Below are 230,686 nucleotides of genomic sequence, written 5' to 3'. Positions count from 1 at the left end.
GATCACACCAGCTCCTGCAGTTACCACTAAAAACCCAACAAAAGTTTTGATTCCGCCACGGACAACATCTGAAATCGGCTTTTTCTGTAACCCCAGGCCCAGAACTGCGATCAAAGCTACCAGAATTGCTGGAGTACTTGCAATATCGATCAATATATTTAAGATACTATTCATATTTTTCTCCCACCTTCTTTAGACTTTAGAGTAATTCATTTTCTACACAAACTGCTCTGACTTTTTCTCTTAATTCATCCATATCGATAATACTTTCTAAAACAACCACATTCCCTAAATGCTGCGCACTATCTGCTAAATCGCCACCTACAAAAAAGACATCTGCCAAATCCGGCGTTGCACTGCCCATATCGTAATGCGCCACCTCAACTCCTGTTACACCTAATTCATTCAACACACTGTTGATATTCATTTCCACCATAAAACTAGATCCTAAGCCAGATCCACAAACTGCTGCCATTTTCATAACGATTCTCCTTCCTTTAATAACTGAATAATTGTTTCTTGATCGTTTGCTGCTAATAGCTTTTCTAAATTCTCTTTGTTCGATAAAATTTTCGTTAAACTCGCCAATGCTTTTAAATGCATTTCATTATCAATAGCTGCCAAACAGATAAAAATAGTGATTTCATGCTTTGAATCATCTAAAAGAAAGACAGGTTCTTCCACCTTTAAAAGAGACATCCCTAATTGTTTGACGCCATCTTCAGGCCTTGCATGTGGTAATGCGATTCCTTTGCCAATATGAATAAAGGCACCGTAATCTTTGACCTTTTGAATCATGGCTTCTATATAATCCTCTGTGATTTTCCCGTGGGTTTTCAATGGTCGGGCCGCATAAGCAATCGCTTCTTCCCAATTTAATTTTTTATCCGTCAACTGGATCATGTCTATCGTTAACAACTCTGATAACATTGGCTTCTCATCTTCTTTCGCTTTCAATTTTTTGATCATTTTCCGATTTAAGATACGGTACATTTTTTCTTTGGTAATACCTTTTTTTAACTCTATATAGGGTAATAAAGTCTCAATAATTTCATCTATAGAAGGGACAACAATTCCTGGGATCAATAAATCTTCTTGCACACAGCGAATCAGATTATTCTTTTCCAATTGAGACATGATCGGATTGACTAAATATATTTTTTTGAGTGTATTCAACGGAACGCTAGAAAAAATCACATCATATTCAGATTCTGAAATACTTTCTAATTGATCCACCGTGGTCGTTAAACTAAAATCAATCGTTGGAAAAAGTTCCTTCAACTCCGATTGCATAATCAAAGACGAACTAATACCGCTGGGACATAAAACCAACGCTTTATAGCGGATCACCCGATTTAATTCTCGTTGATTGCCGATTTCACCACCAAATAAAATCGTGAAGTACCCAACTTCTTCATCTGGGATTGCTTGACCTATCAACATTTCTAAAGGATGCAATGCTATTTTGGTTAAGGCGAATAGTTCACCATATTGTTCTTTGATTTCTTCAGTCAACACATTCGCTAGCGAAAAACGATACTTGATTCTAAAAAAAGCTGGCACTAAGTGATAAAATAGGTCAAGTAATAATTTCCGATAAGCTTTAAACTCGATTGCCGATAAACGTTCCATTTCATGAATGATCTGACTCGCACATTCTAGTAAAAATTCCAACGCTGTATCACGGATTTCTCCTTGTGTGATTGTCATAAAAATCAACGTGAAATACAATTGCTCATTTTTAGGCTCAAGGATTTCAGGAAATTCAGCCAAAAACAACTGACTTCCATTAAAAGCATTTAGCTCTTTTAACGTATCTCTTGCTTGTGTATCCAATCTAAAAGTACATGTTTTTGCACGTCTTAAAACATACGCCATAAAATAAATCGTCTCTTCAATTCGACTTGGCACAATGACTAACTCACTCGCCTTGATTGCTTCAAAAAAATAAGAACGAACGTCTGCTTCAACTGTTTTTGAATACTTTATCAACCCTTTTTTCAATCCCCATTTTCCTGAAACAGACGAAACTACTTTTGCGATCATCTGATGGGCTTGAATCCGAATATCCTCTTCACATCCAGACAAATAAAAACCACTTTTTCGTGAATAATCCAAACTGATTTTTTGCTTAGTTAACTGTTTCCGCAACTTTTTGATATCCGCTAAAATTGTATTCTTACTAACTTGAAGAAATTCTTGATAATGATAAACAGATAGATCCTCTTCTGCTATAAACGTCAAAAGATAAAGCAAGGCTTGTCTTTCATATTCTGAATAAACGATTTCCGTTTCTAACTTACCAAAATGAAGTTCCAACCATTTATCAGCTACTTGCTTTGAGAAATAGATTTTGTCTTTTTCCCAAGAAATTGGTTCGTAGGAAAATTGCTGCAGTTGCTCATTGAGTTTTCCTAGCTGATCGATCACTGTTTCTGTAGATAACCCTGTAATCTCATTGATTTCTTGAATGGTGTAACCCACTTTGTCCGGCCTATTGATAAGATAACTCATTCGATAATCAATCATCTTGTCCCTCCTATACTTACTATATAATGTAAACGCTACAAATCAAAGAAACGTTGAGTCTAATCTATTTTTGATTTTTCAAAATGATTGGACTCAATTAAAAAAATAACAAAATAGCTATGGAAGTCAATTGATTACTGACTCCATAGCTATTTTGTTAGTCGATTACAACGCTCACCTTATTTTCAGACACTTGTTCTACCGACAATCGATCGTTTGATTCTAAAAGTGTTACCTTCAATTCTTTTTGATTCATTGTAACCTTGACTTGTGTCCCATGAATAGTTAGCTTAAATGCTAAGGCTTCAATTTCTTTTGGTAAAAGATTTTCAAGTTGGATCGTTTGACCTGCACTTGATAAGCCAGCAAATCCATAAATAATGCTTAGCCAGCTACCGCCCATATTTGCTGCATGAATCCCATCTTTGGCATTTCCTTGTAAATCCGTTAGATCCATCAGCGCTGTATCCATAAAGTAGCTATATGCTTTGTCTAGTTGCTTCGTCCGACTAGCTAGAATACTAAAGATAGAACGTGACAATGAAGAATCATGGGTCGTAACTTCCTCATAAAATTGATAATCTCTTTGAATTTGCTCCACTGAGTAATCTTGTGGAAACAACATTTCAGCTAGTAAGGCATCCGCCTGTTTACATACTTGATGTTTATAAATGATCATCGGGTGATAATGTAGTAATAGCGGATATTTCTCTTTTGGTGTTTCTTCAAACGGCCATTTTGCTTTTTCAAAAAAGGTATCATCTTGCTTGATCAGTTGTTTTTCATGATCATAAGGTAGTTTCATCCCTTCAGCCGCTTTTTGCCAAGCAGACCATTCCTCTTTTGAAACTACGTTCAATCGCTGTGCTAACGTAACTGCATACCTTAAATTATTTTGCGCCATTTTGTTCGTATAGTAATTATTATTGACCAACGCTGTATATTCATCCGGTCCAGTCACACCATTGATGCAAAAGTCATCACCGACCCAGTTACCGTAATTTAACCAAAAACGGGCGGTTTCAACAATCACTTTAGCACCAGATTCTGCGATAAATTGATGATCACCTGTTACCCGTTCATATAGTTGAAAAGCGTAGGCTATATCGGCATTGATATGAATTTGAGCTGTTCCAGCAGGATAATATGCACTGGCTTCTTCTCCATTGATCGTCCGCCAAGCAAATAAAGCTCCGCTGTCTTGAGCCATTTCCTTCGCACGTTCTTGTGCTTTTGGTAAAATCGAGACCCGATAATTCAATAATTGCTTCGCAATTTTCGGCTGCGTATAGATAAAGAATGGCAACATATACATTTCCGTATCCCAGAAATAATGTCCTTCATACCCTTCCCCAGTCAATCCTTTCGCCGCAAAATTCGTCAGACCATCTCGACCTGAATTTTGATATAAGTGGAATAAATTAAAACGAATCCCTTTTTGAAGAATCGGGTCACCCGTGATTTCGATATCACTTGCTTGCCAGAATTCAGAAAAATGCTGTATCTGTTCTTTGACTAACTGTTCCATTGCTAGGTTGTTCCTAATTTCAGTTAACTTGTCTTTTTCTGTCTCGATGACCTGACCATTATCTGTCGCAAGAGGTTTTGACAGTACGACATAGTTTGTCAAAGTGACTGCTTGATTCTTTTGAGCAACAACTCGTTTTGATACTGTTTGACTTCCGACTTCGTTCGCTCCATCAGAGGTCTTCAGCGTTTGAGAAATCAAAACAGATTGTCCACTGAATTCGGTTTTCACTTCGGTCCACTCGTCGTTTAACTGATTCATTCTAAGTTTACTTTTAGAAGAAGCAACTCGTGGATCGATCGACCCTTCATCGTTGGTTTTATTCTCCTGAAATGCTATATTTTTAGTGATCATCATCTCACCCGAAAAATTCAACGCTTCGATCGTATACTGAAAAACACTAATCTCAGAATGTGAATAGGAAAGAAATGAACAAAGAGCTAGTGAAAATTTCTTTCCTTGCGATGTCTCGATTTCATAACGTTCTTCCAACATGCCTGTTTTCATATTTAATTGAAAATCGGTTTGTTCTACAAGCCAATCTGTTTCATTTGACTTTTCTCCATCAATTTCGATAATGAGACTTCTTATATCAGGCAGTTTTACGATCGTTTGATGATTTTTCGCATAACCATAGGCCCATTCTCCATAAACAATAGGATGCGTATCATAAAATCCATTGATAAATGTTCCAGGATTGCCGTGTTTTTTTTTGCCTTTTAAAACACTGGATGAACGGATCCCTAAATGACCATTGCTCAATGCAAACAAGGTTTCAATATATTCAGGACTTTGATTATTAAGATCGTTTAAAGTCAGTAAATACTCAGAATTCATCTATTTTCTCCTTTGTTTCGCTTTTTTTAAATAGCAGAAGCAGTTGTTTTTGTTTCTATTTTTTTGCTAGAAGGATTCGGCTTTGACTCCTTTTGTAAAAACAATGTCAAAATAAATGGAATGACTAGTGACATGCTCATCATCAATACTCCTGCAATCACATTCGCTACGCCTTTATCCCCAGAAAATCCAAGAATCGCCATTACACTATTTTGCGGTACATAAAGCGTAACATGCATGATCCCTGCAAAACAACCAGAAACCCCCGCACCGATTACCGCTGCAATCAATGGTTTTTTATACTTCATCGTTACGCCATATAAGGCCGGTTCCGTAATTCCCATGATAGCTGAAATTCCAGCAGCAGTGGAAATTGATTTAACACTTTTATCTTTTGATTTCAACGCTACTGCTAATGATGCACCACCTTGCGCTAGATTAGCACAAACTTGAGCAACCAAAATCAATGATTCGGTTCCTGTCGCAGCAAATGAAGCAACAAAAATCGGTGTCAGCGCATGATGCATGCCAGTCATTACGATAAACGGCATACCTGCAGCAAGAAGCGCTACCATAATAAAACCTAATTTTCCTTCTAGTAAACTGATCAACCAAGCAAGTCCCATACCAGCATAATTTCCTAAAGGCCCGATCACGACCAATACTAAAGGTGCTGTGATCAGTAATACCAACGTCGGATTTAAAATAATTTTCAGAGAACTAGGTGTGATTTTGTCCACGCCACGTTCAATATAAGACATGATCCAAATGGTCAATAAAGCCGGAATAACAGAAGCCGCATAGCCCACTCCTTGAATTGGCATACCTAAAAATGAAATCGGATCCCCACTTGCAACCCAGGTAGTGAAATTAGGATGCAATAAAATTCCTACAACAATTACCGCAAGTGACGTATTCACTTTAAACTTACGTGAAGCAAATACCGCTAACAAGATCGGCATAAAGTAAAAGGCGCTGTCCCCAATAAAATCTAATACACGGTACGTACTTGATTCATTGGACAACCAATGGAAAGTCGTACTTAACGATAAAATCACTTTGATCATCCCAGCAGCCGTAAGTGCTGGAATCATTGGTGTCATACAAGCCGTGATCGTATCAACGATTTTGTTGAAGATCCCTGTCTCTTGTTTTTCACTTGGAGTGTCACTGTTTTCAGCATCTCCGTTAACGATTCCTTGATCGATAACTGCTGCAAATACTTTGCCTACATGACTGCCAATGATCACTTGGAATTGTGTAGGTGTTGGATTGATATCCACTACACCATTAAGTTCTTTTAAAGCTTGTTCATTTACTTTATTTTCGTCTTTTAATTGAAAACGTAATCGAGTTGCACAATGAACAGCAGATACAATGTTTTCTTTTCCGCCGATGTTTTCGATGATTTGTTGCGCTAATTCATTATAATTGTCTTTTGATGTCATGTTTCTTTCCCCTCTCAGTTTAAACATGTAGCTGATTTTTTCAACAAACTCTAATAATCATTAAATGCCGCAGCGCCATTGGTTTTCACAACTTCTTGATACCAATCGTAACTAGCCTTTTTCAATCGATTTCCGGTTCCGTTGCCCTCATCATCCAAATCAACGTAGATTACACCATAGCGTTTACTGATACGCCCTTCACTCACACTTGTTAAATCAATAATTCCCCACATCATATAACCAATTAAATCCACGCCATCTTGATTCAATGCCAGCAATAAATTTTGAATATGTCCTTTTAGATAATCGATTCGATACTCATCATCAATTTTTTGATTCTTTAATACATCCTGTGTTCCTAAACCATTTTCAACAATGAATAGTGGTTTCCGATAACGATCATATAATTGATTTAACGTGATTCTAAGTCCTAATGGATCATTTTGCCACACACTAGTACTTTCTGGTAAATACGGATTTTTAACAGTCATAAACCCATTCGTTGCGACTTTTTCTAATCCATCTTGATTCGCTGACGTACAGGCACTGGAATAATAACTAAATGAAACAAAATCAACCGTATTTTCTTTTAAAACGTACTTATCTTGTTCTGTCACGTTTAGCTGAATATGGTTTTCTTCAAAGAAGTTCGTAGTAAACTTAGGATATTCCCCAAAAACTTGAACATCTGAAAAGAGTAAATTCTCCCGCTCACTTTTGAGAGCAGCAAACACATCTTCTGGATCACACGTATACGCATATGTTTTGCCAGCTGCCAGCATTGCACCAAATTGAGCGTCTGGATTGATTTCTTTTCCAGCTTTGATCGTTAGTGCATTGGCTAATAATTGATGGTGCCCCGCTTGATATTGGATTTGTAATGGATTTTCCTTTGAATTAAACGTGATACCGCCGCCAATAAAAGGAATATGCAACACCATATTCATCTCGTTGAATGGAATCCAATACTTGATTCGCCCTTTGAAATACGTCATGATCGTTTTAGCATACTTTACATATAAATCAACAACTTCACGGCTTTGCCAACCATTGTATTTTTCCACTAAATGAAAAGGTAAATCAAAATGACTGATGGTTACGATCGGTTCGATTTGATATTTTTCAAGTTCTCCGAGAATTTGTTCATAAAAGTCCAAGCCTTTTTGATTTGGAGCAGCTTCTTCTCCTGTTGGAAAAATCCGAGACCATGAAATCGAGAAGCGAAAACTATTGATACCAAGCTCACTTAACAATTTGATGTCTTTTTTAAAGGTATGATAAAATCCAATTGCTGTACGGCTTGGGTAGATTTCCTCTTTCTCTGGATTTAAAATCGTATGTTCTTGATCTAAATAGACGGGCTTTAACCGTTGATCATTCAATGGAAGATAATCGAAATTCGACATGTTTCTACCATCGACCAAATAATTTCCTTCTGTTTGAGCAGCCGAAATAGCTCCACCCCATAAAAATCCTGTCTGTGCTTGCATCTTTATCCCTCTATTCTCAAAAATAGTACTATGATCATTATTTACTTTTGTTTATAAGCGCTTGTTTATACACGTGTTTTCAACATACCTTGATTATAAAATATTTAGAAGCGGTTACAATCCCTTGAATTTGCCTTATCATTCTCATATTTTGCTGTACAAAAAAAGACAAAACCAATAACTAGTTTTGCCTCATTATACTTCTATGCTCATTTTTTCCCGATATTTCAATGGCGACATTCCCATTGAATGCTTGAACAAGCGATAAAATGTTTTATCACTTTCAATCCCAATTTGACTAATGATGTCAGAAACGGTATCTGGTGAATTGATCAATAGCCATTTTGCCTTATCAATACGATAATCATTTAAGAACGTTATAAACGTCTTTCCGGTATTCCGTTTAAAAAATTTAGTAAAGTAAAATTGACTGTATCCGATCGAAGCTGCGACCTCTTCTAGCGTAATTTTCTTCGTATAATTTTTTTCGACATATCTAAAAACTTGATCTAGCTTTTCAAGGATATCTTTGCTCTGAATTTTTTCATGGGGTGTATGCATTTCTTGCTTTTGAGGAACATTTCTCAAAAGATACACGAGTAGCTTCAGTAAATCGGCTTTTAGCTGAAATTGAAAGCCAAGATTTTGATTTTGCTCTTCGTTATACATTTCTATTAGTGTATCTCTAACAGCAGCCTCTGTTGCTTTATCCCACTTTGGACTCAATGGTTCGACTACTTCAAAAAAATGATTTAAATTGATTTCATCTGTATTTAGAGTAGCAAAAAACGTAAGATCAAATTGAAAAACGACTCGCTCACTACCAGGTGAAGCTAGCACATAATGAATATTCCCACCGTTGATCACTACCAGTTCTCCCTCTGATAAGGTATACGGTTGGTCGTTGATGCCTAAATTGATACTCCCCTTTGTCACATAAATCAACTCGATTTCTCGATGCCAGTGAGGTGTAGTCAAAATATTTCCATCATTTAAAATAATTCTGAAAGGAAATTCTGGGTCTAATGTCGGCATTTCTAAAAATATAGCCATTGATTTTCCCCTTTTCTTTTGGCTTGGTTTTGCAGATTATTCTAACATAATTTCTCTTTTTAGCGAAATAGAAAAAGAAACACCCAAAACCAGCACATACTATACTCGTTTTAGGCGCTTCCTCATTATTTTTCAGGTACTTCATCTTTTTTATAGGCAATCACTTTTGAATCTTTGTTTTTAGCGATTTCTTTCGCTCGTTCCATGGCTTGTTCTTTCGTAGTAAATGAATCGTCTGCTTTTTCAGCATTTTTCGTCTGAACGTACCAGCGATTTTCCTTGAAGTAAACTAGAACGTCATTATCTAATAAATCGGTATTGATTTTTTTATCGCTATGTTTGTCCGTTTTTTTTGGATCTGCCTCTTTCTTAAAAGCAACTTTTTCAGCTTCAGTCGCTTCAGCTAACCATTTCTTAGCTTGAGAAATTGCAATCGGGATTGCTCTATCATCTGGATATCCTTCACTGACTAACGCATTGACAATCTCAATTGCTTTCTTTTTTAACAAAGGTTCAAAGTTTTTAAACGAACTTGGATAATCCTCTAAATCCCAAGGCATCGTGCTTCATCTCCTTAGTAATGAAATCTGTTAAGCAAAGAAACTACCACCTGTGATCGAATAGACTTGTCCAGTGACATAACTTGCGTCATTAGAAGCTAAAAATACATAAACGGCAGCTAATTCAGCTGGTTGTCCAGCTCGGCCAATCGATTCTTGTTGACCAAATTCAGGAATTTTTTCAGAAGGTTGACCTCCACAAATCTGTAACGCTGTCCAAATTGGACCTGGTGCAACGGTATTTACACGAATGCCTGAATCAGCTAATTGTGCCGATAAGCCTTTGCTAAAAGAGGTAATCGCTCCTTTGGTCGCTGCATAATCTAATAAATTTGCACTTGGTTCGGCACTTTGAATTGAAGTCGTTGTGATGATACTACCACCTTTTGGCAAATAATCCAGCGCTTCTTGCACTGCCCAGTACATTGAAATGATATTTGTTGTATAAGTATCCATGATTTGTTGCGTTGATAAGTCTTTGATGTTCTCCACAGATTGTTGCATTCCTGCATTAAGGACTAAAATGTCCAAGCCATCTAACTCCTTCGCTGCATCATGAACGAGTTTGCGAGTGAATGTTTCTTCTTTTAAATCACCTGGTAATAAAACCGCTTTACGACCTTCTGCTTCAATCAACGATTTAACTTCTTTAGCATCTGCTTCTTCAAAAGGTAAGTAATTGATTGCTACATCAGCACCTTCTCTTGCATATGCAATAGCCGCTGCACATCCAATCCCAGAATCCCCACCCGTGATCAATGCTTTACGACCTGCCAATTTACCCGATCCTTTGTATGATGTTTCTCCACAGTCAGGTACAGGCGTCATTTTTTGTTGTAACGCAGGTGCTTCTTGTGATTGTTTTTCAAATTTTCCATCGTAGAATCTTGTTAACGGATTTTCGATTTTTTCTGTCATCTTGATTCCTCCTATGAATTTGTTGCCAGTTAAAAAGTAAGACCAGCTTACTCTTTTACCATAATACAAATTCTAGCCACTGACAAATCATCTGTTTTTCTACTAAAGAAGTTTTTATAAAAGTCAGTTTCTTTGGCTTATCACTTAGAAATCCTTATAATTAACTGTATAGAAGGATTTATTTATAAAAAAATAGGTCTTAAGATGGATGACAAATTATTTCAGAAACATTACAATATCATTACATCAAGCTAAAAGAGCTCGTTCAGCTTTTATTGGTATCTAGTTTCTCAGACTGGACGAGCCCGATACACTTTTATTTTTATCTAGTTTCACGAACTAGTCTCTAGGAAAAAAGATAAAATTTGCCTGTGACATAAAGCGTCACAATCATATTTTCCTATTTTTCTGTCGAGACTGGACGAGCCCGATATACTTTTAAATTTTAGGAGGAGAAATTTATGAAAAACAACAAAACAAGAGTTGGATTGATTGTCGTAATTGCCATTGTTTTATTAGGTGTATTCGGAGTCAGTCAATACAACGGATTAGCAAAGAAAGAACAATCTGTCGAATCACAATGGAGCCAAGTCGAAAATGTGATGCAGCGTAGAGCCGATCTCGTTCCTAACTTAGTCAACAGCGTTAAAGGTAGCATGCAACAAGAGCAAAAAGTCTTTGGTGATATCGCGAAAGCCCGCGAAGCATACGGTTCAGCTAATAACGATTCAGACAAAATCAAAGCCAGTCAAGAATTAGATCAATCTGTTGGTACGTTGATCAATGTCATCAATGAAAATTATCCAGAATTGAAATCAAATGATAACGTGCAAACGTTAATGACTCAATTAGAAGGAACGGAAAACCGCATTTCGGTTGAACGGAAACGTTACAATGATGTCGTGAAAGAATACAACGAACAAGTGGTTTCTTTCCCTAAAAATATCTTTGCAAATATGATGGGTCTAGGTAAGAAGGATTACTTTAAAGCTGATCCAACAGCCAGCACTGTACCTTCTGTGAATTTTGATAATTCTACTAGCACTTCTAGTGGGAAGTGATGATCGATGAAACTTCTTAGACGAGGTTTATTGCCCAGCGTATTATTTTTCCTTGTCACCTTTTTCGTCAGCTTTCAAGTACCTGCATTTGCTGAATTACCCGCTTCACCAGATCATTTTTACTTGGACCAATCGGGGATCCTTGATGAAACAACTAAAAATTTAGTTGAGCGAAAAGGCGAGCTCTATAAAGAGAAAAAAGAAGCTCCTCAAGTTGTTTTAGCAGTGATCGATTCGACTGACGGTGACAGTATCGACAGTTACGCACCTGACCTTTTTCAGAAATGGAAAATCGGAAATCAAAAAGAAGACAACGGCGTTTTGATTCTGTATGCTATCAATGACGGGCAACGGAATGTCCGGATCGAAGTCGGCTATGGTTTAGAAGGAATTATCACCGATAGCGTTGCTGGAAATATTCTGCAACATGCTAAAGACGATTTGAAATCAAATAATGACGCTTCAATCAATAAAGGATTACAGTATACATTTAATGCAGTCACTACTTTGATTGATAAACATTATGATTATCCTGCCGATAAAAATGCATTGTCCGATGACGAGATAGAGCAAGTTGCATCAGAAGACAGTTCTGATGGAGAAGGATTTTTCAGTATTTTCTTTGTCTTACTGATTATCTTACCTTTCCTGCTTTCTAAAGGAGGACGTGGTGGTCGCGGTGGCCGTGGAAGTGGTCCTTGGTATTGGGGCGGCGGCGGTTTTGGCGGTGGCTCTTCAAGTGGCGGCGGCTTCGGCGGTGGAGGTGGCTTCTCTGGAGGCGGCGGTTCTTCCGGCGGTGGCGGCGCTAGTATTTAAAAACTAAAACGTTCCTATTTTATCTAAACAAATCAAGAAAAGAGTAAACCAATAAGGGTTTGCTCTTTTTTTAGTTCTCGTAACCACACATATACATAATCATTAAAAACAAAAGTATAGACATTTGATAACTAAAGTGGTATATTCTATTTGTAATCGATTACAAATAGAATATAAAGGACTGATTAGTATGAATGGTTTTATGGATTCTCTTGGAGAAAAGATCATGCCGCTTGCCAATAAACTTGGACAAAACCGATATCTTTCTGTTTTGAGAGATGCTTTTATGTTATCTTTTCCATTAACTATGTTCGGATCGATCATTGTTGTTATCAATAACTTACCTTTTTTCAGTGATGCTACAAAAGGAACCTTATCCTCCTTATTTGGTAACGGTCAAAATGCGACAATGAGCATCCTGGCAGTCTTCGTTACATTTGGTATTGGCTATTATTTGTCTAAATCATATGATGTTGAAGGGATTTTTGGCGGCGCTGTTTCATTTGCTAGTTTTCTCCTTTTAACGCCTTTCATGATGACGCTTGAAGATGGCACAGAAGTTTCTGGGGTCTTATCTTTAGATCGTTTAGGCGCTAAAGGAATGTTTATTGGCATGATCGCAGCTTTTCTTGCCGGTGAAATTTATTGCAGAGTGACTAAAAAAGGCTGGCAGATCAAAATGCCTGATGGTGTACCACCTGCTGTCGCTAAATCATTTGCTGCGTTGATTCCCGCTATTTTAACCTTATCTGTTTTTCTATTTATCAACGCAATCGTCACTGGTTTGTTCAAAACTAATCTTCATGATGTTATTTATGATGTTATTCAAAAACCATTAGTTGGTTTAGGTAGTAGTTTACCAGCGACTTTGATTGCGTTATTCTTTGTACAATTCTTATGGTTTTTCGGGTTACATGGGCAAATTATCGTCAATTCGGTAATGGATCCTATTTGGAATACCTTGATGTTAGAAAATTTAGATGCATATAAAGCTGGAGAAAAACTACCCCATATCATTACAAAACCATTTATGGAAACGTTCACTGTTGGATTGGGTGGTTCTGGTATGACCTTAGCCGTTATTTTGATCATGGCGTTTGTCATGAAGAAAAAACAATACCGAGATATTGGTCGTTTAAGTTTAGCGCCTGGCATTTTTAACGTAAATGAGCCTGTTATTTTTGGCTTACCAATCGTTTTAAATGCGACGATCCTAATTCCTTGGGTATTAGCGCCACTGATCGTTACGGTGCTTAATTATCTTGTTATGGCAGCTGGCATTGTACCACCTCCAACTGGTGTATCTGTTCCTTGGACTGTTCCAATTTTCTTTAGCGGCATGTTAGCAACCAATTCCATCTTAGGTGGTATATTGCAACTTATAGATCTATTGATTGTTGGTCTACTTTGGTTTCCGTTCCTACGCCTATTAGATAAAGAAAAAGAAAGTGCGATTTAATCGCACTTTCTTTTTCTTTAATTGTCTATACATTCATAATCAGTTACAATACAGATGAGGAGGTTGTGACGATATGAAGCCAAAATATGAAGAAATCGCAGATACATTGCGTGAAAGAATAAAAAATAATACTTACAAAACAGACACCTTGATCCCAAACCAAACTGACTTAGTAAAAGAGTTTAATGTGAGCCGAATGACTGTAAAAAAGGCAATCGGTATTTTAGTCATGGAAGGTCTTTTATACTCTCAACGCGGTTCTGGAACCAAAGTATTGAATCGCTCTTTTTGGGATAAAGATACTTCACCTGCCAATGAATATGATGGTCTTAGCAAACAAATGCATGATCGCCATAAAAAGTTGAAAAGCCAAGTGATTTTATTTGAAGTCGAATTTCCTTCTAAAGAAGTCCAAGAGCGTTTAGCCATTTCTGAAGAACAGCCTGTCTATAAGATCATCCGGCTTAGAATTCTTGAAGAGGAGCCTTTTATTTTAGAACATACTTATATGCCTTGTGATTTAGTGCCAGGTCTCACAACAGTTATTTTAAAAGAATCCATTTATACCTATGTCAAAGAACAGTTATCTCTCGATTTTGCAGGAGCTTATCGAAATATTCAAGCAGATAAGTCTGATGAATACGATCAACAATATTTAAATTGTAAAAAAGAGGATCCTGTTCTGGAAGTGCAGCAAGTCGTCTATTCAAAAAATGGACGTCCCATCGAGTTTTCTTGTAGTCGAAATCGATACGATCAAAGAAGCTATTCTATTTTAAATGTTGATTATGCATAGTCAGAAAAAAATGTGACGCAAAACTGATTTTCGGTTTTGCGCCACATTTTTCATTTTATTTATCTGTAAGTGTATTTGTTTGAGCAACCGTTTTGAACCAATGTCCGGATTTTTTGATCGTCTTGATTTGTGTATGGATATTTGTAGAGATAAAACCGTAGCGATTCTTATACGCATTTGCCCATGACCAACAATCGATCGGTGTCCATAAATGATAGCCAAAACAATTAGACCCTTCTTCAATTCCTTGATGAACCCATTCTAAATGCTCTCGAATAAAATCAATTCGATAATCATCTTCCACCACACCTGCTTCGTTCATGAATCGTTCCTCACCAGAAATCCCCATCCCATTTTCAGAGACAAACCACGGAATATTGTTGTAGTTATCACGAATATTGATGGCAATATCATATAATGCTTTAGGGTAAATTTCCCAGCCGCGATCGATATTCATTCGACGTCCTGGCATATTGTACTCATCAAAATAACGATTTGGAAGCCACTCTCCCACACTATTTGGTGCAATATCTGGTGCTTTCACACGGTTTGGGTGATAGAAATTAACGCCTAGAACATCAATCGTGTTCTCTTTAATCAAAGCCAATTCTGCTGGCGTACTTTCCCAAAGAACGTCATCTTTGATAAATAAATCAACTAACTCTTGTGGAAATTCCCCGTGGACAGCTGTATCTAAAAACATACGATTGTTAAATAGCTCAGCAATATTCGCCGCTGCTAAGTCTTCCGGACTGTCAGAAGCTGGATATGTTGGTGTTAGGTTTAAAATGATACCAATTCTTCCACCTTCATTTTGTAGCCCTAATTTTCTAAACGCTTGAATCGCTTTTGCAGAAGCTAAATTCAAGTTATAAGCGACTTGCACTGCTTTTTTACCATCCACGATTTTTGGATAATGGAATTGGTGTAAATACTCCCCTTCAACAACCACGATTGGTTCATTGTGGGTAAACCAGTCTTTCACCCGATCACCAAATAATTCAAAACATTTTTCAGCAAATTTCACATATAAATCGACCACGTGCTTCGATTCCCAGCCACCATATTTATGATAAAGTTCAACAGGTAAATCAAAGTGATGTAAATTCATCACAGGACGAATCCCAGCTTCTAAAAATGTGTCAATTACTTCGTTATAAAAACGAACCGCATCTTCATTAACTGTTCCAAGCTCCAAATCATCGATCAAACGACTCCACTGAATCGAGGTACGGACACTATTTAGACCAATTTCTTTCATCAATGCACTATCTTCTTTAAAACTATTATAAAAATTTGATGTCACATCTGGGCCAACTTGATCATAAAAATCCGTTGGTTCAATCTCATACCAATAATCAAACATGTTCGCATGTTTTTTGTTAAAACGTCCTTCACTTTGTGGACCTGATGTAGCGGCTCCCCACCAGAAATCTTCTTTAAATGTTCTTTGCATGACTGTCCCTACTTTCATCGAATTGTTTTTCAAGCATCGTATTCACTATTATTATAAAGTCAAAACCGACAAATGTCTATACTTTTAATTTTCAAAGTATATAAAAAAAGATAAGACAAAATTCATCTTACCTTTTAGAAAATTAATTAAACAATCAACTGCTTATGCTCATTATAATAACTTTTAAACGCTAAATAAGTCGCAATGACAGAACCGATGCTTGTTGCAGACAACAACATAAATGTCACCATGATTTGATACTTAATAGCATGTACCGGATCGACTCCAGCAAAAATCAATCCTGACATCATCCCAGGCAAACTAACGATTCCAACCGTTTTAGCTGAATCGATAGTTGGTGCCATTCCGGTTCGAATGCTCGCCCTAACGATCGCTCGTGAAGCTAACTTGATATCAGCACCCAATGCTAGTTTTTCAAGCACAGCTTGTCTTTGATCATGAAACAAACTGTCCATATTTCGATAACACAAACCAATCGCAACCATTGAATTACTAGCAATCATCCCACTGATTGGAATAATTTGTGATGGTATAAAACGAATAGCACCTGAAAGAACCAGCACACCTATTGTCACTCCTGTGCTACAAATAATTGCAATAAAAGAAATCAAAAAACCTTTTTTTAAATGGTTACTACGCTTTTTAGCGTTCAACGCAGCATTTATAATAATAATTCCAGCCATGACAAGCGTCACTATTTTATTATCTACTTGAAAAATATATTTAAGTAAATAACCAACTAAAATCAATTGAATAACCGCACGGCACACGCTAATAATAATATCTTTGGTAAAACCTAACTTTTCTTTGTAGCTGATTAATAACGCAACAATCACCAACAAACTAGCAAATAATAGAGAAAGATCATTCACTGCTAAGTTCATTTTTCCCCCTCCAATCTTCCTGCTACGATTTTTTTAACAATCGTTGACTGAGCTATTTCTTCTGCATCGTGGGTCACACGAATCAATGTAATATTCTTATCTTGATTCAACTTCAACAACCATTGATTAACGATTTGTTTACTTTCTTCATCTAATCCAGCCGTGACTTCATCCAAAAGTAGGACTTCTGGTAAAAAAATCACATTGCGAATTAACGCGATACGCTGTTTTTCTCCGCCGGATAGTTCAGTAATTTTTTTATCAAGATAATTTCCTGGTAGTTTTACTTCTTCAAGTAACTCCAGTACGTGACTTTCTTGAAAATCTTTTTTACGTACTTCATATGGGAACATAAAATTATCGCGAACTGTTTCACCAAATAAGGATGGTTGTTGGAAACAGTAGGATACTTGCATGCGGTAATTTTCAGGTGCTAATTCCGTAATATCTTGATTATTAAAAAAAATTTTGCCTTTTGTTGGAGTCAATAACGAAGCCAATAACTTAAGGAATGTACTTTTCCCGCTACCTGAAGGTCCGGTAATTGTGGTGTGACTGCCTTTTTCAAAAGAAATTGTCAAATCAGTTATTATTGATTGCTCTTCATGTTTAAACGATATAGATTCGGTTTTTAACAAGTTTTACTCAGTCCTTTAGCTGTTTTTTGAAAAGTATTTTTTTAGCGTTTAAGATACAAATAAATCAAAACTGGAAGAAATATTGACACCAAAAGGATGCTGCTAATAATAAATAATAGCTTTCAAAAATAATAAGTTCGTTTGTTTTAATTATAATGAGTATAAATATATTAATTAATAATAGAACTTGGCTTACAATAAAACTTTTCTTCATTCGTCATCCTTTATTATCGTTTCTGAATCATTCTAATACTAATAAACCGCAATGATATTGTAGTCATAAAAAATAATTTCAGACTTCTATTATTTTAACTATACGCACCCACATACGTTCACTTTGGAATGACTCTTCATTCTTTATTATTTCTTCATTTTTTATCATATCATAGAAAATCAAATAAACTCTATACTTTCTAGACAAAAAATGAGTTAGCCCGTATGAAGATGGTAACTATCTAATCTCATACCGACTAACTATTCATTTATTTCCTATACCCATTACGATTCTGGAATTATCACTTTTATGCCAGGATTTCCAGTAGTCAAATAGCTATCTTCTCCTAGTTTAGTATTTTTACTTATGTCTAATAAAGAGATTTGATTATTCCGAACATCCAGAGAAATCAACTGTAAGTTTGCGTTTAAATCAATAACTTTTAGCTGATTATGGCTGATGCTTAAATGACGAATCGCCGGATTATTTTTTAAGTTAATAGCTGTTAGTTGATTGTTACAAATATATAGATTCTCAAGCTCCGGATTCTTGGTAATATCAATCTCTTTTAACTGATTTCCAACAAGTTCTAAATATCTTAATTTAGGAAGTTTTGAAGTATCGATGTTTCTCACGCTTGTTTCACCTGCGCCTAGCTCTAATAACGATGAATTGTTTGAGAGATCAATTTTTGCAATTTTAGAATTGTATCCCACCCTTAAAGTGTACAATTTTAAATTTTTAGTCACATCAATTTCTGCCAACTTGTTTAATCCTAAATCTAGATGATTCAATTCTGGATTTTTGCTGACATCAATTGATTCTAATTGGTTCCGAGAGATCCTCAAAGTTTTTAGTATAGGGTTTTTACTAAGATCAATTTCCTTTATTCTATTCGTTCCCAATTGAAACGTCTGTAATTTAGCACAATTGGTTACATCAATTGAAGTAAGTCTATTTCCTGCAGTATCTACCCATCTCAACTCAGGATTATTCTTAAGATTCAGAGTTGTTATTAATGAACCTGAAACCTCAAGATGTTTAAGTTTTTTATTTTTACTAAGATCTAGTGTTTGAATCTTTCCCTCTTGAAATTTTAAATACTCCAAATTAGACAAATACTCAATACCTTGTGCATTATCGACTTCTTGATTGAGATATACACTTTACCCAATAGATTTTATTTTATCTGCTTCTTCTTGTGTCAGCGAATCATTTATCGATTTACCTAGTTGTTTAGCAATCTCAGCAGCAAAATTCGGTGCTGGAAATACGTCTTTAATAATCCCTAGGTTAACAGGCTCATTGCTGTTCGTATAAACATTAAATAGGTAATTTGTGCCAATATCCTTATTCCAATTGTTTTTTTCATCTAAAGAGTAGCCTCTAAAAATTTTTTTGCCTATTACACCTAGTTCTGCAGGAATAGCCATTTTGTCTAAGTTCGTTGGTTTAGTAAGTTTAATTACGACAGAAAACTTATCTTTTGATGTAATTGGAATTGATTGGTCTAATTTAATAGTTGTTGCACCTATATCAGCTTTGATTCCAGCTGCTACTTTAGTGAACCCTTCTAATCCTTTTGTCGGTATACCATTTGCATTAACATATATTTCATAAGGAACATTTTCAACTTCCGTCCGGATGCCAACAGCATCGATTTTTTCCGCTTCTTTCGGCGCATCAAATACATGACCAAATGTTTTGCTGCTCTTTGTCTCTATGACTCTTCCTCCATTTATAGCTCCTTCACCATATTTTGCTTTGTAATTGTCAGGGCTTTCGACAGAATTAACAAAATATAGCTCTTGATTACGAAGGTAAGCATATTCATAAGAGATATAATAGTACCCCTCTTGTCCCCAATTCGTTCCCCACGTATTTTTTGCAATAAATGCACCATCTCTGTCAGGTTGATATGTGAATTTATTTTTTGCAAATGAATCGTCCCAACCTACAATAGTAACTACATGATTAGGATAGGCAACAGCATTTTGTACTAATACATTTTGGGAGTCATAATCTGTTCGATAAGATTGTAGACCATTTCTAGAAGAAGTGATATTACCATGGTTATAAATTGCACTCTTGATTTTATTGACCCGATCGCTAATTTCAGCTGCCGTATTCGTTTTGAAATTTGTTAATACAGGTAATGTTGTAAATCCTTGAACATGAACCGCTGCTGGAACTTTTGCCAGTTCTTCTTTTGAATGAGAGTCTGGTCCGTCGCTAGAAAAATCTTTTTCTGAGACTGGTCCTTGCCAGGCCATTGCTCTTTCAAAAATTGTATCTACACCTGCATATCCATCATCCCCTACAAGACGTGCATAGTAATCTCCAGATAGATCCGCTTGAACACCAGTTGTATTAACATAATTTTGTTCAGTTGCCGTCACTGCCGCATACGCCCAACAAAAATTACCTATTTGTTTTTTTACAGGTGTCACAGTCCCCATTTGCCTCGGATCAAAAGCGGCTGGATAACTTTCTGCTATCGCTTGCTTTGATAGACTGACACTACAAAATGAAAATACCACTAACGCACCAACACACCACTTATTTTTCTTTTTACTAATCATTTCTCAACTTCCTGTTTTTTTTTTTGTACAAATAGACATTTTATCATATCTATACTAAGTATAAACAAATAGTATTCTAAGTTAAATAGAATTTTATCAGTAAAATATGGAATTTCTTTAGGAATATAATATTTTAGACGTTCATAAGAAAATAATCTCAAAACATATGACCAATAAAAAATATTGAGCATGACTTATTTTTGTACAAATGTCTCAACAAGCGTAGATTAGATATTTATCAACTTACCTTTAAAATTTCCCACTCTAATTTTTAATCGTTTTTCAAATTAGAAACTATACACCATCAATATTAACTAGTCATTCAGACACAAAAAAAGCCAACTTCAATTATGAAGTTGACTTTTTCAATCTAATATCCAAACTTAATCTGCATCCCATTTGGATCTTGAATCGTGATTTGATCATTTTCCTTCGCATACTCAACAGCTGATTCATCAAGTTCCTTGATAAAAAGCTCAAACGCTTCTCTAGATGGCAACTGGAATGTATACCAAACCAAGCCCAACTGATTCTCACCAATTAAAGCCACATGCTCACCATTCCAAGTGTTCGTCCCGATATGATGATGGTAAACACCCGCTGCGAAGAATTTAGCGCGTCTGCCAAAATTAGATTTTAAAGAAAAACCAAGTTGTTCATAAAACTTCTCTGTCTCCTCTAAATCTGCGACCTGCAAATGAACATGTCCTATTCTTGATCCAGGTGCCATACCTAACCATTGACCGTCAGCTTCTGCGACGACGCCATCTGCATCTAACTGTTCCGTTACACCAATGATCTCTCCATCTTCATGAATATCCCAATCAGATATTGGTTTATCACGATAGATTTCGATACCATTGCCTTCTGGATCGCTTAGATAAATTGCTTCACTGTAGCCATGGTCAGCCTCACCTATTTCGACATTGTTTTGTAATAGCCATAATAAACTATTGCCTAAATCTTTACGCGAAGGCAAGAGAAAAGCGGTATGGTACAATCCTGTTGTCTGATCTTTTACTACAGGATCAACAAGTTCCTCTAAAATCATGATTGCTTCAGAAGAATCTTGAGCACCTAAGAAAGCTGTATTATTTTCTTTTTTCAGTAAAACAAGACCAATCATTTTCGTATAAAATACTGTCATTTTTTCCAGATTTTGTACATTCAATTTTACTTGTTTTACGATCGTTTCTTTAGGTAATGTGACCACCATGCTTCTCTCCTCCAGTTGCGTTAATTAGTTAAATTCTAGGAAACGTGCGCTATCTTCCATATATTCTTTTTCGCCAGCAGGTGCTTCGATTGAACCAAATACAAGTTGTGCTCTTAATTTCCATTGACTTGGAATTGACCATTCTTTTGCTACAGCTTCATCGATTACTGGGTTGTAATGTTGTAAGTTTGCACCAATATTCTCTTGTGCTAATGCAGTCCAAACGTTTGCTTGAGTCAAACCACTTGCTTGTTCTGACCAAACTGGGAAGTTTTCTGCATATAGTTCAAATTGTTCTTGTAGATTTTTTACGATATCCATATCTTCAAAGAAAAGTAATGTTCCGTATCCAGCTGCAAAGCTTTGTAATTTAGCTTGTGTATTTGGGAAGGCTTCTGCAGGTGTTAAAGGTTTCAATGCTTCTTCTGTGATTGACCATAATTTTTTATGTGCATCACCAAATAAGAAAACGACACGTTGTGTTTGTGAGTTAAATGATGAAGGACTTTCTCTAACAACTTCTTTCACTAAAGCTGTGATTTCTTCTTGTGATTGTGGTAGATTATCTCCTAAAGCGTAGATTGAACGGCGTTTTTTTAATGCTTGAGTAAATTCTGTCATGTGTATTGCTCCTTTTCGATTCGAATTAGTTTTTAGATTACTTTCTTAGTATATCGTCTTACTAAAAGTAAGTAAAGAGTTTTGACTTACTTTATATAAGTTTTTTCAAAAATAAAAGAAAAAGCCTAAGACAATGGGGTTCTTGTCTCAAACTTTTCTCTGATCATCTAAAAATCAACAGTGTTACTAATGTAATAATTGCCGGAATACCTTGTTTTATCAAAATCGATTTGGAAGATGTCAGTCCGCCATAACCAGCAGCAACAACCACACAGACGATGAAGAACGTTACCACACTCCAGCTATTAACAGCAAAAAATGCCCCCCATAAAATTCCTGTAGCTAAAAAACCGTTATATAGTCCTTGATTTTTGAATAACGTTTGTACTCTTGGATCGTTTAAAAATTCTTTATCCAATCCAAAGCTACGTTGTGCTGCAGATGACGTTGTCTGAAACATTTCTAGATATAAAATGTAATAATGCTCAATTGCAACGATCACAGCTAAAACTAACGGAATAATATGCATCGATTTACGCCTCCTATTTCCAAGTTGTAATATCGGCAGCTGGTAGTCGATAAGAAGGATAACCTTCTTCATTTGCTTTCCCGATTGAAACGATCATGACAGGATAATACCGTTCTTTATCCATCTCTAGCGCTTCAGCAATTTTCTCACGTTCAAAACCGCCGATTGGATTTGTGTCATATCCATACGCACGAGCAACTAACATTAAATTCATCCCAGCCAAAGCGCCATCAATAATCGCCATTTCTTTTTTATCTTCTGTCGACATTTGCTCAAATAAAGGACTCAATACTTCTAATTGACGCTCTTTGACTTCTTGCGGCATTAAATTTTGTTCCACTGCTGTACCATAGATTTTTTCTGCATGTTCAAAACTATTTAAATCCCCAAAGATCACGATCATTGCGGCTGATGTTTCATTTTGTAATTTATTAAAACGTACCAATGGAGCGATGGCTTCTTTCCCTTCATCACTTTCAACAACAGCAAAACGCCAAGGCTGCATATTCACAGAAGAAGGTGCTTTGACAGTATCGTTAATGATTTGCTCCATCTCTTCGCGGCTGATTTTAACGGTTGAATCATAATTGCGAATAGATCTTCTCCCTTTCATGATCGTGTCGAAATTGTTTTCTTTATATGTTTTTTCCATAATATCCCTCATCTCTCTCTTTTGTTCGATTATTTTCGAACATTAAAAATATATCACTCCCTCCGCAATATGTAAAGTAGAAAGTTTATGTTATAATCTGTTTATGAAAAATAAAATGATCGATAACAACAACGATCCTGTTCTTCAAGCATTGCAAGCAGTCAGTGATCCGATCCGTTTGAATATCCTTACTTGCTTATTACTTGATGGTGAAAAACGGATAACTTCAGAAAAATATAACATTGTAAAATCTACCTTATCTCACCATATAAAATTGCTTAAGGATGCTCAGCTGATTCAAGAAATCAAAATCGGGACAGCTAAAACATATGTTTTGAATCAAGAGTACATCCAACGAGAATTGCCTGGATTAATAGAACTGATTCGCTTTAGAGCAGGAAAATCAAACAAATAGACCATCATCAACAAATTCCGTTGATGATGGTCTATTTAGTTAGTCAGCCATTTTGATGACGATTTTTCCTACTGCGTGGTGAGTTTCACTCAAGGCATGTGCATCATAAACGCCTTGTCTAGAAAATGGGAAAACTTCTCCGACGACTGAAATCACTTTTCCTGAAGCCATTAGATCGGCAATTTCTTGTAATTGTTTTCCATTTGTTTGTAGCCAGATACTTTCGGCTTTGATGTTTTTTTCTTTTGCCAACGCTTCATCTGCAATACCAACAATTGAAATCAAACGTCCTGTATTTGGTTTTAGAACAGAAAAGCTAGATTTTTGGATATCTCCACCCATCGTATCAAAGACTACATCGATATCTGTTAACACTTCCGCGAAGTTGGTTGTATGATAATCAATCACTTCATCTGCACCTAATTTTTTAAGTAGGTCATGATTTTTCTCACTAGCAGTTGTAATAACATAAGCACCCGCTTGTTTAGCTAACTGAATTGCGTAAGTTCCTACGCCGCCAGCTCCAGCATGAATCAAGACTTTTTCGCCTTTTTGCAGTTTTCCATGATCAAAAAGTGCTTGTAAGGCAGTTAATCCAGCTAAAGGAACAGCCGCTGCTTCTTCAAAACTAACATTGTCAGGAATTTTCGCTAATAGAGTATCATCAACGATCGTTTCCTCTGCATACGTACCAAAACGTGTTGTTTCTGGACGAGCGAAAACTTTATCGCCGACTTTCCAATCAGTTACACCACTACCGACTTCTGTGATGACACCCGCAACATCCCAGCCTAAAATAATGGGGAACGGCCAGTCAAACATTTGTTTTAAATAGCCTTCTCTTAATTTCCAGTCGATTGGATTGATTGAGGTTGCATGCTCTTTAACGAGTACTTGATTTTCTTTTAATTCAGGTAATGTTACGTCTTGTTCGGTTAATTCTTCTTTACTACCATATTGATTGATGACTACTGCTTTCATAATTATGATTCCTCCGTCTTGTAAACAAAATGTGAACTTAGTATACTCCTTATTTTTTATTTAGGTAAAAAATATGCTTACAAAAAATAAGAATCATGAAGACTCATAAATTTGGACTTAATTTTACTATTATCTCAGTTTTCAATCACAAACAATATCCATTTACACTTAAAAAATGAGCATGGTCACGATTTATCTTTTTTAGTAATATTTTAATGAAAAATATAGGCAATTATATCTAAAAAAACATCACAGCAGACACTAATAACTTCTTTTATTGATTTTTTTTTCGAATATGAACCTTTACGCATATATGTCACCACCTAAGTATGCAATTTGAGGTTGTGGAGTCGGAAACTCTCTATGATAAAAAATTACCACTACCAAAAGAAATAAAACAAAGCTAATTATAATAAGATAGATACATGAAGCTAAAGATCTTTTATTTAACTTAACATTATTTTTAATATCAAAAATCAAACCCATTGCCACTAGAAAAAACATCAGAATAAAAATTGCAGTTGTTAATAACATAATAAAAAATCTCCTAAACTTAAAATTGGGTTGCAATGAACTTTCTATACATATCATGTTCATTCAATAATTTTTCGTGAGTGCCTTTTCCTGTAATAATCCCTTTATCTAAAAAAATAATTTGATCCGCTTGCCGAATTGTCGATAATCGGTGTGCGTTCACTAAAATTAATTTAGATTGCTCTTTTACCAAAAAATTTATCGAGTTTTGTACAATTTTTTCTGAAACAGCATCTAATGCAGAAGTTACCTCATCTAATAACAATACACTAGAATCCGCTATAAAACATCTTGTAATTGCAAGTCTTTGTTTTTGACCTTCAGATAAAGAAATTCCATCTTCTGAAATTATAGTGTCTAATCCATTAGGCAAATTATCAATTACTGTTCTGAAATTCGACAATTCAGAAGCGCGAAGCAATTCATCGTCAGTAAATGAATTCTTTAAACCATAAACTAGATTCTCTCTAATTGTTGCACTAAAAACCGGATAATCTTGAATTACATATTTTATGTGTGATCTTAAAACATTTAAAGGAATTTCTGTTATTGATGAGTTACCAATTTTAATAGTTCCATCAAATTTTGTATATAATCTTTCAATTAAAGAAAAAAGAGTAGTTTTCCCAGAACCACTAGGACCCACAAATGCAATCAACTGTCCTTTGTTTCCTGTAAAATTAATTTCTTTTAAAATGGGATCAACTACAACATTCATTGAACTAGTTTTGTAAGAAAAAGAAACATTTTTAAATTCGATACCATTAAATTTAAAATCCAACTCATTATTTTTATTACATTCGACGTTATCATTGCTTAATAGCTCCTCTATCCTTCTTGAAGCCCCTTCTATACCTTTAAAATGGGAAATCGAAGTTCCTAATTCACTTAAAGGATTAATAAGTTGAAAAAATAAAGTTAAATAAGCAATTAAACTACCAATAGATAAACTATCGAGCTTCACCAAATATAGTCCGTAAGAAATAACTGAAAGAACACTGAATATTAAGAGCATACTCACAAAAGGGGTAACTATAGCAAATATTTTAGCTTGTCTTTTCGAAATATTTTTTAAAAACTTAATTAAATTCATTCCTTTTTTATATTCAAAGTCTCGAGTTAGGTTTACTTTTATGAATTCATTTTTATTAGAAATAAAGTGACCGAAATCAGTTAGTTTTCCAATGTTATTCTGTATTTCAAATGAAATTTTTGCCAATGTTTTCCCTAAAGGAAAATAAATTATCCACAGTATAGGAATTAAAATCAACAAAACAATAGATAGCTGTAAACTTAAATAGAATAAAGTTATTGACATAAATATAACTGAGATTAACGATATTAAAAAAGAAGGAAAGGTAGTGCTAATTAAATGGAATTAAGCTGATGTATCATTGGTCAACATACTAGCTAAATTTCCAGAAGAAAAATTATCAATTTCTTCTTTTTTTAAATTAAGAATCTGACTAATTACTTTTTCTCTAAGTTGATAGACTAAACTAATTCCCAATCTTTGTAACATATAACCAGAAAAAATTTGAAATATAATTTCAACTATAACAAAAAAAACTATGGTAAAAATTATTGATGAATTAAATGTCTTCTCAATTATATTGTACTATAAGATTAACAAAAATGAAATGAGGGGTAAAAATGGTTAGTTGGTGGGTTAAAAAACTTACATGGGCTGGCATTTGGGATTTCCATAAAAGAAATGGACGTTTTCCATGGGAACAAATTATAGCTTAATAAGACAAAACAATGAGTCTGGGATAAGTAACCTATTCTCTATATAAAAACAGGTACGATTTTGATAATTACCAAAATTGTACCTGTTTTTATAAATACTTTTCTATCTAATTCTCTTGACTCTAATTTTATAAAAGCTAATCCAACTATATATATTTATTCATAACGTAATGATTCAATTGGATCGAGTTTCGCTGCTCTACGCGCTGGTAATGTTCCTGCAAGGAATGCGATTCCCATGATTACCAGAATGATCACAGCAGATGAAGAGGCTGAAAATTGAATCAAGGTAAAGCCTGATAATGATTTCAAGAATGAGTCAGCTGCGATTTGATTGATCAACGCACCTGCACCGACTGCTCCTAAAATACCTAAAAGGGAACCTAAAAATCCAATCAATGCTGCTTCCACACTGAAAATCGTAAAGACTTTACCACTACTTAGTCCCATCGCTTTCATTAGGCCGATTTCTCTTGTACGTTCTTGAACTGACATATACAATGTGTTGATGATTCCAAAACTTGCGGCTAATAACGCAATGGCACCAAACATCGTTAAGACACCTGTGATTGCATTGATCACGTTTCTGATCATACCGATTTGGTCTTCAACTGTTTGTCCCATATAGCCTGCTTTATCCAAACGTTCTTTTACATCGGTGATTTCTGATTTTGTTACATCTTTGCTCATTTCACCCATGATCAATCCGTATTGTCCAGTCATCGTTTCTGGTAAACCTGCTTCGTTGATTTTTGAGATTTCATCAACAAGCGAACGATTCAATAAAGACATTCCACCTTGGATCAAACTAGTGTTACGTACACCTACGATAGTAGCTTCCACTACTTTTTCTTCCCCAGTAGCCGCAGAAGGTGCAGCAATTTTAACTGTTTTGCCAATTGCGTCTTCACTTGATTTATAGCCTAACGATTTCACATATTCTGGTGCCAAATTGATCTGAAATTCTGAGCTATCTTGATCAAGTTCTTTGCCTGCTTCAAGATCTACATTCAATTCTTCTACCATTGCCATTCCTGAAAAGACATATTTTTCATTGTTCTTTCCTGAAATGTAGGTTGTTGAAACAGATTTCATTGCTTCCGCATTTTTGATTCCTTTGATATCTTTGATTTTATCAAGATCTTTGCTATCTAAGGTTTCTTGTTGCTGCATTGAGCTTGTTTTTTTATCCTCATCATATTTTTGTGGTTCGCCATCTTCACTAGGTCCTCCAGTCATTTTGGGCTGGATCATGATTTGATTTTCACCGCCGACACTGCCGACTTGTTTATCGATATAATCATTGACCCCAATATTGACACCTGTTGTCAGTGAAATGGTAAACGCTCCTATAAAAATGGCTACGATCGTTAAAATCGTCCGCCCTTTATTGCGCATTAAATTTGAACTGGCTGATTTTAAAATATCACTAAATTTCATCTACTCGTTCCCTCCCACAATTAATCCGTCACGCACATGGATTTGACGATCGCAGCGTGCCGCAAGTTCTGGATCATGAGTGACAATAATCAGTGTGATCCCTTTTTCTTTGTTCAAATCAAATAACAGCTGCTCGATCTTATCACCTGTTGTGGAATCTAAGTTTCCGGTAGGCTCGTCTGCAAAAATGATTTTAGGATTATTTACTAAAGCACGCGCAATACAAACTCGTTGTTTTTGACCACCAGATAAGTTGTTGGCTTTATTGTTGATTTTATCGTCTAGTTCAACAGCTTTCAGTGCTTCAAGCGCCATTTCTTTACGTTTGCTATTTGAAATACCACCGATTTTTAGCGGTAACATTACATTATTTAAAACCGTATCTTTAGAATTCATAAAAAATTGCTGAAACACAAACCCGAATTGTTTGTTTCTTGTTTTATCTAATTCTTTTTTACCGATGCTTGTTACATCTTGGTCATTTAATAAAATTTCTCCTGATGTTGGTTTATCTAATAAGGCTAAAATATGCATAAAAGTTGATTTTCCTGATCCACTTTTCCCGATGATCGCAACGGATTCACCTTCTTCGATTTTTAGATCCACACCTTTTAATGCATCAAATTTCGATTCATTACGGCCATAACTTTTCTTTATATTTCTTGCTTCAATTACAGACATGTTTTCCCCTCCACTGATTCTCTCTCTTTTTTTATTACAACTAAATGTCTACTCTTTTTCCTTTTTTTTCATCTTACATCCCCTTACCTCTCTTACTATTCTGAGGGAATTCATCATTCTTGTCATGGTACTTAAGACCTATATTTTCTGGACTTAAGGAGGAGAAAAAAAACATTACTCATTAGCTGGTAATCCTAATAAGTACTGTTTTTCAATTCTTTCGATAACATAAGCTAGACAATTATTTTTTCATTAGTGTCAATAAATCCAGGGTCCGAAGAGCTGCCGTTTGTAAGTTTCGTTTTGCCTCACTTATTGCTTCTTCTAACGTTGTGATTCGATCGACAATTGGAATGATAACAGAAATACCTTCTTCGTAAAAAAGCTGATGATCGCCATTAAAACTTCCGACAAAAGCAATAACTGGTACTTGGTATTTTTTTGCAATACGTCCAATTCCAACTGGGACTTTTCCTTGGAGGCTTTGATTGTCCATTTTCCCTTCACCAGTAATCACTAAATCAGCATGTTTAATCGCTTCTTCTAATCCAGTCTGTTCTGAAATAAACTCAAATCCCGAACATACGCTTCCGTTTAAAAATACTCTGATAGCAAAACCGAGTCCTCCAGCAGCACCATCTCCTGCAACTGACTCTTTCGTTCCACTGATTATTTCTTGGTAGTTCTTCATGCCACGCTCGTAGTTGTTCAATTCGTTTTCCGCCAATCCTTTTTGGCGGCCAAACATGTAGACAGCGCCTGTATCACCTAATAATGGGCTAGTGACGTCGGATGCAATATGGAAGCTGACACCTGACAAACGTGAATCTAAGTGTTCGGCAGAGACATGAGCAATTTTTCCTAAACTACTCCCTTTAACAGGCAATAGCTGATTTTCTTGATCAAAAAATGCAACACCTAAAGCACTTAATAGCCCCATCCCGCCATCTATTGTTCCTGTTCCACCTAAGCCTATAACGATCGTTTGTGCGCCTTGATCGATTGCTGCTAAAATCAATTCTCCAGTGCCATAAGTTGAGGTATTCAGTGGATGAGTCGATTTTGTTCCATCTAAATATTGAATACTAGAAGCTGCAGCAACTTCAATCACAGCTAGCTTTTCAAAGTTAAACCAGCCAAATTCAGCAGTCACTAACTGTCCATTTAAAGCATGGACTTTAGCTTCAATTTTCTGACCGTTACTATTTTTTACAATAGCATCTACTGTCCCTTCACCGCCATCCGCAATCGCTATTTCTTTGACAATGTGCCCTTGTTCTGTAAACACTTTTGCAATGATTTGATTTGCTTCAATACTGGATAAAGATCCTTTCATGGAATCAATAGCTGTTACAACATTCATTTTCAGCCCTCCTTTTTCTACTTAATATCCTATTGTTTATTCTATCATCCTTTGACGTTGGATACGTACAATAGATGTTCTTGTTTTCAAGAAAAAGAGCCCGAGACAAAACTAAAAATCAGTTTTGTTTCGGGCTCTAGATGCGAATAAACGGTGGGAGCAGAAGCAACTACTACACTACACTTCGTTTCGATCTCATTAACTTCTACGCATGAAACATGCTAGAGTTAAAGGCCTTCGCTTCGATCACATCAAATTCTAAGTGCTAAAGCACTAAGATTTGAAGGCTTCGGAAATAAGCTGAAATTGTTGTAAAACACAGTGAATGTAATGAGCTGATGTTGCACAATACCTACTTGGTCACAAAAATTTGAAGAGCACCGATTAGGAATCATTCAACATCGAAATTAAAAATTTCGTGTTTCTTGTCATTTTCGTTAATTCCTTCTTATTTTTCCAACATCCGATACCCAATCCCAATTTCGGTCAAAATATACTCTGGTTCAACCGGATTGTCTTCGATTTTTTTACGAATATTTGACATATTTACCCTAAGCGTTTGACTTTCATTACTATACGGTCCCCAAACCTTCTGAGAAATATAAGTGTGCGTCAGTACTTTTCCTATATTTTCACCAAGAACTTGAATGATCTTGTATTCATTTGGTGTTAGGTGGATCACATTTCCCTTTTTGCTGACAGTATGGTGTTCAATATCGATACACAAATCGCCATTGTTGATTTGTTTCACTTCTAATTGTGGATTGGAATTACTTGTAGCATGCCTTAAAGCAGTTCTGATTCTTGCGAGTAATTCTGGTGTCCCGAAAGGTTTTGTGATGTAGTCATCCGCACCTAGATCCAGCGCTTCGACCTTATTATTTTCATGATCACGAGCTGAAATAATGATGATCGGTACAGGAGAGGTCTCACGAATCTTCTTTAACACTTCGATCCCATCTTGATCTGGCAAACCTAAATCAAGTAAAATCAGATCTACGGACCACATTCGAAATGTTGATAATCCTTCCAAAGCTGAATGCGCCAAATGAATCGTATGCTTTTCTTTTTCCAAAACAGCCCCCATAAATTCAGCGATTACATCATCGTCTTCAACAATCAAAATCGTTGCCATTATTTTTGCTCCTTTCGCTCTAGCGGTAAAGTAAATGTAAAGATCGCACCGCCTTGTGGTCTGTTTCCAGCAATAAGTGTTCCGTCGTGCGCCATGATGATCGTTTTTACAATAGATAAACCGATTCCCATTCCGCTCTTAGAATCCACTGGCGTACTTTGTTTAGCCATCCCGTTAAACAACAATTTTAGTTGCTCTGTGGTCAAGCCTTTCCCTTGATCCGCTATTTCAAACGTGATTTCTTTTTCAGTTAAAGAAACCGTCACAAAAATGGGCGACTCACTGTTTGAGTGTCTAATAGCATTTTCCATTAAGTTAAACAAAACCTGCTCGATCAAGATAGAATCCATTGGCACTAACACAAATTCATCTGGTAATGAGACATTGATTTCACTAGTTGGATAACTTTTTCTAATGCGTTGAATGGCTGATGCCACAACTTCTTCTGCGGCTTCTTTACTTTTCGCAACTTTCATCGTTTCTTCATTGATTCGAGTGATCGACAATAGATTTTCCACCATACGAATCAGCCAATCCGCATCATCTTTGATTCCAACAAGTAGTTTACGTTTGGTTTCTGCTGGAAGTTTTGCTGTGTCATTATCATTTAAAATGGTTTCAACAGATCCCGATATTCCAGTAAGCGGCGTGCGCAGATCATGGGAGATTGCTCGTAATAAGTTTCCCCGCATCCGCTCTTTTTCACTCTCAAATAAAATTTGCTGCCGCTCTGATGTCAGTTTATTTTGTTCGATTGCTAAAGCGAGTTGGGTAGAGATCAGTTCTAAAAAGCTGATGATTTCATCTGTAATCGGATTTTCTTTGCTTTTTTCGATCCCAATCACGGCTAGTGTGACACCGTTTGATAAAACAGGTAAATAAAGAGCTTTTGCTCCCATCAATGTATCAGTACCGTAACCTGCTTCTTTTTGATTCACAAACACCCAATTGGCAACAGCGAGCTCTTCTAAACTTCTTAAAGGCCCTTTGATCGGTGCACCGGCTGGATTTTTCAGTTCTTGTTCTCCATACAAAACCACTTCTCTATCTAACATATTCGATAGATATTCAGCCGTTGTCGCTAAGATTTCTTTTTGATCATGGGTGACTAGATATTTTTTATTGAGCTCGTACAAAATTTCTAATTGATGTTCACGTTTCATCGCATAGAATGCTTGTTTTTTAATTTGCATCATTAAATTACTGACCAACAAAGCCACCAAAAGCATGAAAATCAACGTGACTGGATAGCCTTGTTTATAGACAGTTAGAGAAAAAAGTGGTTCAACGAAAAACCAATTAAACATCAAAACGCTAGCAATCGAGGCCAATGCTGCCCATAAATAGCCCGTCGTTATCCGAGCCACTAGCAAAACAAAAAGTATATAAATCAAAATCAAGTTCTGATCGCCAATATGAAAATAAGAGCCCAATTCAGAAAGTAACGTTGCCACTGCAAGTAATCCTAAAGTCATATAAAAATCTTTCCAAGTAAATATACTATGTAAGTTCTTTTTCTTAACGGCATATTTATTTAGTAGATACTTATTGGATTGATACGGAACTAAGTGAATATCCACATCTGGAATAAAAGCAATCAGTTCATCCTCCAAATCTGGTCGGTACAAGCGAATAAAACGAGAGCGCTTGATGACTTTACCCATTACTAGATCGGTAACACCTCGCATTTTCACATATTGAACGATCGTATCCCGCTGGTTGTCACTTTCTAAGGTGACGACTTCACCACCAAGTTTTGCTGCGAGTTTTGAATTATCTGATTCTGAATGCTCAGACATGTCTTCTAAAATCTCTAACGCGATCCATTCCGTGCCTAAAGCTTGAGCTAAACGAGCCGTCCAGCGTAGACATTTTTTGGTCATATCCGGATTTTTTTCATCAATGATCGTTAATAATTTAGAATGAATGCCGGCACTTTTTTGTGTTTCCTGTTGATTGGTTGTGTTGATATGATCGGATGCTTTTCGAATCGCTAGGCCTCTTAATAACGTTAGATTATCTGTTTTAAAAAAATTGGCCATGGCTTTTTTAGCATTTTCTGAGTGATAGATTTTTCCTTGTTTCAGTCGTTCCAATAGCTCTTCGGTCTCAATATCGACTACTTTTAAAGCGCTCGTTTCAAAAAATGTATCCGGTACGGTTTCAGAAATATGAACACCAGTCACTTGTTCTACTATGTCATTCAAGCTTTCGATATGTTGCACATTGACGGTTGTATAGACATCGATTCCAGCCTTTAGTAATTCTTCAATATCTTGGTATCTTTTTTTATTTCTAGCGCCGATCGCATTTGTATGAGCCAGTTCATCGACCAGAATAATATCTGGTTTAGCTTTTAGAGCTTCGTCTACATCAAACTCATTGATCGTGATGCCTTTATATTCGTATTTTTTCGTTTGTATTGTAGGTAATCCAGAAACTAAAGCTTCCGTTTCTGGACGAGCATGAGGTTCTACGTAACCGATTAAGACTGATTTACCTTCTTCTAGTTGTTCGTGGGCTTCTTTTAGCATGGCGTACGTTTTCCCTACACCTGCTGCATAACCGAAGAAAACCTTCAGTCGACCAGACCTCAGGCTTTGTTCGTTTTTCTTCCATTTTTCTAATAGCTGTTCAGGATCTAAACGTTCATCTTCCACTTGTTATTCCATCCTTTATTCAGACTCATCTAGAGACCGATTGACTCCTAAAACATTCACACGTTGTGAATCAACGGTTCCAATTTTAACCCCAGTGATATTTTGTTTGATTATAGCACGGACTTGGCTATTTTTCATATTTCTAGTAGTTGCAATTCGATCAACTTGCGTCATTGCAGCATCTATGGAAATTTCTGGATCGACGCCGCTTGCTGATGCTGTGACTAAATCGATTGGAACTTGCTTTTTGTCAGATGCTTGTACACGTTTTTCTACACGCGTTTTTTGCTCTTTGGAAACAGGTGACAATTGACTGACTTGATCGGAGCGTCCATGTAGGTATTTTGCTTCTGTAAAGGTCTGTCCAATTAATTTTGAGCCCGTGACAACTGTTTTTTCTGATTTTTGTTCTTTTATCAAACTGCCGTTTGCTTGATTCGGAAATAAAACTTGTCCGACAGCTGTAACTGCTGCGGTGTAGATGACACCGCAGATTATCGTAAATAATAAAATACTTTTCAGTGAAGCGATCATTATTTTTTTCATCATTTTTCTCCTTTTTAATATAAAACAAAAGTCAAAATAATATCGATCAACTTGATGGCGATAAAAGGTGCTATAACACCGCCTAATCCATAGACAAGTAAATTGTGACTTAAGATTTTGCTAGCTGGTTTTTCTTTGTATGACACCCCTTTTAACGCTAACGGAATCAGCGCTACGATGATAAAGGCATTGTAGATGATTGCAGATAAAATCGCGGTTGTTGGGCTCGTCAGTTTCATGATGTTCAACGCATCTAATGCTGGATAAATACTGAAAAATAAGACTGGAATGATCGCAAAATATTTAGCAATATCATTGGCGATACTAAACGTCGTCAATGCACCACGTGTCATCAACAATTGCTTTCCTATTTTGACGATACTGATCAATTTAGTTGGACTAGAATCTAGATCGATCATGTTTCCCGCTTCTTTTGCTGCTTGCGTGCCAGTATTCATTGCTACAGCAACATCTGCTTGTGCTAATGCTGGTGCATCGTTCGTACCATCACCTGTCATTGCAACTAAGTGCCCTTTTTCTTGATAGTCACGAATCAAACTCATTTTATTTTCTGGTGTTGCTTCTGCTAAGAAATCATCCACGCCTGCTTCAGCCGCAATCGCAGCGGCTGTCATCGGATTGTCTCCTGTGATCATAATGGTTTTGATTCCCATTTTTCGCATATCTTCAAATTTTTCTTTCACGCCATTTTTGACGATATCTTTTAAATAGATCACACCGAATACTTGATTATTTTTGACCACAACGAGTGGTGTCCCACCTTCATTGGCTACCCGTTGAACGATTGTATCGCATTCTTCAGGATAACGATTCCCTTTTTCTTCCACATAGTTTTTCATCGTATCAGCGGCACCTTTACGAATTTCGTCTCCTTGGTAATTGATACCGCTCATCCGAGTTTTTGCAGTAAATTCGATAAATTCAACTTCTACATGATTTAATTCACGGCCGCGGATATCGAATTTTTCTTTCGCTAGAATAACGATACTGCGGCCTTCAGCTGTTTCATCGGCTAAAGAAGATAGTTGAGCTGCATCGGCTAAATCATATTCGCTGACACCTGCAACGGGGATAAATTCACTTGCTCGGCGATTGCCTAATGTGATCGTTCCTGTTTTATCTAATAATAAAATATCCACATCACCAGCCGCTTCAATTGCACGTCCACTCATGGCAATCACGTTTTCTTTATTTAAGCGGCTCATTCCAGCTATTCCGATGGAAGAAACCAAAGCGCCAATCGTTGTGGGTGCCAGACAAACCAACAATGCAATGATTGTCGTTAAGGCTAATGCAGAACCATTGCCGACAAGTTCACTTGAAAATTTGGTAAAAGGCAATAAGGTTGCTGAAACGACTAGAAAAATGATCGTCAACATGATTAAAATAATTTGCAGCCCAATTTCATTCGGTGTTTTTTTCCGTTCGGTTCCTTCTACCATGGAAATCATTTTGTCTAAGAATGATTCGCCATTTTCAGCGGTCACTTTGATGACTAGATAGTCTGAAACAACCGTTGTTCCGCCTGTTACAGCACTGCGGTCACCACCCGATTCTCGAATCACTGGAGCGGATTCTCCTGTGATGGCACTTTCGTCCACCGAAGCCGCACCGTCGATCACGTCACCATCCATTGGGATTTGCTCATTGACTGCTACATAAACGAGATCCCCTTTTTTTAATTCAGATGATTTTATTTCCGTGAATGTTTTTGTTTTCGCATCTTCTATTGAAGCTACTTTATGCGCGACAACCTCTTTTTTCGCTTGTTTTAAACTTTCTGCTTGCGCTTTGCCACGCCCTTCTGCGATGGCTTCGGCAAAGTTAGCGAATAAAATCGTCAGCCATAAAATAATGGCGATTGCTAGGATAAAGAATGGTTCTGCATCTGTATAGCCTGCAAATGTTAGAAAATAAAGGATCGTTGTCAAGATTGCTCCTAGATAAACAACTAGCATGACTGGATTTTTTAGTTGGATCGTTGGTGCCAGTTTTTTAAAGGACGATTTAAAAGCATCTATATAAACAGTGCGTTTGTTTTGTGTATTTTTCACTTTTTTCCCCTTCTTTACTTTATTTTGTCATAAAGTGTTCTGCGATTGGTCCTAACGCCATAGATGGCAAGAAGCTTAAAGCGCCAATCACTAAAATCACAATGATCAACATCGTTACAAATGTTGTATTTGTCGTTGAAAGTGTTCCAGATCCAGTTGCTACGATTTTCTTTTTCCCTAAGTTTGAAGCGAGGTAAATCACAGCCAACATCGGAATAAAACGAGAAAGGATCATGATGATGCCGCCTAAGATATTCAAGAATGTCGTATCTGTTGTTAGACCTGCAAAAGCACTTCCGTTATTATTGGCTAGAGAAGAAAATGCATAAAGAATCTCAGAAAAACCGTGTGGTCCTTGATTAGTCAACCAAGACATAGCTTGTGGATTCAAAATAAACAACATTGTTCCAAGTAGGGTTAATAATAACGGTGTTAAGATGACTAGGCAGACCATTTTCATATCGAAAGGTTCGATTTTTTTACCTAAATATTCTGGTGTTCTTCCCACTAATAAACCAGCGATAAAAATAGCGAGCAAGATGAAAACGATCATCCCATATAGTCCACTGCCGGCACCGCCAAAGATGATTTCCCCTAGTTGCATCAAGAACATCGGAATCAAACCACCAATTGGCGTAAAGCTATCTAGCATAGCATTAATAGAACCGTTAGAAGTAGCCGTTGTGCTAACTGCCCAAAGAGCAGACCAACCGATACCAAAACGTGTTTCTTTTCCTTCCATATTCATTTGACCAATCACGTGACTGAATTGCGGCCCGTAATATTCACTTAACGTCACAACAATCAGTGCTGCGATTAAAAAACCAAGTGAAACGATCATGATCGTTCTACCTTGTTTCCAGTCTTTTACAAATAGACCGAAGGCGACGATCAATGCTGCTGGAATCAAGAGAATCGAACAATTTTCGATAAAATTACTGATCAAGTTAGGATTTTCAAACGGATGTGCTGAGTTTGCGCCGAAATAACCACCACCGTTTGTACCTAATTGTTTGATTGCAACTTGACTGGCAACTGTTCCTAATGGTAAAAATATTTTTTGCCCTAGTTCCAAACTGGTCGTTTCAACAGAACCAGCAAAGGTTTGAACGACACCTTGAGAAATCAACAACAAGGAAACAATAAAAGAAATCGGTACTAAAATATATAAAATAATTTTCGTTAAATCTTGCCAGAAGTTTCCGATCTGCTTGCTTGACCGATTTGTGAAGCCACGAAGTAAAACAAACAACACGGCAATCCCAACCGCTGCGGATACAAAGTTTTGAACGGTTAATCCGAATGCTTGTGTAAAGATGGATAGAGTATCTTCTCCCGCATAAGCTTGCCAGTTGGTATTGGTAATAAAACTAGCTGCAGTGTTAAAGGCTAATGAAAAGCTAGTTCCAGGCAGTTTTTCTGGATTCAATGGTAAAAAGCCTTGTCCTAAAAGCATCGCCATCAAAAGAACAAACGAAAAGAAACTAAAAAATAAAACACTCAAGCCATAATGCTTCGCTGTCATTTCTTTTTGCGCCGGCGTTCCTAGAAATTGATAGATCTTTGTTTCGATCGGGCTGATGATTTTTGTCAAAAACGTTTTTTGATTGGTCATCACTTTATGGATATAAAAACCTAACGGAATCGCTAATCCGATTAAAACGATGAAGAAGATAGCTTGTTGAATAATAATTGCGCTCACTGTTGATCCCCCCAAAATAGTTGGTAAAATAGATAAATAAGCAGTAATCCTGCGATAATTCCAGTAATAATCGTCATCAAAATTCCTCTCTTTCATTTGATGGATTTAGGATATCAAATTTTATATAAAGATAGTGTTAAAGTTTGAGTTGGGTCTTTATACAATCTTTATGTTGGGAAGGGGTTTCATTTTCTAAACTAAAAAAGCACGCCATTTTGCAAGTTTATCTAAGGTAAACTCTCTCAAAATAACGTACTTTTTACTTATTCAGTTGATGAACTGACTTACTTATTGTTTTTTTCTATTTACAACCATTGTGTCTCCTATAATAAACATTAGCATCATCAAACCAATGATCCATAAATTATTGGTGGCTGTTTCACCTGTTTGCGGTAATTTCTTTTTATTGTTATCAACAGTTGTTGTATTTGTCGACGGTAACTTCGTTTTTCCTTTTGAATCGTCTGTATTATCTTTTGGTGGTGTAACTGCTGGATCCTCAGGCAGCTGTAGTTCTTCTTTTTCATAAACATAAACCACTTCTTGGGCGCCTTCTTTAAAAGTTCCTTTGGCATTCTCAGGTTTAGTTTTCATTTTCCAACCAGATATTTTTTTCTCAGTTGTTTCATAAGGTAATCCTACTTTTCCATTTAAAACATCTGGTTCGGCTAATTTATTACCATCTTTATCTTGATGTCTTACCGTTACGGGCTCTGCATCATTTCGCTCATACACGTAAATGATTTCTTGAGGGGTATCAGTATAAACACCATTTGCATTTGCTGGAATCGTTTTGATTGACCAGTTTTTTATTGTTTTTTCAGTCGTTACGTATGCCTCTCCAACAAATCCGTTGAATGTATCTGAAGTCGCTAGATCTTTACCTGCATCATCTTGGTATTTCACTACGATCGTTGCTGGTACAGGTGCTAATTTATTCGTTACTGTTACTGTATTCGTTGCGTTATCTTCATCGATTGTGATTAGTTTTCCGTCTTGATATTCTTGACTGATATCATATTTTTCAGGGGCTTGTATTTCTTTTAACAGATAATCAGCAACTGGTAACCCTTCAAATTCCGCTTTACCATTTACATCAGTCGTAACTTTCAACCCTGTCGGATTGTTATCTGTTGTGAAAATTTCAAATACTGCTCCTTCTAACAATTTGCTTGAATCGTTAGCATCCACCTTCGTAAGCGTAAAATCAGCTATTTTTACAATCCCTTCACCACTACCATTCGTAAAGTCTAAAGTAATTGGTACATTTACTACCCGAAAGTAGTCTGGCAACGTCTCATAACTATCTGATGCAATCTCTACTTTACTTTGTAATTTCCCAGTATACTCACTAATCGTACTGTAATTGACTTTAAAATTACTTGTTGCCGTATAATTTTTGAATGTGATTTTAAAACGATTCGCATGTACTTCTAAATCATATAAATCAGGATCAAGTCGATTCCCAGTTGCACTTTCTGTTACAACAAAGGAAGTAGGGTCATATGATGCATTCGTTTTAGCATTATCAAGTGTGTCAGTAATCACTGGATCTTTAACTTGCAAAATATTTGAGATGTCCTTTGTTTGAATTTCCCAATTCGCAACATTTTTACTATCAGGATCTTTCAAAACAGTTTTTTTGACTGCTGTGTGACTGATTAAAGGATTAGCCTTCACAGAGAGGTCTTTGCTTTTATTTCCTAATGTCATTGTTGCTTTGTTGGTTATCGCTTTTTCCCAATGCCATCTATCTTTGAATCGTGTTCTGTATTTAATTGCTAATCGTTTTTCTCCTAAATTGTCAAATTCAAGATTGATCGCCGTATCGGTTATACTATTTTTGTTTGAGTAAACTATGTCATCCGATTTTGCAATATTGCTTTTTGTTGGATAGACAGCATCACCTGGTTGTGCTAATTTTTTATCTTTTACAATATAATCTTTGATATTATTCAACATTTCGGTTGAGTCGATTTCCTCATAACGGAGAGTTTCTGGCATCAATTCCACATTGTCGTCTAAACTATTTTGGATGGAAGCATTGCCATTGTTCTCTCCATTTAAATTCACTAACACTAACCAATCTTGATAGTAATACTCATCCCCTTTTGTCTGTTCAAATAGGATTTTCCCACCGTCTGCGTATGGTGTTTCAAAGACCCCACTTGCATCAAATTCTATGTCATCTGGAATTTCATCCGCATGCAGAATCACTTTATTTTTAACTGTTTCTTTAGCCTTTGTAATATTTAACTTTGTTACAAGGTTTATTTGAATAGTATCAGTAAAGGAGGCATATTTCCCTATAAAATTGACACGAACACCTCCATTATGGACTGCTGGGGGCGCCAATGCATTACCAGAGGTTTTTGACGCTGACGCCAAACTGCTTCCTTGAAATTTTGTAAGAGTGTAATCTATTCCTTCACTCAAATCGGTTAAGGTGTCATCCGATCCTTTTACTTGAACCAATAAATCAGTGTAGTCTTGAACTGCTCCTAGAAAAAAGTCTTCTAAATATGCATTTGTAAGTGTCGCATTCCCAGAATTGACTGTGATCGTCCAAGCCATTGTCTGATTAAACAAGTCGATTGAACCCGCTTCTTTGTTTAAAAAATCGGTGGTTATCTTGATACTATTCAGTTCTGTTTTGTTACCATCATTCACCGTATTCGTTACGTAACGTACTGCTGGATTAGTATTTTTGGTTGAATATTTGATCGTATATGCTTGCGTTGTACTCTTTAAATAATCCATTTTAAACGATCCATTTGTTTCCATTGATACTTTAATATCGCTGCTTCCATCCCCTACATCTTTGAGTGTATAGTTTCCATTTGATCTATGGATAAATTCGGATTTTCGGATAGATAATGAGTTTCCAACATATTCAAGCCCTGTATCTTTGATAACAGCTGTTAAGGAATTTGCGCTTGTTAAGTTTCGCTCATGATAATTGTAAAATATCGTCCAATCCACATTGCCAGTTTCTTTGTTGAAAACACCACTTATTTCTAAAGGATAGGCTGCAAAATGGGGTTGATGGTTATAGGCCATGTGTAGTTCACTATCCGCTTGACCAGCGATCGTTTCACATGTTCTCGCTTCAATCCTAAATGTATTTATCATATTACCGATCGCATCAGATTTATTTAAATTAATTGCATCAATATCAAGGATTTCATTTGTGACGATGATTGCTTTTTTCGTTAAGCTATTCTTCATGATAATTTTCGCTTGTGGATCTATGGTATTTTGTCCAGTTATCTCAACAGAGTAATCAGCCCCTTCTTTCAAAAGTGTTTTAGCTCCTTCTAGCTTTCCATTGAAATCGACAACACTTGAATAAACTTTCACATTAGAAATACTAGTAGAATCAAAACGGCTATCCGGTCTGATTACAAAATAACGATTGTCCGCTGTTGAACGCTCTAAATTAAATTGTGATTCTATTGTTGCTGCTCTTGTATTAAAATCACGATCTAAGATTGCTTTCGTTTCGTTTAACCCTTTTTTTATATCTGATAGCATCTCAAGATTATACGTTTTTTTACCAGATGCCGTATCAAAAACCAATGTTTGATTTTCTTCCTTTGTTGCATTAATTCTGTTAGTCCCTGTTGATACTGTTAAATCATACGAAGCATCAGAAACATTGTTGAGTAAGAAAGTGATTGTTAATTTTTTCGTGGCCGCATCAATTGTCCAACTTGCTGAATTTGTTGCCGCAAAACTTCCTGAAAGGTCACGTGCTATATTAATCTGTTCTGGTAATTGCGTTGACCAGGTATCACCTATTTGATAATTTTTATTGCTAAACGCAAAGTTGAATACCATCTTTATGCCAGCACCATTAACGAATGTGTCTGAAGTATTCATTTCGGTATTATCATTTTTGTAGAGTTTAATACTTTGGAATAGGTTATCTGTGATTATTTGATTTAATTTTGGCGTATCGTTTGTTATTTCTGTTGAATCAGATGTTTTGGTTTCTTCCACACTTGTTGATGGTTCGTTTGTTTCAGACTCTTTTGTGGCGATTGAAGCTTCTGTTTTAGATTCATTTTGTGTGGACGCCGTCATTGATGTTTCATCTATTAATGGATCTGTTAAAATTGGATCGGCTTCTTCTGTTGATTGACTCGGCGTTTCAGTTGTTTCTGACGTTGCTTGTTCAGCTACTGCGACCATACTGATTGTAGTTTCTGCTACGAATTGGACCATTAAAATTAAAAACATCATCCATGCTACTATTCTTTTGGTTTTCATTTTGTTCTCCCTCCTGTAAAAAAAATCTGAGCATTGTTTTTTGTTATCTATCTAATCAATGACATTGTTGACATTTGTTGCTTCATCAAAATGCATTGGATATTTATTTACGCACAAAAAAGAAAGCGTATACAATACAAATAAATGAAAATTCATTATATCCTTTGTTTTTTCAATTACTCACGAAAACTGCAGATAATCCTCTGATTTTCTTTTTCCATATTTAAACACCATTGAACTTATTCTTCTCTTTCAAAGAAATCTAACCAAGAAGTAGCACTATAATAATAGGACTTCTCGGTAAATTTCAATTTATTTATTATTAAATTACTCAGTATCTATTTTTATTTTTTTTGCTTTTAAGAATCCAAAACGTGCCTAACAATAGTGTCCAACCAGTAAACATCACCCAAAGGTTGGCTTGTTCACCGCTATTCGGAAGTTTTCCTTTTGTTTGTTTTTTCGCTATTTTTTCTCCGATTGTTGATGGTAATTTATGTTCGTTGTTTTTAATATTACGTTGATCTTTTTTGTCTTCGTCAGCTGGTGTAACTACTGGATCAACAACAGGATCTACTTTTTTTGCACCCCATTTTGCTGTCAAGGTCATTCCGCCAGCTGGCATTTTGATTGTTTTAGAAATTTTGTTTCCTTTTTCATCGATCCAACCAGAAAAATCATGGTCTTCTTTGTTTGGTGATTTTACTGACGCAAGATTTACTTCTGTATCAGTCGGTGCCACAATATCTTCTAATGGTATATCTAATTTCCCACCATCTAAATTAAAGGTAATTATTTGATCTTCTGCTTTCCATTTCGCTGTGAATGTTGCGCCGCCAGCGACTACTGTATATGTTCCGCTAACTTGAATACCTTTTTCATCAAACCAGCCAAGGAAACTATAGCCTTGACGAGACGTTACTTTTGAATCGATATCTACGGTCGTTTCTGTATCTGCCACAACTGAATCGACTCCCGTACCACCATTTGAATCAAAGTGGATCACTTGACCCGCCGCAGTCCATCTCGCTTGTAAATTCATTCCACCAACAGGCATAGAAATTGTGCCACTTACTTGTTCGTCTCCATTAAACCAGCCGATAAATTGATAACCCGATTTCGTTGGTTGAATGACACCATCGATATCTACTTGACTATCTGTTGGTGCAGTTAAATGATCTGCCCCTTTACTGCTACCGCCGTTAAAATCAAAATCGATCGTTTGATCATCTGCACTAAATTCAGCTGTCAGCGTAAAATCATTTCCTAATGTTGTGTCTTTTTGGAAATCCCAGATTTTTCCTGTTGCTAGGTTTTTCCAACCAGCAAATGTATAACCTGCTTTCACTGGTTTTTCTGTAGGTTCAGTTAATTTACTTCCATATTCAAGAGTTTCAGTTGTGATATCACCTTGATTATCGAAGGACACATTATATTGATTGATCGTATACTGAGCATATAATGTTGTATCTTTATCTGCCAATGTATCTATTGCAAAATCCCATTTGTCGCCACCAGTTACTTGTGTAAACCAACCAGTAAAGCTATGTCCTTCTTTTTCTGGGTTTTCTGGTTCAGTCGCTAAATCTCCATAAAGAACATTTTGAGTTCCAATGATCGCTCCTTCACTCTCGAATGACAGAACGTAGGTATTTTTAGTGAATTTAGCATACAACGTGATATTTCCATCTGGTAATTTATCTTTCTTGAAGTCCCATTTCACTTCTTGCTGTGCTTTAATATTGTTTCTTGTTCCCGCTTCTGTTCTTATATACCAACCAGCAAATTTATGCCCAACTTTTTTTGGTTCTGTTGGTTCATCAAGAAACGATTGATAATTCTTTGTTTGAGAATGCTCAATTATTCCATCAATGTCAAATTCAACTGTGTATTGATTGATTGTATATCTTGCGTAAAGAGTCAAGTCACGTGCTGGCACTGTATCTGTTGCAAAATCCCATTTGCTTCCACCGGTTTCCGCTATATACCAACCAGTAAAACTGTAGCCTTTTTTCACAGGTTCAGTTGGTTCTTCAATCAGGTCTTGATATGGCAAATTCACAGTCATACTTTCATCGCCTTCGTTGTTAAAGGTCACGACATAATCTTGTAGTGAAAATCTAGAATATAATTCTAGATTTGAAGCTGGCATTTTATCGTTCTCAAAATCCCATTTCTTGCCGCCTGTTTCAGCTGTGTACCAACCGGAAAATTTAAAGCCAGATTTAGTTGGATCTTTTGGTTTTGTCAATAGTTCATCATACGCTAATTTTTCTGTTTCGTCTTTGACTTCATCACCCTTAATATGGTAAATCACATCATATTCATTCAGATTGTATCTTGCATAGATTGTTTCATCCTTTGTACCTACAGTGTATGGGAAAGTAACTTTTTCACCACCCGTTTTCTCTGTATACCAGTTGTCAAAATCATATCCTTCTTTAACAGCTTCTGGTTTTGTATTGATTGTTTCTCCAGGATATTTCTTGATTTCACCTTCTGTAATGCTTCCTGTTGTTGCATCTAACGTAACCGTAACAGGTGTCATCAATCCTGCAGAAATTTGATCAAAATTATCTTTGTTTGGTGTTACTTTTGATGTTACAGCACTTAGATGATCTGCAGATTCTTTTGCTGTTGAACCATCTTCTGTCATTGGTGAAAAGCGCAGTCCATCGTTTGTATCTGGATTAACAAACGTAACATCAAGGTGTTCTTTTTCATCTAAAACGGCAAATTCATAAGCGCCTTCTACGCCATCAATTTTTTTAGTCGTTGTTGTTTCAACTACATTCGTTGTTCCTGCTTCATAGATATTAACAGTTACATCATTTCGACCTGATTCACTGGCATCCATTAAACCGTTTCGGTTTTTGTCGTCGAATACTTGACCTTTAATGATTCCTTTATTCAAACGAATCGCACTTGGTTCACTTGGTTTGTACCCCGCATTACCTAAAATTTGTTTGTACGTACGGGCGCCGTAGCTATTCGCTTTACCAGCATGTTCTTTGACATCTTTATCTGTTTCTTTTAATGAAACCATTACGTCTTCTGTATAACCATCTGGCAGATTTTCGCTAGCTGTAACTTTTACCATACGAATCTCGTTTTTATCGCTAATTTCATCCCATGAAACAAATTTTGCAGAATCTTTATTTGTTTCGTAAGTCGTTGCATAACTATACTCATAAGCTACGCTACCGCTTGTCGTAACAGGCTCCATTAATGATGTAGTAAAACCAAATTCTTCTTTTTGAAGATGCACATCTGCGTTAAAATCTTCTGGTTTTGCTGGCATTAAGCTGGTTTTTTCTCCCGCTTTTGGAATTGGGATCAACGCTGTGTAATCTTCTACTTCGCTCCCTGCATTGTTCGCTACAGTTAAGCGATAATCGATGTCACTTTCTTTTCCTACATTTAAGATCCCTGTATTGGATTCATAATCATGACTGATCCACAGACCGCCTTCTGTACTAACAGCTGATGATACAATAAATTCGCGTTGCACTTGAATATTCAATGCAGTTGATTTTGACAATGAGCCTAGTTTCTCGTTAAGGTCTTCGGTTCCTAAAATATCAAATTCATTGCTCGTTACAAAATCTCCAGCATTTCCGCCACTAGTCACAATAAAATCTTTATCATGTGGTCGAATAAATGCTAAATGATTTAATTTGATTGAAGTTGTTGGCGTACTATTTTTTGTTCTAAATTTATATGAGAGTGCTAATTGTGGGTAGCTTGCACCATTTTCATCGACATTTCCTAAAAGCGCCTCAGGAAGTTCAATTTTATATGCTGAGTTGCCTGTATTATCAATTACTTCTGTGACAACCATTTTTCCGTCACCAGGGCGATAGGTAACACCACCTGCTGTAACTTTCAGTGTGGAAGGATCAACAATTAAATAGTCGCCATTTCTTAAATAAAGATCTGTTCCTTTTAATTTTGTTACAACATTTTTACTTGCTCGATAGCTGTGTAATGAGAAGCGTACATCTGCCGTAAACGACTGTCCTGATAAAAGTGTTCTTTCTGAAAGATTTGACCAAGAAGAAAACACAACTTCTGGTGTCTCTTGCGATAAGATAATCGTTCCTGTTGCAGTGCTTGCAGATTCATCTTCAAACGGTAAACCTGTTTCAACGGTCGTAATTGTTGCGGAATAAGATCTATCCTCATTAATAGACAAAATTTCTCCATAATAAGTAATTGGATTATTTGAAATTTCAGCAAAATTATTGTACTGATTTGTTGGTGTATATCCTACTGGAAACTCTTGATCCATGTCGAATACAACATTTTTGATGTATTCATCTTTATCACTCATTCCAATAGTTGAACGATTTAATACATTTCCTGAAACCGAATCAATAGTATACGTATTGCCTTTAGTAGAAGTGACAATAACGTTACTAACAATCATCGAAGAGGCAAATTTAACAACATCTACTCCAACTGAAGCGCTAGAATCTTCAAAGTCTAGCTTAAATGATTGGGCATTTATCGGATGAGCCGTTTGGTTAGAGAAAGTAAGTGCCCCTAAATAAATGGGACCATCTTCTTTTTGGTCAACATAACCGATTGTATTGGTGCCAAATCCTCCTGCTTTTAACGAAGTTATTTCATCATTTTCGGCAATCGTAATTTTATTGGATGATGCGTAGCCTAAGTTTGTACTTTGAGTAATTGTTTCTCCTAATACATCCACTACTGTACCAGAATCACCAACGGTGTTTATTGCCGTAAAGCTACCCACTGGTGTGCCTTCTGGAATTGTATAATTCACTGTAATTGTCAGACTATCTGTACCTGGGGCTGACGTTGTAAACTTATTGAACTTCACTTTTACAAAGGTTCTCGTTGTACTAGTTTCGTTGTCAACTGAAAGTACTTCAAATGCCTCCATTCCTTTAGGTTCTGATATGTTCTCAAATCCAAGTTTTTTATCAAAAACCAATGTTACGGTGTATTCTTCAATATATGATTCTTGAACTGGATTAGATAATGTGCCGAGATAATCAAGTAAGCCTAATTTGAATGAGCCAGTGTCGCCAGGAGAATGATAGTTATTAATAATATATTTACCTGGAATGACTGTCATTCTAAGACCTTTCCCTGCCGTAAGTGTTAACTCATTTAATTTTCCAAGTAGATCTTCTTGTTCTATACCTGCTTGCGTTTGTGATTTATTGATTACGATCGTATCTGCAAATGTTCGTTCTGCTGTCGGTCCTGTCATACTATACGTAGAATTCAGTTTAGCTAAAACGTCGAATGTGGCAGCTGTGGTTCCTTGTGAAAATTCATAAACCAGTTCTCCTGCACCTGTTACTTTGTTATACTCACCCGCAGGAACGAAATAGGCGTTTGTAATCAACCCTTGTAACTGGATCGGTAATGAGGATGCTCTAAAGATCCATGTGTTGTTATTGTATGAAAGACCTGGTGCTGATCCTAATTTCAGCGTGCTGTTTAAACGGATATTGACTTTCTTGTTTGTTGCCGTTGGTGAAAATGAAGTGTTGATTGCAATAACTTTGGCTGTTTTTTGAATATCTTGTCCATTGTACGAAAGGGACGTTGTCGTACTAAGATCATTTCCGTCAAAAGCCACATTATCTGATGCATTTGGTTCAAAAATTACATTAGGTCCATCAGGATTCGCTGTTTTGGTTGGTTGCTCAGTAGAAGTAGATGATTCTGAAACAACTGAGCTACTTTCCTCTGGTGCTGTTTGTGTGTTTTGTTCGATATTCTCAGTATTTTCTGATGTTGTCGAAGTCGAATCTACTGTAGCTCCCTCTTCTTTTTTTGTTCCTTCAGCGAAAAATATACTTGGATTCACTTGCGCCATCAACATCGAAAATACAACACTTAATAGTAGAGCTTTTCTTCTCATTACCAATCTCCTTACATATTTTTATTTTGGTGTTACATACGATAGGATAGTTGCAGTTTGTTGATCAATTGCTCTAAATGATACAATTCCTTCTCCAACAGCGTTCATTTCTGAAATTAAAATCGAACCATCTTCATAAACATGTTCGACAAATGCCACATGTCCATATGTGCTGTCTGCTCCTGCTACCCCTGGTTGAAAGCTAACTGCGGTTCCTGCTTTCGGTGTATTCGTTACTTTGTATATGCGAGCAGTACCTGTTTGAGCCCAGTCCATACCATTTCCCATATTTACATCTAGGTAACCACCTAACTGAACGATGCGATTGTACGCATATTGCGTACAATTTCCAGAAGCGTAGTATTCTGCTCCTGAATAATTTTCTCCTGAGTAGCGCTCAAAATCGCTGTCTGGATGGCTGTCGGTCACAATAATACCGCTTCCTGTCGTTGCTTGCGCTTGATCGTATTTTGTTAATTCATATTCTTCGATCAATGCATTTAACTTTTGATTATATTGGGTATCTGTCGCATATACACCCGTCAATGATTGGGTTGCCTCCTGATACGTCTCTGTATTTTCTTTCCAAACCCCAGCGTAAATTGTTGAATTCCCTTCAATTCCTTCGCGGATTAGTTTTGCATAATCTTCAAACGTTTCGGTATAGCTTGGGTATTGGCGAAATGCTGAATAAATTTGATACCAGTTGCCCGCTCCATCATCTTCATAAGTTGGTAAAAAGACCGATTCACCTGCGAAATCTCCCTTAATGCCAAATAAATTAAAATAGGGTTCTACACTTAAATGACTGCTGCCAGAACCAGATTCTAAGATTGCTTGCGCAATCATTACTGATGCATACAAACTATGCTTTTGTCCGATTTTTCGGGCATGTTCGCCGATACGTTGGATAAAGTCATCTGTCGTACCATCCCAACTAACTGAAATATCCTCTTGTATTGGCAATATAGCAATGGTTGTTTCGGCTTCACTATATGTACTTGATTCTTCTACTGACACATCAGTTGGATCTGTAGAACTTTCTTGTGTAACAACAGGTTGCTCAACATCAGATATTTCTGTAGTATTTTCTGTAGATTCACTTGTCTGTGTCTCTTCTTGCTGCTCAGATTTTTCGCTTTTTGAGGTCTCTGTTGCTTTTTCAACGGGCATAGTTGTATCTGTTTTTTCCGATTCTACGCCATGAGCAATTGTCGGAGCTACGCTTGTTCCTGATAATAACGACACGGTGATCAATGCAAATATTTTGTGTTTCATATATGTTCTCCTTTGATATAAGTACCTATTTTTGTTCATGTACCCGTGATTATTCCTTTACGTCATTTTTCGAAAAGAGTATTTGTGGATACATGTTAAGCTATATAAAAATAACAAACTAATGATTAAAATCAGCAACATAGCTATATTTCCTACAAGCGGCATTAACGCTAAACAATAAAAACTGCCAATCGCATACGCGATGATCAACAGCGCATTCGTTACTAAAAGAACCGTTATTCGTTGGTTGTTTTTGTCTATACGTTGACTGTGCCAATGAGAGACTTGTATTCCATATAAGATTCCTAATGCAATGATCAATAACTCTACCGTTAGAGTTTTGAATAAGAACATTATGATAAACGTTCCTATCAATGAAACATAGCTCAATTGAAAAGCACTGAACATTCTTAAATATGGATACGTATTTTTTAAGTTATTATATGTTTTCACAACAAAATGGTTTCTCTTAGTCAGCTCTGTCCGTCTTCTAATCAATAAAAGTCCTACTGAAAATATCAGCACGAAACTTCCTAAAAAGCAGAGGTAAGGAAAAAACAGTGGAAGAACCGAAAACAGATTTATTTTGTTCATCATTCTATTTCATCCTTTTGCGTTCTTTTTGTTAGCCGCTGATATCTTTTTTCCGTCTCTTCTTCCTCTTTAGAAACAAGTTTTGCAACAATTTTGGATTCATTTTCTTTTACTAGTACGTATCCCAATGCGATATAGAAAATATCGGATACTTCATCAGATAAAATCGATAGCTTAGTAAAATTAAAAAATGACAGCGTCTCGATTTGATAAGCTAAAACTGTTTTCTGACCAGTTCGACTATCAAACACAAAGCCTTCTACCTCTTGCTCGTAATGTAATCCTTCAGGCGAAATTAGCGACAGTTTCACTCTTCATTCACCACCAATGGTTCCTTTGAAAAGGATCCTACAAACAGAAACTGGCTTTCAGAAAGTGCGTCATATTCTCCTTTAATGATATTTTCAATATCATTCAACAGGTTTTCTAGCTGTACAAACGTTCCTTGCATTCCTGTGAATTTCTCTGATACATAGAACGGTTGAGAAAAATAGTTTCTTAATTTTCTTGCTCGATAAACCAATTGCTGATCTTCTTCATTCAATTCAGCCATTCCTAAAACATTGATGATTTCTTGCAATTCCGCATATCTTTGAAGAATGAACTTTGTTTCAACGGCTAATTCGTAATGACGTTGCCCCACAAAAGCAGCAGTCATCGCTCGTGAACTAGAGGCTAGCGGATCTACCGCTGGAAAGATTCCTAAGCCTGCGATTGAACGATCCAATACGATCGTTGAATCTAAATGGCTAAAAATTGCCACTGCTGAAGGATCATCAATATCATCTGCTGGTAAAAAGACACATTGGATAGAGGTGATTGATCCGTCTTTTGTTGAGGCAATTCTTTCTTGCAACGCACCGATTTCTTTTGAAAGGGTCGATTGATAGCCACCAGTGATTGGTATTTTCCCTTGCAGCGCTGAAACTTCTGCACCTGCTTGGATATAACGAAAGACATTATCGATGAACAACAATACATCTTTCTTTTCCTCATCACGTAAATATTCTGCCAATGTCAATCCTGACATCGCTACACGCATTCGTACCCCAGGTGACTCATTCATTTGTCCAAGTACAATACTTGTTCTGTCTAATACACCACTTTCGGCAAGTTCTTTATATAACCCGATTCCTTCTCGTACTCGCTCTCCAACACCTGTAAATACGGAATAGCCCCCTTGCAAACTGATATTATTGATCAATTCTTGCATCAAAACTGATTTTCCCACACCTGCTCCACCGAATAGGCCTGTTTTTCCACCTTTTAATATTGGACATAGAAAATCAATAATTTTGATACCAGTGTGCATGATCTCTTTTGTTTCGCTCATTTGTGAAAGTCCGGGCGCTGAACGAAAGATAGACCATTTTTGTTTACTATCATCTGGTTTGTCGTCAATTGGTGTGCCGTATACGTTATACATTCTACCAAGTGTTTCAAAACCTACAGGCATTTCGATCGTACGATCTAAATTTTTTACTTTTGTTCCTCTAGCTAGCCCATTGACTTCACCTACCGCTATCGCTCGGACACTGTTGATTCCAAGGTGTTGAACAACTTCTGCAATGTAACTTCCTAAGTAGGTTTCATAGGAAAGAGCCGTTCCGATTTCTGGGAGCATACCACCATTATCAAACTCAATTGTTAATACAAAGCCGCTGATACTGGTGATTGTTCCATATTGTTCCTCTTTTAGCAATATTATTCACCCTTTCTAATCACTGTTGATCCATTTATGATATCCATCAATTCATTTGTCTGAGCTTGGCGGTCCGCCTTTTTTTTTTCTTGAATGATTTCTTTTAATTGCTTTTCAATGTTGTCTTTTGCTTCTTTCATCACAATTCTGCGAATGCAGTTTTCACTTGCTATGGAGTATAAAAACATGCTGTAAAGTAAGCCGCTGATATAATTGGTCATCAATAATTTTTCGATTTCTTCATCTGATTCGTCATAATCTAAGATATAATCAGCAGAAATTTCTGCGGTCTCTTCTTCAAGTATTTCTGGATAAATTTTCTGAGTTAAAGCGTCTGAAGATACGGCACTGATATATTTCGTAAAAATAATATGCAGAGCATCCACTTCGCATTGATAAATTCCATCGATAAAATCTAAGGCCAACTTTTCCGCGGTTTCAAGGGTAATATCTTCAAGCGAAATTTTTAAATAACTTTTAATTTGCTGTTTTTTTCTAAGGAGATAGTTTCTTCCCTGTTCACCGATCACGTAAAAATCAATCTGTTGATCTGCTTGAATAGTTGCGAGAAATTTATCGATTTCAGCAAATATTTTACTGTTGTATGAACCGCATAGTCCTCTATCGGAAGTAATGACCAAAACAGCGATTTTTTTTTCGTTTCCTGTTTCATGAGAGACGTACATCATCTTTCGTACATAATTTAAGTTTTCAAGGATATTTTCATAGTAGTCTACCGCTTGTTCAGCTCGTTTTCTAAGTTTTCCTAGTTTGCCTAATGTTGCGAGTTCGGTCACTCGAACAACTTTATAGGTAGACTCAAGTGCTTGGATTTTCCATTCAATTGTTTGTCCGCTCATTGAACAGCCTGCCTTACTTCTACTGCCAATGTAGAAATTTGTTGTTCAAACTCATCTCCAAGTTTATTTTCTTCTTGTATTGTTCGGTTTAATTCATCAAACCAATCTGCTGTTTTTATTTTTTCTAGAAATAGTAGTCTAAAACTTTGCACTTGCTTGGTTTCAAGATTGTTTATTTCTTCTGATTTGATGACATAAAGCAGCGCTGCTGTTTCTCCTGATGATAAGGGTAATAATTCACCTTGTTTAAAGATTTCTAATAGAATTCTTCCTTTATCGACAATTACTTGACTATCATCGTCCAGCGCATTCCCAAAATCTAGCAACTCTTTCAAATCGTAGTATTGAGACACAAGAAGATTCAATCCTTTACTTAATTGTCGAATAATTGGGTATTGCGCATCCCCACCAATTCTGGAAACAGATACGCTTACATCTACTGCTGGTTTTTGTCCACTATTAAATAAATCAGCTTTTAATAAAATCTGTCCATCTGTAATGGAAACTACATTTGTCGGAACATAAGCTGAAACATCGTTTGATAAGGTCTCAATGATTGGTAAGGCTGTAATTGAACCACCTTTATGCGCCTCATTCATTTGAACAGCTCGTTCTAATAGGCTGGAATGTATGTAAAAAATATCTCCTGGATACGCTTCTCTTCCTGGCGGTCGACTAAACAATAATGAAATGGTTCGATAAACATCTGCATGTTTGGTCAGATTATCTAAAACAATCAGTACATCTTCCCCTTTTTTCATCAAGCTTTCCGCCATCGCCATTCCAGCGTATGGGGTTAAATATTGAGAAGTCACACTATCGCTTGAGGTAGTTGCTACAATCGTTGTATAAGCCATCGCATCATGCTCTTTCAATACTTCGATCACTTCCGTTATATAGTGGATTTTCAAGCCAACTGAAACAAAAATACAATGAACGTTTTTTCCTTTTTGATTGATGATCGTATCCAAAGCGAGTTGTGTTTTACCTGTTTGACGATCCCCAAGAATCAGCTGACGTTGGCCTTTCCCAATTGGAAGTAACGTGTCTAAAATCATGATGCCTGTTTCTAGTGGTCGGCTGACACTGTCAATGAATGTGATCTTTTGTGTTACCGAAAACATTGGAACAGTCGTACTCTCTTCAAACGCATCCGAATCGCCGTACAACGATTCGCCTAATGGATTAATTACTTTCCCTTGATGATTAGCAGATATCCGAACACTGATTGGTTGACCTGTTCGTTTTACAGACATTCCTTCTCGAATTTCATTGGTATCTTCAACGACCCCAATCCCTACTAATTCTTCTTGCAGTTCCATAATTGTTCCATGGAATCGATCATCAATAATCACTAATTCATTATAAAAACTACTTTCTAAGCCAGAACAAAAAACAATGCCATCAGAAATGCTTTCGACTTGACCGTTTTCCTTTAAAAAATCTATATCCACAGCGGTTTCAAATTTAGCTGTATTATACTCTTCGAATTTCAAAGACTCACTTCCATTTCATAGCGATCAACGTATTGATCAATTAATTTTTGATAACTTAAATCGACTGAGGTTTGAGCAGAGTGAATGATTACTCCTTTTTTTACTTCTGGCTGTATGGTGATCTCCAGTTGGTAAGACGTCTGATTTTTTGCCCATACTTCTTTAAATAAACTGATTTCGGTTTCAGAAGGTAAGGATACGGTGATCGTTCCTTGATAATATCTGATGCCCCAAACTTTTTGAAAATGCTGATGTAATTCATTTGTCTGACGATAACTATACTTATTCAACAAGAAATATAAGAAATTACAAAACTCTTTATCTAACGAATCTAATAACCCCAGTTGAGAAAAGATTTGCATCTTTTGTTCAGAAGAATAGTAGTTGCTACGATAGATTTTTTTGTGTTTACGCAAACTCAATTCCTTCATAAAAAAATTAAATGACTGATAAAACGTTTTTAATTCATCTTCGTTGTACAGTTCAAACAATCTGATAATGACCTTATAAGGCAAAGCATATCTTGTTTGAAGAATCAACATGTCATAATTAAACTTTTCGATTGCTTCTTGGTACAACTGCTCGGCTTCAACTTCTTCGACAGTTTTGAACACAGACTTCATTTGTGCCTTCATATCCGTTTTATATAGTACTTTTGTCAAGGCTTCATCCGGTACTTTTATTGCTACCTTTTGAACAACTGGGGAAAAGAGTTCATGGTTGTCGTATTTTTTTTCTTCGTTTTTATCTGACAATTGTTCAAAAGCAGTCTGGTAATAATCTCTTGCTTCGACCATTTGATTGAATTTTTTAGACCATGCTCTTTTTTCTTGTTCATATTCTTTACTCTTTCGTTCTGAAACTTTAGCATCTATTTCTTGTTCAAGCCTTTTATCTTCACGTAATGATCGATCAAGTGAATCGAAAAACTTGAATGAATACTCAATCAGTTGCCAGACAATGAAACAAAGAGCAACAATTGCTAAAATAAATGGGACAATGGTCAAAACAAGCATTAGAAGTTGACGAGCACTTTCAATTACTACAGTGAAGAAGCTTTGCACAAGTAACAGCGTTGCTTCTCCAGTCGTACGAATCGTTTCTATCAGTTGAGTTGACCCAAGAGATAGTACTGCTATTTTACTATTCATCGTTTTATCCTTAATTGATAAACGGATTGAACCATAATAGTATTACGGCGATTGCCAAAGCAAACAGCATCAACACCACAATCATTAATAATCCTAAAAATAATCCGTTCATCACTTCTTTTTTTGCTTTTGGGTTTTTCCCTATTATTTCAGTTGCTCGGCCAACTGCGATCCCTTGACCTATTGTTGCACCTAAGCTAGCTAAGCCAATAACTAGTGCTGCTCCTAATAAACTTAAACCTACTACTAAATCCATATTTTTCCGCCTCTCATCCTCTTGGATAAACGTACATAATTAATGTGCCCTTTGGGTCATATATTGCTTGTCTAAAATCGAAATTTTCTACGCTTAATTTAGAAAGTTCTAGTTTCATATTAAGTTTTCCATCCTCAGTACTTGTAGCTGGTTGAGAATCAAATGCTTGCCACTTTTCTTCAAGTTGTATCAATGTGAGTTGTTCTTTTGTTTTTTCTTTACGTTCTGTTACAACGGTATAATTTCCCCCATCTGCTGCTATCCATTCCAACGAACAAATGTATTCACTATTTTTACTGTCTACATTGCTTGTTTCATCACTAGGTGCATCGGGTTTATTTTCAGATACTTCATTACTGGTTGATGTTTCTGTCGTTGGAATTGTTTCCATTGTGTAACCTGAAGTTCTGAGACTATTTTCAGAAAAAAGCATTTCTGCTCCTTTCACGTAAATACTCAGGTAAGCATTTTTTCTATAGTCAATTGATGAATCATTCTCATAATTGAAACTTTCTTCTTCATTGGTTTTAACATTCACTGCTGTGATATTTAGCTGGATCGTGAAGTCCGCTGCATTAGTTGTTATCAACGGAATCATCGTTAATGTTTGCTCGTTTCTGCCAACGATTCTATATGGAATTGTTTCATTTGATTCTGTACTTTTTAATTCTAAAGATACGTCTTTGAGATCATATTCTACAGATGACCAATCATAAGTCACTTCAATTAAATTATTGTCTACGATGTTTATATCAAAGTCATTGAGTGTCGTGTCTTCCACCGTTTGGTAGTCATTTGATTTTTCTAGAAGGATCGTTTCACCTGATTTTACGTGTAATTCTAGTTGATAGTGGTATTTTGTTGATGGTGTTAATCCTGAGATTGTAAATTCTTGTCCACCGTTTCCGATCAAATTCATGTTACCGTCTACGTAAAACTCATCGCCATTTTCTGAGATGATTTTTAAACGTACTCGACTTAAATCAGTCATTTGTTGGTCTAAGCTTGCTAGTATATTCATCGTATTGCTTGTGACTTTTTTTAACTGGTAAACAGCTTCCACTTTCGCTGTCTCAAATATATTACTTTTCACTTCCAGTGTTTGTGTTCCTTGTCCATCGCCCAAATCGTATTGGTAGGTAAAACGGATATAATATGCTGTATTTGGCGCCAAACCAGAAAATGATTCCACTCCATAAGTTACGTCACCATGTAATGTGTCGAGGACTTCTTCTTCACCCTCTTTGATAAGTTCCATTTTGATGGAACCTACAAGTGTATTAGATACATCTAAAAGTTGATAGTTGAATGATACGTTCGTTACTTCTGGGTTGATGTAGTTTACGGTCAAAACTGGAATTGTTTTTTCTGATTTTTTGTTTAATTCTTCTAGTTTTTCCAATAAATTTTCGTAATTTTGTAACGTAACAAGTGAGCTATTGTTAGTATTCGTTGCTGTATTCGCTTCGTTTGTTGCGCCATTTCCAGTGTTGTTCCCCTCGGTCCCGTCATCGGTAGAAGCTCCTGAATTTCTTGTACCGTTTGTCGTTGGTAGGGAACTTGGCGTTGTTGCTTGGTCATTATTTGATGCCGTTTTACTTTCGCTTGAATATTTTCGTTCTGCTAAAATAGAGTCTTTAGTATTTTTTTCCTTTTTTTCTGAGCTTTCGACTACTAATTTTTTATTATCTGTTCCGCCAAAACTTGTCAAATCAATCACTCGATCATCGACATAGTATTTTTCATCGCTGACATCAAAACGTTTTTTCTCATCAATGATCAGTGTCAAATGGCCTAGATAACGTTTTTTAGCTGGTGCATCGTAAACAATCACACTTCCGGTCTGGTCGATGAGTAACAACGGTCGATCGACCGTTGTTACTTCATCTTCCCCAAAATAGACTTTCGCTTTTGCATTTAAGAAATACATTCGGTTTGCAAGTTTAACGATACTATTTTCAGTAATTGTCGATTTCTTTGCTTTATAGTTGCCAGAATTCCATGAGTAGCTTGTATGCTCTTCCGTTTTTTCTGTTAATCCTTCAGTATTGATGATGGTAAATTCATCTGTGAATAGTAGACTTTCATCATTGAAAAACAGCATATTTTCTTTCAAAATTTCACGTTTCTGATTGCCAGTTTTATCAGCTAAAATTTCTTTTTCATCCCACATACGGTATAACATATCGCCTTTTGAAAATTGAGCCGTCTCGATGTTCGCATCAAGAATAACGCCTTCTTTTTCAAGAACAATTTTTTCAAAATGTGCAAATGTTTTTGAGCCGATGAATAATACTACCATCAAAAGAAGTGAAACTATTCCTAAAACCGCACCTATTTTTTTCACTTAAGTACCTCCATCTTTTGAAGTATCAACTCAATTCCTGTTTCACTTTCCTTAACGTGAACATCAACGTGATTCAACGAACAAGGAAGAGAATAACCTTCTTTTAGCATTGCGCCAGTTACTTCATATGTCTTTTTAATTGGCTTATTGTTTTTTGATAATTGTTTTTTAATTTGTTCTTTTGTATAAGATTTCGTATCAAACACTACTTCTTCTTTCACGATCCCTAACAACTGTTCTGCAAGGGTTGTTTCTTTCGTCTGTATGTCGATCGTATACGTTTTATCTTCTATCAGGTTTGGCGCTTGTAAAATCAATTCTTCATTTGAATTAAATGCCATAATCGTTCCTTCAAATTGATTTGTTTGATAATCCGCAATTGTTTTTGCTTTGTTTTTCACTTGCACGCGACTTACACTTTGATTGTCTGTTTTAATCGTTACACGTTCAGCTAGGTTCTTTTGATTGACTTCTTGTGTTGCAATCACCTGTCCACGTTCATTCTGTACATCTACTGTGTACGTTTCTCTTGTTGCTGGTAAGTCTTTGACTTGGACTTTTATCGCATTATCACTCAGCTTCACGTTTGCCTTGTTTAACTCTCCTTGTGCACTTGCACCGACATAAACAATTGCTTGAACTGTATACGATTGATTTTCCTCTCCTAAATCAGTGTCATACGTTACTTCTAGACGAGCCATCAAGTACTCATTAGCTCCAGCCAGTGAGCTGATGTCGAAAGTCTCATTTATATCGATTGGGTATTTACTTGCAACTGGTATTGATTTGTTCGCAACTTCTACACCAATCGTATTTGTTGCAGCATTGTATTGATATAGAACCATTCGGCTGTTTTTGATTGTGGCAGAACCATTATTTAGATTCGCTACTTTTAGTGTCAAATTAGAACCATTCAATATATAGATCAGTGGGTTAGATGTCACGTATTCATCACTCGTCGTGAAATTGACACTCTTGATCCATGGTTTATCACCTTGACCATTTAAGTTGTTATATTTCCCTGTAATAGTCAATGTATAGCCTGTAGATGGATTTAGACCTTTGAAATTTTTCAACCATGTCGATGCATTAGTCCCTGTGAATGAGCCTTCATACCCTTCTACATAAGTTACTGGATTTCCTGTGGCCGTATCTGTTAATAGATAGTTAAATGGTTTGTTATTCTTAGTTAAAATGTATCCCTGTGGATCATTGTATGAGAACACGATATCTGCTTGTTTACTTGTTAGACTTTCAACTTTTAGATTCGCTATTGGTGCTGTTGGTGCTGTAATTGTTAATTTATTTACATTTCCAAGGAATTCAGGTACTTCATTTGGATTGGTTGTTTTTACATAAGCTGCTATGATATATGTTTTGCCAGAGACAAACCGTTGTTTTCGTGCCTCATCGTATATATCAAAGAGGTTCGTTTGCTCTTTAGAACTATATGTTGTTACTGGTGTCATGCTAGCCAAAATGGGTGCCATTACTTCTACGTCTGTCGAATAAGAAATATCTTTTGTCAGTTCATATAAACGATAGTCGATTGTATCTAAAATATTGCTTTCATCTTTAAAATTCGTCGTACCTGCGATTTTACGACCTTTTCCAGCGTATATATTTGGCGTCCAGGCATAGGTTGTTTGTGCAATTTCAGGTGCAGCCGATAATGTTTTAAACTCATAGCTAGCTAATTCTGCTTGTTTCTTTCCAGTACCATCAAGTTCGTCATAGTCAGCTTCAACTTTCACTGTATATTCCGTTTCTGGACTCAACCCATCAATTACCGACCGCACATCTGTCAGTGCCTGAAGTTGAACTTTTTTAATCGGATCAGCTCCATCTTTTCCATAGACTGTTACGTAAAGTTCAAGATTGCCTTCTGCATTCTTCAAAATAGTTCGATCTTTATCCGTTACTAGGAAATCCAATGCAATTCTCTTATCATAAATGACCGTTTTATCAATAACTGCCGTTGGTACTTGCAACTCTGGCAATGAAATTTCTTGTGTTGACGTAACGGTTGCTTCGTTAGTTGAATATAAATCAACGACCGATGCTTGTTTTTCATTAGAAACGATACCAGTATCAAAATTAACGTATTTATTTTCTGACATCACAACATAAGAACCGTTGGCTAAACGTTTCATTGAAAAGGTGTACGGTTTTTCTTCATTGTCGACAATGCTTCCTGTATTAATGCCTAAATATTCTCCTGTCAGTATGTTTTGGAACTGGATACTTGTCAGGTTACCTTTTGCATCATTCGTAGCATTACTGATTTCATATGTGCTGGCATTTATGCGATTGCCTGTTGTTGTAACTTTTCCAGATGTGCTACTCACTACTTTTTCGCCATCATTGATAATAATGTTGTATTGTCCACTAAACAATGTGTTGTCCATTGCGTTTTCCGAATAATACAACGTCGTTGCTACTGCCAAATCGTATTTACTGTTAAACCAAATACCGGCATCTTCATTTGGTAACGAGCTTACTTGTGCCGCTAAGGCATCGGCTCCCTTTTGAAAACCAGAATAGACAGTATCTGCTTCATGTTTAATCGTTTGCTTCGTCGCAATAACTGATCCTGATATGGAACCAGCCGTTACCTTTGCTGAAAGTTGTCGTTTTTCTACATCAATCTCCATATTATTGGTTATTGAAGGGACTTGATTTGTTAATGGTAGAAGTACTTTTTCTTGTAGTGTTGCCTTTTTAATTGGCATTCCTTCATGCTCGCGGTAGTTTCCTAAAGCTTTGATTGTTACTGCACCATTGGCTGGAATGGTGACTTCCTGCTCATCTTTCGCTTCAACTTCATCTGTTCCATTTTGAATCGTTACTTTATTGCCTTCTAAAATATTATCTTCATCTTGGATGATAGTTTTAACGGTCACACCTGTTGCGTCACGTTTTACTATATTAAATTCAACTTCTGGAAGCTTTTGATCGATTCCTATCTCATCTGACAATAAATCGATGATGTGTTCATCGAATCTGTCATTCCAATTAACGATTGCTTTGATGATATAGACTTTGCCTCGGCCTAAATTACCTGACTCTAAATCAAAGTTCGTATATGAATCAAATCCAGTCACAATTACTTTTTCAGCTAACGGTGTCGCATCTTTATCATTTTCTAATGCTTTCGCTTCAAATAATTGGAACGTGATTGACTTGATACTATCGTCTTCATCAATTACAGTCGGTAAATCAGTTGCTGTAACTAAAGCACCGAGATTTGAGTCTTTCTCGTCATATTTCAGTAAGACTGTTGTCGCAACTGGTCCGATTTTACGTGTCTTCATTATGTCGTTCCCTTGAATTGGGACTTCATTTTCTCCACTGTCATAGGCTTCAATAATAGATACGCGATAATCATTGTTATGCATTAAATCAAGAATAGGGATGTCCAATCCTTTATCAGAAATCAATATTTCGATCATTTCTTCTGTGAGATCAATTGTTTGAATCGTTGTATTGCCTTTATCATCTTTCACTTCAAGCTTTGCCTTTTCGAGCACACTCGCTTCTTTATCAAGTTTTACATTGACTGTGACTTGATCTTCTTTTGCGTCCTTTTGAGTAAAGATCGCTGTCAACTCTTTTACTTCTGTTGTTTTAAATGGTGTTGAACGGCCGATTTCTTTGTGAGCTATTATTCCGTTTCCATCTTCTAAGTTATAAGAAGCCGTCAATGTCAAGATATAATATGTTTTGCTTTTTAGACCGTCTATTAATAATTGGTTGTTAAATTCTTTTTTATTTGCGATTTCGACTTCTTTAATAGGGGTCGTATCAATAATATTTCCAGTTTCATCTGCCGAAAACAATCTAAATACTGGTTTTGTTAATGAATTAAAGATCAGCGTGTCATCGTTATCAAATACTTCATAATGAATATTTAGGCTATCTTGTTGTGCTTGAGCCAAGCTGAATTGTATTGTTGGAATTACTTTTTTTCCTACAATAGCTGGATTTGAGACAATTGGTGCTAATTCATAATCGTTCTGCCCATCATTTCCCATAACATAAGCCACTACGACATAGCTACCATCTTTCATATCTGCTGTTCTTCCGATGTATACAGCACTATTTTTTTCATTCCCATTAACGGTAGCCGACGCATATATTTCAGCAGTTTTTCCATTTGCTTCATAATCTTCTTGTTGATAAACAACATAGCGAATACTGGTGATTGTTTCATCTGCATCGTTTAAATTTTTAGGCGTGACTGTAAACTGTGCATCTGTCGATAAATAGTCTACTTCTAAGGCTTCGAGTGATGGTAGTTGTTTTTTCGTTCTTCCAATTAAGTACCAACCAGTATCTGTTATCTCTTGACCTTCAACAACTAACTTGTCCATCTCAATCAAATATTCTTGATCAGACTTAAGTTCAGGTATTTCGACCACCGTAGAACGACTGGGACCATTTAATTCTGAGTTATTTACTTGAATTTTTTTAGACTCTGTTTCCTGGCTGTTGTTCAGTTTATAACGAAGTGTTAACTCTTCTATATGGCTTACTTCATCTGATGCCTGCAATTGAAATCGTATAAAATTAGATCCTTGTTCAACAATTTTTTTATTGATTTGAACAGGTGAAAGGACGAAGTTCTTTCTATAGAAGGTAACATTCTGTATTTCTGTCTTATTATAGAAATAGCTTCCTTCAACTATTAATTGATACGTATTTCCATAATGTAAATTCTCAAATGAAAAATCATGCGTCTGTTCAGTTGTTTGAATATCTTGTTTTTCCACGATAGTCCCGTTACTTAAAAGAGAAATTTCTAAATTTTTCAGGCGTTCTGATTGATCGTTGATCAATAATTTTCCTTGGATTGATTGCTTTACACCTTTTGCTTCAATACTAATAATTGGTACTTCAAATTTTTCGTTTTTTTCAAGTTCATTTAATTTTTTGATAACATCATTGATATTTTCTGTTTGCTCATCTGTTAATGCATTTGGGTCATTATTAGTATTGCCATTACCGTTATTAGTCGAGGTATTCCCCGGATTGTTTGACGTATTATTTGTTCCGTTATCTGCTTGTCCATTAGAGATATTATCTGGTGTTTCCGTGTTATTTAGAGTAGACGATTCAGGTTGTTTACTGCTACTTTCTGATGATTTTTCCGTCGATTCGTCAGTTTTAGCTTCACTGTTGCTTAAAAGGTCATTTCTTTTTTCGGCTTCATCATTGATATCTATTTTTATTTGCTTCACATCGATTGTATCTTTTTCATCAGTGGGATTGATCAATTGCTCCGTATTTAAATCAAAGCGATAACGGCTATTTTCCATACTGATATATAAGTCAGAACTAGATACTTCCTCTGTTTTTCCGTCACCATTGATTCTTACTTTATTATTTTTATCAATGATAACAATCGAATTGTCTTTCAGTTTTTTGTTTAGACCATCCTTATTTTGGAGATTTGCTGAATCCAGAATCATGTATCGTCCATCGGCTAACTTCATCATGGTTCCTTTTGGTAGGCTACTAATTGTTTTATTCTCTTGTGTTTTCACGACATAATTTGTTGCTTCTTCTTTTAGAAAAGTAAATGAAGGTAATTCATCTAATTTTTCGTTACTGATAACAGCTACACTTTTACCTAAAAATTGAATTTCTTTGTTTTCTAAAAAGAGCGTTCGTGAAACATCGATTGATTTCTTTTTTGAGTTATCTTCAATAACTCTTTCATTATTGATCCATGTGTTGTTATATTTGGCTTGATTTGAAAATTTTACGACCTCACCTTTGGGAGAGTATGTATATCCAGCTTCTTTTATTTCATAGGATTTATTTACAGGATTTTTGAATGCTATAACTAATAATCCGATAATAACAATGAAAATTGCCAAGCTTAGAAAAATATTTTTCTTCATTGATTTACTCCTTTAATTATTCACTTACTTTATACGACTATAAGAATTTAGTATCTTTTCTTTTCATTCTAAGCACTGATCACTCGAGAGATTTCAATATCACTATATTATCGATCATGTATAGATTTTCGATTTTCCCATTCGTTAACTTGTACTGATGAATTTCCAATTTTTTGACTTCTTTGATTGCTGTCAATTGTTTTTTTAGAGATTGACTGTTATTTTCTCCAACAAATTCTTGTATTTTTTTGGGGTTCTCTTCAGAAAATGTTGCAAGTGAATTTAAATCTCGCTCTATAATTTCGGAATGTTCTGATATTTCTTCTTGTTTTTTTATAATTCTCATTGCTTTACCAAGTTTGTTCTCAACTTTTTTCTGTGTCATGCCCATCATAATTTCGTTATAGTTAGCGTTTGTCGTGCGTTGTGATTCATTTAGACTGCAACTTACTAAGCTCAGCGTAACAACTGCAGCAATTAAAATTTCAACTGTTTTTTTCTTCATTTTTTCATTAACCCTTTCCTTTGCATGATTCATTTTAATCAGTTCAGTTATCTAAATTGCTCTTAAAATGATCAAATAGATGATGTTTCCCCAAAATAAGATAAGCCCGAACAGGATCCATCGCCATGTTTGCTGTGGTGACCATTCTTTTTTCATATCCTAAACTCCCTGATAATATTGTTTATCGCAGCTCTTTTGGTTAAATCGAGTTCATCATGTATCCTACAGATCGGATTGTTTGAATCACTTCTTTTTCTTGGTTGGCTACTAAAGGTAATTTTTCCCGAATTTTAAATATCAAATTTGCTATTCTGATTTTTTCGTACTGCTCACTCTTCTTTTCTTTTCCTTCTTTCAAAATTTCATCAACGATATCATTATAAGTACAAGTTTGATTTTGATGTCTATATAAATAATCAATTAACAAAAATTCTGTGCGAGTTAAGAAAACATGCTGCTCATCAATAATCAAACATAATTTTGAAGAATCTAGGCTCAATCTTTTCTTTGGTGTACTATATTGTGGATTATTCTTAAGATTTATAGAATTATGTATAACCATCCCGATTTCTTCTATTGAAAAATCACTTGTAACAATCCCACAAGCACCTAACTGGATATAGATGTATCGCTCTTGCATTTCTTTATCGTGTGTCATGATCCAAACGGGTACAGACATTTTTTTAATTTTGATAAGACTTTCACATGTTTTTTTAATGTCAGACTCTCCGTTATTAAAAATAAGAACCGCATCCTTATCTGCACTCTCAAACTCATTATTTAATGGGGCAAACTCAAAATTTATACTGGTTCGGTTTGTTTCAACTGCTTCAAACTCACTTTCTTTACCTGAAATACTTCCTATAATGCCGATTTTCATATTTTTTTCCTCCATTTCTAAAAGATTATTAATGTTATATTTATTTAAATGCATAAAATTTGCATTTTTTCTCAATTGACTTACAATTGAGAATTTTTTGTTTGAATCGTTGATATGACAGGTTTCAAAATTTTTATGACCATAAAGTTGACGCTTTATAATTTTTGTAAAAATAAGGTATCGATTGTTTTCATTGCTTTTCGTCTCGTTTCCATCAGCGATCCTGTATAGGTATCAAGCGTCATTTTTGTAGATTGATGACCAAGTATCTTGCTTAAACTTGCGATGTCGATTCCTCGTTCAATGCATCGTGTCGCAAAAGTGTGTCGTAGGACATGGAAATTAATATCTGCTATGCCTGCTTGCTGTATATTTTTTTTGAACCTATTACTAATCGTACGTGGTTCAACCAATCTTTCGTCCATTGATATTACATAGTCAGAGTTTGCTTCTTTTTGCATTTGCAGTAAATAATCTTTTAAGTTCTTGGCTAAAGGAATTTGACGCGCTGAATAGATTGATTTTGGTGTCCCTTCAATTAATTTAGTCTTAGACGTATAGGAATTTTCATCTACAATTCTGGATACCGTTCGTTGTATAGAAATTAAATTAGTTTCAAAATCAATGTCAGTCCATTTTAATCCGCTGATTTCACCGATTCTCATACCAGAGTATAGAGACAAGATCACAGGTGAACATCCAACGTCTAGAAATGCGACAGATTCAAGTTTTCTTTGTTGATGTAAGGTTAAAACTTGTGTTTCTTTCTTTTTATTTTTTGGTAAATCTACATATATACATGGGTTTTCAGCTAAATAATCCCTTTTTTTTGCTTCAGCTAAACATTTTTTGATGATAGCAAAAACATTATTGATTGAGCCAGATGTCAGTTGCTTTTGTTGAAGTTCATAAACAAAATTTTGTAAGTCTTTGTGTTCAATTTTTACTAATAATTTATGACCTAATGAAGGTAAGATATGTTTTTTTATCAATAAATAATAATTAGAATAGGTTGTATCTTTGACTTCATTTCGTATCTTAGTCGTTAACCAATAATTGATCCATTCCGAAAAAGTACCTAAGTAGGGTTTGAGCGGTCGATTCGCTTCTAAGTGTTTTGCTTTTAATATTGTTAGTCTTTGCTTTACTTCTGTATAAGTTTTTCCATATACAGAACCGTAAATGATTTTCTCCTTTTCTGTTCGATTTTTTATGTATCGACCTTCCCAACGACCATCTTTTCTTTTGTAGATATTTTCCCCTTTTTTTGTCATTTACTCGTCCCTCACTTTCGCTTTCATTGACAATTATTTTGACGGCTTATTCTTCTAAATAGATAGTTTCCGTCTATCATATAAAACAAAAAGTTGGATTCATCAGAAAAATTTGTTTTTTGTTTAAAAAATATATTGACAACTTTTAAAAATTACCGTTTAATTAAAATAATTAGAGGGAAAATAGAATTTTTTCCTTTTCTCAATTGTAAGTCAATTATGAAAACGAATCGTACTGGGTGCACCCTTTGTTGCATCCTTTATTTTTATCTCTGTACAATATATTAATCTTTTTTTATTACAAAAAAAATGTCGTTCATGTCACGATTTATCCTTTTTAGGTCATTATTAAACTTTAAGTCACTTTCTTTTTTATTTTTTTTAATATTTAGTATAGTAAATTTACAAGGAAAATTAGAGGTGAGGCTCAAATGAAGACATCTATTAATATTTATATAATAGAAAATGATTTTTCTCATAGAAGATTATTAAAAAATGAAGTAACTTATTTTTCACAACAAAGTAAACTGGCGAAAATGAAAATTTCTACTATTGATAATTACATTCAATTTTATCAAAATATGAGTAGTTTCAATTTTATGAACAATGATGTTTTTATTATCGATATTCATTTAAACACTTTTTTTAATGGCGTTCAGTTAGCTAAAAAAATCCGCGAAATAGGTCTAGATAAAACTATGTTTATTCTCTTTTTAACCAGCGATGTAACTAAGAGTATTGACGTGATCAATCAGCAGATCCAGCCTTTTGGGTATATTGTAAAACAACCTTTACCTAATCTTTTTTTTAAAGAGGAACTATTTTCTCACTTGCATCAAATAGAGTCTGCGCTTATTCCAATAGAAGAAAATGTTTTAGCAATTCGTTCTGGAAATAGCCAAGTCGTCTTTCTAACTTCGACGATTTATTACATCGCTTCAATGAAAGGTAAAAGAAATAAAGTCATCGTAAAAACTGCAAATAATGAAATGATTTGCGATGCAAAACTAACTACTTTAAAAAGTGACCTAACCGAAACCTATTTTTTTAAAGACTTAAAATCCTATATTATCAATCTATCGTTCATTCAATCATATAATCGATTGGAAGGGATTATTACATTTAAGGATCAATCTGAATTGTATTTTGGAACGAAAGTTGTTGCTAAAATTGCGAGTGCTTTTCACTCTTATTTAGAAGAGAGGCATAGCGATGTATAATATGACGAATAATTACCTTCTTTTTTCTTTAGATATTCTGTTTTTATTATGGTCTATGGATTATCGAATCACTGTGTCAAAAAAACAAACAATTTTTTTAAGTGTATTTGTCGTTTCTATTATGATTGCGAATTTCTTTCTTCATTATTATGTGATAACTGTCTTCTTTTTGATTTTTATCTTACTAAGGTCTAAATTTATTGAAACAAGATTTAGCAATTCGATAGTTCCTGTCGTTTCATTTTTATGGGTATTTACATTATTATCTGCTATTTGGATTTTCACCTTTGATTTGCCAAGGATATTTTTTAGTCCTACATTGTTTAATAGTAATCTATCCTTTTTTTTGTTAGGCGTCTTACACCTGATGTTATTGTCTTTGTGTAGCATCTTTACACATACTCTTATTAAAAAATTTAACGTGCTAGCCATTTTTTACAGTGTGAAAAAAAGATATCGGAAGCTCTCCTATGTGATTCTATCTGTTTATCTGATTCTATTTTTTATCCACAAATTCTATTTACTTACGACCCAGACAGAAGCATTTGTTTTAAGCTGTTTAATCTTTATTCTAGGAGGATTTCTCTTTAGTTTGATTTTTTATCTAATTTCTTCTTCTTACACACAAAAGGAAGAATATACACAGCTAAGCCAGTCCTTAATTACTGTCCAAGAAAAATATCAATCTATAACTGATTTTCGACATGATTATAAAGGGATCCTCATAAGTTTAAATGGTTATCTTGAATTGGATGATATTGAAAATGCTAAGAAGTACATTGCTTCTATTACCAATTACTCATCTAGTGTCTTGATTCCTGAGTATTATTTCCAATTGTCGAATATCTCAATTACTCCTTTACAGTCTGTATTAGCAACGTTTGGAGAAAATATGAATCAAAAAAAAGTTCCTTTTACACTAATAGTAGAAGGAAAAATAATTGATATTGGTATTCAGCTTATTGATTACATTCGCTGTTTGACCATTCTTTTAAATAATGCAGAAGAAGCTGTGATTTCTAAAAAAGAGCCTACTATTCAAGTAGAAATGACACAAACAGAAAGTGAAGTAATACTCGTTATAAAAAATAGTGATTATTCAAATACACCTCTGACAAAAATCGTCGAAAATGGCTTTACTTCCAAAGAAAATCATACTGGTAAAGGCTTGTCGATCATAAATAAGTTAGAAAATGAATATAGCAATTTAGATTTTCGAATTGAACGTACGAATAATGTTTTTGTTGCCCGTTTAGTCGTATCTTTATGAGTTTTCTCGGTCTGGGATTTATCCTGCTACCGATGACTAAAATAATGAATTTATAGGAAAAAGTGCGTATTTTATGTTGTCGCCTATCTTACAGTCTTGCGGCTGGATGAAGATGTCCGCTTCTTTTGGGGATCCTGATCTTGTTATCTGAGTATTAGCTGAATAACAAGATAGAAATGGTGACATTAGCCAAAAAAAAGCCCATGGAGAACTAAACTCTCCAGGGGCTTACTTTTTATGTTCTTTCTTAGCACAATCGTTATAGCATGAGATAATTATTGATATCAAGAAAAAAAAGTATTTTTTACAACAATTTTTCAATATCTCCAGCAATTTTTTCTGGCTCCAGAGTCGGGGCAAACCGTTTCACAACATTACCATCACGATCCACTAAAAATTTAGTAAAGTTCCACTTGATCGCGCCACCTAAAAGTCCACCTTTTTCACCTTTTAAATAATCATACAACGGATCAGCATTTTCACCATTTACATCGATTTTTCCAAACGTTTGAAACGTTGTTTGATACGTCAACTGACAAAACTCACTGATTTCTTGATTTGTTCCAGGTGCTTGGTGTCCAAATTGATTACAAGGAAAATCTAAAATTTCTAACCCTTGTTCACGGTATTTTTTATATAACGCTTCTAGGCCTTCATACTGAGGTGTAAAACCGCAACCTGTCGCTGTATTCACGATTAAGAGTACTTTTCCTCGAAAATCTTCCAACGAAACGGTCTCATCCTTTGTCGTTTTTACTTGATAATCATAAATACTCATTTTACTTCTTCCTCTCCAATTACCTGTCTTAATTAAATACTAGCTAGTAGAGGGCTTTTCGTCAAGGAAACGACCTTTGATCGATCATAAAATAGGCGTCAATTCCAATAGTACAATACCATTTGTATCTAGTGTCACATAATAATTAAACGTATCGTCGATTTGAGTATCGAAGACTTTGATCTTCGGTCGAGTACTCTCTACAACATATTCTTGTGTCTCTATATCAAGTGCGTCAGCATTCCGAAATTCTTCATAGGTGTAAAATAATGCGCCATTATGACGGTTGAAGTCAATTTGCTTGATCTGATAATGAGCTGATTTAATCGCTGCTAATTCGATTTCAAACGTTACTGCCTGGCTTTCAAGAAACGCCTCTTCTGAAGAAAGATGCGGATCAAAATAATTCGTATTAAACAATAGCAACTGATACTTCCCGTCAAGATAGGTCAGCAGATATTCTTCACCTTGCGCCAGAACTTTTCCTTCCAATCTTCTAGCCAGCCACAAACAAAAATAAACAGGTCTTCTCCCACTGTAAAAATGAAACAATTCCAACCCATCATTTTTTAATGGACGGTCTTGTGTTTGTTTCTCATACAACTCGATGTTCAGCCAAAACCCGAATCCTGATACTAGCGTATCCAGCATCAAAAGATCTTTTAAGATAATCGCGCCTCTAAAGAAGGTTCCATTACTATTTCTTGTCATCCCAGTCAATGTGTTCCATTCCGTAAGATAAAGTGGTAGCTTGATTTCGTATTCTTTTAAAACATGCTTGATATGAAGGATTTTATTCAGCACATATTGATGGTAATTTTTCAAATCCGGAAAGGTGCTATCTAAATTTTGAAACACATAATTAGGCTCAGCAGAAAATGATAAAAAATCACACTTTGCTGCGATCGTCTCGCAAAAAAATCGCGTTTGCTCTGAGTCATTTTGCTCAAAGAATGGGTCAGGTAAAGGAATTTCTGCGCCTACTTCTATTTTAGAAGAGAGCTCATATAAGCTTTTTTTCACTTCTAGAAAATCAGGATAATAGTCAGCAAGATTTTGCCCTTTAAATAGACAATTGATTTTCCATTGCTCAGTCATTTTTGTGCCAAATTTATTTTGAACATGTCGAAAAAATTTACGACAGATATCTTTCACTCTAACGCTTAGCTGATTAAATTCTACAAGAGACAACTGGAAAAAAATATCCAGCCGAGCATCTTCTAAAAATGTCAGAATGTAGTCCCACTGTTCAAATGCGGGAAATGAATTCATCCCCGCTTCTTGATGGATCTGAACCGTTAGAGGAATTTGTGTAAATAGCGATTGGATACTAATATACTTGATCCCAATCTGTTTTTTTATGTCCAATAGTTCACTTTGGATTTTCTTAGACGCTAAAGCTTCCCATGAACCAACATGAATGATCACGTCTTTTTTTAGATAATCGGCTTCAGATTGTTCCGTTGTAATATGGAGCTGTTTGGTTTTTAGTGATAATTCTGAAGGATGAGCTTCTTCCAAACCTGTTTGAATATAACTGTATAACGGGACCAAAATTTCTTTGATTTGAAGCTCTGTTGTTTGAACGACTTGTTCGATTTTTTGTGGCGCCTTCGTCTGTTCTAAGTGAGATGAACGATAACTGGTTGGTGAATCGTTAAAAATTTTTTTAAAATGTTGACGATACGTTTTACTATTGCTAAACCCGCTATCTAAGGCAATTTGCTCGATACTTTTTTTCGTATACAATAACTCTGACAAACTGTGTTTCACACAAATCGTCCGCACATAATGAGAAAAGTAATCTCCGGTTTCCTTCTTAAAAAACTTCGATAAAGAGGATTCCGACATAAAAAAATATTCTGCTGCGTTAGATAATAAGACCCCTTCGTGGTAATGTTCCTCGATGTAGTCCAAAATCTCTCTTAATTTTTGATTGTCTGAAGGATGGTACTCTGTGACCTCTTCTTTTTGAAAATGATGAACCAAAGACAATATGATCTGAGTTAAAAATAAAGTGATCTTGAGTCTTTTTGAAGAATCGTCGCTAAATTCAATTAAACACAACTCCGCAACTTGTCTTCTTAATGCTGCGATCGCAGGCATTTTCCCATGTTCTTTTTGAATCGGTGTGCAGTCAAAGCGCGTATAAAAAAAAGCAGGAAATTGAGCCGCAAAGAAAACAGTATCGATCCCCAATTCCAAATAAGTACAACTTTGTTCTAAATCGCCACTCAAGAGCACCCGATCTCCTGTATTGATGACAAACAATTCCCCTGCACTTACTCGATTAGTTGTTTCTTCTATAGTAATAAACATGCTTCCTTTTAAGACCATCAAAATAGTTGTTTCTTTATAAAGCACATCTTGTTCTGTCAGCAGTTGTTGATAATTGATATGATAATTTTCATTTGCAATCATTATTTTACCTCATTTATTTATTTCCTTTTCATTATAACACCTAAACAAGAAAATATCGTTCGTTTAATCACCTTTTATTTCCCGAGTCAGCTTTTCTAAAAGGGATTTCTGAAATTTGGAAATTCCTAGCATTGTGAAGTTATTAATTAAGCATAGAATATGAAGTGTATTTGAAAGACTAACTATAAGAAGTCAAGTAAAGAATAAAAGAATTAGTCCAAAATTTAATAACAAAAAAGTGCATAACAAATAAGAGAAAGCAAAGGTATTTTTTTGAGTTACATTCGTATTTCGTAAGGTTCGTTCTTTTTGAGAATCGCATGAACGATGTAACATAACTTTCTGGAAACTGCTCCAAGAGCTGTGAGGTGGTGTTTCCCTTCAGAACGTTTCTTTTCGTAGAAGGCTTTAAGAACAGGATCATGTTGTACTGCAATTAAAGCAGCTGAAAATAAGGCTTTTCTAAGATAAGGGGAACCACGTTTACTCATAACGTTATGTGTTGCTTGATATTGACCAGACTGAGAAACAGTCGCGTCTAGACCAGCGTATGCGACTAATTTTGTAGGATTGGAAAATTTACTAATGTCTCCAATTTCCCCAAGAATAGTAGCGCCATTGATTGGTCCGATCCCTGGGATCGTTTCAATGACAGAATGCAGAGTAACCATGATTTTTTTGATTTCAGTTTCAGTATCTTTAATTTGGGCTTCCAGAAATTTAAGTTGTTCAATCATTGATCGTAATTGGAAAGTAAAGGTCTCTTGAGCAAAAGTAATACCAAAAGATCGACTCGCAGCACTTTTTAAGGCATTGGCTTTATCTATCCCTAAACGATTGTGACTCGCTTCTTTAAGTAGTTTCGCAAGAGTATTCGCAGAGATATCATGGAGTGTTTCAGGAGAACTAAATTCAAGTAAAATTTCTTTTGATGCTTTACCAAAAACACCTGATTTACCGAATACTGAGTCATACTCAGGGAAAACTTGGTCTAATACGGCAATGATTTTACGTTTAAAGTCACTCGCTGTCCCAACTAGGTAAGTACGATAACGGGAAAGCTGTTTAAGAGAAAAAATATTTTCATCAGAGAGTGTCGTTTCAACAAAGGAACCGAAGCGAATCAGATCTGCAATTAAAACTGAATCAATAATATCATTCTTACGTTTACGAATTTCTGTCCCTTTACGCCACCCATCCGTTTGGAGGGGGTTAAGAACATGAATTAAAAACTCTTTTTCATGTAAGTATGAAAAAACCGTTAACCAATAATGACCGGTAGCTTCCATACCTACAGTAAAATCATCTGATGAAGAAGAAAAATCATGAATTTTTCCAAGTAATTTTTCTCCACCTTCAATGGTATTCGGAAAAGAAAATCCTTTAAGAACAACCTTTCCTTCATCATTCATGATTGAAGCAACATGGGAACGTTTCCCAATATCAATTCCAATGTAGAACATAATTATACCGCCTTCATAAGGATTTGGATTGAAATCCACTCAACTGAAAAGCGTTACTACCTTGTTCTAGATACGGAGTAAAGCCAGAAGGCTTTCAACATCTAACTCATTCGTAAACAGCTAAACAGAGAGAGGTGTCAGTCTTTCGATGACGAGCTCATAGACTCAAGGAGAAAACGACATAGCCTCTCAATCCAGTAATTATATTATCTCAAATTTATTGAGTTAATACCTAATGAAAAATAACAATGGTTCATAAGGTTATCCACTAAAATCGGAAGATTAAAACCTTAAATATAATATACAAGGAGAAGATCAAATGGACGATTTACGTACACAACTATTCACATTGCTTCAACAAAAAGAAGCTGAACTAATCAAGATTCGCCGACATTTTCATGAGAATCCGGAATTATCTTTTCATGAGACAGAAACAGCAAAATATATCGCCGATTTTTATGCTGGTAAAGACTGTGAGGTTCAAACGAATGTAGGCGGTGGTAATGGTATTTTAGTCGATATTCATGGCGGCAAAAAAGGACCGTTCTTAGCGATTCGAGCAGATTTCGATGCATTGCCGATCCAAGAAGATACGGGCTTACCCTTTGCTTCAAAAACACCAAATGTCATGCATGCCTGCGGACACGATGGGCACACAGCTTATATGATGATTTTGGCTGATTCACTGATTGAATTAAAAGATCAATTAGCAGGCACGATTCGTGTGATCCACCAACCTGCCGAAGAAGTACCACCAGGTGGCGCTAAAGGGATGATCGAAGCTGGTTGTTTAGATGGTGTGGATCATGTTTTGGGCATTCACGTGATGAGTTTGATGCCCCTTGGCGATGTTCTTTATCATTCAGGACCTGTTCACACTGGTCGAGCAACCTTTAAAGTCGTGATGCAAGGAAAAGGCGGACATGGTTCAACACCACAAGATGCGAATGATACGATCGTAGCGGCTTCTCAATTTGTCACGGCTGTCCAAACAATCGTCAGTCGTAGAATCAATCCATTTGACACTGCAACAGTCACAATCGGTTCATTTGACGGCAAAGGTTCCGCCAATGTCATTAAAGATTCTGTTACGCTAGAAGGCGATGTACGGATCATGAAAGAAGAAACACGAGCAATCGTGGAAAAAGAATTCAAACAAATTCTAGATGGTATTTGCCAAACATTCGGCATCCGTTACGAACTTGATTATGCCAATGACTACCCAGTTTGTGTCAACGATGCTAAAACCACTGAAATGGTTGTTAAAGCATTGACCGAAGCTAAAATTCCAGAAGTGAAACAATTAGTCGAATCCGGACCACAAACTCCTTCTGAAGATTTTGCTTATTATGCAAAAGAACGACCAAGCTGTTTCTTTTTCGTTGGTGCTCATAAAGAAGGAACGCCGATGTATCCACATCATCATCCAAAATTTTATATTGACGAAGATTGTTTATTGATCGCTGCAAAATCAATGGGTGCAGCTGTTTTACATTATTTATCTGAAGGAGTTTAATCATGAAAGCAACAACACATACAGCAGAGGTTGTAACATATAAAGGGACAAACAAATTACTGATAGGAATCGTGTTAAGTGTTTTGACTTATTGGCTGTTTGCCCAATCTTTACTAAATATGGCGCCAGCCGTACAAAGTGATTTAGGTGTTTCTTCTGGCGTTTTAAACATAGGAATCTCCATGACTGGTTTATTCTCTGGCATTTTCATCGTGGTAGCCGGTGGGTTGGCGGATAAATTAGGTAGAATGAAATTAACGTATATTGGTCTTATTTTAAGTGTTATCGGTTCAGCGGCTTTAGTCATTGCACACGGCCCTATTTTATTTATCGGTGGTCGGATTTTACAAGGATTATCGGCTGCTTGTATCATGCCTGCAACAATGGCCTTAGTCAAAACCTATTATGAAGGCAAAGATCGTCAACGAGCGCTAAGTTATTGGTCGATCGGTTCTTGGGGCGGTTCTGGATTATGTTCGTTCTTTGGGGGCGCCATTGCTAGTTCTTTAGGCTGGCGTTATGTCTTTATTTTTTCGATTATTGTTTCGATTTGTAGTGCGTTATTGATCTTTGGTACACCTGAAAGTAAGGTCGAAAGTAATAGCAATAGTAAATTCGACTCAATTGGCTTACTTTTATTTATCGTTTCAATGGTTGCTTTAAACGTTGTTGTTTCTAAAGGATCTGAATTAGGTTGGACAAGTCCAGTCGTGCTGATTTTAGCCGTAGTTGTGATCTTAGGGTTGATTGCTTTTTATAAAGTAGAACAAGCGATCGACAATAGTTTTGTTGAGTTTTCTTTATTTGAAAACCGCGGTTATCTAGGTGCAACGATTTCTAACTTCTTATTGAATGCTGTGGCCGGCACATTGATCGTTATCAATACCTATGTTCAACAAGGACGTGGTCTTTCTTCTGCTAAAACAGGAATGTTATCGATTGGTTACTTGTGTCTAGTTTTGATCACGATTCGAATTGGTGAAAAGCTATTACAAACAATCGGAGCGAAAAAACCAATGTTGTGGGGTACCATTCTTTCTGGTACGGGTGTTGGTTTGATGGCGTTAACGATGGTTACAGGCACTGCCTATTTCGTATTAGTTTTTATTGGCTATAGTTTATTCGGAATGGGACTTGGCATGTATGCGACACCCTCTACAGACACAGCGATTTCCAGTGTACCAAATGAAAAAGCCGGAGTAGCTTCCGGTATTTATAAAATGGCCAGCTCTCTTGGCGGAGCATTGGGAGTAGCAATTTCTGCTGCAGTTTACAATGGATTCAGTGCTAGCGGTAATTGTACACAAGGAGCTACCTTTGGTTTACTGACAAATATTCTTTTCTGTGTTTTAGCCTTAGGGTCAATCGTATTTATTATTCCAAAAGAAAAACAAGTATAAGGAGAGAGCATTCATGGATAATCAAGAAGCATTACAATCATTAAAAGAAGTCATTCAAATAAAAAGTATTTTAGGGAAAGAAAAAGTAGTTGCAGATAAACTGCAAGTGCTTTTTGAAAAGTATGACATCCCTTGTGAACAGGTAGAATATAGCGAGGGACGTAATCAATTAGTCGCGACTCTAAAAGGCCATGAAGCAGGTCCTGTCCTAGGTTTTTCTGGACATATGGATGTGGTTCCTGTGGGTGAAATTCCTTGGGATGAAGATCCCTTTGCCGCAATTGAAAAAGACGGTTTATTACATGGACGTGGAACCTGTGATATGAAATCAGGCTTGATTGCAGCCGTTGTTGCGATGATTCGTTTAAAAGAAGCAGGCTCAAACTTTAAAGGAACCATCAAACTTTTAGCGACTGTGGGAGAAGAAACGAGCGCTATCGGCTCTGGTCAATTAGTTGATAAAGGCTATGCAGATGATTTAGATGCATTAGTCATCGGTGAACCTACAAATGTTGAGATCGGTGTAGCGCATAAAGGTGCTTTATGGCCTCGTATCACAACTTACGGGAAAACAGCTCATGGCTCAATGCCAGATCAAGGAGTGAATGCGATCGAACATATGCTTTTAGTTTTGAATGCCTTTAAAGAAACCTTTGATTTCTCTCAATCTGTAGATGAATTAGTCGGCGCCTCAACTTCCAGTTTAGATATTATCAATGGCGGTAACGGAACCAATGTTGTTCCTGATAAATGTACAGTAGAGATCGACATTCGCACAATCAAAGCTCAAGATCATTCAGAGTTAAAGCAACAATTCAAAGAGATGCTAGATAAATTAACAGCAACCGTTCCAGATTTTAAAGCAGAGATCGAGTTCATCAATGATCTACCTTCTATGAAAACTGAACTTGACGATCCTTTCACTGTATTAACACAAAAAGTCGTTTCAAAAGTTACAAGTGAAACAGCGAATACATTCGGTATGACTGGTTATACCGATGGTTCTCAATTTGGACGTGTAAAAAAAGAATTCCCTATTTTGATTCTAGGTCCTGGTGAAACAAAATATGCGCATCAACCTAATGAATTCGTGAACATTAACGACTTTTACCAAATGATTACTATCAATGAAAACATTGCAAAAGAATTTTTAAAATAACCTAGAAAAAAGCCGAAATGAACTTTAATCTGTTCATTCCGGCTTTTTTTCTCTTGCTTATGATTTTACTTAAAGCTCAAATAACTTTTTCGTCAGCCTCTCCAACTCTCCTGTTGCAGGAAACTGTGAAACCTTAATACTTAAACACCCTTCAGTCGGCACTAGCATCACATGATTATAAATAATCACGTCAACGCCTTCTCTTTTTATATACTCTTCAGTAATTTTTTCATTAAAAACCCAGCTGACATCAAAATTGCCAGGGATTCGTTTCTTTAAAATAGCAATTAAATGCTGAACATAACAGGCTTCACCAGAAATACTCAAAAGAATTTTTTTATTATTTTCGATCGTCGTATCAATTAAATAGGAGCTAAAAAGTAAACTCAAATTCGTTGCTACATCTTCTGGATATACCAATCGTGCCTCATGGGCTAACTTGACTTGTTTTAATTTAGCCAAACATGCTTGGTAGATAGTAGGAAATTCCCTTTTGGCATATTGATTTAGTTCGAACGAGTTTCTTTGAAATAATGGCGTTATTCTAGATAATAAACTAAGATTTTCCAAAAATGAATTCACACAATGATACATTTCTTTGCTTCTTGAAGGATCAAGAGGAATACTTTCACCAAAATCAAAAATCGTATTATATCGATTATCGTAATTGGATTTTATTGTCAGATTGATTGAGTAAATCTCTCCTTCTGGAGGTAGATAAATGACACTTGCTAAGGTTGTGACATAAGCATAGATATGTTCTTCATAAGGTAAATTTTCGATTGAAAAATACTTCTTCATCAATTGATCATAGATTTCAGAAAACACTTCAAAACGATCTGTCATCGCATATTTTTGACTAGGCTCCTGTTTTTTAGGGATATAAAAATGCTTATCAACTCTTTGCAAAATAACATGGTGCCACATTTTCGCCCGATTTGCATCCAGTGTTAACACCCTTTGATACTTATTTAGAAATGATTCTTGAAATTCGTAATAAAACTTTTGAACCATCTCATCAAGATGAACATCTTCTTCTCGCCACCCCCGTTGGCTTGTGTAATCGAAATATAAATACCGAATGTCGGCTTCCTCTCCGATCAAAGCCAAATGCGGCGATAATTGTAAGGCCAAGTTGTATCGTTCTAATACTTCAGTCAAGTGAGGCAAATAGCGTCTCAACGTTCGCTCTGACAACCAAATCCGATCACACCAAGTTTCAATCGAATATTCCTCCCCGTCCAATAAAGCACTCAACAAGGTAAAAAGTGGCTGCTGGTCAATGATATCCGATAATATTTCTTCGATCGTGTAGGTACTGTCCCGGTTAAAAATAATAGTTTCTTTTTTCACTTGCACAAATCCATCGATCACTGGGCTGTATTCCTGCAGTAAAGCTAAATCACTTTTTAACGTTTTTTTTGTCACACCCAAGTTGGCTGCCACATCTTCCATTGTCAGTAAATCAGAGGTATCCGCTAAAAAATAAATTAGATTAATCAATCGGATCGCTTTTTTATCTGTTACTAGGTCTATATACAATTTCCGCATGTTTTTCCCCCTTGGATGTGTCGTCATTTTTTATTAGATTTCTTTGTAATAGTATAGCACGAGCGCTTTTAAAACACGTCATATAAGATTTTCCAAGCTTTATAGCAGTGGTGCAAACAAGCCACAGATTTTGCCTTTGATTTTTTTCCAAGTGCTTCTTTGCGCTAATTCAAGAGCTGTGATTTGTTTGGCATTGGTTTGATCCTTTTTAAAATCATCCGCTAATTTTTGAATTGCTTGACCGGTATATAAAATAGCGGACACTTCGTGATTGATATCAAAACTGCGAATATCAAAATTTGTCGAGCCAATCGTGGCAACTTGCTCATCAATAATCATTACTTTACAATGTAAAAAGGCTGTATCATCGTATTTATAAACCTGAATCCCTGCACTGATCAAATCTTCCAAATAAAAGTCATTTTCATAATAAGACAGTTTTCTGTCCCCTTTTCCTGGAATAATGATCTCCACCTTGATACCATTACGAGCAACCCTTCTTAATAAAGCCAACAGTTCATCGTCTGGCACAAAATAAGGACTGGCAATGGAAATTTTCTCCTTCGCAGAATCGATCAAATTAAACAAAACATCCCGAACCACGCGTTCTTGATCGTAAGGACCACCATAAATCACTTGTCCTTCATCGCTTCCTACTTCAATTGTAGAAAAATAACTTTCCACCATAAATTCATTCGCACTTCCAGCACTATTTTTCATATACAGCCCATCATATAAAAAACTTTCCTGTAATTGTGTCACTAAAGGACCTGCTATTTGTAAATGCGTATCTCGCCAATGAGAGAATTTGGGTGTTATGCCTAGATATTCATTCCCAATATTTAAACCACCTACAAAACCAAGCGTTCCATCGATGACGATCACTTTTCTATGATTGCGCCAATTCGCTCTCGCAATATGATAAAACGACTGGATTGGATTGAAAATTTCTACTTCTACCTGAGCCGCTTTTAAAGAATCAAGATACGCATCAGATAATTTTACAGAACCTAAACCGTCCACCCCAAAGCGAACTTTGACTCCCTCTGAAGCTTTCTTTATCAAGATTTTTCGGAGTTGATCTGCAAGTTCATCCTCTTTGATTATGAAATAAAACAAATGAATATGGTGTTGCGCTTCATTCAGTGCTGCAAAAATAGCCGAAAAAGTCTCTTCACCATCCGTAAGCACCTCAAATTGATTCCCCACCATTACGACCTTTTTCGACAAGCGCTCATTTTTCTCTTCCAAACGACTCAACGGTTCCAATGTCTTCCTCTTTATACCCTGAACATAGCGAATTAGTCTGTTCTGTTCTTGCTTTTGAACAGTGCTACTTTTCAAGTTACTGCGCCCGAAGAAAAGATAAACAAACAACCCAACGACTGGAACAAAATATAATGTCAAAACCCAAGCCACTTTAACGCTCGTTACATCCTTGCGTCTAAAAACAATGTACATACTTAGTAGAATAGAAATCAGCTCAAACAATGAAAGTATAATCAAAACGAACTGCGGATAAAAAATAAAAAGTAGAAAAAATGTGATTATTGTAACAAGCAAAACAATACTAAATTGACGTAATGTTTGATTCATAGTTATCCTCCTTAAAATAACGAATGTTTTTTATTTAACCACCATAAAAACTGTTAGATTACTTTTATAAAAAACTTATTTATTCATTATAATAGCGGATAAAAATCTAATAATACAGGCATTTTTTTCACTTTAATGGAAAACATTGCCAGATAAAGTATCCGCTCCTAGTTAAACCCTTGTCCTTGTTGGCTTATGCTTAAAATAAAATACAATAATGACAAAAAATGTCAGTTCAGTCCTTTTTTTGCATTCATTTCAAGAACCTTCCGTGATAAATTTGTGATATACAAAACAAGCGAACTAGAATGGATGGTGATTAATCATGAAAATCGAGCAGTACTTTTCTTACGGATTCCTTTTTGAAGCCAAACTTTTGAATAAACATGGCGAAACAATTGCAAAGCAGTTTGTTTAAATGGAACCAAATGAAGAAATTGCCATGGAAAAGATCATTTTTACTATCTCTTTGCTGCAAGATTTTAAATTGCATCAAATCAAACTGATCGATGAAGTATGGATGGTCACAGAATAAATGATTGTAAATAAGAAAGGATGTTTTATATGAATAAGAAAAGATTAGTGGAGACATTTACTGAGTTGGTGCAAGTAGCTTCTGTTTCACGTCAAGAAGGAGAATTTGTGCAGTTATTGAGCGATAAATTAATCGCATTAGGTTTGACAGTCACAGAAGATGATTCAATGAAAACAACCAAACTTGGCTCAAACAATTTGATTGCCAAATATACTGGAAGTTTAGCTAAGGAACCGGTCTTCTTCTCTTGTCATGTGGATACTGTAGAACCTGGTGTAGGCATTGAAGTGCTTGAGAAGGACGATATTCTTTATTCTAAAGGTGAAACGATTTTAGCGGCAGACAATAAAGCAGGAATTGCGATTCTTTTAGAAATGATTGAAACTATTATAGAAAACAATATCGAAACAGGACCGATCGAGCTCGTCTTTTCTCCTGGTGAAGAAATCGGTTTGATTGGGGCCGCCGCCTTGGATATGTCATTGATCGATTCAACATTTGGTTATGTATTTGATAATTCTGGTCCGGCTGGAAATGGAATCGTTGCTAGTCCTTTCCTCTATATGTTTGATATTGAAGTGACAGGTAAAGCGGCTCATGCTGGTTTAGAACCAGAAAAAGGTATTTCAGCCTTCACGATCGCTCAAACGGCATTAGAAGGCATTCCTTTTGGCAGACTGGATGAGCATACTACGTCAAATATCGGAAAAATTTCTGGTGGTGCAGGGATCAACGTTGTGATGGAACACTTGATGATCCAAGGGGAAGTACGATCGATCTCAGATGAAAAAGCACGTGATTTTCTTGCCACATTAGAACAGTCCTTCAAAAATGCGACTAGCTTACATGGCGGTGACTTCACTCTTTCAGTTGATCAAAAAGCGACTGGTTTTCATTTAGCTGATGATTCTGATCCTGTTAGAATCGCTAAAGCGGCAACAACTAAAATTGGTCGAACTTTTACACCTGAAATCAGCGGTGGTGGTAGTGATGCCAATATCTTTAACGCACAAGGCAAACCAACATTAAATTTATCGATTGGATATGAAGAAATTCATACAATTAATGAGTATATCCCAATTGCTGAAATGCTAAAATCAGTTGAATTAGCTTTAGCTATCATCAATGAAATGCCCGACAGCCATACTTCAAGCGGGTCAGTAAAATGACTGCGGTGCGTAAAGGTCAAAATATCTTGTTGATTATCCTAGCAGTTCTGCTGCTGAGTATCTCCATCAATATGTTTTTAGGCCCTCATCAGATAGCCGCAGGCGGTGTGAGTGGATTAGGTATTTTGGCAGAAGCAGCCTTTTCGATTGATCGGTCGATCGTTGTTTTGGTCTTAAATTGTTTGATGTTGCTTTTAACGATCCTCTTTTTAGGGAAAAAAGTGTTCTTCAATACCCTGATCGGCAGTTTGTTGTTCCCATTCTTTTTAGCCGTTGTTCCTGAAATCATGGTTACCTCAGATCGTTTACTTTCCGTGCTTTTTGGCAGTGCGATTTTTGGAATCAATGTTGCAATTCTTTATAAAATCGGCGCTTCTAGTAGTGGTACGACAATTCCACCGCTGATTTCACAAAAATATTGGCACATTAATACCTCAACAGGTCTTTTAGTGACAGATGCCTTTATCGTTTTATTGAATGTGTTTATCTTTGGCGTTGAATCGTTTCTATATGCGATATTATCGATCATCATCACATCTATCGTTATGACCTATATCGAAACAGGCGTCAAACGAAGAAAATCGATTTTGATTTTCAGTCAGGATAAAACAACTGAAATTAAAGAGGAATTACTGCAGACTGTTAATCGCGGTGTCACTCTTTTCAATGTGACTGGCGGTAAAACTGAGCAGGAAAATCAAATGTTGATGATCGTCAGTTCAAATAATGAGTATCCAGCAGTTATGCGCATTATCGATCAAATCGATCCAACTTCTTTTGTCATTGTTTCAAACGTTGCTGAGGTTCATGGCTTAGGTTTTACCTACCACCCTATTCAATAAAAATAGCCACTTAGAAAAAGGAGAGCGAAAATTATGAATTCTGTGTTAGCTTTTACGATTATTATGCTTGTTTGGACGGTCAGTGATTATATTTCTAAAAAGACCAAGTCACTGCTTTCAACGTTATTGATTGCTTCATTGATCTTCTTGATTGGGTTTAAAACGAACTTATTTCCAGAAGATTTATTGCCTAGTTCCTCTTTACTAGCCTTAGGAACAACCGTTGTTGGGTTTATCCTAGTCCATCTTGGAACAACGATCAGTTTAAAAGAATTTAAACAACAATGGCGGACATTCTTGATCGGTGTAGCTGCAACACTTGGGATCGTTGCTGCATTATTGCTCGTTGGTCCATTATTTGAGGATCAAAGTTACGCGATTGCGGCTATCGGTGCGATTTCTGGCGGCACAATTTCAATCATCATGGTTCAAGATGCTGCCATTGCTGCTGGATTGTTATCTGTAGCAGTTTTACCTGTTTTGATTTCTGCCTTTCAAGGGTTGATCGGTTTCCCATTAACTTCATTGATTTTAAGAAAAGAAGCCAATCGTCTGCATCAAGAATACCAAGAAAATCCTGATGCTTTTGTTAGCGCTGAAGAAGTGGAAGAAAAAGAACCTAAAAAGACACGTTTACCAGAGCTTTTCCATACAACAGCAGGTACGCTCTTTGTTGTCGGAGTTACTGTTTTACTTGCTACATTCGTAAATAACCTGACCAACGGTATGATCAACACGTTCATCCTTTGCTTACTGTTTGGGATTGCGTTGAGAGAGTTGAATATTTTTAAACCGAATATTTTGAATGGGATTGATGCGTACGGATTGATGATGTTAGCTATTTTGATTATTATCTTTGGTCCTTTAGCAACGATTTCTATTCATGATTTGATCGAATTGATTTTACCATTGACACTTTCGTTTTTAGTGGGGGTTACTGGAAATATGTTGTTTTCGGCAATTGCTGGGAAGTTTCTTGGTTATAGCTTATCGATGTCGATTGCGATTGGTTTAACTTCATTATATGGCTTCCCAGGCACAATGATTTTGAGTCAAGAAGCAGCGAAAAGTATCAATGGCACACCTGAAGAAATCGCTCTGATCGAAGGACAAATTCTACCGAAGATGGTTATTGCTGGATTTTCTACTGTAACAATTACATCTGTTTTCATCACTGGAATTTTAGTTAATTTGATTGGGTAATGTTCATATAAAAAAAGAAACGTATGTCTGAAGGAAAAAGACATATGTTTCTTTTTTAGATTTATCAATCAACGATTTCTTTTAACTCAACAATTTCTTTATCGATTGCTTGCCACTCACTCATTACTTTTTTATAGCGGTATCGAATGATCACTGCTGCAACAACACCAATAGCTGTCAATACAATATTCAACCCAAAAATCAGCGAAACATTGATTTTTTCCAGTTGGCCTGTAATATAAGGCACGATCATTACAGAAACAGATGTTGCAATCGAATAATAACTAGTGATCCGTCCTTTGCCTTTTGAAAACAACTCCAACAACACTGCTAATCCTAGCTGCCAGATTCCTCCTGCTGCAAAAACACCGATACCGATCGAGCCAAGCAAAAACATCGGTACACTTGGAAACAACGTCATTCCAATCAGCAAGAACAATGAAATGAACGTGCACCATACAATTAATAACGTTGGCGCAACGCCCCGTTTTACGATCAATGACGTTAAAAATACTGATGCAAACGAACCAATACTATAGGCACTGACCAACACCAAGCTATTCGAATGATTCATAAGATTCAAAGACTCTGCAAAAGATGGCACCCATAAAATAAAAATATTAAATGTAGACACACAAGTAAAACTAAACACTAACAACGCCAATCCTTCGACCTTAAACAACGGTTGTTTCCCTTTAACGTTTCCTTCTTCTTTGACTAGTTGCGGTGTACTCTCACCTATCTCTACTCTTTCTGGAAATCCTAGTTTAGAAATATACAGCAAATTAAGAAACAACCCTAAAGCACATCCGATAAAAACAAGTCCATAATAAATCCCATGATTCAACATAAATCGTGTCAACAACGGTAAAATAAACTGACCTAAAGAAATAAAGGCTTTGTTCAACACACTAAGAGAACTATTGTCTTTTTCATTTGGATAAGCTTCCATTAAAGTTGGATACGTACTTGTATCTAAAAAAGCATTACTAAATCCAGCAAATAAAGCAAAAAAGAGTCCTTGTAAATAGTTTTGACTGATCAGAATTCCCAAGAAAAAGATCAAATAACTTATGATCCCCAGCTGTACTGTTTTTTTACGCCCAAATTTATCCGAAAAATAACCAGCAAAATACAAAATCAACACGCGTCCCAACCCAATACCACTGATGACCAACGTCACTTGCTGCACGGTTGCTTGCCAGCTATCCATCAAAGCATTAAGATTTTGAGATAAAATGATTGCTGCCATACCTTGAAAAATAAAATTCGTATATAAAGAGCCGATCAAAGGGGTGTAGTTTTTTTTCGTTGTTTCCATCGCCATTCTCCTAGCTGTTTAAAATTAACTTTGCTCACTTTTTCACTATATTTATTTTAAGAAGAATCGTCTATAATATCTAATGCTTTATTTTCATATAATTGATAAATTATATTTATGGTTTTTTTTTTTATAAACAACTTTCCACTATCTTTGATGTAATTATCCTATTATTACTTACAGACAGAGGCAAGTCAACTTTTAATTTTTTCTATAATAAATAATTAAAATAAGCTGTAAACGAAATTCACCCCCTTTCGTTTACAGCTTATTTTTAGTAAAGATAACTTAAATCACTAGAAACTGTCGGATAAAGCATTATCATCTCATTGATTTTTTCAGCTGGTAATTTTTGGTTGATCATTAGAGTAAACATATTGACTAGCTGATCAGCCTCGTTACCTAAGACTGTTGCACCAACTAATAGACCCGTTGCTTTTTCGGTAACGATTTTTGCTTTAACTAATGGTTCGTTGATATGCTTATACGTAAACCATTGAGATAAATCCAAATCTTGTATTTTATATTTTTCATTTTCTAAAGTGGTTTTATCTGTTAAACCAACTTGTGCTAGTTTTGGTGAGCTAAAAATAATTGTTGGTACAGCTGGATATTGAATGGTAGCTTGTGTTTTCCCGCTAATAAGTTTGGCAAGATAACTACCTTCAAAGCTAGAAACAGGAGTTAACTTCGGCTGTTTTTTTTCCAAACAATCTCCTAATGCGTATATAGTTTCTACAGTCGTTTGCAATTGATCGTTGACCGTAATGCCTTTATGGGTGAAGGCAACACCGATTTTTTCTAGGTTCAAGCCTTCGACATTCGGAATCCGACCCGTTGCACAAAAGACACGGTCAGCTAGCATTGTTCCTTGGCTGGTCAAGGTTATTTCAACTTGCTCACCTTGTTTGGTAATCGACTCAGCTGATTCGTTAAAGTGAAAATGAATTCCTCTAAGCTTGAGATTTTCGATCAACGCTTCAGTCAGTGTTTCATCAAATCCTTTTAAAGGGCGCTCATTATGATGCAATAAATGGACTTCACTGCCGCTGCTACTTGCAATATTGGCCAGTTCAAGAGAAATATACCCGCCACCAACAAATACGATTTTTTCAGGCAACTCTTTCATATTCAGAAAATCAGTACTCGTACCAAAGTGTTCTTTTCCAGGGATATCTAAAATAGCTGATCGCTGTCCTGTAGCTAAAATAAATCGCTCAGATTGATAGTCTTTGTTTTCTACTTTAATCGTATGCTTGTCTTTAAAGCAGGCAAACCCTGTGATTGTTTGAATTCCTGCACTTGCTAATCCAGATTTTTGTTCAACAGGAACTTGTTGAGTGAAGGTTTCTTTAAACGACATTAAATTGCCCCAATTTATTTCAGGAGCTGCATCAAAACCGTTATTCTTCAATTGTAGTACATTATCTCTGGCCTCAACAGCGCCATAAAGAACTTTTTTGGGATCACAACCTCGATTAGGACAAGTACCGCCCCAAAGATCTGCTTCTACTACAGCAACTTTTTTCCCTTCTGCAGCTAAATCATAAGCTGCCGCCATGCCGCCTGGTCCACTTCCGATAATAATTACATCAAATCTATTCATGTAACATCCTCCTTTATTTTCCAACTTACTCAAAATAATGGAACTCGTCTACACCATACAAACTAATTATATCAAGGAAACTAGGAAAGTGCTTGTAATAGAATCTTTAAACTACCTGAATTAAACGATCTTAGTGAAACTGCATCCCGCCATCGACAATAATTGTTTGTCCTGTGATATAATCGGAATCTTTTCCTGCTAAAAAGGAGACAACATTTGCGACTTCTTCTGGTTCTGATAAACGTTTTAAGGTGATATCTTTCGCAAATTGCTGCATTCCCCACTCATCATATTTTCCAGCATTTTGACCAACATCGTGCGCGATATCCAGCATCATCTCTGTCCGAACGATTCCAGGAGCATAAGCATTGACTGTGATTCCTTCGTCTGCGAGATCTCTTGCTGCGGTTTGTGTGATACCACGAATCGCAAATTTAGTTCCGCTATAAACGCTAAGATTTGGATTTCCAACCACGCCCGCTTGGGATGTAGCATTAATGATTTTCCCTCCATGACCTAATTTTTTCCACACTTCTTGGGCGGCTTGGATTCCCCATAATACACCCCCAACATTGACTCTAAAGACTTCATCAAATTGCGCTTCTGTAATCGTATCGATTGGCGTGATTGGTCCAATTCCAGCATTATTTACAATAACATTAAAATCACCAAATACTTCAACTGTCCTTTTCACCGCTGAAAAAACTTCCTCACGTTTTGACACATCCGCTTGAATCGTCAATAATTGATCCGCAGTTGCCTCTAATTTTTCAGAAGCTTCTTGTAAATGCTCTAGATTACGGCCAACGATGCTTACCTTAAATCCATCTTGAATCAATCTTTTGGCAATCGCTAAACCGATTCCACGACTTCCTCCTGTGACGAATGCTACTTTTTGAGTCATGACAGTTCCTCCTTGGTTTTAATCTTTATTTTTACACTATGATGATTTACTCAAGTTTCGTAAATAAGTCTACAGGCAAAAGAATTAAAAGTAAAAAGTGTTGCTTGTTACCGTTCAGCAAGGCTACTCATAAAAACAACGTTTAGTGACTAACTCAGCAATCACTAAACGTTGTTTTTGAAACTTATATTAAAAATTTTTGATTATGATTTTATATTGTACGACCATTTTCCTGAATGACTTTTTGATACCAGTAGAAGCTATCTTTTTTATAGCGATTCAAGCTACCGTCTTGGTTTTCATCTTGCTCTACATAAACAAAACCATAACGTTTTTGATAGCCATTCAACCAACTCAATAAATCCGTGTATGACCACGTGCAGTAGCCTAAAACTTCAACACCGTCTGTGATTGCTTCTCTAATTGCATGAACATGGCCCTTTAAATAATTGATACGATAATCATCGTGAATTTCTTTTTCCTCCGTTAGTTTATCGTATTCCCCAAGTCCATTTTCAGTGATCAAAACAGGGATCCGGTAACGACTAGCGATTCTTCTAAGACCGATTCGTAGACCTTCTGGATCAATTTCCCAATCCCAATTGGTTCTTTCAACAAAGGGATTTTCTACTCGTTTAAAGACACCCGGAAGTCCAGATTCTTCTGAGGAACCTTTTTCTCCGGTTGTATTCATTTTGCCTAAGCCAACACCGTCAAGCGGATTAAAAACAACTGTATTGGTTTGATAGTAATTGATCCCTAAAAAGTCTGGTTTTCCAGCTGCTAAAAGTTCTTCATCGCCTGCTTCAATTATAGGTGCCAACCCTTGTTCTTTCAGCATTTTAAAGGCGGCAATTGGATATTTACCAAACAAATAAACATCCATCCAAAAATGAGCGTTTAAGTCTTCTGAATCTTCTGCGGCTAAAATATTTTTAGGATCACTATTAAGTGAATAATTTGGACTATACGCAAAGCTTGGTCCAATAGCACCTGGCATATCTAGTTCATGAAATTTTTTTATAACCGATGCATTTGCTAGATTAGCATAATGGTTTGCTTGATACATTCTTTTAGGATCACTAACTGCTGGTGGGTGTGATGCCATCAAATAGCCATGACTGATAAAGACGTTTTGTTCATTCAAACTAACCCAATACTTCACTTTTCCTCGGAAAGCCTCAAACAAAGCTTGCGCATAATTTGTAAAATCTTCAATGATTTTTCTAGACTCCCAACCTTGATATTCATCTTGAAGCGCCTGAGGTAAATCCCAATGATACAGTGTCAACACAGGTTCGATCTGATTTTTGATTAGTTTATCTACTAAATCGATATAAAACTGTAAGCCTGCTTGATTGATTTGTCCACGTCCATTGGGGAAAATTCTTGTCCAAGCTACTGAGAAGCGATAGGCTTTTAAACCTTGTTCTTTCATTAAAGCAACATCTTCTTTGTAACGGTGATAATGATCGACTGCCACATCGCCATTTGTTCCTTTAAATGTCTTACCTGGAATCCGAACAAATTCATCCCAAACTGAAATACCTTTGCCGTCTTCCTTCCAAGCGCCCTCTACTTGATAAGCAGCTGATGCGCTGCCCCATAGAAAATCTTTTGGAAATTGATCCAGTTGTTTGTGCTCCATCTTACTTGCCTCCAGTTTTATTGCACCGTTATCGAATTTTTCTTTTCACTTTATCTCAATTTTCTTTCGATCACGTGCTCATTTTCATGGATGTAAACGCGATTTTTCCGTCTAATGCCTCTGACAAATCCTTATACGCTTGCTATCCCTCTCTATTATAAACTTAATAAGAGAAGTTCCACTAGTATTTAAAATAATTATTTTCAAAATTCGTTTCAAAAAAACAAACTTATTATAAAAACACAAGCCATAAAATTATTAATTAATTATTCATTATCATTTAATAATGTTTTTTTTAGTTTTATACGTTTTTTTATTTTCATCTTTTTCCTAACCAAAATATACTTTATCATGCACACTTTTTTTTATACTTGGAGTGTAAGACACTATTGTGATATACTAGTATTGCTTTGTTTTACAGGGTTTATTCAGTAAATTCATTACGAAGGGAGTGAAAGTATTTTGGAAGAAGAATACTCGCGACGCAACCAGCAACGTCCAGCATCTGCATCAAAATCGACAATCGTAACTGTTATTTTATTGTTATTTATAAATACACTTGCATTGGGCTTTTTACTATTTTTAAATGTTCAAGCAAGCACTAAGCAAAAAGAACAATTAAACAGTATAGAAAAACAAGTCAATCAGCTTGAACAAGCTCACGGAACAACAAATCAACCAGCAGTAACTAACAATACAGAACACAATGTTCCTGTAAGAGAAAGTTCAACGCAAGTAAGCACAACGAAAGAATCAAGTTCGACCACTGATGATTCAAGTCAAACAGCTCAAGCAACACCCACTTCATCAGAGGCAACTGACCAACAAACCGAACGCTCAACAGAACCTGCCGCAACTACTTATACAGTTCAGCAAGGTGATACACTTTCTGTAATTGCTGAAAAGAACAAATTATCTCTTCAAGATTTAATGTTAAAAAATAATTTAAGCGATTCAACTGTTTATATTGGACAAGTTTTATCATTAAAATAGGCGGCTATTTTCCCCTACATAAGTTTATCCAATTAATTGCACACGTTATTTATAAAAATGCGGTACAAAACTTTTTTAGTTTTGTACCGCATTTTTATCGCAATAAACAACCATTATAACTCGTGATCACGCGAATGATTTATCTTGTAATACATGTTTTTAGGCACTACAATTTCTTCTTGTGACTGAATATAATCAATAATCAATCCAACAATTTCTTCTGCCCCTTCATCAATAACAGGACATTCCAGATAGGTTTTAAAACCGCCTCCACCACTTGCTCGATAATCACTTAATGCAATCGTAAATTCGTCATTATCTTTGATTAGTTGATTTTTATAACGCAATGCAGTGACACGTTTTCCAGCCTTCTGACAAAGGTCGATCGTATACTCGATCCCAACAAAAAAGTCAAAATGATAATGTTCAATTTTAGGATACAAGTAACTTGGCGAAATGGCTACTTCATTTTGTTCATTTAAACTAAAATAATCCCCATTTTTATCCACAACTTGCTTCAATTGAGCACCAGTGATTTTTAACGTAATCAGCTGATTGGTGTATGGATAAGTTGCAATCACATCCCGCATCGTTACATCTTTATGAAATCCAGGTGATGTATTAGCCAAAGAAACTACTGTAATCTGAGCTTTACTGGCTTGCAGTTGAACGGCTCCAATCAATTCTATGACCGGACTTCCATATAATGCCATCTCTAACTTATCCTCAGCTAATGCATCCGTGTTCAATTGGCCGATTGCTTGATCCAGCCACTCTTGGACTTTTGTTTCTAATGGCTGTAGCTCATCCATTAAATTAGATTCTGGTGCCGTGTTAGGTTTGCCGACAGTTGAAGTTATTTCTATATTATTCTGTATTTTTTCAATGTTGATTTCAAAATAATTAAGCGCGTTAGATGACGGCTGTACAATATAGGTACCATGTAGTAATTGGCCTTCGATCAATAAATGCTGATGACCTGTCAAAAGTAAGTCAAAATCAAGTTCTTCACAGATTTTATAGCCGATATTTTCACTTGTTTTAGATAAAATCGTACTGGTTTTTACATCTCTTTCAAATCCACCATGATAAATACAAATCGTAAGATCAACTTGCGATTTGACTTCTTCCAACGCTTGTTTGGCCGCTGTAAATGGATCAGAAACGGTAACATCTTTGATATTTTCAGCTTTTTCCCAAACATTGATGTAATCTGTCACTACACCTACGATACCGACTTTTAAACCATTCGCTAATGTTTTGATTGCCCATGGGAATTTTTTTGTTTGGCTTTTTGCATCTAGAAGATTCTCACAGACACATGTTGCATCGAGTGCGTCTAAATACTGATACAAATAACTGGTTCCATAATTAACATCATGATTTCCCAATGTAACAAAGTCATACCCTGCATGGTTCAATGCTTTTGCTTGAGGAAAACCTTCTTCTGGATGAGCTTGACAGTATGTTGCTAAAGCGGAGCCTTGAAGCATATCTCCGCCATCGATGAGTAAGGTGTTCTCATCTTTTTGAAAGTTTGGGATACATTTTAACAGCCCCATATTTTTTTCTTGTGTATCTGCATAATTGGTTGGGAATAAATAACCATGGACATCTGACGTGTAATAGATTTTCAATTGCTGTTTCATTTCGTTTCACCTCAAGCCTAAATTAATGTTTGTTAGTCAGTATAGTTGTTTACACGAGCGATATATTCGTCAAAAACATTATAAATATAGTTCATTTCTAAACGATAACTTGGAAAAATTGCTGTATTCGCTGTTATACGATAATCTGATTGATCCGGTAGAAGCTGACCATTATCTAGTGTTACACCTTGAATGGATTGACTTAATAATAGAGCTTTCAGTTCACTTCTAGATACATGATAGGTCGACAGCGTGTAGGGAGGTCTAAAACTGCTTAAAAAGTCTCCAATCGTTGTTCCTTTTAAATTGACAGCATATAAAGCTCCTGGAATTTTCTTCGCTAAATACTGATCAAAACGACTTAGATCAAGCTCTTTTTTTAACCAATTTTCATAATCTTCTTTATCGAATACATCATAATGAGTTGCTGGGTATTTTTTTGTATCGATCAATCGTGCTTTTTTATCCATCATATGATTCTCTTGAACAGAAAAAGTCAATTCCCCAATATAATTCCCTCGATAGCCAGGCTGTACAAAAGCCGTCTCGTTTAATATCCCTGCATTGATTCGATGCTGATGACCGCAAATCACGCCATCGATTCCCGTTATTTCACAAATGATTCGATAAGTCTGGTCTTCGCCTGTATCATATTGCGTTGGCTGACCTGTGTTCATATCTCGCTCGATCCCGCCATGATAACTTACGATCAATACATCGACTTGTTCACGTAATAATGGTACCCAGTGTTTTAAGCTTTCGATCACATTGATAAATTTCAAGTCTTTGATTTGCTCATAATCAGTGATTTGCGGCATAACTCCTGTAATCACACCAATTATACCAACCTTCAGATTCCCACGTTCAATAATCGTATATGGCTCAAAAATCAGTTCATCTGATAAATCTAGCACATTGGCGCAAAGATACTTTCCATTAAATGCAGCAACTTGACGCTTCAAAAAATCGATTCCGTAATCAAAATCATGATTTCCCGGAACCATTACATCAAAGCCAATGTTATTGGCTAGTTCAATCAATGGCGATACGGCCATAGTTGTATTAAAAAAAGTAGTCTCAGGACTACCCACTAAAAAATCACCATTGTCGATCACTATAGGCTCATGATAATTTTCAGCAACCGCAGGAAGAGAACAAAGACCGTTCTCTTCATTTGCTGCAGCTGTCAAAAAACCATGGACATCTGTTGTACTTAATATCGTTACTTTATCCATTTTTTTATCCTCACGATTTACTGTAGTTTTTTACGTAAATAACCAGTTCCAGCATCGATCAAGAATACTGTAATAATGATCCCAAACAAAATAATACCCACTTTATCCCATGCTCTTGATTGAATCGCAAAAATCATTGGCGCACCGATCCCACCGGCTCCAACTAAACCAAGCGTTGCAGCACTTCGAACCGCTATTTCAAAGTGATTCAATGCAAGTGATAAAAAGGTTGGAATCAATTGCGGCAAGCGTGCATAAAACATCGTTTGCCAAAAATTAGCACCGACTGCTGTCATTGATTCTACAGGCGCTTCATCCATCGACTCGATTTCTTCTGTATATAATTTACCTAACATTCCGATCTGATGAACACCAATTGCCAAGACACCAGCAAAAGGACCTGGCCCGACCATCTTCACAAAAATGATGGCATATACAAGTTCAGGAAAAGCTCTTAAAACATTACAAATGAACTTACCGATTTTTGAGACGATCGTATTTGACTTCCATAAATTATGAGCACTAATAAAGGTTAGCGGCAATGCTAAAACAGTCGCAATCACGGTACCTAAAAATGCAATTCCGATCGTTAACAATAGCAAACTCAGTAAATCCTCTCCGCTACCATCATAGACATAACCCCAATCAGGATGGAATAACCCAGAAAGAACGGATTTGACCATATCAAAAGACATATTTCCAGCTTCGGAATAATCAATCCCTGCTGCTGAATAAAGAATGATTGCTAAAACAATGATGATTGGCAAATAGCTTTTTAACTTCCGATTTATGCTCATTATACCAACCTCTTTCTGATAATTTCGCTGATCCAATCGATCGTGATCACCACAACTAATATAGATAAAATAATGATCGACACTCGGTCATAGCGCATCAAACTCAATGAAGAATTCAAAATCACACCAATCCCGCCTGCACCAACATAACCTAAGATCGTAGATGCACGAATATTGACTTCAAATGCATATAAAGAATAGCTAGCGATTTGATGCGTTATTTGTGGTGCAATCGACCAAAAAGCAATCTGTGTTTTCGTTGCACCGACTGATTCAGCCGCTTCGATTGGCCCATGATCGATCGTTTCGATGGCTTCATAAATCAACTGTGAAACCATACCAAATGTAAATACTGCAATCGTCAATACCCCTGTGAATTCACCAATTCCAAACATCGCTACGAACAAGGCAGCCAATAATAAGTTTGGGATCGTACGAACAATGCTCATCAAAAAACGAATGAGCGTTGTCACAAAAAAATTTTTAGTCACGACTGTTGTTGCTAAAAAAGAAAACGGCACAGCAAAAACGACACCCAAGGTTGTTCCCACAACGGACATTTTGATCGTTTTCAGCATCGGTTCAATGATTTTAGGAATATAATGCCAATCAGGACTAAGAAAACGTTGTAAAAAAATGCCCATCTGATCTAAGTTATTAAAGACGTCCGCCATTTGTGCTCCCGTAACTCTTGCGCTTGAAAACACACATAAAAGAACCAACACTAGAATAAATAAATGTTTATATAAATCGCGGTGAATCGTATCTTTTAATTTCATTATGCAACACCTTCAGTTTGTTTCAAAATGTCTGCACCATAAATACTTGTCAAAACTTCATCTGTCGCTTCAGCAGCTGTTCCATCAAAAACAACTTCTCCATCACGTAAGCCAATGATTCGACTAGAAAATTCTCGGGCTAAATCGACTGAGTGAAGATTGATCACTACAGTGTGATTCAATTCCTGATTGATTTTCTTTAAATCTTTCATGATTTTTTGTGTCGTGATCGGATCTAATGACGCAACCGGTTCATCCGCTAAAATAATCGATGCTTGTTGAACCAACGTTCTTGCAATTGATACACGTTGCTGTTGTCCACCGCTTAACTCATCACTTCTTGAGTGCAACTTATCCGCTAAACCTACACGCCCTAACGCATCATCAACTAAAGCGTAATCGTCTTTTGAGAAAATTCCAAAAATACTTTTAAAGGTTGAATAATAACCTAATCTACCTGAAATAACATTTTTTTGAACAGAGCTTTTCTTCACTAAATTGAAGTGCTGAAAAATCATCCCGATATTTCTGCGTATTCTGCGTAGGTCTTTTTTATTTGCTTTCGTAATCGAAGCACCATCAATGATGATATTGCCTTCACTGATTTCGTTTAAGCGATTGATTGAGCGCAATAACGTACTTTTTCCTGCACCACTTAATCCGATCACAGATACAAACTCACCGTCGTTGATTGTTAAATTAATATTTTTAAGTCCTTTGACGCCATTATTATAGGTTTTTGTTACATTTTCAAACTGAATCATGATTTCTCCTTTTAATAAAAAAATAGCAAGAGGTCGAGATAAAAGCGTTTAGCTCCAAGAAATAAGAAGGAATTCACGAAAATGACAAGAACCACGAAATTTTTAATTTCGATGTTGAATGATTCCTAATTGGTGTTCTTCAAATTTTTGTGAATTCCAGCCTATTTTCGAAGGAGCTGCTTTTTCTCGCCGTTTATTTAGTTTTAGAGAATGAAGCAAAGCTATTCTTTAGTTTTGCTTCATTCTCTAAACGTCACTCAAATGTATCAACGCTTTATTCTGCTGCTTTTTCTGTATATTCTTCAACTGTATCGTAATTTTTGTCATCAGCTTCTACATAGCCTTTGTGTCCCCACATCGCCATCGCTTGTGCCCCTTCTGAATCTTTAGGCATTGCTAAGAAAACGTCTTTGACTTTCGCCTGTAATTCTTTGTCCATTTTAGGCTGAACGGCGATTGCATCATTTGGAATATTGCCTTTTGTTAAATATAGGACTTTTAAGTCTTTAAACAAGTCGTCTTTTTCAAATTTTGAGGCAAACACGTTGCGTGCTCCTTCAAAAACGAAACAAGCATCTTGCTGACCATTTAAAACGGCTGTGATTTCACTTGGGATATCATTAACAGTTGTTAATGTAACGTCTTTTGTCGGATCGACTCCAGCTTCTTTCATTTCAACCACAGGATAAATATAGCCACTGGCTGAATTCGGACTCAAACTAGCGATTTTTTTGCCTTTTAAGTCTTTTATTGAATTGATTCCGCTATCTGCTCTTACAAGAACCTCGCCTTTAAATGTACTAGATAGTTTGTTCGCTTCTGGTTTTCCTGTTTCACGGTTATACGCTCCCAGTTCAGAAGATAAAATCGCTGTTGCCGCTTTTTGATTGCGTGCTTGAACATATGCTGATGGTGGCATGATCCCGATATCTACTTTACCAGATGCCATTGCTTCAACGATCGTTGAGTAATCTGTCGCCAAAGTAACATTGACATCACGACCTAATTTTTCTGATAAATATTTTGCGAAAGGTTTCGCTTTTGCTTCCATTGAACCATCATTGTTGGTTGGAACAAATTGTAATTCTAGTGGTTTCGTATCATCCGCGGCTTTCTTATCGCCACTTGCCCCACATCCTGTAAGTAATCCAACACTCAAACCAATAACAGACAGCAACCCTAACAATTTCGTTCTTTTTTTCACTTTTTCCATCCCTTCACATTTCGATATTCCTAAAGTTGAAATCAGTCTCATACTCTAGCTATATCCATTGTATTTTAGTGGTGTAAATTTATCATAATAATGGAGTAAATATTGTGTAAATTTTCTGAAATCCACTTCATTATCATTTATGTAGAACCGTGATTCAACCGTTTGTTACTTTCAGTAAATTTCACTGTTTTTATCATTAAAAATGAATGTACCAAACTAAATTTAGTATAGCATAAATCCAAGCTTTTTCTAGACCAGTTTTCATTTTTTGCTTATTTTATTCTCATTTATATTTTTATAAAAAAGCGATTGAACCCTTTACTGTATGATTATTTCAATGTTTTATCACTAATTTTTATTGGATAATTATAGACAATTGTTGTTATGCTTTCGTCTTATTTTTTCTGCTCTCGATAGTAAATTGTTACCCGAGTTTCTCCTCTACAAAAATCAGCTATTTTTTATACTAAAATTAATATATACTACTCATATTGGTTTTTTTAAGATAGCTTTTTCAATGATTCATCAGTATTTTCAAGTAATTTACAAATACGTTTTTCATTGTAAGATGACTATTGGATAACTGTTTATAGAAATAATTATGTGTCTAGTGACCGAATATAACCTCGTGAACAGCAACATGATTTATTTTTTATAATATTTTTCAACATTGGTGAATTGAAAATAAGGAGGATATTAATGAAAACATTAAAAAAATTATTTATCGTTAGTACAATGCTAGTATTTTTTGGTACGTTCTTTTCTAGCTATGCAACTGCCGAGAAAGCAGAATCACCGCGTTCAGGCGCCTATACTTCAACTACATCATTCTTGTCAAACCTTGATATGAAAATTGAAGATAGAATATATACAGGTAAAATGAATGATTTATCATTAAATGTGGATGCAGAATCATTTACACTAACATTCAAATTAAACAATGAAACTCATGTCTTTAAAGGAAAAAAAGACCCAATTAAATCTGCCTTCAAGGCTTGTGATCGTTACTTAATCGATACAATCGATGACCAAAAAGTTGGTACACATATCGTGTTTGACATTTTCCATTATTCTGGTGCTAATTATAGAAGCTTCCAAGCTCATACCATTACAAATGCTAAAACTACCGCAGGAGTAGATGTAAACTTAAGAACAAGTGGCGCTTTATACAAAAAATAATAATCATTTTCTTTGCCAATGTTGAAAATGAATACAACTAAAAAAGGTGTTCAGAACAATAATCTATTGTTCTGGACACCTTTTTTAGCATTGGCTCATTTTTCTGGATACATTTGATCTGCTAATTTCTCGATTCCATCTAACGATTGATAGCCATAACCAAACATATAATTATAATCGACCGCATAAACTTGTTTATTTTTAATAGCTTTCATACTTGATAATTTTTGATTTTTCAACACAGCATCGATCATTTTTTCACCAGAGATGCCATCTTTCATCGTGCCCCAATCTGCAACGATCAAAACATCAGGATCCGTTTCGATCAATTTTTCTATGCTGACTTCACCTTTTTCATCTTTGAAAATATTGTCTAGTTTCACCATTTTGAAAATATCATTGAAAAATGTTTCGTTATTGGCAGGATAAACATATAATTCTGCTGGATCTGCTGTATGAAGATACGCAAAAGTTTGATCCTCTTTGATTTTAGCTAATTTTTTATCTAGCTTTGCTTGGCGTTCTTTCAACTCTGATTTAAATGCATCTGCTTTGTCCGATACGTTAAAAACTTTGCCTAAGTTATCGATATCATCATAAACAGAGTCAAACGTGCCGCCTGTTACAGAAGAGTTCAAGACGAAGGTTTTGATCCCCATTTCATTAAGCGTATCAACTGTGCCGATCCCCCAGTCTTGGTTATCAAACAGCCCACCGCGTCCGTATGCCAAATCTGGATCAACGCTTAACGCCATTTCCTTGCCGATATAGTCCGTCGATAAATGATTCAATTCATTAAACTCTTTTTCGACTGCTTTATCCGGTTCACCAAACACTGCACCCACACCAACTATTTTATCTTTTAAACCAAGATGCAGCAATAATTCTGCAGCAGGTTGCGTATTTGCTAAAACTTTTTCTGGTACTTTATCAAACGTTTGTTCTTTCTTTTGCCAGCTTTCTGCACCTTCCGCTTTAGAAAAATTTTGAACCGTTACAGGATAGCCTTCACTTTGATTTTTTTCAGCAGCCTTTTGCTCTTTTTGACCGCAACCTGTTACTATCGTTAAACCTAATAAACTAATAATAAGTGCTTTTTTCATTTTTTCGCTTCCTCTACATATATAGTTAAATCTCGTGACTAGTCCAATGAATAGGCAAAACCTAAACGATGGGTCACTGGATTTTGATAAATCGTACATTTAACGCCATAAATCTCTTCGATCAACTCGGCCGTAAATAAGTCCGCGGGTTTGCCTTCAGCAATGATTTTGCCTGCTTTCATCGCATAAATGTAATCACAATAATGTGCAGCTAGCTCTAAATCATGAAGGGCCGCTAAAACGCCGATTCCAAGATTTTTTACACAGTTCAATATTTCAAGTTGATAACGGATGTCCAAATGATTGGTTGGCTCATCCAAAATCATATAACTAGGTTGTTGCGCAATCGTTCGAGCTAAGATCACTCGTTGTTTTTCACCACCAGATAATGACAAAAAACTTCGATCAGAATAGCTGGTCAAATTTGTCTTAGCCAACGCATCCATCACGATCTCAATGTCTTCTTGTGTATCTGATTCTAATAACTTCTTATGAGGTGTTCGGCCTAATAAAACCATTTGAAAAACGCTTAGATCAAAATTCAGTTCATTAAATTGATTTACTACACCTAACTTTTGAGCCACTTTCTTTTCGGAAACAGCTAAAAGGTCCAACTCATCTAAAAATACACGACCAGCTTGTGGTTTGATTCCTTTATAGATCCCTTTGAGCATCGTTGATTTCCCACAGCCATTGGCTCCGATGATCCCCACAAATTGTTTCTTTTGTGTTTGAAAAGAGATACTTTTAACGATTGATTCTTGTCCGATCATGATTTCTAAGTCTTTTACAGTTAATTCCATTGTTAGCCTCCGAAATTGTAGCCTTTTTTGACAATAATATAGATAAATAACGGTGCACCGATCACAGACGTGATAATCCCTATCGGCAGTTCAACACTTGGAATTAAGACTCTTGAAAGCAAATCAGCCCAAATCATAAAAAGTGAACCTGACAAAGCCACGATTGGTAACAAACGTTTATGATCTGAGCCAATCAAGCCACGAACGATATGCGGAATGATCAATCCCACAAAACCGATCATGCCAGAATAGGCCACAATCACACCTGTTAAAAGAGCAGCCAAAAGTAAATACAATTGGCGATATTTACTCAAAGGAACACCTAACGTCACAGCCGCTTCATCGCCTAACAGCATCACATTCAAGATACGATGTTGAAATAAGAAGAAGGCTGTGATCACAATAACAGTGATCGATAAAACGGCCAACTTATTCCAACTAGCCGAAGCTAAGCTCCCCATCGCCCAAAATGTCACGGTCTTCATCCCTTCCGCATTATTGGCAAGATACACAATAAAGCTCGAAATCGAACTGCAAAGAGCGCCGATCACTGAACCTGATAAAACCAATTTAACCGATGTCATCCGACCACCTATCCCTGATAAAACAAGGACCCCAAATGCCGCTGCCATCGCACCGACAAACGCACCAAAAGCCAACCCGAATTGAGAAAAAATACTTCCTGTACCAAACCCAACCAAAATCGCAAAGGTCGCACCAAGTGAAGCCCCCGAAGAAATCCCTAAAATATAAGGATCAGCTAAAGGATTTTGAACAACTGCCTGCATCACAGCACCCGTTATTGCCAAACCCATCCCTACAAAAACAGCTAAGATCACTCTTGGCGTTCGAACGAACCAAATAATATTGACCGCTGAATTACTAGTGATCCCATCAAGCGATCCAAATCTACCACCAGATAGTTTAGTTAAGAGAATCTGAAATACATCTTCCATCGAAATATTCGCTTGCCCATTGATCAAAGAGTAAACGATCGAAAAGAAGATAAGCACCGCTAATAAAAGAATCAACGGAAAAATATGCTGACTTTTAGTTTTGGTTCTTACATCACTTGCCTTGATTGCCTGCAAAAAAATACGCCTCCTGTGTATCTGAACTACTCATTACTTTCACTCATTTTTTTAATTTATCAGACAGTTGAGCTGTCCAATGTTCCAACGGTTTTCTGCGACTTGTCGGAATTTTCATTTTTTCATCTATTGCACTGATATCAAGTAACCCGATAATTTGTCGATCCGCTGCCACTCCAACAGCCTCTTTGAATATTTCATCAAATATTACTGGAATCGTACGCCAAGTAACACCAATTTGTTTTGACCAAGCAGCTAATTGAAAATTTTGGATAAACGCTGAAACGGCGCCAATTGCTTCCAAGTTCAATTTTTCACTTTCATGCTTAGGCGCTGTGACAATCAACGTTAAAGGAACATCTAGAAAATAATCACGGGTTCTTTTTTTAGCCGTTTCTAGATTTTGCTGATCGTAACGTGCCCATGTGTCTAATCGGTCATAGCTTGCCATGATTTTTTCTGCGAATAACTGACGGTCTTGCGTCGTCTTGACGATAATGACTTCCCACGGCTCTTCTTTCGAATGATAGGGGGCATAACTGGAACTTGTTAATAGTTCATCTATAACTTCCATAGAGATCGCTTGATCCGATAATGTCCGAATCGTTCGGCGCGCTCTAATGACTTGTTCAATTGAATCAATGTCCATCATTTTTCTCCTATTCTTTTATCATTTTATACTTGATAGGGCTGTAGAATAAAACTTCACATCAATTGACAATGAAAATCATTCTCAATTAGAAATTAAGAGTACCATTCCACTATTTTTTTTGCAAGTCTATTTTCTATTTTTAGTACAAAAAAGCTATCTGATCAGCGTATGTCAGATCAGACAGCTTTTTAGCTTATATCAGTGTAAATGTTTGCTCTTGTGTGTCTTTTACATTTGCCCCCACAAAAACAATAAATTCCCCAGGCTCTTCAGCAAAGATCATATCTTTCGTATAGAATTTCAAGTCTTCTCTGGTTAACATAAATGTCACTTCTTTTGTTTCCCCAGATTCTAGCGCAACTTTTTGGAAAGCTTTCAATTCTTTTACAGGACGCACCACAGAGCCTGTCACATCTTGAACATATAATTGAACTGTTTCTGTCGTTGCACGCTCCGATAGATTTTTCACTTTTACTGATATTTCTAATGTTTCATACATTTTTTCACTACTTAATTTCAGATCAGTATACTCAACTTTACTATACGATAATCCATAACCAAATGAAAACAGCGGATCATTGGGACTATCTAAATATTTTGAAACAAAACGTCCTTTGTGTGTTGGACTGGTCAATGGGCGACCTGTTTTGAATTCGCTATAGTAAATTGGCAGCTGACCAACAGAATAAGGAAAACTCATACTTAAACGACCGGTTGGATTGGTTTGGCCGAAAATAATGTCCGCTAATGCATTACCACCTTCAGTTCCTGGGAACCACGCTTGGACAATTGCGTCAACAAGTTCTACTTCTTTCGTTAAAACCAAGGGTCTGCCACTGATCACGATCAAGACCGTTTTCTTATTCAACTCTGTTAACTTTTGTAGAAAGTCTTGTTGGATTTTTGGCAATGTAATATCCGTACGACTACCCGCTTCGCCACTTTGCATCGTATGCTCCCCTAAAGCCAGTACGATCGTATCCGCTAGTTTCGCTAGTGTTAAGGCTCGCTCAAGTTCTTGTTCTTTCATTTGATCCGATAATCCTAATTGTTCGATTTGATCTTTCGTTGCACCAAATTCACCTAAAAAAGTGTAGTCTTCTAGCATGTCACAACCTTGTGTATAAAGTAAATGCTCGGAATCTAGATAGTGTTCAAAGCCTTTTTTGATTGTCACAACATCTTCTCGTTTTCCATGAACCGCCCATAAACCAATCAGCTCTTGATTATCGCCGTACGGACCAACTAGCAGGACTTTCTCTTGATTCTGATTTAACGGGAGAACATTTCGTTTATTTTGCAGTAGTACAACTGATTCAGACGAAACCTTTTTCGCTAATTGGCGTTTTTCTTCCGTTAAAAAGACTAACTCTTCCTGTTCTTGACTAGCGCCGCGGTATGGATCTTCGAATAGGCCCAAATCATTTTTCAGTTTCAATACACGATAGACCGACCGATCCACTAACTCTGAACTGATGTCACCGGCTTTGATCAGTGGCTCCAATTCTTTCGCATAACAAGGTGTTTTCATATCAATATCTGTTGTTGCTTCAATCGCTAATTTAGCTGCTTGTCGATCATCTGTTGCTACACCATGAGCAATCAATTCCTGAATCGCTGCATAATCAGAAATGATCACTCCGTCAAAGCCCCATTCTTTTCGTAAAATATCTTCCAGTAGAAATTTACTACCCGTTACTGGCATCCCATCATACGTATTAAATGAGGTCATCACTAATTGGCAACCTGCATCAACTGCCGCTTTATAAGAAGGTAAATAATCTTGGCGTAATCTACGTTCTGACATATCAACCGTGTTATACTCCCGACCACCTTCTGCCGCACCATACGCTGCAAAATGCTTCACACAAGAAGCGATTCCTCCGCCATTGAGTAAATCTTTTTGCAAGCCTGTGACCATCGCTTTCGCAAAAGCCGAATTCAATACTGGATCTTCTCCAGTTGATTCCAAACTCCTACCCCAACGGGCATCACGCACTAAATCGACCATCGGTGCAAAAGTGACATGAGCACCAGCCGCTTTTGATTCTTCTGCTGTTTGCTCATAAGCCTGATCGATCAACGCAGGATTCCAAGTTGCACCTAAGCCTAAAGGAATCGGAAAAATCGTACGATAGCCATAAATAATATCTGCCATAAATAGCAAAGGAATCTTATGTCGACTTTTCTTCAAATAACGATCTTGGATTTCTCTCGTTTTATTCGCACCAGTAACGTTCAATACTGACCCGACTTGATCTACTATTTTTTGATCGATCCCTAATTTTTTCTGCGGCCCAACAGCTAGCTGATCTGCGTGAAAAAAATCTCCTGATAACTGAACTAACTGTCCAATTTTTTCTTCCCAAGTCAAGGAATTGAGTAGTTTTTTTAATTTTGTCTCTTCCATTTTTACACCTCTTCGCTTTGTTCATTCAGGTATGTTTTTTTGTCTAAGCGCTTGAACCATGGGTACCAAAGAAGCGGTGATAATACTAGTTGGATCACTAATTGCAAAATAATCACAGAAATACTTCCTTGAACCGCTGCATGAAATCCGACCGGCAACCCAAAAATCGCTTGTACTCCGACAAATTTTGAAACTAATCCGATTTTCGTTAAAACATACGCTAAAATCAATCCGATACTATTATTAAAAATAAACGGGATCGCTAAATCAAAATTCAATACTAATGGCATTCCGAAAATTACAGGTTCTGTGATCCCAAATAGCGCTGGTACAATGGAAATCTTCCCGACTTCTCGATACTGTTTACTTTTAGCTCGTAACATCAATAACACTAGCCCTAATGCCATTCCACCAAACGTAATAATATTGAAAAAGGCCAAACCAACAATATTCGGTGGCGTTTGACCAGCCGTTACTGCGTTCATATTTTCAACATCCATTGCCATCCATAAAGGTGTAACCAGCGGTATGATCACGTTTGTCCCATGAATCCCGAAAAACCAAAGAATCTGCTGCAACAAACTTAAAATAATCATCGCGCCGATCGAGCCGCCAATTCCTTTTAATGGTACTTGAATGATCGTGTAGACAAACTGGTGCATATTACCAAATGCAGTCAGACTAAAACCAAAATCAACTAAAATAAATAAAATTCCGATCAAGACTGTAGGAATCAATGATTCAAACATTCGTGTCACCATTGGCGGTACACCTTCTGGCATTTTGATCGTCCAACCTTTACGTTTGATTGCTAAAAACAAACGTCCGACAACTAACCCTACGATCATCGCTGAGAAAACACCTTGCGCACTTAGCCAAGTTGTTGGTAATGCTGCAACATCATCAGTCGTCTTATCTAAAGGCGTGATCAAAAGAAAACTCATCAACGAAATAATGCCAGCCGCGACATAATCTTCTTTTTCATCTAATTTACGAACTAAATTAATCGCCATCAAAACAGAAATATATAATGCCAAAGAACCAATCGTAAATGTGTTGACTTTTCCTAATATTGAAATGACTTGTGTGAACCCTTGTAACGTTTTAGACATATTCATAAAAACAACTAATAATACCGCAACCGAACCAATAAATACTGGACCTAACGTTGACATCATTGCACCAGAAATGGCTTGAAGATAAGGATTATTTCCCATCTTATCAAAAAATGGACTTACCTTATCAAAAAGACCGATCATCTTTTTCTTCATGTTTATTTCCCCTCTCAATATCCAGTAAGCGCTTTACTTGAATTCAGTATACTGAGTATTCTCCCTCATTTCTGTGCTAAATTCGTCTTCAAATCGGAAAAATAATGACTTTTTTATTTGAAATATTTTTGCCGATACTGCTGTGGAGACAAGGTGTAATTCTTTTTAAACACATTGTAGAAAGACTTCACTGAGAAAAAACCATTCGCCATCGCAATATCTAAAACGGTCATATCGGTATCTCTCAATTGATAATAGGCTTTCTCCAATCGAACTGTATTAACATATTCGGAAAAAGGAATACCCATATATTTTTTGAAAAAACGTGAAAAATAAGCAGGATCATAGTTAAAAACTTCTGCCACTTGCTCTAATTTCAATGATTGAGTGTAATTTTTTTGCACGTATTCATTGATTTGTTTCAAACGCTCCAAATGTTTCAAACTCTTGATCGTTTGTTTCGTAGCGATTGGGATGCTATAGCTTTTTGTAAGGATCGAAAGAAACGCTAACGTCCGACTTTTCACGAGTAGATTCATGGATAAATCATTTTTCTGATAGTCTCGATAGATCTCATTCAACAATTTTTGTATCATCGAATCTTTTTGCTTTAGTGGAATCAAATTAAATAAAAAACGATCATTATATTGCTGCTGCGTCATTTCTTTTAGAAAACGAAGAGGAAACTGCATCACAAATACTTCATTTGGTAACGGGCTTCTCGAAGAATGGATAATATTTGAGTTAATAAATAATGTATCTCCTGGCTCCAATAAATAAGTTACTTGCGGAAAACGAACCTCAAGATTCCCTTTTAAGCAATATAGCAACTCAGCACTTTCATGCCAATGAGTAGAAATCATTCGGTCTGGATTTCTTGACGTGAACGAAAAAAGCTTAAATGGATAATCTTTACTGGGTGAAATCATTTCATGTTTCAACATGCTCACATCCCTAAATTTATTTACTATCATTATAATAGATTTATCTATAATATCGTCGCTCATGCTCGTGAACAATCTGGCATTTTTTAATAATTTTCAAATAAACAAAAGTATAATTTTTACAAAAAAAAAAAAAACAATGCCCTGAAAATCATTATAATCACTAAGCAAACAACTTTACTAACAATAAAATAATTGTTAAAATAAAATTAAAATAATTATAAAATTTTAATACAAAGAGAAAGGAAGTATCATTATGAAAAAGATGTTAGGGTATGTCTTAGGGGTTTTCATAGTTGTTACTAGTCTATTTTCATTGTTCTCACCAATCCACTCATTCGCTGCCGAGAAATCCAGCACCGTCACTTATCAATATATTGACATTAATTCACTAACACAGTCAGAAAAGAACCAGATTATTACATCTGCTCCCAATCAAACAGCGACCGCTGACAAGGAAAATATACAGTTAGTTTACCAATCAAACGTTATTACGCCTAATTCTAATCAACCTACCAGTCAATTAACCAATAACACGTTCAGCAAACCAACACTTGTAACAAAAACCACTTCAAGCAACCTACCAAAAGCAGGTGATACACCACTATCTCCATTCACTTACTTTTTAGGTTTTACATTGATCATTCTTTTTATTGGGTTAAGCATATGGAAAAGAAAAATTAGAACCTCGTTACTCTTATTCATTATTGTAAGTTCTGGAACATTCAGCGCAGCAAGCTATTCTTATGCCGCTGAATTACATCCCAAAGTCATTGAAACCATTAAGCACGGACTAGCTTATAACTATACTCCTGAAGTGGTAACGGGTTATTCCTACATCGGTTACATTATCCAAAAGGAAAATAATCCAACTGAACCTATCGCGGAAAAAGGGACGGTAACCGTAAAAAACATAACAGAAGATGGTACTCTCCTTTCTACCGAAACATACACAGTCAATGTTGGCGAAGCTTATGAAATCGTACCAAAAGAAATTGCTGGTTACACCCTTTCCTCTCCAACAGATCCAAAAACGGGTATGTATGTTAAAAAGGGAATAGAAATTATCTTCCTCTACAAGAAAAATGTTCCGATAGCAGAGACAGGAATCCTTACAGTAAAAAATACGACTGAAAACGGTACACTTATTTCTTCTGAAACACTTACTGGTAATGTCGGTGACTCCTATGAAATTTCTCCAAAAGAAATCGATGGCTTTGACCTTGTATCTCCTTCTGACCCACAAACAGGCGTTTACATCAAAAATGGATCTGAAATTATCTTTATCTACAAAGTGAAAACTCGTGTAGATGAGATCGGAATCCTTACAGTAAAAAGTGTAGATGAAGATGGTAACCTTCTTTCACAGATCGTAACGTTCTCAGGAAATGTCGGTACACCATATGAAGTTGAGCCAATGTTTATTGATGGATATACGTTGATAAGCCAAATCGGTACAAAAACGGGTACCTATGTCAAAGAAGGATCTGAACTGATTTTTATTTATCGGAAGAATGCACCTGTCACTATAAACTTAACTGTCCAAAGTTCCAACCCAGCTTCTACTCCAACACTCAATACCCAAACAAGAGGCTATATTTATCCAAACTATTACAAAGCTCTGTACTACGATAATCAAGGAAATCTTTTGAAAACAGAAGAAATACATGAAGATACTACTTTAGGCAACCAATTTTTTCAATATAATTCAGGTGAAAGTTATTCTTTTTACTCAAAAATCTATTTCGAATGCTACGCTGCACAAACAAATGAACGACTCGCGTGGGGAGATTACCAACTGCTCGCCGATACACCTGAACTAACAAGCGGTATCGCAGGTAGTACAGATCTAACGATAAATTATACCTTCTATGATTTGAGTTATCCTTAAATCCTCTTTTCTTATAAAAAAGCCGTAGATAAAATCATTCCACATGATTTTATCTACGGCTTAAATTTTATCCACTTGCTCTTAATTGATTTTACGCAATTGGAAGTACGAAACGATTTCGCCAATTCCCATAAAAATCAAAATACCACCAAATAATTGGAAAAGTACCAGCAAACTACTGAATGGATTAAATGTTAAAACCAATCCAGCAATAATCAAAATTACACTATAAATCAGCATCGGCATCCAGCTAACATTGACATATGTGCGTAAATTGACTGATTGAATAGCACGAGTGACCCCAACAATCACGATCACTAAACCTAGGAAAATCGGTAAAATACTTACGATTCCTTTAGCAAACACAAGCACAATACCTGCAATCACTAGTAAAACGATCCCACCTAAAAAACTCATTCCATAAGTTCCTGTTGCTTTTTTGACTTTAAAACCATCATAAAGATTTAATACACCCATAATTGCAATATAAGCAGATATAAAATAGACAGCTAATTGGAATACACTTCTTGGGTTAATCACAATCAACAAGCCAAAAATCATATAAACAATTCCTCGCAACAATGCATACTTTCTTAATTGTTCCATAACGTTATTCATTATTATCCCCTCCGTTAATGCGTTACTTGTTTTCTAGTTATATTGTATAGAATTTCTTTGAATAAAACGAGTAATATGGATTATTAATTGTTATTTTTATGAATTAAGCCCTTTATTGCAACCATTTAAGGAAATTCCAATTCAGATTGACAATATAACGAATCAATCAGAAAAAGTTCCACCCATAACTGAATCCTTTGGGCGGAACTTTTTCACATTTCGATTAAGGTGTTTGCTCAACTTGCCATAAAATCGTCGCTCGATAGCCACCTGCTTGCAACACTTCTCCAGAAGGAACTTCTAACAACAAGCCGGATTCGTTCTTATCCCACTCATTACTTACATTATACTGTCCTTTGGTTTCATGCGTTCTCTTTGCTATTGGCTGTGTTGTATTTTCAGATAAGATGACTGTTTCAGTATCACTTACCTTGTAACGAATAGCGGCAGGCAGAATTTTGCTTGGATCTTCTTGGCTAGTCAATGGTTTCTTTAACGTCGCCGTTAAATTCCAAGCACCGCCATTTTTGCGATTATCCCAAACAATCAATGGTTTGTCATATTTTGCTTTCTCTACTTTTATAAACGGAATCCCTAAAGTCTTACGCCCGAAATTCAAGAAAGTTGGGGAAGATTGTACAAACAGCATTCCTTTAAATTGGTATTGAACGGTACTTTCTTCACTTGTAACAGGAATCTTCGTTTCATTATCCGGCTTTTTCACTAATTGATAGTTCTCAGCCTGAATGGATTCAAGTGCTTTTTGGACTTCTGTTTCTTCGGTTAAATCAATCGTTGTTCCGATTACTTTATCGAAAGTGATTTTATCATGTAAAGCGGCTCCCGTTTCATCAACAAACTCTACGTTCACTTTTTGATTACTTTGAATGTCTATGGTGATCGTTTTCTTAGCCGTCTCTGTTCCTCTGACCGCTTTTAATGTTGCTTTATAGCTTCCTTGTTCAGGATTTAGAGGGACTGTCGTTGACTCTACTGAAAGCGTGATATCTTTACTTGAACCTGTCGCAACGTCCCAAGCAATCGCTTCTGATTTTTTAAGAATCAATTGATTGATTTCACTTTCAGTTAGATCTTGAAATGGTTCTGGTCTGCTGTTGAAATCGTTCGCTGCAATATAGAGTCCTCTAGATGGCGGTGTTTCATCGATCACTTGGACTGGTACTTTGATCAACGTCGTCTTATCTGGTTGATTTGCATCGGTCATTCGTACCATTACGCTGGTTAAACCTGTGATCGAAGTATCCGGCATATCGCCTTCATATTCGTATGAAGCCGTATGTCCAGGTAAGATAACTGCATCCTGAATCACTTCAGAAGCTTTTTTAGTAAAGGTCGTTCCTTTTTTGATGATTTGCGGAATCGGTTTTGCCCCAAGATTGTACACATTGATTTTTACTGCATAATCTTGTGAAGGCAATCCATTATACGGTCCTTCTGACTCGTTAATAGCTAATAAAGAAGTGTCATAGTTTTTGATAGTTCCTGGTTCGTTGTTTAACGCTTCAGGTAATCCTGTCCTTGGAATCGTCAATGGACTATTGAATTCTTTTTGACTATTTGAGATAAAGGGCATTGTAACTTCAACACCTGTAGGGTAGGTTACATAAACAGTTCCCTTATCAGTCGCTGTAGGGATTTTACTTAGTTTATAACTAGTATTAAAATCATCTACATAATCTGGATAAATATTGAAGACTTCTGGGTCAGCTTTTATTTGCATATAAGGAAGCTCATCACCGGCAAAAATCTCGTACCCTGTTTTTAATGCTTCATCTGGGGAAATATCTTTCCACGGTGCACCTAGTTGATAGGCTGAATCGACACTGGACGCCATAACTTGGCCTGCGCTGTAATTTTTGCTTTCAGAACCAGTTCCCATATAATCGTTTCCGAAGTAATTAAACGTTCCAGAAACACCAATACTACCAATCGCGCCCGCTATATATTTGGTATAATCAGACAACCAATTTCCTCTGGAATCTTTTAGCCGAATTGTAAATCTCTTCCCTGATAAAGGCTGAATATAAAAGCCGCTATTATTCCCTAACGCATAGATTGGAACTGAATCTGTATAATAATCCGTATCGACACTTTCTAACATAGAAAAATTCTTTGTTGTATTAGAAAGATTGTACATGTCTAACTGAACAGTGAAATTTAAATTCCGATTCAGAGAAAGGTCATATACATAAAGTATCTGATTCGCTTCATCTATTAGGATTTGCTTTAGCTCGTTGCCTTTTCGTAAAAAGTATTTAGACGTTATTTTAGGAACAATTTCGTCACGACCGATTCCATTGTTTCTATCCCATGTCGTTCCATATAAAACATTCTTATTCACTCCCGGGATATCCGTTACTTTACTTTCACCAGCACTATAAACATAGCCTCTTCCAGCACTATCTTTGATAATAAAACCTAATTCGTTTCTAATTGATGTTACAGAAATTCCTCTTTCTGGAAAACCCATTTTGGAACCATTTAATGGATTTGTAATAACACCATCAGTAGAATTTAAAGGAATGTTGTTCCACCCTTCAATCGTACTATTTCCAAATACCTGGTCTGGAAGAATCAAGACATTGAACGTATACGTCAACAGTTGCTCACCTGACGTTATTGTAATGGTCACTTCTTTGGACCCTCGACTAGAATTAACAATCATTGATTTGGTGATTCGTGCATCTAGGTCTTGTCCTGTCGTCAGATCCCATGCTCTGGGTGCTAATTTTTTAGTAAATAATTGAATGATTTGCTGGACAGTTTTCCCTTTGATTTCACTTGCATTCAAAAACGGTAGATAATTAAAACTCATTCCGGCTTTTGACTCTACAATAACTGTTTGATTATCCAATGTTACTGTAATTGGGATAGGAATTATAGTTGAGACTGTCGTATCCTTCTTGTCCGTCATTTTTATATAGCCCCAGTGAAATCCTGTTTTACTGGTATCAAACTTGTTGACCGGCTCAGTAGGATCACCGGCTGGATTCTTGACCCATTCATAGGTAGAACTAGCTGCTGCTGCGTCATTTAAAGACTGGTATTTTGAAAAAATATTAGCAGCATTCGTCCCCATTGCCATCTCTTTGTTTTGATCGACTTTAAAATAATAGGGAGATTTTACATCCGCCCCAAAAATCGTGATATTTCGAGTTGTGGTCGCTGACGTACCATCTAGTTCCACTTTGATCGTCCCGGTGTATGAACCAATTGAATTATTAACTGCTGTCGTATCAGTAAAAGATACTGGAACGGCTGCCCCTGTACTCATGTTCCAAGCACTTAAGTGCGCTCTAGATTGGATCATCGCAATCAGCTCTTCTTTACTTTTCCCTTTTGTTTCATTCGGGTAAAAAAGAATCTTTGCATCTGCTTTCACCATGACTTTATTGGTTAATAGCTCCGTAGTATCACCACTCGTCACATTGATTGGCACTTTGATGATGGTCGACACATTTGCATCAGCTTTCTCTGTCATTTTTACATATGCCCAGTGAAATCCAACTGTCGACGTATCGAACTTATCTATCGCTTCGCCATTCTCACCAACAAATTGATAAAGCGCATTTGTTGCAGTCGCATTATTTACTGTTTGAAACTTCGAAAATAGATTGGTTGGGTTGGTGCCTAAAGGTAATGTAGCGTTTTGCGCTACAGAGACAAACGCTTGCGGATTAGCACCAAATACCGTCACATTTCGTGTTGTGGTCGCTGAAACGCCATCTGACTCTACTTTGATCGTACCAGTATAGGAGCCTACAGAATCATTGAGTGTCGTCGTATCGGTAAATGATACTGGCACTGCTGCCCCTGTGCTCATGTTCCAAGCACTTAAGTGAGCTCTTGACTGAATTAATGCAATTAGTTCTTCTTTACTTTTCCCTTTTGTTTCATTAGGATAAAGAATTACTTTCGCATCAGATTTTACCATGACTTTATTCGTTAACAAGGCTGTTGTGTCTGCACTGGTCACATTGATTGGTACTTTGATAATCGTTGTGACATTCTCGTTTGTTTTTTCTGTCATTTTTACATAAGCCCAATGAAAACCAACAGTTCCAGTATCAAATTTTTCCAGTACGTCACCATTTTCATTAACAAATTGATAAGACGCATTCGTCGCTGTTGTATTATTCACTGTTTGAAATTTTGTAAATAAATTGGTTGGGTTGGTGCTTAAAATCAGCGTTGCATTTTGTGCTACAGAGACAAACGCTTGAGGATCAGCACCAAAAACGACGACATCTTTTTGAACAGACGCTTTTTGCTCTTCTTCACCTGTCCCTACTGTAATTTCAAAATCAGCCTTATACGTTCCAACAGAAGTTGTCACAATCGTTGTTTTGATAACATCAACTGGAACCGTTGAACCATCTTCCACTTTCCAAGAACGGACATTGGATTTTGTTTTCACTAACTGTTGCAGCTGCTCTGGCGTTTTATTCGCTGTTTCGTTTGGGTACAAAATAATTTTGCCGTTTGCATTGTCTGTTTGAAGAGCTATTTGATTGTCTAACAAAAAGGAAGTACCTAAATCGGTAACGGTTACTGGTATAGGAACGCGAATGCTCGTCAGATTATAGTTTTCGGTGATCTCTACATAAATTGTTTGAAACCCTGCTAACTCACTACTAGGATTAGCGGGCGTGCCATCAGCGTTCACGTATTCATATAAAGCACCATATTCTGGATGCGGAATGATCCTTTCGGAAAAGAGTTTCGTTAGACCCGTTTCGCTGTTAAGGTCCGGAAAAGCTTCATTTTGTTTCATCGTCAACACTTTAGGTGTTGCTTTCAACCCTTCCTCATTTTCAACTGGATCTAGCGCTCTAGCTGTATAATTCATTACTGATTTAACACTACTTACAGCTGAACCTTTGTCGATCGTTTGTTTTGTTGCTTTTTTCACGCTCGTTTCAGGTTTAGCTAATATAGGATTCGTTGCGGTGAACAAAACGGTGACAGAAAAAATGCCAAATACAGTTATCCCGATAAACGTCCAAAGTATTTTCGTTTTAGAAGGCTTCTTTTTTTTGTTTTCCATTTTCTTGTCCTTTCTTTATTATTTTTGATCGTCTTTCAAATACACTCGTATCGCAACACCTCCTTTGTATCGCTATCACCTATTTAGTTCAACGGCTCGAACCAGATCATTGATTAGGGTATTCTACGTGGCTGAGTAGAGGCGATGCCGAAGAAGAGTGTTAGAATTGATTTGTTCCTGTCTATTTTAAACTGTTCCTTCTTTATGATTTTGCTTCTGAAAAAATGATTATTTATTCAATCCAGCTTTAATTCTTTTACGTTTTATTGCTTTATAACTCAAAATGAAGACAAATACGCCCATACATAAAATCAAAAAACAAACGAAATAAATCAGTTTATCGCCTGTTTTATTTTCTACTGATTGTTTATTAAGACCTGTTGCTTCTAACGCGTTGATCTTAAAATCCTCTGTCCAAGACCATTTACCACCATTTTTTGACGTGACGTTGATCTGAGCGGAATAATCTCCTGCTGTCATACCTTTATCCGCTAGATCAACTGGAAGATCGATCATCGAATTTGGTGCCATTCTCATCCCTTTTTTTTGGTACTCAAACAACACTTTTTGTTTGTTGGCTTTTCTTACTTGAATGACCACTTCCATACCTTCAACATAGACAGGACGGATATTGGAAATATTGACAAAAAAATGGCTTTTACTCTCTTTAAATGCTATGTATGTTTTATTTAGTTTTAGCTCAGGTTTTATGCTATCGGTATCGCCGACTCTTAATAACATCCCGACTAAAAAGGCAAATTCATTTACTACAACATCTTTTTTACTTTGGTCCTTCGTTTTGCTATCAGCTATAGGCTGCAATTGAATCCCACCCGCTATCAAACCTGCGGGCATCTCTTTGGGTAAAGAAATCATTAAGTCGACCTGCTTACTCCCTTTTGAAGGAATCACCACTTTTTTTGGGCCTTTGACGATAGTGATAAAATCATTTGTCAAAGATGTATCCTCTTTTAGATCATTTGGTCCATATTCAACTTTACCGATGCTGTTGGTTTTTGCAGTATTTAAACGAACCTCTACTGTTAACTCTTTTGATAATGAGTTGTATAATTTTAAGGAAACTTTTTGCTCTTGCCCTGATTTCATTTGGAGATCAAAGTAACCTAAGTTCTTATTTTTCTGATTCTCTGGGTATAAAACTTCATACGATAATCCACCAATCAAATTGGTAGAATCTTGTTTGGCCAAACCTTTGACGGGATCAAAGAACAAAGTTAAGCCAAACAATACTAGTAATAAGTAAGTAAGATGTTTTTTCATTTACTGATCCCTCTTTCTTTGTAAAATTAAATACTTTATTTCCTATAATACTTGTCAATTCTGTGAACAACTTATAACAATAACTGTCAACCAACCTACTTACTTATTTAAAGCAACACACAACCAAGCTAATTCTTAGTACGTGTTGTCAAGACTCCAGTTCACGCTGCCTTTAAATGCTTTACCGGCTGCGCCTGTGCCTGTTGTTACAGTTAATTTAGTATCTGATAATTTTGTAGCAAAACCGCCTTTAACAGCATCTGCTTGCGTTTTAGCAATGATGTTTGTTCCAGTTGTGTTACCAGCCTCTAATGTTACATTTTTACTAACAGTGATATTGTTAGGATCAGCAAGTGTTCCTAAGTTTCCTTCAATCGGATTTGGTAAGAAGTCATTTGTATCTGGATCAACTTCACCAATATCATAAGATTGTGCATCGCCTAAAGTAAATGTTAGTTTTGACGGCAATTCTGTAGCTGAGCTATCTTTAGAAACTAATTTAGATAATTTAGCAGACACTTTCCAAGCAGATGTTGTTACAGCTCTTGTGCCTTCTCCGCCAGTTTCAGTCCCTTGCCTGTCATCATTCACGACAATATATTGATCTCCGGCTACAGTATTGCTATATGTAGCAATATTCGCTGTTGCTGCTTGACGACCAAAATCAAATTTAGATGGCGTCCAAACCAATGCTAAGTTATCTTTAAATGGTCCAGGTCCAGGTTTTACTGGTCCGTCAGTATCAAAGCGAATCCCCAAGTCTGTTTGTTCATTTCCGACTTCTACTGCATCCGCAGGTTTTGCAAAAATCAGCAATGCTGATGAAGCAAGTAATGTTGTAAATAGTATTTTTTTCAAAATTTAATCACCCTTCTTATTTAGCGTAAATAAAATTGGCGACAGTTACTGTTATAAATTGTTCACAGAATAATGCTTGTTCTCACTGACCTAACCAATCAGTTTGATTTGGTCTTTTAATAAAACGAATAAATAAATAATCAGAGTTAAACTTATGATAGACACAACTAACAAAGTGAAATTGACTGCTAAATCAAGCTTTTTTTTCTTTAGTTTCCTTGCTAAAAATACATCTCTGGAAAGTGTTACCAGAAAAAAAATCAAAGACACGGAGGCAATACCTCCCAATATATAAATCCACAAATAATCTTTCATCTTACACTCCTATACATGTATGCTATATACCTTACGTAAACTGATAACACCTAAAAATATGATCAAACAAGCAACACCCAACAGTAATAGAATAAAAGACGTCATCATTTGCCCTAAATGCGGCAATGCGCCATCCGTTGCTGGATAGACTGGTGGTTTTGTTTCATAGATCGGCGGTTTGGGTTTCTCTGGTTCAACAAATTGATTGAAGGAAATACCTGTTTCTGTTTTTTCTTGTTCGGCTAAAGCATGTGGTACTTGGCTAAACAAGACACCTAGTACACACAGCACAATAAACATCGGCCAAATAAAGTAAGGCTTTTTCATCGTTATTCACCCTCTTTTCTGTTGATTTTTTTCCGTTTTTTCTTTTGGTTTCCTTGTTTTTTTCTTTTAGCTATTCTGATTTTTTTCCACTGTTGCGCCCATTTTTTTCTTCTAAAAAGAATCATCAACATAATCAAAACGGTGAATGCGAGTAAGAAAATGGCCGTCCCTTTGATCCAAGTTGGGGTAATGATTTTAAAAGCACTTTCTTCATTCATTTTTTTGGCTTGTTGGTTTGTGATCGTGAATTCTTTACTAAGTTGCCATTCTTGATAGTCATTTGATGCATCTAATTTTAAGGTATAGGTACCCGATGGCAGATTGGCAATTCCCCAATCCATTTCAAAATCAAACGAACTATTTGGTGCCATGCTGTAGTTTTCCACAGATTTTCTTTTAACCACTTCATCGGTGCCTTTTTTCGTCATCGTGCCGACAATGCTTAAATTTTCCAAAACTTTAGGTTCAGGATTTTGCAAATTGGCTAAAACCATTTTTTTCCCACGTTTGATTGAGGCCTTTGCGGAGTTTAAATTTAAAGTTTGAGCATTATTGAATTCATCTCCTGATTGTGAAGTGATCAAGCCTACTCGATATGAAAATTCTGTCGAGACCCCACTTTTTGCTTTTTCCCCTTGATCTAAAGCGAAGACGATCGCCCCCATTTTTACACCATCATACTTTTCTTTAGACGGTGTCAATTGGATTTTCACCGTCTTCTCTTCATAGTTTCCAACTGTAATTTCTGGTGTTGGGATTTTAAGCATTGATGTAACCGGCTCTTTTAAGGTCGAATCGTAATACGTTTTGTCATCGCTGTATTCGATCGTTCCTCCGTCTCCTGTGATCGCATTGGTTCCATAGATCTTGATCCGCACACTCTCTTTTTTCGTGCTTTTGATCCTTACTTCCAACGTTTGTGCTTCTCCAGGTGTCGTTTTCACATAAAAATAGCTTTTATTAGGATCTATTTGTGTATTCGACTGAACAAGGGTCACTGTATACCCTAAATTATTATCATCATCTGCCGCCATCACTTGATCTGCAAAAAAAAATGATGTGAAGACGCAAATAAGTGCTATATATATCGCATTAATTTTTCTCATGAAAAAGAGTTCTCCTAACTACTAATATTTGTTCTTATTGAATCGATTGAACGATAATTTCCACATGCCATTCATTGTTTGCATCACATTTTACAAATTCTGCTAATCTATAGCCTTTTTTAGAAAAGTAATCCGCCCAATGAGCCAAAAATTCTTTGGAATATTTTTCAGCTGCCTCTTTCGTTTGAAAAGGTCCTTCTAATTTAACTGTTTCATTTTCTTCATATCGTTCATCTTTTTCTTCATATAAGTAATTTGTAACGACGTATATGATATAAACAATCGTCATAGACACAATAAACAGTATTAAGAACAACGGCCAGATAATCGTCGTCAGTAGTGCGATAACATTAATGCCGATAAGTACTAGAAATAGGATCATTGAGTAGTTCATTTCTTTTGTTTTACTTATTTCTTGCTTATTTTTGATATAAAACATCAAGATCAAGAAGAGATTTAATGTCATCAGTAAAAAGGCAACAAATAAATATTTTAGTAGATCATCCAAGTAGTAATTCACCATGAACAATAGCTGAATAATAAATTTGGCATTTTTATCGACATAAAATACGGCCTCTTCATAAAACCTTGAAAAGAGTATAAAATTAGTGATCCACCCAATTAAAAGTACAATTTCGCAGAGATAATAATTTCGATATTTTTGATAATAATTCTTTTTATCTTTCACACATTTAGCCATCCATTTCTTTACATAATTGCTCAGGCTGCTCAAATTTTATTTACTTGTACTATATAGTACGAAAATAAATTCAAGTCCTGCGGTTCCTTCTTCAAAGGCAGATTATTGTAAGACTTTTTCACTTGTATTTTCGAAAGAAAATCGTTCGTTTTTTGAATAGGTCAGAAGATATCCTTTTGTTCGAATGATTTCAATTTCAAAATAAGATTGTTCTTTTAGTTTATTTCTGATATGAGAAATGAAGTTTACTACCCTGTATTTTTCTAGTGATTTTCCTGTTGCAGCACCATAGATTACTTCATTGATTTCTTTGTAGGTAACAACGTTGTCCAAATTTTCATATAACAGCTCAATAATTTTGAATTCTTTTCGGGTTAATGCTATTATTTTGTCATGCACTACCAGGCTCAGCTTTGACGCATCTAGGGAATGTTTGTCAGATGCTTTTTTTGTTCTTGCTTTATTTAATAATTGGTTCTTATAATTGAGAGCATTTTTTATTACGATCTCGAGCATCTCCACTCCTTGATCTGACGGAATAATTTCTATTACAGAATTTTTACTCAAGTGAGGATACAATTTTGTCAGTTCGGAATCATTTTCTCCATTTAGAATCCAAATAAACAAAGGATGATCTTCTTGCAAATCAATCAACCATTGTAATGCCTTAACATAGTCTGATGATTTTTCTAAATTAATGACTAAGCCATCCAATAAACCTATTTGTTTTTTTTCTGTAATCTCAATTAGCGAATAACTTTGTTCATTGAGGGCCTTTTTTATCAATAAACCTATGTTATCGTTCTGTTCAGAATCATCTCTGATATGTAATATGCCAATTGTATTTTCCATATGGCTCCCTCCTCTTCAATTTTTTCTACTATTTATTTTCTTGTTTTATTAACAAACAGGAACTATCACTACAAACCCAGAAATACCAACAGTTCAAAGACCCTCCGACGGCAAAGTTGACGGCTTAAGTTCTAGCCAAGGTCAAAAAGAATTGAATGCTATAGATAAGTCAGAATCAATTAAATTTCAAGTTTCAAAAAAAGTACGTTAATTAAAAATATAAAAAAGACTATCTACTTTCCAAACGTGATAATTTTTGAAAAGTAGGTAGACTAACTAATTAAATTAATGGCTTTTCTTTTTTCAGACATAAAAGAATTTACATACACATCTAGCGTCATTTTTGTAGAATGGTGTCCCAACAAAGCACTGATCGTCGCTATATTCACTCCTTTTTCTAGACAACGCGTAGCAAAGCTGTGTCTGAGTTGATGAAAGCGAATGTTTGCAAAATGGAAACTTTGACATATTTTTTTTAACCAGATTGAAATCAAGCGAGGTTCCGCCGGCTTATTTCCTCCTAACACAAAATTTCCATTGCTTTTTTGTTTTTGTTTATTCAAAAGTTGACTGACATTCTCAGAAAGCGGGATAGTCCGTTTAGATGTACTGCTTTTAGGTGTTCCATCAATAACTTGCGTTTTTTTATTTATACCATTAATAAGTTGGATTCTTTGGATCGTGCGTTGGACGGTAAGTAAATTCGCTGAAAAATCAATATCCTCCCACTTTAGTCCAGCAATTTCTCCGATTCTCATGCCAGTTTCTAACGCTAATATAATTGCAAGCCCTTTAGGATGTGCAGAAGCTTTTTCTTTTAGTTTTGTTTGTTCCTCTGATGTAATTGCCTTTATATTATTCGGTGTTTTTTTAGGTAAAATGACATATTTACACGGATTTTCTATAATCAGTTCCCTTTTTACCGCAGCTGTACAGCACGACATCAATACTTGATAAACGATTCGAACAGAATTAGGAGACAAGTGCTCCTCTATTTTTTTGATCCAGTCATTTAAATTGATCGTTGTGATCGATTGTAAGGGGATCTCCCCCAAGAAGGGAAGGATGTGTTTCATCATTTTATTTGTGTAACTAGCATATGTGCTCGGTTTTAGCTGCCCTTGTATTTCAGTTAACCAACAAGTTGCCCAATCATCGAGCGTGCCTTGGTAGGCAATTGTCTTAAAGGTATAGTTATGGGAATATAGTGCTTTCATTGTTAATAGCCTTTCCTTTAAATCCATATATGTTTTATTATATACATAGCCATATATAGCACTTCCATCACTCTTTCTTCCTTTTATGTATCTTCCTTCCCAACGACCATCTTTTCGTTTATAGATATTTTCACCTTTTCTTACCATAAATCATTTCCCCCTTCATTTTATTTTGACGGCGATTTGACGGCGAATAAAAATTATCGTATAACTGTCAATAAACAATGAGATATAAAAGCGAACACAATGATTAAAATACTAAAAAATACATAAACAGTGTTGACAATCTGAACAAAACATTATATTATCAGCTGAGAGACCTGAAAATAACATTATTTCTATGATTTTCTTGTTTGTTAATATAACAAGAATAAATTATTTTAAATAACATATATAAAAGAGTTTTTTCGTTAAAAAAAATAACCTTTTTCAGATCTATTTTTTTATTTATTCGCTCTGCTATGTAAAATTTCTGTGTTTTTTGAGTTTGATAAAAACAGCTAAATTTAGGTGCGAGTCTCCCAGTGATTTCATGTGCACTTATGGTTCGCACCTAATTTTCTTATTAAAATATCAATGGTGCTTCCACATCAAAGCTCTCTTTTGCCCCTACATGTTCTACTTTATTTTGATAATTATTTCCTAATCGATAAATACGTAAACTGTCTAATTCTTCATCAATTAAATCAATCAGTTCTTTCTTTAACTTAGTTAATTCAGTTGCATCAACAACACATTCAAACACAGAATTTTGAACGCGCTGTCCATAATCTTGGCACTTCTTTGCTACCTTCCTCAAACGGCGAGTTCCATTCTTCGAACTTGTCGCTACATCATAAGTGATCAAAACTAACATACTTTTCACCTACTTCCATAGAAATGGTGGATAACCATCTAAATCAGCTCTTAAAAAGCGGCTTAACAATAATGCTTGGGTATAAGGAACTAATCCCCAATTGATTTTCTCGCCTAAAAATGGATGCTGGATTTGCTCCTGTTTCTTTTCTTGCCACTTTTGAAAAAAGGTTCGCCTGCCATCATCCGTCAAAATCACTGCACCACTTTCTTTTTTTACAAAATCCTTTTCTGTCACCATTTTTTTATTAATCAACGTCAAGACAAAACGATCCGCATAAATTCCTCGTAGTTCTTCCATCAAATCTAATGCTAATGAAGCTCTCCCAGGTCGATCTTGGTGCATAAAACCAACATAAGGATCAAGTCCAACTGTTTCCAACGCCGCTGCACATTCTTGCGCTAATAAAGTATAAGCCAAAGAAAGCATCGCATTTACATTATCCAAAGGTGGTCTGCGATTTCGGCCATAAAAACCAAAATCACTTTTCTGCTGTAAAATCATTTGATCAAACAAAAGAAAATAGCGATTCGCTGCTTGCCCTTCAATTCCTCTTAATGATTCCAAATCACCAACTTGACGAATATCTTCAATATATTTTTTTAATTCTCCAGAAATTTGTTTAAAGCGCTCAACATCAACTCTCATCGGATTTTCTCTTGTCATTCGTTCCAACATCCAACGTTGATTGTATAATTTACCGATGATGAAATGGCGGGCAATTTCCAAGCTTTCTGCTTCAATATCAGATAGACGATATTGCTTTTTCCGCAATGTTACATTTCCCGTTGTACCACCAGTAACTCGACTTCCGAATTTACCAGTATTCGTCAAAAAAGTGATGCCAATATTTTTTTCAGCACATTTACGCATTAACGCTGGACTAGCACCTAAATAACCAGAAGTGACAATTGCTTCTATATTATGAAGTGGTACTCGATTTTTCTTTTCGTCTATTTTAACCACAATATTCTCACCATCTAAAGCCATATATGCATCTGAGGATGTTATAAATAAAGTATTCAACAGTTTTTTCATTCACATAACCTCCGATCTAAATAGCCTTTGACTGTTTGAATATTCATTAATTTAGGTAAACAACTATTTTGTAGCGAACATTTTTTACAAAAGTTTCCAGTTTTAACCTTAGGTGTGTAGCGTCTTGTCCAGTATTGATGCATTTCAGCAACATTTTTCTTAAGTTCTTCGCGCAAAACAGGCGTAATGTCGATTTCTTCTCTGCGTTTTGTTTCATGGTAATAGAGATACCCTTTTGGTACCTTGCAAACCAACATTTCTTCTAAACAAACTGCCTGTGCGGTCAATTGTAAAATATCACTTAATTCTTGTTTAGGCTTCCCATGTTTGTATTCAACAGGAATCGGTGCAAAGGTTCCTGATTCTCCGTTTAAAGGCACACCATCTGGATCTTGTACAAATTCCACGACATCACAGATTCCGGTAATTCCTAAGGTTGGTGAATGAATAGGCAACGCACGAACAATCAAACGATCTTTAAGCTTTTCTCGAATCGTCGGCTGATCGGCTTTTTCGTGTAAATACTGTCCCTCTAACGTTAAAACATTTTCTTGCCATTGTTGTTCGATATGGATCAACGCCCATTGACGACGGCAAAAGAGAAAATGTTGAATACCTGAAATCATCAAATAATCTTGTTCATCGTACATATTACAGCCCTTCGATAACGGTTAACTTGATTCCTTCAAGTGGCTCCACTGTTACTTTGTAATCATCAAATGATTTCGCACGGTCGACTTCAGGAATTTTTTCTATTTTTACAGAACGGTGAACTTTTGCTGAAGATGCTTTTCCCATTTTACTTGGATGTTCCCACCAGTAAACTTTTTCTACAGCCATACTGCCGTCTGGGCGAGCGGATGATGCGTCGTTTTCAAAAAGAGTCGTTAAGGCTTCTTTGATTTTTTCAGCATCTGCTTCGGTAAAACCTGTTTTTTCGGCTAGTTGGACATTGATACTGCCGTTGAAGACGTAGACGCCGAAATCTACGAAATGTTTGGTTCCCATGGTGTCAGAGCTTTTTCCGCCACCCTCACTGACTGAATTGACACTTTTCGTGATTTGCATTGTATTAATGTCGATTGGTTCAAGGCTAACTGCAGTTTGAATGGAAACTGGGCCACGAACACCTACAGAAAGTTCCAATCCCTTAAAAGCAAATACCTGTCCGAAACTACGCGTATCAATCCATGTTTTACAAGCTACCTCACTAAAGCGGTTGACATCCGCTTTCTTTTTATCCGCAGCAATTTTATTTAATTCTTCAATTGAATCCACTCGGTCCTTCAAACTCTTAAGTCCGTCATCTGCACGATCGTCAGACTGTACAAAAATTCTTTCGCCTAAGTCTTGTAGGCGATTACGTATTTTACGTTTGATTGCTACATCGGAAATTTCACCATAGCCTTCAAAATTTTGACGTGGTCGATTCCCGTTTAGTGGGTCACCATTTGGATTTGCGTTTGTCACTGATGTAATTACCTTGAAGTCGATTTTGTGTGTTAAAGTTGTCATGATTTATACCTCCGTTTTCTCTTCTACTTTTTTCTTTAAATCTGCTCTTTGGCTGTAATAGCCTAATAAATATTTTCCATCCAAAGCTTTATCTGTAAAATGGTCAAATTCAAAAGAATCACCAATTTCATCTAATAATTTTTGGTAGTAACTTCCTTTTCCTCTTAACCTTGCTTGATATGGAATCAAATTTTCCTGAATAATTCTCCATGTTTTCAACGGATGATTACTAAACGCATTCATATAGCGAATCGCATTTGTACTTCTATTAATTCCCGCCTTATACAAAGCACGTTCTTCCAAAACATCAGCTACAGCCAACATTCTCCCAAATAAATAACTTCTATCTTTCTGATTTTTATCTAAAGCCACATTTTTTTCCCCCTTTTTAAAGTGTTTATTCATTACAGCACAGGCAATACTTAATGTTTTTTCCCATTCCCATTTTTCCATGCTTACAGGATTTGACGCTCGTTGCAGGAGCTTCCTAATCAGATTTATCGGAATCATTTTTCCATCTACAACGCAAGGAAACAATTCTTGGATTGTGTTTTTTATTAGGGTATCACTAGCCCGTGCACCATAAGCCGCTTCAGCGATATCTCTAAGTGACGGAGCGCCCCAAAATGTGTAACGTTGTTTATTTTTACTACCATGGGTATGTCGCCAGAAACAAGTTTGATGCCATTCTTCAATACGAGTAAAGTATTGTTCTTTTTCAAAGGAACGATAGTATAAAATGCCCATTCTTCCAGAGGTAGCAGCATCTAAAATCATGATGTAGATTGGCTCATGGTAGGCAAGCTTTATGCTATATCCATTCAAAGATTTCTTAAATAACTCAGAAAATTGTTGATGCGTTGTCTCTGGATTTAATAGAATTTCTGCTTCTTCATCTTTAGCAAAAATAGCATTAAAATCAAGAAAATCAGCACTTGATTCTTCTGGATTAGGCACCTCTGTTTCTTTTCTTCCCCAAGTTAAGAAGACTCGTCCATCCAAAATAAATGCTTGTTTACCAATCAGCCATTTCAGCGCATTATGTCCTTTTTGGGAGACTTCGTAACTAATCGAAGCGACTTGATTTTTATCAGTAAAACGACCTTTATACGTAAAATTTGTAGAATCATTCCCTGAGATTAATTTCGCCATATCTCCGCCATAGCGTACTTTTGAAGGATGGTTTTCTGTCAGTGGTAACATTTCTCCAGTGACATAATCTAACCCTTCGTTCGTCAGTTCGTTTGTATAATAAGCAACAAATAAATCAATTATTTCTTTATCTCCCCAGAGTGGTCGTTTTCCTTTCTCATGATCTTGGACTGCAAATCGAACAAATGAAGTTGATTGTTCACCAACTACTACACTAAATAACGGCGGCTTCTCACCAAGTTCTGGTTCTAACTCTTTTGACCATTTTGGGATAAGTTGATGTTTTTTCTCAACCATTACATTTGCTTGCACTAGATCTTCAATCAATTGTCCTTTTTCTAAATACTGCAACACACTTTTAACAGCTGTCGGAGAATAATCTGATTCGCACCATGCCTGCAAATTTTCTAAATACATCTGATGAGAATTTTTTCCAGCTTTATTCTTTTTGTAAACACCACCATATTTCTCGAAATCTCCCGCAACATAGACTAAATTATCATGGATTAAATGTGGTGCAGAAGTTGAACCTGATCTTCCAGCTGACTCAATGGTTACAGGAATCATTGTTTGAGCCTCTTCTTTTGGTACTACACTTGCTGAATAAAATTTACCATCCAGCGTAACCGTGACTTCTATCTGTGCATTTTGGCAAGCATGAGCTATTGGTAAAAGAACGATTTCTTTTCCGTAAGATGTTCGTTGGACTTTCCCAACTTGGTCAATATTCTCTTCGTAAGTTTCATATAAATCATTTAACCAACTCACTATTCGTCCTCCTCTTCTAAGGCTTCAAATAAATGATCGACAGTTTCTATTTCTGTTGATTCAAATATTTTCGCTTGCATTGTTCTAAGTGATCGAACTAAAGTGCATTCTTCTGGACGTTGAAACTTAATGATGCCTTTTTCCATAATCGGACGCCACAACCGAACAGCTAGCTCATCTTTTCCCGTTTCATCTGGATAGGATAATCCATGCACCATCGTGCCAAAATGTAACTCTCCTTCATAATCGTCATAGTGACCATTGGCTTTACCAAATTCAACAGGTTCTACATAGCCTTGACATTCTCTTGTCCCCAAAAATATATCTCTACGTCCACCAGCTTTGATTGACCGTTTCAAAATTTGATAATGTTTGTCTTCATTCCAATCACCTTTTAAATCTGGACGATGTTGATTAAACTCAAAATGGACTTTCACTTCATAGACAGGCTTTTTCAAATACGTATAGTACGCTAAATCACTGGCACTGCTGTCATTGTATTTCATTGGCCGCATTCCTTTAGATTCCATTTGAATCGAGTTCATCACGCGAACTTCATCAATGTAGTACAGGATTGATGGTTTCCAATAAATGCTTTCTGTGATTCCTTTCAGTGCTTGATAAGTGGGAACTTGATAGGTCATTTTTTCACCACCCATTTTTGTCAAAGGGTCAGTAAAAAGGGCATATTCACCTTCAACTCTAAAAGAAATTTGATTTTTATATTTCATCGTTGCATCCTCCTTAATTTAAAAGCGGAATGGGCTCATTCAGTCTCGACTGGAAAATAGGAAAAATTGACTGAAGTGATCTTTACCTCATTCCATTTTTGTCTTTTTCCCGAGAGACTAGCCCATGCAGCTAGATAATACTAAAATTCTATATAACCACTCGCCGCTTCCGCTTCTAAATCGATACCAAATTTCAAATCGTATGCATTACTCGTAAGTGCTAAAATATCTCCATTTAGAAGTGGATAAATACTGCTAGTTTTTTGAAGTTCCATCAATTCAGGCTGAAAAACATTGACCATATATTGCTGAGCTTTTTTTAACGTGGGCGCATACTCTTCTGGTCTCAGCTCACCATTTAAATCCGCAATCAATTCATTCCCGTCTTCATACGGGACAAGCACTGATGTCGTTGGACTATCAATAACTTGAAAGTATTTCCCTACAGTTTTAGGACTGCTTCTAAAAGCCAAAATAGGAGCAGAACCATGCGTTCGTTTATAATGTTCCAGCGCGTTAGCACCTTCTCCTAATAGACTAAATAGATTTAGTGATGTCTTCTTAACTGGGTAGTTTAATTCATTTTTAAAGCGATCATAATATCGATTAAAATACCGTTTTTGAACTGTATGAGAGAGTAGTTCTTCTTGATCTACTTCATTTTTTTCTTTCAGAATATCTAATGTAATTTCTTGCCCTTGTTTAATCTCTGGTAAATGAGATAAATTTTCAAGATCTGCTGAAAGGTTGACTAGATAGACTGGTTGTTGTTTGGTTTCTCCATGTCGATTACAACGTCCTGCGGCTTGGGCAATTGAATCTAAGCCGGCTGCTGAACGAATCACGGATTGAAAACTGATATCTACGCCAGCTTCAATTAATTGGGTTGTGATGCAAATTAATTTTGTCTCACTATTTTTTAGTTTCTCACGTAGCTCATCCAATAAATCTTTCCGATGTTTAGCACACATTGAGGTGCTTAAATGATACAATTCAACATTACCTAATTGCTGTTCCTCTAAATATTGATATAAATCTCGAACAGCCTTTTTTGTATTTAAAATAATCAGCAAATTATCTTTCTCAGCTAAAATTTCTTGGCTGAAATCAGCTAAAGTTTCAAGCTTCCATAGTTCATCTGTTGTTCGGTCAATGACCTCTACTCGTTTAAAACTTAGCTTCTACTTCTGATAGGTTAGAAACCATTTCTCCATCTGATTCTTTAGCCAATGCTCGACCAACATTTTCTAAAGATGGCTGAGTGGCTGTGCATAAGACACTCGTTGTTCTACCATATTTTCTTAAGAAGTTTAGACTTTCATTGAATAAATGAGTGCAATTAGTTGGAACACCTTGCGCTTCATCAAAAATAATAACGGCATTGGTTAAATTATGAAATCGGCGTGGGTTGCGGGTCCCTCGACTATAAATCGTATTTAGAAACTGCACCATTGTAGTAAAGATTACAGGGCTTTCCCAATTATCTTTCATTAGTGCTTGTTTTTGTTCTAACGCTTCTTTTTCTGCTTCTGACTCTTCCAGCTGATTTTCTTTCATTTCTTCCTGATCCGTAAAAACGTTGGAATGATGCTCTAGAATATTTGCTTCGTCTTTTAAAATTTCTCGAACTGTCGCAGCATTTTGCTCTATAATTGTTGTGAATGGCACAACATAAATGATGCGCTCTTTTCCATGTTTGATAGCGTGATTCAAGGCAAAACGTAAACTGGCTAAGGTTTTTCCACCTCCTGTTGGAATCGAAAGGGTGTAAATTCCCGTTTCTCTTTCAGCAAAAGCTTTACATTGATCTGACATCTGCCCACGAAGTTGATTGATTGGTGTGTCAGCTTTAAATGTTGAAATATATTCTTCTAGGGTGTCACTATAAGATTTCAGCAATATTTGGTTCTCATGCGATATAAATTGTTTATCTTCTTCAAATAACATCGTATTCGTTCGGTCAGCATCCAGTAAGCAACTATAAATAAATTTCAAAAGGTAAAATGTATCATTTTGTTTGACTCTGCTTTTTCCATTTAATTGATAAAGCCCTTTCAATTCTTCTATAGCTTCTAACAGTAATAGTTGAAATTCTTCTTCTGACATTATTTCTTTAAAAAAACGAGTTTTAATCCGCTCATAGTCAACAACATCTATTTCAGCTACTCGCCTAAGATAGTCAGAGGTTGCTTCTCCTTCTGGGGTTAAAAAGTCTTGCAAACCACGGCTACTATGATGAGAAATAATCGCATTGCCCACCAATTCAGCAAGAATATATGAAAATGGATCACGACTATTTTTATGGCAATAATCAAAAAGCAGTTTACCACCTGCAGTTGAATGATCCACGCTACCACGTGTCACACTTTTCGGATCAGCCACAGCTTTTTTCAAATAATTTTGGAATTCGTCGGAATATTTTCCTAGGTCATGTAGCAAACCAGCTAGATAGCCTGTTTTTCTTAGGCTCATTTTCGCGCCCCAATCAGCACTTAATTCGGCACATTCTACTAGATGATTCTTTAGTAATTGCTTTTCTCCATCTGATTTTCTTACATGTGCTATAAACATACTTCTACTCCTTAATTACTTTCTAAATGTCTTAAATACATTATATCATTTATAAAAAAAAGAACTATCTAAAATTTTAAATAGTTGGATTAATTTTTTGAATTAAAGAACAAAAGATAGATAAGCATTAATACTATCAATAACAGGATAAGCAAAACAGAAAAATTAATTTGCACAGCCCAAAGTTTATCTGCCATAACTACAATGAGTGCACTAATAGCTACCAACAACAATTTTTTTACATTTTCTCTGTTAATCATTTCATTATTATCCTTTCTACCCCACTTTATATATAGACACTGAATTGAACGTTTTATATATCTACTAATTCATAGTAATTCATAAATAATATTTTGTCAATTATATTTATCTAAATAGCTTGAATAAAAATATTATGTTATAATTTAAATTGGTTTTAGAACCTGTCACATTTAAAATGTGTGGATTGAAATAATTCTGTGTCTAGTAGCTAATGATAATACTAGCCCTAATTCTAAAATTTGGGCTAGTTTTCATTTATCTAATTAAGTCTATTCTCAATAAATGAAACTACTAAGCAAGAAATACTTGACTTTACCTTTCTTTTCATATATCATATAAGTAGAAAATAATAAGCAATAGGTTCACCAAAGACCCCATCACTTTCGAGGAGTGATGGGGTTTATTTTGGCTTTTAGCCGCTTCCTAGTTCTGCCGATTATCAAGCCAGTGTTTGAATAGTCCTAAGACTACTCCAACAATAATCGGACCAATGATTGTGGAAAATAAAATAAGCAATGGCTCACCTCCTTCATGCGATCAGTATCGCCATCGCAAAAGAGAAAGCGACCACTTTTAGCATAGCAAAGGTTTTGCTTCTCGCTATCTTTTCCTCGTAAATAATTCTGTTTTTGTCAAATTTGTCCTATTCTTAAAATCATTTTGACTATTTCCACTAATTTTAACTTCGCAGAAAAAAATCCTCAATTTCAAAAAAATGTTGTTATTTTTCCTTATATATAAGGAGCATGATTTTCGTGTTATTTAATGCCTTACCACAAAAAAATCCATTGTGAATCAGTCACTCTTTATGTATAATAAAATGCATAGGATAGAAATAACTAACATTAAAAATAAATAAATTGGCTCTTCGTGGTCTGGCGCCAACCAAACCAGAAGCCTTGTTTAAACAGCAGTATCTGTAAAACAACTTTGCCAATAGCGTAAGAATCGATCTATTTTTTGTTGGACACTTCTATAGTGACAACACATTTTATAGTTTCTTTATCTTGCCTATTTGTAGACGATTACAGGTCATCTGTGGATCGTCTTTTTTTATTTCTATCCTACAAATTTTGAGAAAAAGAAAAATAGGCACTTCATTGTTCGGCGCCAACCGTTCAATGAAGCCCTGAATAGAAAGCAGTATCTCTCTATCCAAGTTGCCCATTTACCAGTACCGTAGTACCAGCTTCTTTATTGTACCTAATTCTTGTAAGAATTTCTAGACACTTTTGAAATTTTTCTCCGAATGCTCAAAGAAGTTCCCGACATACTGGTCATAATTCAACAATAGAGACGGACAGCTTTAACCATTTTCTTTGGCTCTACATAAAAAAATCAAACAAAGAGAAAAGGAGCATTACCATGAAAAATTCCGTCATCTGCATCAAAACTGTCCCATATCAAGAGATTTTAAACCTTCGGGATTCACTCGAACGTTTAGAATCCTGGAAAGAACCGCTGGAAGTTCTGGAAAAGTATTTTACCAATCCCACTACGCCAATCAATAAAAAGCAAGTAGTCAAACAATACTATGCTAGTGCAAAATTGTTTGAGACGTTTCATAAAGAGTATGCGTTTTTGATAGCTGAATCACAAAAACAATTAACTAGTATTATACAAAATCAAAAGATCTGATCAAAACAAAAGAATTTTTAAATGTTGCGCAAGATTTCCTACTAAACTTCAATTTCCCTTTTTAAAACAAAAAAATGCTTAGAAACGAATGATCATATTCTAAGCATTTTTCTATTCTTTATTTACATGCATCTTTCCTATACCCGATTGTTACAACAAGAGTTAAAACAATCTACTAAAATACTCAAAGTATAATATTATCCTTCAAAATCTCCATATCTGTAATCACAATCTTCCGCTCCTGAATCCTAATCGCGCCTAAATCCTTTAACTGCTGCATCATCCGATTCACGCTACTAGCAGAAGTAATCCCACAAAAATGTGCTATCTCTTCATTCGTCACCACAAAATCAATCAACAAGCCATCTTCGATCTGCACGCCAAACGTGTCATACAACTCATAAATCTGTGTACAAACCGCACCAAATTTTCCATTCATCAACATCTGCTGCATCTTCTTCATCGAATACATCAAACGAACCCGATAATAATCTTTCACATACATCTGCAGTTCTTTGCTTTGATTGATATCCTTCCAAAACTGAACCCGATCGATCTGATACAATTCTGCTTGCTCTGACTCGATTCGAATGTTAAACGGCGCATCTATAAACTGAGAATATTCATCTCTCAAAAGTGACACAATTTCCAAACTATTGATATATCTAAGATTAAATTCTCGTCCGTCCGGCGAGATAACACTGGTTTTGATGATACCACTTTTTAAAATATAAGCATAACGATCTTGCAAACCTTCATAAGTAAGGTAGGTTCTTTTTTTCTTTACTACTATTGGAAATGAATGTTCATCTAAGTATTCTTGTAACACGTGGCTATCCATTTACTAACTCCTCATCATCTATATGAAAATTTTCTGTAAAAATTCTACTCTTATTTAAGATGATAACACATCGAAAAGCAACAACAAATGTATATGACTTTTGTTATGTTTTTTTGTTAACAACTTTTTTTGAAAACAAATCCGCATTTTTTTTAACAACTTTTTTCGTATAGTAACTATACAACTGGCTTTCAGAAAAGGATTGTAATTTGCAATTTAAGCTTATCATAACAAGAAAGAAGGAACATTCAACAATGACGGAACATTCAGAAGAAAAGTTATTCAATAAAGGTTTTATTAGCATCACCTTGATCAATTTTGTGGTCTATCTGGTTTATTACTTATTGATGGTGATCATTGCGGTAATTGCTCAAGACACTCTTCATGCTTCCTTAAGCCAAGCGGGTCTTGCCTCTGGAATTTATATTATTGGTACCTTATTTGCCCGCCTATTTATGGGGAAAATGCTTGAACTGCTTGGACGAAAAGCTGTTTTAAGATATGGTGCTTTGTTTTATCTCATTACAACGATTGCGTATCTCTATATTCCAGGTATCGGCATTCTTTATTTGGTTCGTTTACTGAATGGCTTTGGTTACGGAACAGTATCAACTGCAACAAATGCGATTGTAACTGCTTATATTCCTAAGTCAAAACATGGTGAAGGGATCAATTATTACGGATTAAGCACTAGTTTAGCTGCCGCAATTGGTCCTTTTATTGGAATGATTTTGTTAAATACAACAAGTTTTTATTTTATTATTTTGTTTTCGATCGTGCTTATTTTCCTTACAACGATTGCTTGTTTTATCTTCCCGGTAAAAAATATTCAATTAAGTGCTGCGCACAAAGCCAGTTTATCTCGTTGGACAATTGATAGTTTTATTGAAAAAAAAGTGCTATTCATTTCTTTTATTGCCTTTTTGATGGGCCTTTCTTATTCAAGCGTGCTCTCTTTTCTTTCCTCTTATGCCAAAGTGATCGATCTGGTCAGCGCTAGTTCCTTTTTCTTTGTGGTCTATGCGTTGGTGATCACAGCGACTCGTCCAATGTCTGGTAGAATCTTTGATGCTCGTGGTGAAAATGCAGTGATGTATCCTAGTTTTATCTTTCTAACTGCAGGACTGTTGTTGCTGAGTGTGACAACAAGTAGTTGGATGTTGTTTGTTTCAGGTGGATTTATTGGTTTGGGTTATGGTACGTTTATGTCTAATGGCCAAGCGATCTGTTTAAAAGCCAGTCCAAATAGTCATCGAATCGGTATTGCATTATCCACTTACTTCATTGGACTAGATCTTGGTTTAGGTGTCGGACCTTATGTTTTAGGCGAATTACGCAGTTTTCTTTCATTCCAAGGGTTATACTTCGTTGCAGGTTTGATTCCAGTGATTTGTACGATTCTTTACGCCTTATTTTACCGATCAAAAGCACCCATTTATGAAAATAAATTGAATGAACAATAAAGGAGACCTATGATGAATACAGATGAACATATGCTTGAAGTTTTACAAAAGACTTTAGCTAAAATTGACGAATTAAACGCTCGCTTAGGACATATTGAAAAAGATCTCACTTCGATCGATAAGTATCAAATGAATATGGATCACCATGCAAGAGCAATCGAAGCTGCGACTAAAAATAATAATATCATGTGATCAATCAATGAGAACAAAAGAAGCTTAGGGGACTAAGAAACTTTCGTTCTCATTTTTTTATCTTTTTAATCTAATTATCGTGTATTTTTATTGATTATTTTAAAATAAGTATTATGATTCACAAAGGAGGGATAAAACTATGAAAATTTTTTTTATGAAGAAAAGTGATCAGCAGAACTTTGAACTATTCAAACTAATTTTATTTAGTAAAAATGGTCTCTCTGTCAATCTAATTGCAGAGAAATCTGATCTGTCATTAAATTTGATTTACCGAAAACTTAAATCACTTAACGATGACTTAGCGGTACTCTTTCCTCATGGACATGTTCGTCTGATTAAAAATGATATTCTTTTTACTATTTTTTTAGATAATTCGATAAATGTAAGCTTTGTTATTGATACATTAAGACTTCATTATATCCAACAATCCCATGAATACTTGATTTTTCATTCTGTGCTATTGAACTATTTTATAAGTGTTGAAGCGCTCTCTCAAAAGATCAACTTAAGTGTAGCTCAAACCTATAAAAGTCTAAATGCCATCAACAAATTCTTAAGCGATTTCGACATTAAACTCATCTTTACAAGAGATAAATCGCGGTCAAATTTTCAGGGGTTGGAGACAAATATTCGCTTATTTCTTTTTTATTATTATTGGTCGGTTTTTAAAGGTGTTGTTTGGCCCTTCAGAGACTCTTTAGCCTATCTTCAAGATATTGATGTTCCTATATGTAATGTTTCGCAATCTCAAAAAAGATGCGTTTGAAATATTATCAAACCATATGTGCATGGAGAATTCTTTATAGGAATAAGCTAATAGATCTTGATCCTGATTTTTTAGAAGTGATACAATTATTTAATACTATTCATCCAATCAAATTTTCAGTTGATATGAATATTTCTGGAGAAGTTCTTGCTCAAGAGGAAAGCTATTTTGGCTTTCTATGTCGGCTTTTTATCTATAATACTGATACAACAGCTCAGAAGCTAGACATAGCTAACGCCTTTATTGAGTCTGATTTGCCACTTTCTAAGAGTTGTATATTTATTTTGGACAGAGTCTATGCAGCATATGATATCAAGCCCAAGCGTGAGGATTATCTTTTTTCTTATTACGCTCTCTTGATTGCATTGACTTCCATCACATACTTATCCATCGATAATAGTGAATGGCTTGAAAATGACCAAAATCTCTCTAATTTAGGTACTGATTTTGCTGATTTTCCGCAAATAGAAATCGAACTTTCAGAACTTGCACAACAATTATTTTTGGAAGCACCTTATCTTTGCGAATTAAAATCAAAAGGTTTTTCCACCTATATTGTTTATTTATTTTATTTCTTTATAGACTCCTCTAAAAAGTCACAACAGTTAAAAATTTGTATTTAATATTCAAAAAATCAAATCACCACAGCAGAAATGAAAAAAAGTCTCTCAAGTTTCTTTAGCTCTGAATCAATTGTCTTTATTGATGAATCTGAACAATCAGATATTCTGATTTCTGATTGCTATGAAAAAGATTACCCTAATGAAAATTTCTTTTATTTTGATAATCCTTTGGATAAAAATGAATGGCAATCGTTATTAAAATATGTTAGTAACAAGTTATATGAAACTATCTTTTACAAACAAATATAGCTGTTACTTGAATTTAGGCTATCACAACCTTTTTTTCTGTCTCAGATAATAAAAAATCAGAGTCGTTAATATGTTAACGACTCTGATTTTTTAAAACGCTGGTGTCAACGTCTCACTATATTTCGTTTCCAATAACTCTCGAACTTTATCGCTCGTCATTGCTTTTTTCAATGCTTTGATTTTATCTGAATCTTTGTTGTCTTCTCTAGCAACTAAACTGATTGCAAAACGATCATCTACTTTTTCCTCGAGTAAGATAGCATCTTTCGGTGTCAAACCAATTTTCGCAATATACGTTGGATAGTTGTAGACCATCGCAATATCCTTTTCATTATACGCTTCTGCTAGATTCAATAAATCAACAGATACCCATTCAAATTTTTTTGGATTTTCAACAATGTCTTTGATGGTTCCATTAAAGCCCACGCCTTCTTTTAGTTTGATTAGACCTGCATCGTCTAAGATTGCCAAAGCACGGCCTTCATTCGAAACATCACTTGGTAATGCAATTTTTGCACCTTCTGGAAGGTCCTTGATATCTTTATATTCTTTAGAATAAAACCCAACTTTAGCATTGTATATTTTTTGCACTACAACTAAATTACCTTCTTTTTCTTCATTGAATTTTTGCATGAATGGCTCATGTTGGGCAAAGTTTGCATCGATTTCTTTGGCATTCAGTAACTCATTGTATTGAATATTGTCATTGACTTGCACTAATTCTACTTTGTAGCCAGGTTCAATTTCTTTTGCTGCTAACTCAACTACCTCAACAGTTGATGGAATATGCGAAGCGACTTTGATAACTTGGTCTTCTTTTTTCTCTGTATCAGCCGCTTTTTTTTGACCACCACATCCTACAACTGCTACCCCCGCCAACACTAACATACTGATCAATAATTTCTTTTTCATGATTTTGCTCCTAACTATTATTTTTTATTTATTTTTTTAGCCAACCAGCTACCGCTGACCTGTATCAAACTGACAAAAATGATCATAAGGACAATGGCCGTATACATCACAGCATATTCGTAGCGTTGATAGCCATAACGCAATGCAAAATCACCGATCCCGCCACCGCCAATCACCCCCATTACAGTTGAATAAGAAACCATACTAATAATTACTGACGTCAAAGCGAGGACTAACCCCGAACGCGCTTCAACATACAAAAAACGAAAGATCAATTGAAACTTGGTACTGCCTAAAGATCGTGCAAGTTCTAAAATATCATTGGGCATTTCTAAGAGCACTTGTTCCACAAGCCTGGCGTATATTGCGACGGCTACAAAACTTAACGGTAAAGCTGCGGCATACGTACCAAAGGCTGTTCCTAATACAAATCGAGTAAAAGGAATAAGTGCAACCACAAACAATAAAAAGGGAAAGGAACGAACAATATTAATATAGCCATTCAAGAAAATTCCTATCCAATGATTGGATTTAGTTGGTGTTTTTTTGGTTAAGTAAACAAAGGTTCCAATCGGTAATCCCAGCACCACTGCAGCAACGATCGAAATCATAATCATGATGCCACTTTCCGACAAAGCTTTCGTTAGTTCTGGAATGTAATAACTAATTTTATCTATATAGGCTGTCATCATCCCAAACTCTCCTGAACTCTTTCATAATATGTCCCAAATTGTGGCTGTTGTTGTCCTTTTTGAATTGCTATCGTTTCCAGCACTTTACCCTTTTCTAAAATAGCGGTTCGGTTGCATAACTGCTTGATCAAATTTAATTCATGGCTGACGATAACCATCGTTGTTCCGAAAGTTTGATTGATTCTCCGTAATAATTCCATGATGTCATATGCATTTTGTCCGTCTAAGGCAGAAGTTGGTTCATCACAGAGCAATATTTTAGGTTGTGTGATCAATGCTCGAGCAATACCTACACGTTGCTTTTCACCGCCACTAAGCTGTTTGGGATAATGCTCTCCTTTCTCTGACAAACGGACAAAGTCCAACACTTCCTGAACCCGTTGTTGATCATAGGTCTTATTTAAACGCAGAGGAAGGGCTATATTTTCGTTCACCGTTTGGTTGTAAAGCAAATTAAATTGCTGGAAAATCATACCGATTTGTTTACGATTTTGTCGTTGTTCTGCCTCATTTAACTGCATCACATCGACTCCAGCTACTTTGACTGTACCTTGACTTGGTTGTTCTAACGTATTGATCATTCGTAATAGCGTTGATTTCCCAGAACCACTTTCACCGATCACACCAAATAACTCGTGGTCTTTTATTTGCAGGTTGACATTATCTAAGGCTTTAACAGTCGCTTTATTATGGCTATAATTTTTCGAAACTTGTTCAAAAGTAATCATGTTATTTCCTCCAACTTAATCGACCAATAACTGAATAAATTCAGCTTTAGAAACATTGTTAAAATAATCACCTACTGTGATTTCAGCTAATCTTTGCTTAATTGCTTCCTGATCATAGTGACACCCAATCAATAAATCCGCTATTTCCTCTGTCTCTTTTTGGCTAAAATAATCACCGTAAATCGCAATTGATGAAATTCGGCCTTTTTCTACAGAAATATTGGCTTCTATTAGTCCACCTTTGAATTTCTCTTCTCTTTTTATCGTATACATAGGTTCTTCACCAAAGACCCAAGCATCATTTCCATAAATTTCTACCACTAATTGATCGATTGCCTGTTCATCTTCTGGCGTTAGCAGATATTCTTGTGTTTTGATTTCTTCCATTGTTTTAGCATTAAATAGATGCAGAAGTAAACGGTCTCGGAATGCTTCAGTGGAAATTCCTTGATATTCTTTCGCTAGATAAGGTTTGAGATTGGTCACACGGCTTCTGACCGATTTCGTGCCTTTTGATGCCAGTTTTTTTTCAGAAACTGTCAATACTCGACTCACTTCGTCCAAATCAACATCCAACATCAATGTACCATGGGAATACATTTTCTTATTCTTCGTATACATAGCATTTCCGGAGAATTTTTTCCCATCAATCAGTAAGTCATTTCGACCGCTGATTTCAGCACCCATTGCGCCCATCTCATGTAACGCCTCGATGATTGGCTGGGTGAATAACTTAAAATCCCCAAAAGACTCATGATCTGCATTCACAACAAAGCTAAAACTCAAATTCCCCAAATCATCATACACCGCACCGCCACCAGATAATCTTCTAGTAATCGTGATTTGATGTTCCTTTGCATATTTCAAATCAACTTCTGCTCGTACGTTCTGATTGCGCCCAACGATAACACAAGGTTTTTGAATATAAAATAAAACAAGCGGCTCATCGAATGTTTGTTGATTTAGTAGATATTGTTCCGTCGCTAAATTTCGGCGAATATCGTGAGAGGGCATAATAACATAATACATTTTATTCCTCTTTTCTTATTATTCAACTTTCTATAAAAGTGCTTTCAATAGAAAAGCTAAAAACTTTCTGATAATTCCAATAACAGGTTTAGTCTATCATTCCTAATTATAATATTACATATATTTGCTCAAAAAAGCTTTATATTATGAGGAAAACTGATATTTTATATAACAGAAATTTGCATTTGAGACAGTTTTTAGTACACAAAAAATGTAATTTAGTTGAGAGGAATCAATTTCAATGGCTAGACAAAAATTAAAATTCCACATCATCCTCATGGCGCTAAAAAATAAGAGGGGAGACAAAAGTGAAAAGACCTTTTGACTCACCCTCTATTCAGGTTCTAAGTAACTAAGACATAGATTGAATACCTGTATTGCACATTTATTTTATTTTATTCTTAATAACAGAAAGAATCTCCTGCACATTATCTCGAATAAAGAAGTGATCTCCTTGGAAAATCACTTGTTGACAGTCGGGTCCAATTAGATCGATCCACTCTTTCAACTCACTTTTTTCCTCTTTTGTTCCGTTAAAGATCAACACTGGACAAGCTATTCTTGTTTTCTTCCAGTTAAAACTGAATTGATTTAATAAGGTCAAGTCTTCTCTTAAATAGTCAGTTACTAGCTCTAAAAGTTCAACCTCTTCAATCACTTCTTTAGGAATCCCGCCTAGTTTAAAGAAAAATTGATTGAATTTTTTAGCAGGCGCACTTAGAATCGCTTCATAGCTCTTTGAACGAAATATTTCGCTTCCAGAAAATATTAACAATTTTGGTTGCTTGATTGTCATTTTTTCGATTTTTTTGTAAATATCTGCAACAACTCTTGCTCCCATACTATGACCAAATAAAATATATTCTTTGGTAAAATCCACACATTCTAATACTTGCTTCATGGTTTTATCAATCAACCTACGCCAAGTCTCCGCTCTTTCAACAAAGCTTCTACGACCGCGTCCGTCATATTCAATTTGAATAATTTCAACTTCTGAATCATTCAATGCCAGCCATTCTTTATACGGATTTACGATACTTCCTGCATAAGGAAACATTACTAATTGAATCATCTTTTTCTCCGCTCTCCATTCTCTAACGTAATTCCAGTTCAAATTGATCGTAAGCTTTTTGCAGGAGCTTATCCAATTGATTTTTCTGGCTGATATTTTCTGGATAAATCAGTACTAATTGATCTAAATACTTGTTGATCACGATCTCGAATCCGTCAATATGAGTCATTTTTTCCACTTGTTTTTTGGTCATCGCAAAAGTCTCCGTCGTCAATTCAAAAGACGTTTGATTATTGATTGAATAAATTTCTTTACTTGTATAACGACTATCGATTTTACTTAACTCATCGATCAAGCTGATTTGATTCTCCAGCTTTAATTGCTGTAATTGCTGCATTTGCTCTTGTATACCGCTGTTTGACTGACCAAGTAACATAGGCCATAGATCGATAAACGGTCCAATCAATTGCGCAAAATCAGCTGGTAAGTACTTTCTATTTTCGTGCACTACATAGACTGGGACTGCTTTAAAATCATCGATTTTCTGATTTTTCCGAATGACTATTTGAGCTAAATACAAAATAAATGCACAATGAGTTTCAGCATAATATTTTTTTGTCTTTTCACCTAAATTTAGTGTGGATAAACCAATGGAAAATTGTTCTTCTGGCTCTTGGTTAGCATACAGATACTCTTTGCTTTTTTTAAATAGTAAAAGATGTTCCTCAAGTTCTTTCAAATCTGCCTTCTCTTTGATATTAGATTGAGGCAGAGTATAATCGATTACGACTTTGGGATTTTTTACTGGGTTCATGATGTACTCTTTTATCTGATCATAAAAGATCCCTTCACTATACTTATCCCAAATACTATGAGAAATCAGCAGATGTAAAATCGTTGTTTGTTTATTTATTTTGGTAAGCAGCATATGATACAGATTATTTGATTTTCCATTTTTAAATCCTGCAGCCATTTTGCTTTTTATTTCTTGTTGGAAAAGGAGCCTTTCCTCTTCAGATCTGGTACTTAAATCAACGAACGGAATAGTAAGTGTCTCATTCAATTGGTGCTCATGCAAAACATACTTATTTCCCTGATAGCTATAACTTGTTCGTAACATTGCTTGTTCTTCAACTACTTGTTTTATAGCCTTCTCTATTCGTTCTTGGTCCGTTGTGTGCAGTTCAAATGGCGCATAGACCATGGTCTCTTCCAAGGTGTCTAAAAATATTCTTTGCATTGCTGAAGGTTGGATTGTTTGCTTAATCGGACAGTCCTGCCAACTGAGTGGAATAAACAAATCGGCTTCAGCTATCGTTTGCGGCGGTTCACTTTGTAAAAAGCGTACTATTTGGTCAATTTCTACTAAAAATCGTTCGCTTACTTTTTTGATAAATTCTTCTGAAAAGAGACGATTATCATAAACGATATTACAATTCAAATTCTTGTTTACAATCACTAAATTGACTGCAATCGGCGTTCCAAATTGATTGTTAGGGCTAACTTCATCGCCTTGCGGTGCTGGGCTCATCGTAAATAACTGCTCTGATTGTTGTGACTCATTAAACTCACCTGAATAATTGAACGTCACCATTGGTTCATTTTTAGAAATTTCTGGTCGTATAGTCTTAGCCAGTCCATAGCCGATGCCATTTTTAGGAACTTCATTCAATGAACGACTGACTTCTAAAATATCAGCTTCTAAACTAGAATTTCCTAATGAAAAAGCAACTGGATAAGTAATCGTAAACCAACCTACTGTCCGATCGATTTCAATTTCTTCTGTCAATTGTTCTCTTCCATGTCCTTCCATCAATAATGAAACAGCTGAATTTCCAGTAACATTAGCGAGTGTTCTGGTTAAAGCCGTAATCAAGATTTCATTGACATAGAAATGATTGAAACGATTTTTCTGTGTTAAAAGTTCACTTGTTTTTTCTACACCCAACTGAGTGGAAAGGATCATTGAGCGATTATTTCTTTCAGAGCTTACGTGATCTTGCAGCTGACTCTTCTCAACAATCGCTGCTGTTTCTTGCCAAAATGATAGTTCTTCTGCTAGCACTGCGCTCTTACTATAATCCGCTAATTCTTGACTCCATTTTTGATAGGCCATTGTTTTTAAAGGCAATTTGATTTGCTGGTTATTCATAAGTTTTTTATATGCTGCTTCAAGGTCTTCTAAAATGATCTTCCAAGAAATTGTATCCACAACTAAATGGTGCGCAATCAACAACAATAAACTCCGGTCCTTAAATTGATATATAACTGCTTTAAATACTTGGCCATTTGCTAACGAAAGATTCGCCTGAGCGCTATTACTCAATTTTTGTACGGTTCGATAGATTTCTGTTGTTTGATCAAACCAGTCGATTGTCTGACTTTCTTGTTCAAAGTCGTAATGATCTACGGTAAAAGAGGCTACCGTATCTATCGTTTTTATTGATTGCCCGCCACTATATTCTGCTCTTAACATATCATGATGGCTCATTATTGCTTGTAATGCTTTTGTTATTTTTGCTTTATTTAATTGCTCTGTCGAAAATTCTAGCATGATCGATTGATTAAAGTGATTTGGCTCAGCTAATTGTTCATCAATGAATTTTTTTTGAATCGGCGTAAAAAGAACCGCTCCTGTCACTTCGCTTTGGTCGAGAGCTATTTTTTTATTTTGTTTAAGATTTTGACTTAGTTCCTTGATCGTGCGATATTGAAGAATATCATTGATCGTTAAGGAATAACCTTGTTCTTTCAGTTTTGATACAATGCGAATAGCTTTGATTGAATCGCCACCTAAATCATAGAAATCTTCATTTATCCCAATCTCATCTAGATTAATAATTTCCTTAAAAATTGCTAAAATATTCGTTTGGACTTGTGTTTCCGGTCGTTCTTTTTCTTCTTTATTCAGATTATCCTTATATTCAGGCAGTTGATCGACTGCTAATTTTCCATTTTTAGTAATTGGTAACGAATCTAAAAGAATAATCTCTTTTGGAATCATGTATTCTGGCAGTTGCTCTCTTAACTGTTCTTTGATCCGTTTACTCGATAGGTCATTTGTGGAACTTACATATGCAATGAGTTGCTTTTCAGCTGACGTTTTACTTTCAACCACTTGTACAGCAGCTTCTTTGATTTCAGAAATACTCAATAAATGTACTTCAATTTCTTTAAGCTCTATTCTAAAACCACGAATTTTTACTTGTTGATCGATTCGACCTAAAAATTCAACTTGTCCGTCTTCATTCCAGCGAACCAAATCTCCAGTTTTGTATAGTTTTTCACCACGTTTAAAAGGATTTTCTACGAATTTTGCATTTGTTAGTTCTGCTTGGCCTAAATACCCTCGTGCAAGTCCAACACCACCTAAATATAATTCTCCTGGCATTCCGATTCCACAAAGTGAATCTTCTGAAAAAATTAAGGCTTGAGTGTAATTGATCGGCTTACCGATTGGGATCACTTGCATAAATGAGTCAGTGATTTCGTAAGTCAAAGCAAACGTTGTACATTCAGTTGGACCATATCCATTCACTAAATGCGTGTTTTGATTGGCTTGCTTAAATTTAGAAACGTGATAATTTGATAGCTTTTCACCACCGATAAGTAGATAGCTTAGTGCTGAAAAAATCTGATCATTCAAGGAAACTAATTGGTTAAATAACGAAGACGTCAACCACATTACATCGATCTGATTTGTTTCAATCATTTCTTTTAATTTGTCAGGATCAACTAAATTTTCGATTTCCGATAAATACAAGGTTCCACCATTCAATAATGCTCCCCAGATTTCAAAGGTACTTGCATCAAAGGTTAGCGAGCCTGTTTGTAAAATATTCGGTTGATCAAGTTGGACATAATCAGGCTCTTTGACTAAGCGGATAATACTTTTATGCTCGATCATCGTTCCTTTGGGTTCCCCTGTCGTACCAGATGTATAAATCACATAGGCTAACGAGTCTTTTGATAGTACGGTGGGCTGATAGTGAGGCAGATCATCTACAGACTTCAGATCAGCTGATGTTACTTGGGCTATAGAAAAATCATCATCTTGTTGAGCTACAGTAAAATCAATCAATAGTGCTGCTTGGCTTTTTTCCACGATTTCCTTGTTCCTCTTTTTCGGACTTTTAGGATCTAATGGCAGATACGCACAACCTGCTTTTAAAATACCTAAATAGGCTGTGATCGTTTGAATTTCTCTAGCAGCAATGATAGCAACAATCTCTGATTCCGCTTTTCTTGCTTGAATCAAAGAAGCGATCTTCGTTGATTCATGATCTAATTCAGCATAGGTCAGAGTTTGATTCACTCCTACTATGGCAATACTTTGAGGCGATTTCTCTACTTGTTCTTTGAAATAGTTGATGACTGTAGCCTCTTTTTTTACTTCACATTCCAACCTGTTAAATTGAGTCATGATTTTGTCTACTTCTTCTTGCTCTAAACAAGAAAGCGCGCCAATCGGTTTGGTTGTATCCGCCAAAATAGCATCCATCATCGTGACAAAATGCTGCTGCATTCGTTCAACAGTTGATTTTTTCATCAAGTTTACATCGTATTCCCAAACTAGTTCTATCTGATTTTCTACTGTCCCTAGGTTAAATATCAAATCAAATTTCGCCACATGAGAATCCCTTGGTACCTCGGTTAATTGACTATCGCCTAACGCTACATCTAGTTTTCCATTGCTTTGATAGTTAAATAAAATATCAAAAATAGGGTTTTTATTTTCGCAAACAGGTGCGTTCAAATCCTCAATGATCTCATCTAATGGATAATCTTGGTGATCAAAAATCCTCATCAGCTTATGCTTCATTCTATCCAAATACGTAATAAAGTTTTCTTCTGGTTGTATAGTATCGTTGATTGGAACTGTATTCACAAACATCCCTAATAAGTTTTGAATATCTGGATGATTTCGACCAGACATCGTAGTACCAATCACAACTTCTTCACTACCTGAATATTTCGATAAGAAGATTATAAAACAAGCAATAAAAACCATATAGTTTGTTGTACTCGTTTTTTCAGTCAATTGGTTTAATTGCTTGGTTTGCTCGACAGATAAGCAAGTACTGATTGTCTCACCACGATATTCGCGTTCTTTAGGACGTGGATAATCGTAGAACAATTCAAATTCTGGTAGTCCGTTTGCAAATTCATCTAACCAAAATTGTTTACTTGCTCCTTTATCTTTTTTTCTATGCCAAGCACTGTAATCTTTATATTGTAACTTCACGGGTTGTAACTGTTCATTATTGTATAGCTGACTTAATTCTTCTAAAAAAATCCCCATTGAACCACCATCCATAATAATATGATGGACATCAACTATTAGATAGCATTCACCTGTTACGAGTGTGCAATAACACACTCGTAATAAAGGCAATAGATCGATGGAAAAAGGTCGAACAAATTCATCCATGATCTTAGAAAGAGGTTGTATTGAATCGGTTATCATTTCAATTTTGAAATGATACTCCTCTTCCACGATTTGGCCAAATTTACCGTCGATCATTTCAAAAGAGGTTCTTAATACTTGATGACGTTTGATCATTTCATTCAATGCTATTGTTAGTTTTTCTACATCAATCGGCTGAGATAATTGAAAAGCAATCGGGATATTGTATGTGATGCTATTTCCTTGTACCTGCTCAATCGTATAAATTCTTTTTTGAGCAGAACTCATTAAATACTTTTTACTCATCTTTACAACTCCTCATCATCCACAATTTCAATACTATCAAGCACTAACGAACCTTCTGCTATTGATTCTTTGACTTTTTCTGCTAAACTCCTAGCATTCTTTTCTTGAAGGATATCACTTAATGGAACTTTTACCCCTGAGAATTTTGAAATACCATTTGCTAACTGAACCGCTTTTAAAGAATGACCGCCTAGCTCAAAGAAATCATCATCGATCCCCACTTGTTTAATTCTTAATATCTCTTCAAATAAACCACAAATCATGGCTTCCAGTTCATTTCTTGGCGCCTCATAAGTATCACGTTGATTCTGCTCTGGTTCAGGTAAATTCCGTTTGTCTATTTTTCCTGATTTTGTAACAGGTAGCTTGTCAATAATCGTTATATAGGCTGGTATCATATAGTCTGGTATTATTTTTTTCAATTGCGCTTTTACTTTGACCTCAGTCAATTCTTCATTTGTTACAAGATAGGCGCACTAGGTCACTTCATTGTTGATTGTTCGTGTGATCACACAAGCATCTCTAACGGCAGGAATTTGGCTTAGTTGATTTTCGATTTCCCCTAATTCAATTCTAAATCCACGAATTTTTACTTGCTCATCGATTCTTCCTACATATTGAAGTTCACCATCTTCCTGCCATTTCACTAAATCACCTGTCCGATACATCCGTTCTGTCGGGTTAAATGGATTTTGAACAAATTTTTCTGCGGTTGTCTCAGGATTGTTTAAATACTCCAATGCCAAGTTATCGCCGCTGATACACAACTCACCTACCATCCCAATTCCACATAATTTCTCTTGCTGGAAGACAAATAGCTTAGAATTGGCAACTGCACTACCAATCGGAACAGATTTATAGAGTTGATTTTCCATTTGATAAGCCGTTGCACAGACCGTAACTTCGGTTGGTCCATATAAATTGTAAAGAGGTGTTTCACCTATAGTCATTACTTGATAAAACTTCTCAACTAAAGCCGTCGTCACAGCTTCCCCACCAAATGCGACCTTGCTTAATTGATTGAGTTCATTTTGACGTCCATTTTCTTGTGCAAATTCCACTAACATTTTGAAAATAGACGGCACTGTGATCAAGATTTTTTGATTTAGCTTTTTCAAGAAACAATCTGGATCATTTTTAATTTCATCTGAAATAATTTCAAGTGTTCCACCAGCCAGACAGATAGCAAATAGTTCGAGGAGTGAGCCATCAAAAATAAATGAAAATTGCTGCAAGACTGTCTGTTCTGAATCAAGATCAAAATAATTTTTTTGCCAATAAACAAAATTCATCAAAGAAGCATGTCCGACAACCACACCTTTAGGCTTACCAGTTGTTCCAGAAGTATAGATCACATAGGCCTTGTCTTCTGCTTTAAGCTCAGGTAAATCCGTTTGAACTAATTCATCCGCTTGTAAATCTGCGACTGTATAATCGATCACAGTAGCTTCCATCAACGTCCCTAAATCCACTTGACCATTCAATACAAATTCAATCCCACTATCTTTTAAAATATAAGCGATTCTTTCTTCCGGTAAGGTTGGCGATAACGGAATATACGCAGATCCGGCTTTCATGATTCCATAAATTCCCACAAGCATTTCGATTGTTCGGTCACAATATAACCCGATAAATTCTGTTTCCCCGACACCCAAAGCAAGTAGACGTTTTGCTAGAATTGTTGATTTTTCTTCTAATTGAGCATACGTTAACTGCTCCTGTTCAAAAACAACTGCTACTTTATTTGGTTGTTTTTGAGCTTGTGCTTTTAAAACCGCTAGTATCGTTGGATAGCGATTATTTTCTTGTGTTTCTGGATTAAATGCATTTATTACCAGCTGTTGTTCTTCCGTATTTACTAAAGAAAAGTCGCTGCATGTCAATGATTGATCTTCTGCTAATTCTTTTAAACCACAAATGATCCGAGATAAAATAAGATCCGCTTCGACCGTTGTATATAAGCGCTCATCAAACATCAATTTGAAACTCAGCTCATCTGAGGAACTTACACTTAGAGAAATCGGATAGCTGGTTTGTTCACGATAATCTTCCATTTCCCCTAGCAAAGCAAGTGATTCATCGGCTTCTTGCACAGCATAATTTTCAAATACGATCAGTGTGTGAATCAGATCTTTTCCGAGTAGGCTTCTATTTTGAATTTCAGATAATGAACAATACGTATGTTCCTCACTTTCAATCGATTGATTTTGAATTTCTTGCACTAGAGTTACAAACGACTCTTTTTGTTCGTTTTTAACTCTAACTGGTATCGCATTGATAAACAGCCCGACTGCATGTTCGATCCCTCTCAAGGGCAAGTTTCTACCGGAAACCATTTTCCCAAAAACAACATCATTTGTATGGTTGTACCTTTGTAAAACAAGACCCCAAATAGCTTCTACGACCGTATTCATCGTGACCTTGTTTTCCTTAGCAAAGGCTTGGATCACTTGTGTCTCTTCTTTTGAAATGGATTCAAAGATGGTTTTAACTTCGGCTTTTTGATCATTCTTAGGATACATTCCGGTAAAACTAGCTTGTGTTTCATATTCTTCCAACAGATTTTCCCAATAAGTCAAACTTGCTTCTTTGTCTAAATCTGCAACGATTCTTGCATAGTCTTCATAAAGTGTATCTGTTTCTATTTGAGCAAAAACAGCTGATTCTCCATCATTTTCTAGCATAGTGTAAATCTTCATCCAGTCATTTAAAACAATCGATAAACACCAACCGTCCATAATAATATGATGACAGGTAAAAATAAGCCGTTGACCTTCGGGCATTTCTATAAGTGAAACTCTGAATAATGCATCTTTTTCTAAATCGAATCCTCTTTTTACGTCCACAATTTTGTATTGAGCTAGCTGTCCGTTAGCATCGGCTGCTTTTGAAAAATCGTGCCTGGTGCTTTCTAATGTGCGCTCAGAAAAAATCACTTGTCTAGGTTCTTTGATTTCTTTGTATAGGATATTTGTTTTTAACGCAGGATGTTTTTCAGCAAGATGTTTCAAGCTTTTCTCTAACAGCTTTTGATCCATTTGCTTATTTACTTCATAAGAACATTGGATCACATAACTCGTCGAAGCTTCGTCTAATAGTTTATGATAGAGCAATCCTTCTTGCATCGAAGTCAATGGAATGATCCTTTGAATTTCTCCGGTTATAAGATCAGCAGCTTTTCGCTCAGCTAAATCAAATTCATCTTGTTCCCATGAAAGCTCACCCAAATCAGATGCTGTTTTTTGCGGTTCATTGACCGTTGTGCAATAGTCAATGATCGCTGACAATTCTTTTTGGTAACGGCTGCTTATAGCAAGTATTTCTTCAGTTGTAAGAATCGGCGTCGCATAGACTAAATCCGTAATCAATCGATCATTTTGAATATAGCAATTTACCGATAATGGACTACCTATCGTATTTTCTTTCGCACTATCATTTATATTTGCGATCGTACTGATTGTAAACTGCTGTGATTCTTCTTTAGAATCGCCTAGTTCTCCGAGAAAATTAAATACTACATCTGTTTTTTTAGTTGTGATCGTATCTGCGTACAATGCTAATAATCCATAACTCATTCCTTTATTTGGAATTTTTCTAATAGATTCTTTCACCTTTTTAATCATTTCAGGCAGCGTTTCTTCTAGCGTGACTCTTAATGGGTACATTGAAGTGAACCAGCCAATCGTTCGATCTACTGAGCCAAGTGATTCAAATAATTCACGTCCATGTCCTTCCAAAGTAAAGGAAATGCTCGTTTTATCAAAGGTATTTCCTAACGCCTTCGCTAAAGCTGTTAACAATAAATCACTGATTTCCGTGAAAAATGCCTGATTAGCCTCAAAACGCAATTGCTTGGTTTCTTCTTTCCCTAATTCAAAGGTAAACGTGTGACTTTGGGTTGTTGGAATTGTTTGATCAAATAACGTTGTATTTTCTATTTTCTGATTGATCTCTTGCCAATAGGCTTCGTCTTTTCTGATTTCGTAGCGTTCGGTCAATTCTTTCAAGCCTTCGCTCCACGCTTTGTAAGAAATCGTTTTTTGAGGAAGCTGAACCGTTTGTCCATTAATCAAAGTTTCATAACTACGATTTAAATCTTCAATAAAAATTTGCCACGAAACAGCATCTACGATCAAGTGATGCATTTGAATCCAAAGATAAGATGTGCGTTTAGAATGAAAGACTAACACTCTAACCAACGGCGACTGATCAAAGCGAAACATTGACTGAAATGGCGCACCAATAGTTTGAATTGCTTGAGTTATGTCTATATCCTCTTCATCTAAGTAGAAAGAATGAAACTCAAAATTCGCTTCTTTTTCCCACTCAAAAATTGTTTGTTCACTTTGATCGACGCGCATTCTTAGCATATCATGATGGTTGGTAAGTTCATCTAAGGCTTTTTTCAAAAGTATCTTGTCAATTGATGTGTTTGTTTCTAAAATCAATGACTGATTAAAATGTTCTGGCTTATTTAAATAGCTTGAAAAAAAGAATTGCTGCACCGGACTATAAGGTACTGGGCCTGTTACCATTTCTTGATCCATTTTCTGTGAGATAACATTCGTTTTTTGTGTGATTTCCTTGATCGTTCTAGCTTGCATGATCTCTTTTACCGTTAGTTGATAGCCGATTTCCCTTGCTTTTGAAACGATACGAATCGCTTTGATCGAATCTCCGCCCAGTTCATAAAAACTATCTAAAAGATTGACTTGCTCTAACTGTAAAATTTCTTTGAATACAAATGCGACCTGCTCTTCTTTTTCAGTTGTTGGTTCCAAAAAGATATTTCCTTTAGATATATTGGGCATAGGAAGTTGCTTTTCATCTAGTTTACCGTTGGCCGTAATCGGTAATTTGTCTAAGAAACTAAAATAAGTTGGGACCATGTAGTCTGGCAGTTTTCGTTTTAAATATACGTTTAGCTCCTTCTCTGTAACTGAAGGGTCTGCTACCACATAGGCACAAAGATGATCTGTTCCGTTTTGCTTTTTAATCGTTACAGCGGCTGCCATTACAGCGGGTATTTGTAAAAGTGTTTGACTGATTTCAGATAGCTCTACACGAAACCCACGGATTTTGACTTGGTTATCGATTCTGCCAAGATAATCGATTGAACCATCTTCTCTAAACTTGCCTAAGTCACCTGTTTTGTATATAGTTTGTCCATCTAATGACACGAATTGTTTAGCCGTTAGATCGGGCTGATTTAAATAGCCCCTAGCAACACCTGAACCACCGATGCATAATTCTCCTGGAATCCCAACACCGCAGTAGATCTGGTCATTCATAACATAAACTTGAACCTGTTGAATTGGACTGCCAATCAAGGTATCTTGGCTATCTAACTGATCAGGATATCGATAATACGTAGCACAGACTGTACCTTCTGTCGGGCCATATAAATTACGAATGATCGATAGTTTTTTTCCAGTACTCTCAACAAATTGATTGAGCAAATGATTCGTCACCTTTTCAGCGCCCACATAGACAGCTTCAATTGACTCAAACGCTTTTTCCCGTTTATTTTCTTTCGTATAAGTCAATAATGCCTCTAGAAATGTTGGGACCAACAAGAAGTGAGTCACATGATTCTTTTCAAGCACATCTAATAACTTACCAAAATCATCATGCTCTTTGGGGGCTAACATCTGAAGTGATGCGCCAGAAAGTAATGCTAAGAATATTTCCCAAACAGACGCATCAAAAGTATAGATGGCTTTTTGTAAAATAGTACTATTTTCTGTGACATTGCCTTCATTTTTTTGCCATTCTATTAAATTCATCAAAGAGTGATTTTCAATCATCACGCCTTTGGGGTTGCCTGTACTGCCAGAAGTATAAATAATATAAGCAAGATCAGTTCCTTCGATCGACTCTCGCACAACAGATTCTTTTTGATTATTTTCCGCCTGAAAAATCGTAGCCGTACAAATGAGTTCTTCGGAAATAAGTGCTTCTGTTTTTGCTGAGCAAAGAACCGCTTTTGCTTGGCTATCTTTTATCATGTAATTGATTCGCTCAGTCGGTGTTGTTGGTGCAATAGGTAGATAGGCCGCTCCTGTCTTTAAAATCCCTAAAATACCAATAACCAACTCCAAAGATTGCTCAACAATCAATGCAACAACGCCGTTTTTCCCCACATTTTTCTGACTTAGTTGTAGTGCTACAGCGTTGGCTCGTTCATTCAATTGTCTGTATGTTACTTTTTCTTGTAGGTAATTAACGGCCACTTGATTGGGATTTTTTAATACTTGTTCTTCAAAACGTTGAATCGGAGAAACAAACGCTTCTTGATTCAGTCGTTCATTCGGTTGATTGAACTCTTCTTTTATTTGTGTGATCTGCGCTTGGTTCAAATACTGAAGCTCAGAAACTGCCCCATCTGGAGTTGTGAGTAAATTATCCAGCAACACTTCAAAATATTCGGCCAATCGTTGAATCGTCTCCTCTTTAAAAAGACTTGAATTGTATTCCCAATTGATCGTATAATCAGCAGCATGTTCAATCAATGTGACTGTTAGATCAAACTTTGCTACCTCTAATTGAACTTGTTCTACTTTAGCAAGTTGTCCACCTAAATAAATCGTCTCATCATACCCTACTTCATAAGAAAACATCACATCAAAAATAGAATTTTTCGGCGCTAGTTCTACAATTTTTTCATAAGGATAATCTTGGTTTTCAAAAACATCTAAGCTCTTATTTTTTACATCCTCTAAAATTTCATTAAAACTCTTTTGTGAATCAATTGTCCCTATGATCGGTAAAGTATTAACAAACATCCCAATCATCTCTTGTGCTGAAGGATGATTTCTACCTTCAGCAACTGTCCCAATTACAACACGTTCTTGACGATTTAACTTGGTTAGAAAAATCATCAAAGCCGTTAAATAGACCATAAAACTAGTTGTTTGTTTTTGTTTGTTAAGCTCTTTAATTTTTCTTTTGATTGAGCCATTGATTTTCATTTCTACATGATTTCCTTCAAAATATTGGCTATCCTGTGTTTTAAAATCGACAGGCAACGCTGTTTCCGGAATCAGTTCACTAAATTCTTCTTGCCAAAATTCTTCTTGCTCCTCTAAATCCAAACTATTTTGCCAAGCTGAAAAATCTTTATAGTGTAGCTCTACAGGTTCTAAATCTTTGTCATCATAAAGTGCGCTGAATTCTTTTAGTAAAATGCCCGTGGATACACCGTCTGAGATGATATGGTGTACATCCATAATCAATAACGTGAGGCCTTCTTGATCTTTGCCTACCCCCATTCTCATCAAAGGCGCCTGACTTAAGTCAAACGGTCGGACAAATTTATCAACCATTTCTTCCGAGGTCTGTCCTTCAAGAATCTCGATCTGAACGGTCTTTGCTGGATGGATTTGTTGCACAAATTTATCCTTTTCAATCGAAAAACTAGTCCGAAATGCTTCATGCCGCGCGCATAATTGATTAAACGCTCGGTTCAAACGAGCCTCATCTAGTACATTTTCAACCTTCAAAATAATCGGCATATTATACGTGACACTTGATTCTTGCGTTTGTTCAAGCGTATAAATCCTTTTTTGGTTTGAACTCATTAAATACTTTTTACTCATCTAAACACTCCTCAGCAGCTTTTAGTAACGGTTTGAAGACTTTTTTATTTTTTGTCTTAATGATTTTAGCGATATTTTCCACATCTTGTTCTTTCATGATATCTTTTAGCGATACCCGCACAACAAACTCTTTTTCGATGCGTCGAGACAATTCAACCGCCTTGATTGAGTGGCCGCCAAGTTCAAAGAAACTATCCGTTACACCAACATTTTCAATATTCAGTACATCTTTAAACAGTGGTAATAATTTCACTTCATCTTTCGTTTTAGGTGGAACGATCGTCGTATTAAATTCCATCGGCATTTCTTGCAAGACTTTTTCATCTAATTTGCCATTATGATTTTTGGGCAGTTCATCGATTTGCTTGATAAAACTTGGGACCATATAATCTGGAAAAACTTCTTTTAATCCAGCTGAAATTGCGGAAATATTCAAGGTAGAATTACTGACTATATAAGCGCACAATCGTGGACTACCAAGATTTTCATTGACAATCACTGCCGCACTCAATATCCCTGATGATTTCAGAAGTTCTTTTTCGATTTCTTCGGTTTCAATTCTAAAACCACGAATTTTGACTTGTTTATCGATTCGCCCAAGATAATGAATCTGGCCGTTCTCATCTACTTTTCCAAGGTCACCCGTTCGATATAAATATTGCCCTGCATTGATTTCGCTTTGAATCAATTTTTCCTTCGTTAGACTTTCTGAACCTAGATATTCTTTGAATACACCGATTCCGCCGACACAAATTTCTCCCACGACATCGATTCCACATAATTTACCCTCATTCATAATATAAACTTGCGTATTTCGAACCGGTTGGCCAATCGTTACTCTTGTATTTAGATCCTCCACATTAACTTCATAAAATGTGGCACAAACAGTTGTTTCGGTTGGTCCATATAGATTTGTGATTTTGGTTAAATTCTTTTTATTTCCAGTAACTTCCACGTATTTTTCTAAAAGTTGTGTTGTCAAAGCTTCGGCACCTAAATAAATTTTTTCCAATCCCTCCAAGGCACAGGGAACATTTTCAACCTTCATGTAATCTAAAATAGAATCAAAAACAGTTGGAACCATCAATGTGTGGGTGACTTGTTGTTCTTGAATCACTTGCAGCAATTTTGCATAATCCTGATTTTCATCTTCTGTAAGTAATTGAAGCTTGACCCCAGATAATGTTGCTAGAAAAATTTCCCAAACAGAGGCATCAAAAGAACAAGTTGCTTTTTGTAAAACAACACTGTCACTGGTAATTTTGCTCTGCTCTTTTTGCCATTCGATCAAGTTGACCAAACTATTGTGTTTGATTTTGACTCCTTTGGGATGACCTGTACTTCCAGAAGTGTAAATAATATAGGCGCAATCCTCTGCTGCATTATCCAGTGGTGGGTTTTCCTCTATTCTTTCGTCTGATGATACTGCAATCGCTTTGACATTCAATCTATTTGACGATTCATTCGTTAGAATCACTTTTGTATGACTGTTTTCCAAAATGTAATCGATTCTCTTTAACGGAAGTGCAACACCGATTGGTAGATACGCCGCACCTGCCTTTAAAACACCATAGATCGCTGCTACAAATTCAATCGAACGAGTGAATAGTAGCCCTACTACATCATTTCTTTTGACCCCTGATACTTCTAATTTTTTAGCAATAGCATTGGCCATTTGATTTAATTCCGTATAAGTCACTTCATCATTTTCAATACTTACAGCAATTCGATCTGGGTATTTCTGCACGTTTTCTTCAAACCACGAAACAATCGTATCGTGTTGTAAAGGTATTTTTTCTTGGGTATTGAATGTATAGCAAAGTTGTTCTTTTTCTATTTCACTAATCATCGAAAGTTCGGCTAATATATTTTCTGGCTGTTCAAGTGCATTGGTAATCAGTGTAATAAAATGTTCGGACGTTTTTTTCAGTGTTTCTTCTTTAAATAATTCGACATTATAATCCCAATTGATTGAAATTTTTTCAGGATGCTCTTTGATCGTTAGCGTTAAATCAAATTTTGCCGTATTATTGGGCAGTTCATAATAACGCATTTTAGCATTGCCTAATAGGTAACATTCATCTGTTAAATTTTCATAAGAAAACATCACATCAAAAATTCGATTGCGCGTTTGACTGGATTTGATTGCTAATTTCTCTACTAATGTTTCAAATGGATAATCTTGATTGTTGAACATTTCAAAGAAATTAGATTGAACTTGTTTTACGTAATGAGTAAATTTTACGTCGGCTTCCACTTCTTGTTTTAAAGCGACCGTGTTCACAAACATTCCCAGCATTTGTTCTAGATCTGGATGATTTCGACCCGAAATAACCGTTCCTGTAATAATTTCTTCTTTTCTTGTATATCTTGAAAGCAATAAATTGAAGATCGCAGCATAAAAGATATAACTTGTTACGCCATTTTTCTTTCCAAATTCTTGAATTTTTATGTTTAAATGTTCTGGTAACTCTATAGAAAAACTTTTACCTGAAAAACTCGCTTCTGATCCTCTAATAAAATCAGTTGGAAACTCCGTATTTAATTCTGCTGGCGTTAATTTATCCAACCAGAATGTTTCTTTTTTTTTAAATCTAATTGATTTTTCCAAGAGCTGTAGTCTTTGTATTGAATAGAGGCTTCTTTTGTTTCCTCACCGTTATATAGCGCTGCTAACTCAGCAACAAATGCTGGGATTGATTCTCCATCAAAAATAGCATGATGAATATCGACAACAAAGGTATGCTCATTCGGCGAAATAGTGAATACATGAGCCCTGAGTAGCGGACCTTCTGTCAAATCAAATGGCTGAATAAAATCAAAAACAGCTTGATTTACTCTTGCTTTTTCAATTGCTGAAGTCGTAATTGGAATCATTACTTGCTCAGCAATTTTTTGAAAATAAGTTCCTTCTTTAAAGTCAAAAGTTGTTCTTAAAATTTCATGTTTTTCACTCAATTTCTGCAACGCATCTTTCAGTTGTCCAGCCGAGAATTCACCTTCAATCGTTAACACCACTGGAATATTGTAAGTCGTACTATTTGCCATTGTTTCTTCTACCAAAAGAATGCGGTTTTGAGCCGGACTTACAGCTAAGCTTGTGCCTTGCTCGATCGGCTGGTAAGCTTCTCCTTTTTGAAGAGCCAGTGCAATTTTTTCCACTGTCCGGCCTGTCATGATTTCTTCTAAAGATAATTTAATTCCTGTTTTGGCAGCTAACTGACTAGATAACTGCATTACTTTTAGCGAATGCCCGCCTAATGCAAAGAAATCATCATGCGCACTGACTTGTTGTCTGTCCAAAATTTCAGCAAAGGTTGTACTGACAAGTACTTCAGCTTCATTTCTAGGTGCTATAAACGTAATCGTCTCCGGAATCTCGGGTTTAGGCAAGGAAGCTTTATCGATTTTCCCATTTTTATTAAGCTTAAATTTGTCCACATTCATGATTACTTTTGGCACCATGTAGTGAGGCAATTTCACCATCAATTCATGGCGGATTGTTTCAAGGTCTACCCAATTTTCTAGTTGGACATAGGAACAAATATCTTTTTGTCCATTTTCTTCAAAAATAAGCGACATTGCGTTACTCACATATGGAAGTTGTTTAATGATTGTAGTGATCCCTTCCAATTCAATCCTAAATCCTCTGATTTTCACTTGATCATCTACACGACCAAGATAATCGATCGAACCATTTTCCAACCATCGAACAAGATCTCCTGTTTTGTATAAGCGCTGATTTGAAGCGGATATAATGAACTTCTCAGCTGTAATATCTTTGAGATTTAGATAGCCTGATGCTAACCCAGCTCCACCTAAATACAATTCTCCAGGAATTCCTATACCGCACAATTGCTCATTTTTCATAACATAAGCCGTTGTATTTGAGATTGGTTTTCCAATAGGCACAATCGTTTCAATTTCATAATCTAAGTCTTCGAATAAAGAGAAAGTCGTGTTTTCAGTTGGTCCATAGATATTGCAAATACTGACAGTTGGATTGTATTCTTTAAATCGTTTGATTGGTGCTGAAACGATTTTCTCTCCACCAACTAAAATTCGTTTTAATGAATGAAAGGCTTTAGGATGCATTTCAACAATATTTACAAATAAGGCCGTCGTCATAAATAAAGTATTTATTTTTTGAGCTACAATCACTTCTTCTAGTAATTCTGGGTCCAGTAAAACAGTAGAAGTCGTCATAAATAACTCTCCTCCGTTTAATAAAGCACCCCATATTTCAAATGTGCAGGCATCAAAAGTTAAGGAACCCGTTTGTAATATATGAATCTCTTTAAAATCGACATAATTCGTATTTTTAACCAAACGGAGAACATTTTTATGGGTGATCATAACCCCTTTTGGTACACCCGTTGTGCCAGAAGTATAGATAACATAAGCTAGATCCTCACCTAAAACAGAAGGTAATTCCTCACTTGTCTGACTTTCTTCAAATGCGTTATTCGTAATAACAATACAATTTTCTAAGGACTGACTATCTTTTAGCTGCTGATTAAAATCACACAAAATTTTGCATTTTGCATCATTGAGGATGAACTTGATTCTTTCTAGCGGGCTGTCACCATCGATTGGTAAATACGCAGCGCCAGCTTTCAAAATTCCTAAAAAGAGTACGACTGTTTCTACTTTTCGATCCGCAACTACAGCGACTATATCGCCTTTAACAATCCCGAGATTTCTCAATTTATAAGCCAAATTTGTTGAAAGTCGATCCAATTGCTCATAGGTTAAAATTTGCTCCTCAGAAGCTACTGCTACTTGTTTTTTGTAGCTTGGTAAAAGTTCATTGAATACCGCGGCAATCGAAGAATTATCAGGGTGATCCGTCGTTGTTTGATTAAAACCGATCTCAATCATTTCCTGTTCGTGCTCTGTCAGAAAGTCGATCGTTGAAATTGATTGTTTAGGTGCGTCCGTGACTGATTTCAGTAGTTGACAAAAATGAGTCAAAATATACTCTACGCCTTGTACTGAATAAAGGGATGGATCAAATAAAAGGTTTACGATAAAGTTTTCCCCATTTTGTATGGAAAGCGTTAGATCATAATTAGTTTCTTCTCTTATACTTTCTAGTAAAAACTTAGGTGCTTCTGAATCAACTAGTGCATCTTCTTCGTAGTTTTCAAAAGCGACAATTGTCTGAACTAATTTATTTCCCAGTTCATGTTCATTTTGAACTTCACTTAATGGATATAAATCATACGATCCACTCTGGTTTAATTGGGTTTGCATATTCGTTACGACCGTAGTAAAATCAGCGTCTTTTTCATTCTGTACTCTAACGGGTATCGTATTGATAAAAAGTCCGACCTTGTCTTCAATATTGGCAATTGGACTATTTCTGCCCGACACAACTTGGCCAAAAACAACATCTTCAGTATTTGTATAGCTTTGTAAAAGAAGCCCCCACGCTGACTCAAAAATAGTATTAACTGTAGTATTAAGCGATTTTGCCAACATACGGATTTTCTCACATGTTTGCTCATCTAATACTTGTTTGATTTGGTTTTGAGCTGATTCGACCGCTTCTACGGTTGTTGGTAAAACACTTGCAATGGTCGTGTAGTCTTCTAATAACGTATGCCAATATTCCTTGGCATCTCTCGTATTCATTTTAGCTAAATACCTTACATAATCAGCATGCGCATAATCTGGATTGATTGTTTGTTTGATTATTTCATACGATTGTCCAGTAATTAACTGTTGATAAAACGCACGAAGATCACTCAGTAAAATTGCATTACACCAGCCATCCAAAATAATGTGGTGGAAACTCATCAGCATCTTGTAGTCGTTTGTTGCTACTTTGATTAATTTGATGCGAAACAAAGGGTCCGCTTCAAGATCAAATCCTCTTTGAATATTCTCTTGTTCGATTTTTTTCATTGCACTATCTTTGTCTGGAACCTCTGTTAAATCAATTGTTTCAATAGCACAAACAGCCTGTTGACGAATAACTTGCCTTGGAATACTGACGTCTCTATAGATAATATTGGTTCTTAACGCACTATGTTTTTGCACTAATAAATCAAGTGCTTGCTTAAATTCCGCTACTTTGACAGCTCCTAATCCATAAATAGCCTGAACAATGTAGGCACTTGAGGAAACTTTTTCCTGTTCATGGAATAATAAGCCCTCTTGAAGTGGCGTTAGCGGATAGATTTTTTCGATTTGAGCTTCATACTCAGAAAACTGTGTCTCTACTTGTCTAAATTCTGCTTCATTCCACTCTATTTCACCATAATCTGAAGCAGTCTTTTCAATTGATTCTTTCTCCAAACAATGTTCTACAACCATTTCTAGCTCTTCTTCAAACAAAGCTTTAAGCTCTTTAATCATAGTTTGATTACATTGTGATTTATCATAAATAAAAACAAAGGACATGTTCCCGTTATTTAAAGAACCATCAATAGAAATCGGTGTGCCAAAATGATTATTCTCCGCAATTTGATAGCCATATTCTACTTCATTTATTTTAATCACATAGTCTGAAGATTCTTGTTCAAAATCACCTAGATAGTTAAAGGTTATTTCTGTCTGAACGCCTTCAAACTGTTCATCATAACAATTCAAAATACTATAACCTAATCCATGATTGGGAATACGACGTAAGTTTTCCTTCACTTTTTTTATATCTTGTTGTAGGGTATTCCCAATTCCAGTACAAATAACTGGATAAATCGTTGTAAACCAACCGATCGTTCGGTCGATATGAATGGATTTATGTATCGGCTCACGACCATGTCCTTCCATCCGAACACTGATTGTATCTGTTGCCGTCAATTTGTTAATTGTTCTGAATAAGGCTGTCACCAATAGATCATTGATCTCTGTATTATAGGCTTGATTGGAATATAAAATAAGATTTTCAGTCAATTTTTTAGGTAGCATGATTTCATCAAATCCAGTGCCTTGATCAGCTTGTGGTGCACATAGCGTGGTATTCGCCTGATGAGCTAGTTTGCTGACTTTATTCCAGTAAGGACGCTCTTTTTCTAGCATTTCAGATGTACTAAACTCTTCTAAGGTCTCACACCATCTAGAAAAGGATGCTGTTTTCATTGGCAATTCAATTGCTTTTTCTCCCAGACATTGCTTGTATACCGTATTGATATCTTCCACTAAATTCCGCCAAGAAATACCGTCTACCATTAAATGATGAACGATCAACACAATATAGTCCGTTTCCAAAGTATGAAATACGACTGCTTTTATCAATGGTCCTTCCGCTAAGCTTAATGTTGCTTGGATTTTGTTGCTTAGACTCTTCATTTTTTCAAAAATAAGACCCTTTTTCTCACCCATTAAATCAAATGAAATCAGCTCAAATAACTCTGGTCCATTTTGTTCTTTGATGATTTGTTTTTCATTTACATAAACAGCTCTTAACAAATCATGGTGGTTGCAGACAGCTTGTAATGCTTGCTTCAAATAATCAATATTTAGGTTCTTACACTCTAATAAAAAGGTCTGATTGAAATGCTCCAATGCTGGAAGTTTGCTGTCGAAGAAGTATTTCTGAATGGGGGATAACGGACTTTCACCAACAACGATTTGCTCGTTTTGCTCTATTGAATCTGGTTCGATCAATAGCATGCGCGCTGCAATATTGCTAAGATTTTTTTCTACCATGATTGTCGGAACACTTAAGCTATAGCCGATCTCTCTTAGCTTTGATACAATTCTAATTGCTTTGATTGAATCGCCACCAATTTCAAAAAAATTATGATTGCATCCAATAGTTGAATTATTCAACACTGTAGAAAAAACAGAAATAAGCACGCGTTCTTTTTCAGTTTTAGGTATTTCGATTGCTTTTGAAGTAACAATTGCCACGTCTTCAATAACAGGTAATTTACTTCTATCTAATTTTCCATTGCTATTTACAGGTAAAGCGGCAATTTTTATGAATCTTTTTGGAACCATATATACCGGTAATTTTCCCTCTAAAAATTCTTGTAATTGTCTTTCTTGATAATTTTCTTTAGAAACAAAATAAGCAATGATTTGATTTTTTTCAGTCACAATAATTGCGGCATCATCAATTGAGGAATAGCTAGCTAAGGTATTTTTGATTTCACTCAATTATATTCGTAATCCATTGATTTTGACTTGCTCATCGATTCGACCCAAGTATTCTAAATTTCCATTTTCCTGCCATTTTGCCAAGTCACCTGTTCTGTATATTTTATCTGGTAAACCAAAATAGTTATCGACAAATTTTTCTTCAGTCAACTCTGGACGATTCAAGTATCCTCTGGCAACACCGACTCCGCCAATACAAAGCTCGCCTGCATCATTAACACCACACAGCTGATTCTCGTTCATTATATAGATAGCAACATTATCAATCCCTTTACCAATTGAAACAGTTGACTGATCTTTTAATTCGCTAAGATGAAAATAAGTCGCACCAATCGAAGCTTCTGTTGGACCGTATAAATTATAGATATGTTCTTTTGTCAACGAAGTCAAATTACAAATCTTTTTAACTAGAGATTCTTCTAATTTTTCACCAGCAATATAGAGCGTGTTTAAACATGCTAAATAGGAGGCTTTATCCACTTCAACAACATAATCCAAAAAGACAGAGAGCACCGTTGGGATCATGACCATATGGGTTACTTGATTTGTTTTGATAACATCAAGCAACATACTAAAGTTGTTATTTTCTTGATCTGTCAACAATTGTAGTTTGGCACCACCTAATAATCCTAGAAAAATCTCACCAACTACTGCATCAAAAGAACAGGTCGCTTTTTGAAGCATGACACTTTTTTCGTCAAATTTTGCTGTTCCAAGTTTCCATTTGATAAAATTTACTAATCCTTTATGTTCGATCATAACGCCTTTGGGATTGCCTGTTGTTCCAGAAATATAAATAACATAAGCTAATTGGTTCGGGGAATATGAAATATTTGAATTTTTGATACTCTTACTGGTGAAATCTGGTGAAATAATGTTTTTATTTAATAATTTTTCCCATTTTTCTCTTGTATTTCTATTCGTAATTATTTGTTTCGCGTGGCTATCTTTAATTATATAGTTGATTCGTTCTTCAGGGTTTTCAGAATCTATAGGTAAAAATGCAGCTCCAGTTTTTAAAATTCCTAAGATTGCTATAATTAATTCGATGGAACGATTTAAAATAATTCCTACTATATCTTCTTTTTCAACCCCTTCTTCTACCAGTATTTTTGCAACATAGTTTGCTCTTCGATCTAGTTCTTCATACGTCAGCATCTCACCACTGATACCAACTGCTATTCTTTGTGGATGTTTTTCAACTTCTTTTTCAAACCATGTAACTATATCCACTTCATCGTACGTTGTATTTTTGTTTGAATTAAACATATGAATAACTTTTTCATACTCACTTACTTCTAACTTACTGATTAATCCATTATCCAACTCACTACTCACTCCATTTTGTTATATTAAACGGTCCAAATATAATATCTTCATTTCTGCACTTAACAGTGAATAAAATCACGTGAATATTCAGTCTGATTAATTCAAAGTTTATTTAAAATTCAACTAAATGTCAAATTTATTTTCTAAAAAATAATTAAATGTTAATAATAAGAAAAACAAACTTGGCTTTGATCAATATGTAAAATATACTTACGATAATTTACTTCTATTTATTATTACTGAGGTGCATATGTTACATACAGTTATATTAAAATTAAATGACTCACTAAATTCTGACGTTTGGTCAAAGTGGTTTCACTTACTTGAATTAGAAAAACAAAATAAGATAAAAACCTTAAGATTTGCTGATAACCGATTGCGTTGTCTTGCAGCGGGAATTCTTTTGCGATCGATGTTATTCAATCATTGTCAAGTATTGCCATCCGAGTTAGTTTTCTCAACGAATGAAAAGGGAAAACCATTCTTAGTTTCTCATCCAGAGTTATTTTTCAATCTGAGTCATTCTGGCGATTATGTTTGCTGCTCACTAAGCAGCTCTCCTGTAGGCGTAGATATTGAGAAGATGGAAACACTTGATATTGAAAGTATTGCCTCCTATTTTTCAATTCATGAAAAAAAATACATCTGCTCCAAAGATACTGAACAAGAACACTTAGATGCCTTTTATTCTTTATGGACACTAAAAGAAGCTTTCAGTAAATATATAGGCAGTGGATTATCGATTCCCTTGGATACTTATTCTTTTTTTCTAAACAAAAAAAAATTTCTCTTTCCACCCAACTAAAAAATGATGCTCACTTTCACTCTAGTAGCATTGGTGATCAATATAAACTGGCTCTTTGCTCACCCATTCTTTCTGAAAATATTGAAAAACATTTAACTCTGACTGAATTTATTAAAACCATTCCCTTTTAAAAAAACAGCACAAAAAAACAGCCCCTTTGGAAGCAAGCTGCTTTTTTATTGATTAAAATTTTTAAATGAATTCCTGGAAAGATAACTCACTAAAAGCATGACCAATCCCGTAAATAAAAATAAAATATAAACCGAATTTGAAAATATCTCGAATAAAAAACCATAGACTGCTTGAGAAAGTGGCTGTGCGCATAAGCTTAAAGTCGTAACGTATGACATTACTTTTCCAACTAATTGAACAGGTGTATTGGCTTGAATATTCGAAACAACAAATATAGAAAATAAGGTAAACAATACCTGTAAAAGCATGATCGTTAATGTAAATAATACAAAAGTTAATGTAGCAGGCAAATTGAGCATAAAAATAATTCCCATAACTAGAACCAAAAAACTGGATAAGCCAACGATTAAGTAACTATTTTTCATATTCAATTTTTTTGCAAGCACACCAACCATAAGTGCACCTACAATTCCAGCCAAAGAAATCAAGCCTTGGTTGATCCCTAAATACTGACTATTCAACTCTAATACAATTCTGATGATATAAGGAATACCAACAAAAAGCAGGCCCGAAATAAAAAAGCTTATTGCACCTAAAATAAAAATGATTTTTACGATAGCAGGTTCCTCTTTTCTAATAAAAACCCAACTTTCCTTTAAATCTTTGATTACCGTTGCAATTGCTCCATTTTCAAATTTGACTACTAAAATCGGAATTTTAATAAAACATTCTACACAGGCCGCACCAAAGAATAAGAGAAAACAAATAACAAATATCCATTCGATTTTTACTAAACTATATAAAAATCCAGCAAGTATGGGCCCTACAAAATTTGCAAACAACTGAATTAGATTGACAACCGAGTTTGCTTTTAGTAACTTATCTTCCTTGAATAACAACGGCATACTTGATTGAACGATCGGAGTCTCAAATGCCGAAACAACTGACATTAACAATAAACACATCGCAACGATCGCTATATTCGCCTTTGAAACCACTGCAAAATAAACCAAAACTGCAATACACGCGTACAAACCATCCATAATGACCATCATATTTTTTTTATTAAAATTATCTGCTAACACACCGCCAATTGGTGAAAAAATAATTGTGGGGATAATCGATATCGCTAAAAGAGTACCGAATAACGCAGCCGATTTTGTTAAATCTAAAATATACAGAGACAGAGCAAATTTCATCACAGAATTTGCTAAAACAGACAACGTTTGTCCCATAATGATATAAGCAAAATTTCTATTCCAAATCGCATGACCTTTAATTTCCATATTTTCCTCCTAAATTTAAAAGTGTAACCGGCTCACTTAGCTCTGACTGAAAAGTAGGGAAACGGAAAGCAACACTTTTTCCCTCACTTCATTTTGATCTTTATTCCAAGTAGCAAGCCTACCAAACCAGCTATTCTTCCATTATTATTTTGTATTCACTAAAAAAATATTTACTCCAGCTAACACACATGGTATTAAGAAAACCCATGAAAATTTCAAACAAATAATGCTTATTACCACAATAACCAGACTAATAACAGAATATTTGTTTGTTACTTTTGGCAACTTCACTTTAACTCCTAAATTTTGACCGATATTTTCAAAAAAGCGAGTCAATTGATCCATTTCAAATCAGTCCTTTCTCTCTATAATAAGCTAGTTAACAGCTGTACACCTTGTGCCAGAACAATGATAATTCCACCCCAAATCAAGACTTTAGAAATATTTTTGTTCTTATTTCTTTTTGCTAAAATCAATCCAATAATAAATAGTACGATCCCTAGAATAATTGTCCCAATCCATATATAAATTAAGACTGATTTATCTGGAATTGTGATAAATGAATTTTCTGTAAGTTTGTTTCGCATGAATTTTTCTCTCCTTAATATAAAAGCATAGCAGGTTCATCCAATTTCAATTGAACAGTTTAGCCTGCGAGCTAGACTTTACATTTCTTTAACTAACATTGAACGATAGGTCACGATCACCAATCCTACACTAACCGCCCCTAAAAATAATGAAATAATAGGAATTCCTAGTAATCCAGTAGGGGATGCTTGAGAATTAGACCCAATTACCACAATGACTAGCGACGAAACGATTGTTGCAATAACCGAAACGTTCTTCATTCCGATAAATAATGGCAAAAAACCAAGACAACAATTTGAAATAAGTACGATCAGTAATGACCCTAGATTTTCTGAAGCAAATGTAACAAATGACAATCGTTGACTTAACAAATAAGTACTTACCTCCTGAAAGAGTGTTGAGAACAAAGCAAATGCTACAGTTAATAGAAAAACAAGTAGGAATTTAGCTAAAATCAATTGCTTTTTACTGAATGGATACGTAAATAATACTGTGATTGTTTTTGATTTGTACTCTTCAATAATGATTTGGACAATTAAAATTGCTTGCCAAACAATCAAAACGGCTCGTGTAATCAGTAAAGCTAGCTCTGATGTAGTCAGTTGAACCACATTACCGATTGGATTGATTTCACTTGCTGGACCAGCCAATAATGTCGCTGTAAAAACGGAAAGTAAGAGAACAATGATATTCATTACAATCAGTGAGATGATCTGACTTTTCACATTGATTTTTTTCAATTCAATTTTCAGCAACTTCATCATATACTCACTCCTTCTTTGACCAAGGATAGGTAATATTCTTCAATCCCCACATCCATCTCCTCTATTGCTATTTTACTGACTTCTTTGATTAATTTTCCTTTCGCAACGATACCGATCGTATCAGCTATTTTGAATACTTCAATCAAAATATGGCTGGAAATCAAGACTGTTGTTCCGTAGGTTTGATTAATAGTTAAAATCAAATTTCTAAAATCAATAATTCCTTCTGGATCCAACCCATTTATCGGTTCATCTAAAATCAATAGCTCTGGTTCATTCAAAAGAGCACGACCTAGCCCTAGCCGTTGTTTCATTCCTAGTGACAATTGATCGATTTTTTTCTTTTTTTCATTGATCAAGCCAATGTTCTGCAATACGTTGTCTATGTTACTTTTAAACTGTTCCCCCATATAATCACAATGAAGCAGCAAATTCTCTTCCACCGTCATGTTCTCATAGAAGACAGGCATTTCAATAATACTACCTAGTTTTTTATACTGCTCCACAGACTGAGGCATCTGTTCACCAAAGAGATAAATTTCCCCACTATTGGGTTTTACAAGATCAAAAATTGATTTGATGATCGTTGTTTTTCCAGCACCATTTGCACCTAGTAGCCCATAAATCATTCCTTTCTTCAATGAAAGGGATACGTCATCTAAAACAAGTTGTGTTCCAAATGATTTCGTCAACTTTTTGATTTCCAATACATTATCCACTAACAATTTCACTCATTTCTTTTTTGAATATTTTATTATGAATATTCACAACTTTATATTCATAATAATGCCTGTATTTTTTATTGTCAAGTGTTTTTAACATTATTTTTATGCATCCTCTGATTTTAATCAATTCCCATAAGAATGAATATAACAAAAACTTGACAAAATATTTTTTTAATCTACAATTATGAATATTAAGATAAATATATTCAGCGGTTAGAAAGTAGGCTAGTAATGAAGATAGGTACAAAGGGATTTTCGGAAGAAAAAAGAACAGAACTAAGAAATACTCTATGCATGGAATGTGAAAAAAGTTGGGGTATCAATGGGTATAAGAAGACAAATATTGCTGAATTGACGTCTAAATGCTCTATCTCTACTGGTGCATTTTATTTATTATATGGAACAAAAGAAGACTTATTTGTCGATACCTTAAACAGAGTACAGAACCGTCTGAAAACAAATTGGCGCACTATTTTAAATGCCTCCCCTTCTAAAGAAGGTTTTGTTGAAGCGATGAAATTTTTGTTCAGGGAATATAAAAATTCACCTTTTCTTTACGATTTCTCAAACCCTGATTTTTTAGCCTTTGTTGGGAAATTACCACCCAATCTCATTACTGAACTTAAAACGGATAACTGGAAGTTTTTTGAAGAAGCATTACAGATTGCCAATTTAAAACTTAAGGTAAGTCCGAAAAAAGCTTTTGAAATTATCAATACCTTATTAAGTATCATTATTATTCGTGATAGAGTAACGGATGATTTTGAGAGTATTTTTGAGTTTATTTTAGACTCTACCATTGATAACGTGATCGAATAACCACATACGAGGAGGAATAATGATGTTATCTGAAATTAATTCTAATTTGAACAAAATCAACGATTCATTACATGTAAATGTTTCTTTACCCACACCCAGTGAAGAACGTATAGCCAAAGCTTCTGCTGCTAACTTCATATTAGGAACAACAGCGATTTGCTACGGTTTGATGACAAAAAAGAAACGTTATTGTTTGATGGGTGGACTTTCTCTTTTATCTGCTTGGATTTTAAAAGAAGAAATAGAACAAGATAGGTAAGTCATCCTTATAGCTTCCACTTTCTCTACGAAAAAAATGGACCAAAACGATTATCGTTTAGTCCATTTTTTTATTTTTATCTGCTATTTTTTTAGTTAGTAGATATTTTTGATTGCTTCCTTTTGTATCGTTTAGTCTAAGTCAGCTCCATTTGTTTCAATTACTTTTTTATACCAGTAGAAAGAATCTTTGCGAGAACGATCTAAACTACCTTTCCCTTCATCATCTAAATCAACATAGATAAAGCCATAACGTTTGGACATTTCACTTGTACTTGCGCTAACTAAATCGATACAGCCCCACGGTGTATACCCCATCAAATCTACACCTTCATCGATGGCTTGTTCCATTTGCTCGATATGACTTCTTAGATAATCAATACGATAACTATCATGAATACTACCGTCTGCTTCCACAACATCTTTAGCCCCTAAGCCATTTTCTACGATAAACAAAGGAACTTGATAGCGATCATAAAGCTTATGCAAAGTTACACGAAGTCCAACTGGATCGATTTGCCAGCCCCAATCACTTGCTTCTAAATATGGATTTTTCTTAGAGCTAAGAAGATTTCCGGTTGTCGTATCCCCATCTTTTTTATGAGAAGCGATACTGCTCATGTAATAGCTAAACGACATAAAATCAACCGTTCCTTCACGTAAAATTTGATCGTCACCCGCTTCTTTTTTGATGGTAATATTATGATCACGGAAAAATTTATTCATATAGCTTGGATAGTAGCCGCGAATTTGGACATCTGAATAAAATAAGTTATTATGGTCACTATTTACACTTTCCATCACATCTAGCGGATTACAGGTTTCAGGATAAGCTTCCATTCTCGCTAACATACAACCAATTTTTGCATCAGGAATAATTTCATGACATGCTTTAACTGCTAAAGCACTTGCGATAAATTGATGATGAGCTGCTTGATATTGGGCTTGCAACATGTTTTTCTCTCCATCAGCTAAAATACCACCACTTAAATAGCCTGTCATACCGATTATATTGATTTCGTTAAAGGTCAGCCAATACTTCACTTTGTCTTTGTAACGATTGAACAAGACACGGGCATAACGTTCAAAAGCTTCGATCGTTTCACGACTTTCCCAGCCATTTTGTTTAAACGCTAAACCTAAAGGAAACTCATAATGAGAAATCGTCACTAACGGCTCAATATCATATTTCAAACATTCATCAAAAACCGCATCGTAGAATGCGAGACCTGCTTCGTTTGGCTCTAGTTCATCCCCATTTGGAAAAATTCGCGGCCAAGAAATCGATAAACGAAACGTTTTGAAACCCATTTCGGCAAATAATGCGATATCTTCTTTATATCTATGATAAAAATCGATCCCATGACGTTTAGGATAAACACCTTCTTTATCATTCATCGCAAATTCGACATCTGCTTTTGTTGTGGGTTTCAACAATTCTGCCATACTAATACCATTTTCTTTGATAAAACGTGCTGTATCAGCCGTTGACCACCCTTTACCATCTTCTAAAAATGCGCCTTCAAATTGATTGGCCGCAGTTGCGCCGCCCCATAAAAAATTTTGTGGAAATCCACTCATATTTTTCCATCCTCTCGGTCATTGATTTAGTGTATAATTGACTTAATAAGCTTATCTTAACACGAGAAGATACGAAGTTATTTTTATGTTTCTTGCGTGATTTTCATTATTTCGATCCATTTTCATACTTGTGAAAATGAATCATCTTAAAGGAGTTTTTTTGATGCTTGATCTATTTGATTTTCTCCATTATTTAAATACAAATAAACGAGATGCAACCTATTCACGAATCATCATTTATCTCTTTTCTCATCTCAATGAAATTCGGACACTGACCATTACCGAGGTTGCGGAACGTTGCTTTGTCTCACCAGCAACGTTAACACGATTCTGCCGTCACTTTGGGATATCAAGCTTTGCTTCTTTACGGGAATCTTTGGTTTCTTTAGGAACAATGAAAAAACACAGCGGTTTACGAATGAAAGAACAAGAATTAAGTGATCTAAAAAGTGATCCTAAGGGCTATCTTGCCTCTTATGGAACCGAAATCATCACAGCAATCAATGATGTTCAGCAAACAATCGATATTGAGCAAGTCGATCAAATTTTGGCGGATATCCATCAAGCAGAAGAAGTTGTTCTGATCGGCTACAGCTCAACATTGGAACTAGCAAAAGATCTACAAACTTCTTTTCTACTAAGTCAAAAGCTGATTTTTGTAGGTGAAACAGAGGAAACACAGCAAGCTTTTGTTACAGAGCTTAGCGAAAAATCAATTGTGATCGTCATTTCATCTTACGGTTCACTACTTAACCGCAGTAGTGACCTAATGAGAAAAATCAGTGATAGTCCAGCTAAATCGATTCTTTTAACGCAACATACACAAAATACGCTGACCACTCAATTCGATCTGTCCGTTAATGTGACTACAACAAATTATGTGCGTATCGGTAATTATCCGTTAACCTTTTTTCTAGATTATTTTGCACGTCGGTATGCCAGTTTATATCAAAAAATTTAGGTAAAATCATTTATGCGTTAACTATTAAAAAAGGAGAAAAATATGGGGTTATTTGATTTTTTTAAACACACAGAACCAAAAAACGTCATCAACTTAGATGAGGAAGTAGCAAAAATTGTCGCAATCTATGAAACCTATCCGGAGTTTCCAGCGATGTCGGAAAATCGAAATGTGGATGAATGGCTAGAATCGATTGCTAAAGGTACAAGTAAAATTGTTCCCAGAGAAAGCATGATCCGTAATGAAGATGGTTTACTTCCTGGCGAAGTGATTATACTCGATTGGGTCAATGGAAAAGATTCTACTACTGCAATTTTTCCGGAATTCTTTGAAATGGAGTTAGGGATTGATCCAGTAGAAACAACAAATGAACTGCTTTTTGCTGACTATTTAGATATTTTGAATGATGCTTCGGTTATCAATTCTTGGACTTTGTTTCAATTGAATGAGGTATTGAAAGAAAACGGATTAACTAAATGTGACACCAAAGAACAAGCCGTTCAATTACTAAAAAAAGAATTTACTACTGATTATATTCTCAATATGGTCGATCCTGGCATTTATATTTTAATGGATAAAGGACAAAAAATTGTTGAAAAATATGCGGATGTTATTCATGACTATTTAGACACTCCGCCAAAATAAAAGAGAAGCTGGACTAACATTAAATGTCGGTCCAGCTTCTCTTTTATTTTTATCCAACTAACTCCCAAGGACCCCATTGTTCTGTTCCTGGTACGTTTCCTTGCGTCCACCATTTTGCTTTGTATGTTTTACCTTGGTAGGTTACAACATCTCCGCCATTATAAGCCTTAGCTGCATCCCATGCATTGCTTACAGGAGGAGTTGTGCTTTCTTTTGTTTTCACAGCGACTGAATTGCTATCTGCTGAAAGATTTCCCGCAGCATCATACGCTTTCACTGTGTAATTATAAGTTGTATTCGCGATTAAATTTGCATCCGTGTAGCTTGTTTCAGCAACCGTTCCTACTAATACACCATCACGGTATACTTTGTAACCAACGAGCTTCACGTTGTCAGTAGAAGCTGACCAGCTTAATGCAGCACTATTTTCGGTAACTGTTCCAGCAACTAGATTTGCAGGTGTTGTCGGTGGTGTTGTATCTGTCGGATCTGGATTGACTGCTCCTCCACCATAAATCGTTTGTTTGCTAAGTTCTGCACCATTTTTAGCAATCCGCTGAGTCAACGCAATACTGCTGATACGATTCACATCAACTGCGGCTGCACTAGACTTCAATCTAAAGGTATAACTTGCACCTTGTGGAATTTGCTGTGCATCGTATACAGAAGATAAATCGACCACTACATTACCATTTTCTACTGTTACGGTTCCAGCTTTATAATCCCCTGCTGTCAACGTTTCAGCTGCGTTGACTGGGATATATAATTTTGGTAGTTTCACCGTTTCAAAGGCTGCTTCAACTGCTTTTAAAACGTCTCCTGTTTCTCCAGAAGTTTCATTATTTTTGACTGTTATTTCATAACCAGCGCCATTTTCACTATATGGTGCAATCGTTGCTTTGACATTTAAGTCTGCATAAACAGTTTTATTTGCTTGTAGAGCAGTTGAACCAAACAAACCTGTCTTGATCACTTTCGTTAATTCGTCACGCTTCGTTGTATCTGTCGCTTTATCTTGTGACTGCATCCATGAAATCACGCCGCCTAATTGGTTATTTTTCACATATTCTGCTTTATAACCGATTGAACGAGGATTGTCATAGGTATAAAATTCGCCAGTTTTTTGATTGTACATGTAAGGCGCTTTAGCTACATCATCCCAATATTCTTTTAAGTCAGGTGATTTCACTTTAAGATCAGCAATATTACGATAGGGCCAAACGCCGCCAGCACGTCCGCCATCACCTGATTTTAATGGATTTTTATTATTGGCACCATAGGTTGGTGATAAATCTGCATCTTTATTATTTTTTTCTGCGGCTTGGAATAAACCAGGATGAGCTGCGTCTGTCCCTTGTGCTACTTTGTTCCAGCCACGAGTATAGAAGGCTGCTCCGATCACGATTTTACTTGATGGTGCACCATTTGTTTGCAAGTATTTCACTGTTTGATCGACAGAAAATCCACTAGCATAATTGGGATCTGCTGGATTGCCGTAAAGCGCGCTATGATGTGCACTATTCGGTGTCCAAGCACCGTTCATATCATAGGTCATCACATTAGCAAAATCGATTACTTTAAACAATTGCGCAACGTCTACACCATTTTTCAAGGTATTTTGTGAAGCAGGTAAAGCAACTGAAAGTTCATAGGTCTTTCCTAAATCTTTTCCCTGTTTGTCAATTGCTGTACGAATATCTTGTAAGAGTGTGATAAAGTTTTGTTTGTCTTCAGGTTTTGCATGTGGTGTGCCTTCGTCATTGGTGTTATCAACCTTGTCTGGTTCACGAACAGAAGCAGGATATTCCCAATCTAAATCGACAAAGTCCATATTTGTATATTTGATGAATTTAGCAATATTGCTGACAAAATTCGCTCGAATCGCTGGGTTCGCTGCCACATCAGAAAAATCACCTGATTTAGACCAGCCGCCGATTGAAATGCCAATTTTTAAGTTAGGGTTTTTCGCCCGAATATCTTGAATGGCATTTAAAACACCTGCACTGGCACTATTCCATTGAACACCCTCTTGCCCAACTGGTGCGCCAACTGCTGCATCTTTGTCTGTAAATTTCAAATTACCGCTACTGTCAAAATCTAAAAAAGCATAGTTTAAATGAGTCAATTGATCAGCCGGAATATCTTTAGGATAGAAATTATCTTCCCCACCCCAAATCGACCAATCACCATAGTACATTACATTGCGGTATTGCGAAGGTTCTGCCGCTTCCACAGTCTTATTTGGTACTAACACGGATAAGGATAAAACTAAACTAGAAACAACAAGTACTAGAGCAGACAAAACATTTACATTTTTTCTAAACACTTTTTTCAAATTCTCCACCTCGTTTTAAGTTTTATTGTGCAGTTTAACCGTACTTAATGACTCTCAGCTTTCTTCATGTAGCGAAAAGAAAACTGTTTTTACTTTTGACTAGCACCTCCTGTTATTCTTTTCATTTCACCTCATAATAATATAACATTTCGTTTGAAATAGCTAACTATATACACCTTTGAAAAATATTATTTTATTATTTAAAAAATAGAATGATTAAGTAGACAGCAAAACGTGAGAACAACCTAAAATGACTATCAAGTATTGTCTGTAAAAAATAAACTACCTTGAAAGTCATTTTTACTTTGTTTGATCAATTAAACAACATATAGCCTTTTGAACGTACTGTTCGGATATATTTTGGTTCGAAAGAATCGTCCTCAAGTTTCTTTCTCAAATGAAAGATCAAACTAGCCACTCGATATTTTTTATCTCCTTTTTCTTTTCCCCATATGTTCTTATATAGTTCTTCATAAGAAATTGCTTCACCTTTTCTATCACTCAACAATTTCAATATTTTAAATTCTGACTTAGTTAGTGCTATTTCGTTTTTTTCTCCAATTTTCACTGAAAAATTCGTAGGAATCAATTCTATTTCAAAAGCCTTTTCTGCTTCTGTTGACTGCTTAGTACGTTCATTTTTATCCTGATTTGCCTGTCTGCCTGATCTTCTTTCCTGAGTCTTTGTAATAAACAAACAAAATTCATATGCATCTGTGTGACTGTCAAAAGTGGTATCTTCCCCAAATTGAAGATGAATGACCCGCTTGACTTTCGTTGACTCCTCAGATAAAACCCAGATAAAAAAATTCGATAAACTTCTTACTTTGACAATTAATTCGCATGTCAGACCAATATCTTCTAATCCTGATTCGATGATGATTACAGCATTCATTTCAGATATTCTTTCGTCTAATTCACCTGAATCAATTTGAGGAACCAAACATCCCCCTTCTTTTAATTCTGATATGCATTCTAATTTACTAATCTCAACGTCGTTTACTACAGCTATATTAAACATTTTTACTCCTTTTTTAAAGATGATTTACTCTTTTTATTTGCGATTTTCTTACTAGTTACACTTCTATAGTAATCAATATTAAAAATTACTTTTTCATTCAACGTAATTTCAATTATGATTTAGATTTTATTTCACGTATCACAAATTTTTTCAGAGTATTTTCAATTATTTTCTTTCTGATAATTAGTATAAAAAAAATAGAGCACTTTTATTACGCCGATAGTAAAATTAAGCTAGACAACTAAATAAGTCATTTGTGCTACACTCAAAATAGTTCCGACCAAAGAATTATAAGGAGTGAAGACAAATGACCTATACTCATCTTACATCAAATGAACTCGTGATGATAGAAGCTTATTTCAATATGAGCCAACCTGTTACGATGGTTTCTAAGACTTTAAATCGTTCTAGACAGACAATCTACAATGTTTACAACTTCCTAAAACAAGGAAAATCTATCTGTGACTATTACCAACAATATAAAGAAAATAAAACGCGTTGTGGTCGACAACCCATTAGTTTGCCTACAGAACAGCATGATTACCTTCAAACTATGGTGGCTCAAGGGTGGACACCTGATGTGATTATTGGTCGAGCTGAGTTTCCTATTTCATGCTCTGTTAGAACACTTTATCGTCAGTTTAAAGCAAATCAATTTGATTGCTCAAAACTACCAATGAAAGGGAAACGAAAGCCCAACGGGCATAAAGAACGTCGCGGAAAGCAAGCATTTAAACGCAATATTTCAGAACGATCCACTGACTACCCTGATTTCCAACAGGAATTTGGGCATTTAGAAGGGGACACAATTGTTGGCGTTTATCATAAAAGTGCCATCATCACTCTAGTTGAACGCCTTTCAAAAGTGATTATTACATTAAAACCAAATGGTCGGAAAGCATTGGATATTGAAAAAGCGACAACTGATTGGCTACAAAAGATTCCCAGAAATTTGTTCAAATCCGTGACCTTTGATTGTGGAAAAGAATTTTCAAATTGGAAAAACATGAGTAATGTCAATGATATTTCTATCTATTTTGCAGACCCTGGAACCCCCTCACAACGCGGATTAAATGAGCATTCGAATGGGTTATTACGTAAAGATGGGCTGCCTAAAACAATGGATTTTAATCAAGTTGACCAAGCTTTTGTTGCGGCTGTCGCCTCTAAAAGAAATCACATACCAAGGAAATCTTTAAATTATCGAACACCATTAGAAGTATTTTTGAGTTACATAAATGAAAGACAATTGTCTAGCTTAATTTGACAAATCAAATTATTAAAATCAAGTGTAAATATTATCTTTTTTTGATAACGTTTATATTCTTTTTATTTACTAAAAAAAACAATCAAAATTCCTTATAAAATAAAAAAAGTCACTCTAAGAATAGGCGTGACTTTCTTCTTATATATTTGTTTGAAGTAAAGAATCAATTTCTTGCTTGGGTATCTATTCCTATTTGTCTGCTTGAAAAGAGAAGAATATTTTATATCTATCTTTCAATATTCAATCAATCCTGTAGCTAATTCTTTTAATTTATCTCGATTTAATTGATAGCTTTTGCCCTGCTTTGTAACCAATCCTGCTTTTTGAAAATCGGTCAGAGTATAAATCAAATGTCTGTAACTAACACCGAGAAACTCAGCGGTTTCTGTTTGCTTCTCTGCATATATTCCTTCAAGCTCTGTTTGCAGCATGTAAGCAGATAAACGATATTTTAGTTCATAATTTTGATTATTTGAAAAGTGTTCCACTCTTAATAAGACTTTCTCACCTAAATATTTAGCAATAATTCTCAGAAAATGGTTATCATTCAATAATTCTTGCTTTACCGTATGATAAGGTAACGTTAGACAAATACACTGATCGATTGCTTGGACATCTTTGACTTGTTCTTCTACTTCTAATAGAGAAAGTTCACCGATAAAATCTCCTTGTCCTAAAAATTGTATCAGAGAACGTCGGCCATTTTCGTGTATTTTATAAATTTTGGCTCTGCCTTCAATCAAGAAAAAAAGATGTTCTACTTGTTTATCAAATCGAACAATATATTCTTTTTTATCATAAACATTGAGTTTGGCATGTTGTAACAATGCATCTGAAAAGTAGTCACTTAGACTAGTTACGCTTCCCCCATTTAATTCAGCTAGTTGATCTAAACGATATGTTTTCATTTCTCCTCCTTAAAACATGAGATATCTCCTATTATTATGACTGACTATCCAGTAAATTACTACTAAGAGGTAGTTGGACTTCATTACTTTTCTGTAAAATTTGAGTGATATTCGATTCCTCTTTTATAGCATCTAGCTTCTCAGGCTAACCTTTTGGTAAAAAGATAAAATAGGATTGTGCAAAAAGCGCACTCTCCCATTTTCCTATTTTTCCGTCAAGGTTAAACGAGCCGGTTCAGCTTTTATGTTATCTAGCTTCTCAGGCTAACCTTTCGGTAAAAAGATAAAATAGGATCGTGCAAAAAGCGCACTCTCCCATTTTCCTATTTTTCCGTCAAGGTTAAACGAGCCGGTTCAGCTTTTAAATTTAGGAGGTTATTATGAAAAAGGTTTTGTATTCTCTTTTCTTTTACACACTTAGTGGAATTGGGATTAGTTTCACTCTAAAAGCTGATATTGGGGTCAGTAGTTTCAATTCATTGAATGTTGCTATTGCTCAGATTAGTGACATCCAAGTTGGCACAGTCACTTTTTTATTGAATAGCTTATTTTTGATTCTCTTTATTTCGTTATCAAAACAAAAGCAATTCTTCAAATATTTATTGATGTTCCTTTCAATACTGTGTTTGGGTAGCATCATCAACTTTTTTTCATACACGGTATTGGCACCTTTACATTTGGATAATTATTTTCTTAGATTAGCCGTTTTTGTCTTTGGTACGTGTGTGTCAGGTGTTGCTACAGGGATGGTCATTTCACTGGATGTTTTGCCATTTCCTATCGAAAGTGTCTGTATTGCCTTATCAGAGTTGACGGGGCACTCTTTCGCCAAGTATAGATACGGTATTGATTTGTTTTCTGTCACCGTTTCATTTGCCCTTTCATTTATTTACGGTCTACCAATTTTTGTCAGAGAAGGGACGCTTATCAGTTTATTCTTATTGTCTGGAGTTATTTCTAAGACAAAAGCAAATTACGAAACCTATTCACTCAATCAAAAAAGTTAGAGAAACAGCAAAAAAAACGGAAGAAAAGTAAAATCATCTCTTCTTCCGTTTTTTGTTATTAGTCCATTTTAATAAAAGGCAATGCACCGTCAGTAAAAATTTCGTCACCACCGCCGTTACGACCATGATAACTCGTTGTAAAGTGTTCCACTACTTCAATTGAAACTGGTTTATTCGATTGTTTGAATGTTTCCAGCACAAAATCCCGTTCTTGATCAACATCTGAATTGATTTTATGTGTGACTTGCCCTGTAAAAAACGAAAATCCAACTTTTTTATCATAAGTTGCAGCCCCTAACCAATCTGCTTCTCTTCCTCCAGGCAAATACCAGTTATCAGGCGTTTTCCAAAAGCGGACGTGATGTCTTCTTCTTGGATTATTTTCAATTTCTTTTTCAAATGCCAGATCCTGTTTCTTATTAAATAAAAATAAGGAACTGACCGGTGCGCTAGGATAAGATTTTCCAAATACACTTGCCGTGACCATGTGCAAACTAGAACGTAATGACAAGGGTTCAGCTTTTCTCCAGCCAGAGCTCAAAAAAAGTTGTTCCAATTCAGCTTCTGATCCTGTAAAAGCTAGATTGATAGGATCACCAAGCAACCCATCACTAGTTCTGGAACGACCGATAAAATAATCTGGCAGATAGCGACCCGTCATTAATTTATTGATAAAAGGAAGCATCAAATAAGAGCTAAACAGCCATAAAAAAATGTAAAGAAAGATATGGATTTTCCTTGTTAAAATTTCTGAGAATAATGACTTATAAACTAAATAACCTAAAATAACGATAAAAATAAATCGAAATAATCTAAAAACACTGTTCAAAAATGTTTGCTTTTTCATTTAAACCCTCCCTCTTAAAATAGCTATTATTCTTTTTCCTCCGGATTATACGGAACATTTTGACTATAATTATCCAATTCCCCTTCGAACACATCATTAACAAAATTACTATAAGAGCCTACACCCATCGTTCCTAGATCAGCGCTTGTTTCTGTCATATTATTCATGATTTTTTCCTGATATTCTGCAGCGGTGATCACTGCTCCTGTTTTGAGGTTTTTATAAAATTCAGGCATTTTTCTACATCCTTTCTTGAATAGAGTCCATTTAATTAAATTATACTCACTTCTCAGATAATGTCGCCTAATATCATTTTAATTGTTAAATAAAAAAGTGACTGAGACATAACTCTTAGAGTCATATCTCAGTCACTTTGAATCTGGGTAAAGGATAGAAGGTAGTCATTTTTTCAGAAATGTACTTCGATCCTAACCTACCCTTTTAAAAATCTATTGGATATTAATATTTGGTTTATTTTGCTTAATACCAGCCATTAGCCATCCAGAATGCTTGTGCTGCTTCCCATGAACCATAACGTCCTGCCACATAGCTATCTGCTACACTTTCTTGATTGGCTTCAGAATAATCTCCATTTAGGTAAGAAGCATCTAATTGATATCTACCGATATATTTACCATTAGTTGCACTATATGAACCGCTAGATTCTTTTTGTGCGATCCATTCTTTTGCAGAAGAGGTAGTCGCAGCAGTTGTTGATGCAGCTGGTGCTTCTTCTACAACTGGTGTTGCTGGTGCTTGCGTTTCCTGTACAGGAACTGTCGCTTGTTGTTGGGCTGGTGCTGGTGCCGCTTCTTCAGCAGTACGGATCGTTAACTGTTCTCCTTCAAAGATCATATTTATATTAGAAATATTATTATCTTTTGCAATTAGATTGATCAAGCTATTGTCTCCATTAAATTGGTGAGAGATAGTAGATAATGTATCACCAGATTTTACTGTATATAAGCTATCAGCGTGCGCGTCAGTCGTTCCCATAAAAATTCCAAATCCTGCAGTCAATGTTGTTGCTAATAAAATCGTTTTAAGTGATTTCATGTTGTTTCTCCTTTGTAAAAAATATTTTCGTCGTTTGTTTATCGACTTTGCATACTTTAACATCTAAAAATATTTCATAGGTGAACATATAGTGACAATTCGTTACGAGTGTTTTCGTTGCGTAACAGTCTGTAAAAAACAAGCAGTGAAACACCTGTTCGCACTGGATTTATGTTTGATTTTAATAATGGAAAAAAACATGATTTTTTCTGAAATTTTCAATCATTCAAATTAATAACAAGTGTAATGTTACAAAAATCTAGAATTGTTACAGATTTTCTACCTAATTTTTCATTGAATAATGTACTTTTCTAGGAGTTTCTATGTATTTTCAAAGGAAAAACTCCAACACTCTGAGCTGTTTTACCCTATTTATCGACACAAAAAAACAGAAACACGTCTAGTTTCCTAGTGTTTCTGTTGTCTTCATTAATGATTATGCATCGAGTTCTCTTTGTTCAATCACTGATTCTAATAGTCTGTTTTCAGTTTGAATGATATCAAAAAAGGCACTGATTTTCTCTAATTGTTCATAATCAATTTGATATAATTTTACTCTAGGTTTCAAAAACAGTAACCCAGGGCGAATTTTAACTCGTTCATTAATTAAATGACATTGCTCCATCATTGATCGTAAATCCATTTCTGAGACACTATTTTTAATATTCTCAATACGCGCTCGTTCATAGGTCCATTGATCTTTCGTTACTGTCATTTTTTCAGTGGTTGTTACTAATTGCCGATTCAATCGCCATGATTGTTCAATAAACTTCGCTTTTTTATACAAATCATCATACTGGATTAAATCAATACGCACAGGTTTATACCAGTCTTCTTCGTCAATTGACGTTTTCTGATGCTTCTTGAACCGTTTTAAGCCACTAACGAGTAAGCTGTTTTCTATGGCGAGCAGCTCGTGCTCCAATTTTTCTTTTGCTACCCGCACACGTTCCTTTGACGCTTTCTCTCGTTTTAAACTTTCTTTTAAGAAAAGGACTTCGCTTTCTTCTGAGCGAGCAATATCCAATATCTCAATTTCATCTTTTGGCTCGATTTCAAGTCTTTCCTCATCTTCAGGCTCTTCTTCATCTAAAAATGAGCGAGTAAAATCTGCTTTTTTTTCAACATTTTCTTCTATAGATACTTCTACTGGAAAACTTAGTGTTTCACCAGAAAAAGGTCCATTTTCTTCTTCTTGAAAAATAGAAAGAAGTTTTGCTTCTAGAATACTACTGACAGACTCGCCTTTTGAATAGCCCATCTGTTCCAAGCTAGCTGAAACGATAAATTGAATCGGCTCCTCTTCTTCCTCAGAACTAAAAGAAACAGGAATCAATTCACAGAAATATGTACTAAAAATACCATCGACTTCTTCGACTAGTTTGGTCCAAACAAATTGTGGGAAAAGCTCTTCTAATTCTTCCAATAAAACATCCCAATTTAATTGAGCCTGAAAAAACTGAATTTCCACATGCTTTTTGATAGGCGAAGAAATAACTTTTCGGGAAATTTCATCATTCTCCCGAAAAGTAAGGAAATCTCCTGTTGAGCGTTCATAGAGTGTTTCACACGCCTCAACGATTTCTTCAGTGTTATCTTTTTGGTAGAGAACGGTTCCCAGTGTGAATGGGATTGCTTGTTGATGAAAAAATACATCGAAATAATCATTCATTAAACCGTTCTCCTTTCTTGTTTTTTATGATTGAAGATCATAAACTGGCGCTAAGATAAGCTGCTGTCCTTCAGTTAAGAAGTATTGATCTAAGTCGTTCCACTCTTTTAACGACCAAACTGAAATACCAGTCTTTTTAGAAATACTTGCTAAAGTATCTCCTTTTTTCACTTCATATGTTTCTTTTGTCTTCTTACGAGTTGCACTTACTTGATAATCTTTTGACGCTGTTTTATTAGTCGTTTCTTTTGCTGTTTTTGATTCTTTTTTAGTTGATGATGTTGTTTTTATTTCTTTTTTAGCGTTTGTTTGACTGGTTTCTTGACCATTAAAAGCATTCGATAATTTTTGAACCATGTCCAATGAGCGATCTACTGCATCTTCTTTTGCTACAGTCGTCACTTTGTCTTCTTGTTTAGGAACACTCAATTTTTGACCAATGAACAACATACGTCGATCTAATTGATTTTTCTCTAGAATTGCTAGTGTAGAAATATTATACAGATCACTGATTGATTTAAGTGATTCACCTTTTTTCACGACGTGTGTACGGTATTCGATAGTTGCATCTTTTTGATCTTCTTTCTTCTCTAACTTATCAAAAGAAGTATTCAACGTAATTTTTTTAGCTTTTTTAGTTTTCTTTTTGTCTTTTAGCGTATCATATTGCGTTAAGTCATAGGCATCGATCAAGCCATTCAATTTTGAATTATAGCTAGTATCAGTTGCATAACGTCCAGTTAAAAACTTCGTCGCATCTTTATATGATTTGGTATTATTTTTCCATGTGCCGCTATAAAATCCACTGCTAGCATCGGTACCACCTCGAAGAAGCTTCACATAATCGCCTAAAGATTCTTTATAAGAGGGATACTTTCTAAAATTAGAGCGAATCGTAAACATACCGCCAGAGCCATTATCTTCACTGGTCAAGAAATTCGCACTTGACCCTTCATAACTACCTTTGATACCAAATAAATTATAATTTGGCGCAGAAGCTAATGCACTATTTCCAGAAGCACTTTCCAAAATTGCCTGAGCAATCATTACTGACGCATATAAATTGTTCTCACCAGCAATTGAGCGGGCGTCTTCACCAATTACTTTGACAAAACTTTTAGTTGTCAGATTAGGACTGATATGGAATACCTGATCTGATCCGCTAGCTGAACTTCCACTGGTATTGTTCCCGGTAACCGTTCCAACTGTAGAACCAGTACTTGGTTGCGGAGTTGTTACACTCGGTTGTTGTTGGATTGGTCCTTGAACCGGCGGTGTTGGTCTGCTTGGTGCTGGTTTCGGTTTAGTTGGTTTTGGCTTTGGTTTTGGTTTAGGCTTAGGTTTTGGTTTAGGTTTTGACGGAGTTGTTGTTGAACTCGTCGTACTTGAGTCAGTACTGCTACTTGTTGTGCTTGTCGTTGTTCCAGTTGTTGACGTATTTGTTGTTGACGTATTCGTATCAGATGTACTTGTTGGCTCTGTTGTATCTTGTGTAGAACTAGTTTCATCTGATGAACTGGATGACTCACTACTTGTTTCTTCGGTCAAATCATCGGTTGAAGAAGTTGTACTATTTTCGATAGAGGAACTAGATTCTATACCTTCTACTGTACTTTCTGTTGCTTCATGTTCATTAGTTGAAGATAAAATTGCTACACTCTCTTGTTCTTCGGAACCTGAGGTTGCTTGATTATCAATTTCTTTAGCAACAATTGGTTGAACATCGGTAACAGAAAGGACAGCACTTGAAGTAAGTAACCCTACACTTAATAATCGTAACTTTTTACTGTTTAGATTTCTTTTTTTCATTTTGTGTCCTCTCTTGATTATTGATATGGATCGTCTTTCACCAAGTTGATGATTTGGTTGAATGCTTGCTCTGATTCTTCTTTAACATCCTTGATGCGTTTGTAATAGTTTTGGTATTCTTGTTCTGCACGTTCTAAGCGTTTTAACACACCAGCTTTTTTCTTTGTTTCTTCATTGATAAGCTGTGCACGTTGATTTGCTTGGTTGATGATTTCTTTTGCTTGTCTCTTCGCATCCAATAACACTTCGCCAATGTCTTCTTTAGACAATTGTTGATCGACATCGATCGTTTTTTGAGCAAGTTGGCGTTTTGTCATTTCTAACTCTTGACGAACTTTTGCTAATTCTTCATAGGCACCTGTATCTGTTGGTGTATCTGATGCCATGATCACGATACGATCTTCTGAAAGTTTTTCGATTTCTTCTTGTTTCGCTAAAAGTTCTTGTTCGTACTGTCTAATTTTATTCGCAAAGCGTTCTGCTTTTTTACGGTTTAAGTCAGTTTCATCGATTTGACGATTACTTTCACGTAGTAAGCTATTATATTTACTTTTTACTTGTTCAAGCTCTGCCATACCAGCATCGTAATCTTTTGGTACAGCTTGTACCATTGATAATTCGTTTTCTAATGATTCACTTGTTTGACGTGCAGCCTCTACTTCGTTTTGTAATTGAGAGTTTTCTCTCTTACTCTTACGTAACTCTGTTTTTAGCTCTCGAAGTTCGCTTTGAAGTTGTTCAATTTCTTCTTGAAGTTCTTCTAATTCTTCATCATCGATCACTTCGTTGACTGGTGGTCTCTTTTTCTTTGGTTTTGGCTTTCTAGGTGCTGGAGCCTGCTTTTTCTTTTTCAGTGTGAATAACGAGCGAGATTCTTCTTCATCGTCATAATCATCATCGTCATCGTCTTCATCGTCGTCATCATAATCTTCATCATCATCGTACTCATCGTCGTCTTCGTCATCATCATCGTCGTAGTCTTCATCATCGTCATCATAATCTTCATCATCGTCGTAGTCTTCGTCGTCATAATCTTCATCATCATCGTACTCATCGTCGTCGTAATCTTCGTCATCATATTCATCGTAATCGTCATATTTTTTTCTTTTTTTACCTTTGCCAAAAATTTTTAGCATATGCTCACTTCCTTCTACAAAAATGGGGCTACTTCTTTATCATTGATTATTTCTAAACGGGCTACTTTAATACGTAAGTAAATTATGTGATTGTCTATATATGTAACTATAGTGACAAGTGCAGTAATCTTTTTATTGTAAAATAATCAACTTCACTTCTAAGTGTGGTTTTCAGTAACTGTTACTCCATCTCACTTCGCCAACCTTATTCATCCATCAGCTATTATATGTTTGATAAAAAACGATACTCAAAAACCTCCAAAAACGTGCCTACCTCTTTCTATTTTATCAGATAAAGCTCAAACAAACAAACTGAATTAACGATTTATTTCCCTTTTTGGGAACCTAAAATTACTCTCTAGCTTATTTTCAAAAAATATACATTCGAAAAAAAAACAAATGCGTGTTTTTTTATTATATATACCAGAAAAAACTATTAATAATTTTTGATTTTCCGTATACAATACAAGTATTTATATAAATTATACATATAAATACTCATACGAACTAAATCATCTACCTTTCTTTCCCAAAAGCAATAATATCCTTTATTAACCTACGTTTCTATACCTTTTTCCAGAACTATGGTTCATACAAAAAAAGGTATATTTTCTAAAAAAACAAGAAACTATACCTCTGCAAAATATTTTTTCTAATTCAAAACCAATTTTGTTCTTTTTTTTACATTTCAAACCATTTATATATTTGTTATTATTTTAATCACCAATAGACAATCCTATTAAAAAAAAAATTCAGCATTCACTATTTTTTCACATAAAATCCCCGATTTATTCACAATTTACAACTGTATTTTCTAATCAAACTATACTATGAAGCGTTTTAATAATCAATTACTGGTTTTGGATATCGGTAGAATTGATTATTTTGTCGTTTACTATCATTTTACAATCACAATAAGTCTATCAAGTACAAAAAATGATTGTGGGACAAACCTAAAATTCAGTTTTGTTTCACGCTCTAAATCCGAATAAACGGAGAGACAAAAGCAGTTTCTTCGGAAATAACGCTTTTGTCTCAGCCTTACATAAAATCTGAATAAAAAATGGACGGTGAATCATGTCCTTCATTCTTCTATTCTTTCGACGGAATCAACAAACGTAATCCGTTCAAAATAACTAGCAACGTACTTCCTTCGTGTACAATGACACCCATTGTGATGTCCATTTTTCCTAGAATATTTAAGGTGATCAATAAAAATACGATAAACATTGAGAAGATGATATTTTGCCAAACAACTCGATCTAGACGTTTAGATATTTTATATGCATAGCTGAATTTTGTTAAATCATTTTTCATCAATACAACATCCGCTACATCTATTGCGATATCTGTACCGTTTCCCATTGCTACACCAATATCTGCTGTTACTAATGCAGGAGCATCGTTGACACCATCACCTAGCATTGCGACATTGCCGAAACGTACTTGTTGTTCTTTGATAATCGCTGCTTTATTTTCTGGTAAGACATTCCCGACAACTTCGTCGATCCCAATTTGACGACCGACTGCTTGTCCTGTTAATTCCGCATCTCCGGTGATCATTGTCGTGTGGATACCTTGTGATTTCAGATAGCTGATCACGTTTTTTGCATTTTCATTTGGTACATCCATCATCGCAATCAAACCGATCACTTCATTATTTTTCGCAAAATAAACAACGGTTTTACCTTCTTTTGCATATTGTTCATTATGAGCGTTGATTTGATTATTAACTAGATCAAAAATTTCTGGTTTACCGATTTGATAAGTGTCACCCTGGTATTCTGTCACTAATCCTTTCCCAATTTCATTTTCAACCGTTAACGTCAAATCCGCTGTTGCTTTAAATCGATCTAAGATTGCATTGGCTAAAGGATGGTTTGCTGTTTTTTCCATGGCAACAATTAAATCGATACATGTTTGCTCTGTTAATTGATCTGTATCTGTTAAAAAGTAAAAGTCAGTAACGGATGGTTTGCCTTTCGTCAATGTTCCAGTTTTATCAAAGGCGACTGATTTGATCGTTGCCAAGTTGGCTAGATAAGAACCACCTTTAAATAAAACACCCCTTTTAGCTAAATTGGAAATTCCTGATAACGTTGCTGGAACAGCACTAGCTGCCAACGCACATGGTGATGCAGAAATCAAAAATACCATGCCGCGATAAAAACTTTCATCCCATGACCAATTAAATAAAAATGGACCAGCCACAATAAAAATCGGAACTACAATCAAGACGATCGTCACATAACAGGGCGCTAGTTTTTGAATCTTAGTAGCCGTTTTGGACAAGTTTGACTGCGACTGATTGACCAATTGAAGTATTTTGGCAAAGACTGTATCATTGCTGTCTTTTGTAACTTCCATTGTAAATGTACCACTGCCGTTTATAGTACTACCAAATACTTCGTCACCAACTGTTTTTTCTCTAGGGATACTTTCACCATTGATAGACGATTCATCGATTGAAGTCCTTCCCGATAGAATAATGCCATCTGTCGCGATTTGGTCACCATTTAATACTTGTAATTTGTCGCCGATCTTTAGAGTTGCCACGTCGACTGTCTTCACGCTGCCATCAGCTTGGATCAGGCGAGCTTCTGTTGGGTTCATTTTAAGTAGATTGGTAATTTCTCTTTTACTGCGGCCTTCTGCATACTCTTCAAGAAAATGAGCTGCTGCAAAAATGATAATCAGCAATGCTCCTTCTTCATAATTTCCGATGATCGTTGCACCAAATGCGGCTAAGGTCATCAAAATATGGACATTCGGTACAAACTTTCTTTGCTCTTTTGATTCACTGATCGTATCTTCAATACCCTCTATAATGATGTGATAACCAGATAGTAACATTGCACTGACAAAGAGAATATTCTGTAATAAAGAGCCTTCATTAATGAAGAATGCCCCAATAAAGATAGCTAATCCTGTAAAAAATAAAATAACTGGGGATTTCCCATGGCTATGATCGTGTCCATGACTACTGTCATGGTCATGTCCTTTTTCATTTGAGCAATTGTGATTGTGTGCTTTTGTTGTTTCCATTTTACTCTTCCTCCTTTTTGGTTGTTTTCTGAAAAAATACATCGTATTTCTTTCAAATGAATATCCGTTCATATATCATAAATTCATAATACATGAATAACAATTCATGTGTCAAGTGAAAACTAATTCTTTTTCCACAAAAAAATAGAGCAAGGTTTTTACACTTTGCTCTAGCTTCTAATTATTTGGTTTCTTCTACTTGAATATATTTAAAGCTATATGGCGAACCAAAACTATGTTTGACTACCCCACTGATATTTTTCTTTTGCAGTAATGCTGTTTGTTGTTGATAAATCGGTGCGATCGTATAATTTTCTGCTAATAGAAGATGTTCTGCTTGTAATAGATCTGACCATCTTTTTTCTTCATCCGCTGCATCCGTATCAGATGCAGCTTGAATCAAATGATCATATGCTGGATTTTTGTAATTGACGTGGTTTAACCCTGAATTAGAGGCAAACATATCTAAAAATGTGATTGCATCTTTAAAATCGGGCATCCATTGACCAAAAGCAATGTCATAATCCCCAGATAAATAACGTTCCTGCACATTATTACTTGGTAATGTGGTGATTTCAAATTTGATACATGGCAATACTTCAGCGATTTGACTAGCCAAATATTCCGCTGTTTTTTTCTCTGTATCTGTATCTTTAGTTAGATAAACTAATGTGATATTTTCTTTATTCAACTCTTCTTTCGCTTGTGTATACGCTTTTTGTGCTGCAGCTTTATCGAATATTTGCTGAACGCCACTTTCTTTCCGGAAATCTTCGTTTGTTTTTGGATTTTGAACAAAGTTCTCTGGAACGAATCCTGTTGCTGCAATAGAACCGTCTCCTAAGACATTTTTCACGAAGGTTTCTCGATCGATTGCTAAAGAGATTGCTTTACGTAAGTTAAGATTTGCCAACGGTTTGCCTTGACCTTGATTAAACCGTAGATACCCCATTTTTGTGTCATTTTGATTTTGAAAATCAGGATCATTTTTATATTGTTTAGAAAATTCTCCATCTAACACAACTCGATCTAACTCATCCGTTTGATATAAATTAACTGCTGTGCTTGTTGATTTTACGACAGTGGTTTGAATTTCATCGACTGTCACATTCTTCTTATCCCAATACTCTGGATTTTTGACGTATTTCCAAGTATCAGAATTTTGTTCCCAATCTTCTAGAACAAAGGGGCCATTATAAATAGTTGTTTTATCAGAAGTTCCATAGTCACTCCCTTGTTTTTCAGCAAACGCTTGATTGATTGGGAAAAACGTTTCAAACGTCAGTAAAGAAGTAAAGTAAGGAATTGGTTTGATCAGATGGATCACTAATGTATGCTCATCGGGCGCTTCTATCCCAAGTTGGTCTGGTTTCATTTGCCCCTGATAAATAGCATCTGCATTTTTGATAGAAGAAACGAATAGACTCGCATAGGACGGTGCCGTTTCTGGTGTAACTGCTCGTCTCCAAGCGTATAAAAAGTCCTTAGCTGTAACAGGATCGCCATTTGACCATTTTGCATCTTCTCTTAGAGAAATCGTATATGTTTGCTTGTCTTCGCTGATTTCTGGTAATTCTTTGGCTACAGCTGGAATTGCTTCATCTTTTTCATTTAATTGGTAAAGCCCTTCAAGGACTTGATTTTGAGCATTGAAACTAGTGAAATCTTCTTCCTGCGTTGTATCAAGAGTGAGCAGTTCTGCTGGTTCGGTAAAGTGAACAACTGCTTTTTTCGATTCATTCGATTCTGTTTTTCCAGCCGAATTACAACCTGTCACAAAAACTAAGAGTGAAAGTGTACTAATTACAAAAAACTTCTTCATTCTATTCCTCCTTATGGAACAATTGATGCTAAACTAAACAAAAATCAGGTTTTCAACAACTGCTATTTGTGGGTCTAGCGATTGCATGACTGGACAGTTCTTTCCAATCAGTTTAAGTGCTCGCTCAGCTTTCCCCTGTTCATCTTCTGCAATATGGATTGAAAAAGTAATCACGACGCGACTTAAAGGTTTCGCTTGTTTAGTTTCTGCTCGTTCATAAGAGATATCGACCTTTTCAATCGTAAAATCGATATTAGAATTGGTTAATATTTTTTCATAAACATAGGCTCCGCAGGCACCGATGGATGCAACTAACAGTTCAACTGGCGAAAACCCGATATCCTTTTTTAATACCCAGTTGCCACTTTGGTGTACCAATTCAAATCCCTTTTCACCTGAAATCAATTCCATGATTTTCGCTCCTCTGCTTCATTTATCGTTTATTTTTATAGCGTTTTCTTTATCTTATTATGATAGTACAAAACGCTTGAAACTGATAATAGTTTATTCGCAGGTATGATAACTAAAAGCTATCAATAAAAAACTTCCCTCATTCATCTGAAATTCGGGAAGTTTGAAAGGAATATATTAGTCAAAATTCTGTTTCAATCGATTATCTTCTTGATTTTTATCTTGGATGATCGAATCGATGTATTCTTTTAAAAATTTGCTATGTTCAGTAATGATTTGATACCCAGCTTCTGCTTTGATTTTTTCTACTTCTTTTTCTGTAATAAAATCATTCCCAGAGAAAAAGCGATAATTGACCTGTCCCACAAATTCAGCTGCCGTATCTAATTTTTGGCTATCTGTTAATCCAGCATCGATCAACTGAGAATAGCCTAGTCTTTTTCCATCTTCAATAAAAAGTTCTTTGATGTATTGAGGATAATTTTCTATTTCAGAAACGGAATGCGTATTTTCTTGTTTTTGATAGTCAAATGAATTTCCATTTAGTTTGACTACACCATAAGCTTGAGGTGCAATCGAAAAGGAACTGGATACAATTTCAGTTAGCGGTTGATCCTTTATCGTTTCAGTCATGATATCTTGAGCATGGATATGGCCAGAAAAAACAATCGGTACTTGATATTCTGCCAATACTTGCTTGAATTCGTCTGCATTGTTGAGAACAAAGCCGCTTGATAATAGTTTGTTATGAGCATAAATATTGTGATGCACGAAAACCAGCGTTTTTTTCTTTTCTTGTTTTGCTTTTTCTAGTTGCTTTTTGACCCATTTCATTGTTTTCCCGCGAATCGTACCACCAGTTGTGGGGCTTGTTTGAGGCTGATTATCTTCTGGATATATATTGGAATCAAGGAACAGAAAATTATATTTTTGATTGACTGCCACTGAGTAACTTAATGAATTTTTATCGTAGTTCGTGGCATTTTGATACCCAAAGTCAGCAAATATTTCTTTAAAATCAGCGATTGAAATCGCCTCTGTTTTTTCCTGTTTATCCCCAACAAATTTTCTAGCCCAGCCGTCATTGACATCGTGATTTCCTGGAATGACAAAAACATTGATTCCTTTGTTTGTTAATTGTTTGAGTAACTCAGCTAGCTTTTCAGCACTGACTTTTTCCCCATTTAACGTTAAATCTCCTGTAATGATCAGCATATCTGGTTTTTGTTTAATGGCTTTGTTGATAAAAGACTGCCAGCTTTCTTTTTGATAATCCAGCTCTTTTCCTGCTGCTGTTTCTTTGATTTTTTTGAATGCGATCCCTGAATCCGTTAAACTTTTATCGATATAATGCGGATCACTGATTACCCAAAATTCAATGGCTTCTTTTTTGAATAATGCCTCTTCTTTCTCTTCTTGATTCTGATTAAAATAAATGATTGCCCCTACTATTACTACTATACTAAGTAAAATAAATCCGATCTTTTTTTTCATTCATTAATTCCCCATTCTCTATCTATCCACTCTATTTTATGCTTTTTTACAAAAAAAAGCTCTCACTGTATTTATTTTACTACAATACAGTGAGAGAAACTTCTATAATAATGTAGTTTAGATTTCTGCTCCATTCGTTTGGATCAAATGTTTGTACCACTCAAACGAATCTTTTTTAATGCGTTTTAGTGAACCATTCCCTTGATTGTCACGATCTACATAAATAAACCCGTAGCGCTTACGCATTTCTCCAGTGGTAAATGAAATTGGATCGATACAGCCCCAAACCGTGTAGCCTAAAACATCTACACCATCTAGCTCAATTGCTTTTTTCATTTCTTTGATATGTTGGCTAAGAAAATCGATTCTTTCTGTATCGTGTACTTTATCTTCTATTAAAGTATCCGCATAACCAAAACCGTTTTCTACAATAAAGATCGGGCGCTCATAACGATTACTTAAAAGATTTAGATAGTGACGTAATCCAGCCGGATCAATCGACCAACCCCATTCCGTCATACTGACATAAGGATTTTCAACAAGAGAGCTGTCTCCAAGCAAATCATCTTCCAAACGAACCGCTTCTGGTCGTGTTGAAATCGTATTGCTTAAATAGTAGCTGATACCAATGTAATCTACGGTTCCAGCTTTTAATGTCTGTAAATCTGCATCCGTAATATCCAGTTCATAGCCGTTTCTTTCCCATTCTTTAATTGACCACCGTGGATAATTTCCTCTTACTTGGACATCCGTAAAAAATAATTGCTTTTCATCTTCTTGCTGAGCCGCGATAATATCATTAGGGTCACTCGTCAGCGGATAGTTTGGTGTTGCCGCCAGCATACAACCGATTTGAAAATTAGGATTGATTTTTTTCCCTTCAGCAACTGTAATTGCCCCCGCCACAAATTGATAATGTGCTGCTTGATACATCGTTTTTAATTTATCTTCGCCTTCATGATAAAGAATACCTGAGTTGGTAAAAGAATAGATTGGATTTTCCAAAATGCGTTGATTATTGATTTCATTAAAGGTCATCCAGTATTTTACTTCGTCTTTATAACGCTCCATCACGGTCACTGCAAATTTAGTGAAAAATCCGATCAGTTCACGACTACGCCAACCGCCATAGTGTTTAACCAAATGATAGGGCATCTCAAAGTGTGACAACGTAATAACAGGCTCAATGCCATGTTTCAATAATTCATCAAATAAATCGTCATAAAACGCTAGTCCAGCTTCATTCGGTTCTTTTTCATCACCATTTGGAAAAATTCTCGTCCAGGCAATACTCGTTCTTAGACATTTAAAGCCCATCTCAGCAAACAATTGGATATCTTCCTGGTAATGACCATAAAAATCGATTGCTTCATGGTTAGGGTAAAATTTTCCTTCTATAATACCATCTGTAATTTCTCTAGCGTGATCTTTTGAACCAGAGGTCATTACATCTGCAATACTCACGCCTTTACCACCTTGATTAAAACCGCCTTCGACTTGATGAGCAGCTACTGCACCGCCCCATAAGAAATCGTTTCTCATTTATCCGTTTCCTCCTTACTTGAGCCTACAACAAATAGTTTTGTTGCGGGAGTTACTGACTCAGTGGTATTGATAATGTTCATCGTTTCCATACTTTGACCATCTGTTAAAATCACTGGTGATGTCATTGCGTAGCCTTTTTGTTCGATTTTTTCACGATCAAATACTAGTAACGTTTGCCCACGTTTGATCGTATCACCCATTTCAACTTTTGTTTCAAAGTGTTCGCCATTTAAATTGACTGTGTTGATTCCGATATGGATCAATAATTCACTGCCTCCATTTGATTTTAACCCAATCGCATGTTTTGACGGGAAAATCGCTACGACGGTTCCATCGAATGGAGCAACTACTTTATTGTCAGTCGGAATAATGGCTACTCCTTTTCCAGCAATTTCACTCGAAAATACATCATCATCTACTTCTTTCAATGGAATCACAGTTCCTTCAAGTGGTGCATAAACCGTCGTTTCATTCATTACTTGTTCGCTCAACGGTTCTTCTTGAAAATCTTCTTCCCCTTGATCTGTTTCTGGTAAGAAATCTGCCATTTCATCTTCTTTGACACCGAAGAAATACGTCAATACTGCACCTGCGATCAAAGCGGCACCCACTCCGATGAAATAACCAACTTTAGGTGTATAAACTGGAATAGAGAAAATATTATGGAACACATAAGCATTCATCGTAACACCTGTCACACCACATATTGCACCACCAATGGCACCAGAAATTGCTACGATTGGCAATAAACGTTTGTATCTTAAAATCAGCCCATAAACGATTGGTTCTGTTACCCCTGCAAATAAACCAGTCAACGCTAACGGTCCAGCTAAAGCTTTCATTTTAGAATGTTTTTTCGATTTCAAATAAAAACCGATTGCGATCCCAATTTGTGCAAAAACAGCTGCAACAGCCATTCCTTCAATGGGATCACCACCCATAACAGTCAAGTTTTCAAGCGTAATTGGTGAAAAGCCCCAATGCAGACCAAACATGACCATGAATGGCATTCCGCCGCCTAATACGATTCCTGAAAGCAGCGCACTTTTACCGATCAACCACATAACACCTTGTGATAATGCATCACCGATCACTGTTCCAAAAGGACCAAAAAGTAAGGCTGTCAACGGAACCATGATCATCAAACTAAACATCGGCACTGCAAATAATTGCAGGTCTCTAAATATAATTTTCCGTAAAAGTTTATCCACAAATGAGTAGATAAAAATTGCTACAAAAATCGGGAAAATAGTTGTTGCATAATCAACAACATTTAAATTGATTCCTAGAAAATCAAGTTTCTCCTGACCAATCATTCCAGTAAATGACGGTTCCAGTAACGCTGCACCGATTACGCCACCTACATACATATTGCCGCCAATTTTTTTAGTCAACGTGATTCCTAGAAAAACAGGTAAGAAGTAAAAGATTGCATTACTCGCAGCACTCAATACCATGTAAGTGGAACTAGTATCCGCTAAGAGTTTCATTTCAACTAAAATCGTTAATACAGCTTTGATCATTCCAGAACCTGCCATTGCTGGAATCAATGGTGAAAAGGCACCAGAGATCACTTCAAACACATAATTGAAACTTAGTTTTTTTTCAGTCTTAGGTGCATCTTCATTTAAGTCAGCCAACGATTGGATCGCCGCATAATAATCTGGTACTTTACTACCGATCACTACTTGATACTGTCCACCACTATTGACTACAGACATTACATACGGTAGTTTTTCCAAAGCTTCTTTATCCGCTTTTTTTGTATTCTTCAAACTGAATCTTAAACGCGTCGCACAGTGAACTAAACTATTGATGTTCGACTTGCCGCCGACAAGTTCGATGATTTTTTTACTTTCTTCTTCATAACGCATGATGATAATTCCTCTCTTTGATTCATTTTTTTATAAAAAAAGTGACCTAAGAAACACTTATAAACTAAGTGTTTTTCTTAGGTCACGCCTGCTTAACCAGTAACGATCCTATTGATTGCTTGATAAGCGATTTAAGTGAAGTGTTAAGTACATCAATTCATCATTGGAAATTTTCCAATCGTATTGTTGTTCCAAAAATGTTTTGATTTTGACTGCACACTGATAATCTTGTTCATATTTGACAGCGATCAGATTGATCAAGGATGAATCCTCATTTGATGAGACTTCTTTGTCCAACTGCCTTTTGACAAAGTAACGAATATGGGTAATGAAACGAGTAAAATCATAAGACGTTTCATCATACTCTTTCCCATAATGGTACTTAATAATATCGATAATGCTTTGAATGATTTTGGTTGTCAACATTGTTTCGTTCATATTGCTAGTTGAGTTGTAGGCATTTACAAAATGAAGGGTAATAAAGGCTGCTTCCTGGTCTGGAATCTCAATACCTGTTTTCTCTCGCATCATCTGAACGGCTTTTAATGCAAACGCATATTCTTTTGTGTAAATCTGTTTGATGTCCCACTCCAATGGTGAGCGCATTTGCAACCCTTCTGCTGCTCGATTTAAGACAAAACCGATATGATCGGACAATGTCAGCAAAATAGAATCATCAATAGACTGTTCTAATTCTGCTTCGCCTAATTGAATAATATCACTGGCCAGTTCAATATCTTCAATATCGATTCGTGCAAGCAGGTTGTCTAAGTTATTAACGGAATTGTTACCTTCAAGAACAAATCTTTTTTCAATCAGGGCTGAATCGATCACGTCACCTTCACGCTTGTTGAAGCCGACGCCTTTGCCCATAATGATTTCTTCGATATTGTCATCATTTAAAACCAAAGAAACATTATTATTAAAAACTTTCAGTATTTTCATTGAAATTATCTCCTGTTCTTGACTTGAAAAACGAAAAAAGACCTGACCATATCAAACATCACCAAAAAAAGTAATGTGAGAGGTCACGCCTGCTTAACCAGTAACGATCCGTTGACCAAAGTATACAACGTCTTATTTTCTTTGTCAATAGTACGCTTACATTTTGATAACAGATACCCTAACACATTATATTTGGCTCTCTTTAAACGAATACACTTGCTCAATCGAATTAGCTAATTTTTTAAACTGAACAAATTTCCCTTCACGAAGATACTCTTTTCCATCGACAAAAAAAAGTAAGGTCGGTGCTGAGAAAATCAAATATTCAGCTGAAATTGCTTTGACTTTATCTGCTTCCACTTCTCTTAATTTTATTTTAGGATAGTGTTTTAATAGTTCGGTCAATTTAGGTCTAAGCGCGTGACACACAGAGCAATTTTCTTGTGAGACATATAAAAAAACAAGATGATTTTCGTTGATAAAGGTCACTACATCCTGAATTGTTTGTAATTTTTCCATTGGTTGATCACCCTTTTTTTGATTGGCTAAATCATAGCATCTTCTCAGTAAGATTACGATATTTATGCCCAATATTACTTATTTACTTCGATCCACGCTTTGTAATAATCTCGGTAAAACCCTTCTTGGTCCTCCGCAGTCATGATATAACGCCCAATCATTGTCCCTGTCTGATAGCCTTGTTTCTCCAATTTTTCTTTTATTGACAGGAAATTATTTTCTGAAGGATCATCTGACTTGATTGTCAGCAGAAATTGTTTATATGAATATTTTGGTTGCTCTATTTGTTGCCAAATCGTGGCTTCTTCTACAAATTCTTTTGTATTTACGGCAAAACCGTAGATGATTTCTTTTTCATTTTTAGGATCAATGTAAACCACTAGACTAGAAGGATTGTCAATATACGTCTGTAATTCATTGGGATCTTTTAAATCAATCGGAATAATTCGTTCTACATCTAATGGCTCATCAAGAAATTCTTTTTCTTTCAACTCGATCAAGCTCAATAATTGGTCTTTTCTGTGTTTGATTCCTCGTTGCTTTTTCTCAAGTTCAGCTAACTCTGCAGCAACTCTCGTTTCTGTTTCATCTAATATAGTCCATAATTCCTCTGGCGATTTTCGATAAAGGTTCGTCATTTTATTGATGGGAATATCAAGCTTACGGTAAAAATCAATATCACTGATTGTTAGAATATCCTCCATATCGAACATCCGATAACCATTATGTCTATTTCTAGAGGATGTCAGTAAATTCATATCATCCCAATAACGAATCTTTGACTTGGGTAATTTCATGATTTCAGCCACTTGTCCTACCGTCAATAATTTCTCTTTTTCCATAAGCTCACCTCTTATTTTAATTATAAACAAAAACCGTTGACATTCAAGTGACTTGAAGGTGTAGAATTCCCTTTGAGTCTTTAAAAGGAGGAATTTACATGAAAATCATTCAGTTTTTCATTAAAAAGAATAGGACACTTATTTTTACTACAGTGATTTGCTTATGTTTACAAATTATCGGGACACTTGGTGTACCGTTACTCGTTGCTCAATTGATCGATGTGGGGATTGCGAGCGGCGACGAGCAATCGATCAAAATAATTGGAATTAAAATGCTCGCAATGGCTTTATTTGGTGCGCTCTCAGCCATTGCTGGAAGTTATCTATCAGCTAAAGTAGCAGCGAAATTTGGTTTAGAAACACGGGAGATGTTTTTCAACAAGCTTCAAACATTTTCTATTAAAGATGCAGACAATTTTGGAACTGGTTCGCTATTGACACGAATGACAAATGACGTTGACAATATTCAACAAATGATCGTGTTGTTTCTACAGCTAATTTTACCAGCTCCGATCATTGCCATATTCTCACTTTATATGACCTTCACTTACTCAGCGACATTAGCTTTAGTTCCACTGATCGCAATTACAGCTTTTGGATCGATCGTTTATATCTTAATGAAAAAAGGGACACCACTTTCCTTATTGATCCAACCTAAAATGGACAAGATCATCGTGACTTTACGAGAGTTTTTTACTGGGATCAATATGATTCGGGCTTTTAATAATCAAGATTATGAAGAAGAACGAACAAATAAAACATTTTCAGACTATGCGAATGGCATGATTCGAGTAAATAGTATTTTTGCTTTTATTACGCCGGTTGCCTTCTTGCTTATGGGGATCGTTTTCTCTTCTATTCTATGGTTTGGCGGAAATTTAGTTGCGCTTGGGACTTTGCAAATTGGTACTGTTTCAGCCGTCGTGGAATATTCTTTACTAACGCTCGCTTACTTGATGATTGCAGCAATGGTTTTAGTTATGTTGCCTAGATCCCTTGCTTCAGTAAAAAGAATCGAAGAAATTTTGAATACGCAAGACCAAATTCTTGATACTGATCAACCAGTTTTACTTGAAAAATCAAGTTCACAAGACGCTTTGATCGAGTTAAATCACGTGACATTCAGTTATGATCAAGCAGATGAACCCGTTTTAGAGGACATCCATTTCAGTATTCCAAAAGGAAAAACAACCGCTATCGTTGGCGGAACAGGATCTGGTAAAAGTACGGTTGCTAAATTGTTATTACGACTTAGCGATGTCTCAGATGGTGCGATATTATTTGATGACGTGGATATTCGAAATGTTACGCAAGAAGAATTACGTTCTAAAATCAGTTACGTTCCTCAAAAAGCCTTTCTATTTAGTGGAACCATCAAGAGCAATTTATTGATGGGCTATCCTGAAGCAACGAAAGCAGATATGGATCGAGCGGCTGAAATTTCTCAACTTGCATCCTACCTTGCTACCTTAGAAGATGGCTATGATTCATTTGTGGCTCAAGGTGGAACGAACTTCTCTGGTGGTCAAAGACAACGTTTGTGTATCGCTCGAGCGTTGATCAAACCTGCCGATATTTATATCTTTGACGATAGCTTTTCAGCGCTTGATTATCAAACCGATGCCGCATTAAGACTCGCTTTAAAAGAAGAAATGGCAGATAAAACATTGCTGATTGTTGCGCAAAGATTAAGCACGATCCAACAAGCTGATAACATTATTGTCCTAGATGAAGGAAAAATCGTAGGTCAAGGAACTCACAATCAACTCTTACAAAGTAATAAAACATACCAAGAGTTTGCCCGCTCACAAGGGATTATCAAGGAAGGAGCGCTAGTCTGATGGAAAAATTAAATAAACAAACATTAAAACGATTCTTTCAATTGATTCGACCTGAACGCCCGATATTTTTCGGTTTGATTTTATGTAGTTTGATCGGTAATGCCTTAGTCATTGCCATGCCTTTCATCATGGGTATCGCCATCGATGATTTGCTTACACTAATCAAAACTCATGGAGTCGGTCATATTACCTTCCCAATGGTGCAAGAAGCTTTATTGACACCTGTTTTGATCCTGATCGTATTTTCGATCATCAGTAGTTTAATGTCATACACCCAAGAACGTGTGATGGCTTCTTTAAGCGAACGGATAACATTAAGAGTCAGAAAAGAAGTCACGAAAAAGTTCAAATCATTACCAATGGCCTTTTTTGACCAACACCAAGTTGGGGATATTTTAAGCCGAACAACAACTAGTTTAAATCAATTGTCACAAGTTTTCCTAACTGGGATCAATCAATTCTTCACATCGATCTCAACGATCGTCTTTGCTGGGATCATGTTATTCTACATTGATGTAAAATTGACATTGATCGTAGTTTTACTGATTGCAGGAAGTTCATTCTTAACAGGAAAAATTGCGAATAAAAATAAGAAACTAGCCGAAGTAAGTCAGGCCGAACTCGGGATTTTAAATAACAAAACAGAAGAGTTTTTATCTGGTAATTTAGTGACAAAAACATTCAATCAACAAGCTCATGCGAAAGATGTTATTGCACAAACGAATCAAAAGCATTACAAAGCCTTTCTAAGTGCACAATTTATGAACTTTGCGATTTATCCAGCGATTCGTTTGATCAATCAATTGGCTTTTATCGTCAGTGCAATCATTGGTGCGTTCTTAGTTTTACAAGGTGGTATCACGATTGGGTTGCTTCAAGCTTATCTACAATATATCAATCAAGTGTCTGAACCAATTTCTACCGCTTCTTACGTCATTAACTCGATTCAAGCAGCGTTGGCAGCTGTTGATCGGATCTTTGAGATTTTAGATGCCGAAGATGATGTTCCAGAAAAAGCAAACTTACAAATCATCGATCAACCAACTGGCGCCATTGCTTTTGATAAGGTTCAGTTTGGTTATACAGAAGAAAAAATGTTGATGAAACAAGTTGATTTCACGGTTAAACCGAAACAAATGGTGGCAATCGTTGGACCAACTGGTGCAGGTAAAACAACGTTAGTGAACTTACTGATGCGTTTTTATGAATTAAATGGCGGTCGAATCACCTTTGACGGCGTGGATATCACAGATCTTTCAAGAACAAATCTACGTGCCATGTTTGGAATGGTTTTACAAAATACGTGGCTGTTTGAAGGAACGATTGCGGAGAATATCGCGTATGGACGAATGGACGCGACACGAGAAGAAGTCATTGAAGCTGCTAAAATCGCGCAATGTGACCACTTTATTCGTACATTGCCAAATGGTTATGATTCGATCATTTCCAGCGAAAACGGCTCATTGTCACAAGGACAGCAACAATTATTGACGATTGCCAGAATCCTATTGGCAAATCCTCCTGTAGTTATTTTGGATGAAGCGACGTCTAGTGTGGATACTCGAACCGAAGCTCATATTCAAAAAGCGATGGACGAAGTGACAAATAATCGAACAAGCTTTGTGATTGCACACCGGTTGTCTACGATTGAAAATGCTGATTTGATTTTAGTGATGAAAGATGGGGATATTGTGGAAAAAGGCAATCACCAAGAATTATTGGCGAAACCTTCGTTGTATGCATCGTTGTATAATAGTCAGTTTCAGCAAACTTAAGTAGAATTCTATGAGTTGGTTACTCTTTTTAAATGAGTAGCCAGCTTGTTTTTTATTGAAAAGTTTAGTGTAATATAGATGAAAAGAGGGATATGCGTTAACATATCCCTCTGGTATTGAGCTGTTTAAGACGGTAGCAAATCTTATATCATTTTGAAATGATCGCTAACTTGCCAAAGTTATTGAGCGGTCATTTCTTTTGGTCTTTAAGCAAAGCAACAATCAATTTGATCAAAGTAATGGTAAACATACCAAAGCTTAGACTCAACTTAATTGTCTCTAATGCAGACAAAAGGCTTTCTCCTTCCATAGATTTTAGTACTTACATTCATAAGCACCTCCACCTTTCAGAAGTAGCCACCATCATAACTTCTCTATAACAATTAGTATAACCTACTAATTGAACAGGCATTCCGTATTTTTAGATTTCTTTTCGAACTAAAACACAATATTCATTTTTAAAATTCGCTTCATAATCTCCTAGAATACGGATAATTTTTTGTTCTAATTTACTGATTCCAAGTTTTTCATACACTTTACGCTGTGATCTCCAATGAATCAGCCAAAAAAGAATACCGCCAGAAAACCAAACGAATTGATCTACTTCTGTTGGGCAGTGAGTGATTAATTCAGGTAGCCGTCCGACAATTTCACCAGTAAGCACATAATCCTCTTTTCTTTTTTTCAGATGGTTATACAGTGACTCCATATCGTTTAATTCTATTGTTTTTTCCTCCGTTTTTTTATTCTTGTGCTAGGTAGGTATCAAATACTTCATCAAGCAACTCCCATTCCTCATCTGTTTCTATATGCCTGAGACCATTGTCCATTCCTACCCCATCTTTACTACTAGTCGTTGAATAAGCCATGAACTCGCCTTCGTCGTTGTCCGTTTCTTGATAGATGTATAGATAATTTTTACCGAATTGCTTTTGAGCATCGATTTTTAATACGACTGTGCAAAGTTCTTCATTTCCATCATCATCAAATAGAAGGAACTTATCCGAGCTTTGCCCTACGAATGATTCGTAATATACAGTGTATTCAAATTTATCACTTTTGTATTTTGATTTGAGGTTGTTCTGGTTGTTGTATATATAGACAGTGAAAAGTAGTAGTATGGAAAAAATGAGTAGTGGGACTTTTTTCAATTTAGTTAGTTTTGATTTTGCGTCATTTAATATGTTTCTAAAATTCAACCTGTTTTCTCCAACTTTTATTATTTTCTTAATTATACTCTTTTGACTTCTTTAACATCTATTCTTTCATTCTAATTCTTTTTTATTCCTCACAAAAATGTGGATAGTGGTGAAAATCAGATTTCTTTATTGGTTGTTCAAGAACCGAACTCGTCTCTACTAATTTCTGCGTGCCTTGAATTATTTCAAACATACGATTCGTTAGTTCACTGGTATTTTTTCAACATTCGAACACATTTGTTGCTGTTTAACTAAGACTTGTTCACCCATTTTTTGGACAAGGGCTTTTTGACGTTTCCTTTCACGGTCAAGCTTTTGTTCGCTCATAAAAAAACTAAGTTATTGTTATCCAATAACTTAGTTACCATAATAAAGAATTATACCAAGTTCCAGGAATACCAACACTTTCACCAACCAAAAATACCAAAAGTAATTGATGTATCTCTAAATCAAACCAGAAACCTTAGCAAATCAAGATTTCTGGTCTGAGGTTATCATAAAATCATTTTACTTATTTAATATATTATCTGTTATTTTAATGTTCATCATTTGGTGGTGAAATACTAATATTCGATTTTAGATCGTCATCAGTTGGTGACTCTCCTGACTTAATTATAGAGCCATTTTTATCAAATATGAACCCGTCTTCTCCTGGAACTTCTACAGAAAAAATTTGATCTCCACTAGTAACTGTAAACGTATGATTTCCCATAGGACTTGTTTCTACAGACGTATAATCAAAACGTACTGAATCTTGTTCAGTTATAGCATATTCCTCACTTAATTTCTCTCGAATAAGTGTTTCCCATTCTTTTAGGGAACGTCCACCTGCTACAGTGATTGTCGTTCCAACAGATTTTTGTTCTTGTTCTGTTGTCTCGAGTGTCTTGTTTGTAAAATTATTTACTGGTTCAGTGCTATTTTGAGCACATCCACTGATTACTAGTACAGCTAGTAATGCCAATATGGCTATTTTTATGTTATTCATAGTTCAATCTAGACCTCTCTTTCACTAGCTCATTAGGTAACAGCTTCACACATTCCACTTGCTTCAAGAACACTATTTCTCATTACGGATACCTCATGAGAAAATGAAGTACCAGCTTGTCCTTTGACCATATCTGGAGCATTTTGAACGAAGGTTTCAACACTACTTCCTAGGTTGAACTGCTCCGTCTTTATTTTGTTTTGCATTTGAGCCGCTTCTTCTTTTAGAGGATTAAATACACTGACACATTTTGCTTGCAAGGCTATTTTCTGTAACCTTTTTTTCTCTAATTTTTGGTACTGTTCTAGTTGGATCTTATAAAGCGTAACTGTAGCTGAATTAGGTTCTTTCAACCCAGAATCAAATGTAATTTTCTGTTGTAAACTTGAGATCACATCACTATATGATTCTCCTCCAATAGTCGACCCGATACCTGGTAAATTCATTTTTTTCTCTCCTTAAAACTAGAATCTCGTTGCTATTTGTTCATCTGCAGCTTCTGCTTTAACAGCTGCCATGCGTAAACTATGGGCAAATTCACCTAAATTATCTCCAATTGACACCATTTTGTCCTTTAAGTCACTGATAACTTCTGGATTGTGGGCGTAGTATTGATCCCCTTTAGAATAAGGTGCGACCGATTTTAGAATATCTTGAATTTCGTGATCTTCTAATTCGGAGTAAGCTCCACCACTGGCTTCACTGCGGATGTGTTTTTGTAGAGCCATTATTTCTTCGCCTTCGTCCCATTCGTATTGTTCAATTGTTTTTTTGATCCCTAGTGCCGTACTTTTCATGTCATCGTATTGTGCAGCAGTTGCTCGAAGTAATGCGGGAGCGAATAGACGCATAATACTTCCATCCCCATTAAACATGTTCATGAAAGTATCAGTAGGGTGGCCGCCCAATGTTAATAAACTCATAATAAATGTTTCTAACTCTTTATTGCTTTTAGTGAGGACGCGCTTTCCAACTAAAGGCATACCAAATTGGTCAAAATTCCCAACACTATCATTCATATGCGTATAATTTGTAATTTTATCTGTGGCATGTCCTGCATCAACCCATTTTTTTGCTTTTTCACTCAATAATCGATAAATATTTGGAGCAGAAAAGACTGTAGCGTACTCTCCAAATTCAGCAGCAACATAAGAGGCTAAACCAGCACCTAAACTATGCCCTGTGTAATCAAACGTTGCATTTTTAAAACGTGGATCCTTTTTTAATTGTTCAGCAAAAGCCAATGCCGTATCGAATTGACTATTGACTTGAATTGGAACACGTATGGTTGTTCCGGGAACCTGTACATTTTGGTATTTATCTTTTTGACCCATGGTGACTTGTTGGAGATCTGCGCTTAGATCACCATCCATATCAGCAAGATTGGTTCCTTTATAAGAAATCGTGATATTGGACATATCAGGGGTCCCATTAACGATAGGCGCAACAGCAATCCCTTCTGCCCCATTTTTATCAGGATTATTTAAAATTTCCACTACTTCATATTTTTTATTATCTAATCCTTTAATTCTGTCCCCAATTTGTAACCCTTGATACGCTCCAGTAGTTATATCAAAAAAATCTTTATCTGTCTTACTCATTGTTGTTCTCCTTATGTTATACTTATATTTAATTATGACATAAAAAGGACACAATGACTATGAAAACTAGGTATAAATTTTTAATTGGGATAGGAATAATAATAATAGGGGTGGCAGGATTGAATTATTACAGCTATAAGGACTATATGGAAAAACAAAAAGAACGTATAGAGTTATTCTTTAAATATAATTATGACAATATTGATTCTCTTATTTTTACAGAAACAAAAAAAAATCCTATGGGTTCACTCGATTTCCATGGTTATTTTAACTCTGACGAATCGAATAGTTTTATAGGAAGTGTAATGCCTTATCAAAAAGAATTTGAAGGTAATGTAGTAATTAAAGGTGCATTTGATAAAGAGAATGCTAAATTTGAGGATGGAAAAACATATTCTGTTTCTGAAATAGAGAAGATCCAACGAAAGGAACGTCGAGAAAAAAAGGCAGAGAGTTCTGAATCTTGGTTCTCTGATTCTTCCAAATGATCAAGTTTAAACGATTACCTAAATAAATTGGCTCTTTGTCAACTAATGGTGGTGAAGTAAATCCAAAGAATTAAATCAATGATGAAGCAATGTGTTGCACAATATGAAAGCGATCAAGAACAATCTGAGCCTTAGGAAATAGTTTCTTAATTAAAGCAAAATAAGGCGCATACATATCGAAAACAATGTATTTTACACCTTTACGAACAGATAAAGAAAAGCGTGAGAAATAGCGTTTTTAAAAAGGAAACTGGCGGTTTTCAACGACATCAAGTAATTGCTTTTTTTCCCATCCATCATGATAAAGCTCATAGAGGCAGCGACTTGTTTCACTGATTTAAATTCATCGAAACAAAGAACTTCTGGCAAGGTGAGCCGATTGATTTTTTTTGGTTCGTAAAACTGTTTCAATATGCGATAAACAGAGGAAACAGAAACCTTCTTTTGACGGGTAATTTCATTCATAGATGTGGTGTTTCTTAAACGATCGGCAATCGAAAGCTTCACTTTCTTCGAAATCGAGCAACACTTTTCGATAAGACTTGTTTCAGCGACAAAAGTTCTATCACAAGAATGGCAGAAGAACGGACGTTTCTTCAATCGTAAGTATGTTTGGTACTCAGAGACATCATTCAGTAAAATCAGACACGTTGTAAAGCTCCAACGAATAATCGATCCGTCTTTTTTGATGCCACAATGAGGTCAGGAGTGAGCGAAATAATCCAACGTACCAGAAAATACTTGGCATATTCGTCCTTTGATGCGTTCCTTTTTTAAAGAGTTTTCATTAAAAGTAATGTTTAAGTCTAGAATATCTAAGGTATTTTTGATAAGATTTGCATAAGACATCTTGATTTCCTCCTTTTGATTGGTTTTAGTCGACTTAATTCTAAAGGATATCAGGGTGTCTTTTCTATTATTTTGCATTAAAAAAGATGCCGGTGATTTCTCACCAACATCAGAAAGTATAGAGCCATATAATCTTGTGTTAAGTTGACATAAATTAAATCAGATTTTTGATACAAGCAAAATTCAAAAAAATCCATCTATTTTGTCAAACTTGTCCTTGTTTTTACCCAATTTTGACAATTTGAATTCTTTTATGATATTCTATTGACTATCATAACTCCTTTAAGTTAAGATTACCTTACAACATAAAACAAAAAAAGGCGCCCTGTCAGAAGACGGTAATCTTCAAAACAGAGCCCTGTATTATCAGCACAAACTAATAATACAAGTTGCCTCGTCAATATAGGATATTGATTACTCTTATTGTTCATTTTCCTCAATAAGATTAGTTAATGGTTATTTAGCGAACGCTTCATGGTATTAGTAGCTGACTAATATCATTTTTTTTGTGTGGAAATCAGGTAATTAGAGCGAAAACAAAATAAAAAGGCACTCTATAAATGGGCGGTAACCCAATTACAGAGCCCTATATTATCAGCACAAACTAATAATATAAGTTGCCCAAGTCGATATTTTCATATCAACTCTTTCATTTTACTCAATTTTTGTAAGAAATACTAGTACTTTTTACAGATTTTGTTATTTTAGAGCAGTTGGTGGTTATTTGTTGAACTTTTGCACAGTATTAGTTGGTAGCTAATGCTGTATTTTTTCGCTCTTTTTATAAATAGTAAGCACCTTTTTTATCCTTTTTCAATACGTTCTTTCGTATTGGGTGCTTGCGAGCTGGTGTTACTTGATTTGATCACTACCATACTTTCCCCATTCAATCTAAAAAGACAGCCGAGTCAATGCGTATAAAAAATGGTCGGTAACAGATAAATAAAAAATTTCTTAAGTTTACTTGATTGGGTGGCGCAACGTAACGATTTATTCTCAGTACATCAGTACTCTTAAAAATCCGTCTGGCGGAAGATGGGTTTTTAAGTAAAAAATAGCAGATTTTGCAGAGTCTGCTGATTTCAAATAGTTGCTTATCGATTCTTTCATACCGTTTCATCATAATTCTACCATTTATGCTAACACTAGGTAAGCAACTATTTGTTTTAAACTTCATAGGATAATTAACGTTCCTATACATATAGTTATACCTTATTTTAACGCTACAATCAATAGAAAAAGTACGTAATTTCTTACCAAATGCATAGCCTGAACGAGTATAATTCAATTTGTCTATTTACTCTTGAAAGAAGGCGATGTATGATTGTTTTCTCTTTCTTCTACATAGGAAAATTGTACTCGGTCAATACTTTTGATTTAAGCTGCTGCCCTTCCCTTAACCAAAACAGCAATTGCAGCTGCAAGCAAAATCATTCCCATAAAAGCAGGTGCAGCCGATCCTAGTATTACATAAAGTTGCCCACCAATAATTGGTCCGATGATTCTTGCTAACGATTGAATCGATTGGCTCCCGCCTTGAACACGTCCTTGTTCACCTGAATCAGCTGATTTTGAGACCATTCCATTGAAAGCTGGGCCAAAAATCGAGTCACCAAAACCGAAGATAAACATCCCAACAATGAAAAATGGATAGAAAGAAAATACTGCAGATGCCCCAATCAAGCCATACCCTATAATCTCTGAACTCATACCTAAAATAACAATCTGTTTATCACTCAGTTTCAGTAAGAGCCGCGGCATAATAAAGCCTTGCGAGAGAATATCCTGAATCCCCATAATCGAAAAGACCAGACCGATCAGAGCAGGTTTCCAATTAAATGTATCGATTGTAAATTGTGACAAAATAGCCTGTAACGAACCGCTCGGAATCCAAAGTAAGAACGCGGAGATAAGCAGACGATTTAAATTTTTCATAGATAATACATGGAATAGTTGAAGAAACGGATTTAATCTTGAGAGAGTAATTTCTTTTAGACGATTATTCATATCTAGACTTTCCGGCATAAAAAAGTAGCCATAAACAACATTCAGCAATGTGATCACCGCACCAAAATACAAGGGCGCAGCATATCCAAATTTTGCCGCTAACACACCACCTAATGCAGGTCCCATAACCGAACCCACGCCTGTGATTGCACTGACCCAGCCAAAGTATTTCGTTCGTTGCTCTCTTGGGGTGATATCGGCAAAGTAAGCAAAAATGGTACTAATACTTCCTCCTGTGATGCCTTCAATGATTCGTCCAGCAAATAACACCCACAAAGAACCGCCGATTCCAAAAACTAAGAAGCCAATCGCAGCTCCTAAAAGACTGTATAATAGCAACGGGCGCCGCCCGAACCTATCGCTTAAAGCGCCAAGAATTGGAGCTGAAAAAAACATGCAGACAGCATACACTGAAATTAAAAGGGTAACAACAATTGCTTGATTATTTGGATTAACGATATACGGTTGGACTAAAAACGGGATGACAGGTGTGATGATACTAAATCCTATTCCGATTAGAAATACAGAGATCAGTCCAAAGACTAACGCATGTTTATCTTTGGTTGGCTCCCTCTTTATTTTATTTTGTGATTTAAATTTAGACATAGATAGTTCTCCTTGATCGTTTTTAGTTTCCTTGGAAACATATACATCTTACTTCCATTTTGTTTCTTTGTCAACAAAAAAACAAGCCAACTCTTAAAGAATTGGCTTACTGAATAGAAATATTTTATTCTGACTTGATATCTATGCCTTGTTTCCTCATTTCTTCATCTAAATGCTCACTATATTTTTCTACGAAACGAAGCATGTCATCAAATTGCTTTTCCGTAACATCTTCAAAGACCACTTGATCACGTTCTCGAAACTCTTTATGAAGGGTTTCATGGATATTAAAAATCCGATGCCCTTGCTCCGTAAGTCGAAAATAGATTTCTTTTTTGTTCTCTGGTTTTTGGTAGCTTGCGATTAAGTCTTTTTTTAGAAGTTTCTTCGTAATTTTACTGATAGCGCCTCTTGTCATATACAAAGAGTCCGCAAGTTTAGTCACATTGGGATCTACAGTTTTACCGATTGATTCGATACAATGAACTTCAGAAGGTTTGTATCCTTTAAGCGCTTCCTCCATCTTTTGTTTGTTTAACCAAGATAGTTTGTTAAATAGCTTTCTCAATTCCAACGTTGTCTGTTCTTTTTTATTCATGACCGCTCTCCCTTTCATCGTTGAATCATTTATTCTAGTATAATGACTTTTTGTTTCTTTTTCAACAATATCCAAGTACTTGAAAAAGAATGCCTGCCTTTTCTCGTTATCACGTAGATTAGAAAATACTCAATCTACCTAAGCCAAATATTGACTTTTCAAGGTAATTATCGTACACTATGAACTTGAATCTGATAATTAAATAGTACCTCAAATCGAGGTAGAGGTTGCGTTTTTTATTAAGCTTGCGGAGTGAGAGGACACGTCGAAGCAAGTCTAGGAAAAATCGCCGAAATGCATAACAGCCTCCCTGTTATGTGTTGGGACGTAAGCGAACAACTTACGGACTGTCTTAGTAGTGATGCTAAGTTGCTCTATGTTTTTGTTGAGAGTACCTGACGATAGTAGGCAACCATGCATTTTTGTATGGTTGTTTTTTGCGTAAAGAAGAATATGTTAGACACATTCTTCAAAACTCTTTAAACTAAATTATAGTAGAAAAAATTCAAGAGTTAAAAGAAAGGAAGAAAAACATGAACAAGAAATCATTTTCACTTGGCTTATTCTTCGCAATCATTTTAAGCGTGTTCTGTGCGCCAATATTTAGCCAAGCAGAAACAAATACAAACGGTGAATTCCGTGTTGGGATGGAGGCAGGCTACGCCCCGTTTAACTGGTCACAAAAAACAGACGCAAATGGCGCTGTCCCCATTCAAGGAAATTCTTCCTATGCAGGAGGTTATGATGTCCAAATCGCGAAAAAAATTGCGGATGGGCTGGATAAAAAACTCGTTATCGTGCAAACAAAATGGGACGGTTTAGCCCCTGCCTTACAATCTGGAAAAATCGATGCAATCATTGCTGGGATGAGCCCAACTGCTGAACGTCGTAAAGAAATCGATTTTACTGATCCTTATTATGAATCACAATTAGTCGTTGTCGTTCAGAAAAAAGGCAAGTTTGCAGATGCGAAAGATTTGAAAGATTTATCAGGTGCCAAAATCACTGCGCAGTTAAATACTTTCCATTATAGTGTAATCGATCAAATTCCTGGCGTTAGCAAACAACAAGCGATGGATAATTTCTCCGCAATGAGAACGGCACTTGCTTCTGGTATGATCGATGGCTATGTCAGTGAACGTCCAGAAGGCGTAACGGCGACAAGTGTTAATAAAGACTTAGAAATGCTTGAGTTCTCTAAAGAAAATGGTTTCCAAACAAATGCGGAAGATGTTCAAATCGCAGCGGGTATGCGTAAAGCTGATCCTGAAATCGCTAAAGTCAATCAGATCCTATCTAGTATTTCCTCAGATGAACGGACAAAAATCATGGATCAAGCTGTCAAAGATCAACCTGCGGCTGAAACAAGTGATAGCGAAAAAACGGGTGTTTTAGCTGATTTTAAAAATATCTGGGATCAATACGGCGGTATGTTTTTACGTGGTGCAGGTTTAACCTTATTTATCGCCTTGATAGGAACATTTGTCGGAACGGCTCTAGGTTTATTGATCGGCGTTGTTCGCACGGTTCCAGAATCTGAAAATAAAGTGAAACGTTTCTTCCAAAAATTAGGCAATGCCTTGCTTTCTATTTATATTGAAGTCTTCCGTGGTACTCCAATGATGGTACAAGCAATGGTTATCTTCTATGGTTTAGCCTTAGCCTTCGGGATTTCTCTGGATCGAACAGTCGCAGCCTTGTTTATCGTTTCTATCAATACTGGTGCTTATATGTCTGAAATCGTCCGTGGTGGAATCTTCGCTGTGGATCAAGGGCAATTTGAAGCAGCACAAGCAATTGGGATGACACATGGCCAAACGATGCGCAAAGTTGTCGTTCCTCAAGTATTGCGTAATATTTTACCCGCTACAGGGAATGAATTTGTCATCAATATTAAAGATACAGCTGTTTTGAGTGTTATTGGAGTAGCTGACTTATTCTTCCAAGGGAATTCTGCATCTGGCGCAAACTTCCAATTCTTCCAAACATTTACGATCGTTGGGATCATGTACTTGATCATGACCTATGCAATCACTCGTGTATTACGTGTTGTTGAGAAGAAAATGGATGGCCCTTCTGCCTATGTAAAACTAGATGAAGCAGAAAATCTAAAAGAAAGCTAAGAGGAGAGCATGATGAACCAAATTATTGAAGTCGAGCATCTAAGAAAAAGCTTTGGTGAAAATGAAGTGTTAAAAGATATCAATGTGGCAGTAAATAAAGGAGAAGTCGTGACGATCATCGGCTCTTCTGGTTCGGGTAAATCAACCCTTTTACGTTGCATAAACTTATTAGAGAAACCTACAGGTGGCAAAATCATCTATAACGGTGAAAATGTCTTAGAACGTGGCTATAACTTACCAAAATATCGAACGCACTTAGGTATGGTATTCCAATCGTTCAACCTGTTTAATAATATGAATGTTTTAGAAAATTGTACATCTGGACAAATTACCGTCTTAAAGCGAGATAAAGAAGAAGCTAAAAAAGTTGCTCTAGAGAATCTTGTAAAAGTTGGTATGGAGCGTTTCGTAGATGCAAAACCTTCCCAACTTTCTGGCGGGCAAAAACAACGTGTCGCAATAGCTCGAGCATTATCGATGAATCCTGATGTGATGCTTTTTGATGAACCCACTTCAGCACTTGATCCTGAAATGGTCGGCGAAGTATTGAAAACAATGAAGGATTTAGCTCATACAGGGTTAACGATGATCGTCGTAACCCATGAAATGGAATTTGCGAAAGAAGTTTCTGATCGTGTGATTTTTATGGATAAAGGTGTGATCGCGGAAGAAGGAACAGCGGAAGATATTTTCGTTCATCCAAAAGAAGTTCGAACGAAAGAATTTTTACACCGTATCTTATCTAAATCCTAAGCAAAAAACTCGTTTGAATGGTACATATTCAAACGAGTTTTTGCTTATTTATATTGTCTAACCGCTGGTGGTATGAATGCATCAATAAATTGTTGGATTTCATCCAACGAATCCGAAAAGAAAATCTTGGACCGATCTTCCTTTGTTAAGAATCCATCTAAAACCATTTTATCAAAGAAATCAGCTAGTAAATCATAATATCCATCAACATTAAAAAAGATACATGGATTTTGGTGTTCCCCTACACGTCCCCAGGAAACGACTTCCGATATTTCTTCTAACGTTCCAGGACCACCAGGTAACGCTAAATAACAGTCTGCTAAATCGATCATCTTACGTTTGCGTTCATGCATATCACTCACAATATGCATCTCAGTAATATTTTGATGCGCCAACTCTCGCTCTAATAAAAAAGTTGGCATAACTCCGATTGCCTTCCCACCGTTTTCAATGACCGTGTCCGCTAAAATACCCATTAAGCCAACGTTCCCTCCGCCATAAACAAGATCGTAATCGTTCTGACTCATCCATTGTCCTAATTCTTTTGTTTGCTCTTTATAAATTGCCTTGTTTCCTAAACTGGCACCACAATAAACTGCCATTTTCTTCATGAAATCCCCACCTACGCTAGTTAAATTTTTTATGCCTCTTCATTTTTCGTTTGATATGAACTATCGTTAAATGATTTTATCGTATAGTTCTTTTGATTATTTTCTTTTTCTAAAATCGTGATACTTGTATTCGCAAGCGGTCCGCCTTCACGCCATTTTGCTTTTTCTTTTCCTACTAGTGAATTGATCAGTGTAATCAGTAAAACGCCGTGAGCGACGATCAACACCTTCCCATCTGGATATTCTTCACTGAGTTTTTCTATGGTCTGGGTTGAACGTGTCACTAAAGAATCAATCGTTTCTCCCATAAAAGCTGTAGGATCATATAAGTCTGGTCGCTTTCGCAAATGATCTGTTTGCTCATCTGTATGATCAATTTCGACACCTTCACGTTTACCGAATTTGATTTCTCTTAAATTGTCATGGTACTGAAGTGTTAGCCCATCCAAAAAATTATTTTCTTTAAGAATGTAATTTGCTGTATCCATTGCTCTTTTTTGAGTGCTGACAGCTACTACATCGAACGAAATATCACTTAGATAGCGGCCAGCTTGAATTGCTTGTTCAATTCCGATTGGCAATAAGGGTGAATCGATATCTCCGCCTTGGAATCGTAAACTTAAATTCAGTTCAGTCTTACCATGTCTAACAAAATAAAATGTAGTCATTTGTTCTATCCCCTCCATTTTTTCTAACTGTTCCTTACACTTGATTATGATACTACAAATATAATCATTTTGCGCCACTTCTACTATTTTATTTTTGGCACTTCTTAGTTCCGCAGAAAAAGACCTAAACAACGCATCTAGCATTTGGTTCAGATCTTATTTTATCATTTTTTAGGTTCTTAGTTTTTTACTTGAATAGTTAAATTAACAATCGAGGTTGTTTGTTCCTTTTTTGTCTTTTGATCATAGATCTTCGCCTTAGCATATGCTTGATATTCTCCTTGAGCTAAATCCTTCGCTAGCTTTCTTTTATTGATATATTGACCTGGGTAGATACTACCAGATTCATAAATCAAATCATTTTCCTCTTGTAAAAAAACTTCTACTGCAATGATACTTTTGTTTTGTTCTGGATTGATTATCTGGATTTTTCCATTTTCTTTTGCTGAATTGAAAATCAGTTCAGTATCCATCTGCAAATTAAAATAGCCATCATCTACAGCCGATTGCATTTTTTTGATTAGTTCATTTTTATCGATTTTTTTTGCATCCTTGATATCCGGCGCAAGTTCGCTTGGGATTATGCTAGTCTGAACTAGTTCTTCTTGATTTTTTATGTGCCATAAGTAACCTCCTAAAGTACAAATCAAGACGATTAATAAAGTCAGATATAACCATTTTTTAAAAGAATGTTTTTGTATTGAAATGCTCTGGAATTGCTCGCTATCTTTTTTCTTAACTTCTATGACCAAAGGGATATGATTGGTCGCTACCTCAAAGTCAAATTCTTTTATATCCTCAATTTTTGGGTCCACTTTTTTTATAGCTGTGATCAACTCTTGCTTTGTTGTGTATTTTTTTGGATCTAAATAAATTCGTTGTCTTTTAGTTTTCATCATTCACCTGAAATCCTAGTTTAATTTTATACTGTGGTTGTAACAATTTTTCGTATGTGCCAAAATATGACCCTTGAAGAGTGAAGGTTTTACTGCTTTCTCCGGAGAGTTGACCTAAAACTTGTTCATCCATTGCTGTATTTAAATGGACTTCTGCATCTTCGGTTTTAATACTCATACTTGCTTGTTGTTTCTGTTTATCTTTATCAAATAAATCGACGAGTTCAAAATCTGAAACAGCTTCTTCTGTCAGCCCTAAAACACGTAATGTAATCGGAGCGGAACTGTTGTTTTTCACTTCATATTGGGGAGAAATAATTTGATTGGCTAGTAGATCGTTAGTGCCAAAAAAAACTTTTTTTGGAATCATAACGTTGATTTTTTCCTTTTTATCCAGCACATGAATTTTTATGATCAGAATTTGTTCCTTGTATGCAAAACTAGCTTGATACTCTCCCGGTAAAGGGATTTCCTCTAAATCTGTTGATTGAACTTTAAAGTCATCGTTTGATAGTTCTTCTTTTTCGGACCAAATCTTTCTTTCAATTCGTTGATTTAAATAATCCGATATATCACCTGTCACATCTTCTGGATAAACGTCTATATCTAATCCCCAAAGTAAAAATCCAGTTGTTTCTGAGGTCAAAACCACTTGACTATGGTCATCATACACAAAAATCGGAACCATGATTTCACTAGTATTATTACTTGAGTCTGTCAATTTAGCCATCACTTCTTGTCGTCCAACCTTTGCTTCTAATGGATTGATCACTTCAACAGTTGGAGGTATTTCACTGTTGTCATGAATATCTTTTAGTATTTTTGAGACATCAAATCCAGCGATTTCATTGATCGAAATGCCTTGTAGTATTGGTTTAGCGGTGGGCGGTAACGTATCAATAACCTGTTTATCAATTTGAGTTACGGCGCCTTCCCCTCCAACAGAAGCTGAAAATTTTACCGTTGAGCCTACTTGAAGTGCTTGAGGTAATTCATAGGTAAACGTACCATTTTTAGTAACTTTTACAGCTTGTTCAAAAGGAGTACCATCTATGAAGAATCCCTTCATATTTACTGTAGCATCTGGGTGAGAGGTTCCTGTAATTTTCGTTGCTGTATCTTTTAGTTCTTCAACGGTTAGCGGAACAATCACTTCTGCAGCAAATCTAACTTTGGCTGTCTCATCATCATAAATTGCGGCATAAGTATCAGCAAAGTTACTATTTGTAGAGGAAATAATCTGAGTATTTCCTTTTTCCCGTCCATCGTGATTGATCGCGGCCGTCACATTAATAAATGCGCCTGTTGCAACAGATAAATTTCCTTTACGGTATAAATCAATTCGGCTGCTGTTCACAAACAGATTTCCTTGTCCATTGCCGATTAAATTGAAAATTTTCCCTGTAGTAGCAGGATTACTGTCAGAACGTCCATTTTGAAGAATCACTCTTTTGGTGGTTGCAGGAATCACAATTGGAATGGCATCTTCCAGCGATTCTTGTTCAAATATACTATAACGATTATTCGAATCGACCACCAAATCCATCCCTGCACTGATCACAAATTCACCAGTAGTACCTCTTAACGGAATGAATCTTGTCAAATCCATCCCTGTTTTTTTATTTTTTTTGCTTTCATCCATCAGAGTAACAGAAGATTTTTCCCCAAATATATAATGTAACGGTCTCTTAGAAGTTGGTGACTCAATTAAATCACCAGAAACTTTCAATGTGAATGTCGCGTTCTCACCAACATCCAATGTAAAGTTTTCATAGCCAGTCCCTGAAACAAACGACTTTTTGGTTTCAATTGAAACGATAGCATTTTCTAAAATCTCAACCCTTCCAGAACTTATTGAGCTTTGTTGTATAGATAAAAAAGGACCTACTCGAACATCATTGGAGAAACCATCGTGATTGATGGTTGTTTTTCCAGACAAGAATAAATGAGATGTTTCCGCAAATGCTTTATTGTAGCGTTCTAGAGTGCTTGTTTGAGTGAATGTAGAATCGTTGATAACGATTATTCCGTTTTTAGCAACAAAGGCTTGACCACCATTAGACGTATACTCCACAGCATCAAAATATTGTGTGCCTATGATCTTTTCTTCAAATGAAATAATCCCGCCATTGTCTTTGTTATCAATAACAATATCTGACACAAAAACATCACCATACCCAAATGTTACATCTAATGCATAAAGCCCCCTGTGCTGTTCTGTTTCAGCAAAAGTATTTAACGTCAGTTTATTTTTTTTATCAGCTTTATTGACACGTCCCAGTAAGCGAAAACCAGCAATTATTTCAGCTTGATCACCTGATAGCAATTCTACATCTGCAGTCAATACAATATTTTTCTTCAATTTGGCTGCTTCTAGAAATGCTTGGCGCGTGCTCACTTTTACATAAGTGTATCCCTCAATAACTATTTCTTCAGCTAATGCAATGGGTTCCGGCTGATTCTCATTTTTTGGTGGTTCTAACTTATCGAGAGCTTCTGTTTCGGAATAGTCACTTGCTGATTGATTTGGAGAATCTGTATTGACTTTGGGAAGTTCTATTATATGTAAGTTATCTTGAAGTTCATTTTTTTGTTGGTCGTTCTCTAGTTCACTCAAATTTTCTTCTTCACTTGCAATTGTTTCAGCAAAGACTGGACTAATTTGTCCTAGTGATTGGAACGTAAGGAGAAACACCAACAATATGTATTGTTTATTTTTCATGATCATTGTTACCTCACTTAAAAAGTTTTACGAATGAAGAAAGTTGATATGTATGCTTCACTTCTTATTTTCAACCTCTTCATTCGATTAAACTGGATAAAGAAGTTTAATTCTTAGTTGAATTATTGTACGTCAAACTTTAAAGATAAGTTGTATTTCGGTGTAAGCGGGCCCTTTTCAACAGTCGGATAAACACCTGAAAATTGTCCTTGTAAGGTGAAATCAACACTTCCCCCTGTAGTCAAGGCTTTAACTTCTGTTGCAGTATCTAAAAGTGAACCATCCGTTTTAACCAAAGGAATAGTCACTGTGCCGTTATCTGCTACCATATTCAAGTCAAGCCCTGAATCAATCGCATTAGCAACAGCTGTCACATTTTGTGCTAAGACTTTAACACCTTTAACGGAATTATTTTTAATTTCATATGTTGGTCCATAAACAGATCCTTTATCTGATTCTAATGATCCAAATAAAACAGTAACAGGCATCATCACATTGACCCATGATGCATCTGTATCACTAGGTGTGGGCTGTTCTGGATCTGGTGTTTCTGTTGGATCAAACGTTCCTATCCAACCTTTTAATTCCATATCACCATTGTCCACTTTATCCAAGATTTGCTGATTATTTTGAATTGGATCAACATCACCTGCTTCATACGCTAAAACTTGACCACTATTCATTAGAACCCCTAATAAAATTAAACCACTCACCAAAACGACTTTTGTTTGTTTTTTCATAAAACGCTCCTAATTAGTTATTTTTTCAACTCATAATAGCATCTTGATATATAAAAGTAAACGCAAGGGTAAATTATATAAAAATTATATAAACCTTTATAAACAAGCATCTAAACAGTTTTTTATCCAAGAAAGAGAAATTTTTTTCCACAATTAAATAATATTTTTATAAACATTCTATACAAAACAACCGTTATTTAAAAAGCCATTCACTTGGGTATTTTCACTTTTCCGATCCTCTATGCTACTATAGTAAAATAGACTGGAGGGATTTATGTGAAACTTCAACACTACCAAGAATGGATCAGTGAATTTTACAAAAAAAGAGGATGGTACGAACTCAATTCGTTTATTCGTGTAGGCTTTTTATCTGAGGAAACTGGAGAAGTTGCTCGTGCTGTACGTGCTATAGAAATTGGTCGTGATCGTCCAGATGAAGAAGAAAAAACAACAGAAAGTCTAGTTCAGGATTTAACTGAAGAGCTTGGCGATGTTTTAGATAATATTTTTATTTTGGCCGACAAATACGATATTCGTTTTGAAGATATTTTAACCTCACATAAACAAAAACTAGAAGAACGTTTCTCTGAAAAAAACACTACGAAAGAAGAGACATAATGGAAAGAAAGATAGCAGTTCGACCTATTAAAGAAAATGATTTTCCAGCGTTACTCGAGATAGAAAATACGATTTGGTCAAATGAAAATTCTCCAGTACTTCATTATTATGAGTCTGTTGATGAATACAAAGAAAAAACAGACGGACGAATCATTTTTGTCGCTGCTGATGGGAACAAAGTTCATGGATTTGTTGATGTTCATCATCCAACACCTCTGCTTTCTCATAAAAAACAATGGATGTTTGGTATCGGTGTTCATCCAGACAGTCAGTCATTGGGTATTGGTCGACAATTGCTGGATTATTTAAAAGATGCCGCAGCTAAAGAAGGGATTCATAAAATTTCATTGCGGGTCATGGGATCAAATACTAAAGCGATTCAGTTTTACCGTAAAAATGGGTTTATCCAAGAGGCTTTATTTAAAGATGAATTTTTTATCAACGGAACGTTCTGCGATGATTATCAATTTGCGTATTTTGTCGATTAATCTCAGTGTTCTTTAATGTTCTCTGAAAACCTCAAGCTTTTTCTGAAAATTCACTTGCTGTGCTCTTCTTATTCTGGTACTTTTAGTAAGGACAAAGTTTAAGGAGTGTTGAAATGTGACAAAGAAATTATCATGGCGTGATTACCTTTATGTAGGTTCCATGCTATTTGGCTTATTTTTCGGAGCGGGAAATCTGATTTTTCCTGTTCATATGGGGCAAGAGGCTGGCGCTAGTATTTTTCTAGCTAATCTGGGCTTTTTGATTACAGGAATCGGCTTACCGTTTTTAGGTGTGATTGCTATCGGTATTTCCAAAAGTAATGGGGTTTTTGATTTAGCGACTCGGGTCAACCGACGTTATGCCGTTGCTTTTACTGTGTTATTATATCTGACGATTGGACCGTTCTTTGCATTACCGCGTTTAGCAACGACATCGTTTGAAATTGGGTTAGCGCCTTTTATTCCAAGTGATCAGCATAAATTGATTTTAGCAATCTTTTCAGCGCTGTTCTTTTTGGTTGCCTGGGCCTTTTCACGTAAACCGACTAAGTTATTGGGTTATGTAGGCAAATTTTTAAATCCATTATTTCTATTTTTATTAGCGATTTTGATTTTATTTGCTTTCCTGACTCCGTTAGGATCTATATCTTCTGCACCTGTCGCTGAAACTTATGCGACAAATCCTTTTTTCAAGGGCTTTACTGAAGGATATAATACATTAGATGCACTAGCTTCTCTGGCTTTCGGAATCATCATTGTTTCGACGATTAGAGGTATGGGTGTAGAAAAACCAAATGATATTGCTAAAGATACAATAAAATCTGGTGCAGTAAGTATCGTCTTGATGGGAATCATCTATACATTGTTATCCTATATGGGAACGATGAGTTTAGGAAAATTCCCTCTTAGTGAGAATGGCGGGATTGCTTTAGCACAGATTGCTAACCATTATTTGGGCAATTTAGGTAGTATTTTGCTTGCATTTATTGTGATCCTCGCATGTTTGAAAACAGCAATTGGATTAATTACAGCTTGTTCTGAAACATTCAGTGAGCTATTTCCAAAAGGTTCTTATGCATTTTACATTGCAGCAGCTAGTATTTTACCCTGTCTGTTTGCCAATGTTGGGTTAACAAATATCATTCAATTTTCAGTCCCTGTATTGATGTTTCTTTATCCATTAGCAATGACATTGATGATTTTAGTGATCATCAGCCCGCTTTTTCACCATCGTAAGGAAGTCTATCGCATGACGACTTATGTGACACTATTTGCTGCGTTACTTGATGCTTTGAATAGTGCACCTGATTTTATCAAATCAAATGCACTTGTTACAACTATTTTAAAAATCGCTGAGAATTACTTGCCTTTATTTGCAATCGGTATGGGTTGGGTCGTTCCCTCAGTCCTTGGTTTTATGATTGGTTTGATTTGGGTCAAGCTAAAAAAAGAAACAATTCCCAATTGATAACTGAGATAAGATAGAGCTCATTGAGTTTTATCTTATCTCTTTTTTGACTTAAATCGTACGCAAGCTTATCTTTCATCCTGATACTTTTTTTGGTCAAAAAGAGAAATAATGTTCATTCTGTTTTATCTTTTGTTCATTCCGATCGAAATTTCGTCTTTTTGTCAAAAATGAGCAACTAAGTGTCCTGCAACTATCGTCTTAGCTGACAATTGACTATAAAGTACAGTAGAATAGGGGCAAGGAAGTGATTAGCATGCTATATGAGGAATTGATGATGGATTCGGGAATGCTTACAAAATTTAAAGTATTCAAACGAATTACACAAATCAATCAATCAGATATTTCTATTACTCAATTATCTGAAGAACTATCTTTGAATTATCAGCAGGCATTTATTATCGTAAATGAAATAAATAATGATTTAGTTAAAGTAATCTCTACTCACCCATCGATTTTACAAAAAGCAGGAAAAATCGACAGTACCAAATTGCTTGTAACAATTGATGAATACCGATATTTTCTATTAAAAAAATCGGTTCCATTTCAATTTATTCTTTATTTTTTAAACCATGATTCTCCTAACATAGATGATTTTTGTCAACGTTATTACGTGAGTCGTTCGACAGTCTCCAGAAAGATGCTGCCTTTGAAAAAACACGTAAAACAATATAATTTGCGATTTACATATACCGAAGCAAACTTGATTGGTGATGAACGTGCTGTCAGAGTCGCACTTTTCGATGCTTTGTGGTTAGGAACAAGAGGAACTGTTTGGCCATTTAAAATTGTTGCCCGTGAAGATGCAGAAAGACTTGCCAGTGCATTTTCTGAATATTTTCCGTTATCCAGAACATATTTAGGGTCTAAAGAATTGACCTATTTTGCGGCTATTTTTCTTTGTCGTACTCGTAAAAAAATTTATGTTTGTTATGATGACAAATATGACTTTTTGATGATGGATAATCCTTACTATGATTTTGAACGTCTGAATAAAGAGCTTGGTCCCGTTCAAGCATTACCTCCTAAATACAGTAAAGGAGAAAGCAGTTTTATCTTTTTCTTAGCTCACTATGCTCCTTTTTATACCTTAGATGATGATCCGTCACTGTCTCAAACACTACACGATTTCTCAACACGACCAAATCCTGTGTATGAGTTGGTTCAGGAATTTCTAGAATATGCTAAGATTGATATCTTCAAAAAAGAGCCAGAAGTTCTCAATAAACCCATTATTATTGGTAATTTGCTTAATATTACCTTTACTTTTTTTGTCTTGCGCCAACCTTTCCCTAATCTTCAAACATTGGTGGAATTACCACGTAAAAAGAAAAAAGCAGATGAGCTTCTTGAAACAAAGATTCAGGTCTTCTTTGATGAAAAAGCAAAGGAAAAAGAATATAAATTTATTTATACGATCAAAAACTCACTGGTCAAAACATACAAAAGTGTGTTACTCCCTGCTTATGATAAACCAAAACATTCTGAGCATTTAAAAATCGGTGTTGCTTTTGAACATAATTTTCTTTTAGTTAGAAGGATCTATCAGTTTTTAAATGATTTAGGCTTTGTGGATTCTGCTCCTTATCAGGAAGAGTTAAATGAACAATATGATTTGGTGATCAGTTCTTCTCTATTACCTAGAAAAAAATATCCAGAATTGCCACTTTACTTCTGGGATTTATCTTATGATGAAGAAGAGTTAGCTGATTTATATCGGACATTACAGCAGCTTTTTGAGAAAAAGAATATTATCCAAGAATAATGAATTTACGCTAGATGAGTTAAGAGTACGACTTATTTCACTCAACGTTATATACTATAGTCAGAAGAAATTCTTCTGACTAATTTTTTTGGAGTGAAGACAAATGCTGCATAAAAAAAGGAACCATGAGGAAACCGATTACTTAGAACCGATTTTTGGTACAAAAGCAGAAGGAACAACGTTACCCAAATATCGCTTGGCTCAAAAATCAATCGAACCGCGTATTGCACATCAGCTGGTGGAAGATGAACTATTGGACGAAGGCAATGCTCGTCAAAACTTAGCGACATTCTGCCAAACATTTATGGAACCAGAAGCAGTTGACTTGATGACCCATACCTTAGAAAAAAATGCCATCGACAAGTCTGAGTATCCTCAAGTAACAGAACTTGAGAATCGTTGTGTCAATATGATCGCTGATCTCTGGCATGCAAATGAAGCTGAAGAGTATCTAGGTACCTCAACGATTGGATCATCAGAAGCTTGTATGTTAGCAGGAATGGCGATGAAGTTTGCTTGGCGGAATCGTGTCCAAAACTTAGGCTTAGATATAACCAAGAAAAAACCGAATTTAGTCATTTCTTCTGGTTATCAAGTATGCTGGGAAAAATTCGGCGTTTATTGGGATGTTGAATTGCGTGAAGTCCCGATGGATCCAAAAGAAATGACACTGGACCTTGAAACAGTTATGGATTATGTCGATGAATACACAATCGGTATCGTGGGTATTCTTGGCATCACTTATACCGGAAAATATGATGATATCAAACAGTTAGATTATTTAGTTACACAATATAATCTAACAACTGACTACAAAGTTTATATTCATGTAGATGGTGCATCTGGCGGACTTTTTGCTCCTTTTGTCGATCCAGAATTGATTTGGGATTTTCGTTTGAGCACTGTTGTTTCAATCAACACATCTGGGCATAAATATGGGCTAGTCTATCCAGGCGTCGGTTGGGTCATCTGGCGCGGGAAAAAGTACCTTCCAGAAGAACTAATTTTTGAAGTGAGTTATTTGGGAGGAAATTTGCCTACAATGGCCATCAATTTTTCACATAGTGCTTCTCACATCATTGGTCAATACTATAATTTTTTACGTTACGGATTTGAGGGTTATCAGGCGATTCATCAAAAAACACGATCAGTCGCTAACTTTTTAGGGAACGAATTGGCAAAACTGTCTGCTTTTGATGTTATCAATAATGGAAGTGAACTGCCTGTCATTTGCTATTCCCTAACTAAAAATGAAAAAATCCAATGGACACTTTACGATCTTTCAGATCGCTTAAGGATGAAAGGCTGGCAAGTTCCTACTTATCCTCTACCAAAAAATATGACGAATACTCTCGTTCATCGAATTGTTGTTCGTGAAGATTTTGGAATGAACTTGGCTCATGATTTTATTAAAGATTTAAAAAGTGCATTAGACGAGCTTGATCAGGCACATATTCTTTTTCATGAGCAAGATGGCTTAAAATCATATGGATTTACTCATTGATCAATATTTTTCCTAGTTATTAATAATATACGTAAAAAAGTTCTCAGCCTATCTAAAGCTAAGAACTTTTTTTGCTATTATTCATATTTTACTTCAACCAAATACAATCCTTCTGGATGAGCTGTTGGTCCAGCTAAATTTCGATCTTTGGCTGCAATGATTTCAGGAATCCTTGTTTCATCCATTCGTCCATTTCCCATTTTTAGAAGTGTTCCTACCAAAATCCGAATCATCTTATACAAAAAACCATTCCCACGAAATGTAAAAACCAGTTCGTCTCCTGCTTCATTGACCTCAAGACTTGCTTCATGAATCGTTCGAACTTTATCTTCTATCTCATTTCCAGAAGCACAAAATGACGTGAAATCATGTGTTCCTACTAAATCGGTCAGTGCTCGTTGAATTTTCTCAGTATCGACTTCATAAGGAAAATAACTAGCATAGAAACGTTTAAACGGACTTCTCGGTTTACCAATATCCACCCGAAATTGATAGGTCTTTTCAATAACATGATAACGAGCATGGAACTCATCAGAAACGATTTCCACACTTTTTACCGCAATATCTTCTGGTGTTTGAGTATCTAATGCATAACGCATCCGTTCCAACTCTCTCGCCTGTGGGTAATCAAAATGAATAACCTGTCCTAAAGCGTGAACACCGGCATCCGTCCGACCTGAACCAAAAATCGTGATTGTTTTACCATTATTCATTTTTCTTAATGTTTTTTCAACTTCTTCTTGAACCGTTCGTCCATTTGGTTGAGACTGAAATCCATTAAAATTCGTTCCATCATACGCGATTATTGCTTTATAGCGCGGCATTTCTTTTCCACCTTTACTTCTAACTTCTTATAAAAATCAACACTGCAGTTAACACAGCAAATGCCAGCATCACAACCGTATCAGTCAAATGCCAATGAAGAATCCGATATTTCGTCCGTCCATCTCCACCTTGATAACCGCGTGCTTCCATTGCAGTTGCTAAATCTTCTGCTCGATTAAAACTACTAACAAACAGTGGAATCAATAATGGAACAACAGCTTTCATTTTCTGAATCAAATTCCCTTCACCGAAATCGACACCACGGGCACGTTGAGCATTCATGATTTTTTCTGTTTCATCCATCAATGTTGGGACAAAACGAAGAGCAATCGATAACATCAATGAGACTTCATGAACAGGAAAACGCACCACTTTTAGCGGACGCAATAGATACTCGATCGCATCTGACAAATCAAGAGGTGGTGTTGTCAGCGTTAATAATGTAGACATGAAAATAATCAACACAAAACGGCAGAAAATAAACAAACCATTGATCACTCCAAATTCCGTGATCGTAAAAATTCCCCATTTAAAGTAAACTTCTCCACCCTGAGTAAACAACATCTGTAAAGCGACTGTAAATAAAATCAGCCAAATCAGCGGTTTGATTCCGCGAATAAAGAAGCGAATATTCACTTTGGAAAGAAAAATTGCAAATAATGTAAAAATAGCTAGTACGCCATACGTTTGCCAATTATTCGCTAAAAATATGATACCGATAAAATAGAAACTAGCGATCAATTTTGCTCTTGGATCCATCGTATGAATAAATGAATCTCCCGGGATATAACGACCAAAAATCAGTTTGTTCATCACAGGCCTTCACCCGCCTTTTTCAATCCTTTTAATAAATCATCTGCTAGAGTTTCAGCAGTCAATGGTAATTCTTCAAAAGAAAAACCTTTCGCTTGTAATTTTTCTGCAAAGGTCGCAGCAGTTGGTACACCTAATTGTTTTTCCTTCAGCCAATCAATATCCTGAAAGACTTCTTGTGGTGTGCCAGCCTTAACGATTTGACCATGTTCTAATACGATCACATGGTCTGCATAATTAGCCACATCATCCATTAAATGAGTTACCAAAACAATCGTCATCCCACGTTCTTCGTGTAGGCGCTGAAACATTTCCATCATTTCTTTACGTCCTTGTGGATCGAGCCCTGCTGTAGGTTCATCCAAAACCAACACTTCCGGTTCCATCGCTAAAACACCAGCAATCGCTACGCGACGCATTTGGCCCCCAGATAATTCAAATGGAGAGCGTTCTAAATAACTAGCATCTAGGCCAACTAAATCAAGCATTTCAGCAGCTAATCTCGCAGCATCTTCTCCTGATACGCCAAAGTTCTTTGGACCAAAGGCGATATCTTTTGCGACTGTTTCTTCAAATAATTGTGCTTCCGGAAATTGAAAGACAATACCAACTTTTTTACGAATCGGCTTTAAATTTTTATTATTTGTTTCAGGAACGATCACTCTATCCCCAATCGTTACGGTACCTTTTGTTGGCTTTACTAAAGCATTCAAGTGCTGCAGCAAAGTGGATTTCCCACTACCAGTATGCCCAACGATCGCTGTATAAGAACCATTTTCTATCGTCAAATTCAAATCGAATAATGCCCGTTGTTCAAATGGTGTGTTGGGTTGGTACGTAAAATCTACTTGTTCAAAACGGATGTCCATAACCAATCCACCATCCTTTCTTCAGTCAAATAGTCATCTGGCACATCAACGCCACGTTGTTTTAAAGCAATTTTTAGTTTTTCTGGAAAAGGAAGATCTAAACCCATCTGGATCAATTCAGTTCCAGCTGAGAAAATTTTCTCTGGTGTGCCTTCACTAACCAATTCCCCTTGCTTCATCACTAAAATTCGATTGGCATTTGCCGCTTCATCAATATCATGGGTAATTGAAATAACCGTCAAATTACTTTCTTCTTTAATTTTTTTGATTGTTGAAATAACTTCTTCCCGTCCTTCAGGATCAAGCATACTTGTCGCTTCATCCAAAATGATGATATCTGGGCGCAAAGCCACAACACCAGCAATTGCTACACGCTGTTTTTGGCCACCAGACAAACGAGCTGGTTCACGTGTAGCAAAAGTACTCATTCGAACTTTTCCTAACGCATCATTAACTCTGCCAAGCATTTCCTCACGAGGAATCCCTTGATTCTCTAAGCCAAATGCGACATCATCTTCTACTGTTGATCCAACAAACTGGTTATCAGGATTTTGAAACACCATTCCTACCATTTTACGAATATCCCAAACATTAGTTTCATTCAGTTCTTTACCACCAACTGAAATACTGCCTGAAGCAGGTAGCAACAATCCATTGATTGTTTTTGCCAATGTTGATTTCCCGGACCCATTATGTCCAATAATTGCAATCCACTCACCTTGTTGGATGGAAAAAGATACATCTTTCAAAGCGGGAGAAGCATCTTCTGGTTGATAGTTAAAATCGATATTTTTTAATTCAATTATCGGTTGCATCGCGTACTCCCTCAATTATTTAGTCTTTCTAACACTAACAAAAAATCAGTGTTTTTTCAATCATCTCTTCTTAACCTTGCACTATTCTCTATTATAACAAAATAAGTCAATTTATGTGTATTCTTATCTGTCAAGACAGAATTTTTTTCAGCTGATTAACTTATTTTACTTATAATAACTTAAAAAGGATGAAAGAAAACTAAATTAGTCTTCTCTCATCCTTTTAAGCAGTTGCTATTTATTCAAATACTCAAATGCATATTGCGCATATAATTCCGCACCAATTTCCATAGCATCTTCATCCACATTAAAGCGTCCATGATGATGGGCCCACTGTGTATCTTTTTCTGGATTTCCACAGCCGACCAAAGCAAAACAGCCCGATGTATTCTCAGTAAAGTAACTGAAATCTTCCCCTCCCGTGGTTGGTGGTTCTTGAATCAGCGCTGACTCACCAAAGCTTTCTTTGATGATTGCTTGAGCAAATAATGCATCCTCCTCATCATTGATTACAGGAACTGTGCCATAATTATAGTCTACAGTAACTGTACCACCGTACATAGCTGCTGTTTGCTCAGCATAGCGTTTTAAAGCCTTTTCCACACGATTACGTGTCTCTATACTAAAACAGCGCACAGTGCCTTCTAATCGAGCATTTTCAGCAATCACATTAAATCGAGTGCCAACATCCATTTTACCCACAGTCACGACAACCGGATCTAACGGATTCGTTTCTCTAGAAACGACTGCTTGCACATTCATCACAAAAGAAGAAGCAATCACAGCTGCATCTACACAAGCGTCCGGCATTGCACCATGTCCACCGCGCCCTTTAAAGTCGATCGAAAAAATATCTGCTGAAGCAAATGATGAGCCTACAACGCAAGAAGCCGTTCCAGAAAGCATCTGTGACCAAATATGAATCCCAAAAACATCATCCACACCTTCTACTGCACCTTGAGCGACCATTGCTTTAGCTCCCTGAGCATTTTCTTCTGATGGTTGGAAAATAAAACGAACAGTTCCCTTGATCTCTGCTTGTACTTCTTTTAACGCTTTTGCTGCAGTCAACAGCATTGCTGTGTGGGCATCATGCCCACATGCATGCATTTTCCCATCTTCTAATGACTTGTAAGAAATTCCGTCAGTCAATTCTTGAACAGGCAACGCATCCATATCCGCCCGTAAAGCAACGGTCTTTCCTTGTTGACCGCCAACAAGTTCTGCAATGATTCCTGTAGGTTCTGTCTTCCGATAAGGGATACCGATTTTTTCCAACGCTTCAGCAACTTTTTCTGTTGTTCTAAATTCTTCGAATTGCAATTCAGGATGTTGATGGAGGTCTCTTCTAAAATCGATCATTTCTTTCTTATCCTTTTGAATCAACGCTTTTAATTCTTTCATTTTATTCCCTCATTTCTATAAACTCAATAAGATACTTGAAAAGATTCCTGCAAGAACAACGGATACGATCGTAACTGTTATAAATCCAGCCACTAACATCGGCGGCATCATATGACTTGTCAGTGCTTCTTTTTCCTTTTCATCTTCGGTCAATGACTGAATAACTTCATTGGTAATAATATAATCTGCTGGGAAGCCGTATAGGGCCGTTAACGAAACTGCAAAAGCCATTTCCTTACTAACACCAATCACAATAATACCGACCATTGGTAAAAATAATTCTTCTAGCATCTCTGGCGTGGCTTTTTTCAATCCGTCAAAAATAAATAACATTAATCCTAAAATCGCAAAACCAAAACTATTCGCTTTTTTCAATGGTTGTTTCTCTAGAAAACCTAGTGAAGACGCTACAACACCAAAGAATAAACATAAAACAAATGGGCTAATTGAAATAAAAGGTGCACACCACACTGAAACATAATATGCAGCCCACGCTACGATTGCCAACCGAAAGATCCGAGAAAAATCAGTGTGGTATTTTTCAGGAATATTTCTAAATAACCTTGGTATATCTTCATCAGTTTCAGCTTTTCCATTTTCTTGTTCGTGAACAGGTGTCCATTCCCCACTGCGGTACTTTTCAAGCATTCGTTTTCCTTCTTTTTTCAGCATGATCGAAGTTAACGGATAACCAGCAAAGCCCTGCATCACATAAATCAAAATTGCTAATACCGATAGTGACGTTAAGCCAGCCGTTTGAGCCGCTTCTGACATGATCAGCGAAGACACCACTCCTCCAACAAGTGGTGGAACAGCGACTAGAACAGTTTTGTAATCAAAAACCAATGAGCCTACCGTCAGTAATAGTACAACGATTCCTAAATCCCAGAAAGTGTGATCACGATTGTTTTCCATTGATTTGCTAGTTCTTTGATTGATAACAATGTTCCCATATTTGTAATCAGCAGATACATCAATAATGTTGCAACTACTGGTGGGATTCCAGCAATCTCAACGATGTTCTCTGGGAAAAATGTCCAATAACCTATAACAAATAATACTGCACAGACAAAAACAGATGAAATCCATGCTTTAGTCTTACTTGATACAACATCTCCAATATACAAAATGGCCATCAATAGCGTAAAAGCTGTCATTTGTGCCATGTTACTCCCCCTTTAAAGCTCTATCTTATTTTATCTGAAAATTCCGACTAATAAAAGTATACTAAAAATTACACTTGGATGCAATAACATAACAAACATTATCACTATTATCTGTACAAAACAAAAAAGTCCTAAGACAAAAAATCTTAGGACAAAAAAATACACCTTATAATATGATGAGTGCTCCCCTGCCGAACCAAGTTCGACAGGGAAAGCGTTGAGCTAGACTAGGAGTCGCCTCCAACATCATAACACTCTAAAAGAATCATCTATAAAGTGACGGTATAGTTTGATTATTTAACAAATTCGATAATTACCATTGGTGCTGCATCTCCGCGTCTTGGTTCTGTCTTCAAGATACGAGTGTAACCACCTTGGCGCTCAGCGTAACGAGGTGCAAGGTCATTGAATAACTTTTGTAAAGCTGATTCAACAACGATTTTTTCGTCTTCTTCACGTACGCTAGCAACTTCGTTACGTACAAAAGTAGCTGCTTGACGACGAGCATGAAGATCTCCACGTTTGCCTAAAGTAATCATTTTTTCTGTTGTAGAACGGATTTCTTTCGCACGAGCTTCAGTCGTAACGATACGTTCATTGATAATTAAATCAGTTGTTAAGTCACGCAACATTGCCTTACGTTGGCTTGATGTGCGTCCTAATTTACGATAACCCACGTTGGTTTTCCTCCTTCGTAAAAAGTATTAATCGTCTTTACGTAAGCCTAAACCTAAATCATGTAGTTTTAGTTTAACCTCTTCAAGAGATTTACGACCTAAATTACGTACTTTGATCATTTCTGGTTCAGATTTATTTGTAAGTTCTTGTACAGTGTTAATACCTGCACG

At 35.9% G+C, this 230,686-nt stretch carries 177 protein-coding genes, 6 pseudogenes and 1 riboswitch (2 of these 184 cut by a window edge); of the genes and pseudogenes, 38 read left to right on the top strand and 145 right to left on the bottom strand.

Going from position 1 to position 230,686, the window contains the following annotated elements; translation table 11 throughout:
• The 9 genes from IGL98_RS03500 to IGL98_RS03460 form a co-directional block, all read right to left on the bottom strand.
• Positions 1-174, bottom strand: partial view of a PTS ascorbate transporter subunit IIC gene (locus IGL98_RS03500; protein WP_206911791.1) — the 5' portion only. The gene continues 1,194 nt to the left of window position 1, outside the view; only the first 174 of its 1,368 coding nucleotides appear in the window; its start codon is at positions 172-174; its stop codon lies off the left edge, out of view.
• A 25-nt stretch (positions 175-199) separates the two neighbouring features.
• Positions 200-481: a PTS sugar transporter subunit IIB gene (locus IGL98_RS03495; RefSeq protein ID WP_206841459.1), complete on the bottom strand. Its 282-nt coding sequence runs from the start codon at positions 479-481 to the stop codon at positions 200-202.
• Complete coding sequence (locus tag IGL98_RS03490; protein ID WP_206911790.1) at positions 478-2,529, bottom strand: BglG family transcription antiterminator; 2,052 nt, start codon at positions 2,527-2,529, stop codon at positions 478-480. Before IGL98_RS03490 ends, IGL98_RS03495 begins: the two co-directional genes overlap by 4 nt.
• A 157-nt stretch (positions 2,530-2,686) precedes the next feature.
• Entirely contained in the window at positions 2,687-4,894 is a 2,208-nt protein-coding gene (locus IGL98_RS03485) for a glycoside hydrolase family 65 protein (RefSeq protein ID WP_206911789.1), read from the bottom strand.
• Positions 4,895-4,920: 26 nt separating this feature from the next.
• Entirely contained in the window at positions 4,921-6,342 is a 1,422-nt protein-coding gene (locus tag IGL98_RS03480; protein WP_206911788.1) for a PTS transporter subunit EIIC, read from the bottom strand.
• Between the two features lie 50 nt (positions 6,343-6,392).
• On the bottom strand, positions 6,393-7,832 hold the full coding sequence (locus tag IGL98_RS03475) for a family 1 glycosylhydrolase (protein ID WP_206911787.1): 1,440 nt from the start codon (positions 7,830-7,832) through the stop codon (positions 6,393-6,395).
• A 195-nt stretch (positions 7,833-8,027) separates the two neighbouring features.
• Positions 8,028-8,885: an AraC family transcriptional regulator gene (locus tag IGL98_RS03470; RefSeq protein WP_206841447.1), complete on the bottom strand. Its 858-nt coding sequence runs from the start codon at positions 8,883-8,885 to the stop codon at positions 8,028-8,030.
• A 125-nt stretch (positions 8,886-9,010) separates the two neighbouring features.
• Entirely contained in the window at positions 9,011-9,445 is a 435-nt protein-coding gene (locus tag IGL98_RS03465; RefSeq protein WP_206841445.1) for a DUF2188 domain-containing protein, read from the bottom strand.
• A 30-nt stretch (positions 9,446-9,475) separates the two neighbouring features.
• The gene (locus IGL98_RS03460; protein ID WP_206841443.1) at positions 9,476-10,363 is read right to left on the bottom strand and encodes an SDR family oxidoreductase; all 888 of its coding nucleotides are present in this window, start codon (positions 10,361-10,363) and stop codon (positions 9,476-9,478) included.
• Between the two features lie 461 nt (positions 10,364-10,824).
• On the opposite strand from IGL98_RS03460, the gene IGL98_RS03455 reads away from it, so the two are divergent.
• The 4 genes from IGL98_RS03455 to IGL98_RS03440 all read left to right on the top strand — a co-directional run bounded on the left by IGL98_RS03455 (position 10,825) and on the right by IGL98_RS03440 (position 14,495).
• On the top strand, positions 10,825-11,424 hold the full coding sequence (locus tag IGL98_RS03455) for a LemA family protein (protein WP_206841440.1): 600 nt from the start codon (positions 10,825-10,827) through the stop codon (positions 11,422-11,424).
• A gap of 6 nt (positions 11,425-11,430) precedes the next feature.
• Positions 11,431-12,240 (top strand): TPM domain-containing protein, encoded by an 810-nt coding sequence (locus tag IGL98_RS03450; RefSeq protein WP_206841438.1) that lies wholly within the window; start codon positions 11,431-11,433, stop codon positions 12,238-12,240.
• A 190-nt stretch (positions 12,241-12,430) separates the two neighbouring features.
• The gene (celB, locus tag IGL98_RS03445; RefSeq protein WP_339099616.1) at positions 12,431-13,699 is read left to right on the top strand and encodes a PTS cellobiose transporter subunit IIC; all 1,269 of its coding nucleotides are present in this window, start codon (positions 12,431-12,433) and stop codon (positions 13,697-13,699) included.
• Positions 13,700-13,772: 73 nt separating this feature from the next.
• Positions 13,773-14,495 (top strand): GntR family transcriptional regulator, encoded by a 723-nt coding sequence (locus IGL98_RS03440; RefSeq protein WP_206911923.1) that lies wholly within the window; start codon positions 13,773-13,775, stop codon positions 14,493-14,495.
• Between the two features lie 55 nt (positions 14,496-14,550).
• Here the strand turns inward: IGL98_RS03440 and IGL98_RS03435 are convergent, their stop codons facing one another.
• The 9 genes from IGL98_RS03435 to IGL98_RS03395 form a co-directional block, all read right to left on the bottom strand.
• Positions 14,551-15,951 carry a glycoside hydrolase family 1 protein gene (locus IGL98_RS03435; protein WP_206911924.1) on the bottom strand — a complete coding sequence of 467 codons (1,401 nt, stop codon included), beginning with the start codon at positions 15,949-15,951 and terminating at the stop codon, positions 14,551-14,553.
• A gap of 146 nt (positions 15,952-16,097) precedes the next feature.
• Positions 16,098-16,856, bottom strand: coding sequence for an ABC transporter permease (locus IGL98_RS03430; protein WP_206841432.1), 759 nt, complete (start codon positions 16,854-16,856; stop codon positions 16,098-16,100).
• Positions 16,853-17,494, bottom strand: a complete 642-nt coding sequence (locus tag IGL98_RS03425; protein WP_206841430.1) for an ABC transporter ATP-binding protein — start codon at positions 17,492-17,494, stop codon at positions 16,853-16,855. Before IGL98_RS03425 ends, IGL98_RS03430 begins: the two co-directional genes overlap by 4 nt.
• Positions 17,495-17,992: 498 nt before the next feature.
• A complete protein-coding gene (locus IGL98_RS03420; RefSeq protein WP_206911925.1) occupies positions 17,993-18,817 on the bottom strand; it encodes a hypothetical protein in 825 nt (274 codons plus the stop codon).
• A gap of 57 nt (positions 18,818-18,874) precedes the next feature.
• Positions 18,875-20,290, bottom strand: coding sequence for a lectin like domain-containing protein (locus IGL98_RS03415; protein WP_206911926.1), 1,416 nt, complete (start codon positions 20,288-20,290; stop codon positions 18,875-18,877).
• Between the two features lie 370 nt (positions 20,291-20,660).
• Positions 20,661-21,506, bottom strand: coding sequence for a VOC family protein (locus IGL98_RS03410; RefSeq protein ID WP_206841426.1), 846 nt, complete (start codon positions 21,504-21,506; stop codon positions 20,661-20,663).
• A 24-nt stretch (positions 21,507-21,530) separates the two neighbouring features.
• Positions 21,531-22,127: a nitroreductase family protein gene (locus IGL98_RS03405; RefSeq protein ID WP_069645769.1), complete on the bottom strand. Its 597-nt coding sequence runs from the start codon at positions 22,125-22,127 to the stop codon at positions 21,531-21,533.
• A gap of 163 nt (positions 22,128-22,290) precedes the next feature.
• Complete coding sequence (locus tag IGL98_RS03400; protein WP_206841424.1) at positions 22,291-22,656, bottom strand: DUF1304 domain-containing protein; 366 nt, start codon at positions 22,654-22,656, stop codon at positions 22,291-22,293.
• Between the two features lie 13 nt (positions 22,657-22,669).
• Positions 22,670-23,308 (bottom strand): nitroreductase family protein, encoded by a 639-nt coding sequence (locus IGL98_RS03395; protein ID WP_206841421.1) that lies wholly within the window; start codon positions 23,306-23,308, stop codon positions 22,670-22,672.
• A gap of 115 nt (positions 23,309-23,423) precedes the next feature.
• On the opposite strand from IGL98_RS03395, the gene IGL98_RS03390 reads away from it, so the two are divergent.
• Positions 23,424-23,723, top strand: coding sequence for an ArsR/SmtB family transcription factor (locus IGL98_RS03390; protein ID WP_242590159.1), 300 nt, complete (start codon positions 23,424-23,426; stop codon positions 23,721-23,723).
• A 39-nt stretch (positions 23,724-23,762) separates the two neighbouring features.
• On the opposite strand, the gene IGL98_RS03385 is transcribed toward IGL98_RS03390, so the two are convergent.
• The 27 genes and pseudogenes from IGL98_RS03385 to IGL98_RS03255 all read right to left on the bottom strand — a co-directional run bounded on the left by IGL98_RS03385 (position 23,763) and on the right by IGL98_RS03255 (position 67,015).
• Complete coding sequence (locus IGL98_RS03385) at positions 23,763-24,704, bottom strand: NADP-dependent oxidoreductase (protein ID WP_206841417.1); 942 nt, start codon at positions 24,702-24,704, stop codon at positions 23,763-23,765.
• A gap of 303 nt (positions 24,705-25,007) precedes the next feature.
• Positions 25,008-25,238 carry a hypothetical protein gene (locus IGL98_RS03380; RefSeq protein WP_206841415.1) on the bottom strand — a complete coding sequence of 77 codons (231 nt, stop codon included), beginning with the start codon at positions 25,236-25,238 and terminating at the stop codon, positions 25,008-25,010.
• A 19-nt stretch (positions 25,239-25,257) separates the two neighbouring features.
• On the bottom strand, positions 25,258-25,956 hold the full coding sequence (locus IGL98_RS03375; RefSeq protein ID WP_242590160.1) for an ATP-binding cassette domain-containing protein: 699 nt from the start codon (positions 25,954-25,956) through the stop codon (positions 25,258-25,260).
• A 183-nt stretch (positions 25,957-26,139) separates the two neighbouring features.
• Positions 26,140-26,811, bottom strand: a pseudogene (locus IGL98_RS03370) (ABC transporter transmembrane domain-containing protein); the annotation flags it as partial.
• Positions 26,812-27,143: 332 nt separating this feature from the next.
• The gene (locus tag IGL98_RS03365; RefSeq protein ID WP_206841411.1) at positions 27,144-28,427 is read right to left on the bottom strand and encodes an ABC transporter permease; all 1,284 of its coding nucleotides are present in this window, start codon (positions 28,425-28,427) and stop codon (positions 27,144-27,146) included.
• Positions 28,428-29,108, bottom strand: coding sequence for an ABC transporter ATP-binding protein (locus tag IGL98_RS03360; protein ID WP_010766099.1), 681 nt, complete (start codon positions 29,106-29,108; stop codon positions 28,428-28,430).
• Positions 29,109-29,349: 241 nt separating this feature from the next.
• Positions 29,350-30,471, bottom strand: coding sequence for a glycerate kinase family protein (locus IGL98_RS03355; protein ID WP_206911928.1), 1,122 nt, complete (start codon positions 30,469-30,471; stop codon positions 29,350-29,352).
• A gap of 448 nt (positions 30,472-30,919) precedes the next feature.
• On the bottom strand, positions 30,920-31,606 hold the full coding sequence (locus IGL98_RS03350) for a response regulator transcription factor (RefSeq protein WP_206911929.1): 687 nt from the start codon (positions 31,604-31,606) through the stop codon (positions 30,920-30,922).
• Entirely contained in the window at positions 31,606-34,266 is a 2,661-nt protein-coding gene (locus IGL98_RS03345) for a DUF4118 domain-containing protein (protein WP_206911930.1), read from the bottom strand. The genes IGL98_RS03350 and IGL98_RS03345 overlap by 1 nt, the downstream gene beginning before the upstream one ends.
• A gap of 15 nt (positions 34,267-34,281) precedes the next feature.
• Positions 34,282-34,812, bottom strand: a complete 531-nt coding sequence (locus IGL98_RS03340) for a potassium-transporting ATPase subunit C (protein ID WP_206841403.1) — start codon at positions 34,810-34,812, stop codon at positions 34,282-34,284.
• Positions 34,813-34,826: 14 nt separating this feature from the next.
• A complete protein-coding gene (kdpB, locus tag IGL98_RS03335; protein ID WP_206841400.1) occupies positions 34,827-36,887 on the bottom strand; it encodes a potassium-transporting ATPase subunit KdpB in 2,061 nt (686 codons plus the stop codon).
• Positions 36,888-36,906: 19 nt separating this feature from the next.
• Positions 36,907-38,589 (bottom strand): potassium-transporting ATPase subunit KdpA, encoded by a 1,683-nt coding sequence (gene kdpA / locus IGL98_RS03330; protein WP_206911931.1) that lies wholly within the window; start codon positions 38,587-38,589, stop codon positions 36,907-36,909.
• A 288-nt stretch (positions 38,590-38,877) separates the two neighbouring features.
• On the bottom strand, positions 38,878-42,861 hold the full coding sequence (locus IGL98_RS03325; protein ID WP_206911932.1) for a MucBP domain-containing protein: 3,984 nt from the start codon (positions 42,859-42,861) through the stop codon (positions 38,878-38,880).
• 331 nt (positions 42,862-43,192) lie between these two features.
• A complete protein-coding gene (locus IGL98_RS03320) occupies positions 43,193-48,766 on the bottom strand; it encodes an InlB B-repeat-containing protein (RefSeq protein ID WP_206911933.1) in 5,574 nt (1,857 codons plus the stop codon).
• 21 nt (positions 48,767-48,787) lie between these two features.
• The gene (locus IGL98_RS03315) at positions 48,788-50,044 is read right to left on the bottom strand and encodes a glucosaminidase domain-containing protein (RefSeq protein ID WP_206911934.1); all 1,257 of its coding nucleotides are present in this window, start codon (positions 50,042-50,044) and stop codon (positions 48,788-48,790) included.
• 57 nt (positions 50,045-50,101) lie between these two features.
• Positions 50,102-50,542: a hypothetical protein gene (locus IGL98_RS03310; RefSeq protein ID WP_206911935.1), complete on the bottom strand. Its 441-nt coding sequence runs from the start codon at positions 50,540-50,542 to the stop codon at positions 50,102-50,104.
• A 95-nt stretch (positions 50,543-50,637) separates the two neighbouring features.
• Complete coding sequence (locus IGL98_RS03305) at positions 50,638-50,949, bottom strand: F0F1 ATP synthase subunit epsilon (protein ID WP_206911936.1); 312 nt, start codon at positions 50,947-50,949, stop codon at positions 50,638-50,640.
• On the bottom strand, positions 50,946-52,340 hold the full coding sequence (gene atpD, locus IGL98_RS03300) for a F0F1 ATP synthase subunit beta (RefSeq protein WP_206841383.1): 1,395 nt from the start codon (positions 52,338-52,340) through the stop codon (positions 50,946-50,948). Before atpD ends, IGL98_RS03305 begins: the two co-directional genes overlap by 4 nt.
• Positions 52,341-52,342: 2 nt before the next feature.
• Positions 52,343-53,200: a F0F1 ATP synthase subunit gamma gene (locus IGL98_RS03295; RefSeq protein WP_206841380.1), complete on the bottom strand. Its 858-nt coding sequence runs from the start codon at positions 53,198-53,200 to the stop codon at positions 52,343-52,345.
• A complete protein-coding gene (locus tag IGL98_RS03290) occupies positions 53,197-54,696 on the bottom strand; it encodes a F0F1 ATP synthase subunit alpha (protein ID WP_206841379.1) in 1,500 nt (499 codons plus the stop codon). Before IGL98_RS03290 ends, IGL98_RS03295 begins: the two co-directional genes overlap by 4 nt.
• Positions 54,693-55,847 carry a F0F1 ATP synthase subunit delta gene (locus IGL98_RS03285; RefSeq protein WP_206841377.1) on the bottom strand — a complete coding sequence of 385 codons (1,155 nt, stop codon included), beginning with the start codon at positions 55,845-55,847 and terminating at the stop codon, positions 54,693-54,695. Before IGL98_RS03285 ends, IGL98_RS03290 begins: the two co-directional genes overlap by 4 nt.
• 10 nt (positions 55,848-55,857) lie before the next feature.
• On the bottom strand, positions 55,858-56,103 hold the full coding sequence (locus IGL98_RS03280) for an ATP synthase F0 subunit C (RefSeq protein ID WP_206841375.1): 246 nt from the start codon (positions 56,101-56,103) through the stop codon (positions 55,858-55,860).
• Positions 56,104-56,116: 13 nt separating this feature from the next.
• The gene (locus tag IGL98_RS03275; protein WP_206841372.1) at positions 56,117-58,450 is read right to left on the bottom strand and encodes a hypothetical protein; all 2,334 of its coding nucleotides are present in this window, start codon (positions 58,448-58,450) and stop codon (positions 56,117-56,119) included.
• A complete protein-coding gene (locus tag IGL98_RS03270) occupies positions 58,447-64,356 on the bottom strand; it encodes a hypothetical protein (protein ID WP_206841368.1) in 5,910 nt (1,969 codons plus the stop codon). The genes IGL98_RS03275 and IGL98_RS03270 overlap by 4 nt, the downstream gene beginning before the upstream one ends.
• 79 nt (positions 64,357-64,435) lie before the next feature.
• On the bottom strand, positions 64,436-64,861 hold the full coding sequence (locus IGL98_RS03265) for a hypothetical protein (protein WP_206841365.1): 426 nt from the start codon (positions 64,859-64,861) through the stop codon (positions 64,436-64,438).
• 199 nt (positions 64,862-65,060) lie between these two features.
• Positions 65,061-65,741 (bottom strand): winged helix-turn-helix domain-containing protein, encoded by a 681-nt coding sequence (locus IGL98_RS03260; protein ID WP_206841362.1) that lies wholly within the window; start codon positions 65,739-65,741, stop codon positions 65,061-65,063.
• Between the two features lie 155 nt (positions 65,742-65,896).
• Positions 65,897-67,015, bottom strand: a complete 1,119-nt coding sequence (locus IGL98_RS03255; protein WP_206841359.1) for a tyrosine-type recombinase/integrase — start codon at positions 67,013-67,015, stop codon at positions 65,897-65,899.
• Positions 67,016-67,446: 431 nt separating this feature from the next.
• Between IGL98_RS03255 and IGL98_RS03250 the strand changes: the two genes are divergently transcribed.
• Together IGL98_RS03250 and IGL98_RS03245 are read left to right on the top strand one after the other, a co-directional pair.
• The gene (locus IGL98_RS03250) at positions 67,447-68,235 is read left to right on the top strand and encodes a LytR/AlgR family response regulator transcription factor (protein WP_206841357.1); all 789 of its coding nucleotides are present in this window, start codon (positions 67,447-67,449) and stop codon (positions 68,233-68,235) included.
• 592 nt (positions 68,236-68,827) lie between these two features.
• The gene (locus IGL98_RS03245; RefSeq protein WP_206841355.1) at positions 68,828-69,505 is read left to right on the top strand and encodes a GHKL domain-containing protein; all 678 of its coding nucleotides are present in this window, start codon (positions 68,828-68,830) and stop codon (positions 69,503-69,505) included.
• A gap of 304 nt (positions 69,506-69,809) precedes the next feature.
• Here IGL98_RS03245 and IGL98_RS03240 read toward each other — a convergent pair whose 3' ends face one another.
• The 3 genes from IGL98_RS03240 to IGL98_RS03230 form a co-directional block, all read right to left on the bottom strand.
• Positions 69,810-70,283: a glutathione peroxidase gene (locus IGL98_RS03240; protein WP_206841353.1), complete on the bottom strand. Its 474-nt coding sequence runs from the start codon at positions 70,281-70,283 to the stop codon at positions 69,810-69,812.
• An 84-nt stretch (positions 70,284-70,367) separates the two neighbouring features.
• Positions 70,368-72,704, bottom strand: coding sequence for a helix-turn-helix domain-containing protein (locus tag IGL98_RS03235; protein WP_206841351.1), 2,337 nt, complete (start codon positions 72,702-72,704; stop codon positions 70,368-70,370).
• Positions 72,705-72,982: 278 nt separating this feature from the next.
• Positions 72,983-74,167, bottom strand: a complete 1,185-nt coding sequence (locus IGL98_RS03230) for an IS110 family transposase (RefSeq protein ID WP_206912427.1) — start codon at positions 74,165-74,167, stop codon at positions 72,983-72,985.
• A gap of 319 nt (positions 74,168-74,486) precedes the next feature.
• On the opposite strand from IGL98_RS03230, the gene IGL98_RS03225 reads away from it, so the two are divergent.
• From IGL98_RS03225 to IGL98_RS03215, 3 genes are read left to right on the top strand one after another with little or no spacing between them, the layout of a single operon-like run.
• A complete protein-coding gene (locus IGL98_RS03225) occupies positions 74,487-75,683 on the top strand; it encodes a M20 family metallopeptidase (RefSeq protein WP_069645784.1) in 1,197 nt (398 codons plus the stop codon).
• Between the two features lie 2 nt (positions 75,684-75,685).
• Complete coding sequence (locus IGL98_RS03220) at positions 75,686-77,083, top strand: MFS transporter (protein WP_206846669.1); 1,398 nt, start codon at positions 75,686-75,688, stop codon at positions 77,081-77,083.
• Between the two features lie 13 nt (positions 77,084-77,096).
• Positions 77,097-78,242, top strand: a complete 1,146-nt coding sequence (locus IGL98_RS03215; protein WP_206846673.1) for an ArgE/DapE family deacylase — start codon at positions 77,097-77,099, stop codon at positions 78,240-78,242.
• Positions 78,243-78,311: 69 nt separating this feature from the next.
• Here IGL98_RS03215 and IGL98_RS03210 read toward each other — a convergent pair whose 3' ends face one another.
• Together IGL98_RS03210 and cls are read right to left on the bottom strand one after the other, a co-directional pair.
• Complete coding sequence (locus tag IGL98_RS03210) at positions 78,312-79,793, bottom strand: helix-turn-helix domain-containing protein (RefSeq protein WP_206846675.1); 1,482 nt, start codon at positions 79,791-79,793, stop codon at positions 78,312-78,314.
• Between the two features lie 99 nt (positions 79,794-79,892).
• A complete protein-coding gene (cls, locus tag IGL98_RS03205; RefSeq protein ID WP_206912429.1) occupies positions 79,893-81,389 on the bottom strand; it encodes a cardiolipin synthase in 1,497 nt (498 codons plus the stop codon).
• A gap of 564 nt (positions 81,390-81,953) precedes the next feature.
• Between cls and IGL98_RS03200 the strand changes: the two genes are divergently transcribed.
• From IGL98_RS03200 to IGL98_RS03190, 3 genes are read left to right on the top strand one after another with little or no spacing between them, the layout of a single operon-like run.
• Positions 81,954-83,093 carry a M20/M25/M40 family metallo-hydrolase gene (locus IGL98_RS03200; RefSeq protein ID WP_206846682.1) on the top strand — a complete coding sequence of 380 codons (1,140 nt, stop codon included), beginning with the start codon at positions 81,954-81,956 and terminating at the stop codon, positions 83,091-83,093.
• Complete coding sequence (locus tag IGL98_RS03195) at positions 83,090-83,935, top strand: YitT family protein (protein ID WP_206912431.1); 846 nt, start codon at positions 83,090-83,092, stop codon at positions 83,933-83,935. The genes IGL98_RS03200 and IGL98_RS03195 overlap by 4 nt, the downstream gene beginning before the upstream one ends.
• A 33-nt stretch (positions 83,936-83,968) precedes the next feature.
• Positions 83,969-85,138 carry a hypothetical protein gene (locus tag IGL98_RS03190; RefSeq protein ID WP_206846684.1) on the top strand — a complete coding sequence of 390 codons (1,170 nt, stop codon included), beginning with the start codon at positions 83,969-83,971 and terminating at the stop codon, positions 85,136-85,138.
• 64 nt (positions 85,139-85,202) lie between these two features.
• Here IGL98_RS03190 and IGL98_RS03185 read toward each other — a convergent pair whose 3' ends face one another.
• The 4 genes from IGL98_RS03185 to IGL98_RS03170 all read right to left on the bottom strand — a co-directional run bounded on the left by IGL98_RS03185 (position 85,203) and on the right by IGL98_RS03170 (position 90,617).
• Positions 85,203-86,459: an MFS transporter gene (locus IGL98_RS03185; protein ID WP_206846685.1), complete on the bottom strand. Its 1,257-nt coding sequence runs from the start codon at positions 86,457-86,459 to the stop codon at positions 85,203-85,205.
• Between the two features lie 274 nt (positions 86,460-86,733).
• Positions 86,734-88,065: a dihydrolipoyl dehydrogenase family protein gene (locus tag IGL98_RS03180; RefSeq protein ID WP_206912434.1), complete on the bottom strand. Its 1,332-nt coding sequence runs from the start codon at positions 88,063-88,065 to the stop codon at positions 86,734-86,736.
• A gap of 130 nt (positions 88,066-88,195) precedes the next feature.
• Entirely contained in the window at positions 88,196-88,969 is a 774-nt protein-coding gene (locus IGL98_RS03175; protein ID WP_206844390.1) for a (S)-acetoin forming diacetyl reductase, read from the bottom strand.
• Positions 88,970-89,180: 211 nt separating this feature from the next.
• The gene (locus IGL98_RS03170; RefSeq protein WP_206912436.1) at positions 89,181-90,617 is read right to left on the bottom strand and encodes a glycoside hydrolase family 1 protein; all 1,437 of its coding nucleotides are present in this window, start codon (positions 90,615-90,617) and stop codon (positions 89,181-89,183) included.
• 462 nt (positions 90,618-91,079) lie between these two features.
• Here IGL98_RS03170 and IGL98_RS03165 point away from each other — a divergent pair, with 462 nt between their 5' ends.
• Positions 91,080-91,610: a LysM peptidoglycan-binding domain-containing protein gene (locus IGL98_RS03165; protein ID WP_206844395.1), complete on the top strand. Its 531-nt coding sequence runs from the start codon at positions 91,080-91,082 to the stop codon at positions 91,608-91,610.
• A 113-nt stretch (positions 91,611-91,723) separates the two neighbouring features.
• On the opposite strand, the gene IGL98_RS03160 is transcribed toward IGL98_RS03165, so the two are convergent.
• The 6 genes from IGL98_RS03160 to IGL98_RS03135 form a co-directional block, all read right to left on the bottom strand.
• A complete protein-coding gene (locus IGL98_RS03160) occupies positions 91,724-93,259 on the bottom strand; it encodes a bifunctional metallophosphatase/5'-nucleotidase (protein WP_206913226.1) in 1,536 nt (511 codons plus the stop codon).
• 32 nt (positions 93,260-93,291) lie between these two features.
• A complete protein-coding gene (locus IGL98_RS03155; RefSeq protein ID WP_206913216.1) occupies positions 93,292-94,494 on the bottom strand; it encodes a bifunctional metallophosphatase/5'-nucleotidase in 1,203 nt (400 codons plus the stop codon).
• A 17-nt stretch (positions 94,495-94,511) separates the two neighbouring features.
• Entirely contained in the window at positions 94,512-95,291 is a 780-nt protein-coding gene (gene phnE / locus IGL98_RS03150; RefSeq protein WP_069645800.1) for a phosphonate ABC transporter, permease protein PhnE, read from the bottom strand.
• Positions 95,291-96,070, bottom strand: a complete 780-nt coding sequence (gene phnE, locus IGL98_RS03145) for a phosphonate ABC transporter, permease protein PhnE (protein ID WP_206913215.1) — start codon at positions 96,068-96,070, stop codon at positions 95,291-95,293. Before phnE (IGL98_RS03145) ends, phnE (IGL98_RS03150) begins: the two co-directional genes overlap by 1 nt.
• Positions 96,070-96,834: a phosphonate ABC transporter ATP-binding protein gene (phnC, locus tag IGL98_RS03140; RefSeq protein WP_206913213.1), complete on the bottom strand. Its 765-nt coding sequence runs from the start codon at positions 96,832-96,834 to the stop codon at positions 96,070-96,072. Before phnC ends, phnE (IGL98_RS03145) begins: the two co-directional genes overlap by 1 nt.
• Before the next feature lie 274 nt (positions 96,835-97,108).
• Entirely contained in the window at positions 97,109-98,047 is a 939-nt protein-coding gene (locus IGL98_RS03135; RefSeq protein ID WP_206913211.1) for a phosphate/phosphite/phosphonate ABC transporter substrate-binding protein, read from the bottom strand.
• A gap of 699 nt (positions 98,048-98,746) precedes the next feature.
• Here IGL98_RS03135 and IGL98_RS03130 point away from each other — a divergent pair.
• A complete protein-coding gene (locus tag IGL98_RS03130) occupies positions 98,747-99,226 on the top strand; it encodes a hypothetical protein (protein ID WP_206913208.1) in 480 nt (159 codons plus the stop codon).
• Positions 99,227-99,321: 95 nt separating this feature from the next.
• Here the strand turns inward: IGL98_RS03130 and IGL98_RS03125 are convergent, their stop codons facing one another.
• From IGL98_RS03125 to IGL98_RS03095, 7 genes are all read right to left on the bottom strand, one after another.
• Positions 99,322-100,329, bottom strand: coding sequence for an ABC transporter substrate-binding protein (locus IGL98_RS03125; protein WP_206913206.1), 1,008 nt, complete (start codon positions 100,327-100,329; stop codon positions 99,322-99,324).
• A gap of 38 nt (positions 100,330-100,367) precedes the next feature.
• Positions 100,368-101,132: an ABC transporter ATP-binding protein gene (locus IGL98_RS03120; RefSeq protein ID WP_206844408.1), complete on the bottom strand. Its 765-nt coding sequence runs from the start codon at positions 101,130-101,132 to the stop codon at positions 100,368-100,370.
• Between the two features lie 2 nt (positions 101,133-101,134).
• A complete protein-coding gene (locus tag IGL98_RS03115) occupies positions 101,135-102,223 on the bottom strand; it encodes a FecCD family ABC transporter permease (protein ID WP_206913204.1) in 1,089 nt (362 codons plus the stop codon).
• A gap of 43 nt (positions 102,224-102,266) precedes the next feature.
• On the bottom strand, positions 102,267-102,872 hold the full coding sequence (locus tag IGL98_RS03110; RefSeq protein ID WP_206844414.1) for a nitroreductase family protein: 606 nt from the start codon (positions 102,870-102,872) through the stop codon (positions 102,267-102,269).
• A gap of 196 nt (positions 102,873-103,068) precedes the next feature.
• On the bottom strand, positions 103,069-105,285 hold the full coding sequence (gene bglX, locus IGL98_RS03105) for a beta-glucosidase BglX (protein WP_206844416.1): 2,217 nt from the start codon (positions 105,283-105,285) through the stop codon (positions 103,069-103,071).
• Between the two features lie 2 nt (positions 105,286-105,287).
• Positions 105,288-106,556: a PTS sugar transporter subunit IIC gene (locus IGL98_RS03100; protein WP_206844420.1), complete on the bottom strand. Its 1,269-nt coding sequence runs from the start codon at positions 106,554-106,556 to the stop codon at positions 105,288-105,290.
• 113 nt (positions 106,557-106,669) lie between these two features.
• A complete protein-coding gene (locus IGL98_RS03095) occupies positions 106,670-107,500 on the bottom strand; it encodes an AraC family transcriptional regulator (protein WP_206844423.1) in 831 nt (276 codons plus the stop codon).
• Between the two features lie 256 nt (positions 107,501-107,756).
• Between IGL98_RS03095 and IGL98_RS03090 the strand changes: the two genes are divergently transcribed.
• Positions 107,757-109,391 carry a MucBP domain-containing protein gene (locus IGL98_RS03090; RefSeq protein ID WP_206911841.1) on the top strand — a complete coding sequence of 545 codons (1,635 nt, stop codon included), beginning with the start codon at positions 107,757-107,759 and terminating at the stop codon, positions 109,389-109,391.
• Between the two features lie 81 nt (positions 109,392-109,472).
• On the opposite strand, the gene IGL98_RS03085 is transcribed toward IGL98_RS03090, so the two are convergent.
• The 19 genes from IGL98_RS03085 to IGL98_RS02995 all read right to left on the bottom strand — a co-directional run bounded on the left by IGL98_RS03085 (position 109,473) and on the right by IGL98_RS02995 (position 131,141).
• The gene (locus IGL98_RS03085; RefSeq protein WP_206844427.1) at positions 109,473-110,009 is read right to left on the bottom strand and encodes an HdeD family acid-resistance protein; all 537 of its coding nucleotides are present in this window, start codon (positions 110,007-110,009) and stop codon (positions 109,473-109,475) included.
• A 223-nt stretch (positions 110,010-110,232) separates the two neighbouring features.
• Entirely contained in the window at positions 110,233-115,077 is a 4,845-nt protein-coding gene (locus tag IGL98_RS03080) for a MucBP domain-containing protein (RefSeq protein WP_206911842.1), read from the bottom strand.
• A 228-nt stretch (positions 115,078-115,305) separates the two neighbouring features.
• Entirely contained in the window at positions 115,306-116,358 is a 1,053-nt protein-coding gene (locus IGL98_RS03075; RefSeq protein ID WP_206911843.1) for a DUF916 and DUF3324 domain-containing protein, read from the bottom strand.
• 135 nt (positions 116,359-116,493) lie between these two features.
• The gene (locus IGL98_RS03070; RefSeq protein WP_206844432.1) at positions 116,494-117,216 is read right to left on the bottom strand and encodes a WxL domain-containing protein; all 723 of its coding nucleotides are present in this window, start codon (positions 117,214-117,216) and stop codon (positions 116,494-116,496) included.
• A gap of 90 nt (positions 117,217-117,306) precedes the next feature.
• On the bottom strand, positions 117,307-117,531 hold the full coding sequence (locus tag IGL98_RS03065; protein WP_206844433.1) for a hypothetical protein: 225 nt from the start codon (positions 117,529-117,531) through the stop codon (positions 117,307-117,309).
• 9 nt (positions 117,532-117,540) lie between these two features.
• Positions 117,541-117,858, bottom strand: coding sequence for a hypothetical protein (locus IGL98_RS03060; protein ID WP_206844436.1), 318 nt, complete (start codon positions 117,856-117,858; stop codon positions 117,541-117,543).
• Between the two features lie 2 nt (positions 117,859-117,860).
• On the bottom strand, positions 117,861-118,964 hold the full coding sequence (locus IGL98_RS03055; RefSeq protein WP_206844438.1) for a DUF916 and DUF3324 domain-containing protein: 1,104 nt from the start codon (positions 118,962-118,964) through the stop codon (positions 117,861-117,863).
• Positions 118,965-118,998: 34 nt separating this feature from the next.
• Entirely contained in the window at positions 118,999-119,652 is a 654-nt protein-coding gene (locus tag IGL98_RS03050) for a hypothetical protein (protein ID WP_206844440.1), read from the bottom strand.
• A 114-nt stretch (positions 119,653-119,766) separates the two neighbouring features.
• Complete coding sequence (locus IGL98_RS03045; protein WP_206911844.1) at positions 119,767-120,516, bottom strand: winged helix-turn-helix domain-containing protein; 750 nt, start codon at positions 120,514-120,516, stop codon at positions 119,767-119,769.
• A 272-nt stretch (positions 120,517-120,788) separates the two neighbouring features.
• Complete coding sequence (locus tag IGL98_RS03040; protein ID WP_206911845.1) at positions 120,789-121,880, bottom strand: tyrosine-type recombinase/integrase; 1,092 nt, start codon at positions 121,878-121,880, stop codon at positions 120,789-120,791.
• 418 nt (positions 121,881-122,298) lie between these two features.
• Positions 122,299-122,589 (bottom strand): CRISPR-associated endonuclease Cas2, encoded by a 291-nt coding sequence (gene cas2 / locus IGL98_RS03035; protein ID WP_206844445.1) that lies wholly within the window; start codon positions 122,587-122,589, stop codon positions 122,299-122,301.
• Positions 122,590-122,598: 9 nt separating this feature from the next.
• Complete coding sequence (gene cas1c / locus IGL98_RS03030; RefSeq protein WP_206844447.1) at positions 122,599-123,627, bottom strand: type I-C CRISPR-associated endonuclease Cas1c; 1,029 nt, start codon at positions 123,625-123,627, stop codon at positions 122,599-122,601.
• Positions 123,624-124,277 (bottom strand): CRISPR-associated protein Cas4, encoded by a 654-nt coding sequence (cas4, locus tag IGL98_RS03025; protein WP_206911846.1) that lies wholly within the window; start codon positions 124,275-124,277, stop codon positions 123,624-123,626. The genes cas1c and cas4 overlap by 4 nt, the downstream gene beginning before the upstream one ends.
• A gap of 1 nt (position 124,278) precedes the next feature.
• On the bottom strand, positions 124,279-125,142 hold the full coding sequence (cas7c, locus tag IGL98_RS03020; protein WP_206911847.1) for a type I-C CRISPR-associated protein Cas7/Csd2: 864 nt from the start codon (positions 125,140-125,142) through the stop codon (positions 124,279-124,281).
• 3 nt (positions 125,143-125,145) lie between these two features.
• Positions 125,146-127,062 (bottom strand): type I-C CRISPR-associated protein Cas8c/Csd1, encoded by a 1,917-nt coding sequence (cas8c, locus tag IGL98_RS03015; protein ID WP_206911848.1) that lies wholly within the window; start codon positions 127,060-127,062, stop codon positions 125,146-125,148.
• Complete coding sequence (cas5c, locus tag IGL98_RS03010) at positions 127,062-127,793, bottom strand: type I-C CRISPR-associated protein Cas5c (protein ID WP_206844454.1); 732 nt, start codon at positions 127,791-127,793, stop codon at positions 127,062-127,064. The genes cas8c and cas5c overlap by 1 nt, the downstream gene beginning before the upstream one ends.
• Positions 127,794-127,933: 140 nt before the next feature.
• A complete protein-coding gene (locus tag IGL98_RS03005) occupies positions 127,934-128,866 on the bottom strand; it encodes a helicase-related protein (protein WP_242590141.1) in 933 nt (310 codons plus the stop codon).
• 94 nt (positions 128,867-128,960) lie between these two features.
• Positions 128,961-130,364 carry a CRISPR-associated endonuclease Cas3'' gene (locus IGL98_RS03000; protein ID WP_242590142.1) on the bottom strand — a complete coding sequence of 468 codons (1,404 nt, stop codon included), beginning with the start codon at positions 130,362-130,364 and terminating at the stop codon, positions 128,961-128,963.
• 684 nt (positions 130,365-131,048) lie between these two features.
• The gene (locus tag IGL98_RS02995; RefSeq protein WP_206844460.1) at positions 131,049-131,141 is read right to left on the bottom strand and encodes a type I toxin-antitoxin system Fst family toxin; all 93 of its coding nucleotides are present in this window, start codon (positions 131,139-131,141) and stop codon (positions 131,049-131,051) included.
• 849 nt (positions 131,142-131,990) lie between these two features.
• Between IGL98_RS02995 and IGL98_RS02990 the strand changes: the two genes are divergently transcribed.
• Entirely contained in the window at positions 131,991-132,263 is a 273-nt protein-coding gene (locus tag IGL98_RS02990; RefSeq protein ID WP_206844461.1) for a hypothetical protein, read from the top strand.
• Between the two features lie 184 nt (positions 132,264-132,447).
• Here IGL98_RS02990 and IGL98_RS02985 read toward each other — a convergent pair whose 3' ends face one another.
• Complete coding sequence (locus tag IGL98_RS02985; RefSeq protein ID WP_206911849.1) at positions 132,448-133,104, bottom strand: Crp/Fnr family transcriptional regulator; 657 nt, start codon at positions 133,102-133,104, stop codon at positions 132,448-132,450.
• A 254-nt stretch (positions 133,105-133,358) separates the two neighbouring features.
• Here IGL98_RS02985 and IGL98_RS02980 point away from each other — a divergent pair, with 254 nt between their 5' ends.
• The 4 genes from IGL98_RS02980 (at position 133,359) to IGL98_RS02965 (ending at position 136,148) form a co-directional block, all read left to right on the top strand.
• Positions 133,359-134,567: an MFS transporter gene (locus IGL98_RS02980; protein ID WP_206911850.1), complete on the top strand. Its 1,209-nt coding sequence runs from the start codon at positions 133,359-133,361 to the stop codon at positions 134,565-134,567.
• Positions 134,568-134,579: 12 nt separating this feature from the next.
• Positions 134,580-134,759, top strand: coding sequence for a hypothetical protein (locus tag IGL98_RS02975; RefSeq protein ID WP_069645838.1), 180 nt, complete (start codon positions 134,580-134,582; stop codon positions 134,757-134,759).
• Positions 134,760-134,898: 139 nt separating this feature from the next.
• Positions 134,899-135,525, top strand: a complete 627-nt coding sequence (locus IGL98_RS02970) for a helix-turn-helix domain-containing protein (protein ID WP_242590143.1) — start codon at positions 134,899-134,901, stop codon at positions 135,523-135,525.
• A complete protein-coding gene (locus IGL98_RS02965) occupies positions 135,522-136,148 on the top strand; it encodes a hypothetical protein (RefSeq protein WP_242590144.1) in 627 nt (208 codons plus the stop codon). The genes IGL98_RS02970 and IGL98_RS02965 overlap by 4 nt, the downstream gene beginning before the upstream one ends.
• Positions 136,149-136,487: 339 nt before the next feature.
• Here IGL98_RS02965 and IGL98_RS02960 read toward each other — a convergent pair whose 3' ends face one another.
• The 12 genes and pseudogenes from IGL98_RS02960 to IGL98_RS02905 all read right to left on the bottom strand — a co-directional run bounded on the left by IGL98_RS02960 (position 136,488) and on the right by IGL98_RS02905 (position 163,516).
• Positions 136,488-137,309, bottom strand: a complete 822-nt coding sequence (locus tag IGL98_RS02960; protein ID WP_206844472.1) for a MetQ/NlpA family ABC transporter substrate-binding protein — start codon at positions 137,307-137,309, stop codon at positions 136,488-136,490.
• Between the two features lie 17 nt (positions 137,310-137,326).
• On the bottom strand, positions 137,327-138,001 hold the full coding sequence (locus tag IGL98_RS02955) for a methionine ABC transporter permease (protein ID WP_206844474.1): 675 nt from the start codon (positions 137,999-138,001) through the stop codon (positions 137,327-137,329).
• A complete protein-coding gene (locus IGL98_RS02950; protein WP_206844476.1) occupies positions 137,998-138,729 on the bottom strand; it encodes a methionine ABC transporter ATP-binding protein in 732 nt (243 codons plus the stop codon). The genes IGL98_RS02955 and IGL98_RS02950 overlap by 4 nt, the downstream gene beginning before the upstream one ends.
• A 15-nt stretch (positions 138,730-138,744) precedes the next feature.
• Positions 138,745-139,758 carry a lipoate--protein ligase gene (locus IGL98_RS02945; RefSeq protein ID WP_206844478.1) on the bottom strand — a complete coding sequence of 338 codons (1,014 nt, stop codon included), beginning with the start codon at positions 139,756-139,758 and terminating at the stop codon, positions 138,745-138,747.
• A gap of 385 nt (positions 139,759-140,143) precedes the next feature.
• Positions 140,144-140,830 (bottom strand): thioesterase II family protein, encoded by a 687-nt coding sequence (locus tag IGL98_RS02940; protein WP_206844480.1) that lies wholly within the window; start codon positions 140,828-140,830, stop codon positions 140,144-140,146.
• 22 nt (positions 140,831-140,852) lie between these two features.
• Positions 140,853-146,483: a non-ribosomal peptide synthetase gene (locus IGL98_RS02935; RefSeq protein WP_206911851.1), complete on the bottom strand. Its 5,631-nt coding sequence runs from the start codon at positions 146,481-146,483 to the stop codon at positions 140,853-140,855.
• Between the two features lie 2 nt (positions 146,484-146,485).
• Positions 146,486-146,824: a phosphopantetheine-binding protein gene (locus IGL98_RS02930; protein WP_430605059.1), complete on the bottom strand. Its 339-nt coding sequence runs from the start codon at positions 146,822-146,824 to the stop codon at positions 146,486-146,488.
• Positions 146,825-146,836: 12 nt separating this feature from the next.
• Positions 146,837-146,947: pseudogene (locus IGL98_RS02925) on the bottom strand (hypothetical protein); the annotation flags it as partial.
• A 12-nt stretch (positions 146,948-146,959) separates the two neighbouring features.
• On the bottom strand, positions 146,960-154,081 hold the full coding sequence (locus IGL98_RS02920) for a non-ribosomal peptide synthetase (RefSeq protein WP_206911852.1): 7,122 nt from the start codon (positions 154,079-154,081) through the stop codon (positions 146,960-146,962).
• Positions 154,074-161,701: pseudogene (locus tag IGL98_RS02915) on the bottom strand (non-ribosomal peptide synthetase); the annotation flags it as partial. The pseudogene IGL98_RS02915 and the gene IGL98_RS02920, both read right to left, overlap by 8 nt.
• A gap of 12 nt (positions 161,702-161,713) precedes the next feature.
• Positions 161,714-162,031 (bottom strand): annotated as a pseudogene (locus tag IGL98_RS02910) (phosphopantetheine-binding protein); the annotation flags it as partial.
• A gap of 159 nt (positions 162,032-162,190) precedes the next feature.
• Entirely contained in the window at positions 162,191-163,516 is a 1,326-nt protein-coding gene (locus IGL98_RS02905; protein WP_206844502.1) for an amino acid adenylation domain-containing protein, read from the bottom strand.
• 253 nt (positions 163,517-163,769) lie between these two features.
• On the opposite strand from IGL98_RS02905, the gene IGL98_RS02900 reads away from it, so the two are divergent.
• Entirely contained in the window at positions 163,770-164,324 is a 555-nt protein-coding gene (locus IGL98_RS02900) for a 4'-phosphopantetheinyl transferase family protein (protein WP_206911855.1), read from the top strand.
• A 176-nt stretch (positions 164,325-164,500) separates the two neighbouring features.
• On the opposite strand, the gene IGL98_RS02895 is transcribed toward IGL98_RS02900, so the two are convergent.
• The 5 genes from IGL98_RS02895 to IGL98_RS02875 all read right to left on the bottom strand — a co-directional run bounded on the left by IGL98_RS02895 (position 164,501) and on the right by IGL98_RS02875 (position 167,813).
• Positions 164,501-165,742: an MFS transporter gene (locus IGL98_RS02895; protein WP_206911856.1), complete on the bottom strand. Its 1,242-nt coding sequence runs from the start codon at positions 165,740-165,742 to the stop codon at positions 164,501-164,503.
• Between the two features lie 144 nt (positions 165,743-165,886).
• On the bottom strand, positions 165,887-166,087 hold the full coding sequence (locus IGL98_RS02890) for a hypothetical protein (RefSeq protein WP_206844508.1): 201 nt from the start codon (positions 166,085-166,087) through the stop codon (positions 165,887-165,889).
• 20 nt (positions 166,088-166,107) lie between these two features.
• Positions 166,108-166,329 (bottom strand): hypothetical protein, encoded by a 222-nt coding sequence (locus IGL98_RS02885; RefSeq protein WP_206844510.1) that lies wholly within the window; start codon positions 166,327-166,329, stop codon positions 166,108-166,110.
• A 78-nt stretch (positions 166,330-166,407) separates the two neighbouring features.
• The gene (locus tag IGL98_RS02880; protein ID WP_206911857.1) at positions 166,408-167,094 is read right to left on the bottom strand and encodes an ABC transporter permease; all 687 of its coding nucleotides are present in this window, start codon (positions 167,092-167,094) and stop codon (positions 166,408-166,410) included.
• Complete coding sequence (locus IGL98_RS02875) at positions 167,091-167,813, bottom strand: ABC transporter ATP-binding protein (protein ID WP_339099618.1); 723 nt, start codon at positions 167,811-167,813, stop codon at positions 167,091-167,093. The genes IGL98_RS02880 and IGL98_RS02875 overlap by 4 nt, the downstream gene beginning before the upstream one ends.
• 237 nt (positions 167,814-168,050) lie before the next feature.
• Here IGL98_RS02875 and IGL98_RS02870 point away from each other — a divergent pair, with 237 nt between their 5' ends.
• Positions 168,051-168,638 carry a TetR/AcrR family transcriptional regulator gene (locus tag IGL98_RS02870; protein WP_206844515.1) on the top strand — a complete coding sequence of 196 codons (588 nt, stop codon included), beginning with the start codon at positions 168,051-168,053 and terminating at the stop codon, positions 168,636-168,638.
• A gap of 22 nt (positions 168,639-168,660) precedes the next feature.
• The gene (locus tag IGL98_RS02865; protein WP_206844520.1) at positions 168,661-168,897 is read left to right on the top strand and encodes a hypothetical protein; all 237 of its coding nucleotides are present in this window, start codon (positions 168,661-168,663) and stop codon (positions 168,895-168,897) included.
• 131 nt (positions 168,898-169,028) lie between these two features.
• On the opposite strand, the gene IGL98_RS02860 is transcribed toward IGL98_RS02865, so the two are convergent.
• The gene (locus IGL98_RS02860) at positions 169,029-170,477 is read right to left on the bottom strand and encodes a glycoside hydrolase family 1 protein (RefSeq protein WP_206844523.1); all 1,449 of its coding nucleotides are present in this window, start codon (positions 170,475-170,477) and stop codon (positions 169,029-169,031) included.
• 163 nt (positions 170,478-170,640) lie between these two features.
• On the opposite strand from IGL98_RS02860, the gene IGL98_RS02855 reads away from it, so the two are divergent.
• Both IGL98_RS02855 and IGL98_RS02850 read left to right on the top strand, forming a co-directional pair.
• Positions 170,641-171,438, top strand: a complete 798-nt coding sequence (locus IGL98_RS02855) for a MurR/RpiR family transcriptional regulator (RefSeq protein WP_206911858.1) — start codon at positions 170,641-170,643, stop codon at positions 171,436-171,438.
• A 42-nt stretch (positions 171,439-171,480) separates the two neighbouring features.
• On the top strand, positions 171,481-172,083 hold the full coding sequence (locus IGL98_RS02850; RefSeq protein WP_206911859.1) for a hypothetical protein: 603 nt from the start codon (positions 171,481-171,483) through the stop codon (positions 172,081-172,083).
• 49 nt (positions 172,084-172,132) lie between these two features.
• Here IGL98_RS02850 and IGL98_RS02845 read toward each other — a convergent pair whose 3' ends face one another.
• Both IGL98_RS02845 and IGL98_RS02840 read right to left on the bottom strand, forming a co-directional pair.
• Complete coding sequence (locus IGL98_RS02845; protein WP_206913462.1) at positions 172,133-174,418, bottom strand: glycosyl hydrolase family 18 protein; 2,286 nt, start codon at positions 174,416-174,418, stop codon at positions 172,133-172,135.
• Between the two features lie 313 nt (positions 174,419-174,731).
• The gene (locus IGL98_RS02840) at positions 174,732-175,439 is read right to left on the bottom strand and encodes a winged helix-turn-helix domain-containing protein (RefSeq protein ID WP_206913459.1); all 708 of its coding nucleotides are present in this window, start codon (positions 175,437-175,439) and stop codon (positions 174,732-174,734) included.
• Positions 175,440-175,746: 307 nt separating this feature from the next.
• Here IGL98_RS02840 and IGL98_RS02835 point away from each other — a divergent pair, with 307 nt between their 5' ends.
• Positions 175,747-176,706 (top strand): IS30 family transposase, encoded by a 960-nt coding sequence (locus tag IGL98_RS02835; protein WP_206912045.1) that lies wholly within the window; start codon positions 175,747-175,749, stop codon positions 176,704-176,706.
• Positions 176,707-176,939: 233 nt separating this feature from the next.
• On the opposite strand, the gene yeiL is transcribed toward IGL98_RS02835, so the two are convergent.
• Positions 176,940-177,614, bottom strand: a complete 675-nt coding sequence (yeiL, locus tag IGL98_RS02830) for a transcriptional regulator YeiL (protein WP_206911581.1) — start codon at positions 177,612-177,614, stop codon at positions 176,940-176,942.
• A gap of 380 nt (positions 177,615-177,994) precedes the next feature.
• Between yeiL and IGL98_RS02825 the strand changes: the two genes are divergently transcribed.
• Complete coding sequence (locus IGL98_RS02825) at positions 177,995-178,621, top strand: YczE/YyaS/YitT family protein (RefSeq protein WP_206911580.1); 627 nt, start codon at positions 177,995-177,997, stop codon at positions 178,619-178,621.
• Between the two features lie 58 nt (positions 178,622-178,679).
• On the opposite strand, the gene IGL98_RS02820 is transcribed toward IGL98_RS02825, so the two are convergent.
• The 15 genes from IGL98_RS02820 to IGL98_RS02750 all read right to left on the bottom strand — a co-directional run bounded on the left by IGL98_RS02820 (position 178,680) and on the right by IGL98_RS02750 (position 197,638).
• The gene (locus tag IGL98_RS02820; protein WP_206911579.1) at positions 178,680-179,468 is read right to left on the bottom strand and encodes an LssY C-terminal domain-containing protein; all 789 of its coding nucleotides are present in this window, start codon (positions 179,466-179,468) and stop codon (positions 178,680-178,682) included.
• 26 nt (positions 179,469-179,494) lie between these two features.
• A complete protein-coding gene (locus IGL98_RS02815) occupies positions 179,495-179,704 on the bottom strand; it encodes a hypothetical protein (protein ID WP_206911578.1) in 210 nt (69 codons plus the stop codon).
• A 244-nt stretch (positions 179,705-179,948) separates the two neighbouring features.
• Entirely contained in the window at positions 179,949-180,524 is a 576-nt protein-coding gene (locus IGL98_RS02810; RefSeq protein WP_206846107.1) for a LysM peptidoglycan-binding domain-containing protein, read from the bottom strand.
• Positions 180,525-180,960: 436 nt separating this feature from the next.
• Positions 180,961-182,196 (bottom strand): hypothetical protein, encoded by a 1,236-nt coding sequence (locus tag IGL98_RS02805; RefSeq protein ID WP_206846109.1) that lies wholly within the window; start codon positions 182,194-182,196, stop codon positions 180,961-180,963.
• Between the two features lie 24 nt (positions 182,197-182,220).
• Positions 182,221-184,005 (bottom strand): glucosaminidase domain-containing protein, encoded by a 1,785-nt coding sequence (locus IGL98_RS02800; protein ID WP_206911577.1) that lies wholly within the window; start codon positions 184,003-184,005, stop codon positions 182,221-182,223.
• A 17-nt stretch (positions 184,006-184,022) separates the two neighbouring features.
• Entirely contained in the window at positions 184,023-185,141 is a 1,119-nt protein-coding gene (locus tag IGL98_RS02795) for a hypothetical protein (protein ID WP_206911576.1), read from the bottom strand.
• Positions 185,142-186,233: 1,092 nt separating this feature from the next.
• Complete coding sequence (locus IGL98_RS02790) at positions 186,234-188,186, bottom strand: heavy metal translocating P-type ATPase (protein ID WP_206846129.1); 1,953 nt, start codon at positions 188,184-188,186, stop codon at positions 186,234-186,236.
• 181 nt (positions 188,187-188,367) lie between these two features.
• Complete coding sequence (locus tag IGL98_RS02785) at positions 188,368-190,008, bottom strand: peptide ABC transporter substrate-binding protein (protein WP_206846132.1); 1,641 nt, start codon at positions 190,006-190,008, stop codon at positions 188,368-188,370.
• A 33-nt stretch (positions 190,009-190,041) separates the two neighbouring features.
• Positions 190,042-190,419, bottom strand: coding sequence for an OsmC family protein (locus IGL98_RS02780; RefSeq protein ID WP_206911575.1), 378 nt, complete (start codon positions 190,417-190,419; stop codon positions 190,042-190,044).
• A 177-nt stretch (positions 190,420-190,596) separates the two neighbouring features.
• Positions 190,597-191,913 carry a metallophosphoesterase gene (locus IGL98_RS02775; RefSeq protein WP_206911574.1) on the bottom strand — a complete coding sequence of 439 codons (1,317 nt, stop codon included), beginning with the start codon at positions 191,911-191,913 and terminating at the stop codon, positions 190,597-190,599.
• Between the two features lie 117 nt (positions 191,914-192,030).
• Positions 192,031-193,455 carry a 6-phospho-beta-glucosidase gene (locus tag IGL98_RS02770; RefSeq protein ID WP_206846139.1) on the bottom strand — a complete coding sequence of 475 codons (1,425 nt, stop codon included), beginning with the start codon at positions 193,453-193,455 and terminating at the stop codon, positions 192,031-192,033.
• Complete coding sequence (locus IGL98_RS02765; protein WP_206846143.1) at positions 193,452-195,332, bottom strand: beta-glucoside-specific PTS transporter subunit IIABC; 1,881 nt, start codon at positions 195,330-195,332, stop codon at positions 193,452-193,454. Before IGL98_RS02765 ends, IGL98_RS02770 begins: the two co-directional genes overlap by 4 nt.
• A gap of 108 nt (positions 195,333-195,440) precedes the next feature.
• On the bottom strand, positions 195,441-196,277 hold the full coding sequence (gene licT / locus IGL98_RS02760) for a BglG family transcription antiterminator LicT (protein WP_069645874.1): 837 nt from the start codon (positions 196,275-196,277) through the stop codon (positions 195,441-195,443).
• A 186-nt stretch (positions 196,278-196,463) separates the two neighbouring features.
• Positions 196,464-196,796, bottom strand: a complete 333-nt coding sequence (locus IGL98_RS02755; RefSeq protein ID WP_206911573.1) for a thioredoxin family protein — start codon at positions 196,794-196,796, stop codon at positions 196,464-196,466.
• 74 nt (positions 196,797-196,870) lie between these two features.
• Positions 196,871-197,638, bottom strand: a complete 768-nt coding sequence (locus tag IGL98_RS02750) for a MerR family transcriptional regulator (protein ID WP_206846147.1) — start codon at positions 197,636-197,638, stop codon at positions 196,871-196,873.
• A 98-nt stretch (positions 197,639-197,736) separates the two neighbouring features.
• Here IGL98_RS02750 and IGL98_RS02745 point away from each other — a divergent pair, with 98 nt between their 5' ends.
• Positions 197,737-199,479, top strand: a complete 1,743-nt coding sequence (locus tag IGL98_RS02745; protein ID WP_206846149.1) for an ABC transporter ATP-binding protein — start codon at positions 197,737-197,739, stop codon at positions 199,477-199,479.
• Complete coding sequence (locus IGL98_RS02740) at positions 199,479-201,254, top strand: ABC transporter ATP-binding protein (protein ID WP_206911572.1); 1,776 nt, start codon at positions 199,479-199,481, stop codon at positions 201,252-201,254. The genes IGL98_RS02745 and IGL98_RS02740 overlap by 1 nt, the downstream gene beginning before the upstream one ends.
• A 190-nt stretch (positions 201,255-201,444) precedes the next feature.
• On the opposite strand, the gene IGL98_RS02735 is transcribed toward IGL98_RS02740, so the two are convergent.
• The 6 genes from IGL98_RS02735 to IGL98_RS02710 all read right to left on the bottom strand — a co-directional run bounded on the left by IGL98_RS02735 (position 201,445) and on the right by IGL98_RS02710 (position 205,042).
• Entirely contained in the window at positions 201,445-201,546 is a 102-nt protein-coding gene (locus IGL98_RS02735) for a putative holin-like toxin (RefSeq protein ID WP_242590074.1), read from the bottom strand.
• A 129-nt stretch (positions 201,547-201,675) separates the two neighbouring features.
• Entirely contained in the window at positions 201,676-201,918 is a 243-nt protein-coding gene (locus IGL98_RS02730) for a hypothetical protein (protein WP_139125629.1), read from the bottom strand.
• A gap of 79 nt (positions 201,919-201,997) precedes the next feature.
• Positions 201,998-202,453, bottom strand: coding sequence for a DUF1292 domain-containing protein (locus tag IGL98_RS02725; protein WP_206846153.1), 456 nt, complete (start codon positions 202,451-202,453; stop codon positions 201,998-202,000).
• 535 nt (positions 202,454-202,988) lie between these two features.
• A complete protein-coding gene (locus IGL98_RS02720; protein ID WP_206911571.1) occupies positions 202,989-203,441 on the bottom strand; it encodes a hypothetical protein in 453 nt (150 codons plus the stop codon).
• A gap of 32 nt (positions 203,442-203,473) precedes the next feature.
• Positions 203,474-203,887 (bottom strand): hypothetical protein, encoded by a 414-nt coding sequence (locus tag IGL98_RS02715; RefSeq protein WP_206846158.1) that lies wholly within the window; start codon positions 203,885-203,887, stop codon positions 203,474-203,476.
• 18 nt (positions 203,888-203,905) lie between these two features.
• A complete protein-coding gene (locus IGL98_RS02710) occupies positions 203,906-205,042 on the bottom strand; it encodes a hypothetical protein (protein WP_206911570.1) in 1,137 nt (378 codons plus the stop codon).
• A 53-nt stretch (positions 205,043-205,095) separates the two neighbouring features.
• Between IGL98_RS02710 and IGL98_RS02705 the strand changes: the two genes are divergently transcribed.
• The gene (locus IGL98_RS02705; RefSeq protein WP_206911569.1) at positions 205,096-205,530 is read left to right on the top strand and encodes a DUF1433 domain-containing protein; all 435 of its coding nucleotides are present in this window, start codon (positions 205,096-205,098) and stop codon (positions 205,528-205,530) included.
• Positions 205,531-205,618: 88 nt separating this feature from the next.
• Here the strand turns inward: IGL98_RS02705 and IGL98_RS02700 are convergent.
• From IGL98_RS02700 to IGL98_RS02690, 3 genes and pseudogenes are all read right to left on the bottom strand, one after another.
• Positions 205,619-206,379 (bottom strand): annotated as a pseudogene (locus IGL98_RS02700) (transposase); the annotation flags it as partial.
• Between the two features lie 1,377 nt (positions 206,380-207,756).
• On the bottom strand, positions 207,757-208,992 hold the full coding sequence (locus IGL98_RS02695) for an MFS transporter (RefSeq protein WP_206911568.1): 1,236 nt from the start codon (positions 208,990-208,992) through the stop codon (positions 207,757-207,759).
• A gap of 124 nt (positions 208,993-209,116) precedes the next feature.
• Positions 209,117-209,590, bottom strand: coding sequence for a MarR family winged helix-turn-helix transcriptional regulator (locus tag IGL98_RS02690; RefSeq protein WP_206846175.1), 474 nt, complete (start codon positions 209,588-209,590; stop codon positions 209,117-209,119).
• Between the two features lie 213 nt (positions 209,591-209,803).
• Positions 209,804-209,975: riboswitch (Lysine riboswitch) on the top strand.
• Between the two features lie 148 nt (positions 209,976-210,123).
• On the opposite strand from IGL98_RS02690, the gene IGL98_RS02685 reads away from it, so the two are divergent.
• The gene (locus tag IGL98_RS02685; RefSeq protein WP_206846177.1) at positions 210,124-211,713 is read left to right on the top strand and encodes an ABC transporter permease subunit; all 1,590 of its coding nucleotides are present in this window, start codon (positions 210,124-210,126) and stop codon (positions 211,711-211,713) included.
• Between the two features lie 9 nt (positions 211,714-211,722).
• On the top strand, positions 211,723-212,466 hold the full coding sequence (locus IGL98_RS02680; protein ID WP_205684835.1) for an amino acid ABC transporter ATP-binding protein: 744 nt from the start codon (positions 211,723-211,725) through the stop codon (positions 212,464-212,466).
• A gap of 44 nt (positions 212,467-212,510) precedes the next feature.
• Here IGL98_RS02680 and IGL98_RS02675 read toward each other — a convergent pair whose 3' ends face one another.
• The 5 genes from IGL98_RS02675 to IGL98_RS02655 all read right to left on the bottom strand — a co-directional run bounded on the left by IGL98_RS02675 (position 212,511) and on the right by IGL98_RS02655 (position 218,103).
• Complete coding sequence (locus tag IGL98_RS02675) at positions 212,511-213,077, bottom strand: TIGR00730 family Rossman fold protein (RefSeq protein ID WP_206846189.1); 567 nt, start codon at positions 213,075-213,077, stop codon at positions 212,511-212,513.
• A gap of 29 nt (positions 213,078-213,106) precedes the next feature.
• Positions 213,107-213,745 carry a histidine phosphatase family protein gene (locus tag IGL98_RS02670; protein WP_206846192.1) on the bottom strand — a complete coding sequence of 213 codons (639 nt, stop codon included), beginning with the start codon at positions 213,743-213,745 and terminating at the stop codon, positions 213,107-213,109.
• Between the two features lie 179 nt (positions 213,746-213,924).
• Positions 213,925-214,644, bottom strand: coding sequence for a hypothetical protein (locus IGL98_RS02665; protein ID WP_206911567.1), 720 nt, complete (start codon positions 214,642-214,644; stop codon positions 213,925-213,927).
• Positions 214,631-217,363 (bottom strand): hypothetical protein, encoded by a 2,733-nt coding sequence (locus IGL98_RS02660; protein WP_206911566.1) that lies wholly within the window; start codon positions 217,361-217,363, stop codon positions 214,631-214,633. The genes IGL98_RS02665 and IGL98_RS02660 overlap by 14 nt, the downstream gene beginning before the upstream one ends.
• Before the next feature lie 122 nt (positions 217,364-217,485).
• Positions 217,486-218,103 carry a hypothetical protein gene (locus tag IGL98_RS02655; protein WP_206911565.1) on the bottom strand — a complete coding sequence of 206 codons (618 nt, stop codon included), beginning with the start codon at positions 218,101-218,103 and terminating at the stop codon, positions 217,486-217,488.
• Positions 218,104-218,379: 276 nt separating this feature from the next.
• On the opposite strand from IGL98_RS02655, the gene IGL98_RS02650 reads away from it, so the two are divergent.
• The 5 genes from IGL98_RS02650 to IGL98_RS02630 all read left to right on the top strand — a co-directional run bounded on the left by IGL98_RS02650 (position 218,380) and on the right by IGL98_RS02630 (position 223,946).
• Entirely contained in the window at positions 218,380-218,721 is a 342-nt protein-coding gene (locus IGL98_RS02650; protein ID WP_206846203.1) for a MazG nucleotide pyrophosphohydrolase domain-containing protein, read from the top strand.
• Complete coding sequence (locus IGL98_RS02645; protein WP_206846205.1) at positions 218,721-219,209, top strand: GNAT family N-acetyltransferase; 489 nt, start codon at positions 218,721-218,723, stop codon at positions 219,207-219,209. The genes IGL98_RS02650 and IGL98_RS02645 overlap by 1 nt, the downstream gene beginning before the upstream one ends.
• Before the next feature lie 115 nt (positions 219,210-219,324).
• Positions 219,325-220,677: a branched-chain amino acid transport system II carrier protein gene (brnQ, locus tag IGL98_RS02640; RefSeq protein ID WP_206911564.1), complete on the top strand. Its 1,353-nt coding sequence runs from the start codon at positions 219,325-219,327 to the stop codon at positions 220,675-220,677.
• A 256-nt stretch (positions 220,678-220,933) separates the two neighbouring features.
• The gene (locus tag IGL98_RS02635; protein ID WP_206846255.1) at positions 220,934-222,442 is read left to right on the top strand and encodes a helix-turn-helix domain-containing protein; all 1,509 of its coding nucleotides are present in this window, start codon (positions 220,934-220,936) and stop codon (positions 222,440-222,442) included.
• 103 nt (positions 222,443-222,545) lie between these two features.
• Positions 222,546-223,946, top strand: a complete 1,401-nt coding sequence (locus IGL98_RS02630; protein ID WP_206846210.1) for a glutamate decarboxylase — start codon at positions 222,546-222,548, stop codon at positions 223,944-223,946.
• Between the two features lie 77 nt (positions 223,947-224,023).
• On the opposite strand, the gene truA is transcribed toward IGL98_RS02630, so the two are convergent.
• The 8 genes and pseudogenes from truA to IGL98_RS02590 form a co-directional block, all read right to left on the bottom strand.
• Positions 224,024-224,770, bottom strand: a complete 747-nt coding sequence (gene truA, locus IGL98_RS02625) for a tRNA pseudouridine(38-40) synthase TruA (RefSeq protein WP_206911563.1) — start codon at positions 224,768-224,770, stop codon at positions 224,024-224,026.
• Between the two features lie 19 nt (positions 224,771-224,789).
• Positions 224,790-225,587, bottom strand: coding sequence for a CbiQ family ECF transporter T component (locus IGL98_RS02620; protein WP_206846216.1), 798 nt, complete (start codon positions 225,585-225,587; stop codon positions 224,790-224,792).
• Complete coding sequence (locus tag IGL98_RS02615; protein ID WP_206846219.1) at positions 225,584-226,453, bottom strand: energy-coupling factor ABC transporter ATP-binding protein; 870 nt, start codon at positions 226,451-226,453, stop codon at positions 225,584-225,586. Before IGL98_RS02615 ends, IGL98_RS02620 begins: the two co-directional genes overlap by 4 nt.
• Complete coding sequence (locus tag IGL98_RS02610) at positions 226,429-227,268, bottom strand: energy-coupling factor ABC transporter ATP-binding protein (RefSeq protein WP_206846222.1); 840 nt, start codon at positions 227,266-227,268, stop codon at positions 226,429-226,431. Before IGL98_RS02610 ends, IGL98_RS02615 begins: the two co-directional genes overlap by 25 nt.
• 234 nt (positions 227,269-227,502) lie before the next feature.
• Positions 227,503-228,672, bottom strand: a complete 1,170-nt coding sequence (locus tag IGL98_RS02605; RefSeq protein WP_206846225.1) for a M20 family metallopeptidase — start codon at positions 228,670-228,672, stop codon at positions 227,503-227,505.
• 15 nt (positions 228,673-228,687) lie between these two features.
• A pseudogene (locus tag IGL98_RS02600) lies at positions 228,688-229,838 on the bottom strand (hypothetical protein).
• 293 nt (positions 229,839-230,131) lie between these two features.
• On the bottom strand, positions 230,132-230,515 hold the full coding sequence (gene rplQ / locus IGL98_RS02595) for a 50S ribosomal protein L17 (RefSeq protein WP_010761666.1): 384 nt from the start codon (positions 230,513-230,515) through the stop codon (positions 230,132-230,134).
• A 27-nt stretch (positions 230,516-230,542) separates the two neighbouring features.
• On the bottom strand, positions 230,543-230,686 hold the 3' portion of the coding sequence (locus IGL98_RS02590) for a DNA-directed RNA polymerase subunit alpha (RefSeq protein ID WP_010761667.1). Its footprint extends 795 nt past the window's final position; 144 of the gene's 939 nt are visible here — the last part of the coding sequence; its start codon lies off the right edge, out of view; the stop codon is at positions 230,543-230,545.

This window comes from Enterococcus sp. DIV0840 (assembly GCF_050527835.1).
GTDB lineage: Bacteria > Bacillota > Bacilli > Lactobacillales > Enterococcaceae > Enterococcus_L > Enterococcus_L ureasiticus.
The sequence above is the reverse complement of the archived record's forward strand: the minus strand, read 5'-3'. Positions and strand labels throughout refer to the sequence as shown.

Coding starts and splice junctions, on each gene's coding strand:
- IGL98_RS03495 (WP_206841459.1), bottom strand. CDS start 481: ATGAAAATGGCAGCAGTTTGTGGATCTGGCTTAGGATCTAGTTTTATG.
- IGL98_RS03490 (WP_206911790.1), bottom strand. CDS start 2,529: ATGATTGATTATCGAATGAGTTATCTTATCAATAGGCCGGACAAAGTG.
- IGL98_RS03485 (WP_206911789.1), bottom strand. CDS start 4,894: ATGAATTCTGAGTATTTACTGACTTTAAACGATCTTAATAATCAAAGT.
- IGL98_RS03480 (WP_206911788.1), bottom strand. CDS start 6,342: ATGACATCAAAAGACAATTATAATGAATTAGCGCAACAAATCATCGAA.
- IGL98_RS03475 (WP_206911787.1), bottom strand. CDS start 7,832: ATGCAAGCACAGACAGGATTTTTATGGGGTGGAGCTATTTCGGCTGCT.
- IGL98_RS03470 (WP_206841447.1), bottom strand. CDS start 8,885: ATGGCTATATTTTTAGAAATGCCGACATTAGACCCAGAATTTCCTTTC.
- IGL98_RS03465 (WP_206841445.1), bottom strand. CDS start 9,445: ATGCCTTGGGATTTAGAGGATTATCCAAGTTCGTTTAAAAACTTTGAA.
- IGL98_RS03460 (WP_206841443.1), bottom strand. CDS start 10,363: ATGACAGAAAAAATCGAAAATCCGTTAACAAGATTCTACGATGGAAAA.
- IGL98_RS03455 (WP_206841440.1), top strand. CDS start 10,825: ATGAAAAACAACAAAACAAGAGTTGGATTGATTGTCGTAATTGCCATT.
- IGL98_RS03450 (WP_206841438.1), top strand. CDS start 11,431: ATGAAACTTCTTAGACGAGGTTTATTGCCCAGCGTATTATTTTTCCTT.
- celB (WP_339099616.1), top strand. CDS start 12,431: ATGAATGGTTTTATGGATTCTCTTGGAGAAAAGATCATGCCGCTTGCC.
- IGL98_RS03440 (WP_206911923.1), top strand. CDS start 13,773: ATGAAGCCAAAATATGAAGAAATCGCAGATACATTGCGTGAAAGAATA.
- IGL98_RS03435 (WP_206911924.1), bottom strand. CDS start 15,951: ATGCAAAGAACATTTAAAGAAGATTTCTGGTGGGGAGCCGCTACATCA.
- IGL98_RS03430 (WP_206841432.1), bottom strand. CDS start 16,856: ATGAACTTAGCAGTGAATGATCTTTCTCTATTATTTGCTAGTTTGTTG.
- IGL98_RS03415 (WP_206911926.1), bottom strand. CDS start 20,290: ATGATTAGTAAAAAGAAAAATAAGTGGTGTGTTGGTGCGTTAGTGGTA.
- IGL98_RS03410 (WP_206841426.1), bottom strand. CDS start 21,506: ATGGTGGTCACATTACCTAAAGAAACGATCGTAAAACAAGTAAAATTG.
- IGL98_RS03405 (WP_069645769.1), bottom strand. CDS start 22,127: ATGACAGAATTTACTCAAGCATTAAAAAAACGCCGTTCAATCTACGCT.
- IGL98_RS03400 (WP_206841424.1), bottom strand. CDS start 22,656: ATGCATATTATTCCGTTAGTTTTAGCTGTGATCGTTGCAATTGAGCAT.
- IGL98_RS03395 (WP_206841421.1), bottom strand. CDS start 23,308: ATGGAAAAAACATATAAAGAAAACAATTTCGACACGATCATGAAAGGG.
- IGL98_RS03390 (WP_242590159.1), top strand. CDS start 23,424: ATGATCGATAACAACAACGATCCTGTTCTTCAAGCATTGCAAGCAGTC.
- IGL98_RS03385 (WP_206841417.1), bottom strand. CDS start 24,704: ATGAAAGCAGTAGTCATCAATCAATATGGTAGTAAAGAAGAATTAACC.
- IGL98_RS03380 (WP_206841415.1), bottom strand. CDS start 25,238: ATGTTATTAACAACTGCAATTTTTATTCTGATGTTTTTTCTAGTGGCA.
- IGL98_RS03375 (WP_242590160.1), bottom strand. CDS start 25,956: ATGAATGTTGTAGTTGATCCCATTTTAAAAGAAATTAATTTTACAGGA.
- IGL98_RS03365 (WP_206841411.1), bottom strand. CDS start 28,427: ATGAAATTTAGTGATATTTTAAAATCAGCCAGTTCAAATTTAATGCGC.
- IGL98_RS03360 (WP_010766099.1), bottom strand. CDS start 29,108: ATGTCTGTAATTGAAGCAAGAAATATAAAGAAAAGTTATGGCCGTAAT.
- IGL98_RS03355 (WP_206911928.1), bottom strand. CDS start 30,471: ATGAATGTTGTAACAGCTATTGATTCCATGAAAGGATCTTTATCCAGT.
- IGL98_RS03350 (WP_206911929.1), bottom strand. CDS start 31,606: ATGGCAACGATTTTGATTGTTGAAGACGATGATGTAATCGCTGAATTT.
- IGL98_RS03340 (WP_206841403.1), bottom strand. CDS start 34,812: ATGAAAAAAATAATGATCGCTTCACTGAAAAGTATTTTATTATTTACG.
- IGL98_RS03325 (WP_206911932.1), bottom strand. CDS start 42,861: ATGAAAACCAAAAGAATAGTAGCATGGATGATGTTTTTAATTTTAATG.
- IGL98_RS03320 (WP_206911933.1), bottom strand. CDS start 48,766: ATGAGAAGAAAAGCTCTACTATTAAGTGTTGTATTTTCGATGTTGATG.
- IGL98_RS03315 (WP_206911934.1), bottom strand. CDS start 50,044: ATGAAACACAAAATATTTGCATTGATCACCGTGTCGTTATTATCAGGA.
- IGL98_RS03295 (WP_206841380.1), bottom strand. CDS start 53,200: ATGAGCGGACAAACAATTGAATGGAAAATCCAAGCACTTGAGTCTACC.
- IGL98_RS03285 (WP_206841377.1), bottom strand. CDS start 55,847: ATGAATAGTAAAATAGCAGTACTATCTCTTGGGTCAACTCAACTGATA.
- IGL98_RS03280 (WP_206841375.1), bottom strand. CDS start 56,103: ATGGATTTAGTAGTAGGTTTAAGTTTATTAGGAGCAGCACTAGTTATT.
- IGL98_RS03270 (WP_206841368.1), bottom strand. CDS start 64,356: ATGAAGAAAAATATTTTTCTAAGCTTGGCAATTTTCATTGTTATTATC.
- IGL98_RS03265 (WP_206841365.1), bottom strand. CDS start 64,861: ATGAAGAAAAAAACAGTTGAAATTTTAATTGCTGCAGTTGTTACGCTG.
- IGL98_RS03260 (WP_206841362.1), bottom strand. CDS start 65,741: ATGAAAATCGGCATTATAGGAAGTATTTCAGGTAAAGAAAGTGAGTTT.
- IGL98_RS03255 (WP_206841359.1), bottom strand. CDS start 67,015: ATGACAAAAAAAGGGGAAAATATCTACAAAAGAAAAGATGGTCGTTGG.
- IGL98_RS03250 (WP_206841357.1), top strand. CDS start 67,447: ATGAAGACATCTATTAATATTTATATAATAGAAAATGATTTTTCTCAT.
- IGL98_RS03240 (WP_206841353.1), bottom strand. CDS start 70,283: ATGAGTATTTATGATTATCAAGTAAAAACGACAAAGGATGAGACCGTT.
- IGL98_RS03235 (WP_206841351.1), bottom strand. CDS start 72,704: ATGATTGCAAATGAAAATTATCATATCAATTATCAACAACTGCTGACA.
- IGL98_RS03230 (WP_206912427.1), bottom strand. CDS start 74,167: ATGTTCTACATTGGAATTGATATTGGGAAACGTTCCCATGTTGCTTCA.
- IGL98_RS03225 (WP_069645784.1), top strand. CDS start 74,487: ATGGACGATTTACGTACACAACTATTCACATTGCTTCAACAAAAAGAA.
- IGL98_RS03220 (WP_206846669.1), top strand. CDS start 75,686: ATGAAAGCAACAACACATACAGCAGAGGTTGTAACATATAAAGGGACA.
- IGL98_RS03215 (WP_206846673.1), top strand. CDS start 77,097: ATGGATAATCAAGAAGCATTACAATCATTAAAAGAAGTCATTCAAATA.
- IGL98_RS03210 (WP_206846675.1), bottom strand. CDS start 79,793: ATGCGGAAATTGTATATAGACCTAGTAACAGATAAAAAAGCGATCCGA.
- cls (WP_206912429.1), bottom strand. CDS start 81,389: ATGAATCAAACATTACGTCAATTTAGTATTGTTTTGCTTGTTACAATA.
- IGL98_RS03200 (WP_206846682.1), top strand. CDS start 81,954: ATGAATAAGAAAAGATTAGTGGAGACATTTACTGAGTTGGTGCAAGTA.
- IGL98_RS03195 (WP_206912431.1), top strand. CDS start 83,090: ATGACTGCGGTGCGTAAAGGTCAAAATATCTTGTTGATTATCCTAGCA.
- IGL98_RS03190 (WP_206846684.1), top strand. CDS start 83,969: ATGAATTCTGTGTTAGCTTTTACGATTATTATGCTTGTTTGGACGGTC.
- IGL98_RS03185 (WP_206846685.1), bottom strand. CDS start 86,459: ATGGAAACAACGAAAAAAAACTACACCCCTTTGATCGGCTCTTTATAT.
- IGL98_RS03180 (WP_206912434.1), bottom strand. CDS start 88,065: ATGAATAGATTTGATGTAATTATTATCGGAAGTGGACCAGGCGGCATG.
- IGL98_RS03175 (WP_206844390.1), bottom strand. CDS start 88,969: ATGACTCAAAAAGTAGCATTCGTCACAGGAGGAAGTCGTGGAATCGGT.
- IGL98_RS03170 (WP_206912436.1), bottom strand. CDS start 90,617: ATGGAGCACAAACAACTGGATCAATTTCCAAAAGATTTTCTATGGGGC.
- IGL98_RS03160 (WP_206913226.1), bottom strand. CDS start 93,259: ATGAAACAGCAATTGAAAATCTATTACACGTCAGATGTCCATGGTTAT.
- IGL98_RS03155 (WP_206913216.1), bottom strand. CDS start 94,494: ATGGATAAAGTAACGATATTAAGTACAACAGATGTCCATGGTTTTTTG.
- phnE (WP_069645800.1), bottom strand. CDS start 95,291: ATGAGCATAAATCGGAAGTTAAAAAGCTATTTGCCAATCATCATTGTT.
- phnE (WP_206913215.1), bottom strand. CDS start 96,070: ATGAAATTAAAAGATACGATTCACCGCGATTTATATAAACATTTATTT.
- phnC (WP_206913213.1), bottom strand. CDS start 96,834: ATGATTCAGTTTGAAAATGTAACAAAAACCTATAATAATGGCGTCAAA.
- IGL98_RS03135 (WP_206913211.1), bottom strand. CDS start 98,047: ATGGAAAAAGTGAAAAAAAGAACGAAATTGTTAGGGTTGCTGTCTGTT.
- IGL98_RS03130 (WP_206913208.1), top strand. CDS start 98,747: ATGAAAACATTAAAAAAATTATTTATCGTTAGTACAATGCTAGTATTT.
- IGL98_RS03125 (WP_206913206.1), bottom strand. CDS start 100,329: ATGAAAAAAGCACTTATTATTAGTTTATTAGGTTTAACGATAGTAACA.
- IGL98_RS03120 (WP_206844408.1), bottom strand. CDS start 101,132: ATGGAATTAACTGTAAAAGACTTAGAAATCATGATCGGACAAGAATCA.
- IGL98_RS03110 (WP_206844414.1), bottom strand. CDS start 102,872: ATGGACATTGATTCAATTGAACAAGTCATTAGAGCGCGCCGAACGATT.
- bglX (WP_206844416.1), bottom strand. CDS start 105,285: ATGGAAGAGACAAAATTAAAAAAACTACTCAATTCCTTGACTTGGGAA.
- IGL98_RS03100 (WP_206844420.1), bottom strand. CDS start 106,556: ATGAAGAAAAAGATGATCGGTCTTTTTGATAAGGTAAGTCCATTTTTT.
- IGL98_RS03095 (WP_206844423.1), bottom strand. CDS start 107,500: ATGTTGAAACATGAAATGATTTCACCCAGTAAAGATTATCCATTTAAG.
- IGL98_RS03090 (WP_206911841.1), top strand. CDS start 107,757: ATGAAAAAGATGTTAGGGTATGTCTTAGGGGTTTTCATAGTTGTTACT.
- IGL98_RS03085 (WP_206844427.1), bottom strand. CDS start 110,009: ATGAATAACGTTATGGAACAATTAAGAAAGTATGCATTGTTGCGAGGA.
- IGL98_RS03080 (WP_206911842.1), bottom strand. CDS start 115,077: ATGGAAAACAAAAAAAAGAAGCCTTCTAAAACGAAAATACTTTGGACG.
- IGL98_RS03075 (WP_206911843.1), bottom strand. CDS start 116,358: ATGAAAAAACATCTTACTTACTTATTACTAGTATTGTTTGGCTTAACT.
- IGL98_RS03065 (WP_206844433.1), bottom strand. CDS start 117,531: ATGAAAGATTATTTGTGGATTTATATATTGGGAGGTATTGCCTCCGTG.
- IGL98_RS03060 (WP_206844436.1), bottom strand. CDS start 117,858: ATGAAAAAGCCTTACTTTATTTGGCCGATGTTTATTGTGCTGTGTGTA.
- IGL98_RS03055 (WP_206844438.1), bottom strand. CDS start 118,964: ATGAGAAAAATTAATGCGATATATATAGCACTTATTTGCGTCTTCACA.
- IGL98_RS03045 (WP_206911844.1), bottom strand. CDS start 120,516: ATGGAAAATACAATTGGCATATTACATATCAGAGATGATTCTGAACAG.
- IGL98_RS03040 (WP_206911845.1), bottom strand. CDS start 121,880: ATGGTAAGAAAAGGTGAAAATATCTATAAACGAAAAGATGGTCGTTGG.
- cas2 (WP_206844445.1), bottom strand. CDS start 122,589: ATGTTAGTTTTGATCACTTATGATGTAGCGACAAGTTCGAAGAATGGA.
- cas1c (WP_206844447.1), bottom strand. CDS start 123,627: ATGAAAAAACTGTTGAATACTTTATTTATAACATCCTCAGATGCATAT.
- cas4 (WP_206911846.1), bottom strand. CDS start 124,277: ATGTACGATGAACAAGATTATTTGATGATTTCAGGTATTCAACATTTT.
- cas7c (WP_206911847.1), bottom strand. CDS start 125,142: ATGACAACTTTAACACACAAAATCGACTTCAAGGTAATTACATCAGTG.
- cas5c (WP_206844454.1), bottom strand. CDS start 127,793: ATGAAATATAAAAATCAAATTTCTTTTAGAGTTGAAGGTGAATATGCC.
- IGL98_RS03000 (WP_242590142.1), bottom strand. CDS start 130,364: ATGTTTATAGCACATGTAAGAAAATCAGATGGAGAAAAGCAATTACTA.
- IGL98_RS02990 (WP_206844461.1), top strand. CDS start 131,991: ATGAAAAATTCCGTCATCTGCATCAAAACTGTCCCATATCAAGAGATT.
- IGL98_RS02985 (WP_206911849.1), bottom strand. CDS start 133,104: ATGGATAGCCACGTGTTACAAGAATACTTAGATGAACATTCATTTCCA.
- IGL98_RS02980 (WP_206911850.1), top strand. CDS start 133,359: ATGACGGAACATTCAGAAGAAAAGTTATTCAATAAAGGTTTTATTAGC.
- IGL98_RS02975 (WP_069645838.1), top strand. CDS start 134,580: ATGAATACAGATGAACATATGCTTGAAGTTTTACAAAAGACTTTAGCT.
- IGL98_RS02970 (WP_242590143.1), top strand. CDS start 134,899: ATGAAAATTTTTTTTATGAAGAAAAGTGATCAGCAGAACTTTGAACTA.
- IGL98_RS02960 (WP_206844472.1), bottom strand. CDS start 137,309: ATGAAAAAGAAATTATTGATCAGTATGTTAGTGTTGGCGGGGGTAGCA.
- IGL98_RS02955 (WP_206844474.1), bottom strand. CDS start 138,001: ATGATGACAGCCTATATAGATAAAATTAGTTATTACATTCCAGAACTA.
- IGL98_RS02950 (WP_206844476.1), bottom strand. CDS start 138,729: ATGATTACTTTTGAACAAGTTTCGAAAAATTATAGCCATAATAAAGCG.
- IGL98_RS02945 (WP_206844478.1), bottom strand. CDS start 139,758: ATGTATTATGTTATTATGCCCTCTCACGATATTCGCCGAAATTTAGCG.
- IGL98_RS02940 (WP_206844480.1), bottom strand. CDS start 140,830: ATGATTCAATTAGTAATGTTTCCTTATGCAGGAAGTATCGTAAATCCG.
- IGL98_RS02935 (WP_206911851.1), bottom strand. CDS start 146,483: ATGAGTAAAAAGTATTTAATGAGTTCTGCTCAAAAAAGAATTTATACG.
- IGL98_RS02920 (WP_206911852.1), bottom strand. CDS start 154,081: ATGAGTAAAAAGTATTTAATGAGTTCAAACCAAAAAAGGATTTATACG.
- IGL98_RS02900 (WP_206911855.1), top strand. CDS start 163,770: ATGTTACATACAGTTATATTAAAATTAAATGACTCACTAAATTCTGAC.
- IGL98_RS02895 (WP_206911856.1), bottom strand. CDS start 165,742: ATGGAAATTAAAGGTCATGCGATTTGGAATAGAAATTTTGCTTATATC.
- IGL98_RS02890 (WP_206844508.1), bottom strand. CDS start 166,087: ATGGATCAATTGACTCGCTTTTTTGAAAATATCGGTCAAAATTTAGGA.
- IGL98_RS02885 (WP_206844510.1), bottom strand. CDS start 166,329: ATGCGAAACAAACTTACAGAAAATTCATTTATCACAATTCCAGATAAA.
- IGL98_RS02880 (WP_206911857.1), bottom strand. CDS start 167,094: ATGATGAAGTTGCTGAAAATTGAATTGAAAAAAATCAATGTGAAAAGT.
- IGL98_RS02870 (WP_206844515.1), top strand. CDS start 168,051: ATGAAGATAGGTACAAAGGGATTTTCGGAAGAAAAAAGAACAGAACTA.
- IGL98_RS02865 (WP_206844520.1), top strand. CDS start 168,661: ATGTTATCTGAAATTAATTCTAATTTGAACAAAATCAACGATTCATTA.
- IGL98_RS02860 (WP_206844523.1), bottom strand. CDS start 170,477: ATGAGTGGATTTCCACAAAATTTTTTATGGGGCGGCGCAACTGCGGCC.
- IGL98_RS02855 (WP_206911858.1), top strand. CDS start 170,641: ATGCTTGATCTATTTGATTTTCTCCATTATTTAAATACAAATAAACGA.
- IGL98_RS02850 (WP_206911859.1), top strand. CDS start 171,481: ATGGGGTTATTTGATTTTTTTAAACACACAGAACCAAAAAACGTCATC.
- IGL98_RS02840 (WP_206913459.1), bottom strand. CDS start 175,439: ATGTTTAATATAGCTGTAGTAAACGACGTTGAGATTAGTAAATTAGAA.
- IGL98_RS02835 (WP_206912045.1), top strand. CDS start 175,747: ATGACCTATACTCATCTTACATCAAATGAACTCGTGATGATAGAAGCT.
- yeiL (WP_206911581.1), bottom strand. CDS start 177,614: ATGAAAACATATCGTTTAGATCAACTAGCTGAATTAAATGGGGGAAGC.
- IGL98_RS02825 (WP_206911580.1), top strand. CDS start 177,995: ATGAAAAAGGTTTTGTATTCTCTTTTCTTTTACACACTTAGTGGAATT.
- IGL98_RS02820 (WP_206911579.1), bottom strand. CDS start 179,468: ATGAAAAAGCAAACATTTTTGAACAGTGTTTTTAGATTATTTCGATTT.
- IGL98_RS02815 (WP_206911578.1), bottom strand. CDS start 179,704: ATGCCTGAATTTTATAAAAACCTCAAAACAGGAGCAGTGATCACCGCT.
- IGL98_RS02810 (WP_206846107.1), bottom strand. CDS start 180,524: ATGAAATCACTTAAAACGATTTTATTAGCAACAACATTGACTGCAGGA.
- IGL98_RS02805 (WP_206846109.1), bottom strand. CDS start 182,196: ATGAATGATTATTTCGATGTATTTTTTCATCAACAAGCAATCCCATTC.
- IGL98_RS02800 (WP_206911577.1), bottom strand. CDS start 184,005: ATGAAAAAAAGAAATCTAAACAGTAAAAAGTTACGATTATTAAGTGTA.
- IGL98_RS02795 (WP_206911576.1), bottom strand. CDS start 185,141: ATGCTAAAAATTTTTGGCAAAGGTAAAAAAAGAAAAAAATATGACGAT.
- IGL98_RS02790 (WP_206846129.1), bottom strand. CDS start 188,186: ATGGAAACAACAAAAGCACACAATCACAATTGCTCAAATGAAAAAGGA.
- IGL98_RS02785 (WP_206846132.1), bottom strand. CDS start 190,008: ATGAAGAAGTTTTTTGTAATTAGTACACTTTCACTCTTAGTTTTTGTG.
- IGL98_RS02780 (WP_206911575.1), bottom strand. CDS start 190,419: ATGGAATTGATTTCAGGTGAAAAGGGATTTGAATTGGTACACCAAAGT.
- IGL98_RS02775 (WP_206911574.1), bottom strand. CDS start 191,913: ATGAAAAAAAAGATCGGATTTATTTTACTTAGTATAGTAGTAATAGTA.
- IGL98_RS02770 (WP_206846139.1), bottom strand. CDS start 193,455: ATGAGAAACGATTTCTTATGGGGCGGTGCAGTAGCTGCTCATCAAGTC.
- IGL98_RS02765 (WP_206846143.1), bottom strand. CDS start 195,332: ATGCGTTATGAAGAAGAAAGTAAAAAAATCATCGAACTTGTCGGCGGC.
- licT (WP_069645874.1), bottom strand. CDS start 196,277: ATGAAAATACTGAAAGTTTTTAATAATAATGTTTCTTTGGTTTTAAAT.
- IGL98_RS02755 (WP_206911573.1), bottom strand. CDS start 196,796: ATGGAAAAATTACAAACAATTCAGGATGTAGTGACCTTTATCAACGAA.
- IGL98_RS02750 (WP_206846147.1), bottom strand. CDS start 197,638: ATGGAAAAAGAGAAATTATTGACGGTAGGACAAGTGGCTGAAATCATG.
- IGL98_RS02745 (WP_206846149.1), top strand. CDS start 197,737: ATGAAAATCATTCAGTTTTTCATTAAAAAGAATAGGACACTTATTTTT.
- IGL98_RS02740 (WP_206911572.1), top strand. CDS start 199,479: ATGGAAAAATTAAATAAACAAACATTAAAACGATTCTTTCAATTGATT.
- IGL98_RS02720 (WP_206911571.1), bottom strand. CDS start 203,441: ATGAATAACATAAAAATAGCCATATTGGCATTACTAGCTGTACTAGTA.
- IGL98_RS02715 (WP_206846158.1), bottom strand. CDS start 203,887: ATGAATTTACCAGGTATCGGGTCGACTATTGGAGGAGAATCATATAGT.
- IGL98_RS02710 (WP_206911570.1), bottom strand. CDS start 205,042: ATGAGTAAGACAGATAAAGATTTTTTTGATATAACTACTGGAGCGTAT.
- IGL98_RS02705 (WP_206911569.1), top strand. CDS start 205,096: ATGACTATGAAAACTAGGTATAAATTTTTAATTGGGATAGGAATAATA.
- IGL98_RS02695 (WP_206911568.1), bottom strand. CDS start 208,992: ATGTCTAAATTTAAATCACAAAATAAAATAAAGAGGGAGCCAACCAAA.
- IGL98_RS02690 (WP_206846175.1), bottom strand. CDS start 209,590: ATGAATAAAAAAGAACAGACAACGTTGGAATTGAGAAAGCTATTTAAC.
- IGL98_RS02685 (WP_206846177.1), top strand. CDS start 210,124: ATGAACAAGAAATCATTTTCACTTGGCTTATTCTTCGCAATCATTTTA.
- IGL98_RS02680 (WP_205684835.1), top strand. CDS start 211,723: ATGATGAACCAAATTATTGAAGTCGAGCATCTAAGAAAAAGCTTTGGT.
- IGL98_RS02675 (WP_206846189.1), bottom strand. CDS start 213,077: ATGAAGAAAATGGCAGTTTATTGTGGTGCCAGTTTAGGAAACAAGGCA.
- IGL98_RS02670 (WP_206846192.1), bottom strand. CDS start 213,745: ATGACTACATTTTATTTTGTTAGACATGGTAAGACTGAACTGAATTTA.
- IGL98_RS02665 (WP_206911567.1), bottom strand. CDS start 214,644: ATGATGAAAACTAAAAGACAACGAATTTATTTAGATCCAAAAAAATAC.
- IGL98_RS02660 (WP_206911566.1), bottom strand. CDS start 217,363: ATGAAAAATAAACAATACATATTGTTGGTGTTTCTCCTTACGTTCCAA.
- IGL98_RS02655 (WP_206911565.1), bottom strand. CDS start 218,103: ATGAAAAAACAAACAAAAGTCGTTTTGGTGAGTGGTTTAATTTTATTA.
- IGL98_RS02645 (WP_206846205.1), top strand. CDS start 218,721: ATGGAAAGAAAGATAGCAGTTCGACCTATTAAAGAAAATGATTTTCCA.
- IGL98_RS02635 (WP_206846255.1), top strand. CDS start 220,934: ATGCTATATGAGGAATTGATGATGGATTCGGGAATGCTTACAAAATTT.
- IGL98_RS02630 (WP_206846210.1), top strand. CDS start 222,546: ATGCTGCATAAAAAAAGGAACCATGAGGAAACCGATTACTTAGAACCG.
- truA (WP_206911563.1), bottom strand. CDS start 224,770: ATGCCGCGCTATAAAGCAATAATCGCGTATGATGGAACGAATTTTAAT.
- IGL98_RS02615 (WP_206846219.1), bottom strand. CDS start 226,453: ATGGACATCCGTTTTGAACAAGTAGATTTTACGTACCAACCCAACACA.
- IGL98_RS02610 (WP_206846222.1), bottom strand. CDS start 227,268: ATGCAACCGATAATTGAATTAAAAAATATCGATTTTAACTATCAACCA.
- IGL98_RS02605 (WP_206846225.1), bottom strand. CDS start 228,672: ATGAAAGAATTAAAAGCGTTGATTCAAAAGGATAAGAAAGAAATGATC.